The organism is Paraferrimonas haliotis (assembly GCF_002282895.1).
Lineage (GTDB): Bacteria > Pseudomonadota > Gammaproteobacteria > Enterobacterales > Shewanellaceae > Paraferrimonas > Paraferrimonas haliotis.
The window spans coordinates 1-228,355 of sequence record NZ_NRRB01000006.1 but is presented as its reverse complement, the minus strand read 5'-3'; the positions used below and the strand labels follow the sequence as shown (position 1 = coordinate 228,355).

Below are 228,355 nucleotides of genomic sequence, written 5' to 3'. Positions count from 1 at the left end.
CCACCTCCGCAGCCATTTATTGGTGTGGTCTACAGAGGATTAAGTCTTTTTAGAGGGGAAAATCCCTAGAACCCCATTGTGATACTTGGTAATCATTCCCCCCACGAAATTTATTGCCATTAACTGAAGTAATAGCACGTTTTAACTGATGGTATGCTTCACCTCTGTTCAAGGCTTGCTGGACGTAATGACGCAACGTTGAATTATCAACATACTCCAAAACATAAATAGATTTAATTAAACGGTCGTACTCATGCAATGCTGACAATCTTCGGCTCTTGCCGTTACTCAACTTTCTAATGATTGTGCTTTGAGTGGTGGTTTTACGACTCAATGAACAAACAATATGCTGAATATTGTCCCATTCTTCAGCAATTAGCTTATGATTAATATCTTTCTTTAATTGAATACGGCCTCCGTTCTCTTCAGTCACTTCAAATAGCTCAAAAAACACCTTTTTCATTTTCGCGTATCGAGGGGCGAATGTGTAACCAAAGAAATCTAATATAGCGAAGTTAACATTATTGGTACCATGCGTATCGGTCGATAAGGTATTAGGCTGTATATCTGAAGAGTTGTTATAGAGTAAGTCAAAAGCAAAGTGACCTTCATATTCGTTAGCGCCAATGACTTGCGTACTCACCGGAACATGACGTGGTCAACCAAAATTGACCAACCCAGTTAAGCTACTTTTTTCAATTTCTTCATGTCCGCCTCATATTGATTTGAAATTTCCATACTTTATCTAATTCATGTTTTTCTAAATTAGCTAAAATGCAACTCAGAAATGTCCAGAAGTGAGTTGTGTGGTGTCGAGTGGAGATTGTACGATTAAGCCCCTAAGTAATTAGTCCGTCAGTCTCCCTCGGTAATCAAATTAGTACATCTTAGCGATCAAATTGGTAAAAAATTAGACATGTAGATGAATGCCCACCTTAAAAAATAGACAGCGGGTTGGGCTGGGTGATTTTTCTGGTGTTAGACGCCAGCAACCCATGCGGCAGAATGGTTGCTCACTTACTCGTCTATTTTTAGCGGGAATTCTTAGCCAACTGTACGCGCTGTATGCAGATTTAAGCAGTCGAGTGATGCGCACTTTGGAGGAGATGGCACCACGAGTAGAGGTTTACTCTATTGACGAAGCGTTTTTGGACTTAACCGGTATTGAGTCTGCCCTATCCCTTGTCGAGTTCGGACAACAAGTGCGAGAGCGCATAGGCCACTGGATTGGGATCACCGTCTGTGTAGGCATTGCACCGACTAAAACACTCGCCAAGCTGGCTAACCATGCCGCCAAGAAATACCCCGCCACTCAGGGGGTTGTAGATCTAACCAATCCAGATCGGCAACGTCGATTGCTCGCATTAGTCCCGGTTGATGATGTTTGGGGCGTTGGTAGACGACTTTCTAAGCGTTTAAATGCGAACCTCAACCCCTGGTGTCAAGTTTTTGTATACCTAGATGTCACTACGAGAATCTACTTCCGGTATTTGACTGGCTAAAAAGAGTAGTATTCAAAAAAGGGCATAGATCGTCTTGGGCTGATACTTTATTCGGGATCTCAAATCAAGATCCCATTTTATTTTTATCATTAAAATCATGTGGTTAAAAACTGAGAACGACCTGAAATCGTCATCTAGCAAGGTTTTTACGCGGTATTTCAGTAGGTTACATGGCCAACTGAAAACTCTGCCATTACATAGATTGCTCGGATAGGGTGGTAACCTGGAAATGACTACAAACGGCCAAAAGCAGCCAGTCGAACCAGCATCCTATTACTCTCTTTCAATCAAAATAAATTACTTTGACGGCCAAGGAACAATCAGTCAGTTCAGCTTATTCACTTATGCTATTGCGAAATGATGAATAGCAGACCTTATGCATCGAAGTTAGTCTCTATGAGAAAAAGTGTGCAACTTCATTCGGTACTTTGTAGATAAACGCTTGCTTTGGTTCCTTGACCAGGCATCAAAGCCATAAAACCTCGTTACTTCACGAATAACTTAAGCCGAAGTTGTTTTAAGTTCTTCGCTTTGGTATTTTTGCAACTCTTCTCCGATACTCCGCAGGATTGTATTCTCGTGCTTCGTAGGTGTTTTGTGTCAATGCTAACTGTGCTGGTTGTACTCCAATCAGGCTTTGCTGTTGCATTTTCTTACGAGCCTCATCAATCAAACTCTGAGCACTACCAATCCAAGCATAGTCATGAAGTGCAAATGAAGTCCGGTGGTTCTGGAGGCAATACTGAGACAGCTGCCCCAGATACAAACCTCGAACATCCAGCGGATGATTGCCACGAATGTGGGCATTGCCACGGCCATGCTTCCGCCGCTATTGTCGCTACTCAATTACCCGGCAGTTCGACTTTATCCGAAACCTCAATAAACTATTTGTCTCGCCAAATCAATTATCAACCCATTGCGTTGTTTCGACCTCCAATAGCCTAGCCAATATCTTCATTTTTTTGAGTTCGTAGCGGCTAACACCCGCTGCGTGTCTAATGATTTTCAATGCTTGGTCGAAACGATGACGAACATTATTTTAAAGCGCCTGCCCAGAGCAGTGCGATGTTTTTCGCTTGGCTTAATCTGTGCTCTCACACCTAGCCCACAGGCGCTAGCTGATGATTGGAACAATTGGTTAGCCATCCAAATTAATCAGCACCCAGATGTGCTAGCCGCCAAGGAACGTTGGCATGGAGCCAATGCCAATGCTGACGCAATCAGCCAACCAATCTACAACCCTGAGTTATCTCTTGAGGCTGATCGTAAAGGTGACGAAAATAACTATGCAGTAGGGGTCGAGCAAACCATAGATATATGGAATCGCCGTGCGGTTAACGCCAGTCAAGCTGCCCACCTAAAAACTGCGGCTATGAATATGTATGAGCAGGAGGTACTCGATAAGACTGAGGAGGTCCTTTCAGCTTTAATAGAATGGCAAACTGCTAATCATGCAGCCAATATAGCCCAATCTAAGCAGGAACAACTCAATTCTATGCTGGAGTTGGTTGATGCGCGGCAAAAATCTGGTGACCTCGGCGCTGTCGATGCTGAACTGACCTTTTTGTCGTTGTCACAGCAGATAGCCCAAGTCGCCGAGATTGAATCCAGCCTCATGCGAGCTGAAACACGCCTTATTGAGTTACTTCCCCAATGGACTCGCTCAAAAGGCGGTTTGCCCACGGAATTTTGGCCCTCAGAGATCCCCGTTGCTACGGATGAAAAGCTACGACAATATCCATTGGTAGCGAGCTCAGAAGCTATCTGGCGTTCGATGAAAGAGAACACAGAGTCAGCTCGAAGAGCATCAAAGCCAGATCCGACGTTTGGAATTAACGCAGGTCGAGACGGAGGCGCAAACTTAGTTGGCCTGTCGGTTTCTGTTCCTCTTCACGTCAGGAATAACTTCAGTGCGGAGAACCGAGCAGCTAAGAGTATGGAGCTCGAAGCGGAGGCCAATTGGATCGCTACATATCGAAAGCAACGTGTTGATTGGCAGGCTGCACGAGGGAGTTGGCAACGTTATCAGCATCACCTGAATTCTTGGAAAGTACTGTCAGCTAATCGAGCGGAGAGTAGCGAGCAGTTGTTGGAGCGGCAATGGCAAAGTGGAGACATTTCTACTTCAGACTATTTATTGGCGCTAAATCAGCGTACTGAAAGCCTGTTGGCCGGCATCGAATTAGAGAAACAAGCGCAACTTGCACTGACGCAAGCACTTTATCAATCAGGTCTGCTGAGCACTCTCATTCAGCCTTTGAACTAAGCCTAGGACCGTATCAATGAACAAGAAACTTATCGCCTTTTTAATTGCTGGACTGCTAAGTTCACCAGCTACAGTCGCATCTGAAGCAGCACACAATCACGTATTCCCTCAAGCCGACAATCATGAGAATCATAGTGAACCTCACCCGCAAAATAACAGCGGTAAAACGAAAACGGAGCATGAACATAGTGGCCATACGCACGACGTCCCTAAAACCGATAAGGGCAATGCTGAGCACCAAAATGAGCATGAAGAGCATGGGCATGACAGCGCTATAACACTGACTCCAAACCAAATGGCTCAGGCAGACATTGTTGTCGAAGCGCTTTCGCTCCGCGAAATCGATTATCAACTTTATGCCCCAGGGGAAATACTTACCAATGGATATGCAAGCTATCGGGTATCCCCTAGAGTCCCATCGGTTGTACTGAAACGCCATGTGGGCTTAGGAGAGCATGTTAAAAAAGGTCAGCCCCTCGTGACGCTTTTCAGCGAGAGTGTTGCCAATGCGCAAGCCGAATTCCGAAAAATTTGGCCTGAGTGGCTACGTGTTAAATCATTGGGACAAAAAACCGTTGGTGCCCAGCGGTACATTGAGGTGAAGTCCAACCTAGAAGCCATTGAAGCAACTCTGATGGCGATAGGCCTAACAGAAAACGAGTTAGAAAAGCTCAAAACTAAGAGTGCACCAGCTTTAGGAGAATATACGCTTCATGCTGAGATCGATGGCTCTGTGCTCGCTGATGAATTCGAGCAAGGCCAACGTATTGAGGCTGGCGACTCTCTCATTCTCATTGCCGACGAAAAGAAGCTTTGGGTAGAAGCACATTTACCGCCAAACTTACGCCTGTCTCTAAAGGCTGGAGCAAAAGCGGAAGTCATGAGTGCAGGTGTTCTGTTACACGCTGAGATTTCTCAAGAAGCTCACACTATTGACCCTGTAACACGAACCCGTCTCGTACGGCTGCTAGTCGACAACGCTTCACATCAACTTCATCCGGGACAGTTTGCTGAAGTGTTTTTCAACGTTAGATCTGAACACCCTGTAATTGCTGTTCCCGAATCGGCGTTGATCCGAGATGAGCATGGCGACTGGACGGTGTTTGTCGAAGATCATCCGGGCGAGTTCAATTCAGTAGAGGTCGAGTTGGGGCAATCCTACGGTGATGTACGTGAGATCCTCGGAATTCAACCGGGAACGCGAATTGTTACTGAAGGTGCATTTTTCGTTGCTTCACAGATCGCCAAAGGCGGTTTTGACCCTCACAACCACTAAGCAATCGGAGCTCCAATGTTTAATCGAATTATTGATTGGGCTGTGGCCAACAGGTTGCTGGTCATAATAGCCCTAGCCGTGCTTGTCATTAGCTCGGCCTTCCTAATCCCAAAGTTAAATTTAGATGCTTTCCCGGATGTCACTAATGTTCAGGTGTCTGTAAACACCGAAGCTCCCGGTCTGGCCGCTGAAGAGGTCGAGCAGCTTATCACTTACCCTATTGAAGCGGTGATGTATGCGCTACCAGATGTTAAAGAGGTGCGATCCATTTCAAAAACCGGGCTGTCGGGCGTCACCGTCGTATTTGAAGAAGGCACTGACATATACTTTGCTCGCCAACTGGTGTTTGAAAGGCTTCAAGCTGCAAAAGAGTTAATTCCGGAAGGAGTAGGTACGCCTGAAATGGGACCAAACACTTCGGGGTTGGGGCAAGTTTATCAATATTTATTGGTAGCCGAGCCGGATTCAGGCTTTGATGCAATCGCGTTGCGAAGCTTAAATGATTGGGTGGTCAAACTACTGCTTGTTCCTGCGGAAGGGGTTACAGAAGTCCTATCATTCGGCGGGGAAGTACTCCAGTACCAAGTTAACCTAAATCCAGCCCTGCTGCTCGCCCACGAGCTTTCGCAGGATGACGTAATCGCTGCGCTGCAACGAAACAATAGCAATGTTGGTGGTTGGTACATGAACCGCGGGCAAGAACAACTCGTGATCAGAGGGACTGGCTGGGTCGCTGCCGGAGAGTTGGGGCTTGAGCAACTTGCGCAAGTGCCGGTTAAAACCCTTGATGGTGTAACTGTCACAGTCGGAGATGTTGCCGATGTGGCGTTGGGCGGAGAAATCCGGCAAGGCGCCGTTACCATGAGTCGAAAAACCGACGATGATGCCGTGGAACAGCTTGGAGAGGTTGTATCAGGGATCGTTCTAAAGCGTATGGGTGCCAACACCAAGGCAACTATTGATGGAATCAACAATCGAGTAGAACGAATCAATCAAGCCTTGCCCGAAGGTGTGCAGTTTGAAGTGTTCTATGATCAGGCTGATCTGATCTCACAAGCGGTACAAACCGTGGTCAATGCTCTGTTGCTGGCTTTCGGTCTCATCGTGGTTGTATTAGCGCTGTTCTTAATGAATTTGAGAGCCACAATACTGGTTCTTATCTCCATTCCTATTTCCATCGGCATTGCTTTGATGGTGATGGCATGGTTTGGCATTTCCGCCAACCTAATGTCACTAGGAGGGCTCGCCGTAGCCATCGGTATGTTGGTTGATGGCTCAGTAGTAATGGTTGAAAACATCTACAAGCATTTGAGCAAGACCGATGGCGATAAGAAAAAAGCTGATGTTACTCTGAACCTTCAGCAAGCCGGTCGAGAAGTCGCTCGCCCCATATTCTTTGCAACAGCAATTATTCTAGTGGTATTTATGCCACTGTTTAGCTTCGAGGGAGTAGAGGCTAAGCTATTTCAGCCTATGGCAGTAAGTATCATGCTGGCAATGTTGGCAGCCGTTATAGTGGCTTTAGTGATTGTGCCTGCACTTGCGACTTACTTGTTCAAATTTGGCGTCAAGGAGCGACAAAGTCTATTGCTGCAACCGCTTGAGCAAGTGTATCGAGTCGTCCTTGGTTGGGCCTTGAATCATCGGCGAGCGGTAGTCGGCTTAGTCCTAGTCCTGGTTTTCTCAGCGTTTGCCATTATTCCGCGATTGGGGACTGAGTTTGTGCCGCAGCTAGAAGAAGGCACCATCAACTTAAGGGTAACGTTAGCCCCTTCTTCAAGCCTGAATACTGCTCTAGAAGTCGCTCCAAAATTGGAAGCCATGCTGATGGAATTCCCTGAAGTGACTTATGCCATGTCTCGCATAGGCCGGGCGGAAATCGGGGGGGATCCTGAACCCGTTAATAACATAGAGATTTACATTGGCCTCAAGCCTATTGACGAATGGACAAGTGCTAACAACCGTTTTGCTTTGCAAGAGCTAATGGAGCACAAACTAGAGCAACACCCAGGCCTGCTATTCAATTTCTCTCAGCCAATCGCCACTCGAGTCGATGAGTTGTTATCTGGCGTAAAAGCACAACTCGCGATTAAGCTTTTTGGGCCGGATTTGAATGTGTTGGCCCAAAAAGGGCAAGAAATTGAAGCTGCGGTCAAGGAAATACCAGGGGCGCGTGATGTCGCCATGGAGCAAATTGTTGGCGAATCTCAATTAGTTGTAAAACCTATTCGCAGGGCCCTATCAAGATATGGCTTAGATGTTGAAGATGTAATGTCATTAGTCCGTGATGGCCTAGGAGGTGCTAGTGCTGGACAAATCATCAACGGCAACGAGCGATATGACATCTACGTTCGATTAGCAGAGCCTTTCCGGCAAGATAGAGAGAGCATCGCTGAGCTTCGTATTCTTTCACCTTCCGGTGCCTGGGTGCGTCTAGGCGATGTGGCTGAAGTGACGGTAGAATCCGGTCCACCTCAAGTTCGCAGAGATGATGTTCAACGCAGAGTAGTCATCCAAGCCAATGTTCATGGCAGAGACATGGGCAGCGTGGTGGAAGATATTCAAACGGTTGTTGCAAAGCAAGTTAATCTGCCCACGGGGTATTCTATTGATATAGGCGGGCAATACGAAAACCAAAAACGCGCACAACAGAGATTGTCGCTGGTTGTGCCTTTATCGCTTGCCTTGATAGCACTGCTTTTGTACTTCACCTTCTCATCCGCAGGCCAAGCTATGTTGATTCTTGTGAACGTGCCACTTGCAGTGGTTGGAGGCGTTTTTTCTTTATGGCTATCTGGCCAATACTTATCAGTACCCAGTTCCGTTGGATTCATTACTTTATTTGGAGTTGCAGTATTGAACGGCGTTGTAATGGTAGAAAGCATCAATCAACGACTCAAAGATGGTTTATCGCTTGAGCATGCGGTGTTTGATGGCGCATTGTCTAGACTTAGACCAGTCTTAATGACCGCTATAACTTCCGCATTGGGGCTTATTCCAATGCTACTTTCTAGTGGGGCTGGAGCGGAGATCCAAAAACCTTTGGCCACGGTCATTGTTGGTGGGCTGATTACCGCTACACTGCTAACCCTAGTAGTACTGCCAGTACTGTTTTCATGGTTCTCAAAAGGCAAATTACAAGAGGATTCTTAAGTTAGAGGCCTGCCGTGCGAATCTCGATACGGCAGGCTGCTTTCCGCCCTAGTCGTGGTGTTCGTCCTCACACTTCATATGGTCGGCGAGCGCCTCTATAACGGAACATCCCTGATCCTCCCCGCTTTCTGTCAGCGACACCATGCGCTCGAGTTCATGCTTAAGTCGCTCTAGCTGTGCTAAACGAATGCAAACGGATTGCAGATGACGAGCGGCAATTAAATGCGCACTCTTACACGCCCCCTCAGGTTGTCGTTCAAGTAAAATTAGGTCTCGTATATCATCTAGTGAAAATCCTAAGTCCCTTGCATGTTTAATAAATCTGAGGCGTTGCAGTTCCTTTTCGGAGTATAAGCGTTGATTACCTTCCGAACGACACGTCGCAGCAATAAGATCTTGTTGCTCATAGTAGCGAATGGTCGGTACTTTCACGTTTGCTGCTTTGGACAGTCGTCCAATAGGCATTAGGGGCGCTTTTCGTTCCATTTTATTTTGCGAATAGTACTTGAACCTCTAGTTACTATAGGTTTTAACATAAGCCAAACGAACATTGAAAGTGGGGAATGGTTTGAGAATGTCGTATTTATCAACTCTGGAACTCAAGGTTCCGCCAATTGTCGTGATGCTTTTAACTGGGGTCCTTATGTTCTTGGCGTCAATCGCTACAGTGCAGTTTTCGGTTGATGGACCAGTAATGGATATTGCGGGTTGGGCTTTTGGCTTGGTCGGTTTGGTTGTTATCTTTCGAGGAGTACAAGTTTTTAAACGCCACCAAACCACCGTTGACCCTCGTATCCCAAGTGCCTCAAATCAATTAGTGACTAATGATATATATGGATTAACACGTAACCCTATGTACCTGGGTATGACTCTATGTTTAGTGGGTTGGGGACTCTATCTGGGCAGCATCGTTGCTTTGGTATTTGTTGCTGTTTTTATTGCTTTTATTACTCGATTTCAAATTTGCACGGAAGAGCGGTTACTTGCAAGAAAGTTTGGAAAATCATATTTAGAGTACGCCAAAGATGTAAGAAGATGGATTTAAGTTAACAAGCTTCAACTTGTTTTGGTCCGTAGCTCCCACCGTCAATAAATACCTAACAGCTACGATAAAGCGGTTTTACTGGGGCTTAGATATATCCTCAAGGGCAAAGGCGGACTCGAGAGCCCGCCTTAATTTCTACAAGGTTTAGCCCCCATGCCCTCCATGACCGCCATGACCACCGCCTCGGTGTCCGTTGCCACAGGTCATGACATTTTGATGGCCACCGTTTTCGCCGGTGTTGACCACCACCGATCCAGCGTCTTGCTCCATCTCAAATCGACCACTTGCAATATCATCGACACTTGCGTCGTCGAAATGTGCTAAGCATGTATAGCCGACCCGATACTCGCCTTTAGGCAAGAAACCCATGTGGAAGTGCCAGTCGTCATTGTGGTCTTGAAATACAGGTGCAGTTGCAATCGGTGCGATACGACCATCATTTCTTTCACCACTTATGTCGGCCATCTTTTCAATGCTGCTTACTTCTGCAGGATAGAGGTAGGCCATGTGGCCGAAGTTACTATCTAACGCCCCATTGGCCGAGTTCTTGGTTTCACAATCTTCAACCCACTGAGGGTCAACTTCTCCGATTAGGTGGCCCATGTGATTGTCAGCAACGCTGTAGGAGGCGTCTTGATGGAAATGATAGCCTTGGTGATGTTGATCGCTACCGTGCAGTCCACGGTACAAATCCATTTCGATTGTCATGCGGTGATGGTCACCGGCTCTTACTTCGAAATCGCCAAGGTGTATACGGTCATTTTCTAGGTGAAGTCCGTGCCTACCCGTGCCGTTATCCACATAACAGCCTTGATTGCCATCGCCTTCCACCATTTCAAAATAGCCGTTGTGATATTGGCCTGCGGGTAAATTCAGCTGATCAATCACCATGTGCCGGTCCATGCCGCGATAGTCCATCAGATTCATCTGCACGCCGGACATTTGGTGTTGGTGTTCAACGCCGCTAGCGTCGGTGTAATGAAATCGATGAAACTCCAACTGAACTTTTTGCATCGAGTGCATTGGGCTATCTGAGATACCTATGGACAGAGTGCCCTTTGACATTTCGGGGATTTCATTGTCTGAGCTCTCTGAGCCACAGCCTTGTAGCAAGCCGAAAACCGCTACACTTAACATTAACTTCTTCACGATAATTCTCCTAAGAGACCCAATTAGCTGGGATATTTTACGCCTATTAGGGTTGCCTAATGTTGCGCGAGATCATTTAGTTTACAGTTTGCCAACCCAATGTTGCCCAATTGAAACTGGAGCAACTATGAGCGCTTGCAATGTTAATGGTGGCCTTGGTGACCCGAGTGTTTTGATGTTTTGGAATGACCCGTGTTCATGGCTTTGAGTTGCATTGTGGTAATGCATGTACGAGCGTCGCCAAAGGTCGACAGCACCTCTTTCGCCTCTCGGTATACGCCGTTGGCATCTCCATGATGGAAAGTAAACTCAAGACGACGATTACGCGGCACCCAAAAATCTATGAACCCATCGTGTTGGGTCGTAATCATTTGATTTAGCAGTTCTTCACCGGTCTCTACATCAACCGCGCTCATGTGCATTTTTTGCCCAACTAGCTCTCCGGTACAACCTGTAGGAACGTGATAAGTACAGGGATGTGTGTAGTTAATCCAAGGTGCGATGGACAAATAGAATTGATCTTTTGGGATCGCCACTGAGGTGCTTTGCTTGCTCTCTGTTTGGGTTGCAACCACTTCGTTTGGCATGACTTTTACCACGATCCCTTGATCGTTTTTATACCATTCGTGTGCCTGTTTTACGGCAGCGTGATGATCAAGCTCAGAAAAACTCTTGAGCTCGCTTTGGCTAGCGAAAACGCCATAGGCAGGTAGAACCAATAACAAAGAGGTTAGAGCGGATTTAATCAAAGAGTTACGAAACATAATAAACTTCCTCTGCTGAACAAATGTCAGCAACTATCAATAAAAATTTCAATAAAATTGCCACTTAATGGCATAAAGTCGAGTAAATGACTCGATTTAAACTGGGTTATTGAAGATGGATTGGAGGAGGTATTAGTGGTGCCCATAACAAAGAGCTAAAGCGTTGATTACCGCTGCAAGTGAAATTGTTCTTATAGTCTGGCGCTGGCGCTATGACGGTGCGAACGACAACCGCTGAATTAAAGTGAAAATCGCAGTGCTCGCAGTTGTCGCAAGAATCACAACAGGGTCTGTCGGTCTCTGCAGCTGGAATTCTTGAATCGAAATGATTAGAGCAGCAATCGCCACTCTGTTCGTTGATATATCGGTTTTCTGAGGAGGAGTGATGCTTACAGCCAGTCGAGTAGCCCAAAATATGAATGCCGCTGTTAGTATCTAGCTGACTGGAGTGAACTTGCACACCTAGGCTATCCGAGCTCGGCAGCAACAGAATAAGCATCATTAAATTTGCAAGGAGTAAGCGCATGGGGATATAGAGGTTTTATTAGTGCTTGCAATTTAGCAGCTAAATCAAGCAAAGAGCTATCAAGTTATGATTTTGCAGGTTCAAAATTAGAATAATATCTAACTTGTCTAATAGGTTTGCGCTACGTCACAAGATTTGCGAACAGTTGAATTTGTCGCCCCCAACTTACGTTTGATTCGCAGTAATCCAACACGTTTTTCTCAAATTAATAGAAATAACGATAACGCAACTTTTGGTTCAATGGCCGCTTTGGCCAAGAGCGCTGCTAGCTAGCTTCCCGTTTTCACAGAATTACAAGCGGCAGAGAGCCAAGCTAAGCCGACAAAAAATTAACCAAGTATTGATGGTTCTCTTTAGGGATTAGTTACATTGCACTTTTTAGAACCGCCTCAGTAGTGCCAATTGGCTCCTCAGCTATGCGCTGTAGCTGTCTACCGAAGTGATTAATTGATTGGGGCTCGACTTTTAAGTCGAAGTTAACTTTATAGTTTTCGTCTCTTACGTTTGTGAAGGACACAATATGAGCAATAGTAATTGCGAGCAACGTGTGCCCACAGCTGTCGGTACAGAAACCGGACATTGAAAAGTATGATAGATCTGGTTTAGCGCGAGAAGCAAACTCCAAAGTGTCAGTCACTGAACTGGGAAATTTCTCTAATATTTTTCCAAGCTTCTCAATTTCGTTTCTACTGGTGTAGCAATCAGCTTGCCCTGCAAAAGTACCATTGGTCCCGTTTATTCTGATTTCGAACAAACATTCGTCTTCCCATATAGATGAAATTTCTATCCGACTTTCCATGTTACTCCTGTGACGTAACGCTCCACTCGGAGGGAGCAGCTTGTTTGACGATAACCTTCGAAGCGAAGCGGAATCTAGCCGACTGCAAAGTTTCCGCTTATTAAAACGCCCAGTAATATGTCTAACTACACCACTCTGCTAGAGCATCGCTTGAAGAGCAACCATGTAATTTTAAGTCTAAAGGGTTAGAGCCAAATGCTAGTGCAAACTCCTGCTGCCCTTCGAGAGTTAACAACCAGTTGATACCTGATCTAGCTATAGCCCAAACAGTTGCTGTTCTATACATATCAAAGTCTGCATCCTCGATAATCGTAGAGGTGACTTTTACAGAAACCGGCTCAATGATTGCCTGAAATAGTTGCTTCGAGAGTTGCTCAATATGTTCCTCATAACTCTCACCTTTCGGTGTAATGATTTGAGGCTCACAGCCATTAAGTGAATTTTTAATCTTGGCAATCGCGTCAACTTTTCTCATGGCATATAACGGCTTGCTACACGGATTATATATAATACTCGGAGAATTATTGGCCAAACAAGATCTGGAATAAAGAGCATTATTCTATAACTTGTGCTTGCTTATGAACGACCGCTACGGGCCAGGCTAAGCCTCACCATTCTCGCAGCTCTCGACAATGCCCCTTCGACTGAGCAGAGTCGTTCACTTGACGCTCTTGCTAGGCAACCGACTAAAGACCCGGCGGTTTTCGAAGCGAACTGCGCAGTAAAAACATAGTTACGACCCTTTTTTAAACCGCCTAGATAAGTTGGATACGATCAATAAAGTCATCCAGCCGATTGCTGCGAACAGTAAAGCCCATATCGGTATCCAAATCACCGCCAAAGCAGACGTAGAGGAAGTACGTTCATCAGTGAATAATGAATACTGCATACCCCAATAACCATACAGAACAAACGACGTAATTAGCAGTAACATGCTCCACGCACCAATCTTACCGATTCTGGTAGTCCAAATACTGGACTTCGCAGCGAAAAGCCCTAGCGCGACGAAAGGGATTGCTCGAAAGCTCGCGGAAAATATGTAGCTTTGTATTGATGCGTACTGAAGTGTTCGTTCAACGGCTTCAGAGATGCCCATTTTACCCACAAATACAGCTAGCAGAAACTTGGACGAATATTCGTTGGCGAACAAAAAAGCCAATACCAAACTAAACCAGAAAATCCTTTTCAATTTGTATTCCCTCAAAGTACATAGCAGCGTATTTATATCGAACCATCGATAATATCAATAGTTTTGCGTTCAAAGGAAGCATTGGACAAATCGGGAGCTCACACTGCTGCTCGCCTACAAACGAACGTCTGCTTAGGGTCAGTACCCGCCATTCAGTGTCTTAGCCCATCCTGCCTGTAACCCTTACATTGAGCTGAACATCCTTATTGTAGTGGCCAATTTTACTTGACCACTACACATACTTCCCGAAAGGTGATCATGGTGCTTTCTTCGCTGCTATTGGCAAACCATTTTTTGAACCAGTTACCTCGCCTAAAAAACTTGTTGGTTATGCTACCAAGGTGTTTGCAGAACTATTAGAAATCGATTTTGTTCTAGACGATGAAGATATTGCTGCGCTAAATGTCTCCGAAGGAAACCATCGCTTTAAAGCCGGGCAAGAGTGGAAAGTGAATTCTCACCAGTTTCGTAGGTCTTTTGCCTACTATCTAGTAGGTTATCAATTGTGTTCATTCCCAGCACTTAAGCAGCAGTTAGGTCATTTATCACTAGCTATGACTATGCATTATGCTAAGAATGCTATCAAGTTCTCTCGTATCTGGCATGACGTAGAGCGGGAGAAAGTTGAACAATCGGCGAAAATATTGGCGCGACTTTATGGCAAGATGGCTAACGATGAACCGGTAGCTGGAGGGAAAGCTAAGAGCTGGAATAAAGAGCTCTTTATGGATGGTAAGAATCACTTTAAAGTAGGTGATTCAAATAAGTTGCTTTCCACGGATTATTGGCGGGAAATGCTGGTTAGTGGAAAGGAACATATCCACGCCATTGCTCCAAGTATGTACTGTAGCAATGCATCTTGTTCGATGCGGATTAATATTGATCTTACAGAGTGTGTTGGGTGTGAGTTTGATTATATAGAGGATGCTCAGTATGCCCATACTGCAATCATGACAGCCAAAAGAAATTTAGATTTGTTGGTTCGCAACAACGAGCTAAATCCGAGCTCTGCGACAAAAGAAGTTATGACGGTTAAAGCGGCAGAAAAAATTCTGAGTGATTTGGGCCTTGATTTTGAGCCAGTAGACTTTCCTGAAGATATCCTAAACAAAGTTATAAATTTTGAGGTTGCAAGCTAATGAATAAGAGACAGCGTGACTACCATAACACGAAAGGCATTTTAAAAGCCGCAATATCAAGGTTGAAATCTGGGGATATAACCAACCCAAACCTCCTGCTCCGAGCAAAAAACGGCAAATCCATAAAGATCAATAGAACTAATGTCGAACAGGAGGCCGGTCTCTCGAATGGTGCGCTGAAACGACACGAAGATCTATTTATTCTAATTGAGCAAGCAGAATCAGAGAGGTTGTATTGCGATGACGCTACGTCAAGTTCCGAAACGCCCAATTCGAAGTTGGTATTGAAACTAAAAGAAGATGTTCGATCTCTCAGAAAGCAGAAAGCGGATCTCGGTGAAAAAGTAGATCGACTGTCGCTCGAACTACATAAAAAAGATGAGCTTCTTAAATTTTATATAGAACAGGCCGATGAGTTATATACCGCCCTTTGGGAGAGGTTACCGCCTCAAGATCATGAACTCAGAATTTCAAGTTCTAAACAGTTCAACAATGTAGTTGAACTCAAGAAACGTGAGTTAGAAATTTAGACACAAATCCGTTTTCTAGTTGTATGTTTAGACTCAACTAGAGATTGTTGATTAAATAATGATTTTAGACTGTCAGATCGCGGTTTGGCGGTGTGTTGAAGAGGAGCTTGACATCTATGGTCTATTTTTTACAGCAAGGGTGGTGGGAACCTCTTGAAAAACAAAAAAACGGTCTTGCAGGGGGCGCGCTGCGCAAGTTGGTCTCTGCCGAAAGCGCCCGAGACGGCCTTCGGCCTAGTGCCGGCGTGCCAGCATTGAGGGATGTAAGACCACCGAGCGCTGCCTTATAGGCCCTGCGGGCCTTGGGGCTCGTTCTTATTCAGGTTGGCGTGGCACTCGGACAGGTGCACATCTAGCAGGGTATGTCTGGCGAATGCCTTAGACTTACTCAAAGCTTTAGTAAAAGCTTTTCGATCGCCAACGATAACAACCTGCTCTCTAGCCCTAGTAACGGCTGTATAGAATAAGTGACGGTCAAGGAGGCGTGATTCCTTCACGGCAATGATCACCCTCGGATACTGCGAACCCTGTGACTTGTGGACGGTAGTAGCGTAAGCCATGTTCAAGATAGGGGTATCAGCGAACGACATAATTACGTCCACCCCCTCCATGTCCACCTGAATTGCCTGAGAACCGCTGTCGAATGAGGTCACCCTGCCAATCGACCCATTCCTAAAACCGCGCTCATAATCGTTCCTACGGGTCATGATAAGATCGCCAACACACAAGGGTACGCCATCTATCAGAGCGTTGACGCCCTTGAAGCCAGCCGTGTCGAATAAGAGTCTGTTATCACTCTTCGCAACCTTGTCGTGGATATTCCGGTTGATGTCCACCACACCGCCGGAATGGTTGCGCACTGGAGAAAGGATCAAGACATCATTGCTCTCTCCATCACCACCGAGAGCTGAGTAGAGCTCAATCACTTTGGATGTAATCAGGTGATCGGGAACCTCAATGAAACTGACGCCTGAGCCTTTTCCATCGTAATCAGCAAACTCAACTTCACAGTCACCATCGTAATTTCTGATGGCGGTAGCTACCTGAGGAATGCCAGAGGCCGAACTTTGGCGCTTTACAGCGGACAGGTGAGGATTGGGGAACGGTAAGTCAACCATCTTGTGGAGCGTCAGGCCAACGCCGACTGGTGACAACTGCTCTGGGTCACCGGCAATCAAGCATCGTCCTTTACTTGGAACGCGCTTGAGGATCATGTTTAGTGCCAAGGTGTCTACCATAGAGCCCTCGTCGACAATGATGGTTGCATCCTCTGGTATATCCTCGCTATCCACATGGTAAAGAAATGCAGCGATAGTCATGGCATCCCTACCAGTAGCTTCCTGTATCCGCTTAGCGGCCTGGCCAGAGATAGCCATTAGATAAATCTTACTGGTTTGCTGAGAGTCTTCCAAAGCAGCGCAAATCCCCTCCAGAACGGTAGTCTTACCACACCCGGCCCCTCCGGTCAGAAGTGAAATACCACTCTTAACGCAGACGCTAATAGCTGCCTTCTGCTCATCGGTTAGTGGAAAAATAATGCCGCTCTGATATTTATCGATAGAAGACTGGATCGTGTGATCGGGTATATCAAAGTATCGGGAAAGGAGCTTCGCGCTGTTCTTGGCTACCGATGACTCAATGGTGACCATGCTGCTGACCTGGATAAGATCGCTTCTTTGCTCAATCTCGCCTTGGGCCATCGCAGATTCGATAGCACGGCTTGCAATCTCCTGATCCCCAAGCATGTGTGTAAGACGAGTTTTCAGTTTTTTTGTAGGAAGACATGTGTGGCCTTGCTCAAAAGCATTGAACAAGGCCGACTTAACGAATGCAATGAGTCGCTCTGGTGAGTCTTTCTCAAAACCGAAGCGTTTGATAGCCACTTCATCCAATAGCTTCATGCTGGGTTCAAATGCTGAGAGAAAGTATGGGTTCGTCGAAAATATTTCGTATGACTTGTGCTTCCAGATCTTGATAGCTTGGGAGGCCAGGTGGGTTGGGATGCCACATTCATCAAACAACTGAAGGGCTGGGAACACCTCGCTTTCTCGAACCACCTGAACAATCCTTGCAGCGATGAGGGGGGAACAGTGCTCTTCTAGCTCCGACGTATCCTCTGCCATTGCTATTTGATTTATACGAGCGCCAAGGGTTTTAGCAAGGTTCTTGGCCTTTGACTCACCGACCCCCTCAATGCTTCTCAGCATCTGCTCAATGTTGTCGTTGTCGGCACGCAAAAAAACCAGTGAGTCAGCAGTGATTTGCATCTCCGTCCTGGTACTGCCATCGCGAAGCTTGACCACATATTCGGACACAGAGCCGCTTACAGACCACTTGTGGCCTGGCCTAAAAAGTTTTGGAGCAGGGGCAAGCTTGTAACTAGCTTTGACTACATACCGCTGGTTGCTACCGTCTGTGGCAACACCCGAAAAGATAACTCCACCCTGAGCACCAGTGTGGCGTATCTTTCTAATTATCAACTCGCAGGCGAACTTCACAGCGCTGGTCGCCTTGCTGCCTATCACCATCGTCCAGTTCGCTCCATGTAACTTTCAATGGCTTGGAGCTTTTCGAGTTTATCCAACAGCTCTTTGTTTTTCTGTTTCAGGTCGAAGTTTTCTTGTTGTAGTGCTGCGTTGGACTCGGATGTGACCTTGGCACGGCTTGCAGCAATAGCGTCCCCCATACTCTTTTGCTCATCGTTAGCCTTCTCGCTATCTGTTCGAGTGTCCTCTTTGAAGTAGCCTTGCTCCCTCAGCATCTCTTCAGCTTCGTGGAAGAGCTTGCTAACGGTAGGATTAGCATTCTTTCCTGAAATGACCTTGCGATTTACTAGGCCCGCATACTCAGCAACCCTGGTCACGTTAAGCTGGCGCTTGTTCCTGCCTATAAAGTCATCCCAGTCACCATTGGCATTCCTTTCGGCGATAAACGCCTCCATGAGACTTACATTGACGCTTCCCTTAGCCTGACTCATATGGCCTCCTTGCCCTGTGACTGCATCCAGTCGAAAAATGGCGGGCATTCATCCTTGGTCAGCACAATAGCTTGGTCCTCAGAGAACTCAGCGTCGTTAGTTATTTTGTCCTTATGCAGCGTGAAGTATTCAACCTGGCTTACGACCTTGTAGAGGGCAAGAAGCAGCGACTCCACGTCTGGGTTGGCACCTGCCTCATTGTGACCATGAGACCTCATCTCTAGGTTCTTCAATTCCAGTTGTTTAGTGGCGCTATACGCTTCTGCCAGTCTTTCTAGTAACTGCCTATTTTCTCGCTTCAAGTCAGCTATCTCTAACCCAGAAAGCAAGACCTGCTCTTGCATCAAGGCGTTATCATTCAGGATCTTCTTCTTTCCCTTAAGAAAGTTATCAAGCAGTGGACGATATACTTTGTTTCGCCGAAGAGTAGCAGGGTTAATTACATCGCTGTGCTCTATGAGGTACATCTGTGAAAGGTGGTTACTGAGGACGCTGACATTGGCAAACTCAGTACCCTCACATTGCTTTAGCAATGCCTTTATATTCGTTGCGCGTTCGGCTACGAGTTGAGCCTTACTGTCTTTAAGGGCCTTTACCCTGATGTGTGTTCTATCCATTATTTACTCCACCAAGCGTAATTCACAGGCCAGATTCTCTTCCAACTTGGCGAGTTCATGTTGAGCAGTTTCAAGCAAGGCCTCTGGCGGCACATTTCTGAGTGAGGCTAACATATTTAACTGCGAAACTACGTTCTTGACTGGATTCAAATCTATTTCATCAAGTTTGGAATGGCCTAAAAGAGGCTTATTTCTATTCATGTTTGCTTTTAGAGTCATGGATACTTTTGCGGCCATCATCTTTAACTTATGGCTTTGTAATGACGGGGCTCCATTAGCCTCCACCATTCTGGCCCAAATATCCTTTGCAAAGCTATCCATCTGAATTTTTCCGTACTCAGCAACAGCGTTGTCACCGACGACAAACTTTTCAGGGTTTGCATCAATAAAGTCTTTCCGGACCTTCCAGTGGCTAATTTGGCAGTACAACTCTTCTAATCTTGAATGCAACTCAAGCTTCTCCTGATCGCTAAGATTATCTTTAAGCATCTGGTGTATGCAGGATAGCTCATCCGCCAGCTGCCTTATTTTGACACCGATTGCGACCCGATGATGAGTGCACATGCAGGCCCGTGGACACTTATAGCAGTTGTGCCTACCAATGGTTTCGACAATTTCTTGAGGGCAGCTATTATCATGGGGGCAGATATGCGTGTAGTTTAGAGCGATTCCTACGCCGCCTTTTTCATGAAGCATCTTCAGTGCTGTTGGATCCATGCTAAACCCAGGTATATAGCCACGATTTTCGATAGAAGACTCTAAGTCTTCCTTATTTATTTGCCCCTCTAGGATGTTAGCGACGTTATCAGCATCTGATGCCAGTTCTTTTATTTCAACTTCATCCTTAGAGGTAGGCTTGGTGTAATAATCGATAACAGTATCTGTTTGTCCTGTATAAAGGCGAACTAGCTCTTTATCATCAGTCATTAAGTTGATAACTTTTGCTAACTGGGCACGAAGACTGTGCGGAGTGATGAGTGTCTTTGGCCGCAATGCAGTAAATGGAATTGCCTGGTTTACATCGGGAATACTGCCAGATTCTGGATAGAATATTTTAAATTCAGAGTCGTCAGATACTTCGCCTTTATCTCGTTGGACGACGTGAGTTTGAGGGCTACTCCTGTGTGGAGTCCACATTAGCATGGTGTCAAATTCCACCTTGTTCTCACAGAGCATATCCTCAAAAGGTATTAAGAACATTGCCATATTGGTATGGATATCTTTGTTCTGAGGCGTAAGCTGAAGTAGAGGCTTGAAGTAACCTTTTGGTGATTTTGGGTTGCTTTGATAGGGGATAGGGTTTGTGTAGCTTGGGTCCTGGTTGCAGGAGCGTAGCTCTCGGGCAAACTGCAACATCCACATCACCTCTTCCCTAATTTGGCTCTCAAGGCCATTGGGATTAACTTTGTCTGTTGCGATTCTTAATGGGACCACTCCAGAGCCATTCCCTTGATTGGTAAAAGCGTAGTGTTCATCAAAGTTATCTGTATCGATCCACCCAGCATTAGAAGATCGCTGGCCAGCATAAGATTGCACGCATATTATCAATGCGTTCATATAATTGGGTATGTCTATCTTCTTAAGCGATCCTGGAAGAAGAATTGTCTTTACTCTAGGGTAATCACCTGGGATCTCTACGTCCTGAATGTTAAATTTAAACTTATCGTTCAGGGCTATATTTACGTTAACATTCACAGGCGAACTTGCATCCAAACTAAGCTGGTTTGTGTTTTTTAGATGTTCGAAACCTGGCAATTTCAAAAATTCTTCCAATTTTCGCTTCAGGCGTCTGGCTTCGTCATCAACACCATCCACACCTCTTTCTCCCTCAAGTTCTGCAAGAATGATTCTTGCAGATTTTACTAGAGTTGCCTTTGTGTACTCCTTCATAAACATACGGAATTGAATCCAGTAAATTATGGGAAATGTCGCTTTGGCAGTTTTACTTCGTCTCTTTCCGAGGTACTTCTTGCTTAGAGCTAACGGGTTGACGGATACATCCAGCCCATCAACATGCGCATAGCGAGTGATGATAAAGTCAAAATAGCGACGTGAGACCGCAAGGGCTTCTCGCACAGTGTTGCCGGGCTCTTTCAGAGTCTTGTTTGACTCAATAACCTTTTGTAGGAACAAACCAAAACTACAGGGGTAAACCTTTTTACTGTCATCTCCATCAATCAAGTTATCCATGACGACGCTTTTGGTCACAAACACATGCGGTAAGAACGTGCTAGGAGTTGACGGGTATTCAAATACTGAGTCATGGTTTTCAAAAAACCACGGTAGATAGTCAAATAGGTAAAAGTTCAAGAGTTGCAGTGATTGCGCCCGATACTTTGAAGTGGATTTCTCGCAGTTTTCTACGCTTACGAAGTCTAGTTGGCTGGAGCGCCACAATGAGTTCTCATTAAGTGAGGCTGGGCTAAATTCAGTCCTACGCCCATAAACTGAGCTGTACTCGCCAATAAAGAATGTCTTAGGCGGTGCAATTTTCTCATATACGGTAATGTCTTCATCATTGATTCCTGACAAACGTGCGGCTTGATTGTTTCGCAGAACCAAATAGTGATATTTCTTATTATCCGCTCTACTCAATTTCTTCTGTGGTGCGGTTACCACCTCCTTGGCGAAGTCTTTGTCAAGGAGACCACAAACAATCAGTCTTTCTATAACAGGGCGCCAACTTAGGCCTGTAGAAGGATGCGCGGCCCTTCGGTCTGCAAGGAAATCGCTCAGGTGTTTAGGCGAGAGTTCATTTTGGGGTCGACACGCCATAACAGCAAACCATGTCGGCTAGCAACAAACAGGTTCGATTGAGAGTTTTGTAATTTATACTCTTAGCACTGACACTATCCCACAACTCCACCCCGGCATTCTCCCCCTTCTCGCGATTCAAAGCTGTGCGGTGGAATAGAAATTGAACCCCTAGCGGATTGAATAAGTGCTTGAGAGGAGAATTGCTCTCGACACCTTCTATCCAATGGGATTCTTTCCAGAGAAAGCTCTCTCTGATTCGGATGATTTTTTTCATAGCAGCACTTGATATCAGTGCACAGAATATCACCCTGAACTGACCGAGGTCCTGTGAACTAAGGGGGCAATCAAGGTGCCGCTTTGCTTCATCATAAAACCAACCCTTGAAAATGCTTGGGTTATCACATGACCTGATAATTTTTTCGACTAGATCACCTGTCCATGGAAATTGAGTTAATAACAGGTCAGATTTGGTAATGGTAGGGTGATAGCCTCTGCCCCGGTTTTTCTGGCACAGGAGAGTAAGATCCTCAACAAAGGAAGTGATACAGAGATTTAGGTCACTTTGTGAATAACCAGTCATATGACTAAAGCCCTCTTCTGTTATCAAACAGTTTCATCTCTTTGTTCGCATCAAAGCTAATCCCTTGCTCTTCGATTAGCCTGTTGACATGGTCTAGTTTGGCTTTCAATAGATAGCTAGGCGGAAGGGTGTACACCTGGGTCGATTCAGTTTTTTTGTGCCCCATCATTAATTGCACAGTATTTTCGTTGAACCCGAACCGATCGTTACCCAGCGGAATGAAGTTCCGACAGTAAACTCCGTAAAAATGCCTGCATGCATGAAGTGCTTTCTTGGTTTCGCCACCGCAAGCACGAAGGGCGTCCTTGAATGCTTTGCGCTGCGTTTTCATATCCCCATCAATTTGGGGTTTTCCCTTATTGGGACCCTTAAGGTGGATAAACAGAAAGTTGTGGTCACATGAGAAGGGTTTCCGCTCATGTTGTAAATACTTTTGGAGGCTTTCAAAAAAGTACGTTCTAAATGGTTCGATAAAGTAGACTTCCTCTACTTCACGCCCTTTGTGGGAGGCATTTTCAGGGTTGGATAGGGATACATATTCCAAAGGCCTGGTAGCAGGGTCTACCAAACGCACGGTGGATGAGATGGGATCCACATCCTGTTGTAAGAGTGTCAAGCCTTCATTGGGTCTTGCTCCTGTCCCCAACAGAAAAGACCAGTAACAACGATCCCGGTAGCACTTGGCTTCATCCAGCACCTGAATGGCCTCTACGCTAGTTAGGGCCTTGTCAACATAGGCGCCCGTACCCTTGCTGATACCAGTCCTGACCCGTGATTTGAACAGGGAAGAGTCGCTATATTTAGCACCGCCCATTATAACTCCTGCCAATACAGAGCGACTCATCATTGCTTGACGCTCTGCGCGACTCAATTCTTTCCTTTGTAGCAATTCATCAAACAGGTTTTCTGCTGATACATCGATGTTAACAATGCCCTGTGCCTTCATTGACTGAAGGCTTGAATGAAACAAAGCGGAGTCCTTGAGGAGGCCGTTAACGGTGGACTTTACTCGATTGCTGGAAGTAGTGGCGATAGGTATTCTGTTGTTTTTAGTTGCTGCAAACCAGGCTACAGGAACGGCAGAGTTCTTGTTCCCAAAGATCAGGTAATTGGGGAAGTCTAGTATCACTGTTGACAGAAAGTTCCTGTCTAGATTGGGGAGTGCAGCAGCAACCTCCTCAGCGTTACTGAAGGCTGCTAGATATTCGAAAAATATCTTCAGATCGCTTGCCTTGGCTTCAAGAGTGTTGGCGGGGACACCGCTAAGGCTTAACTGATCCATGTAGGTGCCATAGGGCTCAACGAGTCCGTGTTCAGAATCCAGTAAAGCAAATGAAGACTTACCCGTCGCGAGCTGAACCTTAATCTTTTTTAGACCCATTACGTGCGCACATCCATATGTTTGCCTATTTAGCTACATATCCTAGTGCGCTTGTGTGCACATGTAAATATCAGGTAAACAAAAAAACCGTCACACACCCAGATGTGACGGTTTCAAAGCACTGTATTTACTAGTGTTATGGCGAGGATGTAGGGACTTGAACCCTAAACCTACGGCTTAGAAGGCCGTTGCTCTATCCTGTTGAGCTACACCCTCAGAATAATTTTCATGCGCACAGACAGATAATGCCCTATAAGTTAGGTATCACCACAGCCTTAGATCTAGCCAATGCCTCACCTAGAGCCATCAGAGACCAGTTTTCGGTGGTTTTAGAGAGAACCGTCAGAGAGCTCAATGGTGAGTCGTGCATTGAACTTGAAGAGATCCCGCCAATTAAGAAACAAATCGTCTGTAGCCGTTCATTTGGCGTAAAAGTGACGCACTTTGAATTGTTACGTGAAGCCGTATGCGAATACGCAACCCGTGCCACTGAGAAGCTTCGCAAAGAACAGCAGCAAGCCAAAGTGCTGACCGTGTTTATACGAACCAGCCCCTTTAAGGACAACGAGCCGCAGTACAGCAACTCTGCATCGGGTGAGTTGCTGATCCCCAGTTGCGATACGCGGGATTTTATCGAGCTGGCCAATCACTTACTCAAGCGGATTTGGAAGGATGGTTTTCGTTATGCCAAAGCGGGCGTCATGCTGTCTGACTTTTACGATCCTGGCATGTTTCAACCAGGACTATTCGATGACGTATCGACCCGCTCTAATAGCCAGCAGCTGATGTCTGTATTGGACACTATTAATCAAAGCGGTGCCGGAAAGGTTTTCTTTGCTGGACAAGGTACGAAGAAAGATTGGTCAATGAAGCGAGAGCATTTGTCTCCCGCTTACACAACACGCTGGGACCAGTTACCGCGAGTGAAGTAGCGCCGATAATTCAGTAGGCATTCACTCTGCGACGCAGCATGTTGAGCTTATCAACTTGGCGTCGAATATCACTGAAGAATTCCTCTTTCTCCATGGCCAGCGCTAGCTCCCATTCTTTGGCCAAACCTTGGCAGTCCAAAAATGCGTATCTCAGCTTCGTCTTTGAAATACGCAGTCCCTTACTAAAGACCACGCGCTTGCCTCGTTGACCGTGAAAACTGTTGATGTACCACTCTATGCCAAAGCCATACTTAAAGTCTCTGATACGGACACCAAGCAGGCCCCAATCTTTAAAGGGCTCATTCTCTCGAACCTTGTAATGGGTAACCCAAAAGTCATCAACTTCAGCTCTTGCCAGTGCTTTTAGCCTGTCCGTTTCTTGCTGAAGTAAATCTGATACCTCTGCTTTCCATTGTTCATTGACGATTTCTACCAAACCAATTTCCTCACCCAATTAACCCCAAAAGCCAAAACCACTATCCGTTTGGCTTTTGGATCGAAACGCCAAACGTAAAACTGCCGTAACAATCACTGTTTGGCGTCTCGATATAAATCAACTCGCGCAATCCCATACCTGACAAGGGATACAGGCCGATTTCACTTAAAAACACCTAAAAAGACGTATCGCCATGAAGATACAAACCGTTTGGCAAGTTCAGGCCAGAATGCAAACGACGTTTGGCGTCTCGATTTTTTTGGCTAGGTCACCAGCCGCCAAGCAGAGCCTATTCTCATACTTTTGCGAAAATGCAATAGGCAGATAGATGAAAGGATTTGTCACCTTTCTGCCCACCGCCAGTGCACCGAATCCTGATAATGACATTTGAGTGAACCGCCAGAGCACTTGGAAAAGCCCAAGCGTGACCAGTGCGGTTGATTGAAAACCGTTAGAGCACTTTGAGTGCACAGGAGATAAGTATGTTTGTACTAGGCGTAGATATCGGTTACTCAAACCTGAAGCTGGCAATTGGCCAATCAGGTAGTGAACCGAAAACCATTATTCTACCTGCGGGTGCCGGTCCTGCGGATCGTATGCCAGAGCGTATCGGTGGAGGCGATGATGACACTTGTTTGTATGTATCTGTCGATAATGAGCGCTGGGCCGCTGGTGTTCCTGCTGGACGCCTTCAAGGCTGGGAACGAGAGCTCCACCCGGAATATCCCACCACAAAAACCTATAGGGCGCTTTTTCATGCCGCCTTGTTAATGGCTGAAACAGAGTCCATCGATTTGGTTGTCACTGGATTACCGGTTTCCCAGTTTCATGAACCACAACGTAAGTCTGACCTTGTGAAGCGTTTAAAAGGTGTTCATCAAGTGACGCCTAAGCGCAGCATCACCGTTCATGACGTCAAAGTGCTGCCGCAGCCTGCCGGTGCCTATATGGATCTGGTTCAAACAGGTGGTGATTTGGGCTTAATTGAAGAAGGTCGCGTCGTCGTCATAGACCCCGGCTTCTTTTCTGTTGATTGGGTTGCTCTTGAGGCCGGAGAAATTCGTTACAGCTCTTCAGGAACCAGCCTTCAGGCAATGTCCGTGCTACTGGAAACCATTGATAAGCTGATTTCAGAAGATCACGGTGCCAAAGTAGGAATGGATCGACTTGAAAAAGCCATGAGAACAGGCGACTTGCAGGTCCTGCTATTTGGAGAAAAAGTCGATATTTCACCTTATCTGAATGCTGCCATGAAAAAGGTAGCGCCTGTCGCTCTTACAGCCATGCGCCAATCTATGCGCGACGAAAGCATTAATGCGGACTTGGTATTGATCGCCGGAGGTGGAGCCTTGGCTTATAAGGAAGCGGCCAAGGAGATTTTTTCACGAAGCAAGATCATCGTGCCGGAACAGTCTGTTTTGGCGAACGTCCGAGGCTTCTGGTTTTATGGGGCCTGATTATGAGAGTTGTCGTCAACATTCCCCCAGGGAGCCACCCTGAACTGCTCAAAGAATTGGAAAAGACGCCGCCACGAGAACGCGCTGAGCGTCTGCGGATGCTGGCCACCTTTGGGTTAATTCACATGAGCCAACCCAATCTATCCACGGCATCTGTACCGGTGGATGGCCATGCTCCAGAAGTTGAAATTACTTCTGTGAGTACAGCGCCAGAACCCAAAGCAGAATCACGTAAACAATCATTAAAATCAAAACTAGGGCTGGGCTTATAACATGGCGTTATCAGTTAGCTGGCTCGATGCCAGGTTAAATAAAGAAGCAAAAGAAACCGTAGTAAAAGCCGACCGAGATGGGCTAAGTGCTCGGGTATCGCCCAAGGGCAAAATTGTTTTTCAGTTTCGTTATCGGTTTGATGGCAAGCAACAGCGGGTAGACATAGGTACTTACCCACTTATGAAGCTTGCTGAAGCTAGGAATGAGCTGGATAGGTTAAGGGCGGTACTTGATCAGGGCAGAAACCCCAAGCTCTACCTACAGCAGGAACGGGCCAAGTATTCTGCCAACCAAAGCTTCGAATCGATTTTTCGAGACTGGATAGACTCTGCCGGTAAGCAAGGGCTAAAGGAGAAAACGTGGCACTACCAAAAACGAAGCAGTGAAATATATTTGCTGCCCCGACTTGGCAAGTACCCATTAACTGACATCAATGAATTGTCCTTAAGAAACTGTCTTCGTGAGGTTTCGGAGTCGTCCCCTTCAAACACAGAACGCCTAGTTTCTGTGCTGCATAAGTTTTATGACTGGCTGATAGATGAACAGATTTTGGAAATTAACGCTGCTGCTGGGATCACAGCAAAGAAGGTTGGTGGTAAGAAAGGTAAACGAACTCGGGTGCTAAACGATAACGAGATCAGGATACTTTGGCGCTATTTGCACGAGTCAAAAATTACTGAGAAGAACCGCATCTACATTAAATTGCTTCTGCTATTGGGCGGTCGCAAGGGAGAACTCATTCAAGCTGAAAAGCATCACTTTGACTTGCAATCTGCAATGTGGACAGTGCCTATAGAGATCCGCAAACAAGGTGAGAAAATTGGAGCGCCAATCATGCGGCCATTGATTAAACCTGCTATAGAGCTGATTGAACTGGCGATGCAGATGAGTAAATCAACTTACCTGTTTCCCGCGAACGGACAAGATGAGCTTGCCACAAATGGCTTTGATACCACTATTCCTAACAATGTGAAAATCTGGGCTCGCAGGTCGCTTGGTATTGAGATGGAACATTGGTCTATGCATGATCTTCGCAGAACGATGCGAACGCGTATGTCGGCCATCACGACGCAAGAAGTTGCCGAGTTGATGATTGGCCACAGCAAAAAAGGGTTGGATGCTATCTACAACCAATATCAGTACCTGGATGAAATGCGTCATGCTTACGACGTTTGGTATCAACAGCTAGAGACCATCATCGAGCCGACAGGCTTTCCGTTCAACTGGCGTTTCGGACAATAAAATAAAAGAAAGAGGCTCAGTCCTCTTTCTTCTCATACTCTTCTAGGTCTTCAATGTGCCACAGCTTGTTTCGTGTATTTCGGTTGATACGAGGTTGCGGCAAGCTGCCATCTTTTATTCTTCGCCAGAGCGTCGTATAGCTAATGTGGTAACGAGCCATCACTTCGTAAGATGTTAGAAAAGGGGTTACCTGGTGCGCTACTGCTGTCATCTGCATTCTCCTGAAAATCAATGTAAAGCTATCATCGCCTGATTCATCACTTGTTGATGGTCAGAAAGATGCATGATTTGTTCAGAAGATCAGCATGTATAAAAGCAATTGTAATTATTAAACTAGAACTCAAAACTCTCAGTATGAACCTGTCCAGCAGGAACGCCTATTGAGACCAAGTATTCTGTCATATCTCTCATAAATTGTGTTGGTCCACATACATATGCTTGCTGGCTAGCAGTATTTGGCACCATTTTTTTCAAAGCCCCTTTTGTTAAACGACCCTCTTTACTGCTGATCACATGGATGTATTGGAAGTGGGGATACTGTTTTGAACGTCGAAGCAGCTCTGATTGACTAATAAGATCTTTTTCATATCTTTCTATGTGAATCATGGTTATGTCGGTTTGGTCTTGCAACGAAAAGGCTCCAATCCCTCGAATCATTGCTAGGTTAGGTGTAATACCAATACCTGCACTCAATAGCAATAAGTGCTTAGGCACTGTAGGCTTTTGCGTATTTTCATCAACGGACACCGCAGTCATCTCACCTTGAATACCAAGTAACTTGACCTCCATCCCAACTTCTGCATAGTCATGTAGCCAATTTGTTACCAATCCATTTGGCATACGTTTTACGGTAATATCTAATGTGTTATCACCGTTAATACTATTGGGTGTTTCCGAAAGCGTCCAAGTGCGAACTTCGATAGCCTCACCACCGGGAATATTATTAAACTCAAAAGTTGCATATTGTCCCGGAAGAAATGCGATACGTCTCGGTATCACAAAACGAAACGTTTTAACATTTTCGGTTTCGTCAACGATTTTAGCCAAGGTTGCCACTTGTGGGTATTCACTTTCAGTGTCGACGTTTCCTGTACCTGACACTACAGGATTGTATGGCGAATAATCTAAACGCTTCCAACGATGATTGGTTATCTCATTCATTCGAACCAAATTTGTAATGTGAAAAACTATTTTTCTTGAAGCTCCCTCGTAACAGCCATCGTGCTCCCAGTCGACCGTTGCACGACCAGTCATTTGAATAATGCTGCCAGACTCAAAATCAACGAGTGTCACCCCAGCTCTATCATAAGATTCCAGATTGCCAGAGGTGAAAAACGTTCCATTCCCTCTATACTCTGGCCACTCTATTGTGGAGGGCGATATGACTCGAATAAAACCAGGTTTGCCTCCTCTATGATTGCAGTCAGCACCTATGCCTGGTGCGTAAGTACCTATCCATAAGGTATCCATTTTTCGGACAAATGTTTGATCATCCTCTGTAAGCCTTGTACGAGTTTCAGCCCTAGCATTTTTGTTTAACGAAGGCGTGCCGTCTGAAGCTGGAATTATATCTCGACGATTAATGTACTTAGGACAATTAGGTGTGTATTCAGTAACTTGCAAAGAAACACTATGTTTACCGTTGTCTCCTCCTGCAATAGTATATCCGTTAATTCGGTGCCTAATTCTTCGGTTTAGATCTATACCTAGCAAGGACAATGGCGTACCAGGCTCTATAAAATTAAGCATGTCTAAATTTGGAATACAGTCTCTAGAGATAGCTATTTCCTTTTCTGATATAGCTGCCAAATCACCTGATTGGCCAAATAAAGGAGTTACCCATACAGACTCATTTTTCAAATCAACACTGGCGAGCGCGGCAAATGACTGAGCAGCTAAAAACACGTCATGACCAGAAGCAAAACTAAGGGCACTATGCTTACCCACCGCAAGTTCAGCAGCGACACCTCTGGTTCCCGCTTTATCTTGAGCGGCTAGTTCTCCAGGATGATAAGATGAATCAGACATAAAACCTCTTGTGTCTTCCGTTAGTTTATTGGCGTGCTTCATAGTTTTTAAATTAATAGGAATCTTTGCGGCGCTGCTCCTATTATTATCAATCATGAAATGGAAATTGATTCAAAATCAGGTAGTGGCACTTAAGTAAGTGAGTGTCACTACCTGCTGACTAAATCTCTCAATGGCCCTTCGCTTAACTACTCTAACTTATTCAGCTCTTGTATTAGCTGTCTTATCTTAACGACTCTAACGCCAAACACTCATGCTAGGCATAAAGCCCAACAGCGGTGCGAGGCATCGCTTTGAAACCATCAAGATTCTCAATATTGCTTAGCAGGCGTAGTATATTCGGGTACTTGTCTAGCGAAATGTTTCCTTCAGGTGCATGAGCCACGTATGAATAGACGGCGATATCTGCAATAGTTGGTCTACCATCAACCAAAAAGTCTTTGGTTCCAATTAGAGTATTGAGTTTGGTCAGTGCCTTTTCAGCAATAACTTGGCAAAAATGAGCATCCAATGGCGCATTAAAAACTGTAATCAGACGGGCAGCAGCTGGGCCAAAAGCTATCTCACCAGCAGCTAGTGTTAAATACTTTTGCACTTCTGCTTCTAGCACTGGGTCTGAAGGAAAAAAGTCTGGAGCATATCGACGAGCCAAGTAAACAAGAATGGCATTTGAATCGCTGATGACAACCTCGCCGTCCTCAATGACTGGAACTTGCCCTAAAGGGTTTAGCCTTAAAAATGGCTCCTTTTTGTGCTCACCAGATGGAAGATCAACATGAATAATTTCGTGTTTAATACGGGCAATGCTTGCAAATAATTCCACGCGGTGTGCGTGCCCCGACAATGGAAAACTGTGAATACGAATGCCATTTGACATTGTGGACTCCTAAGCTGATTTGTTTGTGTATGAAATGAGTATATAAGGTTTTAAGTAGGATATAATCTACCTATTCATACAAAGATAATGTACATTTTATAGATAATGGCGACTTTGAGATTCAGAAGGGAAAGTTATATGGACACTATTGAAGCAATGCGTGTATTTGTTAATGTGGCGCGCCATACATCCTTTACTCAAGGGGCAAAGCAATCGAACCTGAGTACTAAGCTAGCAAGTAAGTATGTCCGACAACTTGAAAGCAGACTGGATGCACAACTTTTTTATCGAACTACACGCAGCGTGACATTAACTGAAACAGGGCGCGCTTACTATGAGCGTTGCTTACCTATGCTAGAACAGTTTGATGAACTAGAAGACTTGATACAGCACCGCCAAAAAGAGCTTTCTGGGTCGATTCGATTGACAGCATCTACGGGGTTTGGAAGCAAAGAATTGATAGAGCCGTTGCTCGCTTTCCAAAAGCAGCACAAAGAAGTAAGAGTTGAATTACTCTTATCAGATAGTCATATTGCCGTAGTGGAAAAGGGCGTCGATATTGCGATAAGATTTGGTAAACTACAAGACTCGAATTTAATAGCGCGTAAACTAAAGGATATGCGGGTAGTATTTTTTGCTTCTCCAGATTATCTGAGTTTAAATGGCCGTCCCTCACATCCTAGAGAGCTAATTCATCATAACTGCCTTCTTTTTCGCAGCTCCAATGATTCGAAAAATTGGCACTTTAATATCGATGGCCAAATCGTCTCTTACCCAGTATCCGGAACTTTTAATACAGACTCTCCGCGGGCAATTACCAATATGTCTATTGGTGCTTTAGGCATTGGAATTGGACCGTATTACGCCGTAGAACATCATGTCAAATCGGGTGAGCTAGAATTGCTATTCGAAGATATGGAGGTGGAACCAATGGGATTATATGTTGTATATCCTGAAAACCGACATTTAACAGCAAGAGTTAGAGCCCTAGTGGATCATCTTGTATCTTGGTTTAAAAAGTAATAGGTTTATTCTTGCTTGTCATGATTCTCCACGTAAGTGATTGTGCTCACTTAAATATTTACCCCAAACTTCTAGTGCAAATCATCAAACGCAATAGCTTGAAGAAGAAAAATGCAGCCCCTACTTAAGTAAGAAAGCTACATTCCCAGAGCTATTTTAATTTGTCCAGCGTCCAAAGAAATTCTTACTCGGCCGACCTCTCACTTGATTCCCTAATAAGTAAGATATTGGCATTACAATTAGGCCAACCAAAGCATGACCGTAGAAATCCCCGTAAATAATATGCCCAACCAATGCTAAAATCATATTTAGGAAATAGGCAGCGTAGACCATATCTCTAAGATCATTATATCTATGACTCACAATGACCAAAACAGCAATTATTTTCAACCAAGCGAGGGGATAAACAAGATATGTTGGGTAACCGAACGCTTCAAAATAGCCAGCTTGAGTATCGTGAATAATGTGGTAAGACCCTGCGGCCCAACTTAATAGAAATAGAATGATTCCGGTTGAAACCCAATAGGCAATTTTCTGTATTTTACTAGACATGCGTATTCTCGCTTTTATTGTTGCTTTCTGTGTTATAAGTTGTTTCAGGAAAGAGAAAGATGACTTCCCTAATGACTTGCCATCTGCCTGCTGATTTTTGAAGATCTATGCTTAGATGAAGTTTCATGGGCGTACCTGATAAATCATTCTTACGAGACAATAAAACATGTGCTGAGTCATTTTTCACATCAATTTTGTGAAGCTCAGACCATGTGTTCATTGGTGGGTCTCCAGCATCTCTTTTTTTCGAAAATAAGGAAGTAAAGATCTCTTTATTTGCAATTTGCAATTCTCCCGTCATGCCAAGCATGTAAACTTGTAAGTCGTTGTGATAGATCTCCTCAAGCGTTTCTACGTCATAATTGGTCGCTGTATTTATAAGATTGTCTATAACCGCTTTGATTTCTAATTCACTTGCAGTATAAGAACTCATTATAAAGTTCCTCTTATTGGGTAGTTATTTTCTGGATTTCGAACAAAATTTATCCCCATCAAAATGGTTTTAAAATCTGGGCGAGTGAAAGGCGTATTTGAAATATCAATAACCTGTATTTTTCCTTCTTCATTCATAATGAAAAGGCCGGGCTCAGCAAATGCTCTGTCGGATTCTTGGGGTGAACGAGGTTCAGAGATGTATAGCCCTAGCTTCCTCATCTGTTCAAGTTTCAGGTCGTAACCCACAGTAAAAGAAGGGTTAACTTTGTTGATTTGCTCCTGTGCTCGTTCTAGAGAGTCAGCAGAAACCGCAATGATATCAACCCCCGCCGCGTCAAACGCAGCTGTATAATCATTAAGTGTCTTTAAATAATCGGTACAAATGGGACAATGCTTGCCTCTATATACAACAACCATTTTCCATCGCTCATCACCTGATAGAGAAAAAAGATCTACACTTCCTCCTTCAATAGTTGGGACTGTAATAGTTGGCGCAACTGTACCCGCTTTTAACTTGATATCTGTCATTTTTAAACCCTTCGTGTTTTGTATCGATCGATATATAACCATAAAAAGTAACGCATCTCAATAGTATTGTATCGTTCGATACAAAACTCTTTCTAAGGCATTGTTTTTTATGCATTTTAAATTTTTAATTCAATTCTACATTTAAACTGAATGATATGTTACTATGAGTAAAATTAGTAAGAGATAAATAGAAGATTAATGAAAGAAAAAAGAACAGGGCGACCTAGAGAGTTTGACAGGGACGAAGCTCTATCTGCTGCCATGCATGTTTTTTGGAAACAAGGTTATGACGGTGCCTCCATGAAAGATCTGACAGCGGCAATGAATATCAGCGGCCCAAGTCTTTATGGGGTGTTTGGCGATAAGCGTCAGCTTTTCATGGAGGCTATTGATTTCTATGCCAACCGAAAAGCATGCAAACCTTTAGAAGTGTTTGAGACAGAACCTGATATTGAAACTGCAGTACGAAAATTCTTTTATGAGGTAGTAGAATATAGCACAATGAGTATTAGTGGTGCCAAAGGTTGCTTTCTAAGCTCATGTGTTGCAACGGTTTCTGGAGAACTGGTAGGAGTAGAGGCGTTGCTTAAGCGTGCTATTTTTGACACAGACGAAAGGCTAGCAAGGCGCTTCGAACTAGAAAAAGCCAGAGGAGTTTTGCCTGATACCTTTCCTTCAAAAATTAGAGCTAGGCTAATGTTTGATTTGAGACAAGGTCTGGTTTTTCGTGCGCGCGCTGGAATAGAACCAAAATATCTACTAGCCGATATCGAAAGTAACGTGGGAATTATATTAGGGTAGCCTGAAATTTTTTGGCTACTCAATTGCGGTGCAAAAGTATATCTGTATTTATAATTTTCATAACAGCTTTTTTTATTTTCATCATCTTTGATATAGAATTACTGTAGTGAGATAAATTCATCGTATTGGAGGTGTTCGACACCACTTTTGACCTGTAAAATATTGTTGGCAATGGCATTGCCTAATAGTTCTACTTTTATTCCTCTATATTTACGACGCTTTCCTTGAAAAATAAAGTCAAGTTTTGGCCAAACGAAGAGGGTTAAGGCTTGAGTATAACCATATCTATTTTGAGGTGTTAAAATCATGGATGGCTCAAAAACGCTCAATCTTTCAAAACCCAACCGAACCAACTCATCCACCAACTCTCCTTTTGTTCGAAGATAAAAATTTCGCGAATGTTTACTAACTCCAACAGAAGAGAGTAGTTGAAAATGCTTTACCCCCTTAGACTTGCAAGCTTTTGCAAATGCTAAAACAGCTGTTTTATCAATTTTAATAAAGTCAGCTTTTGATAATTTTGAAGGTTCACCAACCCCAAGTGTGCAAATTGCCGTAGTATAGCCTTTGATATAAGCGGCATAAGTGTTGGTGTTATGAATATCTATGACTTTGGACTGGACATTTGCCATAGTTTTTTCAAAATTAATTGTTCTTCTCCCCAATGCCAACACATCCGTTACTTCAGAAAATCCTAAAACACGATTAAAAACAACTGAACCCACAGCACCAGTCGCTCCCAAAAAAATAACGCTTTGTTTGTTTGTTAAGGCATTCATTTTAATACTACTTCATTGAAAATGAATTTAAATGTACTCATTACGGATTACCCAGATATAGCTACACAATAAAGATAGAACGACAACTCTGAAAAAATTAATGTCTAAACCGCATAGATTCACGAAACTGTTTAGGTGTTTTCCCTGTTTTACTTTTAAATATGCGGGTAAAGTAACCGGCATCTTCATACCCTAGTTCATACGCCACTTCGCTTATGCTTTGGTTGCTTGCCAGTAATAAGCTTTTTGCTTTATTAATCAGGTAGTTTTGAATACATGCTTTTGCACTTTGCCCCGTCTGCTCTTTTAACGCATCTGTTAAATAACGCGCAGACACTTGCATTTGCCTACAAAGATGCTGTAAATCAGGCAATTCAACGTATTGGTTTTTATTTGAATAATGTACATCTAGCAAGCTTACTAAGCGACTGTGCCAATCACCTTGTAGTTCACTGCGCTGGATAAACTGACGCCGATAAAAACGCTGGCAGTAATGCATAAACGCCATAATTTGCGATAAAATAATAGCGCGACTGGTATTGTCGTAGCCTCCTTGTAGCTCATGTTCTAATGCATTAAACAACTGCTGCAATATAGCTTGTTCAGACGGTGAGACATGCAAAGCTTCATTGACTTGATAATGAAAAAAGCCACATTCATTAAGTAACAACTCTAGAGGATGCCCTCGTACATAATCTGGATGTAACATTAAGACATAGGCATCACCCTCAATCGTCACATCATAAGTGGACATTGCTTGATTAGGTGCCATAGCTATTAAGGTGCCGGTTTGACAATCATACTCAGTGCGCCCATAGAATAACTGCCCCTTGATAACCCGCTTTAAAGCAAGATAATAAAAACCTCCCGATAGCTGCACTCCTTTATCAAAACTAGGAGTGCGCTTAGATAATTGCAGCGCACTTAGTTTCATCACAGCTACGAGTGGATGATTAGACGCAGCAAACCCAGCCGAGGTTAAATAATCACTAATATGTTCAAAGTGTAAAACTGAGTTTGTCACTCTAATTTACCCAAATGTTTGTTGTACTAATGCCAATTGCTTTAACCCACTTGGATCTGCTTGGGTTTTTAGCGCTGTAAATTGTTCCCCCCAGGCAGATGTGCGTATACGTAGTGGTAGCTGCTCTTTTAACGCCGTTGTTATCACTACTTCTGCCACTTGCTCAGGGCTTTGATACAAGTCTCCTCGTTCAGAGCCTGCGCCGCTTGCCAAAAAAGCATCAAAAACAGGTTTGTACTCATCGCTAGGCATTTCACCATTTGATTGCAATTGAGCAATGACGTTATTCGCAAATTCTGTGGCAATACCGCCAGGTTCAACACAACAAAATTGAATACCAAAACTAGGTGTTATATAACTAGCCAAAGCTTCTGTGTACCCTTCCACAGCGAATTTTGCTGCACAATAAATATCACTAAATGGTTGTCCAACTAAACCACCAACTGAACCGATATTAATAATTTTCCCCTGCTTTGCGCGACGCATATGTGGTAACACTGCTTTAGTGCAACGAACTACACCATGAAAGTTAACATCCATTACCCAATTAATTTCTGCCTCAGTCGCATGTTCAGTTGTGCGAACACACCCCGCTCCTGCATTGTTTATGAGTAAATCAATGTGACCATGCTTAGCAATGATGTGCTCAACACTTTCGGTGATGGTCTCATTATTTTGCACGTCAAGCGCTAGTACATTTAGGGTCACACCTGCGTCTTTGGCAGCATCTAATAATGCTTGCGATTTGGAGACATTACGCATTGTTGCGTAAACCTCATAACCTTGTTGCGCGAGCTGAACACTAAGCGCAATACCTAAACCTGTAGATGTGCCTGTTACTAATGCGATTGGTTTCATTGTATTCTCCTATTAAGTTTATGAAAGTATAATAAAGAAAATGAATCTTCACGACATCACACAAAAAGACATAAAAGTAGCACGAAATCCCGTTTTTTCCTTTTAGTTAGCGCCGTTATGCAAGACAAATGAACAGACGATTGGCATTTATGTTTAATATTTGCATATAAAGTCAAAACTATAGACCACCTAACATCAAAACGTTAAACACAATAAACTAGAAATAATCGCGAACGCCTTACCATCATTTCTCGATTTTCGGCATAAAAAATATAGGTAAGTATTGGTAAAAAACCAGTAACCACAAGGCCTAGAGCCAGATTTGTGTCATGGAAATTTCGCCAATGGCCTCAAAAACGGAATTTGTACTCAAGTTTGTACACACTTTCCGAGGTTACGCTTGAACATCATTGAAAAGCAAAGAAACGAGAAAAAGACAAAAAGCCTTTAAATTCAGTACGTAGGGATGTGATTGTGGTGTGCAATGAAAGGTGGTTTTAAGCGTTGAAAGGCTGGGCGGCATCAGGGTGAGAGATGATCGCGAAGGTGCGTCGCTTATCGATTTCGCTTAAGAACTTCTGGTCGGCCATGAATGCTATCTTTTAGTAAAAGGGATTGTATAAACAAAAATTGGCGGCTATTTTCGCTGATCCATGACCGAGATACAATCTTGGCATGGTTCAGCGAGCAACTTTATCTACGATTTGTAAGGGATAGCACTATAATTTGACCAAGGTACGGCCGGTAACCTGCCCTTTTAATATCGCCTCTGCACAGTGAGGCACTTTCTTCAAACTGATGCACTGTCCTGACTGCTCAAAATAACTGGCGGGAAGCAACTTAGCTAATTGCTGCCAAGCTTGCAGTCGTTTATTGGTTGGACACATCACCGAATCCACGCCCAGTAACGACACGTTGCGCAAAATAAATGGCATGACCGTAGTGGGTAAATCGAACCCCTGAGCTAACCCACAGGCGGCAACTGCGCCATTGTATTGAGTTTGCGCCAACACTTTAGCCAGCATTTTACTGCCAACCGTATCAATGGCCCCTGCCCAAAACTGCTTCTCTAAAGGCTTAGGGTCATCACTGAACTCTGCTCTATCAATAACCCGCTCTGCTCCCAAACGCTTGAGCAAGGGTTCATTTTCTTCTACTCGCCCAGTTGCAGCAACCACACGATAGCCAAGGGCGTTGAGCAGCACCACCGCAACACTGCCTACACCACCGGAGGCGCCCGTTACCAAAATCTCACCGTTTTCCGGGGACACCCCGGCATCTTGCAAAGCCTGAACGCACAGCATAGCGGTCAAACCTGCCGTTCCGATCACCATGCTTTGCTCGCTGGTTAAGCCCGCCTGCAATGGCACCAGCCAATCCGCTTTAACGCGTGCTTTTTGCGCCAAGCCACCCCAGTGGTTCTCACCAACGCCCCAACCGGTTAACACCACTTGGTCCCCCACTTGATAGCGTTCATCTGCTGATTCGATAACCGTTCCCGCAAAATCAATGCCGGGAACCATAGGAAAGTTGCGAATAATTCGCCCTTTACCAGTAATTGCCAAACCGTCTTTATAGTTAATGGAAGAGTAATCCACCTTGACCGTGACCTCGCCATCGGGCAACTGTGACTCATCTAACGACTCAACCGCCGCAAGGGTAGATTTATCTTGTTGACGCAAAACCAGCGCTTGAAACATAACAACCTCTTATTTGGTGAAATACCTAACTACAATGCCACACTCGCAAGCTAGGCTCTATACGACTTTAGCGTAGCTCAATTATGTTTGGACGAGGGCTGCAGCCAATAAAAAACCTTGCCATTGGCAAGGTTTCAGCTTGTTTAACCGGTTAGCCGCTGTTAAGCGCTAGGCTGTGGTTGCCTGTAACCAGGTTTAGCGGCGAGCAAGTGCACAGTTGATATGGCTCGCTCGCGAAAGCCCCCTTCACTGTAGCTTAAGTAAAACCGCCATAATCGAGCAAAACGCTCATCGTAGCCTAAGTTAGCCAACTCGGTTTTCGCTGCTTCAAAACGATTGGCCCAATCTTTTAAGGTTTGGGCGTAGTGATGGCCAATGTCGTGCAGTTCGGTTATCACCATATCGGTTTCAGCGCTAATATTACGGCTCATTTGCTCAATAGACGGCAAGCAACCGCCGGGGAAAATGTAGCGCTGAATGAAATCGACGCTTTTGCGGTAATTATCGTAACGTTGGTCAGCGATGGTTATGGCCTGAATCAACATTTTGCCATGAGGTTTTAGGCGGCTGCTGCACACATCGAAGAAGCCCGCCAAGTATTCATGGCCAACGGCCTCGATCATTTCAATGGATACCAGTTTATCGAATTGCCCCTCCAGCAATCGGTAGTCTTGCTTGAGCAGAGTAATTCTATCGTCAAGGCCTTCCGCTTCAATTCGCGCCTTGGCGTAATCGTGTTGGGCATCAGAAATGGTCGTAGTGGTCACTTTTACACCAAAGTGCTTGGCGGCGTATATGGCCAGCCCACCCCAACCGGTTCCAATTTCCAGTAAAGTTTCATCGGGCTGCAATTCCAATCGCTCACAGATAAGCTGTAGCTTATGGGTTTGCGCTTCCTCTAAACTGGCGTTTTGAGTCGGGTAAATCGCACTGGAATACATCATGCGTTCATCAAGAAAGCGCGTATATAGCTGATTTCCTAAGTCGTAGTGAGCAAGAATGTTCTTCTTGCTGCCTTTAACTGAGTTAGCCTGCAACTTGTGATAGCCCAAATGTAACCAACTGGTAAGGCGAGCTAACGGTCCTTCAAGGGCTTCCATGCTGGCTTGGTTGCGCGCCAGAACCTGAATCACTTTGGTAAGATCCGGTGTGCTCCAATCGCCATCGATGTAACTTTCGGCAGCGGCTATTGCGCCCCCAAACACCAAACGCTGATACATGCGCGGGTGATTCACCTCAACTTCCGCTTTAAGCGAGGCACTGGGGTTGCCCACTTGCCAAACCAAACCCTGCTGATGAATGGTTAAACAAGCGTTATCCAACTGTTTGAGTGCTTGCAACAGGCGATTGCGACAAAAGCGAATCGCGAAGCTTTCCTTGCGATTGGCCAATTTGGCGGTTTGGCTGTTTTCCATAAAATCTCTCCTAACGCTTGTTGCTATTGATTCGGGTGTGGAATAAAAGGCACCCGCTTCAACCATATTTTTAAGGCTTGCCAGTAGATAGCGGCTACGGTTTTCAGCGCCATCGACGGCAATTTGATAATAGTGTTACGCACCGTGGCTTTATTTAGATCGCTGCGTTTTAGATTCAACGTAGCATCAAACACTTTGTGCTGCTGCCAATTCTCTAAATGCAGCGCTAACTGTTTGTTTGGCGCGCTAAAGCGCCAGCGATATTGCATTTCCAACGGCATAAATGGTGACACATGGAAAGCTTTGTCGTTTGCTGATGTAGCCGATTCATTGGGCGCATCAACCAAGTAATAGTGGCGCTGATTCCATGGCGTATTGCTCACTTCTGCTAACAAGTACTTAAGTTGGTCTTGTTCATCGTAGCAGTAGTACATATTGATTGGGCTGAAGTACAAGCCAAAGCAGCGCGGTTGCCCAACAAACATAACCCGCTGCACGCCCTCGCCGCCGAGCTGATTTACCTTATTCAGCGCGGCGACCTTACTCAAACCTTCACCGTCCAAATAATCTTGCTTGTGCAAGCTTAGCGGTGCAAATCGATCAAGTTTTAGCCAAGGACTTAACCTATTCAAGGACTCCAGTTCATCCAAATCCACCGCCAATAAAAACATTTGATAGCGAAAGTGATGTTGCTTGGGGGTAAAGCGACGATGCCGCACCCAGCCTTGATAAATGGCGCTGTTCATCACAGCTCGATCCCAAAGCGGTTTGCCACATCCACCGCCGAACGAACACCGTCTTCATGAAAGCCGTTATACCAGTATGCGCCAGCGAAGTGAGTACGGTTTTGACCGCAAATCTCGGTTCGGCGTAATTGAGAGTTCATGCTTTCCTTGGTGAACACTGGGTGGGAATAATTAAAGCTACGTACAATTTTGTCTGGGTTAATGGCCTCAGTTTGATTCAAAGTGACGCAAAAACACGGCGCCTGTTCAGGTAGCCTTTGAAGGCGATTCATGTGGTAAGTCACCGCCGCCAAACGTTCGCTATCACCGTCAAGGCGGTAGTTCCAAGCCGCCCAAGCCGCTTTTGCTTTGGGTAACATAGCCTCATCTTGATGCAACACCACCTCGTTATTGCGATACTCCATTTTGCTCAAGATATTTCGCTCGGTGTCGCTGGCATCTTCGAGCATGGCTAATGCCTGATCCGAATGGCACGCCAATACTACTTCATCGAATCTCTGCACCTCGCCATTGCCCAAGACCAATTCAACGCCATCCGCAAGACGGCGAACCGCTTTAACCGGTGTGTTCAAATGAACCTTATCCTTAAAACCTTTAATCAAGGGGTCAATGTAGCTACGACTACCGCCCTCAATGACATACCATTGAGGTCTGTCGGCGATGTTCAGTAGGCCGTGGTTTTCGAAAAATCGCACGAAAAACAAGATCGAAAAATCTTTCATGGCTTCTAACGACGACGACCAAATAGCCGCCCCCATGGGCAAAATATAATGTTCACAGAAGAAATCAGAGAAGCGGTGTTGGCTCAGAAACTCTCCAAGGGTTTGCTCGGCGTCTAATTCGCCCTGGGCAAACACTTGTTTAGCCAGCTTGTTGAAACGTAAAATCTCCTTTAAGAACCCCCAAAATCTTGGGTTAAGCCAATTTCGCTTTTGCGCGAACAAAGTAGAGATTGAATGTCCGTTATACTCCAGCCCAGAGTTTAAGTTTTGCACACTAAAGCTCATTTCGGTTGGCTTTGAGGCGACTTCCAGTTGCCCAAGAAGCTTTTCGAAGTTTGGATAAGTGCGGTCATTAAATACGATAAAACCGGTATCGATGGCCCAAGGTCCCTGCTCAGTTTCTACGTCTATGGTGGCTGTATGCCCACCTATGTAGTCGTTGGCTTCAAACACATGCACGTCGTGCTCTCGATTTAACAAGTGTGCCGCCACCAAACCGGATACGCCACTACCTATTACTGCAAATCGTTTTTTCATCTATTGGTTGCTCCCTGCAAGGCCTTTTCGTGCCATCCATCGCCACAGCGAGGTGGGTAAAAGTGCCATGGTTTTTAGTATCCAAGTAAATCGACCTGGAAAGTTTATCTCTGTTTTGCCTTTGGCTAAATCGGTGCGAATAGCGGCTGATGCCTGTTCGACACTGATGCGCATAGGCATTGGAAAGTCGTTTTTATCAGTTAGCGGTGTTTTCACAAAACCCGGATGAATCACGCTTACCCCAAGTTGCTTGGGAGCAATATCAATGGCAAGCGTATGTGCCAAATACGAAACCGCGGCTTTACTGGCGCCGTAGGCTTCTGCCCGGGGTAAACTTAAAAAGCTCGCGCTGGAGCTCATCAGTGCAATGCGACCACCAGTTCGAATGCAAGGCAGCATGGCTTCGAGACAATAACCAACCGCAATCACATTGGTTTGTATGACGCGTTCAAATAAAGCGCTATCAAATTGCATGGGGGTGTCTATGTATTCGCATACCCCGGCGTTAAGAATCACTAAATCCAAGTCCTTCGCTGCAACATCGGCCAGCGCCTGTTTGATGCTACCGAGGGAATTAATGTCAAAGCTTAGTGGTTTAATATTGTCGTGTTGTTGGTGAAGCGCCCCTAGGGCTTCCAAATTGCGTCCACAGGCAATCACTTGCCAGCCGTTAGCTGCATAATCAAGGGCAAGTTGCTCGCCAATTCCAGAACTGGCTCCGGTTATCAATACACGTTGCTCACCCATGTTAGCTACCACTGGCACGACGTTTAACCGCTCGGATCACTCCGCCTAATATGGGCAACTGTTCATACAGCATCATGCCCAAATCCATGTAGTCGCGGTGGTAAGTAATTTTGTCACTGTATTTGAGGTGGCTCACTCCCGGAACTTCTACGGGTTTTCCGGAATTGAGCTTGGGGTGACTGTAGCGCATCAACCAAATCACAGTAGCTTGTTGACCGTCTTCAATGATGCGCTCTATTTCAAAGTCACACTGGTTAAGGTTTTCGTACAACCCAGCAAAATAGTCAGTAAGCTTGTCGATGCCCTCGACCCGATGCAGGGCGTCCTCGAACACGATGTGATCATCATAAACGTCCGCTAAGCTGTCGAGATTATGTTTATTAAGCTTTTGATAAAGCTCAGCGAAGTTATCCAACAGGTTGTTGGCCACCGGCTTCAATTCGCTTGCTTGCGCTTGTTGGGTTTGCATTATTGTTTTCCTAACACTTTAAATGATTCCAAGGCGCGTAATCGAGCAAACTTGTGTTCCACGATTGGCGCGGGATAGTCGCTTGGCCGGCTATCGTTATCGGGTAGATGAATCTGCTTATCCGATAGGCTTTCCAGCTCTTGCACTTGACTACGGATAAAGATTCCATTGGGATCAAAGCGTTGGCTTTGCAAAATGGGATTGAACACTCGGAAATAGGGTTGCGCATCACAGCCGGTGCTGGCAGCCCATTGCCAGCCTCCGTTGTTAGACGCCAAGTCAGCGTCAATCAGCTGTTCACTAAAGTATTGCTAGCCTTTGCGCCAGTCGATAAGCAAGTGTTTAGTTAAAAAACTGGCCACCACCATGCGCAATCGATTGTGCATCCAACCGGTTCGCTTTAACTGCATCATGGCCGCATCCACGAGTGGATAGCCTGTGCGACCATCACACCAAGCTTTGAAGTCTTCCTCACTGTCGTTCCAGCCAATCTTATTGGCCTTTGCATTGAAGTTTGCGCCCATACTCAACTTGGGGAACGCCACCAGCAAATGCCGATAAAACTCGCGCCAAATTAGCTCATTTAACCAACTGAATTGTTCCGACTTAGCGTTTTGCAACAACGTCGGCGACTGCTTAAGTATCGCTTCCACGCATTGACGGGCACTCACTACGCCCAAGGCTAAATAAGGACTTAACCTTGAAGTGGCATCTAAACCCGGATGATCGCGACGGTCGTGGTAGTTATCCATCTCCCCGCACACAAAGCGATTCAGCCTTTGCTGAGCATGCTGCTCTCCCCCAGGCCACAACTCATCTTCTTGCAGTGCCAATGGTTGGAAAGAGATTGAGGGGGGCGTTTGCGGTGTTGGAGTGGCAAGCGTTTGGTAATCGTAGGGGGCTAAGCGCGCAAGCCATGCATTTTTAAATGGCGTAAACACCTTGAACATTTGTTGTGATTTATTGAGCACGGTACCGGGCACCAAAACGCAATCACCCTGATAACCTTCAAAGCCAACCCCTATTTTGGCCAGCTCCGATGCCACAGCCCGATCGCGACGAAATTCATTCAATTCAGGCTCATTTTGCACATGGACGCAGTCAATCTTGTGGGTAATACAAAACTCACTGAGCAACGCGGGTATGTCATCAAAATTCTGGCATTCAAGCGATAGCAGAGGAACGCCAATTTTGTCTAGCGCTGTGCCCAAATGATGCAAATTGGAACAAATAAACGCTTGTTGTCGAGCGCCGACATTGTGTTGACGCCATTGCTCTGGGGTATGAATGAATACGGCGAGCGTCGTGCCCGTCGCCATTGCGCTGGTTAGCGCTTCGTGATCCGATACTCGTAAATCCTTTCTAAACCACATTAACTGCATAACAAGAGTTCCTTTCTAATCATTGTCATTTAGTGGTTGTACCTAAGCTTTAATACTTCCGGGTGAGGATCTAAATAGGCTTGCCGCTCAATGTAAGCGTTGGGATACAGGGTTAAGTAATGCTTAATTAACGTAACCGGTGCCATTAATGGCAACATGCCACGACGGTATTTATCAATACTTTCCGCCAACGCCACTCGCTCTGTGCTGCTGAGTTCGCGCTTAAAGTAGCCTTGAATGTGATTGAGCGTATTAGCATGGCCACGGCGTTTGGCATTATGACTGAGTATGTCCATAAAACCATTAACGTAATTGACACCCACTTCATCCAATTGTTCTTGAGTGATCTTAGAGGGATCTTTAAGCGAGTTGGCCAGCATGGGGCCAAGCTCATAGTACTTTTTCGGGTTGTGCGCCATTAGCATGTATTTGTAGCGCGCGTGAAAGTCGTATAGGCCTTTAGCTGTAATACCTGCGTGAGCAAAGCTTTGCCATTCGTGATAAGCAAACACTCGAGTCACAAAATTCTCTCGTAAAACGGGATCGTTGAGTCGTCCGTCTTCTTCGCATGGTAACAGTGGATGAGCGCGCATTACTGCGTCAGCGAAAATGCCAATACCGTCACGACTGGAATGGTTCTCTTTGGAGTGATATACCTTGACCCGCTCCATGCCACAGCTCGGCGACTTGGCGCAAAAGATGTAGCCGCTTAAATGTCCTAAGCGCTTTACAAAGCTGTCACTGAATTCCGTCATGGGCTCAGTGACGTCAAAGTCGCCTTTCGACGATTGCAGCTTAATGCCTTCACCGTGGTCGACTAAGCGAATTGTCTGACGAGGCGTGCCCATTCCAATAGCCATTTCCGGGCAAGCACTTTGGAAGCTGAAGAATTGACTCAGTTCATCTTGACAGAAACGACTTTGCTTGTGACCGCCATCGAAGCGAACTTTTTCCCCTAACAGGCAAGAGCTGATACCCACTTGAATTGCGTCCGGATTAAATTTACCCATGATTGTGCTTCCATATTGCGGTCTTACTTAACAATACTAGCTCAAACATGAATTCGATCACAGATATATACACATAATTTTAAAGGTCTTTAGATGCGCATTTCTGACTATAAATCAATTAGTTTGCCAACTTATGGAGGCAATTTGTAATCGAAACTCCCCCGCCTGTTTATCGGCAATGATAAAGCCTACTTCGCTAACGTCGTCAAATCGCAACGGCGCGGCATTCGCAACCGGCTGTCCGCGGAATTTTGGCTGGAAGCGCGACGGGTCAAAGCTGAATTCTTGCCAGACTCCCGCACGCGTCTGGAATGGGGCATCGTAGCCAATTGGGTAGGCATTAGCGCGGCTTTTCAAACGCAGGCGATAGCGCTTACCATCACCTTTCACCTTTATCGATATGCGCTGAGGTCGAAATAATGGCGCCGCTGTGGCCTGACGCACCAAAGCAAAGCCACCGTTGTTGGCAAGACTTACGAACCCTTCAAAGACACCAACGCCTTCATTATCGACAAAACGCCCCCGTGACAGGCCCCCCATTACGGTATCGTTAACTCTGCTCCAGTTACGACTGTCAACACTGATAACCTGTTGGTATTGCTCTGTCGAGATTGCCGCCCCCAAATCCATGTTAACCTCGGTCAAAATGAGTAACCTTAGCCGTCACTCATAAAACGAGAAGTCAGTTAGTTTGGATCAAACGGGCTGATAAGCGGTGTCAGTCGACCATCGGCAACTTGACCTGGCGAGCGGTCTGGTAACCAGCGCTGCATGTCATCACGGCGACCTTTGTTCCAGCGTTGCTGCGGGTCAGGGTCGTCGATAATGCGAGCGCCATCTTCAAACCATATTATGGTCATGGCTTCACGCAGTACTGAAGATGCATTATTGCTGGCACTGTGCAAACACCAACCACTATGGAACGTAGCATCACCAGCACTCATGTCACCATGGTTAACGATTTCAAAACCGCGCTCTTTACACATTTGTCCTAAAATGGCCTCTGATTCGTCGGATATTGGAATGTCTCCCAAATAGCCAACATTGCCGGTGCCTGATGCAAAGTCTAAGGTGCCCATCAGTTGGGTAACGTCCATCAATGGCATCCACATGGTAACGAATTTATTGGTTTCTAGAGGCCAATAGTATTGATCTTGATGCCATGGCGTAATCCCACCGCCGGCTTCTTTGTATAGGGCTTGATCGTGATAAACGCGCACCTTGTCGACTTCCAGCAACTGAGCCGCAACCGACGCCAACTTTTTACTGAGCACCCAATGCGCAACCGCTTGGTACTCTTCCCACAAGTTCATTATTTGCAAGAAGGCTTTGCCGTAAGTATCGCGCTCTTCTAGGGGAATCTGTTCTATTTTAGTCCGTCTATCGGCTACAGCGGCGTTGACCACGGCTCGAAACTCACCCACCTCTTGCTCTGTTAACAATTGGTCAATACGCACATGGCCGTCGCGCTTAAACTGTTCAATCAAGGTCGGAGATACCTCGATAGGTGTCAATAATTGGCTCATAGTTCCCTCTGATTTTTTCATCTTTATATCAACTTATGAGCATTAATCGCTTATTTCTAGCGCAATTCTGTCAAAAAATATCGAAAATCGACTCTTTACTATTGTTCGCGCGAATGACTTCTAAAAGCACGCGGAGTTTGTGCAAACTGCCGCTTAAATTGTGCGATAAAATGAGACGGACTGGAAAAACCCAACTCGTAACTGATATCCGTGATCGACTTAGAGGATTGGCTTAATAATCGCGCTGCGCTGTAAAGCTTGTGCCGCAGTTGGTACTGGGAGTAGTTACAACGGAATACTTTTTTAAATTGGCGTGAGAAGTGCGATGGTGACAAATGGCACAATGCGGCGGCTTCTACTAACGACAGCTCAACACAGGCCCGGTGACGAAATTTATCGACCACCGGAGCGAGCTTTTCGTAACCTAAACTGTAGCGAATTGGCTGAGCAACCGTGGTTACCGGTTGCGCGTATTGTGCCAACCACATCAATAGCAGCTGCAGTAAACTTTTCCCAATGATCCCCGTGGGTTCCTCTTGATAAGCCCCATACAACCAACGCGTTTGTTGCAATAGTTGGTTCATCTTTTGACGAGGCAAACGCCAATGCACCCCATGTTCAAACTGATTTCGAATACTGGCAAATTGTGGCTCATCTAACACGCTGGGAAGAAATTGTATGATGTACCAAGATTTTTGGGCTCGCGTTAACGAAAAATTATGAGTTTCAAGCGCTGGCGTAAACACCACATCGTGGTTAGACAGTTGCGACTCACCTTGACTGAAAAAATAGTGCCCATCAATTTCTTCAAAAATAATGATCTCATGCACTTCATGAAAGTGCATAAAACAGGTGTAGGGGTCGTTCTCACCGTAATCGACGTGATGAATTTCAAATTGGTGGCTTTCTTCGATGCAAAATGGCTCGCAGTATACTTGTTGCTTTGCCATAAATGTTATCCGCTATTTGATATTAGTCTTATAAATTCGCCAACCTAAGTCACAATTGCAATAAATATTTGATATTTATCAATACGAAAACGACAGAACTAACAACCTTGCTATGGTCAAATGGTTCATAACAATAATCATAAGAATGCGTCATGGAAAAACTTTCGAAAGCCATTATAAGTGATGGCAAAGGACACTTTGAACTGTCCACCATTAAGGTGGGTATGCCTAAAGCCGACGAAGTTCGAATAAAAATTATGGCCGCTGGCCTGTGCCATACCGATTGGGATTCAATCAATACATGGAACAAACGGTTTATTGTTGGACACGAGGGCGCAGGTATTGTTGACGCCGTTGGCGATCAAGTAACCGATTTAGTTATTGGCGACAAAGTCATACTTAACTGGGCCATTCCTTGCGGACATTGCATGCAATGCCAATCCGGAAACTTACACATTTGCGAAAATAATTCTCCCGTGTGTGGATGTGAGTTAAAAGGTCACGCCCACCCTCAAAGCAGCACCTGCGATGGCGAGGCAATTGAGCGTTCATTTCACCTAGGCACCTTTAGCGAATACACAGTGGTTAAGCGTGCCGCCGCGGTCAAATTTGAACAGCCACTGGATTACTCCGGCGCGGCTATTATCGGCTGTGGCGTTATGACGGGTTGGGGCTCCGCCGTTAATGCTGCTAAGGTCAGTGCCAACAGCAGCGTTGCCGTGATTGGTTGCGGCGGCGTAGGCCTGAACGCAATTCAAGGCGCTAAAAACTGCCAAGCAGCCAGCATCATTGCCATCGATATTAGTGAGGAGAGGCTACAACAAGCACGCTCATTTGGTGCAACTCATACCCTGTTATCAGATCCTAATGATAAAGAGTTAGTTAACTTACGCAAACAAGTTAAAGCCCTCACCAATGGCCGAGGTGCCGACTTTGCTTTCGAATGTACCGCCATACCTGAATTGGGTTCTGCACCGCTGGCGTTAGTGCGAAATGCCGGTACTGCGGTGCAGGTCAGCGGCATTGAGCAGCGCATAGACTTTGATTGCGAGCTGTTCGAATGGGACAAAATCTACATCAATCCACTGTACGGCATGTGTAACCCGCAGCGAGATTTTAATCGAATTCTCGACTTATACAGCCAAGGCGAACTAAAAATTAATGAGTTAGTAAGCAAACGCTATCAATTTGACAATCTTGCCCAAGGGTTTGACGACATGCTAAATGGCCGGATTGCCAAAGGCGTGCTGCAAATCAGCAACGAGGAGTGCTTATGAGTATTTTGCGCCTAGAGGTTTCAAACCCAGATTATTCACCCGCAAACACTCAAACGATTACGGTGCATTCCAGCCATCTAACGCGACGTCATGATATCACGGTTTATAACGCTCAAAGCCAAGCTAAAAACCTGGCCGTAGTCGTCTTGCTTCATGGTGTATACGGCAATCACTGGGTGTGGATGCAAATGGGCGGTGTTCATCAGGTTTATGAACGACTTCGCCAGCAGGGGTTGCAGGAGTTTGTGTTGGTCATGCCCAGCGACGGTGGTTATATGGATGGCTCTGCCTATTTGGATTTGGCCGAGGCAGGCAACTACCAGCAATGGATCATGGAAGACGTTTTTGCGGCCGTGCAACAAAGTGTGACTGCGGTAAGTGAACGCAGTCGCTGGTACATCAGTGGCTTGTCTATGGGAGGCTTTGGTGCCTTGTTATTAGGTTGTCAGTTTAGCCAGCGTTTTAGCGGCATAAGCGCCCACTCGTCCATCACTAACCCAAGTCAACTGTCGCAGTTTGTCGACTACCCATTGCACTGCTATCCACAATTAGAAAAAGCCGAACATTTACCACAATACTGGGCCGTAAAAGGAAACATTCCGCCGCTACGGTTTGACTGTGGTGCAGACGATCCATTATTGCTCGCTAACATCGAACTTCATCAAATATTGACTCAAGCAGGCGTCGACCATGAATTCGAGCAGTTAAGTGGTGGCCATGAATGGCCTTACTGGCATAAAAACGTCGAAAAATCGTTTCGATTCTTCGACGTCATTGAGCGTAAATATCAGGCGCTGTAATTGAAACTTAACTGAGACGACGCGCCTTAAAGCTGCGCCCTTTCATCTTTTGTTTATTAAGCAGATTAAGCGCCACGTTGCCACGTTGTCGTTTAACCGCTACATAGGCAGTAAAATCAAACACCTGAATTTTACCCACCTCATTACCTGCTATCTGTTTGCTGGCGGTAAGCGCACCTAAAATGTCACCGGGACGCAGCTTCTGCTTTTTACCCGCATCAATTTGCAAGCACACCCATTGCGCCTTACGCGCTTGGCTTTGTTCGCTTGAGAGGTTTGGCAAGGCTTGAGTTGGCAAAGTTCGACCGAGATAATCTTCTAAGCGTATGAGCTTACCCGCTTCGTTATCCGCCACTAAGGTTACAGCCAACCCTTGAGCGCCTGCGCGCCCAGTGCGACCAATTCGATGCACATGCACCTCGGGATCCCGAGTGACGTGGTAATTCACCACCAGCTCAACTTGGTCAATGTCCAAGCCGCGGGCAGCTACATCGGTTGCCACTAAAATGTTGACGCTTTTATTAGCAAAACGCACTAAGGTTTGGTCGCGCATGCGCTGGTCCAAATCGCCGTGCAACGCCATGGCGCTAAAACCTGCTTGAGCTAAGCTATCCGCAACCTCTTGCGTCTCGACTTTGGTGGTGCAAAACACCACACTCGACTCCACCGAATGCGCTAACAACACGCGCTGCAGCGCATCTAAGCGCTCCGATTTGTCCGCCAGCTGATAGAAACGCTGCTCAATGGTGTTGGATTCGTGCTGAGACGGCGCCTTAACGGTTACCGGTGAGCGCATAATGTGCTTAGCCATTTGGTTAATTTGCGCTGGAAACGTAGCGCTAAACAGCAAACTTTGGCGCTGTGGTGGGGTGTTATCGATAATGGTGGTTAACGCGTCTTCAAAGCCCATTTCAAGCATTCTATCCGCTTCATCCAGCACTAAGGTGTTTAAATAGCGAAAATGCAGCGTACCTTTACCAATATGATCTTCAATGCGCCCTGGCGTGCCCACCACTATGTGCGCGCCGTGCTCTAACGAAGCCCGTTGTGGCGCAAAGGGGACGCCACCGCACAGGGTTAGAATTTTAACGTTGGGAATGGCACGAGCTAGCAAGCGCAGTTGTTTCGCCACTTGATCCGCCAGTTCTCGGGTTGGGCAAAGCACCAAGCCTTGAATGCAAAATCGCTTAGGCTCAAGGTTTTGCAGTAAACCTAAACCAAAAGCCGCGGTCTTGCCTGAGCCGGTTTTCCCCTGAGCAATGACGTCTTTGCCCGCCACTATCTCCGGTAAGCTTAATGCTTGAATGGGAGTCATTTCTGCAAAGCCCAATGAGTCTAGATTGGCAAGCAGTTGCGGTTTTAGGGTTAGTCGAGAAAAAGCGGTGGCAGACACAGTCATCATCCAAAAGTATACAATTGGCCGCTAGTTTAGCAGAAAAGCCAGACGCAGACTGTTAACTGGGTAACTTAGTGTTAACTAAATTGCTTTTGCCGATAGGAAACCCCTTTAACCGCTATCAAGAGGTAAACCCCAAACAACAGCCACAATTGCAGCCACTCATAAAACACACTGTGCCAAGGCGCTGCCATTTGATTAAGCTTGACCATGCCCACAATACCTGGAGTTGCGGGAATTAACTGACTGAGCCAAACAATGGCTTGGGGAATCAATTCAAGGGGCCAAATAAGTCCACTGGCAAACAAAATGGGCATGGATATCAGCAGCACAATTTGGGTGGGCATATCCCGGCGCAAATACAAGCAACTAACGGCAATACCAAAGGCCGAACTGGCCAGTAAAAACGGCAGCATCATTAACATGACTTCATGCAAATGCCCTTGAACCGTAAGCCGATAATGATAATGGCAGTAACCCAGATAAAAACTGGCGAAAATAAGGTATAAGGTGAAAAAGGCCATGACCCGACTCAACACCAAGGTCAACGGTTTTTGGGTTTGCCAATAGCCTGCGTGACGCCACTGCCCTGCCCCTAAAATGCCAGAGCCAATCAACAGGGTTTGGTGCAACACCAACACCATCACCGCCGGCACGATGTACGACATATAACCTAAGCTGGGGTTAAACGCAGGCACACTATTAAGCTTAATCGCATTAACCGTAAGTTCTGCCTTTTTCGGGTTTTCGCCGCGAGCCAGCATGCCTAATACCTGCAAACGCTTGGCGGAATCTAAGTCCACTGTAATGAGCCCTTCGGCAATGGCCGAATAGACCAAGAAGAAATTGGCATCGCCGCCATAGGCCAAGGTACTGCCGTGAGCCAATAACAAGTTTCGGCGAAATCCTTCCGGGATCACCATCACACCATGGGCACGGCCATCCGCTATCCATTGCTCTGCCTCACTTAAACTGGCTGCTTGGCCTACGATTTCGACTTTAGGCGAGGCATCGGCGTGACGAATGATTTGTCGGCTGGCACTGCTGCTGTCGTTATCCACCACTACCACTGCTTGCTCGGTGGCCACTTCGTGCAAATAAGGCAAAGGGTACATAAAGGCATAAAAAACGATGCCGCCAAACAGGGTCACCAATATGGCTTTGTCCGCCAATATTGCTTGAAGCTCTTGCCGGTATAATTGCCAATAACTCATTGCATCACCTGCGCTGCTTTCTTGCGGCTCACCAAAATGGCGATGACCGCGAACAGAGCAAACACCCAATAAGAGCTCATGTCACTAATAATTGCCCCATAGTGTTGTTGATACACCAGCAAGCCTAAATGACTATCAATGTAGTGGCTCGATGGCATTAGTAAGCGCCAAAGCTGTGCCGCTAACGGCATGTCGTGAACCGGGAACGTGACCCCAAGGTAAGGGAATGCCGGCGCGAACAAGGCCGCCCCAAAACTCACCACCCGAGCGCTTTCTTGCAACAACCAAAAAATGGCCAGCACAATCAGCCAAATGGCGATGATCATCATCAATTGCAGCGGCAACAACGCTATCATAGAGCCCACCACGCTTTCGCCAAGCAAGGCGTAAACCAGCATCATGGTGGCACTAAATTGAAGAGTGAGCAGTGGCACGTAGAACAGGGTTTTAGCCCACAACGCCCGTGCCAACCCATGCTCTAGCCACTGTTTCATGGTGTTATGCCTAAGCTCGGAAGTTAAGCCATTCGCAAAAATCAGCATGGCAATAATTTGCGCAAGCGCCACCGTGATACCCGGCAACAAAAAGCGATCGTAGTCGTTATTGCGGTTATACAGCGCCGTCACTTGATGATGAATGGGGCTAACGTTAATGTGTGCCTGAGCTTTAGGGATGCCTTGTAGCAATTGCCGCGCCATGGACACTTGCTTTAGTCCGTCAGCTAATGTGGCTTGAATTTGACTCGACAACAGCTTACCCACCAGCAAAAATTGGCTGTTGTAACGAACATCAATAATGGGGCTTTTACCGGTGAGCAAGTCTTTACGCATGTTGTCAGGGTATATCACCAGCGCGTATACCTTGCCTTCACTCATGGCTAATTTGGCTTGCGTGATATCGCTAAAGGCTTGTGGCACGGTTACTGGATTCGCAACCAGATTACGGGTGAGCAAACGACTGATGTGGCTTTGGTCATGATCAATAACGGCAATGGGAAGATGGCGGGGAGTGGCTGCACTGAACAACCACCACAACATCAGCACCGATATCACCGGAATGTAGCTTAGCAGGGCTAACATCCAAGGATCGGCGCGAAATCGTTGCCATTCTCGTTTTATCAATCCACTCAACATGGTGTTACACCTAATGCCGCGTGCTTATGGCGTTAACAACACCGACATGCCAACTCTTAAGTCAGCAACGGCAGCAGTGGGTCGCATTTCCACCGAAAAGGTGCGCATGTCAAAGTCATTGCCGGTTTCCGTGGAGCGCCAAGTAGCAAAGTCGCCCATCACACTGATGTGGTTCACTACAAAGTCCGCTTCCCGCTTTAGCGCAGGAATATACAGTTTGAAACTTGTCCCTTTGGTAAACTCTGACAGCTTATCTTCTCGGATCTGAAAAATGGCCCAAGCGTCTTGCATGTCCACAAGGCTCACCACCGGAAAGCCTTGCGGCACAAGTTCACCCGGTTGCAACAACACGTCCGTTATCTCTCCAGCTATGGGGGAGCGCATTTGGCTGTCACTAAGAATGGAACTGACTTCCTTTAACGCACCTTCCGCCATCAACGCATTACCCGCTGCTGCCGCTTTGGTTTCCTCACGAGCGCCTTCTTGCGCCATTTCATACATGGAATAAGCGGCTTGCTCGGTATACTGAGCGGCTTGCCATTGGGTGTAGGCTTCATCGCGTTTTTGTCGCGCCACCACGCCTTCATCAAACAAGTTTTGCACCCGTTGATAAGTGGTATTAGCCAGCTCTGCGCCGGCTTTTGCTTTAAGCCATTGCTCTTTCGAGGCGTTAATTTCTTGCTGGCGAGCGCCTTTGTCGGCCTCGGCTAACATGGCTTTTGCTGCATCTCGCCCCCCTTGGGCTTGCTGCAGTTTTGCTCTTAACTCTGGGCTGTCAATGGAGAACAATAGGTCATCTGCTACAACGCTGTCGCCTTTGCGCACCATGACTTGTTCAACCCGCCCGGGCACCTTGGAAGAAATGTTGTATTCACGGGCTTCAATTTGCCCTTGCAAGGGCTGAACTTGTGGTTCAAACGCTTTCAATAAGCCCCAACCTAAAGCACCAATCACCACGATTGCGGCAACGCCGGCTACCACTTTATTCGCTGGCATTTACTTCCTCCTGAATGGGTTGAGCGAACTGTTGAGTTCGACCAATAAACTCGTCTATTTGCCCACTAATGGCCATTAATTTGGCATAAGTCTGTACGTAGCGATATTGCGCGCCGAGTTGCTGAACTTTAGCGCCGTTCAGTTTAAGCTCTGCGTCCACTCGCTCAACCGATGTCGACAAGCCTTGGCTAAAAGCCACTTGGCGTAAGCGCAAGTTCTCTTGTGCCAGTTCTATGGAGCTGTTAAGCGCTTCAATTTCTTCTCGTGCTTGGAGCAGTTGTCGATAATTTTGCTCCACCAACAGCACCAAATCTTGTTTGGTTTGTGCTTTGGTGTGCCGTGCTTGCAATAGCGCACTCGCGGCAGCTTTTACCTTGCCACCGTGGCCATCTCGAGCCAGTAGCGGAACTTTAACTCCTACGCCCACCATCCAGTCTGGTTCCATTTTGGCAAATAGGCTGTCGTCTTCGTATAAGGTGTAACGCCCATACAAAAAGACGGTGGGAAAGTAGCCGCCCTTCTCTAAATCAATCAGCGCTTGCGCTTGCGTTTCTTTGGCTTGCAAAAGTTTTAGGGCGGGATGGTCTTTAACAGTGATTTTATTAAGATGACTTAAACTGGGTTGGGTATCCAAAACAAACAGCGGCGATATGGGCGTTGGCTGACGCTCACTGAGCATACTGGCCAAGGCTATTTCCGCCATTTCGTGTTGACGCTCAGCGTTGCGTTTTTGCACCTTAGCGTTGTCCAACGCCACTTGCGCATTAAGCCGTTCCACCTTAGCAATTTGCCCTTGTTGCTCCAGCTTTTGAGCGTGCTCGACGTGTAAACTCAGCGACTGCACCAATTGCGCTTGGGTTTGGCTCATTTGCTCGGTTACCGACACCGCGTAATAGCGGTCTACCAGCTGGGTGAATAAGTCACGTGTAGTAAGTTCTGCTTGTTGCTGTTTTTCTGATACCTGTGCCGCTTTAATGCCCTGTGCAGCGGTAATCTTGCCGCCGGTGTAAATGGGCCATAACGCGTCTAAGCTGGCTCGAAACACATCTTGTTCGGTAAATGGCGTGACAAACAGAGACCCAGGGATGGCGCCAATGGCGTTACCAAGCCCTGGAGGCAGTGTGTTGGGGTCAATGGAAGCCAGTGGATTTAGGTCGCGCAAATCCAGCTCAATTGGCTTTTCTAAGTGGGTGTAGCTGCCGCTGATATCAAGAGATGGATAGCTCAATGAGTTACTCGATTCTTTAGATGCCTGAGCGCGTTTAACTTGCTGCTGCTCCGCCATCAGTTTAGGGCTGTTTTTGAGTAATTGTTGCCAAGAGGCTTCAAACGTAAGGGGTTTGGCGTGAAGAGAAGCACTGCAACCTATGCACAAGCTAAGCAATAGGCCCTTAACTACGTTAGCTCGTTGAGGTTTGTCCATAAAAATCCTCGAATACGCGCTGCAATAACAGCTCGCTCAATTAGGGTATTGACACTCACTTTACAGTAAAATCACATGTGTCTAAATAGCTTAGCGGTGTTTCGTGTTACTACTCTATTGATGCTCGCAAGGATACGTTGCTTGAGTTGCCTGATAAACCTGCTTTGAAAAAGAGGCGTTCGAGTGTCGACGGACAATTTTCTTGATAACTGAAATGACGGTTTCGCTATTCACGCGATCGCCAGGCAAGCAAAACTTAGCAAAATAAGTCGAGGGAGTACCGGCGTGATTTCGCCCAACCCGAGTCGAAAAAGCACGCTTACTGAAATCCGACGTAAAGCCTTTGTTTTCTTCAATCCCTTTAAGGGTTGCGTAATCGGTTAACACAGCCCCTTCTAGAAAGCCGCGCACGTATTGGTAACAGACGTTATTAGCGGTTAGGTTGGGTTTGCGACACTCGTATGCGAAGTCGGCGTCCGCTCGCACCTCAGGCGCAGCCGCGAAATAGCCAATGATCACCAACAAGGTAACTTTTAAATAATCCATCTTGTTCTCCATTTAATAATAATGATCGCTGGTAACAAGTCATTTTATGCCAATTTAGGATTAGCTAAATCTCACTTTATAGTAACCCTTGATAACTTGCCATACTCAAACGGCGTTAAGTCGTTTCAAGTTGTTACATCGGCATACGGTAATTGAATTCAAGGTACGCAGTGCGCCCACGTCCGGGAAAATAACGGTCGCCGGAAAAATTGCTGTAATCGGCGCGCTCGGCGTAACGTGTATCAAGCAAATTATCCACTTTAGCGCTTATTATAAACGCCTCGGTCATTTGCCATTGCCCTCTCAGATTAACCAATTGATGGCCATCGTATTGGTGCATATTAGCGGCATCTGTGTAGTACTCATCCACATACAGCCACTCGGCGGTGGCGTTAAGGGCTTCAGTTAGTTGCCAACGCAGCTGGCTGGAGCCGTTAAACGCTGGCGCACTATCTACGCGATTGCCCTTTACATCACCCAACTGAGGCACGTCACCGTAGCGATGAATGGCGTAACTGCCGTTAAATTGCCATTGCCAATGGTTGCTAAGTTGGGCCACCAGCTTGGCTTCAATGCCTTTGTGGTTGGTAGTGCCGCCGGTAACGGTGAAGAAATCACTGTCTCTAAGAATTAAGTTGTCGCGCTTCATCCAGTAGGCGGCCGCTTGCCAGCGCCATGCATTGTGGTTGCCACGCCAACCCAGTTCAGCGCTGTCCAGAGTTTCGTTAGACAAATCGGTTTTGTTTTGGGCGCGCTGAAGGCGATAGAGCTCGGTGGCTTGCGGCGCTCGATGGCCGCGGCTTACGTTGCTAAACAGCTGATGGTTTGGGGTGAGCTGGTAAATAAGTCCTGCCTTTGGCGAAAACGCGCTAAAGCTGTCGCGACTAGACTCGGGACGATTATAGCGACAACCGCCAAAGCCGCAGGGCATGCCCTGCTCATCCACGCGACCGGAATTCATTTGGTTTTGATAGTCGTAGTGCTGATAGTCCACACGAGCGGCTAGAGTCATGGTTAACTGTTCAGTGAGAGGGACTGTGACTTGGGCAAACGGCGAGACAAGGGTTGCATCGACCTTGTAGTCATAGTGCTTGCCGACGGGAATGGTGGCTTCTAAGAAGTCGCTGCCTTGAGTAGGCTTTTCTTGAAACTGCAGCAAAGAGCCTTGGGTGTATTCGAGATCCACACCCGCTTCTAACCAGTGCCACAACCACGAGGTTTGCACACCCAAACTGGTGTGATGGTTTTCTTCCACCGGAGTGCCGGGCAAGAAGTGCTGTAAAAACTCCATATCTACGTAGCGAGCATATGGGGTTATTTGCCAGCGAAGGTCGTCGTTACCGCCATCGATGCGACTGCTAAAGCGAATGGAATGCGCTTTGCGATACGCTTCTGGTGCCGGGTTAGTTTTCGAGAGTTCTTTATCTTTATAGCTATCTTTACCCACTAGGTACGCTGCGGTTTGTTGATCAAGCCGACTGACGTTAAGTGTTGAGATGACTCGGAAGCTATCCAGCGTAATCCCATGCTTTAACAGCAGTTTTTGCTGGTTGTAGCCGGAGCTGTCACGGTAGCCGTCATCATGGCTGATACTGGCGGCCGCGATAATGTCGTGCTCACCTGTTTGACCATCGTATAGGCCAGTGAGTTGATGATAAGCGTTGTCGCTCAGCGTTACCGATAGCTGCGAGCCACGCTCGGCGAAGTCTGGAGTGAGCACATTTACGACACCGGTGAGCGCATTGGAGCCGTAGATGGTGCTCCAAGGGCCCGACAGCACCTCAATGCTGGCGCCAAGCTCGATAGGCGCTTCAAACAGCTCGTTGATGTTGCAAAAACCCGCCGCTCTTAGCGGGATCCCGTCAACCGCGCTTAACACCGAGCCACAGGCGCCGGGGCCGGTTTGTACCGGACTTCTTAAGCCCGGCAAATACTCCACCCCATCGCCGCGAGCAAAGGTAGCGCCCGCCACCTGCACCAGCGCTTGCTGGATATGCTGCGGATTCAGCGCCGCCAAGCTGTCAGCGTCTAGCTGCTGCGCCGAGCCCGGTAGCTCAGTTAGCGGCGTTTGGTAGCGGTTAGCGCTGACCACCACCACCTCATCAATATCATCATTTTCCAGCGGCTCAGCGAAGCCCCCAAAAGACGCCACCGAAGCTAGCAATAAGTACTTCATAGTTTTGTTATTTTTATCGTTATTTGGGCGGTTATCTTTACACAGCAAAGCGCCAAAAAAAAGCGTAGGGGACGTACCCTATAGCGGTTTTACTGGGGTTTGCAGCGCGACAACACCCAAGCGCCAGCAATCGCCGACACCAATGATCCAGCCACTACGCCAATTTTTACGCTCACCAGGTAATCAAGCCCCTGCTCTGCAAATGCCAGCGAGCCTATAAACAAGCTCATGGTAAAGCCGATACCGCACAGCAAGCTCACGCCATATAACTGCAACCAAGTTGCCTGCGCCGGCAATCGCGCCAACCCAGCTTTCACCACCAAGAAGCAGCAACCAAATATGCCCACCTGCTTGCCAATGAACAAGCCACAGGCGATACCTATGGTTATGGGGTTTAAAAAGCTTTCCGCCGTCGCATCCATCAAGCGCACGCCAGCATTGGCAAACGCAAACACTGGCAACACCAAGAAAGTCACCCATGGCGTTAAGGCATGCTCTAAATGCTCCAGCATGCGCTCTCCTGCAGCATTGCGTACGTTAAGAGGCACAAACCACGCCAACGCAAAACCCGCAAGCGTTGCATGCACGCCGGACTTAAGCACCGCTGCCCACACCACAACGCCCACCAAAATATAGGCCGCTTGGCTATTCACACGAAGTCGGTTCAGAGTACTTACGATAAACAAACCGGCAACGGCAATCACCAGCGATAATGCCGATAAGTCTTGGGAATAAAACAGCGCAATAATGACAATGGCACCAATGTCATCGAATATAGCAACGCTGAGTAAAAACAGTTTCAACGAGGTTGGCAGTGATTTGCCAAACAATACGAAGATCCCCACCGCAAAGGCAATATCCGTTGCAGACGGAATGGCCCAGCCGTTAATCGCAACGGAGTCACCCGCGTTAAACCAAGCATAAACTAAGGCAGGCACTGCAATACCGGCAATCGCTGCTACCGCCGGCAGCATAACCTGATCCACCGACGACAAATGCCCTTCGCGAAGCTCGCGTTTAATTTCTAAGCCCACCAGAAAGAAGAAAATCGCCATCAAGCCGTCGTTGATCCAAAGCAGCAACGGCTTAGCGATTTCAAAGTCCGCAATTTGAACTTTAACTGGAATATTCAGGAAGGACTGATAGAGCTCCGACAACGGAGAGTTCGCCAGCACCATCGCCAACGCGGCAGAAAACACCAATATGATGCCACCCGCTGCATCATGCTTGAAAAAGCTGACAATTTTCTGCACAAAAACCTACCTATAAATTGATTGTTATTCATTCAATCTATACTTTTATGCAGAATATTGTCGTTTTGATCAAGTAAATGTTTTTCTTACAACCCCATTAGAGCCGTCCACTTCAATCAAGTCGCCGTCTTTAATGATGCTGGTTGCCTTTTAATTTGTACCCAATAAACATCAAAACCGAAAATCATCCGCCGACAAGGCAATACCCACCTTGGCAAAATAATCGATGCCGTCTTTGATCATTTGCTCGCGAATGCTCTCCAAATCACCTTTATTCAGCTTACTCCACAAAACCGGATCCACCGATGTAATGGCAAGCTCGCTCGATTGATAAAAGAAGCGCTTACGCTCAAATTTCTCAAACGGGTTTTTAGCGATGCTGTTTTTAATGTATTTGATGTCTTGCAGAGTAGCTAAGTTATTCAATGGGCTGGCATCTTTTTCACACTTACTATGACGTTCGTGCAATTTTAGATAGAAGTTTTGATAGATAGACGCTAAATCATCGCTGTTCGCTTCGCCGTTTTGTTGATGGCACTTTAAAAAGGCGAGCAAGAAAATGATCTTAAACGAAAAGGTGTAATCGCGTTTTTCAAGAAACTCAAAGAAGTCTTGCTTGCGAGTTTCTTCGGTTCTGGGCTTAATGTTTTTCTTGGCTTTGATCGATTGCACGTTCTCATCTGAAAAGTAATGCAGCTGACTGCGACCAAAGGGTACTGAACGCGTAGGCGTGATGTCGCCTTTTTTCAACCAAGCGGTAATGGTGCCAGTGGACACAAAGCACTCGCGAGCAACTTGCTCTGTACTGAGCAAATCACCAAATTCCTTTTCAAAGTTAAACAGATTAATTTGCTCAAGGCGTCTCACTTGTTCATACAATCCATCCAGCACGGTCACTTCGGTTTGTGGAACCGGATTATCGTAACTGCCTAAATCAGCAAATGGGGTGTAGTGCGGAATCCCAAACAGCGCATTGATGTTCCAAGGTTGCAGCAGTGCCCCTGCGTAGTTGTCTATGATATCAATAACATAAAGCGCTTCTTTGTTTTCGGCGAGACGGGTGCCTCGACCAAGCTGCTGCACATACAAGGCTTTTGACATGGTGGGCCTGGCCATAACCACAACGCTTGTTTGCGGTGCATCCCAGCCTTCACTGAGCAGTTGGCAAGCACACAAAAATTGCACCTTACCCGCGAAATACTCATCAATACCGGAGCTGTCTTTGCCGTGAACCGACTTCGCGCTAATGCCCACTGCTTGCAGCGCTTTGGCCATGCGCTGGGTGTGTTTAACGTCAACGCAAAATACGATGCCTTGCTTGGCCAGCTTTGTTGGGTCATCACTGGAGAAGTATTTTGCCAGTAAGTCGGCAATTAGACTGTCTCGCGATGGGATCTGTACGGTTTTATTGAGATCCGATTTCACGAACTCTTTGCCATTAAAGCGCACTTTAGAAAAATCGATATTCGACTCTAGACGAAAGACACGAATGGGTGGCGCTAAACCACGCTTTACCGCCTCTTCTAAGGTTAATTCAGCGGTAAAGTTACCAAAAATACTTTCCAGCTTTTTCGGTGACAACAGCTCGGTTGTTGCGGTTAACCCCAACAAGGTTTTAGGGGTAAAATGCTCGAGCACTCGACTTAACCCGTGAGCCACCGCATGATGAGCCTCATCAATTAATAGGTAGTCAAACTGGGTCGAAGGGAATTGCTGATAATGACGCACAATGGCGGCATTGGTGGTCACAATCAAATCGGCGCACTGATCATCTAATGCTTCAGAAACCTTAACACACGGTAACTGAGCTTTCACTCGCTTAACTAGCTGTTCCCGTAAGTTAATAGTTGGCACAACAGCTAAGGCCTTATAACAATTACCCTGCTGCAACTGCAATCGATAGTCCTCTATAAATACTTCTGTTTTGCCGGTTCCAGTAGGCAATTCGATTAAAAAGGCTGTTTGTCCAAGTTTTCGTTTTTTGGCGATGGATTCCACCGCCTGTTGCTGATGCTCATAAAGCTGAAAGTCCACCTTTCTTTTGCCTTTAAAATAAGGTGTTGCCTTAAAGTCATTGGGTTCCCCAAAGAACTGCAGCAGTTGGTCTTTAAACTTAAAGTCATCACGCATGCCTCTATCAGACCAGCGATACACAGGAGTGCCATCATAAATCAAAGAGTTTTGCTTGGTGAGCTGTGATAAATATCGCTCGCGAGTAATGGCAATGGGGTGATGATAACGCTCGCCGTTTAACTCAATGGCGACATTGCTGGTTTGCCGGTGCAGCATAAAATCAACGTAACGAAGATGACCGTCCACATCCACATACTTTTCTTCCGGATGCAGAGCATGTAACGACTTAGAACTGAAAACCTCTTCAAAGGTGCGGGAAAAATTAAACTCCGGTGGCGTCGGCTCAAGATGCTTTTCGGTCCGATTCCCTCCGTAGATTCGAATTTGAATATCTTCGATTTTTGGTGGGTTTAGAATGAATTTATCGATTTGCTGCAGAAACTCATACCTTGTTCGAGCAATAAAACGATACACCCCTTGATAGCGAAACATGAGCTCGTTTTGGTAACTGGTATAAGCCACATAAGGAAAGTCACTCAGCTCAAAGTTTATATCGACCAAGACCGGTTTATTGTTGCTATGGGTATACAAATACCCCATAGGGTTGCTGTCAACGCGCTGATAATGGATCTCGGCCATCACCGCATCAATGTCTGTAACCGTTAGCACTGCTTTATCCTTTAGTCAGTATGGCATTGAGCCAGTTCTCTTGTTCTCGCCCTGGTCTAACGTCGGTTGTTACCCAAGTTTTTGAGATTGTTAACCCGCAGTCCGCTTGCTTTAATAGCGCTGCAAGTGAGACTTCATCGAGGTTAGTAAATCGCCTACCGTTTCGCGACACTTCATCATCGCCGTATTTAAACGAGCAATAGAAAACAGCGTCTGGTTTTAAGAATTGGCTTAAATGGGTGAAGGTTGCCGAGAGTTCCGCTTTAGCAACATGAAGCAGCGAGGCGCAGGCCCAAATGCCGTCCAACGATGCAAGCAGGGTTTGAAAATCTAAAAAGCGTGCCTTTACAACCCTTAAGCCTGTCCGATTTTGCGCAAGCGTTACCAGCGCTTCACTGGCATCAAAAGCTAGCACCTGAAAGCCTTGTTGAGCGAAGTAGCGCGCATCGCGACCCGAGCCACAACCGGCATCCACCAAGGTTGCGCCGACTGCGAGTCTGGATACAAACTCCTGATAAATGGAACGCATATCCACATCAACCGTGGAGTCGAAGAAGTCTTGTGCATTCGCGTCGTAATAATCGATGCTTGTGGTCATGGGGGGTATTAAAGCCAGTTCGCAGGTTACATGAGATACGATTCTACAAAACGGGGAGCGCGAAGGCTATGGTGGTTGTTGCTTGGCTCGCAAACAATGATTAGCCCTTTACTGGCTTACCTCGTTGTATGCCATATTTCTAAGTGCTCTGCAGGTCACACAATTAAGACCCAGGGTTCATCATAACGCTCCAATTGAACTCAGAAAATCATCGATATTTTATACACGACAAAATCTTCACAACCGATTTGATACTTTGCAATCATTATGATTTTTAAAGGCAATTCGACATGAGAACCTTTGTTTTGTTATTAACCTTGACGTTAGGTGGCTGTACTCAAAGTCATCTAGATATATACCCCGACTTGGAAGATGAGTCATTGATGACCCACAAGCTAACGGTTGCACAAATGCGCACAGATGTTGATGCACTGTTAGTTGGTGCTATTCAGCGTCATCCTAATATTGAAGAATATGCTGATCTCGATACGTTGCGAAACTATGCCAATGAGCTGAAAGCCAGTATAAATGCGCCGATGACACGCGTAGAGTTCTATCGCGTTGTAGGTAAACTAACTCCATATTTTCAAGACGGGCATGCCCTTTTAATTTGGCCATATCAAGAACTCAATAAAGCGCTTGCTGCAGGTAGTAAGACCTTTCCATTTGAAGTTAAAAGGACTAAAACTGGAAGCTTGGAGCTGAGAAATGCCTACAGAACAGGCGATACCGTGATACCACAGTTTTCTGAGATTAAATCTATAAATGGGATTCCTACTAGTGTCATTCTCGAAAACTTAGTTCAGTACTCTTCTGGTGAAACTAGATTATTACGCGAGCATAGTGCTGTAATACGTTTTGATACCGCATTGTGGGCCGTTTATGGTTTCTTAGATGAATTCACCGTCGAGTTCTCATCAGATAAAGAACTGAAGAAAGTTACTATTAATCGTCAAAGTAACTGGCCCGAAGTCGATGATACCGCACAAGAATTCGTTCCAAGCCATTTTGAAGAACCGTATTACTACAGACAGCTTTCAAATGATGTTGGTTTCATCTATTTAGCTCATTTTGATATTGAACCTGATGAATTTAAGAGGTTTATAGATGCCACTTTTTCAACAATTCGTAAGCAAAGCATCAAACACTTAATCATTGATGTACGTGACAACTCAGGCGGGAATACAGATACGGTAATCTATCTTTCTCGGCACTTAGCCGATAAACCTTTCAGGGTTATTTCTAAACTCAAAGAAAAGCTCAACAAGGACAACCGAGGCTGGTTCAATTACAAAGGTGATGAGGGAGAAATACTAACGTCAGATTGGGATGATTGGGAAAAACCCATTGCAGAAAATAGACGCTTTAAAGGTGATACCTATTTACTAATAGGTCCAGTGACATATTCCGCTTCAATCGTGCTGGCAACAACTCTTAAAGATAACGGTTTTGCAACCTTAGTAGGTGAGACGACTGGTGGATTTACCAATCAGTCAGCTCAGGGAAACTTGTTTAATTTACCTCACTCTCAACTTCGCGCTTACATCGCAACACGTATGTTAGTTAGACCAAATGGAGACTTGACTCGTCAAGGTGTTATTCCACACTATAATGTCAATGAATTTGACTATAGTTCGCTAGGCCAATCCATAGTGGATGACTCGTATCAATTTACTTTGGGAAAACACAATGACAAGTCACTGCATTTAATCAGATTACTTTTAAATGAGAATTATCAAGAGACTGTTCGCAACTAGGTAGGCATCAATGAGTCAGCAACACAGCTCGGTATTAATAGTCGAAGATACGCATGACATAGCAATCCAACTCTGTAACTTTTTAGAAAGTAAAGGGTTCGTTGTTGACTATGCTGAAACTGGCGCGCGAGCAATAACACTAGCTTGCTCAAATCATTATGATGTAATAATTCTTGATTTAATGTTACCTGACATAGATGGCATTCAGGTTTGTGAAGCTATTAAGAAATCATGTGATACCGTTCCTCCTGTCCTCATGCTTACCGCGCGCGATAGCATCGAACATAAGGTGGCAGGGTTTGGTGTCGGAGCCGATGACTATTTAACTAAGCCTTTTGTGTTGGAAGAAGTATATTTGCGGTGTATTGCATTAACTAGACGACATCGTTTGCACCAATCTAAGATACTTGAAGTAGGCGATTTGAAAATCGATATCAGCACGAACCAAGTTTCACGAGCAGGGGAATCGATCAAGTTATCAAGTAAAGATTTTCAGATATTAAGCTTGCTTGCAGAAGCATTCCCCAACGCGTTAAGTAAACGTCACATTGTAGAAAAGATCTGGGGAGAAGATTCGCCTGAAACCGATGCGGTTAGAAGCCATATGTATACATTGCGAAATGCGGTAGATAAGCCGTTTGCTTTTTCTATGATTAAGACAGTTCATGGAATTGGTTTCCGGTTAGTGTCTCAAGACTAAAGAGGTATTATTCAGACTATATGCACAGCCCCCAAACTCACATATCTTCATCTATCACTAAACTGGTCTTTGGATTAACACTAACGTTAGCTCTGCTTTATAGCCTGTTTGTTTTGGGGTATTCATGGCTTATAGAGGACAATATCTTCAACCGCTTAGTAGCTCAGCAAGTCAGTTTAATCGAACAAGAGTATCGCGATAGTGGAAAAATAGGTGCACCACAAGGTCGAATGTATAACCTACACAAGGGATGGAACGAGGTACCATCTGAAATCAAAGAAACCCATCAAAAAGAGCCAAATCGTGTTGAATTCAATTTATCTAACGGCAAGACCTTTCACTTAGCTAAATTCTATCTCGGCAATGAAGAATACGTTCTCTTAGCTGATGTCGCTGGTTTTGAAGTTAGCCGTGATTACCTCACCACAGTTGTTACTTGGTTAGGTCTTTTTAGTTTGTTTACGTGTTCAATTATCGCCTTACTTGCTTGGAAAATGGGGCGAAATATTTCCATGCCAATTGAACATCTAGCCGATGCTGTGCGAAAAGTGGACTCAGGCGATTTAACCGCACTAAAAGAACTCGCGAAACACATGCCTAATAATGAAGTATCCACTTTGGCTCAGGCTATTACCAAAAGCTTAACCGAGTTAAATGATGCGCTTTCTAGAGAAGTTCACTTTACTAAAGACATTAGTCACGAGATTAGAACGCCAATCAGTGTGTTGCAAAATGTACTGAGCCAAACACAACTTACTAATGAAACCATAGAGCGACAAGAAAACTTGTCAATATCACTTAATACGCAGTCTGTGAAGCAGATGAAAAATGCCACCGAAGCGCTATCACAGACGACTCATGTATTGCTTGCATTAGCTAGAAACGAATCATCGTTCACTGAATGTTTGTCTTTAAACCGGCTTTTAGAAAACTGTGTATTAAACCATTTTGGACTCAACCACACGGCTAATGGTCAACTGCTCGACTTAAATATCAATATGCCGAGTAAGGATGTCACGATATCGGCAAACAGAAATCTGCTAGAGATTTTAGTCAACAATCTACTGTCGAATGTAGTTACTCATGCGAGTGGACCGCATGTAGAAATCATACTCAATGAAAGCAGTTTGCGATTCACCAATGAGTTTAAACGACCTCTTCCTGAGAACTTTGAAGCTAGTGGGGTTAGAGGTTTAGGTAGCCAAGGCATTGGCCAAGGGCTAAGTTTAATTGAACGAATTTGTGATACATGCCAATGGCAATTCTTGGTCAATACAAACCACAAACAAGGGTTATTTTCAGTAGAAGTTGTATTCATCAATAAATAATTCATCTCTTCACAAAAACACGACAGTCTCATCAATAAAATATGTCTCATGCCTAGCAAACAAGGTGCCCAATTTTAGGAGACATATTATGAAAAGATTACTAAGCCTTTTATTCTTCTGTGTGTTAACGGCCTCAGGTGCTACACATGCATCAAATACAGAAACCAAAAAAGTTGCGATGCTTATTTCAGGTCATGGAAAAATTGATCCTGCGCTGTCTTACGATTTAGAAGAGCTCGTTCAGAGTTATCTAGTTTTTCATAAAAATGGAGTAGAGATAGATATAGTCAGTCCTCAAGGCGGCGCTGTTTTAGTTAAAAACAACAAAGATGATTTGGCATACATCAAACTGTTTAAGCAGCAGACAAAAGGGATGAAGCAACTTGCAAATACATTGTCTTCAGTACAAGCGAGCCAAAACACCTATGATGCGGTATTTGTCGTAGGTGGAGATGGCGCTGTCTTTGATTTGCCATTTGAAAAGCATACTCAAAGGTGGTTGACGTCATTTGCACAAGCCGACAGGCCAATTGCGGCTGTGTGTCATGGACCGGCTGCACTGTTAGACATAAAGCTAGGTGATGGAAGTTTTTATGTAGCTGGTAAACGCGTAAACAGTTTTACCTCTGTTGAAGACTACGCATTCAAGAAAGAAAACGTAGAAAAGTACCCGATAATTATTCAAACAGAATTGGAAAAGCGTGGTGCACATTTTGTCGCTAATAGTCCAATGCTTCCATTTGTTACACGTGATGGAAACTTGATTACAGCACAGAACCCAATGTCAGTAGCTAAAGCTGCAGAAGCGCTACTAATCCAAATAGGAGTGACGCCAGCTGAGCGTGCTCTATTTAAAGATGAAGCCACAATGGAGTTGATATCAAAAGCACGCTATATGGGGGTTTCGTATATCGACCTAGCGATGGTTAAAAATCCGGAGCGGTATAATAAGATGTATTTAGCTCTTTATGGCATCTATGCATACAAGTTAGCGAACACAGAGGAAGATAAAGCACGAGAACTGCGATTAATGGAAAAAATTGGAGAACATTTTAAGCATCCAAAGTACTCACTTCATCTCATTAGTACATATTTGGATAGAGGCGAAAACAGCATGGCAGAGTTTCACTATCAAGCCGCGAAAAAACAATTTTCAGACTTTAAATTACCCGAAGCTTTGGAAGCAAAGTGGACAGGTGAATAGTCTAACTAGGCTTCAGAGTGACAACGAAAATGTTAATGTGTTCCGAACACGAACCGAGAAAAGTCTGGTTGCAATCAATGCACACCTTTAATAGACATGGAGCTGCAGTTTTGTTTAAAGATATTCTATTCACCAGACAATCTAGCTATTTTCCTGTATACTTCGCGCCCACAAACCCGTTACCACCCAGCTCCAGATATCTAGGTGCACTATGACCGTAAATCACTTTGATCCCAAGCAAACAACCACCATGAATGCGCCGCAAAAAGCCATTGATGAGCAAGCTCAATTGGTGGCGGATGCATCGACCCAATTGACTGATAAGCCTAAGGGTAATCGCATTGGTTTTGTGTCGCTAGGCTGCCCAAAGAACCTTGTTGATAGTGAGCGCATACTTACCCAGCTTCGCATTGAAGGCTACGATGTGGTTAATACCTTTGAGGGTGCTGACTTGGTGATTGTGAACACCTGCGGTTTTATTGACTCAGCGGTGCAGGAATCACTGGATACCATTGGCGAAGCCTTGGCGGAAAACGGCAAGGTGCTGGTGACCGGTTGTTTGGGCGCCAAAGAAGATGAAATTCGCGAAGTGCATCCAAGCGTGCTGGGCATTACCGGTCCTCACGCCTATGAAATGGTGCTTGAGCAGGTTCATGAGTTGCTGCCTAAACCACAACACAACCCGCTTGAGTCTTTGATTCCGGATCACGGTGTAAAGTTGACTCCGCGTCATTATGCCTATCTTAAGATTTCTGAAGGCTGCAATAACCGCTGCACTTTTTGCATTATCCCTGCCCTGCGCGGTGATTTAGACAGCCGCCCTATTGGCGATGTGCTGGATGAGGCCAAACGCTTAGTAAATGCCGGCGTTAAAGAGCTATTGGTTATTAGCCAAGACACCTCAGCTTATGGCGTGGATACCAAGCACCGCACCGGCTTTTGGAATGGCATGCCGGTAAAAACCCGCATGACCGAGCTTTGCCATGAGCTGGCGAAACTGGGCGCTTGGGTTCGCTTGCACTACGTATACCCCTACCCGCACGTGGATGAAATTATTCCATTAATGGCGCAAGGCAAAATCTTGCCCTACTTGGATATTCCGTTTCAGCACGCCAGCCCTAAAGTGCTAAAAGCAATGAAGCGTCCGGGCAAGGCCGAGCGCACCTTAGAGCAAATCAAGAAGTGGCGCGAGATGTGCCCTGATTTGGTGATTCGTTCTACCTTTATTGTTGGTTTTCCTGGTGAAACCGAAGAAGACTTCCAGCTGTTACTCGACTGGCTCGAAGAAGCGCAAATCGATCGCATTGGCGCCTTTAAATATAGCCCTGTCGACGGCGCTGTGGCCAATGACTTAGCCGAACTCACCCCCGACGACGTTATGGAAGATCGCTATCAGCGCTTTATGGAAGTCGCTGCTCGCATCAGCAGCGAACGCCTGCAAGCTCGCGTTGGTACGGAAATGCGAGTGATTGTCGACGAAATTAACGACGAAGGCGCGGTTGCCCGTGGTTACGCCGATGCCCCCGAGGTGGATGGCAAGGTGATCCTAGGCGGTGAGTTTGACTTGGAAGTGGGGCAAATGGTGTGGGCCAGCATCGAGTTCGCCAACGACTATGACCTATTCGGCACCGTTGTTCGTGACGAGAATGGAGCGATCGAGGAGCTTGGCTAGCGCTGGGGTCTATAGTCCTAACCCAAAGTTATTTCAGATACCTCTAAATTAGTAATTGATCTAATACGCGCATCTCTTGTAATCTGTTTTGCAACAAAACAATAACAAGTTATACCTTCACATTTTACAAGGATGCGTTCATGAAAAAGTCCCTGCTCAGCCTTGCGCTGATCCCGCTCATCTATGCTTGTGGTTCCGATTCATCAGACGACCCCCAAGTCACACCGCCTGTAACACCGCCACCAACGGAAGAGCCGTTAGAAAGCGGCGTATTGCTTGATAGTGCAGTCATTAATATCGGCTATACCCGCACCACCGAAGGCGGCGAAACCATTAGCGGCGTTACCGATGACGATGGCACGTTCGAATATGAAGTGGGAGATAGCATCGTCTTTACCATTGGCGCGGTTAGTTTTCCGTCGGTAACCCCCGCTGCCATTCTCACCCCTTTAGAGATTTTCGCTGCTGAGTCGGCGCTAGACCCTGCGGTACTCAACGCCATTCGTTTGTTGCAAACCTTAGATCAAGACGGCGACCCAAGCAACGGCATTACCATCACGGATACCGCTAAAGAGTCCGCCACCAGCGCCATCGACTTTACCCAGTCCGTTGAAGATTTTGAAAACTCAGCCGAGGTTATTGCGCTAATTAGCAGCGGTGGCCAAGATGAGGCCACTGTAGAGCTGGTTTCTGGCGGAGATGCTTTGGCTCACTTCAACCAAACGCTACAGCAAAACGAACTGTCCGATGTTGCCTTTGAGGCTGACTTTATCAACGACAAGCGCTTTGCTGTTTGGGGGTTTGAACACCCTATTGCCAGCATCTTGTTATCAAGTGATGGCAGTGGTGAGGCACAATACGCGCCTACCGAATCGAATAACTATGCCCTAGACCAAACCATGATGGTTAGCTGGCAAGTCGATGAAAGCGGTCGCTTGAGCTTAGATTTTGGTAGTGATGATAGCGCCAGCAATTGGTTGATTACCCCGATAGAATTTAGCGACGACTCCGATGCCGTTGAAATTGCATTAGAAGCTTCTGGCGCTAGTGACGAGGATGACTTTTCTGAGGTGGCGCAGTTACTGGTTCCGGCCATCGATATTAGCGGCCAATGGCAAGTATCTCGCATGCTGAGCGTTTGTCCTGAGATGATGGTAGACACCGCCACTGTGGGCGTTCGCTACGACGAAAACAGTGGCTACCAAGCTGACGTCGATTATCAGGATAAATTCATGTTGGCGATCGACGATAATCAAGCTATTAGCTGCCAATCGGTGATGAATGACATGGCCAATGACGCGCTAATGTTTGAGGAGCCGATGATGCTGAGTCTTGCTGATCTTAATCAGCATCTTGGCGATGATAGCAGCCGATTTGTGCAAACGGTTGACGCCGATACTTTCATTATTTTTGGTAGCGGTTTCGACCCACTGCAAAATGCCTACAGCTACAGCGAATATTGGACTCGCACCGCAACTGAAGCGCCAGCTCCTGAGCCAGAGCCAATCGAGCTACAAGGTACTTGGTATCAAAAAGACGGCAGCGACTCGATATCTATCATCACTTTTGTTGACGATGAGGTGTATCTGCAAGCCGATTTTGATCCGCAAGGTCACCAAGGCATGGAGTGGGGACTGTTTGCCCTAAGCGGTGCTAATGAACTGTATCAAACCAGTGATTTCTACGACGACAACGACAGTGCCGGTTTAAGCGATGCTGGCGTTTGTGGCGAGCAATCCGGTGGTGACGTTGTTGTTGTGGAAAGTACCGCTAACAATGAGTTAAGCCTAAGCGTTACCGCATTTGAGCAATGCGCCGATGAGCAAGCTGAAAGCGATTCTGTCGTATTTATGAAACTTGCAGGCAGTGATTCATTAGTGGGTACATGGGTGTATGACTCAGGTGAAAACCTCAATAGCGTCGAGAGCTTTGTACTGGCTTTCACTTTCTTTGATGATGGCAACTACGTCCACTACGAAGTAAACCCAGAAGGCGAAGGTGGCGCGGGTATGGAGTTTGGTCAATACTCAGTCGACTCAGAAACCTCAGAGCTTCTGGTTTCTGCTGTTAACGATCTCAATGGCGACATTGGCTTGAATCCAGAAAGCGATGCCCTAATTACGGTACAAGAGGTCACCGCAACGCGCTTAACCTTAGAAGTGACTGAAGATGGCGCCACTGAGCAGCTGTTCTTTAATCGCGTGAACTAGTGAGCTGAGCTCGTGGATTGAGCTCGTTGGCTGAGCTCGCTGCATAAGTTAATTGCTATAACCAACAAAGCTGATGAACCGCGTTGCTGCGATCATCAGCTTTCTTTTATCACCCAGCCAATCACCCCTTCCGCCAATCGCTTAAGCCCATACAAAAACAGCAAGGGCAGCAAAATGGTTTGCAAAATAAACAAGGTGATCATATCTAAGATGCTGTTCATGGCTTGGTCAATGTTATCAACCGCTTGCTGAATTTTTTGATTAGGGCCATTCACCGATGACTTGGCCGCTTGCCAAGCACTTTGCACCGATTCTAACACGCTGGCGTTGTTGTTAGTTACCGCGTTATTGGATTGCAGTTGCGTGCTGGATTTTTGGGTCGACGCAGCCTGCTCGATGCCAATGCTGGCTTGCTGTTTAATGTCGGTCAAAAAGTAATGCTCCACCGAGGAGTTGAGCAAGGCCATCGCTGCAAGGGAAAAACGGAAAATCGTGAGTAAGGCAAAGGTGCCTATGGCTTGACGTCGATAGCGTGCGGCTTTGGCCCACCACAGGCTTGTTAAGCAAAAGCCCGCTGCGGCAAACAACAGCACATTAAATAAATTAGAGCTGATGATGACTAAGCCGAGTTTTTGGATCCCAAGTGACGCCAGCGCCATCATGGTTATCCAAGAGAAACGTTCGATGAGATCATTAAGTGGGTCCAGCATTTCGCCGGGAGAAAACGACGCCACGCCAACCGACAGCTCGACGCTTTGCAGTGACGAGATTCCGGCATTCAGTATGCGAGCTGCGGCATAGGTGGCTCCGGCGTTAACCAGAGCTTCATCGGTGTAGTCTTTGGCGGCGCTGTCGAAACTGCGCAACTGGGCAACCGCTATGGTTGCGATGAGTGCTAAGGTGAGTAGCACTTGGGTGATTATCCGCTCTCTAGCCATCAGTGTGGTTTCCTTGCTCCATTGCTAATGGCTAGATTACCGGATTTTTGAGTTACCCTCAGCTAATTTACGCTTTGATGTCGTCGGTTGTGGGCTGTGCCTTTTCCGCAGCCGCTAGCATTTTCTTCACCACAAAGGATGAAATAAAGGCGACGGCTACCATCACAACTGCAAGCGTGGTCAACATTTGGAAGAAGTCACCATACACGGTTTGTACGATGTGCTGGGTAACTTGCTGACCTTTTTCAAGCGCAATCGTGGTTGATATAACCGCGCCAATAATGCCACTCACGGCCATGGCCACAGAGAACAGTGACACTGAAAAGCTTTCGATGCGCTTAGGGGCTACCGACAAAATAAAGGCAACCACTAAACTGCCCACAATCACTTCTGCAAACGCTTGGAAGAAATGAACCGCTAGGAACACTTCAGGACGAATGATGACGTCTTCACCCACGTTGTGAACCGCAAAAGTAAGGATACCGAAAGCGATGGCGGTAAAGATAAATGAGAAACCAATTTTGGTGGCTGTGGTGAAGTTAACACCACGTTTTTCAAGCGCTTGGAATACCACCGCAATGATAGGACCGGCCACCGCACACCATAGTGGGTTCATGGCCTGGGCCGCTTCTGGCTCTAGTGGGATCACGCCAAATAAATCGCCTTGTAAGGTGTTAATGGCCACCATGTTCATCGAGGTCATCATTTGTCCGTAGTACACGAAGAAGCATACGGTCAAAAAGGTCATGATTAAAATGGTGCCCATGCGCAAGGCTTCCGACTTCTCGGCTTTTATCATGAGCCAGGTGAAGTACAAGATGGCGGCTCCACCGATGACGTAAACGATGTTTTTGCCCATTTCCATGTCGGAGAACATGAAAAATACCAGACCTATCATAGCGGCTGACAAGGCTAAGAATTTGACCCAGTTACCTGCGCTTACCGGCGTTTTATCAATTTCCAAACTCACTGAAATAAAGCGTTTTTGGTTGAGAATTAGCGTTAGGAACGCCAAGCCTGCCATGGCGGCTGATAGAGCAAAACCACCGTTAAAGCCAATGTACAGCACAAACATTGGGTACAAGTATTGCCCCAACAAAGCGCCCACGTTGTTCACTGAGTAGTTGATTGGGAAGGCATTTTCAAAGTCCGAGGCTTTAGCAAAGGTACGCTTAAACAGACCAGGGAAGTTTGGCGACATCAAGCCGCGAGCATAGCTAACCAGCGCGATGCCGCCTAAGCTCATTGGCACGCTGGCAATCGATGCGCCAAAGACGAGCAGTGCGTAGCCTACGGCAAAGCTTGCGTTACTAATGGTGAGCGAGCGATAAGCGCCGAGGAATCGGTCAGCGATAAAGCCACCGGCTATGGAAAATAAAGGTCCAATGGATGAGAAAGCGCCCACCACCATCATGGTATCGGCTTCGCTGTAGTTCAGTTTTTCTAGGAAAAACCGAGTAAGAATGACCATCACGCCGTAAAAGGCGAGGCCAAACATGGCTTGGACGAACATCATCGACCGGTTAAGGGTATTCCACATACGCTGTACTTCTTTACCTGTGCTTATCGTTTAATCAAAGGCCAAACCCTACCAACTTGTGGGCTTTGATAAGCGCACCGGCTTCACAGCTTGCCTGAGCTGCACACATTGCTTGGTGGTTTTCTCACATCGCTTGGCGCATCCAAAAGGGGGCCAGGCCCCCTTTACAGGAACCCCAAAAAGGGGCCTGGCCCCCTTTTTAAGGCTGAGCTTGAATACGGCACCTAAGCAATGCACAATAATTACGCAGATTCATGAAGAAACTGCAAAAAAGGAATTAATAAATATTAACGGAACACTAAGGACTATCATGAAGATTTTACCTATATCCGCACTTTTGCTGGCTTGCACCGCGGTTACCGCAAACGCGCAAGAGCAAACTCCACTAACGTCAGAAACCCCAGCAGCCTCCACCAATGCAGCATCGGATGCTGGATTTTACGTTGGCGGTAGTTTTGGGTTTATTAAAAGCGAAATAACCAGCCTAGATGACTCCGATGCCGACGGTATCGAAGGAGGTAATTCGCTTAAACTGCTTGCTGGCTACAAGATTAACCGCATCGTGTCAGTGGAAGCCTCATACGTGAACTATGGTGAGCATAAGGTGCCAGGTGCAGGCGGGTACGCATGGAAACCCACGGCCATTAACGCTTCTGCCAACCTAGGCTACACCTTCGACAATGGTGTGCGTCCGTTTGCATACGCAGGCCTTGGCGTACTCGAGCTGAACGAAGAGCCAATATCTGTGTTTGACGACAGCAGTGCCGGTACCTTCCACTTCGGCCTCGGCGTAGAGTTTTTCCCAACACCGAGCAAGAATTTCGGTTTACGGTTAGCTTGGGAAGGCAATGCATTTAACATTGACCTTGGCACAGAAGACGAGACGCTTGAGGTGTCGAGCTTAAACCTTGGCGTTAGCTACCGCTTTTAAGCTTGATAGCTAACTTGCAAAAAAGGGGCCTTGCAAAAAAGGGGCCTGGCCCCTTTTTTAGCGACCGAGCTCGACCACCGGGTAATGATGGCTGCCAACAAAGCGGCTCGGGTTGTCCAGCATGATGTCGATAATCGCCGGCACCAAGGCTTGCAGCATGGCCGAGCAATCGCGAACCTGAGCTCGGTTGACCTGACTGTTCCAAGTAGCTCCGCCGTGAACCAGCTGATTTCGAAGCGTGTAAATTCTCGAAAACACCACGCTTAGCACTTCAGCCGTATCTTGTCGGCCCATCGCCCTATTCACAAAGTCCGATTCCGCCTTAAATCGACTCTTCCAGTCTTGGTCACCTTCAGGGTTGTTATGCGCGTCCCAAAACGGTTGATAAACAAACTGATTACCCAGAAGCAAGCGAATGGCGCTGCTAAACTGCTGCCAAACCACATTGCTTAGTAACCGTTTGCTATCCAGCTCATGGAGCAGCTTAAGAAACTGGCTAAACATGGCCGATTCTCGCTGCCGATATTGCGCATCCACGTCGTTAGCGTAGGCGGCGTTAAACGCAATCCAGAGAAAAATAACGCGACTGTCTTCGTCATTTTCACATTGCTCTGCACGATTTAGCCAGCTTAATGCTCTATGAACACGCATCCCCATATCGGTTGGAAACGCGTCACGCAAAGTTCGTTGTTTTTCCTTTAGCTCGCTATAGCTGCTCATAGCTTCTCCACTATCAAAAGATACTGGCTAACTGTAGCGAGATTGCTGCCTTTTAGCCAGCATTCGGCTCGAGCACAAAAAAAGGGGCCTGGCCCCTTTTTGGCTGGTTGCTAGAAAGCTCGATGTTTCGACAGCACCTTAGCCATAACCTTAAGATCATCTTCCGGATGCAGTCCTTTAGCTTGCGCTTTGCAATAGGCCTCAACCCGCACAGACAATACCGAATACAGCTTATTAAGCGAGAGTAACCACCAGCAAACTGCTGCATGCTCATCTTTCTCATCGGCGAGCGGTTGCAGGTTTCTGGCAACAAAGCTTTCAAAGCCGGCATCCGTAAGCGCAATTAAACTAAACGGTTTGGGTGTCTGATGACGGCGATCCAAACGGATATTGGCTTCTTCTAAAAGCGCTATAGCGATGTCATCAAAGCTTTGGGGCTCGCTTGGTATCCTTTTCTTAGGGGTAAACATGTCAACTTCATGCCTGTCTTCGAAGCTTTCCATAGCGTAATCAGCTTCGATAACTCGAGAAGTCAACTCCATAATTGGCGCCTCTTTGTAGCAAGCTTTTGCATTGATCATCATGCTAGCCTTAGGCTGCATTTGCGGCACATTCACCATGGTCGGTATACCGTCAGCGCCCTCTACACTGGCTTTATCCACAAACACAAAGGCGGTATGGCGGCTCATCAACTGGTGCATGAGCGCAAATTTTTCTGCTTGCCCTTCGTCGCTAAAACTCGCCAGCTGTTGCTGCGACACCAGCTGATTAAGCGCTTTTTGCCAAACGCCGCTAACCGGCTCAATAGCCAACTGCTGCGCCTCAACCAGCGAATCACCGCAGTTAAAGTCCAGCTTAACCGCTTCCGGAAGCGTCGGCGCGGCATAGTACATAGGCTGGCTTACGCCGCTAAATACCGCCTTAGGTTGCTGCAAATAGCCGCCTTCAAGGTTACTACTACAGGTAATTTTTGCGCTGTTAAGCTGCTCAATAAGCGTGCTGAGTTGCCGTGCCATGCTGTTATGCTGATCCAGCAGCAACATGTTGGCCTGAGTGCCTTTAGACAACAACTCCAGTATCTCGTTAGACACCGAGCTACCCACGCCTACCGTAAAGATGCGAATACCTTGCTGCTGTGCCTTACGTAGCAACTTATTCGAGTAATCCGAGCCCCACACTTGGCCATCGGTAAGCAGCAAAATATCGCCCGATTTTCCGCCAAAGCCTTCGATGGCGGTGTCTAACGCTTCCCACAAGTTGGTACCGCCAAGATCGGCATTAAGGGTTTCGATTTCAGCCAACAGCTGTTGCTTGTTGCGCCCAGAAAAGGGGCCTGGCCCCTTTAATGTGGTCACGTGATGACTGCCAAACCGGATTAAATTCACCAAATCGCTTTCACCAAACTGACTAAGTGCTTGCTGCAAGCCTTGACGCGCTTGTTGAATCGACAAACCGCTCATGGAGCCGGAGCAATCCACCACCAGCTGCACATTAGCTGATTGCTTAACGCTGCGCTCAAACCAGCGAGGCTGACGTGGCTTGGGCGGCTGAATCAGCCCAATCAAATTGCTGTTACCGTATTGATCGCGGGCTTGATACGCATAACTAGGAGTCAGTGATGAGCTCCAGCTTAAATGCAACTGCTCGTCCAGATAACCGCTAAAGCTCTGCTGCTTGCCGCCATAGCCCAAGCCAGATTTGTCACTTTGCAAGTTACTGCGGATCTCGCCCGTTAACTCTTGCTCAACCGTCACCTCAACCGCTAACGGATATTCTGCAAAAATGCTATTAAACGGCGTGTGCTCGGCTGATACTCGAGAATAACCGTAGCGCGGGCCGATAACAGTCGGCATAAAGTAGTGCCACTTACCATCGCCGTGGCTAATAAGGCTTGCTATGGTAATGGCAATTTCGACGGTATCGTTTTCAGCTAAATTACCAAGACTCAAGCCGTATAAGCCATCATCAAGCTGTTCTAACATCACTGAGCGTTTCGCCTCTGCGACACCGGTTTCATAAGCGCGCTGAGCTTGTTTACGCTGTTGAACTTCCCCTTGGAATACTTGGCCATTAATGGTTACTTTAAGGTCAAGCAAGGCCGCGTCGCTTGGCAGTGGGAACTGGTACAAACTTTCTATAACAGTGTCGCTGTCATTATGAAACGTTTGCCTTAAAGTACTGATGGCGAGGATCCCTTGCACTTCAACCGAAAGGCGTGCTTGTTTAAGTGGATTGTTTTGATGGCGAGCGCGCTGCTGTTCTTGAGAATATGACATCTTTATTATCCTTTAACTTGTTCTAAAAGGTCGGCAAGGCTTGATGACAGTTGTCGTAACTGCTGGCTGGTAAGTCCGCTTTGTTGCGGATCAACCACCAAGTCTATGCCTCTACACAGTGTTATATGACTAACCACCCTGACCTGCCCCGGCTCTGGCTCGGGATATTGTTGCTGTTGCGGTGATTCTTCATTTAATAAGCGGTGAATGGCTTCGAGCGACATGCCCGCCCCTTGCCATTTTCGAATAGTCAGTACTTGCTCGAGATGTTTTTCGCTGTAACGGGCGCTTTTGCGAGCCCCCAGCGGACGGTCAACCATGCCCTTTTGAATATAGAAACGTATGGTTCTAAGGGGCGTATCGGTGGCGATTGACAGTTGCTCTAACGTCAGCGACGACGAATCTTGCGACTGAACATTGGGATCAATTGACTTCATTTATCTAACACCATTAAGTAACACTGGTACTGTTATATTAATTATCAGCAGCAGTGTCAATTAAAACTGTCAAATAAATGATCGCGATCAAAAAAGGCGCCTTGAATGGGCGCCTTTGAAAAAACTGTTTATTTACTAACAGCTCATCCCTTACTCAACAATGTCCATCTCATCAATGAGATTGGTTGCGCCGTCCACGTTTTCCATGACCCAAAGCATGTACTTCACATCCACATGGATAGAGCGGTTGGTTTTCTCGTCATAATCCCAATCGCCAATAATGGACTCGTATACACCATCAAAAGCTAAGCCAACGAACTCGGCTTTATCGTTAAGCGTAGGCGAACCTGAGTTACCGCCGGTAATATCCAGCGTACCTAAGTAGTTGACCGGAACACTGTCCAGTTCTTTACTGTAATAGTCACCGTATTGCTTGGCTTTAATCAGATCCAACTGCTTTTGTGGTGAGTCAAACTCGCCTTCACCGGTGTACTTCTCAATGATGCCTTGCAAGGTGGTAAACGGCTTCATGTAGCTGCCGTCTTTAGGGCTGTAGCCCTTCACATTACCGTAAGTTACCCGCAGCGTAGAGTTAGCATCGGCGTACACAGGCATGTTGTTACCTTGGTAATAAGCAATCAGCGCTTCCATGTACTTAGGGCGGTAAGCTTGGATGTTGCCACTAAGCTCCTCGGCGGCATCTTCCATGGCTTTGCGATCTTTGTAGGTAGCAACCGCTAGCTGAATAAACGGGTCTTTGCTGCGCTCGAAATCCGCAGCGCTTTTGTCCATCCAAGTTTTGCGAGCTTCAAAGCTGCCCAGCTCGGTTTTGGCGTACATTTTGTCTAACAGCTTATCAAGCTTCGCTTGGTTAAGCCCTTTCTCAAGGCCAAAATACTTGCCCATTGAGGCTACACGCTGCTCTTTTGGAAGCTTGGCGTACTTGCCTAATAGATGCTTAAGGAAGGCTTTATCCACTGCGGCCACATAACGACGCTCAACCGTCTTCATGCTTTGCTCGAAACGCGCCATATCGCGCTCTTGGTAACCGCGTTTGCGATCGGCATCGGCTTTGGTTTTCTCGATGGACAAGCGGTACAGGCGCTCGGCAGCGCTTTTCAGCGAGCTGTAGCCCATGTAGCTTAGTAGCAGGTCACGCTCTTGGTGAGCGATGTTTTGCTTTATAAGCTTATCGAGGCCCGATAGTGCTTGGCCGTATTGCTGTTTGCGGCTGTTATCAGCTGCAATCCATTGGTTAAGCGCTTTTTCTAGCTCCACTTTCTTATCGTACAAATGACCTTTTTGGAAGCTTTCAATCATTGAGCCAAAGTTTTTGGCGTAGTTAGCAAGCCCGGCTCGAGTGCTGGCATAAGCAAGGGCCTCATCGGAACCTGGCTTGGTGGTGGAGTCAATAATATTAATGAGGTCTTCACGCAAAACCTTGGCGTTGGGGTAAGTCCAATTAAAGGTGTTGTCTACTTCAAGGGCGGTGCGGTAGCGGTTAGTGCGGCCTGGGTAACCCACCACCATCAAAAAGTCGCCATCTTTAACCGATGCTTTGCTCACTTTTAGGTGATGCTTTGGCTTGTAAGGCACGTTGTCTTTGGAGTAATCCGCAGGCTGGCCGTCTTTACCAACGTAGGCGCGATAGAAACCGTAGTCACCGGTATGACGAGGCCACATCCAGTTGTCGGTATCACCGCCAAACTTGCCAATGCTGGACGCTGGTGCATGCACTAAACGCACATCGCGAATGGTCAGCTGTTTGAAGAGGAAATATTGCAGACCACCGTGGAAATTAACCACGGAGCAACGGTAGCGGTCGTCGTTTTCACACTCCGCTACCAAGGCCTTGGAGTTTTTGTCGATGGTGTTGTAGCGATCCGCACCTTTCATGGTGGCGCTGATGCTCTGATTTACCTTATCAGTAACTTCGGTAATCTCTTCGGTGACATAAATTCTGGTGCCAGGTGCCGCCGGCAATTCGTCCTTAAACGACTTAGCTAAAAAGCCATTCTTCAAAAGGTTGTTGTCTTCGGTTGAATTGTACTGAACCGAGCCGTAGACACAGTGATGGTTACTGGCTACCAAGCCCTGATCCGACAAAAACGATGCGGTACATCCACCAAGCGACACAATAGCGCCCATTGGGAAGCCGGTTAAATCGGTAAGGTCATTGGGATTTAGTTTAAGACCAGCCGCTTTGAGCTCTTTAGCGATTCCAGGAAGCTGGTGTGGCTGCCACATACCCTCATCGGCACTGGCTTTCGAGGTAACGCCAAGCGTTGCGCACAAAGCCAATGATGTCACGAGTAATTTATTCATTAATTGGTTCCATCAAATCAAGTTATTAGTTATCCAAACCAGTATGCAATAACCAAAAATGACTGTAAAACCGCAAGTTGTTGCAAGGTGTGTAGCGATGAGTTATCCACAGGGGACGTACCCTTTTGCGCTTTTTTTGCGCTTGGGGTACGTCCCTTTGAGGTTTGGGGACGTACCCCCTACTTTGGGGACGTACCCCTGTGGACAAAATGTCTAACTGGGTTATTGAGCTTGTTGCTCGAGCTGTTTAGCGAGGTTGTTGCGGATATTTTCTAATTCCATGCGAGCATAGCGATACTCGACAAAATCTTGAACGTTAGTTGAGAGGGTTAATTTAAACAGGTTGACGGCATTTTTGTAATTACCTTTCGCTAACTCTACTTTCGCTAAGTAAAAGTAAGCTTCGCACATGCGCTCTGCGAACTGGTTAGGGTAGGTTAAGTCTTGCTTGGCTTTGCTAAAAAGCTCATCGGTGCTGATATTACCCAGCACTCTATCGACGATTGCGGCATCCCACTTGTCATGATCTAACGCGCTATTGTTAGTTGTTAGATTGATTTTGGCTTGTGTCGCATCTTGCTCCATTTGCACTATGTAAAGCCATAACGCGCGGTAGCCATCGTCCGGTTTAAAGTTTAAAAAGCTCACCATATCTTCGGCGGCGAGGTCATAGCGCTCTGCGTAATACAAGGCGATACCACGATTTAAATAGGCGTAATCATACTCAGGAGCCAATTCCAGTACTGCATCAAACGCTTCAAACGCTGAGGCAAACTCACGATCTTGGGTGTAATAAATTCCAATAAAATTATAAGCATCGGCGATGTCTGGTTGCATCTTCACCACTTGATGAAAATCCAATCGCGCCATGGTTCTTAGCCCCATTCGATCGTATATCACTCCGCGCTCATACATAAATCGAGCCCGTTGCATTGCGTCTAGCTCAGTGGAGCCTAAAATTTCGTTCAAGCGGGCTAACTGAAGCTCTGTTTTATAACTTAAAGCTGCCGGAACCACCAATGGCAACAAACGATCATCGCCATCAGAGGAGTTCGATGTTGCAGCACAACCGGATATTAAAACCGCTAGCATGGCGGCCGTTAAGCTCTTGCTTAAACTCATAGTCATTCTCTGTATTAACGGAAAGGGCTTTGATGTTGAGTTGATAGTAACAAAAAGGGAAGCACTCCGGCTTCCCTTTTTTATGACACTCATAATTAATATGAGTTCAGCGCTCGATTACTCAGCAGCTTTAGGCGCTACTTCTTTCATCGATAAACGGATACGACCTTGACGATCCACTTCCATCACTTTAACGCTCACTTCTTGACCAACTGATAGGTGATCAGTTACGGCAGAAACGCGTTCTTCAGCGATTTGAGAAATATGAACTAGGCCATCTTTACCAGGTAGGATGTTAACGAACGCACCAAAGTCAACGATACGAACCACTTTACCTTGGTAAATGGTACCTACTTCTACATCAGCGGTAATGGCTTCGATCTTAGAGATAGCTAAGCGTGCCGCATCACCATCGGTAGAGGCGATCTTAACCGTACCATCGTCTTCGATTTCGATGGTGGTACCGGTTTCTTCGGTTAGCGCGCGAATGTTGGCGCCACCTTTACCGATAACATCACGGATCTTATCAGGATTGATCTTGATAGTAGTGATTCGCGGAGCGTGGTCACTTAAGTCTTCACGGTGCGAACCAATCGCGCTGTCCATAACGTTTAGGATATGGATACGTGCGCCGTAGGCTTGGTTTAGCGCAACTTGCATGATCTCTTGGGTAATACCTTCGATCTTAATGTCCATTTGCAAAGCAGTGATACCGTCGCGAGTACCGGCTACTTTAAAGTCCATATCACCTAGGTGGTCTTCATCACCCAAGATGTCAGAAAGTACTACGTAGTCGTCGCCTTCTTTAACTAGACCCATGGCGATACCAGCAACAGAGGCTTTAATTGGAACACCTGCGTCCATTAACGCTAGTGATGAGCCACAAACCGATGCCATTGATGATGAGCCGTTAGATTCGGTAATTTCAGACACCAAACGAACCGTGTATGGGAATTCTTCCGCAGTTGGCATTACCGCTTGGATTCCGCGCTTGGCTAGCTTACCGTGACCAATTTCACGACGCTTAGGCGAGCCAATCATTCCGGTTTCACCCACACAGTATGGAGGGAAGTTGTAGTGCAGCATGAAGCGAGACGTGCTTTCGCCCGTGATGCTGTCAATGATTTGCGCATCACGCTCGGTACCTAGCGTTGCAGTAACCAAGGCTTGAGTTTCGCCGCGAGTAAACAAGGCAGAGCCATGAGTACGAGGCAATACGCCAGCAAGTACGCTTAGCGCGCGAACCATGTCAGGAGAGCGACCATCGATGCGCGGCTCACCTGCTACAACGCGAGAGCGCACTACTTGCTTCTCTAAAGAGCCGAGCAAGTTGCTAATTTCTTGAGCGTCTAGCTCTTCGTTTTGCTCTAGAAGCGCGGTTTTGGTGGCTTCTTTAACAGCGCCAACCGCTTCGTAGCGCTCAGTCTTAGTGGTAATGCGGTAAGCGTCTTTTAGACCTTGCTCTGCCAAGCCTTTGATTTGCTCTGCAAGCGCTTCGTTTTTAGCAGGTGCAGTCCAATCCCAAGTTGGCTTGCCGGCTTCAGCTTTGAAATCGTTAATAGCTGCGATAACCTTGCGGCCTTGTTCGTGACCATAAACAACAGCGCCTAACATAACGTCTTCAGGAAGACGCTCGGCTTCAGATTCAACCATAAGTACGGCTGAATCAGTTCCCGCAACCACGAGATCCAATGAAGACTCAGCGATTTCGTCACTCAATGGGTTTAGAACGTACTCGCCATTTAAGTAACCAACGCGCGCAGCGCCAATTGGGCCGTTAAATGGAATGCCTGAAATCGCTAGAGCAGCAGAGGTACCGATCATCGCAACGATGTCTGGTTGGATTTGCGGGTCTACCGATACAACGGTAATTACCACTTGCACTTCGTTCTTAAAGCCGTCAGGGAATAATGGACGGATAGGACGGTCAATCAAGCGAGCGATAAGAGTTTCGCCTTCGCCTGGACGGCCTTCACGCTTAAAGAAACCGCCTGGGATTTTACCGGCGGCGTATGTTTTTTCTTGATAGTTAACAGTTAGAGGGAAGAAATCACGACCCGGATCGGCTTCTTTTTTGCCTACAACGGTAACCAATACCGTGGTATCTCCCATGCTTGCTAGTACAGCAGCGTCTGCTTGGCGTGCCATCACGCCGGTTTCTAGTGTTACAGTGTGCTTACCGTACTCAAAACTTTTTACGATTGGATTCACTTTACCAATTCCTTCATTAATTTAATCTCTAAATAGCGTGGCATAGTATACGTTAAAAACCCTGAAAAGATAGAAAATTCTATGGGGACGTACCCCAAAAAGAGGCGTGTTTGCAAGCCTTGCGGGGCGCGGGATGCAGAAGGTGGGAAAAGAGGGGTACGTCCCCCTTGCGGGGAGAGGGTACAAAAAAAGCGCCTAACAAGGCGCTTTTTTCGCTAAAACCAGTATCGCTTAGCGACGTAGACCTAGCTTTTGGATAAGAGCAGTGTAACGCTCAACATCTTTACGCTTAAGGTAGTCAAGCAATTTACGACGGCTAGAAACCATGCGTAATAGACCACGACGGCTGTGGAAATCGTGGATGTGTTGCTTGAAGTGACCTTGAAGGTGGTTGATTTGCGCAGTTAGCAAAGCAACTTGAACTTCAGGTGAACCAGAATCGTTTTCGCCGCGGCCAAATTCAGCAAGAATTTGAGCTTTCGCTTCAGTACTTAGTGACATAACTTTCTCCAAAAATAAAATAATAATCTCTGGCCAATCACTAACTCAGCTCAGAGAGGGCGGTATTCTACCCAGTTACTACATAAGGTACAAGTGATAAACCGCCTTAATACCTGCGCAACTTGGCAAAAATACCCGTTAATCGTGCAAAACGATTAAACGCTTAGGTGCAACATTGCCATCGTCGTCAATTTCGCCAATGCCAACAAACTGGTGATCATCACCAATGGTAATCCGCACTTTTCCAGACAAAGGCGCCCCACTTACCTGCACCGGATTACCGTTCATGATGTAGCTACCCGATACGCTATCCACGTTCACCTCTTCCAAATCGGCAACGGCGGTATCCATGGGTAACAACAAATCGTCAAGCAACTCTTTAGGAGGCAGCTCTTCGTCCACGGCTTGTTGCAACAACTGCTCGAGCTGTTCTATGGTCACCATGCGCTCATAAGGATAACCGGACACTTGGGTGCGACGCAGCTTAATCACGTGCGCTCCGCAGCCCAAAGCTTCGCCAAGATCGTCAACTATGGTTCGAATGTAGGTGCCTTTTGAGCAATGCACTTCCATTTCCACTTCATCGCCATCAACTTTGTGAAGCAACAATTCAAACACGGTAATCGGACGCGCTGGTCGATCTATGGTAATGCCTTCTCGAGCGTACTTATACAAAGGTTGACCTTCGTGCTTCAGTGCCGAATACATACTCGGAACTTGCATAATATCGCCACGAAACGCCTCAAGCGCCTTTTCTATATCGGCTTGAGTTACATCAACCGGGCGCTCACTCACAACCTCACCATCAGAGTCGGAGGTTGTGGTGCGAACGCCGAGCTTAGCAGTAACCAAATAACGCTTATCTGAATCCAACAAATGCTGGCTGAACTTAGTCGCTTCCCCCAAACAAAGGGGCAGCATGCCCGTTGCCAACGGATCTAAGGCACCGGTATGGCCAGCCTTGTTGGCGTTATAAATCCGCTTAACGCGCTGCAGCGCATCATTGGAGCTGATGCCCAATGGCTTATCTAATAAGACAATGCCGTCGACAAGACGACCACGATTACGACGTCTGCCCATAATTACTCTTGATCCTTTAAGTCGCTTGATTCGGTGCTGTCGTCTTGATGCTTGGCTTCGTCTTCACGAACAATTTGAGTGACCAAGTTCGACATACGCATACCGTCGACTAAGGTTGAATCGTAAACAAAACGCAGCTCTGGCATTACCCGCATTTTAACGCGACTGGCCACCAGTGTGCGGATATAGCCAGACGCTTTTGCCAGCGCATCTACTTTTTGTTTAATAACGGCTTCATCTTCTTCAAAGAAGGTTACAAACACCTTGGCATAGCCCAGATCTTTAGAAACTTCTACGTCATTTACCGTAACCATTCCTATGCGTGGATCTTTGATTTCACGCTGTAACACAATGGCCAGCTCTTGCTGCAATTGCTGATTAACGCGCTTAGTACGGCTAAATTCTCTCATGTCATACCTCGTTCACGATAGCCGGTATCAAAACACAACCACCGTGGAAAATTAAAGGGCGGCTAACGCCACCCTATTATTATGTTGGCTACCCGCGAAGCGGGACTCGTTACTATAAGCTACGAGCCACTTCTACGGTTTCGAATACTTCGATTTGATCACCAACTTTAACGTCATTATAGTTCTTAACGCCAATACCACATTCCATGCCGTTACGAACTTCTTGAACGTCATCTTTAAAGCGACGTAGCGACTCAAGTTCACCTTCGTAAATCACAACGTTTTCACGTAGAACACGAATTGGCGCTGAACGCTTAACAATGCCTTCGGTAACCATACAACCAGCGATGGCGCCGATTTTAGGCGACTTAAAGACGTCACGAACTTCCGCAAGACCAATAATTTCTTGCTTAAATTCTGGCGCTAACATACCGCTCATGGCTTGCTTAACTTCGTCAATCAAGTCATAGATGACCGAGTAGTAGCGAAGGTCTAAGCTCTCTGCATCAATCACTTTACGCGCTTGCGCATCGGCACGAACGTTAAAGCCAAGTAAGATGGCGTTAGAAGCCGCGGCAAGAGTCGCGTCGGTTTCTGTTAAACCACCAACACCACGACCGATGATGTTCACTTTAACTTCTTCGGTCGATAGCTTAGATAAGCTATCGGCAATGGCTTCCAGTGAACCTTGTACGTCGGCTTTAAGAACCACATTAAGCTCAGAAATTTCACCCGCTTCCATGTTGGTAAACATGTTTTCAAGCTTAGCTTTCTGCTGACGAGCCAGCTTAACATCGCGGAATTTACCTTGACGATACAAAGCAACCTCACGAGCTTTACGCTCATCCTTAACAACCGTGGCTTCATCACCGGCGCTTGGAACACCCGATAGACCTAGAATTTCCACTGGAATCGATGGACCCGCTTCGGTAATTTGCTTGCCGTTTTCATCGCGCATGGCACGAACACGGCCATACTCAAGACCACACAATACAATGTCACCTTGCTTCAAGGTACCTTCTTGAACCAAAATCGAAGCAACTGGACCACGACCTTTATCTAGGCGAGATTCGATAACCACACCGGCAGCCATGCAATCGCGAGGCGCGGTTAATTCCAATACTTCGGATTGCAACAAGATGCCTTCTAGCAATTCGTCGATGCCCAAACCAGACTTAGCGGAAACATGAACAAACATGTGCTCGCCACCCCAGTCTTCTGGAATCACTTCGTGTTGTGACAGTTCGTTCTTAACACGATCCGGATCCGCTTCCTCTTTATCCATCTTGTTGACGGCAATAATCAATGGCACACCCGCTGCTTTGGAGTGCTGAATTGCCTCGATGGTTTGCGGCATTACGCCATCATCAGCGGCTACTACAAGTACTACGATGTCGGTCGCTTTGGCACCACGAGCACGCATAGCGGTAAACGCGGCGTGACCCGGAGTATCTAGGAAGGTGATCATGCCGTTGTCAGTTTCAACGTGATAAGCACCAATATGCTGGGTAATACCACCGGCTTCACCGGAGGCCACTTTAGCGGCACGAATGTAGTCAAGCAGCGAGGTTTTACCATGGTCAACGTGACCCATAATGGTAACCACTGGCGCGCGGCTCTCTTGAGCGCTTTCCGAGCCATGACCGCTACGCTCTTGTAGCACTTGCTCTTCTAGCTCGTTCTCGCGAGTCAATACAACCTTGTGACCCATTTCTTCTGCCACTAGCTGTGCAGTTTCTTGGTCAATCACTTGGTTAATGGTCACCATAGAGCCCATTTTCATCATCACTTTGATGACTTCGGTGGCTTTAACCGCCATTTTCTGAGCCAATTCTGCTACAGAGATGGTTTCACCAATGCGAACATCGCGCGTAACTGGCGCCGCTGGCTTGTTAAAGCCATGGGCGTTGTTGGCGTTGCTCTTTTGGTTACGGCGATTGCCACGTTGTGGGCGAGCTTGACCACCTTTCTTCTTACCGCGACCGCGGCGACGATTACCTTGCTCTTGCTCAGCATCGGCCTGATCTTCAGCAGCACGGGCGTAGGTAGAAGTGGTTAGATGCACGTCCGCTTTTTCAGCTTCCTTACGCTTCTTCTCTTCTTCTTCCCAACGTTTTGCATTTTCTTCGGCTAAGCGCTTAGCTTCTTCAGCTTTCGCTGCAGCTTCTTGCTCTGCTTTGCGCTTTAACTCGTCTTCTTGAGCTTTAAGAATGCGCGCTTCTTCTTCACGCTTAGCTTTCTCTTCGGCTTTTTCTTCAGGCGTCATAGCTTCTTCGGCAGCAGCTTTTGCTTTAGCGGCAGCTTCTGCTTCTGCTTTGGCCTTAGCGGCAGCTTCGGCTTTCGCTTTGGCTTCTGCTTCTGCCTTAGCTTTAGCAGCTGCTTCGGCTTTCGCTTTAGCTTCGGCTTCTGCTTTGGCGCGAGCCGCTTCTTCTTCCGCTAAGCGTTTCGCTTCTTCTTCCTTTTGCTGAGCTTCAACAGCTGAGGCCTTCACGTAGGTACGCTTTTTACGCACTTCTACTTGAACGCTCTTTTGCTTGCCACCCGAACCCGCTACCGACAAAGTGCTGCGAGTTTTGCGCTTCAGCGTCATTTTGCTCGGCGCGGCATCACCACCACCGTGCTGGCTGGTTAAGAAGTCTAAAAGCTGCTTTTTCTCGGTTTCAGAAACCTGATCCGTCGCTTTTTTCTTCATTCCCGCTTGGGCCATCTGTTCGATAAGACGTTCTACCGGCTTGCCAACTTCTTTGGCTAGCGTTTCTACAGTATTTACTGCCATCTGTTCTTTCTCCTCCCCGTCTTATCAGGCTTCGTCACTGAACCAGCAAATATTACGCGCAGCCATAATCAGCTCGCCTGCTTGTTCATCTGATAATTCATCAATATCAGCAAGGTCATCAATACCCTGCTCTGCTAGGTCTTCTAAGGTAATCACTTTGCGGCTAGCAAGCACATATGCTAGGTGCTGAGTCATACCATCTAAATCAAGTAGCTCTTGTGAAGGCTCTGCACCGTCAAGGGCCTCTTCACTCTTAAGCGCTTGTGTGGTCAACGCATCTTTAGCACGGGTGCGCAACTCTTCTACGATGTCTTCGTCAAGCTCTTCAATGTCAAGCAGCTCTTGTACCGGAACATAAGCAATTTCTTGCAAGCTGGTGAAGCCTTCATCAATAAGCAACTGTGCAAAATCTTCATCCACTTCTAAACCGTCGGTGAATACACCAATGAGCTTAGCGCTTTCTTCTTCGTTTTTAGCCGCCATTTCTTCGGTGGTCATTACGTTTAACTCCCAACCAGTTAGTTGTGAGGCTAAACGAATGTTTTGACCGTTACGGCCAATGGCTTGCGCTAGGTTATCGGCATCAACAGCGATGTCCATGGTGTGCTTGTCTTCATCAACAACAATAGACGCTACGTCAGCCGGCGCCATGGCGTTAATCACAAACTGGGCAACGTTATCATCCCAAAGAACGATATCGATACGCTCACCACCTAACTCGCCGCTTACCGCTTGTACGCGAGCTCCGCGCATACCAACACAGGCACCAACAGGGTCAATGCGACGGTCGTTACTCTTAACCGCGATTTTAGCGCGAGAGCCTGGGTCACGGGCCGCACCCATGATTTCGATCATCTCTTCGCCAATCTCTGGCACTTCAATGCGGAACAGCTCAATCAATACTTCTGGACGTGAGCGAGACAAGAACAACTGGGCGCCCCGAGCTTCTGGGCGTGCATCCCAAAGCAAGGCACGAACACGATCCCCTGGACGGAAGCTCTCGCGAGGCAGCAGCTCTTCGCGGAACAAGACCGCATCGGCGTTGTTGCCCAGGTCAATGATGACGTTTTCACGATTGGCCTTTTTAACCACACCGGTAATCAGCTCACCCACTTTGTCTTCAAACTGCTCAATCACTTGAGCGCGCTCAGCTTCACGAACTTTCTGAATGATGACTTGTTTCACGGTTTGAGCGGCAATGCGGTCAAACGGAATCGAATCGATTTGCTCTTCTACAAAAGCACCCAACTCAATTTCAGGCTCATCAAGTTGAGCAGCTTCTAGACCAATCTGGGCAGAAGGGTTTTCTAAAAGACCATCAACATACTCAACAACTTCCCAACGACGGTAAGTATCGAAGTCACCGGTCTTACGGTCGATATCAACGCGAACTTCGATTTCACTTTCGAACTTCTTTTTGGTCGCGGTTGCTAGGGCGATTTCGATTGCCTCGAAGATTTTCTCGCGCGGAACCGCTTTTTCGTTGGATACCGCCTCTGCGACTAACAGAATCTCTTTACTCATAGTCTTGCCTCATTCCACCCTGAATTAAATTTTACCAATGATGTTGGCCTTGCGAATGTTATCAAGCGCTACTGTTAGCTGCTTATCCGCAAGTTGAACTGTGATCATTTCCCCATCGACGGCCGCCAAGTCACCTTTTAGGTTGCGTTGACCATCCACAGGCATGTTTAACTGTACTTTGACTTCTTCACCGATTGCCGCTGCATACTGAGCAGCGTTAAATAGCGGTCTATCAACACCCGGTGAAGACACTTCTAACGTGTACTCGTTAGCAATCGGGTCTTCGACGTCCATTATTGCACTTACTTGACGACTCACATCGGCACAGTTTTCAACGGTAATGCCATCTTGGTGATCGATATAAATTCGCACCGTAGAGTGACGTCCTGCGCGAATGTACTCGATTCCCACAAGCTCGAAACCTTCGGCTTCAACCGCCGGTGTCAACAATGTTGTTAGCTTTTGCTCAACAGTAGCCAAAGTAACTCTCCAAAAACAAAAAATGGGCCGATGCCCATAGAAACGTCCAAAAACAAAAAACCCCGTGACCAAGTTACGGGGTTTGAGCAGTTAGACCCTGTATCGACTTGCTAAACGCTTCATTTAGCCTAGTCGAGAATCAACAAAAGTAGCTTTCGCTTGGTGCATTTGTTGATTCAAAGCTTCAAGGTTTGGTCGTTCGATTGCGCTTTGCAATGCCTTAAAACTTTCTTCTCACTTAGCGTGAGGAACGTTGGTTGCGGGAGCCGGATTTGAACCGACGACCTTCGGGTTATGAGCCCGACGAGCTACCAGGCTGCTCCATCCCGCGTCAACTGAGGGCAAGTATATTGATTTACACCTTGAGATGCAATAACCGTCTTCAATATTTGCCCCTATCGTCAAGAGAGCTAAGCGATTACCACCAGGTTGTATAGAGCACAACTAAAATAATAATCACTCCGAGGGTGGCGATATTAAAACCCGATGAGGTTTTAAAGCTCACTTCGCTTAAACTGACACTGGTATCGGTTGCTGACGGTTGCGTTTTTGAGGCCAAGGAAACCAACACACACAAGCCCAAGCACAGCAAAAACACCACCCCTACTCGATCCATAAAGGGTAATCCCGGAGCCCATACTTTAAGCACCACCGAGAATACTGCCGAACCAATCGCCGCCGCCAAAGCACCACCAGAGGTCGCTTTCTTCCAAAACATACCCATCACAAAAATCACCACAATGCCCGGAGTAAAGAATCCGGTGAACTCTTGGATATACTGGAATGCTTGGTCAAACTGGCCCAGTAGTGGCTGTGCAACGACTAACGCGATAATTAAGGCGGCGACTGCTGCCAAACGGCCAACGTATACATAATGACGCTCACTCTTGTCTGGATTCATGCGACTGTATAAATCCATGGTGAAAATGGTTGATATGCTGTTGGTCATGGACGCCAGTGACGATACGATGGCGGCCACTAATGCTGCAAACACCAGCCCTTTAATACCGACAGGCATCAGTTCCATCATTGACGGATACGCTTGGTCCGGTGCCGACAAATTGGGATACAAAACCACGGCGGCGATACCCGGCAAAACCACAATCAGCGGCATTAACAGTTTCAAGTAAGCAGCAAACGCAATGCCCTTTTGCGCTTCCTTAACGTCCTTAGCCGCCAACGCACGTTGAATAATGTATTGGTTAAAGCCCCAATAGCTGAAGTTCATTACCCACATACCGCCAATGAGCACCGAAATCCCCGGTAAGCTCATGTAATGCTCGCTGTCTGGGCTTAATATCATATCGAAATGGTCCGGCGCCGCTTGGGTCAATGCACTAAACCCTGCGATAACCCCTTCGCCACCGGATACCGCTTGCAGCGCTAAGTAGCTTAAGAACAAGCCACCAAACACCAGCAAAACCACTTGGAAAATATCGGTGTAAGCAACCGCTTTTAAACCGCCATAAAGAGAATAGGCTACTGAGAAAATGGCTAGGAATATCATCCCAGCTAACCAGTTCACTCCGGCCACGGTTTCAATGGCGAGGCCACCCAACCATAACACCGCGGTGAGGTTTACAAAGATATAAACCGCCAGCCAAAACAAAGCCATGATGGTCTTTACTTTGGTGTCAAAACGCTGCTCAAGATACTGCGGCATGGTGTAAATGCCGTTTTTTAGGAAAATGGGCAGCATGTATTTGCCCACTAAGATCAAAGTGATGGCCGCCATCCATTCGTAACTGGCAATGGCTAAACCGATGGCATAGCCGGAGCCGGACATGCCGATAATTTGTTCTGCTGAGATGTTCGACGCAATGAGTGATGCGCCAATGGCCCACCAAGGTAATGCCTTTGATGCCAAAAAGTAGTCTTGGGTGTTTTTGCCCTGTTTTTTCTCATCACGAGAAATCCACAAGGCGAGTATTAAAAGTCCTAGTACATACGCGATAAATACCGCGCTATCAAGCATTCCCAATTTCATGGGACCTCCATAAAGCTGATGACATATAGTGTACGACGGTACTAGGACAACAATTGACTAAAACTCAAGCACCTAACCCTAGAAGTTAACTGGCTCGCTTAAGTAAATCAACACTTTGGTTATTAGCATACTTCAATGCCGCGATGGCGAAGCGAGCGCTGTAATAAATACATAACGCCAAATAATAGGCCCCCAATGACCAATGCCACCCAACCCATGGAATAGAAGTAATCACCATAGGCGTGCATTGAGGCCACGGTATCTTCTCCGCCTTGAGGGATCGCAACCAATTTTCCCAATTGACCTGTGATCAAATTCGACATGGAGGAGGCTAAATACCAAGCGCCCATAGCGAAGGCGAGCATGCTTGAATGGCAATAGAGCCCTATCATTGATAGCCCTACTGCACTGACAAACAACTCAGCGATGGTCACAATAAAATACGACAGACCGACATAGTTGCCGCTGGTCATACCGTTGCTATCGGCACTTACCGCTCCTAACCATAGAGCTAACATCGACAAGCCAGCCAACATCACGCCAACCGCGAATTGATAAGGGATGGTAAAGCCAGAGAAGCGTTGATAAAACTTAGGCAACATGGAGCCAATCAACAGAATAATTAGCGGGTTAATCATTTGAAACTGTGCCGGAGCTAAGGTTAACCCAAGCAAGGTATTATCCGTGTTGTTTTTGGTAAACATCACCATGGTGGTGGCCATTTGGTTATAAAGCACGAAAAAGACGATGGCGACCAAAATCAAAAAGGTGGCGACCAATTGCTTCACTCGATCCGTTCCATCCAGCATCAATGTGCGAGCACAAAACGTTAGGATCCCCAACGAGCAACCTAAGCCAATAATGTAGGTACTAACGTGTGGATTAAGGTACGCCATGTAGGTGATGGCATAACCAATGCCGCAATAAGCTAATACCGGCAGCCAGCGTTTAAGAGTCATTGGCGCCTTATCAAGCTCATCCACTACGTTATCGTACAAACGACGTTTAACAATAAAGTTAAGTGCCGCCAGCGCTTTACCTATCATCACCACGGCGATCACCGACATCACACCTAAGGCACTGTCCATCAATAACGGCGCGATACCAATACCAATGAGGGAGCCCACATTAATGGCAATGTAGTAGTAGGTCATACCGGACTTACTGCCCACTTCATCGCCTTTGTAAATACGACTGACCAAGGCTGATGTTGGTGAGCTGGTCAAGGCATTGATGGTTGGGATCATGGCATAAGCGATAATAAAGCTATGGGTACCAAAAACATGCACATAGGAGCTGCCTAAATACACCAAACCATAGGCAACCGCCAGTAAGCTCACACCCCAAGTAATGCCACGGCGAATCCCCAAATAACGGTCAATAATAAAGCCACCAACAATGGGCATTAAGTAACCCATGGCTTGCGTTACCCCCATAAACTCATAGGCATCGCTTTCGGTCATTCCCAAGCCATCTTTCACAATGGGCAAGGTTAAGAACAAGATAAAGATCGATGCAATGGAGTAGGACGCAAACTGTCCTAAAAACGTAATCGTGGTGACGTTAAACACCTGGCTGCGAATCAGTTTTTGCGGGTTTTCTTGGGTGGCGGATTGTGAAGGCTGCAAACGAATGACCTCTGTGGTAATGAGAAAAACTGCCCGCTTGGGGTCGTGTATTTTCCGATTAAACCAAAGACTGGTGCTGCTTTCTGTGTGATCCCGTGGGATTATGGGGTGAAAAAGGGGAACCTATACCAGGACAGGGCGGTGCTTATTGGAGGACTTGAATGAAGGGGGGGGGGGTATGCTAGCTTAGCTAGGTTAGTACGTTTTTTAACCAACACAAAGAGGGAACACAAAGAGGGAACACAAAGATATGATAAATGGAAAAAACTGTTGCTCTGTCTGCTTTTCTGGACATCATCATTTGCTGCCAACGCAAACTTAAATGACTGTTATCAGGATTGTATACGAGTAAGTCAACTTGGAACTGACGTGCTTGTTCAGCAGTTAGATGAGTATGGAAAAGTGCTTAAGACTAAGGCTTTTCCAATAAAAGTTGATCAGACAGCAAAGCTCTCCGCAAGCGGTAATAGCAAGAACTCAGGCGAACAATTTCAAGCTACAACGTCTAGTAGCAACGGAGCTGGAACTATAAAGGTTAGTGACCCTTTCATAAATTACACAGCGACAGAGGTGGTCGTAGTCATCTTTATCTATTATTACGATTCGGACGGCAATTTAATAGATGTTGAAACTAAAGTGTCTCGATTTCCAAGAACGGATATAATGCCTCCACCGGATATCTGATTAGACAACTGCATAAAAAAAGCTCGATACCTAAGTATCGAGCTTTTTAATATGGTGCGGATGGAGGGACTTGAACCCTCACGCCCTTTCGAGCACAACGACCTCAACGTTGCCTGTCTACCAATTTCAGCACATCCGCAAAGATTGCTTGTTTATTCTGGAATCTTGTCTTCTTGTGGTGCCGGTGCTGGTGCATCAGCTGGTAGCTGAACTGCGGTGCCCGCTTCACTGAGATCATTCCAAGATTCATCTGCTTTGTTGTGGTGCGCACTCATGCGACCAATGAGCAGACTCAATACAAAGAAAGTAATCGCCAATATTGACGTTGTACGAGTAAGGAAGTTACCTGAACCGCTAGAGCCGAACAGAGTTCCCGAGGCGCCTGCGCCAAACGATGCGCCCATATCGGCACCTTTACCTTGCTGGATAAGTATCAGACCTACTAGGCCAATAGCTACCAACAAATAACAAACGATTAGTACTTCATACATAATTTTATTTCGCACTCACTGCCATTTGGCATAAATTAATAAACTTGTCGGCATCCAAACTAGCGCCGCCAATTAGGCCACCGTCTACGTCTGCTTGAGCAAACAACTCAACGGCATTATCCGGTGTCACGCTACCGCCATACAAAATTCGAACCGCATTGGCATCAGAATCGCTGATTTTCGCCAAGTGTGCACGAATAAAGGCGTGTACTTCTTGCGCCTGCTCCGGGGTGGCACTATTACCTGTTCCTATCGCCCATAATGGTTCATAGGCGATGATAGCATTATCGAACGCTCGCTTCCCATTGGTTTCCACCACTTTTTCAAGATCGGCGGCAATGACATCGAAAGTGTTGCCTTGTTGGCGTTCGCTTTCAGACTCTCCCACACACAAAATGGGTATAAGTCCGTTGGCTATCGCTTTGGCAAACTTTTCAGCAACGCTTACTGTGGTATCACCATACATGGCGCGGCGCTCAGAGTGACCTAAAATCACGTAATCACAGCCTACGCTGGCTAACATGCTAGCAGCAATTTCGCCCGTATGCGCTCCGCCGTCTAAGGCGCTGGCATTTTGACCACCAACACCGATACGGGTGCCAGCCAATGCTGCTGCATTTTGCTCAAGCAGTTGCTTCACGTTTGCAAGGAATACGGCCGGTGGGCAAAGCACCACCTCGACTGCGTCGCTATCTAATTCGCTAGAAAACTTAGCTACTAGCTCCTGCGCTAACTGAAGATTACCATTCATCTTCCAGTTACCGGCAAGGACTGGACGTCTTGACGTCATAAAACCTCTCCTATTAAAGCGGCGGGAATGATATCTAACCTGCCCCTCAGTTACAAGAGGCAGAATCGGAAACTTGGGGTGTCTGTCGGTTTTTTAAACGTACCGAGCTAAGCTAGGCAACTCGACTTAGCAATTAACTGGCTTCGCTCACTGCTGAGGCGATGCGCTCGGCACAGGCTTGAACCTGTTGCTGGTTGTCCCCTTCCACCATGACACGAATCAAAGGTTCGGTACCGGATTTACGCAACAATACTCGCCCTCGCTTGCCAAGCTCTTGTTCCACAGCAGCTTTTTCTGCGAGTACCGCATCGCTCGACAAAGGCTCACCACCGTCGTTGTAGCGCACGTTAATTAATACTTGCGGTAACATAGCCAGGTCTTTTACAAACTCATGCAGCGAACAGTTAGCGCGTTGCAGCGCCGCCAACACCAGCACCCCAGCAACCGTTGCATCGCCGGTAGTTGCATGATGAAGATCTAAAATATGGCCAGAGTTTTCACCACCAATGTGCCAGCCGTTCTGACGCAGTTTTTCCATTACGTAGCGATCGCCCACTTTCGAGCGTTCAAACGGAATCTTCATTTCTTCCAGTTTTAGCTCAAGGCCAAGGTTACTCATTAAGGTACCCACAACACCGCCTTCTAGGGTGCCGTGCTGTTGCCCGTCTTTGGCCAAGATATACAGAATTTGGTCACCATCGACAACGTTGCCAAAGTGATCCACTAACATAATGCGATCACCATCGCCATCAATGGCAATACCCAGATCCGCTTGCTCGCGAACCACAGCTTCACGGATGTTGGCCATGCTAGTAGCGCCATAACCGTCGTTGATGTTTATGCCATTAGGCTCATTACCAATAGCAATGACTTCGGCTCCAAGCTCTTTAAATACTCTTGGGGCGATGTGGTAGGTAGCGCCATGGGCACAATCCACCACTAATTTGAGGCCTTCAAGGGTAGTATTGAGTGGAAAATGACTCTTACAGTGTTCAATGTAACGCCCAGCGGCGTCTTCAATTCGGCGCACCTTTCCAAGCTTAGATGATTCTACGCAACGCAGAGGTTTTTCCAGCTCAGCTTCGATGGCGCGTTCAATTTGGTCATCCAGCTTCGAGCCATCGCTTGAGAAGAACTTGATGCCGTTATCGTAATAAGGGTTATGAGATGCGCTAATCACAATCCCGGCTTCTGCCCGAAAGGTGCGAGTGAGATAAGCCACCGCGGGAGTAGGCATTGGGCCCAGTAGACGAACGTTTAATCCGGCGGCGGACAAACCCGCTTCCAAAGCGCTTTCAAACAGGTAGCCGCTAATACGGGTATCTTTACCTACAATCACCTTATTGGTTCCCTGTCGAGACAAGACTCGGCCAGCAGCCCAGCCCAGCTTAAGTACCAGTTCCGGGGTTAGCTTGCCTTCGCCCACTTTGCCACGAATACCGTCGGTTCCGAAAAATTTTCTTTGGGTCACGTTAACATCCATTATGTAATTATTGGGTTCTCACAGGCTGTCCAAACAGCCAACGCATCGCAGGTTTGTGCAACGTCGTGAACTCTTAGAATTTGAGCGCCGTTAACGGCAGCGTATAACGCGGCACTAACACTGCCCGCGACTCGCTGCTGCACTGGCTTATTAAGTAATGTGCCAATCATACTCTTTCGCGATGCCCCAACCAATAGTGGCAGTTCAAATTTACTAAAACGTTTGAGCTGATTCATGATTTGATAATTGTGGACTAAGCTTTTTCCAAAGCCCAAACCTGGGTCTAACAGCAACAACTCTTTGGCGATCCCCGCCTCAAGGCAGGCCAAAATGCGTTCTTCAAAGAAAGCGTTGATGTCGGTAATCAAATCGTCATAACTGGGGTTTGCTTGCATGGTCCTCGGTTCCCCTTGCATGTGCATCAAGCAAACCGGCACCTGACATTCGGCGGCGGCTTGCAGTGCCCCTTCTCGACGTAAGGCGTATACATCATTAATCATATCGGCCCCGGCTTCCACCGCAGCTAACATCACCTCTGGCTTAGAGGTATCTACCGAAATCAAGGTGTTGCTATCGAATTGGCGTATGCCCCGTATTACCGGAATGACGCGATCAAGCTCTTCATCGACGCCAACGTCCTTAGCGCCGGGCCGCGTGGATTCACCGCCAATATCTAATAGGGTTGCGCCCGCTTTTACCATGGCCAGCCCTTGCTCAATCGCCGCTTGCAACTGCTGATATCGGCCACCATCGGAAAACGAATCGGGAGTGGTATTTAAAATGCCCATCACCTGAGGCTGGCTGAGGTCGAGTGTTTTTCTTTTAAACGCTAAGGTTTTCATTAATTACTTCTAGCCGCTGTTGTTACTAGTGTTATTGTATACTAGAGAGTAGCAATCTGGCCAAAATCATCATTGCTTAACTTTGAACAAGTTGACGTTTCTTTACACTCGAAGGGTTACAATAGTGGTTACTGGAAGGTATGTATGATTCAACGATTGAGTGCTCTGGTTCTAACCCTATTTATGGCTGTCGCGGCTAATGCCCTGTATGTTGGCGATGCGTTTGCCAAAGCTAAATCGCCCAAAGTAGTAAAGCATTTACCCAAAGGCCACGTGCATTTGCATCATCGCGGCCATCGCTATTGGTACTATCAAGGTTATTATTACAGGCCCTATCGCAGCAGTTATCAGATTGTCAGTGCACCACTGGGCGTTGAGGTAAAAGTGCTGCCAGTAGGCTATACCAAGTGGGTAGTGGGCGGCGTTGAATATTATCAATTTGCCGATCAGTACTATCGTTTTAATCGCAAAAAACAGGCTTATGTGGTGGTTAAGCGCCCTCGAGGGCTGCCGGCATCTTAAAGTCCGACGTAAAATCCGAGTTGAGCATAGCGTTGCCAGTTACTGCTGTTTTGCTGATAGTCTTTATGATACTGGGTTAAGCTAAAATCCAAACCCCAGCCATTAAAAGCCAATAGCACACCAAGCTGCCCTTCAATACGCAATGGCTCAACGGTGGTGAGATTGTCGTAAGGTACTTTGCCTGTGATGGTGAGATCGTGAAATCGATAGCCCGCTGCAATGCGCATGTAAGGCTGGTAACTAAAACGCTTCGACAGCGGTTTCAGCGAGCCATTATGGTTAAAGTGATTTGAAGCCCCTCCAAAGCTCTGCTCAAGACCTCGGCCATAACGTAAGTTCATACTGAACAAGGCTTCGCTTCTTAAGTTACCAAGGTTGCCGTAGGCGCTGGTGCTTAATTCCAATTGCTGCTCGCCCAATTGATAACGATTGACGAGCCAATCCACTTCGTGGGCGTACTGTGCAATGAATTGGTCTTGTACTTGATATTGCCACCCTTGTGGCGGCGTTGAGCCGGTCCAGCGATGAATCTGTTTTTGAAAACCGGCCGCTTGCGATGACGGCCCTATAACCCCCACACTCAACCAACTCTTTTGCGCGAGGTGCGTGTTGTAGTAAGCCAAACTCGACTCAAGCTGCAACACCCCCGCGTAAGGCCTATCGGTCGGTTGCGGAGTGTCTAAGGCGATTTCTTTGGGCGTCCAAAGTCGTTGTTGTAGCGATATTCCCGCTTGATAGCGGCCGCCTTCCCCAAACAACAAAGGCGTTCGCCAACGATGAAGCCAATGCAATTGCTCTGAAGCAGCGACACTGTTGCCATACCAATTCAGCATTAAGCCACCGGTATAGTCGCCATCGCTACCCAAAATAATGTCATTATCAAGCTGCACAGCAAAACGACTGTCTTGCGCTAGGCTAGGGCCAATTAACAACAGAGATGTTAAAGCTACAGACACCGGTGCTAACTGCACTGCTAGACCTCTCTTATGGCTCACAAAAGCCGCTTATTCGAATATCCTTAACTATACATTGAACGATGAAAAAGCCTAGACGCAAACCCCTCAGTAAAACCGAGCTGTTGTTGGTGAGCGCTAGCGGCGACGTTTTTTCTTTTTGAGCAAGCCCGCGTCTTTAAGCATTTGCTGCTTAAGCTTACGACGCTGTGCATTGGCGCTAAGGGGTTTGCTGTTGCGATGGCCAGTATCGATGTCGCCTGAGTCCTCAGAGGGTTCGTAACCGCTTAACCACTGCTGCGGCAAACGCTCATCTAACAAGCGCTCGATTTGGGCCAACATGCCCTCTTCACTCTGACTCATCAAAGAGATAGCCAGCCCTTTATGGCCGGCGCGACCGGTTCGTCCGATGCGATGCACATAGTCTTCCGCTTTAAACGGCATATCGAAATTGACCACCTGTTCAAGCTGGTGAATATCAAGCCCACGTGCGGCAACGTCGGTCGCGATAAGCGCTCGTAGCTTGCCCGCTTTAAAGTCGTCTAACGCTCTTTGACGAGCGCCTTGGGATTTATCGCCGTTAATCGCACTGGCCTGAATGCCGTCTTTGCCGAGCTCTTTTGCCAGTGCTTCACTGCCTTCTTTGGTGCGCACAAACACCAATACCTGCTGCCAGTTTCGCTGCCCAATAAGGTGCGCCAGTAATTCCGCTTTACGCTTTTTATCCACCGGATAAACCATTTGCTCAACTAATTCAGCAGCGCTGTTACTTGGACTGACCGATATTTCCTTAGGCGTTTGCATCATGCCATAGGCCAGTCGTTTGATGGCTGCAGAAAAGGTGGCGGAAAATAACGCCATTTGTGGTTGCTTAGGTAAGAGCCTTAACACCTTTTTGATGTCGGGCATAAAGCCCATATCCAACATTCGATCGGCTTCATCAAAAACCACAAACTGGCACGTTTTTAGCGACAATTTTTTACTGTAAACGTGATCCAACAGTCGACCTGGTGTGGCGACGAGTATGTCGACGCCCTCGTCCAACTTCGCCTGTTGAGCTTTAATGCTAACGCCACCGTACACAGCCACAAGCTTAAACTGTTGCTCATTGGATAGATGTTGGTTAAGGGCTTTAAGGCTATCGAGCACTTGCTGAGCCAACTCTCGAGTAGGGGTTAGAATTAACGCCTTGGTGTGGCCCCTTTCAGCCGGGTTATGCGCTTGCAGCAAGTGCTGCATCAACGGCAACCCAAAGGCCGCGGTTTTACCCGTACCCGTTTGCGCTGCTGCCAACACATCATGACCTTGCAATAATACTGGGATGGCTTGTGTTTGTATTGGCGTTGGGGAGCTAAAACCCAATGCACTGAGGCTGTTAAGCAGCTCGCTCGACAACCCTAGCTTATCAAATCCCATTGCAATCAATCCTATCTAGAAAAATGAAAAAGCCCCGCTAAGATGCAGGGCTTTGTATGAGCGCGACAGGCTACTTTGCGGGCGCTTGGTCTGGTTCGCCGTTGTCAGCAGGCTTGTCTTGTGAGGCATCAGCTTTCACTTCAGGCTCAGCATCCGCGGCAGCGGATTGGCCAGAGCTTTTGTCGTTGCTGTCATCACCATCGGTCCAATCCGCCGGTGGTCGCACGTCTTTGCGTTCCATTAAGTCATCGATTTGAGCGGCATCAATGGTTTCGTACTTCATTAACGCGTCTTTCATGGCATGCAGGATATCCATGTTGTCTTTTAGGATCTGCTCAGCACGCTGATAATTGCTGTCAATGACGGCTTTAATTTCTTCATCGATAACCCGCGCCGTGTCTTCTGACATGTGCGAAGCTTTGGCCATTGAGCGACCTAAGAACACCTCACCGTCTTCTTCGGCATAAAGCATTGGGCCCAAACGCTCACTCAAGCCCCATTGGGTCACCATCTTGCGAGCAATGTCGGTAGCCCGCTCAATGTCATTAGAGGCGCCGGTGGTTACTTTATCTTTACCAAAGATGATTTCTTCCGCCAAACGACCACCAAATAAGCTGGAAATCATGCTTTCAAGATGCTGTTTGGAATGGCTCACTCTGTCTTGCTCTGGCAAGTACATGGTCACACCTAGAGCTCGACCGCGAGGAATAATAGAGACCTTATAAACCGGATCGTGCTCAGGCACCATACGCCCAACAATGGCGTGGCCTGCTTCGTGATAAGCGGTCATTTCCTTTTCAGGCTCGCTCATCACCATAGACCGACGTTCAGCACCCATCATGATTTTATCTTTGGCGCGTTCAAACTCTTCCATGCCCACTAAGCGCTTAGAGTTGCGCGCTGCAAACAAGGCCGCTTCGTTAACAAGGTTGGCCAAATCGGCACCCGAGAAACCTGGAGTACCGCGAGCAATCAAGCTGGCTTTAACGTCATCACCAATCGGTACTTTGCGCATGTGAACTTTAAGGATTTGTTCACGACCACGTACGTCTGGCAGTCCCACCACCACTTGGCGGTCAAAACGTCCCGGACGCAACAAGGCTGGGTCGAGCACGTCTGGTCGGTTTGTTGCAGCAATAACAATGATGCCTTCGTTACCGTCAAAGCCATCCATTTCCACCAACATTTGGTTAAGGGTTTGCTCACGCTCATCGTGACCACCACCAAGACCGGCACCACGTTGGCGACCTACGGCATCAATCTCATCGATGAAGATGATACAAGGCGCTGACTTTTTAGCTTGCTCAAACATGTCACGAACACGGGAAGCACCCACACCAACGAACATTTCAACAAAATCCGAACCGGAGATTGTGAAGAATGGTACTTTTGCTTCACCGGCGATGGCTTTGGCTAATAAGGTTTTACCCGTACCTGGAGGACCGACCATAAGTACACCGGTAGGAATGCGTCCGCCTAATTTTTGGAATTTGGTTGGGTCGCGAAGGTAATCCACCAACTCGCCAACTTCCTCTTTGGCTTCGTCACAACCCGCGACGTCAGCAAAGGTGGTTTTAATTTGGTCTTCGCCCATTAGGCGCGCTTTACTCTTACCAAACGACATGGCGCCTTTACCGCCACCGCCTTGCATTTGACGCATGAAGAAAATCCACACACCAATGAGCAGTAACATTGGGAACCAAGAAATGAAAATTTGAGTTAAGAAGCCGGATTCTTCCGGAACCTTACCGGTTACCGCAACATTTGAGCGTTTAAGATCATTAATTAAATCCAAATCTGGAATCGGCATCACTGTGGTGAAGCTCTCACCACTGCGGCGTGTTCCGTTAATGGTGCGTTGGTCTTCTTGCACCACCACACTGGAAATCTGACCCGACTCTACTGCCGACAAAAATTGGGTGTAATCCATTTTTGTGGCGGTGTTGTTGTTTGGAGAATAGCCATTGAAGACGGACATTAACACAACCGCAATAACTACCCACAAAATGAGATTTTTAGCCATATCGCTCAAAATAAATAGACCTCTGTTCAGTCTTAAAAATTCTTATATAAAAAGAGTACTACAACTTGTAGCCAGTAGCCACTACGAACACTTCTCTCGAGCGAGCTCGTGAACTGTCAGGCTTGCGACTCTTTACCACTTTAAACGCTTGTCTTAGCTGTTTCATAAACTCGTCAAAGCCTTCTCCCTGAAATACTTTGACCGCAAAACTGCCATTTGGTGCCAATACGCTGTGGCACATGTCCAGTGCTAACTCCACCAAATACATGGCTCGAGGCTGGTCGACAGCACCATTACCACTCATATTCGGCGCCATATCAGATAACACCACGTCTACTTTGTCTGAGCCTACGCGCTCTAACAATGCATTAAGGACAGCTTCTTCTCGAAAATCCCCTTGCAAGAAATCCACGCCTGCAATGGGGTCCATTGGCAAGATATCGCACGCAATAACTTGTCCACTTTCCCCCACTAACTTAGTGGCCAGCTGAGACCAACCACCAGGAGCTGCTCCTAGATCAACGACGGTCATACCATCACGGATCAATTTATCTTTGTTTTGGATCTCTTCTAACTTAAACACGGCGCGCGAACGTAAGCCTTGCTTTTGTGCTTGTTTAACGTACTTGTCGTCGAAATGCTCTTTTAGCCATCGTTTCGAACTGACACTGCGGTTTTTACTGCCCGACATGTTCACGGTTCCCGTAAATAACAGTTACACCAAAAAGGATATGGGGGTAAACTATCGGTTTTTAAACCCCCAAACTCTAAAAGTTGGACACCCATGAAGCTATCCAATAAACAAAAGCAACACTTAAAAGGCTTGGCACACAGCCTAAAGCCTGTGGTATTGCTTGGCGCCAATGGACTAACCGAAGGCGTTTTGGCGGAAATTAATATCGCCCTTGACCATCACGAATTGATTAAAGTTAAGGTTGCTTCAGAAGATCGCGAACTTAAAAACGCCATCATCGATGCAATTATTCGCGAGACCTCTGCCATAAAAGTTCAGACCATTGGTCACATGCTGATCATCTTCCGCCCTGTGGAAGACAGCAAAATCGAACTGCCTAAAGCCTAACGGCCATATAACCAATTCTGCAAGCTCACGGATGGGCTTGCGAGAGTACCTCTACTTTTTTCTCGCCACGATTAAGTTACGCTTAATCGATTGGTCGACCCTGTGCAAATAGCCTTGATAGTACTCTTGCGGCAACACCTCAAATCCTGCTTGAGTGAACGCCGTCGCCGCTTGCTGCCAGGTTAAGGTAAACTCGTTAAACGAGATAACCGCCGCCGCTTTCGCCTTTAGTGCTTGCGACCAGCTTGGGAGCGCTTGCTCTAGAAGTTCTAGAGGGCTTCGCTCCAGTTTGCTGTCTTTCGCGTTTTTGCTGCCGTGTTGCACGCCATAGGGCAAATCACACACAAGCACATCGCAAGAACGCTTTTTTACCATGTGCTGCAATTGCCGAGTATCGCCGTCAAACAGCTGCAGTTGCTGGCTTTGTTTATTAGCATAGGCGGCCTTGCTGTGAGCGCAATCCAGTATGAACCCAGTGGCCGCCTTTTTATTGCCACCAGCCAAGTTTCTTCGCTCTTTGCGGGCGCCGTGCTTATAACGGCCTTTTTTCATGAAATTAAGCAAGTAGGCTCGAGTTTCTTCAACCCATTTACTGTTAATTTCAACCCCCACCACGTTGTAACCGCGAATTAAGCCTTCGTAAAGACTGGTGCCTTTGCCGGACATAGGGTCCAGCAAAGTGAGTCGTTCACTGCGGGTTTCACTGGCGCTTACGGCGAGGTTGACCATAAGCCGTGTGAATTGCTCATTGGTCTTACCCGTGTAGCGCAATATCTGCACCATGGATTCAGGGAAGGTTCGAAAATCTTGAACTTGGCACGGCTGCAACAGCTTATCGAGCTTAATTTCGAACAAACTGTAGAAGGTCGATGCGCTCGACAGTCGCTGCATTTGCTCGGGCGTTAATGGCGCATCCACGCTAAATTGAAGGTTTGCAGGCAAGCCATGAACGTACTCGTCACGGCTGTCTTCAACAAAGCTTAGCTGTGCGTTTGCACTCAAGGCAATGGCTTGCAGCTCGCTGCGGCCAATTTGTTGGGCACTTTCGAAATAGATTCGATTGTGTCCAGGATTTGCCAAAAGAAGATAATGAATCATGGGATTTATTAGCAATGCCTAGCTTAGATGTACTCAACCGCGGTGATTTCAAAGTCAGTTTCACCGCCAGGGGTGCTGATAGTAACTTCGTCGTCCAAGTTCTTGCCGATTAACCCACGAGCAATGGGAGAATTCACCGAAATCAGATTTTGTTTAATATCGGCTTCATCATCACCCACAATGCGATAGGTCACTTCTTCATCGGTATCAAGATTTAAAATGGTAACCGTGGTGCCAAAAATAACACGGCCGGTATTCGGCATTTTGGTGACGTCAATAATTTGAGCATTTGACAACTTACCTTCGATGTCTCGAATGCGTGCTTCGCAAAGACCTTGCTCTTCACGGGCAGCATGATACTCAGCATTTTCTTTTAAATCCCCCAGCTCTCTTGCTGAAGCAATGGCCGCCGAGATAGCAGGACGGCGTTCGCGCTTTAATACGTCAAGTTCGGCGCGCAACGTTTCCGCACCTTGGTTCGTCATAGGAACTTGATTGTTCACTGTTCATATTCTCCATTACAAAAAAGCTCCGCCGCTTAAAAGTGAATTTAAGCGGAGCGGGCATTTTTAAAAATTGGGTGTTCTGTTTCGATAGTAGCGACAGGGTACCACTGAGCCATCAGAAAAACCACAATAGCTCAGTGTAGCCCAATTGAGTCAATTACCCAATTGGGCGTTATATACGCAGATTACAGCTTATGTAACTCCTGCACCGATGCAACGCGCGCTTTGTCGTCTTCAGCGTGAGCCAAGCAGGTCGCAAAAGCAGCGTTCATGGTGGTGGTGTAATTCACCTTGTAACGCAATGCACCGCGACGAAGCGTACGCGAGTCTTCAATGGCTTGACGACCCTCGGTGGTGTTTACAATGTAGGTGTACTCATCGTTCTTAATGCGATCCAGAATGTGAGGTCGGCCTTCATGCACCTTGTTCACCAAGCGCGGATTAATGCCGGCTTCGCCAAGCACCACAGCTGTGCCGTGGGTTGCGTCAATCTCATAGCCAAGCGCCATTAAGTTTTTCGCCAATTGCGCCACGCGTTTTTTGTCCGAATTACGCACGGACAATAAGGCGCGACCATTTTTCGGCACATCTTTAATGGCACCCAGCTGCGCCTTGGCATAGGCTTCAGCAAAGGTGGTTCCAACCCCCATCACTTCACCGGTAGAGCGCATTTCAGGCCCTAACAAGGGATCCACACCAGGGAACTTGTTAAACGGCAGCACCACTTCTTTAACCGAGTAGTAGCTTGGAATGACTTCTTTTACAAAGCCCTGCTCTTTTAGAGTTTGTCCCGCCATTACTCGAGCCGCTACTTTAGCTACCGGTACGCCTGTCGCTTTAGAGACAAAAGGCACGGTACGGGCAGCACGAGGATTCACCTCAATCATATAGATGACGTCGTCTTTAACCGCGAACTGAGTGTTCATTAGGCCACGAACGCCTAACTCAAGTGCTAGAGCGCGAACTTGTTCACGCATGCGGTTTTGGACGTCTTCACTTAAGCTGTATGGAGGAAGCGAGCAACCTGAATCTCCGGAGTGAACCCCGGCTTGCTCGATGTGCTCCATAATACCGCCGATAACCACATCGGTACCGTCGCACACGGCGTCGATATCAACTTCAATGGCATCGTCTAAGAAGTGATCCAGCAACACCGGCGACTCATTAGAAACCGATACCGCTTCGTTAAAGTAACGGCGTAAATCTTTCTCGTCGTACACAATTTCCATAGCTCGACCACCTAATACGTAGGATGGGCGTACAACCAGTGGATAACCAATGCGCTCGGCGGCGATAACTGCACCTTCGGTGGTGGTCACTGTGTCGTTTTCTGGCTGCTTTAAGCCTAAGCGCTCTACCGCTTGTTGGAAACGCTCACGATCTTCTGCACGGTCAATGGCATCTGGGCTGGTACCAATAATCGGCACGCCGGCTTGTTCTAGGGCGCGGGCTAACTTCAGCGGTGTTTGACCACCGTAATGCACGATAACGCCTTTAGGATTTTCAACTCGAACAATTTCCAGCACGTCTTCAAGGGTTACTGGCTCAAAGTACAAGCGATCAGAAGTGTCATAGTCGGTAGAAACCGTCTCTGGGTTACAGTTAACCATGATGGTTTCAAAGCCATCTTCGCGCAATGCCAATGCCGCATGCACACAGCAGTAATCAAACTCAATGCCTTGTCCAATACGGTTAGGACCGCCACCAAGAACCATGATTTTGTCTTTATCCGATGGCGCCGCTTCACACTCTTCTTCATAGGTTGAGTACATGTAAGCGGTATCAGTGGCGAATTCCGCTGCACAAGTGTCCACGCGCTTGTAAACCGGGAAGATTTGGTAGCGCTGGCGCAGTTTGCGAACTTCGGTTTCTGATACGCCCAGCACCTTCGAAATTCGCGCATCGCTGAAGCCTTTGCGTTTTAGTCGGTACAGCAAGTCGCTATCGAGACCGCCAAAACCCTGCTCTTGCAAATGCTCTTCGCTCTTAATGATGTCTTCAATTTGCACCAAGAACCAAGGGTCGATATTAGTCAGCTTGAAAATAGCGTCCATGGAAAGGCCGCTTCTAAAGGCATCACCAATGTACAAAATACGGTCCGCGCCTGGCTCTTTCAGCTCGTGGCGAATACGCGCCATTGAAGTGTCGTCGTCTAAGTCAACCACAGGGTCAAAGCCGTCGATGCCAACCTCTAGGCCGCGCAATGCTTTTTGCATGGACTCTTGCAACGTGCGGCCAATGGCCATTACTTCACCAACCGACTTCATTTGGGTGGTTAGGCGATCGTTAGAGCCTGCAAATTTTTCAAAGTTAAAGCGCGGAATCTTAGTAACCACATAATCAATGGCCGGCTCAAAGCTTGCTGGAGTGCGACCACCGGTAATGTCGTTCATTAACTCGTCTAGGGTAAAGCCTACCGCTAACTTGGCTGCAATCTTGGCGATGGGGAATCCGGTCGCTTTAGAGGCCAGTGCTGAAGAGCGGCTTACACGCGGGTTCATCTCAATGATGACCATGCGCCCATCTTTCGGGTTCACACCAAACTGAACGTTAGAACCACCGGTTTCAACTCCGATTTCACGCAACACCGCCATAGAGGCGTTACGCATGAGTTGATATTCTTTGTCGGTTAATGTTTGCGCCGGTGCAACGGTAATCGAGTCACCCGTATGAACGCCCATGGCGTCGAAGTTTTCAATGGCACAGACAATGATGCAGTTGTCGTTTCTGTCACGAACAACTTCCATCTCATATTCTTTCCAACCAATTAAAGACTCGTCGATGAGCAGTTCATTAGTTGGGCTTAAATCAAGACCACGGCTGCAAATCTCTTCGAATTCTTCTTTGTTGTAGGCGATACCACCGCCGCTACCGCCCATGGTAAATGACGGACGGATAATACAAGGGAAGCCAACTTCGTTTAATACGCCGTAAGCTTCGTCCATTGAGTGGGCAATGCCCGCTCGCGGACACTCAAGGCCAATGCTTTTCATGGCGACATCGAAACGGGCGCGATCTTCGGCCTTATCAATCGCATCTGCGGTAGCGCCGATCATTTCAACGCCAAACTCTTCTAAAACGCCTTTTTGCTCAAGTTCCAACGCGCAGTTGAGCGCGGTTTGGCCACCCATGGTGGGCAGGATGGCATCTGGGCGCTCTTTTTCGATAATTTTTCGAACCACTTCCCAATGAATTGGCTCGATATAAGTTGAGTCGGCCATTTCTGGGTCGGTCATAATGGTGGCGGGGTTGGAGTTAACCAACACCACTTTGTAACCTTCTTCTCGCAACGCTTTACACGCTTGCGCACCGGAGTAATCGAACTCGCAGGCTTGGCCAATTACAATTGGGCCAGCCCCTAGGATAAGAATGGTGTTAATGTCATTACGTTTTGGCATCGAGTTTCTTCCCTTGAGTTATTTGGCTGCTTGGTATTGCGAAATGAGCTCGATGAAATGATCGAACAATGGTGCGGCGTCGTGCGGCCCAGGGCTCGCTTCAGGATGCCCTTGGAAACTAAAGGCCGGCTTATCAGTGCGATGGATGCCTTGCAACGAACCGTCAAACAGCGATTTATGGGTGGCCTTAATGTAGCTAGGGAGGCTGTCTTCTTTTACTGCGAAACCGTGGTTTTGCGAAGTAATCATTACCGTACCGGCTTCAATATCAGATACTGGATGGTTAGCGCCGTGGTGACCAAACTTCATTTTTTCAGTTTGCGCGCCACTGGCCAGTGCAAGTAATTGGTGACCTAAGCAAATCCCAAATACTGGCACTTGTGTTTCTAGAATCTGTTGGATGGCTTCAATCGCATAATCACAAGGCTCTGGGTCACCTGGGCCGTTTGACAGGAATATGCCGTCTGGGTTCATCGCCAGAACGTCAGCCGCAGAGGTTTTAGCAGGGACTACGGTTACATCACAGCCTCTGTCCACCAGCATGCGCAAAATATTGGCTTTCACACCGTAGTCATAGGCGACTACTTTGTAGGGCAAGTCTTCTGCTGCTCGGTCGCTTGGTAAGCCATGCTCCAAGGTCCAACTGCCCTGACGCCATTGGTGAGTTGTGTCTGTGGTTACTTCTTTAGCTAAATCCATTCCCTTAAGGCCTGGAAACGCTTTCGCTTGAGCCAAAGCTTGTTCGGCATCTAAGCTACCACCGGCTACGATGCAACCCGCTTGCGATCCTTTTTCTCGCAAAATTCGAGTTAACTTTCGAGTATCAATGTCAGCAATGCCAACCACACCATTGCTGGCGAGATATTGGTCTAAGCTTTGTTGATTGCGAAAGTTACTAGCAAGAAGCGGAAGGTCGCGGATAATTAAGCCGCATGCGTGAATTTTGTTTGATTCGGTATCTTCGGAATTGGTTCCGGTATTACCAATGTGAGGATAGGTCAAAGTTACCATTTGGCGAGAATAAGACGGGTCCGTCAAAATCTCTTGATAGCCAGTCATTGAAGTGTTGAAAACCACTTCCCCTACCGCGGCACCGTTAGCGCCAATTGAAACGCCCTCAAATACTGTACCGTCTTCTAAGACCAATAATGCTGAGTTACTCAACACAACCTCCAGATTTTAAGCCACCATTTTTTATGTAAAATTTGAGCTGGATCCAAAATACAAACCGCAGACAAATTCCGCGCATTTTAGCGGTATACAGCCAACATGTCTAACCAAATTTGGCCTTTGACTAATTATTTATCGGCTAACCACTAATTATCTTACTTTAACCCTAACACCTGTTGCATATCATAAAGACCACTCGGTTGTTCTACGACCCACTTAACCGCTCGCATGGCCCCTTTTCCATAGGTCATACGACTTGATGACTTATGAGTAATTTCCAATCGCTCCCCAAGGTCTGCAAACAAGGCTGTATGATCGCCAATTACATCGCCAGCGCGGGTTGTAGCAAAGCCTATGGTTTTGGAATCTCGCTCACCGGTTAGCCCTTCTCGCCCATATACCGCCACGTCTTTAAGGTCTCGGTTGAGCTTGTTAGCAATCACTTCGCCCATTTTCAAAGCCGTACCGCTTGGTGCATCTTTTTTGTGGCGATGATGAGTTTCTTGGATCTCTATATCGGCGTACTCACCCATAACTTCAGTTGCAACTTCTAGCAACTTCCACATCAAATTAACGCCAACTGACATATTTGGTGCAAAAACAATAGCAATATGTTGAGCTGACAAACCAACATTGGCTAATTCTTGCTCAGATAACCCCGTTGTGCCTACAACCACGGATTTACGATGCTTTTCACACAAGGATATGTGAGATAAACAAGCCTCTGGAGAGGTAAAATCAATCAAAACATCAAAATCATCAATATTACTTGATAGATCATCACTTAGCTGAACTCCAATATTGCCTACTCCAGCTAGTTCTCCTGCGTCCACACCTATCAAACTAGAGCCTGGACGAACCGTCGCCACGGTTAAGTTAACTGAGTCATCTACAGCCGCAGCTTCCACCAAAATCTTGCCCATTCGGCCGTTAGCACCTGCCACTGCTATTCTAAGTTGATTAGTCATGATAGTTAAGTATCTCCAGTCAGTCTGAATCTTCAGCTTTTTGGCTAAAACCTCGCTTAGCAAACTTTTAGCCAAAAAAAAGGCGGGATGATTACCCGCCTTTAATCTTTTAAACGATGTCGAGCAATTCGACTTCAAATACCAATGCTGCGAACGGAGGAATGGCTGCGCCTGCTCCACGGTCGCCGTAGGCTAGATTGTGAGGAACGTACAGTTTCCACTTAGAGCCAACTGGCATTTTTTGTAATGCTTCAGTCCAACCAGCGATAACGCCGCTTACTGGAAACTCCGCAGGCTGACCGCGTTGAACTGACGAGTCAAACACTTCACCATTAGTCAATTGACCGTGGTAGTGACAACGTACAGTAGAGTCGGTAGTAGGAAGCTCACCTTGGCCTTCAGTAATGATCTCATATTGCAGACCAGACTCAAGAACGGTTACTTCGTCACGCTTACCGTTTTCAGCTAAGAAAGCTTCGCCTTCGGCTGCTGCTAATTTGGCTTCTTCTTGCTTGATTTTTTGAATGCGCTCACCGATAACAGTGAAGGCATTGCGAAGATCGTCTTCGCTGATTTGCATTTCGTCACCACGGAATGCGTCGGCCAACCCTTGTTGTACGGCACTGATGGAAATTCCTTCGAAAGAGTTTGCGGCAAGTTGCTCGCCAAGTTGAAGGCCCACGCCATAACTGGCTTGTAATTCTACGGTATTGTATTTCTCTGACATGTTTGTCACTCAGTTAATAAAATTCGCCGGATTGTAGCATGAAAGCCACTTGGAAATCTGCTACGTACCGGCGTTTTTTTTAAGCGAATAACATCATATTAAAGAGAGCAGTTTGGTCGCTTTCCTTGCGCTTTTGCTTGCTGATAGATAGGCATCACTTTAGCTTGCAGAGCCGTTAAATCTTCGATTCGAGTACTGTGGGACGGGTGAGTCGATAGAAACTCTGGTGGCGCACCTTCACTGAACTTGGCCATGTTTTTCCACAAGACAATGGCTTGGGATGGATCAAAACCCGCTTTGGCCATTAACTCGGCACCGATTTCATCGGATTCGGTTTCTTGAGCACGGCCAAAAGGCAACATTAGCCCCAACTGCAAGCCGGCACCCAGCGCTGACATCGCCATTTCTCGCTCGGCTTGGCTTTGCCCTTGCAGCGCTATATTCGCAATTTGCAAGCCGGCACTGGACAGCTGACCTCGGGTCACTTGCTCGTTGCCGTGACGAGCTAATACGTGTCCAACTTCATGGCCTATTACCGCCGCCAATTGATCTTGGTTTTCGGCGGCTTTCATCAAACCTGTATACACACCAATATGACCTCCGGGTAAGGCGAAGGCATTTAACTGATCCGATTCAAAAGTAACCGTTTCCCAGTTTTGCTTAGTCGGCAGTTCGGCAGTAATGGCATCTGCGATGCATTGAACGTATGCGACCTTGTTAGCGTCGGTAGAAATTTTTTCTTGTTTCTTAATTTGAGCGAAAGATTGGGCGCCCATTTGCGTCATTTCTGCTTCAGAAAAAAGCAACACTTGATGACGGCCCGTAGGGGATTTATGCAGTGCACAACTGCTGAGTGTAACTGCTGTAGCAACAGCGACAACGACAAGCTTAAATCGCATGGCAAATGTCCTTTTACCTTAGAAGATGCCTCTCATTTTGGCAGTGAGAGGCACCCAATTCAAGCGCTTTGTTGCGTTTATGTTACTCGCTATTTTGCTTCTCGTATTGCGGTTAATCGACAAATTTCCACGATGACTTCCACCGCTTTTTCCATTTGGTCTAAGGATGCGTATTCGTGAATACCGTGGAAGTTATAGCCACCGGTAAATACATTAGGGCATGGCAGCCCTTTAAATGACAATTGCGCTCCGTCTGTACCACCGCGAATGGGTTTTATTTTGGGTTGGACATCGAGGTTAGTCATCGCTTGCTCGGCGATCTCGATAATATGCATGTGGGGCTCTACTTTTTCCTTCATATTAAAGTAGGAATCAGTAATTTCTATGGATACAGAGCCTCGGGTTAATTGCTCATTAAGCTCATTAACTTTAGCGTGCATAAATGCTTTTTTAGCGGCCATAGCTTGCTCGTCAAAATCACGCAAAATATACAGTAATTCGGTTGTTGCAATGCTTGGGGTTATGGCCGCTAAGTGATAAAACCCCTCGTAGCCTTCCGTGGTTTCTGGTGTAGGATGCTCCGGCATTAGCGCCTGGAATTTTGCACCAATGTTCATTGAATTAACCAATTTGTTTTTGGCGCTACCTGGATGGACCGAGACACCATGACAAGTGACCACGGCACTGCTGGCGTTAAAATTCTCAAACTCAAGCTCTCCTAATTCACCACCATCAATAGTGTAGGCCCAATGCGCCCCAAATTTTTCCACATCAAATAAATGCGCTCCACGACCAATTTCCTCATCGGGGGTAAAGCCAATACAAATATCGCCGTGAGGGATTTCTGGATGCTTTAACAAATGCTCCATGGCAGTAATGATTTCCGCAATTCCGGCTTTATTATCCGCACCTAACAGCGTAGTGCCATCGGTTGTTATCAATGTTTGTCCAGCTAAACGAGCAAGCTCCGGGTATTGTTGCGGATCTAACTGCTCCTGATTATTACCAAGCTCAATAACGCCACCATCATAATCGTCAATGATTTGCGGTTTTACATTGGCACCGCTGGCATCCATTGCCGTATCCATATGGGCAATAAAGCCAATGCTGCTAACCTTGGTTGAAGTGTTCGCGGGAAGTCTAGCAAACAAATAACCGTGCTCATCAAGACTCACCTTGTCCAACCCCATTGCTAATAGCTCTTGCTGCAAGGTTTTGGCTAACTCCATTTGCCCAGGGGTTGAAGGACAGTTCCCATTGGCGGCGTTGGATTGGGTGTCAAATTGAACATAACGAAGAAAACGGTCGAGAAGCTGTTGGCGCATAGAAAACCTGTCAATATCAAGTAAAACGACGCAACAGTATCCATAACTTCGATGTATAAAAATGATTCACCGCTCTCAAAACTAGAAGAAAAGTGACCGAGTCATCTTTCCTTTCACACATACAGAGCATCTTCAACACAGCTTTCACCCTGCAACTAATGGATTCTATTGAGAATTGTTAAACACGTGAGAAAGGCTCAATGAATAAAGTATTATGTGCAGCGGCATTAGCTCTTGTACTTAGTGGCTGTGGTGACGATCATTCTGATGCTCCTGCAGCGGCATCATCAACGCCAGTAATATCTGGAGCCGCAACCGATGGTGGTGCTTCGACTCCAGTGCAAACGCCTGTAGATACTGGCACGGATACTGGCACGGATACGGGCGCAACAAGTGGCAGTGGCTCAACGGTACACGGCGCAACAACAACTGACGGCGATACTACGCCAATGTTGACTTTGGTGCCGGCAACTCAGCCTGATACAGGAACCGCAGCAACGGATACCACCCCAATGTTGGATTTGGTGCCGGCAACTCAGCCTGCAACTGGCACTGATGCTGGGACAGAGACGGGAACTGGGACCGCGACAACTGATAGTGGCACCGCAACCACAGGTACAGGTACCGCTGTAACAGACACTGCGGCAACGAATACTGCAACCACTGATGCGGCTTCTCAAACGAGTACCACGGGTTTACAACCAGTTAAGCATTTTCAATTTGCTGCCACCGCAAATATCGTAGCACCCGGCACTAGCACCGAGACAGGTCAGTGCGCTGGTAATGTTGATAAAGCCGATATCATTGGTGCAGTGAACGTTTACTCTAAGTTCTACCAAAATGCTTGCTATACCGGCACAAGTTACAGCAATGCCAACTACCCTATTGCATCTGGTCAGTTGTCATCTGGTGACGAGCACTTTACTGCTTATCAATTCTCAGCCCCTCAGCAATCGGCTAGCAATTCACAAGACAATTTTGTGGCCAGCAAGCATTACGTGCGCCTAAAGCTTGAAAATAATCAAGCGGTTAATTTGTACCAATACGACGCCAGTCTCAATAAATTTAACTTGCTGGCTCATGTTGACGCCGCTCCAGATGCTAACGGCTATACCGCTGTCGACGCGTTAAATTTAGATGATATCAGCGATACCATGACGGTTGTGGTTGTTGATGCCAATGCCGCAGCGCCATCAACTTACTTCCAAGTTGCTGATAACGTAATGGCCGCGCAACTGGCTGATGTGGCGGGTTTGCAAAGCGTGAATGCCTATGAGGTATCACTCGACAGCAACATTACTCCTAAAGCCGTAGCAGACTTTACTGCAGGCCCTGGCGATGACGCTAATAAATACGGACAAAACCATTACTACAGCGTAATGAAACTGAGTGACGGGCAAGTGGGCGTGGTTTGGCAAGACCGTGAGAAATTCACCAACTACCTAACTAAGTTCAACCCTTCTAGCTATGCCAGTACGACTCTGACTTTGCCATCTGCAAGCAGTCATAAAGACTATCTGATTGCCGCATCAACAAACGATGACAATGGCAATATCTACTATGTTCTTTTTGAAGCCGGTAACACCGACCCTAACTACAACAAGAACAGCGATCCACATAAAAGCTTGTCGGCGGTTCTTATAAAAACCGATGAGAGTGGCAAATTGCTTGGTGAAAAAGAGCTAAATGACAGTCAAAACACACTGAACATGACTTATTTTGGTGATTTACATCATGAAACTAACGTAGTGAGTCTTAAGTATGCTAACGGTAAACTTGCGTTATTGTATTCGCGCTTGCATAACCAAACCGCTGATGGCTTAAATCACCAAGGTGCTGACGGTATTGTATTAGATGCCAACTCATTGACTCTCGTAAAAAGCTGGGGACAATTTTCAGGGCATTCTTTCAGTAACGTACTAAGCGTTGCGGACGACCAAAACTTTATCGCCATCGACTTAGGCGACAACTACCCGCGTGGTGTTAATTTCCATCGCTTTAACGCCAGCGATCGTAACAGCCGCGTTGTGTATACCTTTAAAACCGCTCACGGCACAGTGGCCGCACACGATGGTCGAGGTCCATTCGCACCTTATTACACTGATATTGCCGGACAGCAAACCTATCAGTGGAGCAATGATAATAAGACCTACACTGAACTTGGTGGAATCGCCGATGTTGACGATGGCTACGCTGTTGTATTCGCTTCAGAGCACGATGCCCAAGGTCGAGTGTTGAACAACGCCCAAACCAGCTTCGATAACCCATCGGATCCGCACAACATAGTTAACGCACGCAATATTGGCTTTGTTAAAGTGAGCCCAAGCTTTGAGCAAGCCAGTGGCAGCGGCAACGTTGTTAGCGACGATCTGGTTGTATCGCATGGCGATTACGCTGCAGAGGAAGGCGAGTACTACTCATTTGATGGCAACCAAATGCCACAGCGAGATACCGGCATCAAATGGCTAACTCACTACGATGCGTCTGATGTTGGCCACAACGCCTCCCGCGTAAAAGTAGCGAAAACCGACGCCAACCAATTGTTAGTTCTTTGGGAAGAGTGGAACAAAACAAGCTACTTGCAAACCAAAGTTGCGCTTGTATCAAAAGACGGTGACCTAGTTTCGCAACCCGCAACTGTGGGCGGCGTTCGCGTTAACCGCCGCGACGAACTGCTTAACCTCGACAACTCAGTTTGGTCGGTTACCGGCGACAAAAACGCCCATAGCTTGCAGTTCATCGAGCTCAAGCTAAAACCATAGGGGACGTACCCCTATCCGCTAACTCATTGAAAGTTAGTGGTTAAAAAAAGTGGGGTACGTCCCCATAAAAAAACGGCAATGAAAATTGCCGTTTTTTTATGGGAGCTTGGAAGCTTATTTGGTTAGGTCGTCGAAGAACTTCTTAACGCCGTCAAAGAAGCCTTCCGCTTTTGGACGATGGCAATGCTTGCCACCATTCAAGCTGGCTTCAAACTCTTCTAGTAGCTCTTTTTGCTTGTCGTTAAGCTTCACGGGCGTTTCCACAAGCACTTTACAAATCAAGTCACCAACCGCGTGGCTACGAACAGATTTAACGCCTTTGCCGCGCATACGGAACATGCGGCCGGTTTGCGTTTCAGCAGGAATCTTCAGCTTCACTTTGCCATCTAAGGTTGGCACTTCAATCTCACCGCCTAAAGCGGCATTGGTAAAGCTAATCGGCACTTCGCAGTAAAGATTATTGCCATCGCGCTGGAAGATTGGGTGCTCTTGAACATGCACTTGTACGTATAAATCACCGGCTGGAGCTCCGAATTCGCCCGCTTCACCTTCACCAGATAAGCGCACGCGATCACCGCTATCGACACCTGCAGGAATCTTAACCGACAAGGTTTTAGATTTCTCATAACGCCCATGGCCATGACACTTGTTGCATGGTTCCTTAATGATTTTGCCGCGTCCATTACAGGTTGGACATGGCTGCTGCACGGCAAAGAAGCCTTGACGCATTTGCACTTGGCCTTGGCCATGACAGGTTCCGCAAGTCTCTGCTTTAGAACCTTTTTTAGCTCCCGAACCGTCACACACTTCACATTCGGTTAAAGTGGGGATACGAATCTCTTTGCTAACACCTCGGACCGCTTCTTCTAAGCTAAGCTCCATGTTGTAGCGCAAATCTGAGCCACGCTGCGCTTGACGCTGACCGCCACGACGGCCACCTCCAAAAATGTCGCCAAACACATCACCAAAGATGTCCCCAAAGTCGCCGTGACCACCGCCACCACCGCGATTCGGATCAACACCGGCGTGACCAAACTGATCGTAAGCGGCCTTTTTATCGGCATCGGTTAAAATCTCATAAGCTTCCTTGGCTTCTTTGAAAGAAGCTTCAGCTTTGGCATCACCAGGGTTGCGGTCGGGGTGAAATTTCATGGCGAGTTTTTTATACGCCTTTTTAATTTCACGCTCACTGGCGTCTCGACCGACCCCAAGTACTTCGTAGTAATCTCGTTTTGACATAGTCTTTGCAGCTTCGCTTATTTTGCTAACATTGCTCATTCAAACGGGCATATGAGTTTCCCCATACGCCCGCTTATCGATTTAATTAGTGTGAAAAACTAATTATTTTTTGTCGTCTTTTACTTCTTCAAACTCAGCGTCAACAACATCGTCAGCAGGCTGCTGTGGAGCGTCGCCTTGTGGCGCTTCGCCACCGGCTTGAGCTTGCGCTTTCGCTTGAGCAATTTCCATCAACTTGGCAGAAGCTTCAATCAACTTTTGACTGGCCGCTTCGATAGCGTCTTTGTCATCGCCTTTAACCGCTTCTTCAACCGCTTTGGATGCTTCTTCGATAGCCGCTTTGTCTTCAGCCGCTAGCTCTTCGCCCGCTTCTTCGACTTGCTTCTTAGTCGCGTGTACTAGGCCATCAGCTTGGTTGCGAGCTTGCACAAGCTCTTCAAACTTCGCATCTTCTTCAGCATTCGCTTCAGCGTCGCGTACCATTGCATCAATCTCATCATCAGACAAACCAGAGTTCGCTTTAATGGTGATCTTCTGCTCTTTGCCGGTATTCTTGTCTTTAGCAGACACATGCAAAATACCGTCAGCGTCTAGGTCGAAGCTTACTTCAATTTGTGGCATACCACGTGGCGCAGGTTGAATGCCTTCTAGGTTAAATTGGCCTAGAGATTTGTTCTCACCAGCACGTTTGCGCTCACCTTGAAGCACGTGAATGGTTACCGCACTTTGATTGTCTTCTGCAGTAGAGAAGGTTTGGCTTCCTTTAGTAGGAATCGTGGTGTTCTTCTCAACCACTTTAGTCATTACGCCACCCATGGTCTCAATACCAAGAGATAGTGGAGTAACGTCTAACAATAATACGTCTTTAACGTCACCAGAAAGTACCCCACCTTGTACCGCAGCACCCATAGCAACCGCTTCATCTGGATTCACGTCTTTACGAGGCTCTTTACCGAAGAAGCCTGTTACCGCTTCTTGTACTTTCGGCATACGGGTTTGACCACCCACCAAAATCACGTCGTTAATATCAGATACAGATAAATCTGCGTCCGCTAACGCCACTTTCAACGGCTCAAGTGAGCGGCTAATCAAATCTTCAACCAAGGACTCAAGCTTAGCGCGAGTTACCTTAACCACTAAGTGCTTAGGACCGGTGGCATCGGCTGTGATGTACGGTAAGTTAACTTCGGTTTGAACCGCTGAAGATAGCTCAATTTTCGCTTTCTCAGCCGCTTCTTTAAGACGTTGCATCGCCAACGGATCGTTACGTAGGTCAATGCTTTGATCTTTCTTAAACTCATCAACCAAGTAGTTGATAAGACGGTTATCAAAATCTTCACCACCTAAGTGAGTGTCACCGTTTGTGGCTAGTACTTCAAAGGTTTGCTCGCCATCAACGTTGTCCATTTCGATAATAGAAATATCGAAAGTACCACCACCTAAATCGTAAACCGCAACAATGTTCTCGCCGGTTTTCTTATCCAAACCATAGGCAAGTGCTGCAGCCGTTGGCTCGTTAATAATACGTTTAACTTCCAAACCTGCGATACGACCAGCGTCTTTAGTTGCTTGACGCTGTGAGTCGTTAAAATAAGCCGGTACAGTAATAACTGCTTCGGTAACTGCTTCACCTAAGTAGTCTTCTGCGGTCTTCTTCATTTTCTTCAAGATTTCAGCAGAAATTTGTGGAGGCGCCATTTTCTTGCCTTGCGCTTCAACCCAAGCATCTCCGTTATCTGCTTTCAAGATTTTGAACGGCATGATATCGACGTCGCGCTGAACTTCATCGTCTTCAAAACGACGACCAATCAAGCGCTTAATAGCAAAAACTGTGTTGTGCGGGTTAGTAACCGCTTGGCGTTTCGCTGGCTGACCTACTAAAGTCTCATCATCGGTATATGCGATGATAGACGGAGTCGTGCGATCACCTTCGGCATTCTCGATTACCTTTGGTGCATCGCCATCAAGAATTGAGATACAAGAGTTGGTTGTACCCAAGTCAATACCAATAATTTTGCCCATTTTACTTTCTCCAGTTACGGCAGTTGAAGGATTGCTTCAACAAAAATCTCTGTGTTGGTTAGGGATATGGGGGCGCCTTGTTGCTTTTCAAGGGCCAATTGCCCTATCCCTCAAAATCCGGTTACTTGCTATATAGGGGCGAGATTTTATATTCCAAGGGTAAAACCGAAAAAAACTCAAATTAATTTGCTCGTAATCGTGGTTTACTAGATAGTATTCAGCTGTCATCGCCATAAGGTAACAAACAATCATGCAAGCTCACTGGAAGCCCTACGGCTATGGACTTTTGGCGGTGTTGTTTTGGTCGACGGTTGCAACGGCGTTTAAAATTGCCTTGACGCAAGTAACGCCCATTCAGCTGGTGTTGCTAGCGTCATTGGCATCAATGTTGTTTCTCGCAGGTTTGCTGAGCTATCAAAAACAGTGGCGCTTAGTGGGTCGTCAACTCAACAATCAACCCGCTCACTATTTAAAAACCGGCTTACTCAATCCCTTTTTATATTACTTGGTGCTATTTGAAGCTTATGCGTTACTACCTGCACAGCAAGCACAGTCGTTGAATTATACCTGGCCTGTGGTATTGAGCTTATTGATGGTACCGCTGCTGGGACAAAAGCTCACCAAAGTAGATATTGTCGCCGCGATTATCGCCTACTTAGGGGTATTAATCATTGCTACTGGTGGCAACATATTGGCCATGGAATTTGAAAGTGGCTTGGGCGTGTTTTTAGCGCTTCTCTCTACCGTTTTATGGGCGCTTTATTGGGTGTTTAATACCAAAGATAAGGGCGAGCCAATCGTCAGCTTATTCATCAGCTTTTGCATCAGTCTACCCTTTATTTTGGCAGCGACGCTACTAACCGACGGCCTTCCTAGCATGACTTATAAGGCGTTGTTTGCGGCAGTTTACGTAGGCTTATTTGAAATGGGGATTACCTTTGTGCTGTGGCTAAAAGCGCTCAAATTGGCGAGCGCTTCTAATCAAGTCTCAACCGCCAGCGTATCAAACTTAGCGTTTTTATCCCCGGTATTGTCTCTGTTTTTCATCAGCGCAATCCTAGAAGAGCACATTCGAGCGGCGACATACGTGGGGCTTGGCTGCATCATTACCGCGTTAATGCTGCAGCGCTTGGTAAAGCTCAAACCTTAGCTGAGGGTCGTTTAAGAACCAGCAGCCGTTACTTTGAGTAACTCCGAGGTATCCATACGCTCGCGATAATTCGGATTGTAATAGCTGTAACTGATGCTGCCATCGGTTTGAATCACATAAACCGCAGGTACCGGCAGTACGATTTTGTTGGTACCTTCGGCCGTTACAAACACTTGTCCCATTCTGTCACGATAACGTTTAGCGGTTTTATCGTCTAAAAAGAAACCCAACTTAAAACCACTGATGGCATTAAGTGAGCTATCCGATAGCAAAGTGTAATCAATTTCTTCCGATGTTTTTGTCTTCGCTAGGCGCTCAGGAGTATCCGGTGAAATCGCTAACACTTGGTAACCATTCGCACGAATTTGCCCTAACACCTCGTTCAGCGAGGCCAACTGCTGGTTACAAAACGGACACCAACCACCTCGATAAAACACAAGTACCGTGGGTGACTTTGCCACAACATCCGTCAACGCAACGTCATCGCCCGCCATGGTTGTTACGGTAACACTAGGAATGCTCTGCCCGGTTTGCAAAGGGGTCACGTCATTAGCGTCACTCTTAAAAGGTGTCGCGGCAACAGTGTGACTTAGCGCAAGTAATCCAAGGGCGGTTAATTTTGTCATCAAAACTTTTGTTAACATCATGGGTCTCTATGGTTATTTTTAGTGAACTTCGACACTAAAGACCTTAACAAAGAGACTTTTATTACAACAATAAAAATTTAACACAAGGTGATTTCGTCCATGGGACAGTCCTTATCCGTCAAATCGACTTTAGGCGCGTGTGTTTTGCTGCTTAGCTCGTTTACAGCGACATCCGCCCCCTTAGCCCCAATTGTTGAGCTCGGTGTGGGTGTGCAATACGGCTTTGTTGGCACCCAAATTCATTTACCTTTGCAAAGCCCAGACTTTACCGTCTTTGGAGCTTTTGGGGTGAACTTAAAAGAGCCGACTTCTGACGTTGACAGTTTTCTTGCTGGCGGTATCGGTGCTCATTACTATTTAGATAAACACCATGCGTTAACCGGTTACCTTGGTGTGCTAAAGATTAGCGAAGAGATTCATTACAATTGGGATAATCCGCCGCCAAACTACCTAGGTGAAACAGAGTACAAACGCCATGTAGGCGCTTCCCTAGGATATAAGTATTACTGGAGCGGCTATCAAAAGTCCGGCTTTAACTTTGGCGTCAGTTACAATCAGTACAAAGACGACGGATACCCCGCCGCAAGCATAGGCTATCGAGCCGCTTTCTAAGGCATGAAAAAAGGATCCTAAGGATCCTTTTAGTCGCGATTACTTGTATCAGCTTAATGTTGCAATGGCGCTACTTAGCGCCACCTTGACTGACAATCACCATGGCTGGGCGCAACAAACGTCCGTTCAGCTCATAGCCTTTTTGCATCACGTCCATCACAGTGTTGTTTGGTAACTCTGGGTTGGGCACCATAGAAATGGCTTGATGCGCATCCGGGTTAAACGCTTCTCCTTTCGGGTCCACCACCTTGATGCCAAATTTTTCAACCGTCGCTAAGAAGGATTTTAAGGTTAACTCAACCCCTTCATGAACCGCCTTTGCCGATTCATCGCATTCCACTGCCAGCGCTCGTTCAAGGTTATCGATTACGGGCAACAGCTCTTTACTGAACTTTTCTAAGGCAAAATCTTTTGCTTTTGTAACGTCGATTGCCGCTCTGCGACGAATGTTGTCCACTTCCGCCTTAGCACGCAGCACCGAATCTTGTTGATCGGCAATTTGCTGATTAGCTTTCGCTAATTCTTCCGTTAAGGTTGCAATGGGGTCTGCTTGCGCTTGCTCTTCCTCAACTTGCTCGACGGCGTCGTTGGTTTCGATTTGTTCGCCATCTAACGACTCATTTTGTTGTTCTAGTTGCTCTTCATTGACTTGATCATGTTTAGGATCCGTCATGGTTACTCCAGCTAATAAACTTGTTTCTTTCGACTGTGTGATTATTATGGGGATCAACTCGACTGTTTCAAGGGCTAGGTTTAACAATTGTGTCTATAAGCTCATTTCAATGCATTGGACTGGTAGGTAAATCTCACCACAGCCAAACGAAAGCTACCTTAACCCGCTTATATGAGTGGCTGATCGCTCGTGGTCATCAGGTCATTGTTGAATATACTGCCGCGCAACAGTTGGATTTTAGTTGTAACACCGCCAGCATTAACCAAATTGGACAAGAAGCGGACCTTGCCATCGTGATTGGCGGTGACGGTAATATGCTGGGTGCATCGAGAGTGCTGGCTCGTTATGACATCGGCGTCATCGGAGTCAACCGTGGCAATCTGGGCTTTCTAACTGATCTGCCTCCGGATAACTTCGAAGATCCCTTAGGACAGGTGCTCGATGGCGATTACGACACCGAGTTTCGCTTCTTGATTGAAGCAGAAGTTCATCGCCACGGTGACGTGAATAGCCACTATACGGCCATGAACGAAGTAGTTCTGCATCCGGGTAAAGTTGCCCATATGATTGAGTTTGAAGTGTTCGTTGATGACAAATTCATGTATTCGCAACGAGCTGACGGCATGATCGTATCAACCCCAACCGGCTCCACCGCTTATTCTTTGTCAGCAGGCGGTGCTATCTTAACCCCTAACATTGATGCATTCATTCTGGTGCCCATGTTCCCCCATACGCTGTCGGCGCGTCCTATCGTTATTGATGCGAGCAGTGTTATAACCTTACAAATATCCCCCGATAATCGTTCCGAACAAATGATTTCCTGTGACGGCCATATTACCTTACCCGTGCTCGCCGATGATCAAATCATCATTCGACGTTCACAACAAAAGTTGCGCTTAATTCATCCTAAACATCATGATTATTTCGAAGCGCTTCGAAGTAAGCTAGGCTGGGGCTCTAAGCTTTTTTAGGGCGAGTCGCTCGTTTTGTCAAAGTAACCAAATTGCTATTTTTTTAAGCAAAACACTTTACTGTATAAAACGACAGTATATACTGACGGTTAACCACTGTATGGATTAACAGTTAAATAGGTGCTTGCATGCTCACTCAACTTACCGTTCAAAACTTTGCCATCGTCAAGTTTCTAGAACTCGACTTGAAGCCCGGTATGACGTCGATAACAGGTGAAACCGGCGCAGGTAAGTCCATTGCTATTGATGCGCTCGGGCTGTGTTTAGGGCGCCGAGCAGAAGCGTCTATGGTGAGAAGTGAACAAGCTAAAGCCGAAGTATGTGCTCGCTTTGAGCTCATGCAAAGTCCAAATGCAAAGAAATGGTTAATGGAACACGATTTGGACGACGATGACGACTGTATCGTGCGCCGTGTGGTTAACAGTGATGGACGTTCACGAGCTTATATTAATGGCGCTGCGGTTACGCTAAGCCAACTTAAGCAGCTTGGAAACCTGTTGGTCAACTTGCATGGGCAGCACGCTCATTTAGCGTTAGCTAAGCCTGACAATCAGTTGCAACTGTTAGACGATTATTGCAATCATTCAACCCTAATCGACACTGTGCGAACTTGCTATCAAGATTGGCACACTCAATCAAGTAACTTACAAGCGCTTCGCCAAAGCGAAGCCGAGCGGCATTCTCGACTTCAGCTATTGTCCTATCAAGTAGATGAGTTAGAACAGTTCGATTGCAACGAGCACGAATATCAGCAACTAGTCGATGAACATAAGACTCTCGCCAATGGCACCCAGCTGATTGAGTCCAGTCAGCGCTGTTTGGCCCTTACGAGCCAAGATCCCGACGTCAATATTGAGAATCTGCTCAACCAAGCGGTATCTCAAGCCACGGCGCTTTGCGAGTTGGATAAGTCGTTGGAGAATGTCGCTGAAATGCTAAACAGTGCCTTGATTCAAGTGCAAGAGTCTAGCGGAGAGTTGGACCGTTACCAACAAGCGTTGGAATTAGATCCTCAACGGCTGCAATGGTTAGAGTCCCGTTTAGGCCAATTTCACGAATTAGCACGAAAGCATCAAGTACGACCTGAAGAGGTTTATCAGACCCACCAGCAACTTGCACAGGAGGTCAGAGAATTAGGCCAGTCACAGCAACAGCTGCAAGACTTAGAGCAAGCAGTGGCTGAAACCCTTACTCAATATCATAATGCTGCAGATAAATTGCACCAAAGCCGAATTTGGTCAGCTAAAAAGCTTGCCAAGCAGGTGACGGCTAAAATGCGCCAACTCAACATGGAAAATGGCGTTTTTGCGGTTGAACTTAACCGCAGTTCAACCTTAACCAAGCTCGGTAACAGCACTATCGAATTTCAGGTGACCACTAACCCTGGCCAACCTCTGCAAGCTTTGGGCAAGGTCGCGTCCGGCGGCGAGCTGTCTCGTATCGGGTTGGCGTTACAGGTATTAACCAGTGGCAAAGTAGCGACGCCGACACTCATATTTGATGAAGTTGATACTGGAATTAGCGGCGCAACCGCGGCTGTTGTTGGCAATTTATTACGCGAACTGGGCGAACAAACGCAAGTTTTGTGTGTCACACACTTACCTCAAGTGGCTGGCCAAGGTCATCAGCAAATGAAAGTCGATAAAATTAGCAGCAAAGGGACAACTCATACGCAAATAGCACACTTAAACAAAAGTCAACGATTGCAAGAGCTGGCTAGATTGTTAGCCGGTGACGAAATTACTGAGGTAACACTGGCTAATGCACAACAATTGCTCGCTGGCTAATGTGCTGTGCCCTTGTATATAGCACTGGCCATAAGTATGATGATGGCCATTAAAGCAGTTAAATTTAGAACAAGATGATAACTAAAAAACAAATTACCCAACTTTTTGGCGTAGCGGCACTGACCGTTACGTTGTCAGGATGCGCCGTATTCGATTGGTTGGTATACAAAATTGATATCCCACAGGGCAACTACATCGAAAAGCAACAGGTTGAAAAACTTCGCGTTGATATGACTAAAGAACAAGTAGAATACGTTCTTGGTCGACCCGTCTTGAGAGACAGTTTTGCAGATGATACTTGGTACTACGTTTACCAATTCAAATCAGGTCGTAATGCTAAAGTTACCAAACGTGAAATGCTCATCTACTTTAAAGATGACAAAGTGTCATCCATTGAAGGCGATTACGAGTTAAGCCCAGACTTCAACACTCCGCTTGGAAAAGGGCAAATGCCGACCGTAGAAAATGCGGCGGATGAAGGGCCTATGCCTGGAGAGGAAACGGATCCTGAAGAGCTAAAAGAAGAGCTTGAGTCGGAACAATAGCTAACATCGCTAAGCCTCAAAAAACTAAAAAGCCCGCTAACTACAGCGGGCTTTTTTTGTACCGTTTATCGCTAGTTTTGCTGTGGTAGCGATTGAACGTGAAGGTCCATTTGCGGATATGGAATTCCAATACCTGCCGCGTCTAGTTCGTTCTTTATTTGCTCATTAAGCTCAAATTTAACTGCCCAATAGTCGGCGGTATTCACCCAAGGGCGGAATACAAAGTTAACCGAACTGTCGGCTAATTCAGCAAGCCCAATAGTGTAGGCTGGGTCTTTTAGAACTTTTGGGTGGTTATCCAGAATCTTAGACAGAATCTCTTTTGTTTGCTTAATATCGGCGTCGTAGCTGACTCCAACTACCATATCAATACGGCGCGTGGGCATTACTGAATAGTTGGTAATGGTGCCACCCATTACCGCTGCGTTTGCAACGGTAATCATTTTGTTGTCGCCAGTTCGAATTTTGGTGGAGAAAATGGTTATTTCGTCCACCACACCAGCAACCCCTGCTGCTTCGACGAAATCACCAACTCGACACGGCTTAAAGATGACTAGAAGCACCCCGGCGGCAAAGTTCGACAAACTTCCTTGAAGCGCTAGGCCAACGGCTAAACCGGCAGCACCAATAATTGCCACCAGCGAAGCGGTTTGAATACCGACTTGCGATAAGGCCGCAACCACTACGAAGGTAAGCAACAGTGCGTATACTATGTTGCCTACAAAGGATACAACGGTTACATCTAGGTTGCGGGCTGTCATCACCTTACGGCTAACGTTTGCTAACCATTTCGCCACCCAACGACCCACCACAAAAATAACTAAGGCCATTAGGACTTTAGTGCCATAAATCATCATTAAGTCTGGGGCCATATCCACGTACTTTTGGATCTCTTCCATAGATTCTTCCTTTAAAATTCTGACTAACTCATTGCTTGTTATAACGAATTTATGTTGTTAAGTCACTGTTACATAGCGTAGCAGCTAAAAAAGATTTTGCTGGCGGTCATCTTTTAAGCGACTCGCTGTTGAAACAAACTCAGAGACGGTTAACGGGCAGGGTTTCGAACTCTGTTCAATCAAGGCCCAATATCGCCAGGCCTCAATATTCTCGCTACTTAGCAACAGCGGCATACGATGATGATAAGGACGCACCGCGCTGTTTGCACGGCAGGTAACTATCGCAAACTGCTGAGTCGCTGCTGCGTCTTGCCAAACAACCGTCGCCATACTCAAGAGGTTATCGCTGCGAAATTGAAAAGCTCGCTTCCCTCCCACTTCTTGTCTCCACTCAACCCAAGCATTAGCAACAACAAGCGCCGGTTGAACACCTCTAAACAGCGGTTTTTCATATAGGGTTTCCAGTCGAGCGTTGATGACTGGCCGTGCTAAGCCCTCGACTGCTTTACCCCATTGCGCCGTTTGTTGCTGGAGACTGTCGTTTTTCCAGAGTAATAAATCCAGCGATTGACTAGGAAAGACTTCCCCTAACCCCTCAAACTCAAACTGGCCGTAATCGCTACCGAGTTGTACTCGGGTATCGTAAGCTACGGAATTTTGTACAAAGCGGCCGCACATAACATTGCTCCTAGCATTTTGGGGAGAATTAATCATAAACTTAAAGAGGACAAGCTTAGCCATTTTTTTCTATTAAGGAACATCAAACCTATGCGTTTGCTGAGAGGATTAGCCCTTTGCGTCTTGATAAGCACAATCAGCGCTTGCTCATCCACAGCTCCAAAAGAGCAGTTTGTTAACGCAAGTTACTCTAGGCCACAAACGATGGACAGTAATCTACGTAATCTGATTGAACCTAAAGTTGCGCAGAATCCCGGAAAATCGGCGGTTTCACTATTGGAAACAGGCCAGGAAGCTTTACTTGCGCGAATAGCTTTGATTGACGAAGCCCAATACACCCTCGATTTACAATACTATATTTGGCAAGGCGATCACTCCGGCGTACTCTTGATTGAGCGTATTATGGCGGCTGCCAAAAGAGGTGTGCGGGTTAGACTACTGCTTGATGATCATAACCTTGTAGGATCTAGTAAAGCGCTTAGCACACTGGCTAAATACCCAAATATTTATATTAAGCTGTATAACCCATATGGCGGTGATACCTCAGTCCAGTTTACTAAAACGATGACGTTACTTGGCAACTTTTCTCGCTTAAATCATCGCATGCATAATAAAGCCTTAATTGCCGATAATCAGGTCGCTATTATTGGCGGTCGCAATATTGGTGATGAGTACTTTGATTTATCTCAGCGTAAAAATTTCGTCGATTTAGACGTCGTTACTTTAGGCCCTATCGTCAACGATATATCCCATAGTTTTGACAACTACTGGAATTCCAATTGGGCGATCAGCGCTCAAAGTCTAGACAGCCCGGTGGTAGCCACAGAAAAGGAACTTACTAAGCTTCATATGCAGTTACAGCGACGACTGAAAAAGTTACCACCGCTGCCCTACTCTATTGAGTATCCAAAAGAACAGGTGCTTCGACTCTTTAAAGAGGAACTGGGTGAACTTCATTGGGGAAAAATGAAGTTAGTGGTCGACCCTCCCGGTAAGGCGCTTACCGATAACACCGAACCCACCTTATCTGAGCAGCTCGATGCTATCGATATGCTACCCAGCACAGAAGTTTTGCTATGTTCGCCATACCTTGTGCCGGACTCCGAAACCTTTGCCAATATTGCGCAACTTAACGAGCTGAATGTATCGATAAAGATTCTCACCAATAGCTACGACTCCAACGACGTTCGGGTTGCGCAATATGGTTACACAAGAAGACGCGAGCAATTGCTAGATGCCAATGTGTCACTGTTTGAGTACCGAGCAGACGGTCAATATTGGCGCCAACATCAAGCCCAATCAATTCAAGAGATCCCTATTGGTTTGCACGCAAAATTTGGTATCTATGACCGCTCCATTGTTTGGATAAGTAGCGCTAATCTCGATCCCCGCTCTAAGTCTCTTAACACTGAAATTGGATTGCTAATTGATAACCCGGCTTTCGCACAGCAATTGCACCAATGGTTTGAGCGTAACACTGAATTGGCTAACGCCGACAAAGTCATAAAGTTTAATAACAAACTGTTTTGGAAACATCTGAACGCTCAGGGCGAGGAACAAATGTTAACTGAAGAGCCTGGCAGGCACTGGTGGGATTGGTTCGGATTAACATTGCAGCGCCTCTTGCCCATCGAAGAGCAGCTATAAAAAAGGGGGCCAGGCCCCCTTTACGCTCGAGAAAAAAGGGGCCTGGCCCCTTTTTGAGCTAACAGCCACAAGGCTGCTATTTTGCTTCTGGCGGATAGCTTTGGAGGATTTTGGTAACCGCTTCGTTAATTGCTGTTTCTCGCTCAGCCGGCGTGCTTTTTTGCTTAACCGTATCAGCAAGCGCCCCACGCCATACCAGTTTGTCAGACTCGTTATCAATCAAATCTAAGATCAAGGTGCCTTGTTGGTACTCGCGAACTCTCGTTTCGGTTCTAGACGGGCCACCATGATAACCCCAAAACGGGTCATAAAATGGGTGATAACCGTAATTGCTGTGGAAGGTATCAACGTTGACTTTCTTCTCAAGCTTGGTCAGATAATTAACCATTAAATCGGCATCTTCCACAGCCACTTTGGTGAAACCTTTAGCTGAAAGCTGTTCATCAACAGCACGTCGAATGCGTTGATCCGTTAAACCTTCCATATGATAAGCGTCCGCTTGCTCATCTTCAGAAGAGTTATCGACCCAGGCGTAAGTTTTATACTGACTGAAGTCAACTTCAGGGTTGTAGTCAAATTCGGTGGTCACCGTGCTACAAGCCGCCAATACTAGTGCAAATGCTGCAACAACAAGCTTTCTCATAATTGTTCCTTTACAAGCCATATTGCTCAAGAGCTTAACCTGTATCTAAGTTTTAGAAAACGCTTTAATCATAAATTCTCAAAAATTTGTCCCTAGCGTGACTGCTCAATCGTCTGTCGAGCTCACCCTAGATTTGTTATGATAGCGCCAATCACCTTACTAAACGCTGAATAGCTGCTAAGAAGATCATGAAAGAAAAATTGAATTTGGTTTACAGCACCGACACTGGAAGAATAAAACCAGAAATTGAAGCGCCACAAGCTCCAGAAGGAGATGGTATTGTGCGCCTTAAAAGAGAAACCAAAGGACGTAAAGGAAAAGGCGTGGTTATTGTTGAGGGGCTTGGTCTAGAAGCCAAACCTCTTAAAGATATTGCTAAGAAGTTAAAGCAACAATGCGGTTGTGGTGGGGCGGTCAAAGGGTTTAATGTTGAAGTGCAAAGTGATGACCGTGAGAAAATCAAAATCATCTTAGAAAAATTGGGGTTTAAGGTAAAAATTGCCGGGGGATAAAATGGATTCACTGCAAAATCATCTGCTCATAGCCATGCCGAGCCTTGAAGACCCTTTTTTCAAGCGTACCGTCACCTATGTCTGCGAACACGATGAAAATGGCGCTATGGGCCTGATAATCAATCAGCCAATAGGCTTAAAAGCAGACGACTTATTACGCCAAATGAAACTGCAAGCGAGTGACTTTGTACTTCCTAAAGAGGCTAATCCGGAAGTCATGGTTGGCGGGCCTGTAGCTACTGAGCGTGGATTTGTATTGCACAGTTATGACAAAGACGCCATCCAATTTAAGTCCAGCCTGGCTTTGTCAGACCGTATCATGATCACAACCAGTCGCGATGTTCTAGAATCGATAGGCCAGCAACACTGCCCAGAAAGTTACATCATAGCGCTAGGCTACGCTGGTTGGGAAAAAGGCCAGCTCGAACAAGAACTGGCAGATAACTCCTGGCTAACGATTCCAGCCGATCCCTCTTTGCTTTTCGACGTTGACATTGATGAACGCTGGAGTGAAGCAACTAAACGGTTAGGAATCGACCCCGCTCAATTATCCTCTCAGGTAGGTCATAGTTAATGACAACAGTACTGGGGTTTGATTTTGGAACGAAAAGCATTGGCGTCGCCGTTGGCCAAGCCATAACCGGCTCAGCATCTCCTTTGGCAGCATTAAAGGCTCGCGACGGTATACCAAGCTGGGATGCCATTGAGGCCATTATCAAAGAATGGCAGCCTGATCTTATTGTAGTTGGCTTGCCCCTTAACATGGATGGTAGCGAACAAGCATTCACAGCCCGAGCCAAAAAGTTCGGTCAACGCCTTCACGGTCGATTCGGTGTAGAAGTTTGTTTACAGGATGAACGCTTAACCACCGCCGACGCTAAGCAACGCCTGTTTGAACTGGGCGGCTTCAAGAAGCTTCAAAAAGGCCAAATTGATTCCGTATCAGCGGTTCTCATTGTCGAAAGCTATTTCGAAAACTCATATCATTAGCTACAAAGCACTTAGCCAAAAGTAAAAAGGGACGTACCCCATAGCAGGGGTACGTCCCTTTTGGACACTTTGACCCATAGGGTACGTCCCCTTTGCTCATTTTGAAGCGTGGGGTACGTCCCCATTTGCTTTTGGGCTAGTCCAAATCGACGGTGACGTTTTCCATTAGGCCTGTGTTGTTGTCTGAGTTTTTCAGCTTAATCATGAGTCGTAAATCATTCGGTGAATCGGCGTAATGTAATGCGTCTGAATAGCTTATCTCGCCGTCGTTAAATAGGGTAAACAAGGCTTGGTCAAAGGTTTGCATGCCTTGCTCGTTTGATTTGCTCATGGTTTCTTTAAGCTGATGCAAATCCCCTTTAGCGATTAAATCGCTCACCCGAGGGGTATTAAGCAGTACTTCAATGGCCGCTCGTCGTCCTTCGCCATCGGCTCTTGGCACCAATTGCTGGGCTACAATGCCTCGCAAATTCAACGATAAGTCGAACAGCAATTGTTGATGACGATCTTTTGGAACCAAATGCATAATACGGTCTAATGCTTGGTTAGCGTTGTTAGCATGCAGTGTTGCCATACACAGGTGGCCTGTTTCAGCGAATGACAAGGCAAATTCCATGGTTTCTTGAGTTCGGATCTCACCAATTAGAATCACATCTGGCGCCTGACGCAACGAGCTCTTAAGCGCCGCATCAAAGGAGTCGGTATCAATACCAACTTCCCGTTGTGTAATGATGCATTGCTCATGTTGGTGAACAAATTCAACCGGATCCTCAATGGTCAATATGTGGCCCTTAGAGTTCTTATTGCGATACCCCACCATCGCCGCTAATGACGTTGACTTACCGGTACCGGTCGCCCCCACCATAATGACCAAGCCTCGCTTACTCATGGAGATGTCTTTCAACACTTGCGGCAAACTAAGCTCTTCCATGGTAGGTATACGGGTTTCAATTCTTCGCATGACCGCACCTGGCGACTCGCGCTGCCAAAATGCACTTACACGAAAACGACCGAGCCCTTTTACCGCGTAGGCAAAGTTACACTCTTTGCTTTGATGAAACTCCTGTTTCTGAGCATCGGTCATCATGCTCTCTACCATAGCCAACACCAGCTTATCGGTGAGCGGTGTTTCGGTCATGGGTCTCAGCTCACCATCCACTTTGGCACTGACCGGAAAGCCAGAAGTCAAAAATAGATCCGACGCTTTTTTGTCAATCATGACCTTGAGAAAAGGTAATATGTTCATCATCAACTCCTACAGCGACGCTTTATTAGAGCTTTTAGAAAGCGCATCTTCACGACTGATCTGGTTTCGGTTGACAAGGTTTTGCAGCGCTTGTTCAAGGGTTTGCATGCCGCTGGACATACCGGTTTGAATCGCCGAATACATTTGCGCTACCTTATCTTCGCGAATCAAGTTACGAATGGCGGGCGTACCTATCATGATTTCATGAGCGGCCACCCGACCTCCACCAATCTTCTTAATCAAGGTTTGCGAGATAACCGCTTGCAGCGACTCTGAGAGCATGGTGCGCACCATATCTTTTTCAGCTGCGGGGAATACATCCACAACACGGTCAATGGTCTTCGCCGCAGAGGTAGTATGCAAAGTACCAAACACAAGGTGACCCGTTTCAGCGGCGGTAAGCGCCAGTCGAATCGTTTCCAAGTCACGAAGCTCACCCACGAGAATTACGTCAGGATCCTCACGCAACGCGCTTCGCAGTGCCGCATCGAAGCTGTAGGTATCGCGATGCACCTCACGCTGGTTTAGCAGACATTTTTTATTCTCATGAACAAATTCGATTGGATCTTCAATGGTTAAAATGTGGTCATGACGGGTTTCATTGATATGATTAACCATGGCCGCTAAGGTGGTGGATTTACCGGAACCGGTAGGCCCAGTTACCAGCACCAAGCCTCTGGGGTAATCGGAGATTTTCTTAAAAATCTCGGGAGCCGCCAGTTGTTCAAGAGTAAGCACTTCGGAAGGAATGGTACGAAAAACCGCTGCGGCACCGCGAGCTTGCTTAAATGCGTTCACCCTGAAACGAGCTAAATTAGGTACTTCAAAAGAGAAGTCAATTTCGAGATGCTCTTCATAGTCTTTACGTTGTTTGTCGTTCATGATGTCATAAATAAGACTATGAACTTCCTCGTGATCCAATTGAGGAAGATTGATGCGGCGAACTTCGCCATCCACACGAATAAGCGGTGGAACTCCTGCCGAAAGGTGTAGATCGGACGCTTTGTGTTTTACACTAAAAGCCAGAAGCTCTGTAATTTCCATTTTAAGATTCCATTTTTTAATTATGCGATAACATGACAACCATAACAGACAGATACACTCGCGCACAGTCCCAAATCATTGACGCATGTCAGAATTGCAACAGACAGCCTCAATCCGTGACCTTGTTAGCCGTTAGCAAGACCAAACCGATTAACGATATCCAAGCTTTGTATGATATTGGCCATCGTCAATTCGGTGAAAATTATGTCCAAGAAGGCGTGGAAAAAGTGCAAGCGCTTGCAAAGCTAGATATTGATTGGCATTTCATAGGGCCTATTCAGTCCAACAAAACAGCACTTGTGGCCCAGCATTTTGATTGGGTTCAAACCATTGACCGCATGAAAATAGCGCAACGCTTAAACAATCAAAGGCCGGCAGAGCTTGGTCCTCTGAACGTGTTGATTCAAGTTAACATTAGCCAAGAAGCCACTAAATCTGGAGTCGCACTAGAAAGCGTCGATGCCTTGGCTGAAGAAATCGCTCAACTACCGAATCTTCGCTTAAGAGGCTTAATGGCCATCCCCGCTGCGGCGCAAACGCTTGAACAGCAAACACAGGAATACCAAGCGATGCAAAGCGCGCTAAGCCGCTTACAAAGCCAGTATCCAAGTATCGATACCTTATCGATTGGAATGAGCGGTGACATGACCCAAGCCATTGCCAATGGCAGTACCATGGTGCGAATAGGCACCGCCATTTTTGGCGCTCGTGAACAAAAAGGATAAGCAACCTCATGACTCAATACCGACGCATCGCTTTTATCGGAGCTGGCAATATGACTCGAGCCATCATTAGTGGCATGGTCAGCTCAGGTTACCCGGCAGATAAGATATACGCCTCAAACCCCAGCCAAGGCAAACTAGACGATTTAGCAGCGGATTTTGGCATTAACATCAACAACCATAATCACGCCGTTACTCAAGCCGCTGAAGTTATCGTGCTATCGGTCAAACCTCAATTAATGGAAAAAGTTTGTACCGACCTAGCTCAATTGGATTTAAGTCAGAAGTTGGTTATTACCATTGCTGCGGGCATCGAAGCACATCGATATCAAGATTACTTTGGCCAACCCATTAAACTGGTGCGCAGCATGCCAAATACTCCAGCACAGCTCGGGTTAGCCCTTACCGGCTTATACAGCGCCCAACAGCTTAACGATGAAGACACCGGTTATTGCAATGAGCTGATGAGCGCCATTGGAAAAATTACTTGGGTTGAGCAAGAGCAGGGCTTAAATCATGTGATTGCCTGCGCCGGCTCATCGGTGGCTTACTTTTTCTTGTTTGCAGACGCCATGCAACAAAGCGCTGCGAAAATGGGGTGTGATCCAGAGCAAGCTCGCTCCATGATCCAACAAGCTATGCTAGGCGCTGCGCAAATGTTAAGTCATAATAGCGACTTATCTGCCGAGCAGCTGCGCCTAAACGTAACCTCTAAAGGCGGTACAACCCACGCAGCAATTGAACGATTTCAGCAAGGTGAACTCGAAACCTTAGTTGACCAAGCTATGCAAGATTGTGTAGCCCGAGCCGAAGAGATGGCCAAACAGTTTTAATAGGAAATTAAATAATCTATGAACTCGATGAATTACCTAGTAACCGTTATTTTCGAACTATATCTGATGATTGTTGTGTTACGCATCTGGTTGCAATTTGCCCGGGCAGATTTCTACCATCCGGTGAGTCAGTTTATCGTAAAGGCCACTCAACCTGTGGTTGGGCCGCTGCGTCGAGTTATCCCTCCTGTCGGGCAACTCGACACCGCGTCACTTTTGCTAGCACTTATGGTGGCTGGCGCTAAGTGGGTGGTGTTAATGATGATGCAAAATGCCGGCATCGATTGGGCAGGTGCGGCTGTGTTAGCCGTGCTCGGGGTGATTAAAGAGTTTGGAACTTTGCTGTTTTGGATGCTACTGATTCGAGCCATTTTGAGCTGGGTGAGCCAAGGTCAAAACCCGTTCGAATTCTTATTAGCGCAGCTTACCGAACCATTAATGGCACCTATTCGCCGTATTATTCCCCCCATGGGCGGTCTTGATTTGTCACTGTTGGTGTTGATGATTGGTTTAAACTTCGCCAATATTTTAATGCACGATCTTATCGGCCCGCTATGGCGTTTGGCCTAAGTTAAGCTTGTGTCTGTGCAAGCCATTTCACAACAAGCGCAGCAACTTACGCTGCGCTTATACGTTCAGCCGAAGGCATCTCGAGATCAGTGGCTTGGTTTGCACAATGGTGAACTGAAATTGGCCATTACCGCACCACCGGTTGATGGCAAAGCCAATGCCCATGTGATCAAGTTTATTGCCAAACAATGCAAAGTTTCTAAAAGCCGAGTGGTGTTATTAAAGGGCCATAGCTCCCGTCACAAGGTCGTTTGCGTCGACAATCCAATAATTCTGCCTGATGCGCTCAAGGCTTTGTTATAATTAACATTGTCGACTCAACAAACAACCAAGGAATTGCCTATGTTTCGCCGCGTCTTCGCCACTGTGCTGTTAATGCTGACCACGATAGCTCCGGCACAAGCCGAGCAAAAGCAACAAGTGGGTCAATACGCCATTCACTACATGGCGCTCAGTAGTACCTTCATCACCCCTGAAATCGCTAAAGCCTATGGAATCAACCGCAGCCGTTACGTTGGCCTAGTGAACATTACCGTGCTCGATACCGCTCAACCTGGAAACCCGGCGATTCCCGTCACCATTTCTGGCGTCGCAAAAAACTTATTAGACTCATCGAAGAAGCTCGACTTTCAAGAGATTCGAGAAGAAAACGCCATTTACTACATTTCAGAAGTGCCTCATCGTAACGAAGAGACCATTAACTTCGAAATCACGCTTGCCCACGGCAAGACCCTCAATACCAGCCTTAATTTCTCTCAAAAATTTTACGTGGATTAGAAGATAACCAGCAATGAAAACCATAGTGCTTGCAAGCGGTAACAAAGGAAAGTTGGCGGAGTTCCAACAGATGTTTTCTAAGCAAGGCATCGACATCAAAGCCCAATCCCACTTTAACATTGGAGATGTAGCAGAAACCGGTACTACCTTTGTCGAAAACGCCATTATTAAAGCGCGCCACGCCGCACAAATCAGTGGCCACGCCGCCATTGCTGATGACTCGGGCATTGAAGTGGACGCATTAGACGGACAACCAGGAATATACTCGGCTCGCTATGGCGGTGAAGGCGCAAGCGCAATAGACAATTACCAAAAACTGCTGGCCGAGCTTAATCAAAAACAAACCAGCAACCGCAGCGCGCGATTTCGATGCGTGCTGGTTTACATGCGCAGCCACAAGGACCCTTCCCCCATCATTTGTGAAGCCAGCTGGGAAGGCAGCGTTACCACCGAGCCAAGTGGACAAGGTGGCCATGGCTACGACCCTATATTTTGGGTGCCTGAGCACAATTGCACCGCCGCCGAGCTTAGTGCAGAGCTTAAAAACCAGCTAAGCCATCGCGGTAAAGCCTTAGCGAAACTGTTACCACTACTTCAACAAGCCGGAGCATTAAGCTAAGCCAATGCAATTACCTGAGCTGTCGGTATACGTGCACATACCTTGGTGTGTGCGCAAATGTCCCTATTGCGACTTTAACAGCCATGCGCCAAAAGCTGCACTGCCAGAGCAAGCCTATGTCGAGGCGCTGATTAAGGACTTAAATGCCGACGCCCATTGGGCACAAGGCCGCAAAGTCTCCACCATTTTTATTGGTGGCGGCACGCCGTCATTATTTAAAGCCAGCAGTATTGCTCAGATTATTAAGGCTATTGACGCCGCCATAGGGCTAGAGCCCAATTGCGAAGTCACCATGGAGGCGAATCCGGGCACGGTGGAGCATGAGGCCTTTAGCGCGTACCGACAAGCCGGCGTTAATCGCTTATCCCTTGGCATTCAAACCTTTGCCGACGAACAACTGACTATTTTAGGTCGGATCCACAACTCAGCCAATGCCAAAAGCGCCGCTAAACAAGCCATGGCCGCCGGCTTTGACTCGGTTAATTTAGACCTAATGCACGGCCTACCTCAGCAAACACCTGAACAAGCGATGGCTGATATTGAAATAGCTGCGAGCTTAAATACCACTCACTTATCTTGGTATCAGCTCACTATCGAGCCCAATACTCTGTTTCACTCCAGACCACCACAACTCCCTCAAGACGAAGCCCTATGGACCATTTTTGATCAAGGTACTCAACGCATGAATCAACTGGGATTTCGCCAATACGAAGTGAGTGCCTGGGCTCAGGACGGCTATCAATGCCGTCATAATCTCAATTATTGGCGCTTTGGCGATTATCTGGGTATAGGTTGCGGTGCTCACGGCAAAATAACCTTCCCTGAGCAAAATCGCATCGTAAGAGCCGAGAAGATAAAGCACCCGAAAGGCTATATGGAAGCCATCGATGTGCGTCGACAACTGGTGGATATTGAGCCGCAAGAAAGGCCATTGGAATACTTGATGAACCGAGCCCGTCTTCACCAAGCCATACCGAAGTCTGAGTATCAAGAGGTCACAGGATTACGCCCCTTAGATTTAACCCACAAGCTGCAGCCGGCTATTGAACGCAACTTGGTAATAGATACTGATAACGATTGGCAGCTGACCGAGAAAGGCCAGCTGTTCGTCAATGACGTGCTCGAGCTATTAGTGCCGGAAGACTAACCGGCTTTAACGAATTCAAAAGATTTTAGCGGTTCAATTTCTTGAGCTAGTTTGTGCTCTAATGGCAACAAGGCTTGAATGTCTTTGCACACCTTTTCGGCTTTAGCTTCCAAGGCCTTAGCCTGCGACCGCATTTTGGACTCAATGTCGTTGCCCAGGTTTTGCATTTGCTCCATGCGCTTTTGAATCAAGTCACCACTGGCACCATCACCGCTCATCATTTGAGCGCCAATTTCCGCCATAAACTGACCGGCAACCGATTGCATTAAAGCTTCCATTTGCTGCTGAGTTTTCTCATCAATTAAGTTTTCGAAGGTGTCGTCATCTGCCTTAAAGTAATAGCCTAATTGGTTTTTACCGGCAACGCTGTCCGCTCGGGCCTTCATGTCGTTAATGAGCTGATTAAGTTGTTGGGTGTTGTCTTCATTAAGCAGAGGCGCAATGGTGGAGGTTAAGGTTTGCTCGAGCATGGCAATGGCTTGTTCAACCAAGGCCACCAGCTCAGGCGTTTGCTTAACAAAGCCTTGTCGATACTCTTCAACCATGGCTTGCTGAGCGCTAGACAGTTCAACTTTGGAATCGCCAACCCACAATCCGTCCGGTTTAAAGCGAATGAGGTTAGCGCCCGCCTCTCCCACCGAAAGCTGAGAGCCTTCAACTGCGAAGGCTTGCTCAATATTGAGTTCGCATTGTCCTTGAGCAAATGCTGGGGTTACCAGCAGCCAACTGAGTAACAGCATTAATCGCTTAAACATGTAACACACTCCCTGATTACCTTTACAATGCGAACTCGCCTTTCTAGGCTTCTTTTTTAAGATTAGCCTTTAGGCTTCGTCATACCATAAATCGTACAACACGCTCACTTCAACGTCTTCAGCCTTACCTTTCCAGTAAGCTTCAACCGCTTGACGGTCTTCCTCGGTGCACTTACCGAGAGATTGGGTTGCAATCAGACCTTGCCATGAGTAGTGCCCACCACCATGGAAGCCCAGCTTACGAGCTTCAATAACCTGCTCAATAAACTCATCAACCGCAGAGTCAATGGTGTCTTCTTCTACCGACTCAGGGAAGGTCCAGCGTACATCGAATCCCAATTCTTGAAACTCATCAACGCGTAATTTTTTGCGCAAACGACGGCTACGGGCCATGTTGTTACTCCTAGTGTTAAACGACTAATATTAGTCGACTTTTTGATACATTAAATCCCAAACTAAGTGGCCAAGATTGTGTCCACGTTGCTCAAATTTAGTCAATGGGCGATGCTGTGGGCGCTCGACGTAGTCACTGCCCTTAGCAAGATTCTCATAACCCGGTGCAACTGCCATTACTTCGGTCATGTGCTCGGCGTAGTTTTCCCAGTCGGTGGCCATATGAAGCACACCACCCACAGCCAAAATTTTGCGAATGCGCTCGGCGAACTCGGCTTGCACAATGCGGCGTTTATGGTGGCGTTTTTTGTGCCACGGATCTGGGAAAAACAGCTGCACGCAAGACAGCGAGCCCTGCTTAATGGCGTTATCAAGCACCTCGATTGCGTCGTGGTGATACAAGCGTAGGTTGGTTAATCCAAGCTCCGCCGCTTCCATAATGCAAGCGCCTACACCGGGCTTATGCACTTCAATGCCAATAAAGTTTTTCTCTGGAGCCGCTTTGGCCATTTCAACCAAAGACTTACCCATGCCAAAACCAATTTCCAACACCACCGGATTGCTGTTGCCAAAAATCGCTTCAAAATCAATAGCCTCAGCCGAGTAATCTAACCCTAACTGATGCCAATGCTGGTCAAACGCCGCTTGCTGTCCTTTAGTTAGACGACCTTCTCGCAATACAAAACTGCGCACTTTTCGTAAATATTTACCGTCTTCGTTGTACTCGGCGGTAGTTACATCGCTCATGCTATGCCTTTCACTTGAATGAAATAGACCTATTGGTCCGAAAACTTAAGGGCTGGATTATATCAGTAAACGGACACAGATGGATCTGTAATCGCAAACCTGCTGTAATGCGCAAACTTAGTTAACAGGTTAAAAGCAGTGACAATCGAATCCTTTTCAACAAGGCTCATTAACTGGCAGCTGGCTTACGGTCGCCAACAATTACCATGGCAAAATACCCATGACGCCTACGCAGTGTGGCTCTCGGAGATCATGTTGCAACAAACCCAAGTGGCTACCGTTATTCCCTACTATGAGCGGTTTTTAAGCCGCTTTAGCAGCATCGACGCCTTGGCCAACGCCGACATTGATGATGTGCTGCATTTGTGGACTGGCCTTGGCTATTACGCCCGTGCCCGCAATTTGCACAAGGCGGCAAAAATGATGCAAACACAGCACAACAGCCAGTTCCCAGATTCCCTAGAGCAAGCGCTTGAGCTGCCTGGAGTTGGCCGCTCCACCGCCTCGTCCATTTTAACCTTTGCCAAAGGTCAGGCTTTGCCCATACTCGATGGCAATGTAAAGCGAGTATTGGCCAGACATGCAATGGTGGATGGCTGGACAGGCTCCACAGCCACACAAAAGCAGTTATGGCGGTTAAGTGAAGCCTTAACCCCCACCAGTCAAACCGGTGTTTTTAACCAAGGCTTGATGGATTTAGGCTCCATGGTTTGCAAGCGCAGCAAGCCGCTTTGCCATGAGTGCCCGGTGGCCATTGACTGCCAAGCTCAGCTAAAAGGCTTACAAGATAAATACCCAGTGCCTAAGCCTAAAAAGCAAAAGCCGGTAAAAACTTGTCACATTGCCATGATCCAAGAAAAAGATACTGTGTTGTTATTGCAACGTCCCCCTAGCGGCATTTGGGGCGGTCTGTGGTGTCCGCCAATGTTTGAAACCGAACAAGAGTTGCATGAGTACGCTGAGCAATACAGTGCCACTAAAGCGCAACCTCTGACGCAATTTAGGCATACCTTCAGTCATTATCATTTAGACATTAACGCTTGGTTGGTGCGAGTAGAGGCGCAAAACCATAGCCGAGTAATGGAACCTCAGCCGACACTTTGGTATAACTTACAGCAACCGCAACAGGTGGGGTTAGCTGCAGCAACCGAACGCCTATTGCAAGCGATTACGATTAAGGAGTAAGCAATGACTCGCATGGTGCACTGTGCCCGCTTAAATAAAGAAGCCGAGGGGCTCGATTTTCAACTGTACCCGGGCGAGCTGGGTAAGCGTATTTTCGATAACATCAGCAAAGAAGCTTGGGGACAATGGCAAGCTAAGCAAACCATGCTGATTAACGAGCATAAGCTGAATATGATGGACCCTGAACACCGTAAGATGCTGGAAACCAACATGGAGCATTTCTTGTTTGAAGGCGGTGATGTAGAGATTGAAGGTTACGTTCCGCCCAGCGAATAATGCGCTAGTTGCTTAAAATGCCGTCGAACAGGCGCAAGAACGCAAAATTTTGTGGTTTTAAAGTTGACTTATGCCGTCAAAATGTCTTTAATAGCCACCCTTGCCCGGATAGCTCAGTCGGTAGAGCAGAGGATTGAAAATCCTCGTGTCGGTGGTTCGATTCCGCCTCCGGGCACCACATAATTAAGCCTCATCATTGGATGGGGCTTTTTTGTTTTTGCCTTTTGCTAAAACCCAATAGGCCGAGATTTAGAAGCTTTACTCTAAGCTCGACATACCGCTCAAAATTACCCAATCCAATTTGCCCAACTGCACTAATTTTGCTTCAATTGCGCCAAATTTTTATAACGAGACTCAATTCATGTGGAAATACCTTGTGGCTGCTTTGGCCATTGTTTGCGCCGCCCCTAGCTTTGCCAAAACCGTATCCGGCGTGGAGCTATCAGACACCATTAGCGCCAACGAGCAACAACTCACCTTAAACGGTGCTGGTGTGCGCTCGAAGTTCTTTATCGACTTGTACGTGGGCAGCTTGTACTTAAGCCAAGCCAACAGCGACGCCAACGCCATCATCAACAGCGATGAGATAAGCGCCATTCGTTTGAACATTACCTCAGGGCTCATCACTTCCGATAAGCTCATTGAGGCGATTGTTGAAGGGTTCGATCTATCGACTAACGGCGACACCGCTGCAATTCAAAGCCGAATCGATAACTTTATTGCGGTCTTTAACGAAGAAATTGTTAAGGGCGACCAATACACCTTCGTATTCACGCCCGGCACTGGCGTGGTGGGTTATAAGAATGGTGAGCAGAAAGTCAGCATTGACGGCGATGACTTTCGCACCGCCCTTATGGGTATCTGGCTAGGTGCTAAGCCTGCTCAGAAAAAGCTTAAACAGCGCATGCTGGGTAACTAGCGAGCATTAGCTGCTGGGGCTTTTATGCCCCAGCAAAAACGCCTTAACCGTTGCCGCGATGTACTCAGGCTGACTTTTAGTACACTCGCTCACGTCTAAGTTGAGCTCCAATCGCATTTGCACCTCCCCTTTCAGCGCCGTTAATAAACGAATGGCGGCATCTCTTACCGGCGAAAAGCAATACTCCCCATGCTGATTTAGTCCTTGTAAATACTCGGAAACCGACTCCACGATGCGAACCGGGCCGGCTTGATAAAACATTTGCGCAAGCTCGGGGTGGGTTTCTGCCTGAGCCACACAGGTGCGATGCACCGCGATGGCTTCTTTAGAGCCTAATAGACTTAAAAACTGCTGACCAAAATGCTCCAAAGTTTGTTGCGGCGCTTGTGCATCAGTCAGCAAATCACCTTGGTACATGGTGTCCGCCACTCTTGCTTCAATCGCTGCGACAAACAATTGATTTTTATTACCAAAATGCGCATAAACCGTTTGTTTAGAGACCTCTGCTAAACGGGCGATTTCGTCCATGCTGGTGCTCATAAAGCCTTGCTCGCAAAACAACTGGGTCGCGGCGTCTAAGATCCTGCGGTGTTTGATAGCACTGCGGCTATTTCGAACCATTTTCGTTTATGCCTCGTCAATCTTGATGCGATTTCAGTTTACAATTTATACACAATTAGACTAGACAGTCCAGTTTGCTAAAACTAGACTAATGAGTACAGTTTTGCCGGAATTCAATAACAATGACCATAAAACGTTCGCAGCCACTCGCCACGATCCTTAAGCAAGGGTGCTTTATTACTGCGCTCGCGCTCATAAGTGCCTGTCAACCGGCTAGCGAGCCAACCTCTACCCCCAAGGCGATGGTCACTACATTGACCTTAGCTCAGCAAGACAGTTATCAACTTCAGCGCCAATACGCCGGCGTCATAAGAGCAAGAAACAGCAGCAACCTAAGTTTTGAGTTATCAGGGAAACTGAAAAGTCTTGAGGTGGATATAGGCGATAGCGTGAGCAAGGGTCAGGTTTTAGCCCGCCTCGACCAACAATTATTGCTGGCTGAACAAGCACAATTACAGGCTCAAATTAATCAAACTCAGGCTGAGCTAAACTTGAATCAGTCGACCCTTGAGCGCAACAACGACTTAAACAAGCAAGGGTTTCAATCGCAACAGGTTATTGATGAGCTTAACAGCCAACGTAATGCGCTGACTGCCAATCTAAATCGATTGCAAGCCAGCCTCAAAGGCAATCACCTGCGTCTTGAAAAATCCATTTTGGTAGCACCGTTTGCAGGGGTTATTACCCAGCGTCAAGCGGATCCCTCACAAGTGGTTGCTCCCTCAACTCAGATCGTAAGCTTAGTAGACCCAACAACGGCCGAAGCCTATATTGGCGTACCTCAGAAAAGCGCCGCTAAGCTCGGCATTGGTCAAGAGCTCAAGATACTCATCAACGACGCTCAAGTAACAGGCAAGGTTGCCGGTATTAGTCAGCAGCTCTCCTCCGGCAGTCGCACTCAGACCGTCCGCATTTCCTTACCCAGCGATGTAATCACAGTAAATGGGCAACTGGTCACCATGGAAATGGATCATTTACAACAAGTGCCGGGCTTTTGGGTTCCTAGCGATGCCCTGATTAACGGCATTAGAGGTCGTTGGAACGTATTTGTGGTGAAACCTCAAGACGGCGACTTGACCATTCAACGAAGAGATGTGGATATACTGTACGCCAACCAGCAACGTGCCTATATACAAGGAGCGATTAGCGACGGTGAACAGATTGTCTCCCAAGGGCTGCATCGACTCGTGGCCGGACAGCTGGTAGAAATTGCCCGTGAGGATATTCAACCATGATCCGAGCTTTGGTTGAAAATGGTCGCATCGCTGGGTTGTTTATTGCGTTGATTCTAGTGGCCGGTTTTGGCGCATTATCCTCGCTACCGCGCATGGAAGATCCTGAGCTTACCAACCGTTTTGCAAGCGTGGTCACGCCCCTTCCTGGCGCCTCTGCCGAACGCGTCGAAGCCTTGGTTACCGAAGTTTTGGAAAACGAGCTGCGCCGATTGGAACAACTAAAGCTCATTACCTCAAGCTCTCGACCGGGTTTATCTGTGATTCAGTTGGAGCTTAAAGACAGCATTTTTGACACTAAGCCGGTTTGGTCAAGAGCCAGAGATCTGCTTAACGATGCTCAAGACAAGCTTCCTGGTGACGCCTTAGATCCTAGGCTGGATGACGAAATTGCCTATGCCTTTACTTCGTTAGTTGGTTTAAGCTGGAACGGCCCAGGTGAGCCGCAATTAGAGGTGCTTAACCGTTACGCTAAAGAAATAGAAAGTCAGCTTAGGTTATTGGCCGGCACTGCTCACGTTGCCATTGTTGGCGAGCCTCGAGAAGAGTTTTTGGTGACACTCGATGGTAATCGCTTGAGTCAATTGCAATTGTCACCATCTCAAGTGGCGACTCGTTTGCAAAACGCGGATGCTAAGATTTCCGCCGGTGAGCTGGTTAACAACAGCTACCGAGCTCAAATTGAAGTTACCGGAGAGCTCGACTCACTCAATCGCATCGCTCAAGTACCCATTAAAATTAACGACAACGGCCAAGTCGTTCGTTTAACTGACGTTGCCGATATTCAACGCCAACCTAAATGGCCCGCTGCTGAAATCAGTTTGATCAACGGTGAAACCGGAATCATCATTGGTGCTCGTATGCTGGCGGAATTTCGAGTGGACTTGTGGACAGAAAAGGTTCATCAAACCATAGACAACCTTGAACAAATCCTCCCGTCCAATATCAAGCTTGAGTGGTTGTTTGAGCAACAGGACTACACCCAGGCAAGACTGTCTGAACTGGTGGAAAGTCTGCTACTAGGCTTTGTACTAATTTTACTGGTGTTGCTGGTTACCTTAGGCTGGCGCAATGCCGTATTAGTAGCGATGGCACTGCCGCTCACCGCCCTATTCACTCTCACCGTCATGAAGTATTACGGCTTACCTATCCATCAAATGTCGGTAACAGGCTTAGTAGTTGCCTTAGGCATCATGGTAGATAACGCCATTGTTATTGTGGATGCCATCGCTCAACGTCGTCGCCAAGGAGACAATGCTGTGGCGGCGGTGTCGAAAACCATTAAGCACTTTTGGTTACCACTGGCGGGCTCAACCATCACCACCATTTTAGCCTTCATGCCCATCGTTATTATGCCCGGTCCCGCCGGTGAGTTTGTTGGTGGTATTGCATTGGCGGTGATCTTCGCCCTAATTGGCTCTTATTTGATTTCCCACACACTAATTGCAGGCCTTGCTGGGCGTTTTTACCGGCCAAGCACAAGCCCTAAATGGTTCCAACAGGGGGTGCAGGTGTTGTGGCTGCAGCGGGCGTTTAGAAAGAGTCTGAGTTGGGCGCTGATGCACCCTCAGCGCTCTGCCCTGCTGATAAGCTTAATTCCAGTGTTAGGTTTTTACGCAGCTGGTAAATTGCCGGAGCAGTTTTTTCCCGCATCCGATAGAGACATGTTTCAAATCGAAGTACGGCTTGACCCCAGTCGCAGCATTATTGCCACCGAAGAATTCGTGCGAAATCTTGATGCAGAGCTTCGCAGTTTATCCGAGATCGAGCGGGTAGCTTGGACCATAGGCAACAATACGCCGTCGTTTTACTACAACTTAATGCAGCGTCAAAGCGGCACCCCTTTTTATGCCCAAGCCATGGTAAAAACGCCCCACTTTAGCGTGGCTAATGCCTTGATACCTGAACTGCAACAACGCTTTGATAGCCAGTATCCACAAGCACAGATTTTGGTTCGCAAGTTAGAACAAGGGCCTCCGTTTAATGCGCCGGTTGAGCTTAGAGTATTCGGCCCCGATTTAGACCAACTGCAAACCATAGGGGAAGCCCTGCGCTTAGCGTTAACCCAGGTTGACCACGTAACTCACACCAGAGCGACGTTATCGGCGGCAACGCCTAAAGTTACCATTGATGTTGATGAAGAAAGTGCATTGGCGGCGGGGCTAACCTTAGCCGATGTGGCCAATCAATTAAGAATGTCCACCAGCGGCGTTGTCGGGGCTAGTGTACTGGAGCAAACTCAATCCATAGACATTCGCCTTAAATTGGATGAATCCAATCGCTTACAAACCGATGCCCTTGAGAGCATTACCTTGCTCTCTAAACAAGGCAATGGTGTGGTGTTAGCCGCCATTGCAACCACAGATATCAGCGCAAGTCGCAGCGTTATTCCGAGGCGGGATGGCGAACGAGTTAACGTGATAGAAGGCTATATTGAAGCGGGTATACTGCCGTCTGTGGTGCTTACGGCACTGCAGCAAAAATTAGCCGAGCAAGGCTTTAGTTTACCAAGCGGCTATCGATTACAGATTGGTGGTGAAAGCCAAAAACGCGACGAAGCAGTTTCTAAATTGCTAAGTCATATTGGCATTATTATGGTGTTGTTGTTAGCCACGATTGTACTGAGCTTCAACTCCTTTAGGATTACCGCCATTATTATGCTAAGCGCCGTGCAATCCATTGGTTTGGGGCTGTTGTGTGTTTACCTGTTTAACTACCCATTTGGTTTTAACGTCATCATTGCACTATTAGGGTTGATGGGACTGGCGATTAACGCTGCTATTGTGATTTTAGCGGAGCTGGAAGCTCAGCCAAGCAAAGACATAGACAGCATAAAAGCAGCGGTGCTTAGCTGTGGTCGCCACATCGGCTCCACCACCATCACCACCGTAGGTGGCTTCACTCCGTTGATTTTGTCTGGAGGCGGATTTTGGCCGCCGTTTGCCATTGCTATTGCCGGCGGTACGCTGTTAACCACCTTGCTGAGTTTGCTGTTTGTTCCAGCCTTGTACGTACTGTGGAAAGCGCCATCGACGCGATAGCGCTTAAAGCACGAGTACACACTCTTATCTACTCTGTTAGGCCATTATCAGTTGATGAAGCTTATCTCGAATGGCTAACCGTTTCGCTTTCATTTCAACGAAGCTTTGATCTGAGGTGGGTACGTTTTGATTTTCAAGACCGCGTATGTGATGGTCAAGTTGGTGGTACTCCTTGGCCATGGCGGCAAACTCAGGATTAGTATCTTTTAAGTGGGCAATGCGTTCAAGGTGCTCTGGATATTCGTAATTTAAACCGTGATTTTCACCAAGCATATGAGTCTCCGTAAGTAATACTCGCTTTAAATTCTAGTTAACCATGCCATAAACACAATGACTTAGAAACAAAAAAGCCGCTCCTAAAAAGGTGCGGCTTTATTAATGGGTACTGAGATTAATCGTTTTTATCCAGATCACTCAGGCGATCCATATTTTCAGTGTTCTCTAGCCAAAGTGCATTGATAATACCAAAAGCACAAGCCAGCAAAACACCAAGAATCCAAGCGAAATACCACATAGTTAATGACTCCTTTTAGTAAAGCGATGGCTTATTCTTTTCAATAAACTCACGGGTCAGACGGCCAAACATTTTGATGTAAGTCCAGCTGGTGTAAGTCAGAATGATTGGTACAAATACCAAGGCCACGTAAGTCATGATAGACAATGTCATTTCACTTGATGTGCTGTCCCACATGGTTAAGCTGTGATCCGGCATGCTGCTTGAAGGCATAACAAATGGGAACATGGCAAAACCACAGGTAAGAATGACGCCTACAATTGACAATGAGCTGAACAAGAATGCCCAACCACTGCGGTTTGCGCGGCTTACCAGCAGTACCAATAGTGGCATGGCTAAGCCAAGCGCAGGTGCTAGCATGGTCAATGGGTACTTATCGTAGTTTGCTAACCACGCACCCGCTTCTACCGCTACCGTTTTATTGGTTGGAATAGAGGCAGCCATGGTATCAATGGTTGAAGTTACTACGTAGCCATCAACACCGTTGCTCAAATAAACGCCCGCAAGTGCAAACAGAACCACTAAGGCCACTGCTGCAATTTGGGTTGCCTTAGTTGCGCGGTCACGCAATGGACCTTCGGTCTTCATTTGCAACCAAGCACCACCTTGCATAACAAACATACTCAAGCTCACCAGACCCGCAAGTATTGCAAACGGGTTCAATAGCTCAAAGAAAGAGCCTGTGTAGAAGAAGCGCTGGAACTCACCAAAGTGGAAAGGAACCCCAAGCAACAAGTTACCAAAGGCTACGCCAAAGATGATTGGCGGCACGGTACCACCAACAAACAAGGCCCAGTCCCAGCTCTTACGCCAGCGTGGATCTTCAATCTTTGAACGATAGTCAAAGCCTACTGGACGTAGGAATAACGCAGCCAATGTCAGCACCATAGCAACGTAGAAGCCGCTAAAAGATGCTGCGTAAACTGGAGGCCAAGCAGCAAACAATGCGCCACCCGCGGTGATTAACCAAACTTGGTTACCATCCCAGTGCGGAGCGATTGAGTTGATCATGATACGGCGTTCGGTATCGTCCTTACCTATGATAGGCAGTAAGGTACCCACACCCATATCAAAACCGTCGGTTACGGTGAAGCCAATCAGCAATACGCCAATCAATACCCACCAGATAAATCTAAGCGTTTCGTAATCAAACATGATAATTCCTCTCCTTAACCCTTAGCCTGTTCGTAGTGATAACGGCCTGTCTTCAAACTTGAAGGGCCTTTGCGAACAAACTTGGTCATCAAGAAGATCTCGATAACTAGTAAGACGGCATAGAATAAGCTAATACCAATGATAGAGAACCACAGTTCACCGACCGTTAAGCTAGAGGCTGACATATAAGTCGGCAGCACTTCTGCAATGGTCCAAGGCTGGCGACCGTACTCTGCGACGAACCAACCGGCCTCACAGGCAATCCAAGGCAGCGGCAACATTAATATGGCAGCTTTAAGTACCCATGGCTTCTCTTCGATGCGATGACGGGTGCTTTGCCAGAATGCCATGGCGAATACAATGAGCATGACCATGCCACAACCAACCATGATTCGGAATGTCCAGAACAATGGCGCAACCGCTGGAATAGAATCTTCCGCCGCAGCTTTAATTTCTTCTTCGGTAGCGTTGTTGATGTCGTCACGGTAGCGTTTTAGCAAGAAGCCGTAACCTAGGTCGCCTTTATACTGATCAAACCCAGCACGAATGGATTCGGTTTCATTACCAGCACGCAGCTCTTGCAGGTAATTAAAGGCAATCATACCGTTTCTCACACGCTCTTCGTTTTGCGCGATCAGATCCACAATACCGGTTACTTCTTCGGTAAGTGAACGGGTCGCGATAATGCCCATGACGTAAGGCACTTTAATCGCATAATCTGTGTGCTTGGTTTCAGCGTTCGGTAAACCGACGACAGTAAACGGAGCTGGAGCTGGCTCTGTGTGCCACTCAGCTTCAATCGCTGCCAGTTTCACCTCTTGAACACCACCCAGTTTGTAACCAGACTCGTCACCAAGAACGATTACAGAAAGAATCGACGCCATACCAAAGCTTGCAGCAATCGCGAACGAGCGACGAGCAAACGGTAAATCGCGTTTCTTAAGAATGTAGTATGAGCTAATAGCGAGTACGAACACCGCACCGGTCACGTAACCAGCAGCAACGGTGTGAACAAACTTCACTTGAGCAACAGGGCTAAACAGCAGCTCGCCAAAGCTTGCCATTTCCATACGCATGGTTTCGTAATTGAACTCAGCGCCAACCGGGAATTGCATCCAGCCGTTAGCAACAAGGATCCACAACGCCGACATGTTAGAAGCCAGCGCAACCAACCAAGTTACCGCTAAGTGTTGACGTTTAGACAGACGATCCCAACCAAAGAAGAACAAACCAATAAGCGTTGATTCTAAGAAGAACGCCATTAATGCTTCGATAGCTAAGGGTGCACCAAAGATGTCACCAACGTAATGGGAGTAGTAAGCCCAGTTTGTACCAAACTGGAATTCCATGGTTAAGCCGGTGGTTACACCTAAAGCAAAGTTAATGCCGAATAACTTACCCCAAAACTTAGTCATGTCCTTATAGATTTGCTTATTGGTCATTACATAGAGAGATTCCATGATGGCCAATAGAAAGGTCATACCTAGGGTAAGAGGCACAAAAAGAAAGTGATACATTGCGGTCAGTGCAAATTGCAGCCGCGACAGATCAACCACTTCTTGAAGTATCATTAGTGACTCCTTGATGTCCAAAGCTCCAACAATTGCTATAGGTCAAAGCTTTAGCTAGTTTTATTTTCAATAGTTGCGATTAAATAAACTAAGTAGATGAGTATCTATGAGCTGTGTTCAAGCATACCTATCCACTAAAGTTAGTAGGGTTATAGCACTGAAAATTGATTTACATCAATTGAAGTGAACGACGCCTTACAAAAGTGTGACCATGCGCACAAAGCTAGTGTTATAGCTTCTTCATATAATAAGCTCGAGATCACAAAAGTGTTTTCAAGCGTTCTTAATGATGTGATCGATACATGATTTACTTGCTGCTAGCAAAACCTTTTATACATTAGTTAAACTAATGCGAAAATCTAAAATATCTCGTTTGTGAACAGTGGTTAAAATCCATACAATGCCCCTCATTGAAACGCTGTGCCTAAGCAAGCCAATCAATGTGAATTTTAATTTTGTAGTGGAGAGCGATTATGAAAGCGATCAAATCTATGTTCGAACGTCTACTGCATAAGTATGACGGCGCATTCGTAGACTTCAAATAAGAAGTCTCTTATAAAACGCTAATTGCCCCAGTAACCAAACGGTTACTGGGGCTTTTTTTTAACTAGTAGTTGTCAATATACGGGATCTGCGAGTAAAGTTAACAAAGTGATAACTGCATCACTGTTTATTTATTAATGAGATCAAGGGAGTGGTATATGGCCGCATCATCAGGTTCAGCTCTAAAATTGGTTGGTATTGTGTTGTTAATTGCAGGTTGTGGCTTAGGCTATTGGGGCTATGAAATGTCTCAAGGTGCTGGCGCTCAACTGGGTGAAATGGTGTCAGGTTCTAAATCTGACGGCGTTATGTATCGCTATATTGGTGGTGCGATATGCGCAGCGGTAGGACTGTTTCTTTTGAAAAAATAAGTTCGAGGCAAAGTATGTCAAATACAGAACGAGTTTCCGCGCCCTGGTGGTATTGGATAGCAGCTGTGGTTGGCCTGCTTTGGAACTTAATGGGACTGGCCGCTTACTTAATGCACGTCAGTCTCACTCCAGAAGAAATTGCAGCGCTACCTCAAGCAGAGCAGGCGTTGCACCAAGCCTTTCCTAGTTGGGCGTTGATCGCGTTTTCGATTGCCGTTTATTCCGGAACCCTTGGTTGTGTATTGCTTCTGGCTAGAAGAGCAATGGCGAAAAGCCTTCTTATTTTGTCGCTACTGGGGGTTCTAGTGCAAAACAGCTACAGTCTGCTATTGAGCGACGCTGTAGCTGTATATGGCAACCAAGCGATTATCATGCCGACACTCGTTATAATCGTTGGCGCATTGCTTATTTGGCTTTGTACCCACAGCATTAACAAGAAGTGGATACTCGCCTAGTCTCTTTAATACTCAGCTTCTATTAAGTAGGAGCTGAACTTTCTCATATTGATTACCCCAGAATCGAAGATTAAATACTGTCCTTTAATCCCCAGCAAGGTTCCTCCAAGCTCCGGTGTTTTATCAAAATTAAGTGAACTAATTTTGCCGGGATACTGCAACACCGGATACTGAATCTCAGTAACCTCATGGTTAAGTTGTTGCACCGATTGCTCACCAAACTGCAGCCGCACGTTATCTAATGCCTGGTCTATCTGTGGAATAAGCTGCTGGGCGATATCCGCTAGTTGCAAAGGCTCTGCATCGCCCTTAAGCATCGTTCGCCAATTGGTTTTATCGGAAATGAGCTGAGCCATAGCTGTTTCAATGAGCCCAGACTGATAGCGAGTACTTACTTTAAATATAGGCAACCCCTGGTTGGCACCTTGATCAATCCATCTCGTTGGTAATTGACTGTGTCGCGTAATACCTACTTTCACCGCAGAAGTATTAGACAGATAAACATAATGATCCACCATGCAGTTAGCTTCACCCCAACTTTCATCACGACAGCGCTCACTTGCCACAACGGAGGAATGATGACAGGTTTCAGGCTTCATAATGCATAAGTCGCATTGGGGTAATTTTTTCATGCAGGGAAAGCAAAAACCTTGCGAGTAACTCTTGTTCGTTTTTTTACCGCAGTGGCTGCAATGAATATCGCCGCTGTGACGTAACGTGAGTGATTTACCCAGCAGTGGGTTTAAAGGTAATAAGGCATCGTCAAGTGGCAGTGCATACTCGACGGTTCCACCAGAACTCGCCAATCGCGACTGCATTTTAGAAATGTGACCTATCAAAATTGTACAACCTGTGATTTTTGTAATGGTTGATATTCTGCCTGAGTATCGAGCCTTAAGTAAGTCTGCATGCACGCTTGTGACGCTTTTTTATCCACTAAATCAACATGAGTGTTTAGTGCCACCTGAAAGCTTCCGGTTAGATTTTCATTAGCTTTCTGTTGCATCAACTGCAATTGTTGCTGCGAAGCGTCGGTTAAGCTTAGAACATATTCTGTTCTAGCTGGCATCACTAAGATCCAACCTTGTTCAGCTGCCAGTGAACTTGATTGCACCAGTTGTAAACTCAACGCCGTGCTTTGTGTATGCTCACCTTGGGCATAATTTACCGTTAACCAAGTAGTATCGACCGCCAGTCTGGCACTGTCCTCAAGTATCAATTTAACACTTAATTGTTGTGGATCGATAGCACCAAACTCTTGCGGTTGAAGCTGTTTTTCGCCTAAATAATGGGGGAAAGATAATGCGCTACACCCCGAAATAGCAAGCATAAGCATGGCAATGCTTACGCTCTTTAAGTTGTGAATCATTGTTCCTGCTTAGAGCCTGACGACTCGCTGGTATTACTATTATTATTGATAAGTGCCCTAAGGTGCACATGGCTTAACTTATTACAAAGGTTAAAAAAAATACAGTTTTATAGACTTTAGACGTTATTCGGTCACCTGCAAAGCTGTGTTAAACTATAGGCCATGCTTTTTCGTTCAGGCTAATCTATGACTGCTGCTTCCTCACCCGCTGACCTTGCCGCCATTGCTGACAAAATTAAACGTTGGGGCGAAGCACTAGGGTTTCAAAAAGTAGGTATCACCGACTTGAATTTAGCGGCTCATGAGCAATGGCTACAGCAGTGGCTTGATAACAATTATCACGGCTCCATGGGCTACATGGCGAATCATGGCTTAATGCGAGCTCGCCCTAGCGAACTGCAGCCCGGATCCGTGCGGGCTATTTGTGTGCGCATCGATTACTTACCCCCCAACGCCGAATTTGCCAAAACATTGTCCCATCCAGAGCGTGGATACATTAGCCGATATGCCGGCGGTCGTGACTACCATAAGATGATGCGACAACGTCTTAAAAAGCTTGCCGAAAAAATTGCCAGTGAGTTGCCCGAGCTCGATTATCGCCCCTTTGTTGATTCCGCCCCGATATTAGAACGGCCTTTAGCCAATAAAGCGGGTCTTGGCTGGGTAGGCAAACATTCCTTGTTACTCCAAAAAGAAGTTGGCAGTTGGTTTTTTATCGGAGAGCTTCTGGTCAACATTCCCTTACCCATAGATGCACCGAGCTCTGATGATTGTGGCAGCTGCACTGCCTGTATGACAGCGTGTCCTACAGGCGCAATCGTTAAGGACTATGTAGTGGATGCACGCCGCTGTATTTCTTATTTGACCATCGAGCATGAAGGAGCTATCGATCCAGCATTGCGACCTTTGCTTGGCAACAGGATCTACGGCTGCGATGATTGCCAACTCGTGTGTCCGGTGAATCAAGGCGCTCAACTCACTGCTGAATCAGACTTTCACACCAAGCCACATCTGCACCAGCCGCAGTTACTTGATTTGTTTAACTGGACAGAGCAGGAATTCTTAGAGCGATTGGCTGGCTCCCCAATCCGGCGCATAGGGTTTGAGCGTTGGCAACGTAATATCAGTGTTGCTATGGGAAATGCTGACTATTGCGAAGATTTTGTTAAAATATTACAACAAAAATTAACAACCCCTAACAACCACCTTAAAGAGCACTTCCAGTGGGCTATTGAGCAACAACTGCAAAGTAAAGGAAAGTCTCTATCTCATCGAAAAAGCTCACGTCTCGCTAGAATCGTTAGCAAAGGTCTCAAAAGAGATGCATAAAACATCATCTTTACCAATAAAACATTTCATTTTAAGCATAAATATTCACACATAACGCTTACCCCACGTTGCGCAACGTGACATTGCTTAAATCGCAACACCATAAAAAGCCATAAATAACAATGTTTTGCACACCCTCAGGTAATTTAATTACGTTTCTGTACTAGATCCCTTTATGCATTAGTGATAGCTTAATTTAACAATGGATTAACATGATTATATTTTTTCAATTTACCCTTTGAAAATAGGAGCTAATGCCATGATAGAGCTACGACATCTAAAAACTTTGCTCGCGTTAAAAGAAAGCGGAAGTCTTGCAGCAGCGGCAGGAAAACGTTTCGTGACTCAATCGGCATTGTCCCATCAAATTAAAGAGCTTGAGACTCGCATTGATGCACCGCTTTTTATTCGTAAAAGTAAGCCTTTGCGCTTCACTCCAGAAGGACAAAAGCTCGTGGATCTGGCAGAAACCATTATGCCTATGGTGGTGGAGCAGGAGCAGCAACTGCGCCAAGGCCTTGCCAACGTGAGCCAAACCCTAGTGATTGGTGTTGAAAGTTACTCCTGCTATCGTTGGCTGAAACCATTGATGGAGCAATTTAGGGCAAAGTACCCTCAAGTTGATATTGAGCTTACCGCCAAATTTAAACAGGACTCTCTAGAAGCATTGGAACAAGGTGAGTTGGATATGGTGCTGACCTCAGACAGTGCTAGCTCAACACGCATTAGCTACCAACACCTGTTTGATTATCAGATGGATTTAGTCATGAGCCCGCAACATCCGTTGGCTGAAAAAAGTTACATTGTCCCGCAGGATTTAGCAGGCGAAACCCTCATCAGCTATCCCGTAGCAATCGAGCAACTGGACGTAGTAAATTACTTTATGCAACCCTCTGGAATCGACGTGGCTGCTCAAAAGCAATGCGAGCTGACCATGATGATGCTGCAACGAGTTGCATCTGGAGATGGTGTTAGCGCGTTGCCATCATGGGCTTTAGCTGACGGCGTTGGCATGCACCTTACCAGTCGCCCATTAGGAGCCAAGGGGTTGCAACGAGCTCTGTACGCCGCTTTGCCTGCTGCTAGCCCGGTTAATCGTTATGTAGAAGCATGGCTTGAGCTGGTTTGCCAACAAGCCACCATCAAGGACAAGCGCAAGGCCGCTTAAGTTATTTTATTGCTCTGCCGCCGTCGCAATGGCGCCGCAAAGTTGCTTAACACCCTCGAGGGTACGCAGTGTAGGACGGTGTAAGATATCAGGGTTTAAGAACACAAGCTGCTTATTAGCAACCGCTGGGAGTTGTTGCCACTTCTCCCAAAAAGCGACCCGCTCAGGCGTTTGTTGTTGGGCGATAACGATCAACTGAGGTTGCTGTTTAAGTACCTGCTCTACACTAACTTGCGGGTAAGCTTTGGCTAACCCTGCAAACACATTATCGCCATGACAAACCTCTATTAAACTGTGTACCCAAGAGCCTTTCGCGACCGTCATTAACGGCATATCCCACAGCTGATAGAACAAACGGACCTTAGCTATCTGACGGTTTTGTGCAGACAGTTTCGTAAGCTCTTCATTAACTTGTGTGATTAGCTGTTGTGCCTGCGACTCTCGCCCCACCAGCGCTCCCAGTTGAGCCAACTGCTCCGGCAATTCGCTGATGGTTTTACTGTGCGAGTATGCAACAGGGATCCCCAGCTCGGCCAGACGCTGTAACTGAGGCTTTGGTGTTCCCCCCTCCCACGCCAAAATCAAATCCGGCTCAAGCGCAATAATGGCCTCAAAAGATAAGCCATGCACATTACCAATTCTGGGTATGTCATTGGCGGCTTTTGGGTAATCAGCATGTTCAACGGTTGCAACAATGCGATCTCCTACCCCTAGCGAAAACAGCAGTTCAACCACATGAGGCGATAAGGCAACAATTCGCTGAGATGGATTTGAGCTGGCTGACGCGCTGCTAATGGTTAGTAGGCACAGAGCAAGGAACAGGTAACCCAGCCCGCAAAGCCGTTGATAGACCATCAGTAATCCAAGCCTTTTTGCGCTTTAATACCGGCTTCAAAGGCGTGCTTTACGGGTGTAACGTCGCTCACCGTATCGGCTAATTCAATTAAGCGTCGGTGAGCTTGGCGGCCGGTCACAATAACGTGTTGTTGAGCAGGCCGGGACGATAAAGTATTCAAAACCTCATCAATGTCGAGATAGTGATAGCTAAGCATGTAGGTCATCTCGTCGAGGAGCACCATATCGATGCTGTCATCTTGCAGCCATGCTTTAGCCTGTGCCCAAGCTTTTTCGGCGGCGGCGATGTCAGCGGCTTTATTTTGAGTCTCCCAGGTAAAGCCGGTGGCCATGACTTCAAAGGGCACGCCTTGTTGTTGCAAAACCATGCGCTCGCCACAATCCCACTGCCCTTTTATAAACTGCACGACCGCCGCTTTTTGCCCATGACCAACCGCTCTCATGACATTGCCAAAGCCAGCGGTTGTTTTGCCTTTGCCATTGCCCGTGATAACCAACAGCACACCTTGCTCCTTTTGTGCTTGAGCCACTTTGTCATCAACTTTTTGTTTTAGTTTTTGTTGGCGCTGTTTATGGCGCTGTTCATTATCTGACATGGTTAACATCCCTTTTAAATGGTTAAGAGCGCACTCGGCCCAAAAGATAAATAAAGAAAATCGAACCAATGCTGGCGGTAATAACCCCCAGAGGAAGCTCTTGCATCGGCAGTATGAGTCGCGCCATAGCGTCTACTACGACCAAAAATATTGCGCCTAGGGCGAGACTGACCAGTAAATGTTGTAACCAGCTCATTTGCCAACCGCAAGCGCGATTCAGCAAGCGGACTAAATGAGGAATAACCAGCCCAACAAAACCGATTCCGCCGCATAAAGACACTACGATTGCGGTAACTAAAGCAGCCATCACCAGCGCCGCTATTCGCGTTTGCGCTACTTTGACACCTAAACTATGAGCCGCTTCGTCTCCGGCAGCTAAGGCTTCAATTGAGCGGCGATTCCATAGAAAAAACAGCAGTGCAATGAGCAAGGCGCTCGCGGGCTGCCACAATTGCTGCCACTGCACCCTCGCAACACTGCCCATATTCCAAAACAACACACTGGCAATGGCATTGGCATCGGCTCCATAAATAAGCCCGGAACTCAGCGCGCTGAATAAAAAGGACACCGCAACGCCGGCTAACAACATGCGTTCAGCCTGCCGATAGCTTTGCCGTCCCATGAGCGCGATGACGATAGTGATGGCTAACAAAGCCCCGACAAAGGCGCCGATAGGTAACCAAAGTGAGGCGGCACCAAAAGCCCCCGTGAGTGTCACCACCGCTCCAAATGAAGCACCGGAAGAGATGCCAAACAAATAAGGATCAGCCAAAGGGTTACGAGTCACACTTTGGAGAACGAACCCAGACATGGCCAAACTGGCTCCCGCTAACATCGCCATTAATGTTCTCGGTAAGCGTAGCTCCCATACGACTGTGTAGGTCAGTTGTGACGGCGAATCCGCCAGCGAACTCGGCGTCCACGCTTGCGGGAGCAGAGTCATCATTACCTCAGTTATGGGGATGGATAAACTACCAACACTGATGGCTGCAAATGGCACGAGTAAGCTTGCCAACAGCAAGGTAGGCCATAACCAAGGCGGCGTATCATTGAGCGCTTTTTTTGCTTTAGCCATGTAAGGTCTCAATTTCGCCCGGTTGAGGGTAATGATATCGAAGTGACAACCTGCCTGTAGCGTCAATATCCACACGACAGTGAACGCCAAATACGGCTCGTAAATTCTCTTGTGTTAGCACTTGAGCAGGCGTACCCATGGCCACCACTCGGCCATTATTAAGTAACAGCAGTCGGTCGCAGTAGGCGGCCGCCAAGTTTAAATCATGTATGCAAGCAATGCTGCCAATGCTTAGGCCTTTGATTGCCGCCATGATTTGCATTTGATGGCCGACGTCCAAGTGATTGGTCGGTTCATCCAGTAACAACAGCGATGGTTGTTGCACCAAGGCTCTGGCAATCACACAGCGCTGTAATTCCCCGCCGGAAAGCTTGCTAATAGGTTGCGCCAGTAAATCCTCTAGTTGCATCAGCTCGGTAACGCTTTGCAGTATTTGCTGCTCTTGTTGCTGAATTCTTGGGCGCCAGCTGCGAAATGGAGTGCGCCCTAGTGATATCCACTGCAATACATTCGCATCGCTGTTGGTTTCATTATGCTGAAGTACTACCGACATGCGTTGCGCCAATTGCAGCCGTGAGTAGTTTTGTAGCGACTGGCCCTCAAATTCAATCGAGCCCTGATAATTATTTATGTAACGATAGATGCATCGCAGTAGGCTCGACTTGCCGGCGCCGTTTGGGCCTATCACTCCCAGCAGCTCCCCTGAGTGGTAGTCAACACTCACTTGCTCCAAAATCGCCTTGCCCGCCACATGCCAGCTGAGATTTCTTATGCGAAGTTGATGATTTTGGCTCTGTTGGCAGGTCAATGTAATTCCTTTTTCTATAAACCTTGATTATGCTTAGTTTCATCGCCGAATCAAGCACAGTGGAGCGCCATCTCAATCGACAATGAACAAAACTCAAATTGTTAGATTGCCTCCATGTGCGAACTCAATTAATATAGCCGTCTATACGTATAAATGTCTATATATCTTCGTCAAGCCCAAAACAGGAATGCCGTAAATGACGCCTTTGCCGAATCAACTTCAAGCCCACAGTTTGCTCGAGCAGCAATTACAACGTCGCATCTTGATCTTAGATGGGGCCATGGGCACCATGATTCAGGCATTGAAGTTTGAAGAGGCCGACTTTAGAGGCCAACGTTTTAGTGACTGGCCGAGCGATCTAAAAGGCAATAACGACCTACTGTCTATCACCCAAGCCGATGCCATCTATGACATTCATCGTCAATACTTACTCGCCGGCGCCGATATTATAGAAACCAACAGTTTTAATGCCACCAGCATCGCCATGGCTGACTATGAGATGGAGTCGATATCGGCAGAAATTAACTATCAATCGGCCGTGATTGCGCGTAAAGCAGCGGCCGATGTCAGTGCTCAAACCGGCATCGAGCGCTTCGTTGCTGGTGTGCTAGGACCCACCAACCGTACCTGCTCTATTAGCCCAGATGTCAACGACCCAGGCTATCGAAACATCGACTTTGACACCATGGTAGAGGCTTATTGCGAGTCAACAGAAGCGCTCATAAAAGGCGGCGTTGATATCATTTTGGTGGAAACCATATTCGATACCCTTAATGCAAAAGCTGCCCTTTTCGCGGTAGAAACTGTCTTCGAAAAACTTGGGTTTTCATTACCTGTGATGATTTCAGGCACCATCACCGATGCCTCAGGTCGCACTCTAACCGGCCAAACCACGGAAGCTTTTTACAATAGCTTGCGCCATGTAAAGCCGATTAGCATAGGACTAAACTGCGCATTAGGTCCTAAAGAGCTTGGCCCTTACATCCAAGAGTTGCATAAAATCAGTGAATGCGCCGTCTCCGCTCACCCAAATGCAGGTCTGCCTAACGAGTTTGGTGGCTATGACGAAACCCCAGAGCAAATGGCGGCCATCATTGAGCAATGGGCTGCGCAAGGTATGCTGAATATTGTAGGGGGCTGTTGTGGCACCACTCCAGAGCACATATCAGTAATTAAAGCCGCTGTTGAGCAACATGCACCACGACAAGCACCTAAGCTAACCGTCGCCTGTCGTTTGGCTGGGCTTGAGCCGCTTACCATTAGTGATGAGTCATTGTTCGTCAATGTCGGAGAGCGAACCAACGTCACCGGCTCCGCCCGTTTTCTGCGGTTAATTAAAGAAGAAGATTACGAAACAGCCTTGGATGTTGCTCGCCAACAAGTGGAAAACGGCGCCCAGATCATCGACATCAACATGGATGAAGGCATGCTGGATTCAAAAGCGGCGATGGTACGCTTTTTAAACCTGATTGCTGCAGAGCCGGACATTGCTCGAGTTCCAATTATGTTGGATTCGTCTAAATGGGAAGTCATGGAGGCGGGGCTAAAGTGTATCCAAGGCAAAGGCATTGTTAACTCCATATCCATGAAGGAAGGCGAGGCCATTTTCATTGAGCAAGCTAAGTTAATTCGTCGCTATGGTGCCGCCGCGATTGTAATGGCGTTTGACGAACAAGGCCAGGCCGATACCGCCGAACGTAAAATCGAAATCTGTCAGCGAGCCTACGACTTGCTTACTCAAACCGTGGGATTTCCACCAGAAGACATCATTTTTGACCCCAACATTTTTGCCATTGCTACCGGTATCGAAGAGCACAACAACTATGCGGTCGACTTTATTGATGCAACCCGATACATCAAACAAAACCTACCCCACGCTATGATTTCAGGCGGTGTTTCCAATGTTTCTTTTAGCTTTAGAGGAAACAACCCGGTGCGAGAGGCCATTCACGCGGTATTTTTATATCACGCCATTAAACAAGGCCTTACCATGGGCATTGTAAATGCGGGACAGTTAGCTATTTATGACGACATTGAGCCGAAGTTAAAAGACTTGGTTGAAGACGTAGTACTCAATCGCCACGCTGAAGCCACCGAACAGCTCTTAGAAACCGCTCAAAGCTACATAGGCGAAGGCACCAAACAAGCCGCTACAGAAGATTTAAGTTGGCGAGAATGGCCGGTTGAAAAACGCCTCAGCCACGCATTAGTCAAGGGCATTACCGAGTACATTGACCAAGATACTGAAGATGCTAGACGCCAAGCGAATCGGCCTCTTGATGTGATTGAAGGTCCTTTAATGGATGGCATGAATGTCGTCGGCGATTTGTTTGGCAGCGGCAAAATGTTTTTACCCCAGGTGGTTAAATCGGCGCGGGTAATGAAAAAAGCTGTCGCCTATTTAAACCCGTATATTGAAGCTGAAAAGGTAGAAGCTAAAGCCGCTGGCAAGGTATTAATGCTGACCGTTAAAGGGGATGTTCACGATATTGGTAAGAACATTGTCGCCGTGGTTTTGCAGTGTAACGGTTTTGAGGTGATCGACTTAGGCGTAATGGTGACCATTGAAAAAGTCATGGAAACCATTGAACAAGAGCACATTGACGTTATTGGTATGTCAGGGCTTATTACGCCTTCTCTAGATGAAATGGTGCATAACGTTAAAACGCTGCACAACAATGGCATTAACATTCCGGTTATTATTGGCGGCGCAACCACCTCAAAAATTCACACTGCCGTTAAAATTGATCCTCATTATCCAGCCGGCGCCATTTACGTTACCGACGCCTCGCGCACCGTACCCGTGGTAAGCGCCTTGCTATCAAAACAACAACGTCAAGGCTTGGTTGAGGAGCGTAAAAGCGAGTACCAAGCGTTGCGAGAAAAGCGTTTGGCCCAAGGGTCGCGCAAAAAGCTAGTGAGCATAGAAGCGGCTCGCGACAATCGCTCGAGTCAAGATTGGAGCAACTATCAAGCGGTTAAACCAGCGCAACTTGGGCGACAGGTGATCAACGACTACCCGCTTGAAGACTTGTTAGACCGTATCGACTGGACGCCATTTTTTAGAAGTTGGGAGTTGCATGGCAAATACCCAGACATACTCGATGATAACGTTGTCGGGGAAGAAGCGACCAAGCTGTATCAGGACGGTCGCGCCATGCTCAAACGCATTATCGATGAAAAATGGCTTACCGCTCGTGCCGTTTTTGGTTTGTATCCGGCAAACACAGTCAACCATGATGACATTGAGCTTTATCAGGATGATACACGCACCGACGTGAGCATAACCCTGCACCATTTACGCCAACAAATTGAGCGCGCTGGCAACCATAACTTCTGCTTAGCGGACTTTGTCGCTCCGAAAACATCCGGTTGCCCAGACTACATGGGCGCCTTTGCGGTTACCGCAGGTATTGGTATTGACGAGCATATCGCTCGCTTCGAAGCGGATCACGATGACTACAACGCTATTATGATTAAGGCCTTAGCCGATCGCTTAGCCGAGGCGTTAGCAGAGCGACTGCACGAGCGAGTTCGCAAAGAGTTTTGGGGCTATGCCGCAAGCGAGGACCTAGATAATCAAGCGTTAATAAAAGAAAAGTATAAGGGAATTCGCCCTGCACCAGGCTATTCCGCTTGCCCTGATCATACTGAAAAAGGGCTATTGTGGACGTTGCTTGAACCCAACAAAACGATTGGCTTAGAAATTACCGAAAGTTTTGCCATGTACCCAACTGCAGCGGTATCAGGCTGGTATTTTGCCAACCCAGATTCCCGCTATTTTGGCATTACTCACATAGGTAAAGACCAGTTGCTCGATTACGCAAAACGTAAAGGCATGAGCCAATCTGAGGCGGAAAAGTGGCTCAGACCCGTACTTGATTACGACCCCGACTAACTAATCCATAATGCTTTATAAATCCGGTAAGGTGGCTAAATCAGTCGCCAACCGGATTTTTTGTTGCTGCAAGTGGTTGCAAAGATTGTCGAATAACTCTTGCACCTCATGGGTGGCACTGGTTTCTCTTAGGTTGGCGTATATGCTCAGTAGCTGTTCGTCTAGCGCCATGGTCAGTTGCTCGACTTCCTGTTGATGGGCAGTATCTGAGTCGGTAAAAGCGGTAATGGCGTCGGTTTTAGTTGGATCTTCCGTGAATTGAAAAAAGGTGTTTACCACCCCTAATGATGCCTGTTCCTTGTATGACTTGATGGCATTAGCCATTCGCAGTTGATGTTCACTTAACAGGTCAAACAGCATGCCATCGCGACCGTCATTGGCACGACTGCCTAATTGACGGTATTTTTCAGCCAGATCTTGATGTAATTGTTGGTGCCTTTTTAGAACGTCACGAACCTGAATAAAGTTACTCATAGGTCACTCTCTTAGTCAGCGCTTTGAACTAACTATAGGTTCTATTTCATAAAAAGGTGAAATTTAAGCGGCCTCCCCAACGCGTTCATTGATGCTGGGGAGGGTTTCGCTAGCGGCTAAGATCACTAAACCATTGCCAGCGAAATTCTTTTTCACAGTAATGGCATTTGAGCCTTAAATTGTCTTTAGAGCGTACATAAAAACGGCTCGATACCGGTTCGTCATGACTGATGCAATTGCCATTGGGGCATGCCAAGATACCGTATATCGATTCCGGCAGGCGCACCGAAAACTTATCAACCACCTCGTAATCTCTAATGACATTGATGGTTGCCGTTTCAGCAAACAAGGCTATTTGGTTGCTTTGCTCTCGAGTCAATTCGATGTTTTCAAGTTTAATTAAATCTTTACTTTCACCGGACTGAGTTTTTAGATTAAGGCCAACAGTAACGCGCTCGCTGGTTTGAGATAACTCGAAAAACTGTAGAATCTTAATTCCAACACCCGCAGGAATGTGGTCGATAACCGTACCCTGCTCAATGGCTTCAACTTTTAGCTTTTTCGTCGGCATTAGTTCAGTTCCTCACTCAGCACCAAGCTTAATAAAGCTTGCCGCGCATAAACGCCATTTTCAGCTTGTTGAAAATAGTATGCGTATGGGGTGTTATCGACATCCGTGGTAATTTCGTCCACCCTCGGTAATGGGTGCAACACTTTTAAGTTATCTTTAACGGCCGTTAAGTTGGCTGCGCTTATGACGTATTTGGACTTTAAAAATTGATATTCCGTTGCATCAAACCGTTCTTTTTGCACTCTAGTTACGTAAAGAATGTCGAGTTGGTTGATAATGCTATCTAAGTCATCAATTAAGGTGAACTTCACCTTTCGCTCGGTCAATTCTCGTAAAATATAATCTGGCATGGTTAACGCTTCGGGTGCTACGAAGAAAAACTCGCAGTCAAAGTTGGCCAGTGCTTGCGCCAAGCTGTGTACGGTTCTGCCGTATTTCAAATCGCCAACAAAGGCAATTTTTAAACCGTCGAGACTGCCTTGGGTTTCGTAAATGGTAAACAAATCAAGCAACGTTTGGGTGGGATGCTGATTGGAACCGTCACCGCCATTAATCACAGGCACTTTCGAGAACTCACTGGCTAACCGTGCAGCCCCTTCCTTTGGATGACGCATGAAAAACGCATCGCTGTATGACGATATAACGCTGACGGAATCAGCAAGTGTCTCGCCTTTTTGCCCAAGCGATGTATTGCCGCCATCAGGGAATCCAATAATTGAGCCGCCAAGCCTTTGCACCGCAGTTTCAAATGACAGCCGAGTTCGCGTTGAGGCTTCAAAAAAACAGCTGGCAATGACTTTTCCGGCAAGTAACTGAGGTTGGGGAGATTTCTTTAAGGATTGAGCTCGAGCAACAATCAGTTCTAGCTCTTCACGGGACAAGTCCGAAATGGAAATAATGTCCTTAAGATATAGCGAGTTTTTCATTAATCATCTCAACAGGTTGTAGATGTTATCCGAAGCCAACTGGGTGGCGAATTCGGGGAAACACTATAACACAACTCAGTTAAGAATCGGCAATATTAGCGGTTAATTGCTTCGCTCACTCAAGTGAACAAGCGAAGCAATCATTCAGAGAGCTATTTAGCAATAATGTCGTGGGCGCTGTCATTTACTCCAGGCAACGCTTCTCCTTGAAGTTGTTTAACAGGCTCTTTGGCAATTTGTTCTTTCAAATAAGCAATTGCCGCCGCTAACTGTGCATCTTTGCCTTGATACGTAGCAAGCGGCAGATTGTCGACTCGAATATCCGGCTCAACCCCGTGGCCTTCGACAATCCAGCGGCCATCAATGGCGAACTGGCTGTACTCAGCGGCGCGGGCCATACCGTTATCGGTTAGACGGTTGCGACCACTTAGCCATACTCCGGCGCCTGCAGTGCGGTTACCCATAACCGGTGCGATGCCCAGCGCTCGAATGCCAGCAGCAAAGGTTTCACCGTCTGAATAGGTTAATTGGTCAGCTAAAACCACTAAGTGACCTCGATAAGCTTGCTGCATGTTGGTATAGGCTTTATCTCCTGGGTTTTGCCAAAACGCCCAACTCTTGCGCATTAACTTCTCAATAATCCACGAGTCGATGTTGCCACCACGGTTGCGGCGTACATCAATAATAAGCCCTTGCTTGTCGAGGTTTGCGTAAAACTCTCGCGCAAACGAGGCAATATCATTGGCGCCCATGGCGTATAAATGCAGGTAGCCAATTTGCTCATCCACTTGGTTAACTTTATCCGCGTTGTTGTACACCCAATCTAGATATTTAAGCTTGTTATTGGCGGCGCTAGAAACCGGTTTGACTATGGTCTCAAAGGTTTTGCCTTTGCGCTTGAGAGTAACCTTTACTTGCTTGTTTGCTTGATTGCGCATGGCCGCAGTAAAATCAGCTAAGTTACGCACCTCACGTTCGTTAATAGCGACAATAATGTCACCGTTTTGCGCATTGATTCCCGGTTTGGCCAATGGTGCCGCCGACTCAGGAAGCTCGGGATCGTGCTGATAAATGCGGGCAACCGTTACCCCATTTTTGCTGTTCACTAAGCGAGCCCCTAACAAAGCCGATTTAGCGGCATTGGCTTGTTTAGCGAAATCGCCTCCGCGCACTTGGCTGTGCAGAGCGTTTAGCTCTCCCATCATTTGGGTAAAGATGTCATTGAGTTCATAGCGATCCGTTACCCGGGCTAACATTGGCTGGTATTTCTGCTTAGTTGCTTTCCAGTCAAGTCCGCGCATGCTTGGGTCAAACAGGGAGTCTCGATGTTGGATCCAGGCGTCGTGGAACATTTGTTGCCACTCTTTTTGGGGCTGCAACAGCATTTGCCAGGCACTGGTGTCTAGCTTGATAGCGTTTAAGTCTTCCGGCGCTTTATCCGCGGCATCCGCTATAAATAAATTGGCCTTGTTGGCACTTTGGCTGCGCCAAAATACGCGACTGGCGTCATTGGATAAATCGTATTGGCTGACGTCTTTGGCAAAGGTGCTGGCCTTAACCCCATCTTGGCTGTATTTGACGAATTTAAGCGACGGTACCGCGTTAGGGCCGGCTTGACGATCCAACAAGTACAACCCCTTGTTAGCCGCCTTCATTGAGTAGTAATTACCGCTGGCTAACGGAACATTCCAAAGCCTATTGGTAATGCCCGACCAATCCAGATCAAATGACTCATCGTCTTCAACCTTGCCATCTAACTCGGTGGCTTCTCGGAAGGGGAATTGCGCTTCTTCAGTAAGTCCGTAGGCGTAAATTTGGCTACGCTTATCAAAGGTCGTGCCTAAATTACGATCCCCCCAAGGGCTAGAAGGCGTCGCCACGAAGGTACGGTTAGATAAGAAATATAACCAATGACCATCCTGACTAAACGTTGGGGAGTACGACTCGTACTTATCGGAGGTCAACACAAGTTGTTTGTCTTTATCTAAGTTATAAAGCACGACGCGAGGTCGGTTTTCACCTTTTTGCGTTCTACTGTAGGCCAGTAACTCGCTGTTTGGAGACCACACAATATCAGTCATTGGACTGTCACCGCTGGCATTGCTAGCGATGCGCTTGTTCTTACCTGACTTCAAATCCAACAGAAACAAATTGCCCTGCTTGTCATCGTGAGCAAGGTAACGGCCATCGGGAGACAGCACCAAGTTCCAACGATACGTATTGCCGTCTTTGGTCATTTGCTTGGCATTGGAATTGCCATTTGCTGGGTAGCGCCATATCTCCATTTCGCCGCTGGCGTCGTTGAACGCGTACACGTACTTTCCATCTTGACTGAGCACTGCATTGCGACTGCGACTGTTCGCTGGGGTGGCAATCTCAATTAAGCGTGATTTATCTTTGCTCACCACGGCTAACTGGCCGCGACTGGTAACCACAACTTTATCGGCATTACCGGCAAAGCTTACATGGGTTGCGAAGTCCATAGGTTTATCGAGCCAGCGTTGCTGGCGCTTGGCAAAGTCGGACGTTAATTCAATGTCGATGGGAGCCGATTTAGTATGAGCTAAGTCCATCATGTAAATATCGGCACCTAGCTGAAATACAATTTTGTTGTTGTCTAACTGCGGTGAACGAACTTGCCAATCTTCAAAATCCGTCAGTTGTTGAATGTCTTGGCCATTTTCATCCATAGACCAAAGGTTACCGCTACCCGACGCGTCAGACAAAAAGTAGATTCGCCCTTGGTGATACAGAGGATTCGACATGGAGCCGTTATGCCCCTTAGCCAGTTGTATCGCTTCTTTATCCGAACCCAGCTCATAGCGCCACAACTCGCCCATTGCGCCACCGCGATATTGATGGGTGTTGTCACCAGTAGTCTGTAGGCCAAAGCGGCTGAAAAAGAGGGTTTTGCCATCGTCACTGATGGTGCCTTGGTTGGCGTCCGCTAATGGCAAATCTTTGCTGATACCGGTGGCGGTATCCAGTTGCCTCAAAATCCAAAAATTAGCCGGGCCATTGGCATTATCGGTTGAATAGAGCAGGTTTCCAGCGTTATCCCAACCTTGCAGTCGAACTCGACTGGTTTCGAAGGTTAGGCGTTCAGGAATGCCGCCACTAATCGGAATTCGGTAGATTTCATCATTGCCTTCGTAATTCGCCACGTAGGCGAGCCAAAGCCCATCTGGCGAAATTCGAGCTTGGCGCTCTTCCGCCGGATGTGTGGTAAGCCGCTGGCTCACGTTTGAGCCAAGCTGAGTTTTCCAAAGATCCCCTTCTGCGGTAAACACTAAGGTGTCGTTGTGAAGCGTTGGAAAACGATAATATCCTTGTGAGGCAGAAGCTATAAGGCTTGTAGTAGCGCAAGCACTGGCCACCAGTACGGCGAGAACAGAAGATTTGATACGCATGCAGGTTCCTTTAGGTCGTTTATAAAGCAGTCTTAGTGGGCACTGCTTATCGATTATTTTTTAGTGACCATAAATTAGCAAAGCCGAGGATATATTCCTATCAATCCGCGCTGAAAGTTGCCGAATTACCTCAACTAATCTGTAACCAAATATCTGCAGTCTTGTTTTAGGTCACACACTTAAGAGATATCTAAACACAGCGCTAAGCCATTCATTAGGTTCAAATAAGTCATCTGTTATTCTATTTAGGCGGTGAGCAAATGACTGGACTGAAAAACTACCGTGTGCAGTTTAATCAAGTCACACGATTCTTAGACAGCTACCAAAACGCTGCAAACAAACACGCCTTTGAGCTGGCTCAAATAGAAGTGGCGACAACGGATGTTGAAATAATTCGGCAGAGGTTATTATCGCTTACTAATTTTGTTAACGACTGTATTTGCTCTGTTGAAGTTAAACAGCAAAGCCAAGATACGTCGACCCTAGCAGTTATTGCAGATCCTCATGAAAATCAAGAGGTTTGGCGGGACTTAAAGTTATCCACTCAACAATTAATACATTCTTTATAGCCAGTTTGTTAATAAAAACTGTTACCTGAACGAGGTTTTTACTGGTTCGGGTTGCCATTCAATGATTCTCCCTGTGTTATAGAAGCGATTCTAATAACAAACAACTTGGAGATTTCATGCTTAATACTCTAGCACTTGGATTGGCTGTTAGTGCTGCATCCGCCACCATAAACCCCGCACCGTTGCTTTCTGCTGATCAACACATTGCTTTTTTCGATAACCTAAAACCTTTGTGCGGTAAGTCATTTCAAGGCGAAGTAGTAAACCCAAGCGCTGAAGACGGAGCCTTTGCCACCGAAAAGTTAGTAATGCATGTGCGTGAGTGCAGCGATAACCAAATCAAAATTCCGTTCCATGTGGGCAACAATGCTTCGCGGACATGGATCTTAACTCGCACCGGTTCTGGCATTACCCTTAAGCACGACCATCGCCTCGAAAATGGCAAGGATGACCCAGTCACTATGTACGGTGGCATGACCCATGATGCTGGCTACGCCCATGCTCAATCCTTCCCTGCAGACGCATTTTCCAAGCAATTATTTGTTAATACAGGCATACCACAATCGGTCGGTAACACTTGGCATATGTACATATACCCTGACCGCTTTACCTATGCCCTCACGCGAGAAGGTCGCAGCTTTCACGTTAACTTTGATTTGACCAAAGAAGTAGCGACACCTGTGACACCATGGGGCTATGCAGATTTAAAGGACTAGAGTCACTTTTTTGTGTTAGCTTAAACCTTCAATAGAGTTCAAGCTGACACAAGGAATCTGCAATGAACAAACTCTGCTGGATAGCGGCAATGATGCTGTCGCTATCGGCTTGCAATGCTGAGCAAACCGCCCCTTCCACCGAACAAGATAAGCCCGCTGCAGTCTCGGCGAAAGTAGCCGCGCCAACGGTAGTTAAAGCATCACCCCCTCAAAGTACCTCAAATTCTGAGGCAAAAAACATGCAACAAGGCCGCGTTACCTACATCGATCTTGAAGGCGGATTTTATGGAGTGATTACGCCTAGCGGTGACAAACTGCTTCCAACTAACCTAGACCGCAAATACTTGGTGGATGGCATATTGCTGCAATTTGTTGCGGTGCCACAGCCAGCGATGATGGGCATTCAACAATGGGGAACACGAGTGAAGCTCGAAAACGTCAGTCAAATTGGCCGTACCGGCAGCAATGACCCTCGTTACTAACCCTTATGCAATGCACATGAGATGAAACTTTATCGATTGTGAGCTAAATCGCGCTAGTCTGTTCAACCTTGTGGCAAACTAGAGCAACTCTTTTCCGAACAAAGCATACCCCCATGAGCGAAACCGTTTTTTGGCTACAACGATTAACCAAAACTAGCTTAAGAGCCATTCATATATTGGCGATTTGTGGCGTTGGTGGTGGCATTTTGTTCCATTTAGAGCCGTCGTTATGGCGTGGTTACTGGATAGCGGCAATGGCTACAGGCTCGATTCTAATGCTTTGGGAAGTTGTTCGTAGCAAGCTCTGGCTGGTGCAATTAAAGGGCGTGCTGACCCTAGTCAAACTGCTCATGTTGGTTTGCTTTATTCCGTTTCCAGAGTACAAGCCGGAAATTTTTGCCGCCATTGTGCTGTTGTCCGTAGTGGTCACTCATGGCCCATCCGGATTACGACACTTCTCGGTTGTGCACGGTAAGACAATATCTTCCAAAGGGGAAATTAAAGGATAAGGTTGCCAATTTGGCGCAAGTCCTCTATGTTAAAAAATCAACATAATGTTAACGAGTGGTTGATTTTGTTTCCCTATCCAGAAAGTTATCGCATCGCCCTAGCCCCAGTAATTACCTCTATTATGGTTGTCTGGAGCTTGCTGTTGGCAGCTATAATGCCGGATGGTCATCCTGTGGCGCTTTACCCACTGCTCAGTTTATTTCCAATCGTATCCGCTGTTCATTTGTATTTACTGGTTAACGCCAACGGCTTAAAACGACTCGACGCGTTTTTCTATGCATTAGTGCACGTCCCTCTCAGCTTTGTTGTTTGGACCTTCTGCATCATGCTAGTCAACGGTAAATCCATCTAGTTGCAGACCGCTACACAAACGCCACACATTCACTCGCATCAGCAACACATTCTTTGAGCAAAGTCTTTGCAATACTAAAGTCATCGGGTAACGAGTTGGTTACCCAATCCAATCTCCCTTGCTAATGTGATTAGATACTTTTAGGCCTCATTTATTGAGGCCATTTTTTTGCCTGTTATTCCACAAAAGGGACGTACCCCACTTATCCACAGGGGTACGTCCCTTTCGTTATTTACAATTATTCTAGAATCGCAAACCGTGAACTAATCCGCCAAAGAAAACACTGAGTAGTGAAAAAATAATGCTCAAGATAATAAAAGCGGGAATAGATGCTATGGCAAACTTAACCATAAAGAACACCATAGAGAAAAATGGCATTTTAATGTCGACTACCGTTACTTCACGACGATCAGATGAATCACTCATACGAGCCTCTCTAAATTAAAAATTGCCGCTAAAGAATATCACCGCAGTCACCTTAATGAGCACTCGTAAAATACGACATGGTGTGAATTGGATCACACCTAGGCCATCAATTTATATTAGAAAAGTGTCAATTAGACATTTCTTTGATTCAATATGCTTTCTACTCAACAATTTTGGATTTCAAAATGATTCGTAAAATTTTAGCGTCTTTTCTTGCCGTCTTTTTATTTACTTCTGCTACAAGTGCTTGGGCTCAGCCTGGACAACACACCGGCGAAGTTGTGCAAACAATGAATAGCGGCGGATATACCTACGTTGAAGTTAAAGAGAACGATAAAACCTTTTGGCTAGCCGCTCCACAAACTTCTGTGGAAAAAGGCGAAACCATTACTGTCTCCGAACAGATGTGGATGACCAACTTCACCAGCCGCAGCTTAAACAAAACCTTCGATAAAATTTTATTCGTTGGTGAGATTCAAAAGACATCTAAGTAGCGTTGCAGCACACTTTTGGATTTAGCTTAAACACCTTAGCCAAGGAGTAATTTTGAGATACTTTAGTCATCGGGTAACGAACTGGTTATCCAACCAAATCTCTCCTTGCTAATGTGATTAGATATTTTAGGCCTCACTTGTTGAGGCCATTTTTTTGCCTAAAAAATGGCAACAGGTACGTACCCTAGTTATCCACAGGGGTACGTCCCCACTGATGTTGAATAAACGCTAGGGGTACGTCCCCGAGGGGTTACGCGGTGGCGGTATTTAAGCTTCGTTGCTTAAGTAGCCATTTGCCATAGAAATAGAAGCCAATGGCTGAACAAATACCAACACAACCCATGATTTGCCAAACAAGGCCTATGTTAAACATCTCGGCCATTTGCGCTGTTAGTTCCCACTTAGGCGTGCCGGTTAGTTCTACTAGCTTATTAAAATGCTCACCGTTAGCAATCGACGCTATTTGATCGGCACTCCAGCCAAAGTCCTTTTCCAGCAGTTGCTTAGACAAGGTTTCTTTAGAGGCCCATTTGTCGTACATCAACGGTGCGGTGGCACTTTCCGCCACCATGCCAATACCTACTGAGAATTCTTTGAACCCTAGGTACATGGCTTTTTTATCTGGCGGTGCGATGTTGGCAATAAACTCTTTAGCTTTAGGGCTTGCCAGCATTTCGCCGGTAGAAAACATGGCAATGGCCAGTGCCATGAACCAGGCGTAATGGAAGTCTGCGATCACGAACATGGCGCCGCTGCAAAGCAAGCAACCGGCAACAATCGCATCCATGGTCCGAAACTTGGCGGCAATCCCTGCAACAATAAAGCAGGTCAGCATAATTAGGCCGGCGTTAATGTTCATCAAGCCTTCTGGCATCACTTTAGTTCCGGCGTGATCCAGCCCCAAAATACCAATCCAAAAACCACTGTCGGTGCCACCACTGCCGAACAAAGTAGTAACAATGGCACTGGTGTCTACCCAATCGCGAATATGTACCGGTAATACATCAAATAACGAGAAAAACATGTACCAGAACATGGCGAAAATAAGCGTATAAAACACCATTATCGGACGGCAGAACTCTCGAATGGACTCTTTCAATAAGGATTGATGAGCATCTGCAGATGCCTGTCGAGCGATACGCTCTTCTTTACCAGGCTCTTTATAAGCTAACAACAATAAAAAGTTGAGCGATATGATCACCGCACACGCATAAAACACATTATCCCACGACAATTGGCGCAACTGCGCAGCAACCAAAGGCCCTGCCCAACCACCAATATTAACAGTTTGATAAAAGATGCCCCACCCCATGGATGAGTTTTGCGGTGTTGTGGTGTTAGCTAATGTTCCCTGAATACCGGGTTTAAAGATTCCGGTTCCCAATGCAAGAATTACCGCACCGACTAAGAAGCCTTCAAAATAGGGAAACCAAGCCATGACCAAGTAACCGATGATTTTTACCACGGTCGATAGCGCAATGGTTTCTTTGTAGCCCAAGCGATCAGCAAGCCCGCCAATGAGCACAGGGGTAAAGCTTTGAACCGCCGCCCATGCGGTAAGAATGATACCAAAATCGGTCATGGTGATACCCAAGCCACCATTAGCAGCTGAGTCAGTAGCGTATAAACCTGCGGTCGATTTTACCCCGTAATAAGCCAAGCGCTCGACCATTTCCATGCCGCCGATGACCCAAAATACATACCCTAAACTGGCAATTGACGCCCAAAAACCGAGCTGTTTGCCATCAATTTGTTGACTAGGAGACATTTAGAACCTTTTCATAATTATTGTAATAAGCCTGAATCGAAAGCTCAGGCGAATTCATCAGACTAAACTAAATTAGAATGCTAATAAAGCGGACCAGTAGCATAAAAACCTTGCTCATATCTCAATTCAGGATTAAGGTTGCCGCCAACTATGATTGGAGCTTTATACTAGCGTTATGCCTAACTTTGTTTATCAACCACCGACAGCCCCTTGGCTTGATGTTATTCATCAAGACAAAGACATCATAGTGCTAAACAAACCTTCAGGGCTTTTGTCAGTACCGGGACGCGACCCTGCTCATTTCGACTCGATTTATGCTCGTGTATTAGAGCAATTCCCTAACACCCAAATCGTACACCGGCTGGATATGGCTACCTCAGGCATCATTGTGGTTGCACTTCGAAAAAACGCCGAGCGAGAATTAAAGCGTCAGTTTCGAGAACGCGAAACCAGCAAAACCTACCACGCTAGAGTATGGGGTCACCTTGAGCGAAAACACGGCTCGATAGATTTACCGTTAATATGCGACTGGCCTAATCGTCCGAAACAAATGGTTTGCTTTGAAAATGGTAAGCCGTCTTTGACACATTACGAAGTGGTGTCGGAGTCGGTTAGCAGCAGCTTAGTAAAACTCACTCCTATAACCGGTCGCTCCCATCAATTGCGGGTGCACATGATGGCGATTGGTCACCCCATTTTAGGCGATGGTTTTTATGCTCACAGCCAGGCTAAAGAACTGGCATCAAGATTGCTCCTACATGCAAGTGAGTTGCGTATTAATCACCCATATTCACAGCAGCCAATACACTTTAGTTGTCCAGCCGAGTTCATTGAACCTCAAAAAGGGCAATAACTTAACATTCACCCAAAATACCTAACATTTAAGAAACATATACCTATAAAAATCATCAAAAACCTGCTTAAAATCAACGTTTTTAGCCCTTTCTAGCATTTTGTTTACAGCTTTTATCACTCTTAGTAACGTTACCTTGAAATCGAAGGATTTGTTTGCTCAGCGCGGCTGCATTTCCAACTAACAAAAAGGGGTTAGTAAATCGATTTTTAATAACAACAATATAACACTAAAGGAATGCACCATGATGAAGACCAGCCCAGTTAGCAAAGCTGTCGTATTCGGCCTGCTGTCTAGTTCACTCACACTGTCAGGCACAGTACTGGCCGCTGAAGAAGAAGCTACAGATGAAGCGGTAGCCATAGAAAAGGTTGAACGTATTACCGTAACCGGTTCGCACATTAAGCGCACCGATGTTGAAGGCCCGTCACCTATCACTGTTATCACCGATGAAGATATGAAAGCCGCAGGTTTTGCAACAGCCTACGACGCGCTTAGCTCCTTATCTCAAAACACAGGTACAGTACAAGGCAATGAATTTGGTTCGCAAGGCGGCTTTACACCTGCTGCTGATGTAATCAGCTTGCGCGGCTTTGGACCTGGCTATACCTTGGTTCTAGTGAACGGTCGTCGTATCGCAGAAAACCCAACGCCTTACAACGGTCAAAGCAACTTCGTAAACTTAAACTCCATTCCATTTGCCGCTATTAAGCGCATCGAAGTAGTCGCCGATGGCGCTTCGGCGATTTACGGCTCTGATGCGGTTTCCGGTGTTGTGAACATTATTTTGAAAGATGATGTAGATGACACCACGATTTCAGGAATGGTGGGCACAACTCATCATGGTGGTGGTGAAGAAGGCCGCCTGCAAGTAGTAACCGGCACCGTGGGTGAGCGTCACTCGGTTACCGCCTCCCTCGAATTTAGTAAACAAAACCCAATTTACGGTAAAGATCGCGATTGGCTTGACTCCATTGATGATGGCCCTGCAGGTGTAGACTATCTGACTCGTGGTATTTTGGTATTCGATAACGTAACCGGACAATATAGAGATCCTGGTGAGCAGGCTTGTCTTGATTCGGGCTCTGGTTATGAGTACACCGAACGTACCGGTAGTGGTTTCTACTGTGGTTTTGATGGCACCGGTGAAGAGACCATTCAAAACAAACGTGAAAACATGTCGGCCTTTATTTCAGGCAAATACGAAGTTTCAGATAACCACCAGCTGTTTACCGACATCGTACTGCAGGACATGAAATCAGAAGTGCGCGGCTTTAGACACTTTATTAGTGAAAACGTCATTGTCGACACCAGTGCTAATAACGATGGTAACTATGGCGACTTCGACTATGTGTTACATCAACGCATCTTCGACCACAGTGAATTGGGCGAAAAAACCTCTGAGTTTGATGAGTTCGTTATTAATGTAACCGCGGGTGTTCGTGGTGCTATTTTCGACGATTACGAGTACGAGGTAGCCTACACTGAAAGCCGCTACGACTACGAAAGTCGCCGCGATTGGATTAAAGAAGAAAAAGCTTACGAGTACTTTATCGGTCAAGACAGTACCATCATTCCTGGCTTTAAAGATGGTAACGGCAAACTTGGCTTGTACGACAAGGTTACCGCTGACGTTGCAGCCGATATGGTAGGACAACAGGTTATTACCGCCGACTCCTATAACCGCACGATTAACGCTCAACTTAATGGCGACATGTTTGAATTGCCTGCAGGGGCTGTTCAGTTCGCTGCAGTCGCTGAATTTAACAAGCAAGGTTATACCCTAGATCAAGACGATCGTACCCTTGACGATACCGGTAACGGCTGGCTTGGATTAACAGGCACGGTAGGTGGCGGTGATCGCTCCCGTTATGCCGCTGGCATAGAGCTGTTAGTTCCTGTTATTGAAAATCTAGAATTAAACTTAGCGGGTCGCTACGACCGCTATGATGACGACACCAGCGATGTTGGCGGTCGTTTCACTCCACAGGCGAAAATTACTTATCGTCCAATTGAAGAGTTAATGATTCGAGGTGGCTATAGTCAAGGTTTCCGTGCTCCAGACATGCACTATGTGTTTGCCGGCGACTCTGGTTTCTACACGTCGGTTCGAGACTACACTAAGTGTCGTTTAGACTATATTGACGATAATGGCAGCGACGATGGCTTTACTCCAACACCAGAGATGTGTGACAGCGAAACCATTAAAGGCTCTCGTTCAGGTTCGAAGACCCTTAAAGAAGAAACCAGTGAAAACTACAACATTGGATTTGTAGTCGAGCCGGTTAGAAATCTTTCTTTCACCATGGACTGGTACCAAATCACCCTCAATGACATTGTTTCAGATGAAAGCGTTCAGGGTCTGTTGGATGACGAATATCGTTGTATGTTCGGCTCAGGCATGTCACAAGGCCGTTGTGACCAAGTAAGCGCTAAGATTGATCGTGAAGACGATCAAAATCTACCGAATTACGGTGAGCTTAACGGTGTCGATATTACTCCTGAGAACCAGCAAAAATATCAGCAAACCGGTATCGATGGCAGTATCGCTTACTTGCATGAAACTCAATATGGTGATTTCCGCTTCCGCGTTAATTACACCCACATTTTGAGTACTAAGTGGCAAGCAACCGAAGAAGATGATTTCGAAGAAATTCGCGACATTTATTGGAACGACGAGCCTCGCTCGAAACTTAATGCTTCGGTTGGGTATAACTACCAAGACTTTGGCTTAACCTTGTGGATGAACCGCATTGGTAGTACCCCAGTTAACACCCAACCTGCCGAAAACTACGACGAAAATGGTAATGTGATTAAAGTAGACCGGGTGGCACCTTGGACTACCTTTAACCTAACCGCTGGCTATCAATTTACTGACCAGCTTAGCTTAACCTTGACCGGTGTGAATATCTTTGATGAACGTCCTCCGTACGACGAGACTCAAACTTCATGGCCGTTCTACAACATCTTCGCCTACCCTGGTGGAGCCGTTGGAGCTCAATACCGTGCAGAAGTAACCTACCGCTTCTAATCGGTTAAACCTAAAAAGCCAACCTCGCGGTTGGCTTTTTTTATGGCGACTAAACCGTTAAACGGAATTACTTGCCTATGTGTTTATCAAAGAACTTAATAATCGCTTCAAAGTATTCGGCGCGGTTAGTTTCATCGTAAAAACCATGCCCTTCTGTACGCTTAAACATCCACTCGTACTCTTTACCTGCTTTTTCCAGAGCATCTCGAAGTCGGTAAGCGTTTTCATAATGCGCTTGTAAGTCCTTGCCTCCATGTACGATAAACACAGGCGCCTTAATTTTATCAACATGATATACCGGAGAAATGGCTTTCATATGGGCTTTGTCTGTACCAAAGGCTTTTTCAAGGTATTTAGGCCCCCAGTCCAATCGTTCTGCAACATTACCCTCCTCCAGCATTAGCGGTAAATCGTAAACGCCAACGTACCCAACCGCGCACTGATACAAATCCGGCTCTCGAACAACCCCTTGCAATGCCGCGTAACCGCCATAACTCGCACCTGAAATGCAAATACGATCTTTATCGGCAATGCCCTGCTCAATGGCCCAAAGAGTGGCATCGGTCAAATCGTCTTGCATTTTAAGGCCCCACTCGCCAAAACCAATGTTTTGAAATTCTCGGCCATAGCCACCTGAACCACGAAAGTTGACTTGCAACACCGCATAGCCTCGAGATGCCATGACTTGAACTTCCGGGTTATAGCCCCAATAGTCTCGAGGACCATACGGGCCACCATGGGGATGAATAATCAGCGGCAGGTTTTTGCCATCGCTCCCCTTAGGAATAGTTAAATACCCTTGCATCAGCAAGCCATCTCGAGCAGTGATATCAACCGGGGTCATTTCTGACATTTGCTTTTTGTCTAGCCAAGGATAGGGTTTCAGCAAAAAGCTCAATTTGTTCTGTTGTCGGTCGTATTTGTAATACTCGCCAGGGTTAACGTCAGAACTGACTCGAATTATCCAAATGCTATCGTCTTTGGTGCTCGATGCAATTGATACTCGATGCTTAGGAAACGCCGCTTCTAAGCTTCGATATTCTTTGGCGTAAGCACTGTTTTCATCAAAGAAAATGGTTTCTGGGTAGCCGTCATTAATGCGTGCACCAACCGGAACAGACATTCGATAGCCAGTTTCAGGATCCACCAATCCGCGCCATTGCGGAGACGCATCAACCCGCTGATTTTGATAAAGCAAGCTTGTCTTGCCGGTTTTGGGGTCTAATTCGAATAGGCCGCGCTGAGGTTGTTTATCGTTCTTACCCACTAACAGGCTGCTGTTGTCTTCTATAAATCCGAAAACCTGCATTGACGCCCGTTCTGCCTCGTTACTTTGATCAACTTCAGCAACCTCTTTCCAGTCATCTTTCATCGATGCTCGGTAGTAGGTGGTCACCTCACCAGTTGATCTCGCTCTGGTTATACCGCTTCGTTTTCGCTGCGCCACTGTCGCTATCAAAGGCTTACGTTCATGATCCAGAGTTAAGCTTGCATTGGCAAAGTCTGCTTTCTCTACCAGCTTAAGGCGTCCACTGAAGGTGTCTAAACGATAAAGATTAGCGTACTGACGTCGCGCAAAATTACTGCTAATCAATATGTTTTTATCATCTTCTATCATCAAATCGACGATACTCGCTACAGCCGCTTGTTGCTCTTTCGATTTTGGCCCAAAAATCACTTTGCGTTGCGAGCAATCAGCATTTCCAGCGTATAGGTTGCCCGACAAAAACGGTTGAGCGTATTGACCATATTTTTGTATTTCATTGAACACCACGCGCTCATCACTCGCCCAGTAAAACGATCCGACACTTTGTTTATCTTCTAAAGTGAATCGACACAAAATCTTGAAGTCTTTGGCGCTCATGATGGCGAGAAAATCTTCATCGCCTTGGGGGTATTTAGCGGCGTAATAATCGCCAGACGGTGAAATTTTAATGCCACTAAACATGGGGTGTTTAGCGAAATCAGATAGCGCTGTTTGAGCGGCCGCCGGCAAACTGAATAGTGCCAACAACAACGCCGTGAAAAGCATTCTAATCATAATATCCTCTTTGCATGCTACTTCTTACTTTCCTAGTAAGCCCATAAATTATAACAAGTTATTCTCAATTCACAGAAAGAAGCACAGAACTAACGCAAAAAAAGCAGTAATTTGGCGTAAAATCACTAACTCGTCACACTATGCCCATTCTTTGAAATTAACATATTCACAACACTTTGATAACTTGATAAGTTAGCAAGTGCTAATTTAGCAGAGTTAGTTGTTGCACTTGAGCATTGCAGTACTGGTGTCTTACTCAAAAAAATAAAAAAGATTGTTTGCAATCGCATTAGATTTTGGGAATACATTATGATGAACACAAATAAGCTTAGTAAGGCTATTAGTTTCGCCTTGCTGGCTGGCTCTATTGGTTTTTCAGCCACACCATTCGCAGCTGAGGGAGATGCGGATGAGGAGCAAAAAGAAGAAGTCGAACGCATTACGGTTACCGGTTCCAACATTAAACGAACCAGTATTGAAGGCCCTTCTCCTATTACCGTGATTACCGACGAAGACATGAAAGCGAACGGTTTTGCAACCGCTTACGACGCATTGAGCTCTTTATCTCAAAATACCGGTACCGTTCAAGGTAATGAGTTTGGTTCACAAGGTGGTTTCACGCCCGCGGCTGACGTTATCAGCTTACGTGGCTTTGGTCCTGGTTATACCTTGGTGCTGGTTAATGGCCGCCGAATTGCTGAGAACCCGACTCCATATAACGGTCAAAGTAACTTCGTAAACCTCAACTCCATCCCATTTGCCGCTATCGATCGAATTGAAGTGGTAGCAGACGGTGCTTCTGCGATTTATGGTTCCGATGCTGTATCCGGCGTTATCAACATTATTTTAAAAGACGATATTGATGACACCACGGTTTCTGCACTCTACGGCACCACTAAAGACGGCGGCGGCGATGAAAAGCGCTTACAAATTGTGACGGGTTCGGTGGGTGAACGCTACTCGGTTTCAGCAGCGCTAGAGTATTTCAAACAAGATCCTATTTTTGGTAAAGACCGCGATTGGTTGGACTCCATTGACGATGGTCCTGCAGGTGTTGATTACTTAACTCGTGGTATTTTAGAGTTGGATAGGGTTGCGGGTGTTTATCGCGATCCCGGTGAACAAAAATGTCTCGATAGTCAATCCGGCTACGAGTATGCATTTCGCTCCGGAAGCGGTTATTACTGTGGTTTCGATGCTACCGGTGACGAAACCATTCAAAACGAGCGCGAAACCTACTCAGCTTATATCTCTGGTAAGTATGATCTAACGGACAACCACCAGTTGTTTACCGACATTATGTACCAAAAGCTGGAAAATAAACTGCGTGGTTTCCGCCACTTTGTCTCGGAAGATGTGGTGAGTTTCGAAGCCGATGGCTCTGGTAACCTTGATCAATGGTTTGGTCCAGGCTTTGAAGTCTACGACTACAAGTTGTTACAACGCATTTTCGCCCCCAATGAATTAGGCGATAAGAAGTCAGTATACAACGAAGATGTCTTCAACGTGACCGCCGGTATTCGCGGTTCAATCTTCGGTGACTACGAATATGAAGTAGCTTATACAGAAAGCCGTTACGATTACGAAAGTAAACGTGATTGGATTAAGGAAGAAAAAGCATACGAGTACTTCATTGGTGAAGGAAGCGTAGCCTTTGGCTTACCTGACGGCGCCGGTAAGCTGGGTCTTTATGATCCAATTACTGCTGACGTAGCGGCCGACATGGTCGGACAACAACTCATTGTTGCCGATTCTTACAACCGTACTGCCAACGCTAAGCTAACCGGTGATCTGTTTGACTTACCCGCGGGCGCTATCCAGTTTGCCGCTATTTTGGAATACAACCGCCAGGGCTATACCCTTACTCAAGACGATAGAACCTTAAATGATACCGGAATGGGTTGGTACGGCTTAACAGGTACTCAAGGTGGCGGTGATCGTTCACGTTATGCTGGTGGATTAGAGTTTTTGGTTCCCATTATCGATGGGCTCGAACTTAACTTAGCCGGTCGTTACGATAAGTACGACGACGACACGACTGAGGTTGGTGGACGCTTTACACCACAAGCGAAGTTGACCTATCGCCCCATTGAAGAAGTCATGCTTCGTGCTGGCTACAGTGAGAGCTTTAGAGCCCCAGATATGCACTATGTGTTTGCCGGTGACTCTGGGTTCTTCACCTCAGTCCGTGACTACACCAAGTGTCGGGCCGATTATGAGGCTGGCGGCGGTACGGGCTTCTTGCCAACACCGGCTTTCTGTGACGCAGAAACCACTCAAGGCTCTCGTTCCGGCTCTACTGAGCTTAGTGAAGAAAAAGGCCGCAACTACAACGTCGGGATCGTTATCGCCCCTACACAGGAGCTTGATTTCACTCTTGATTGGTATCGTATTAACCTGAAAGATATTGTTGGCGATGAGAGTGTCCAAGGCCTACTTGATGACCAATACGAATGTACCTATGGCGGTCGAGATCCTAGCAGTGGTGACTGTCAAATTGCGGATTCAAAAATCACTCGTGTTAGCGGTGGTCCGCAAGATGGCGAATTGGAGAACGTAGATATTTCTCCAATTAACCGTTCGCAGTACGAGCAAAGCGGTATTGATGCGAGCATGAACTATCGACACGAAACGGAAGTTGGCGATTTGATATTCGGTGTTAACTACACCCACATTCTAAGCACTAAATATCAAGCAACAGCCGAAAGTGATTTTGAAGAAATCCGCGATGCTTATTATAACGATGAGCCTCGCTCAAAGTTGAACGCTCGCATTGGTTATCAATACGAAAAAGTCGCATTGAACCTGTTCATGAATCGCATCGGCACTACTCCGATGAACACTCAGCCTGATGAAAACTACGATGAAAACGGAGAAATCACCCGAGTATCTCGTGTTGCACCTTATACAACCTTTAATGCAACCGCGACCTACTTCTTTACTGATAACTTCTCTGCTAGCCTCATCGGTACAAACATCTTTGATGAGCGTCCACCGCAAGATGAGAGCCAAACCAGTTGGCCATACTACAACATCTTTGCATATCCTGGAGCAGCTGTAGGAGCGGCGTATAAAGCGGAAGTAACCTATCGCTTCTAAGTAAATAAGCCCTTAATAAAAAGCCAACCCTACGGTTGGCTTTTTTATTTGCTCTGCTAAATTTCGTAGTAATTGGTCATGAGCTTAAACAGCTCGGTTCCCTGATGCACTGCTGCTGAGGCAAAATGTAGCACCGGAATCGCATCAGCAGGGGCGTGCAGCTCAGTGATTGCTGGTTGCTCATTTAGGTTTTCCATGGACAGCAGCTTTGCCAACACCTGGCCTTGTTTATGAGGCACTCCAAGCGTTGCATGATATTCCACCATGGCCCCTTTCGGCGCGTGCAGTTTTCGATAGTCTTTTAATTCACAGGCGTATCGAGTCATGCGCTCCGGCTGAATGTCATCGTCAATAACCTGCTTGTATTTCAGATAGCTGAGAATGCCAAGAGCATCGTCATCGGCGGCCTTTAAATCGATAAGCTCCTGGCTGCCAAGCTCCAGCGTGAAGGCCTCAACCGCCATCGGTGCATCAATGCCTTGTTGACTTAACAACTGTTTCAGTTGCCACCACGGATGGAAACAGGCCTCATCCATAGCTCCGGAAAACTCGTTTGGCATCATTAATACGCAACCAATATTAAAGGTAGAGGCCGCGTCCGCCAGCACCTTAGGGCAATATAAATGTCGAGTTGACTTGGGCCCAGTATGCAAATCGATAACCAAGTCGTGCTGTTGAGCCAATGCCTGCAGTCGGTAGCATAAATGCTGCCCTGTTGTCAGTCCCCATGAAGACTGCAGTGCGGCATGAGTTTCCTCGACTAAGAGTTCTCGAAAGTCGCGATAGACGGCTTCAATGTCATTGAGCGATTGTTGCTTAAGCCAATGTTGTACGTCGATATGATTGCCCAGGTATTGGCGATTCCAGTTAACACCTGTGATGGGATCAAATCGCCCAAGAGTAAACTCCCCGCTTTTTTGGTTGATACCCATAGGATTTGCCAGTGCAACAATGGTTACTTCTCCATTCAAGGTGCAAGACTTTAGGCGCTCCAACAACTGTAACAGCACTGCGTTACCTTGAACTTCGGCACCATGCACATTCGCTTGCAGATACACCTTTGGACCAAGTCGCCCTTGATGATATCGGTATATTGGCACAGTTAACGCTTGGCCTGTAGCCAATTCGCCTACTTGTATGGTTTCTATAGAAAGCACCTACACTCCTACTCAAATAACGCGTGATGAAGTGACTGTACCACAGTCTCTAACTGTTGTTGCTCCACTAAAAAGCAAACATTATGTGGGCTGGCACCTTGGCAGATTAAGCGCACGTTCTGGTCCTTTATCAGTCCAAATACCTTAGCGCATACCCCTGCAGTACTGGCAATGCGATTGCCGATGATTCCTATAAGGGCTAAATCTTGTTCTACGGTAACATCGCACAAGGGCTCTAAATCCGCGAGTAGCTGCGGCTGTACCAAATTGTCTCCCGCAGAGCTCGAGCCAGTAGTATCAAGCGTTAAGGCTACAGACACTTCAGATGTGGTAATCAAGTCAACACTGATGTGGTGTTTGGCCAAAACCGCAAACAGCTCCGCTAAGAAGCCTTGAGCGTGCAACATATTGAGGCTGTGGCAAGTTAACAAGGTTTGATTTTTACGAACCGCTAGAGCTCTATAGGTTGGGTCTGCTTGCGCTCTATCGCGAATCCAGGTACCGCCCGCAGACGGATCGCGACTCGACCCCACGAACACATCGATGCCTTGGCGCACCGCCGGCACTATGGTTGCGGGGTGAAGCACTTTAGCGCCAAAAGTCGCCATTTCCGCCGCCTCATTAAAGGTAATCTCTCGAATAACACGAGCGTTAGCCGCCATGCGCGGATCCGTGGTGTAAATACCGGCGACATCGGTCCAAATTTGTAAATTATCGGCTTTTAATGCCTCAGCAAAAATGGCTGCGCTGTAATCACTTCCGCCGCGACCAAGGGTTGTAGTATTGCCATGCTCATCTGCGCCTACAAACCCTTGTGTTACCACAATGCTGTCGCTGAGCAAGGGTTGCATTTTTGCCTCTACCAGTTGCTTAACTTGTTCAAGTTGAATATTGGCTCGACCAAATAAACTGTCGGTACGCATGACGCTTTTCGCATCAAATTGCTGGGCTGTAGCGCCCTTTTGACGCAGGACTTCGGCAAACAGCAACGACGAGCAGGCTTCACCCAAAGATAAAATCCGCTCACTGGTTTCAATGCTGGGTCTAAGCGCAATGGCATCAGCAAGCTGCTGCATTAGCTCTAGGTTTTGAGATAAACTGGCGGCCACCGATTCGGGGGTTCCTAGTGCTGTTAGAATCTGTTGCTGAATGGTGTTTATGGCTTGCAGAGCGTCGAGTCGTTGAGCTGAACTTTGTTGGCCATTCGCTAACTCCACCAATAAGTTGGTGACCCCACTGGATGCACTGACCACTACGACTCTAATACTGTTATCGGCCAATACAATATCAGCACAACGTTGCATGGCTTCAAAGTTGGCAACTGAGGTACCGCCAAATTTGGCGACTGAAACATTCATTAATTTGCTCCGAACTTCGTTCGAAGAGTCTGGCGTTCTACTGCAACGGCGTGCAGCGATTTCCAGAAGCTCTCCACTTAATACTAATAAAGTGACAGTCGTTAGGCTTCAACCCATAACGACCGGTAACCTTGACAGCTAATCATCTAAGTAACCTCGGCGACAACTTCCCTCATGCAGCCTCTTCGGAATTAGCTCCTTAGCTGCATTACCTTAGTTTCGCACCTCTTCTGTGTGCCAAATGACAATGGCTCTGCCAGTAAACTGATTCATTTGTTGTAAGTCAAGCCAGACATAACAAATTCAAACAAGTCTCACTTTAACTGTTATTGAGTTGCAACTGAGGTTTTACATCTGCGTGTTTCACCGCTCACAACTGAGGAACTATAGTGCAAAACATCTTACCAACATTCAGGTTTATCCCTTTAGGCGTCAATTTTGTCAGCCCAGTTGTGCATCTGTTTTATCTAAAAAAACGGTTTCCGTTTGCATCGCCACGGTAGCTTTGAATTAATTCAGCAAATACGCATCTAAAATTCACACATACTTGTGAGCTGGCTCAAACACTTAGGTAGTAGATGTTACAAACAGTTTGTTAACAAACCGGTGAAGCGATAAACTTCGTCTCCAAGTAATATTCTTAGTCAAACCTTGGTGTCTGCTCTAAAAATGTACGCATGTTAATTTTTTGTTATAATTGTTAGCACTGTGATTTGTACATTAAAATCAGCTAGTAACACATTAAATTTACATAAAAACACCAAAGGTTAGGACTTGTTCAGCTATTGTTAAAGTTAATCAGTGTATAAAAGCTACCAAGATTTGGTGGTTGAGCTTTATAACCAGCCAGTTAGCTTGAATTTTAGAGAAATTAGGTAGAGAGCATGCAAAACCCACATATATTGATCGTAGAAGATGAAGCCGTAACACGTAAAACCCTTCGCAGCATTTTTGAAGCTGAAGGTTATCAAGTAACCGAAGCCAATGACGGTGAAGAAATGCACCGAGCTTTGTCTGAAACTAAAGTCAATCTTGTGGTTATGGACATTAACCTCCCAGGTAAAAACGGCTTGTTATTGGCAAGAGAGCTTCGTGAAACAACCAATCTAGGTTTAATCTTCCTAACCGGTCGCGATAACGAAGTAGACAAGATTTTAGGTTTAGAAATTGGTGCCGATGATTACATCACCAAACCATTTAACCCTCGTGAGCTAACCATTCGTGCCCGCAACCTGCTTACTCGTGTAAACACCACAGGTAGCGATAACGAAGATAAAAGCTCAGTTGAGTTTTACCGCTTTAATGGATGGACCTTGGAAATCAATAGTCGCTCGCTCATTAGCCCTAACGGTGATAGTTACAAGCTTCCTCGTTCAGAGTTTCGTGCCATGCTTCACTTTGTTGAAAACCCAGGTAAGATTTTGGGACGCGCCGATCTACTGATGAAGATGACGGGCCGCGAATTAAAACCCCATGACCGTACTGTTGACGTTACTATTCGTCGCATTCGTAAGCATTTCGAAAGCGTTGCAGAGACTCCAGAAATCATTGCCACCATTCACGGTGAAGGCTATCGTTTCTGCGGTACCATTGACGAAGAATAATCCCCCTTCAAACAAAAAAGCCGGTAATCGCAAGATTACCGGCTTTTTTATGCTTATGCTTTTTCTAAGTGAGCGACACTCTGGCTATTTTACTAGCCCAGCACCGCAATAACCTGAGCTGCGATAATGGCAACACCGACAGCGATGGTGCCAAATAGACCCGCGTTACCACCCATTACTTGGTAACCTTCAGGTTGCAACTTACGCTGCTTCATAGCCCCAATCGCTGGAATAAACAATACCATGACGACCAAAGGAATCGCTGCAAATCCTAATAACGCCACAAAGCCTTGCGGGTAGTACATGGCTAATGCCAACGGTGGCAAGTAGGTAATCAATGCCGTACGTGCTCGTCCAGCAAAATCACCTTTAGCGGCGGTTAATTCCTGTAAGAAATCAAACAGACTCAAGGTTACCCCTAAGAATGAAGTGATCAAGGCCAGATCCGCGAATGCGAAAACTAAAGTGCCAATCCAAGAATCTGCATTACCATGCTGCATCGCGCTAATCATAGCGGCCACACCACCGTCTAACGTCACTAACTTATCAATGCCTACAGTACCGAAAGCGGCAATTAACCAGAAGGTATAACAAATCAAAGGGATGGTAGAGCCGATAATCAAAACTTTGCGTAGCGGCTTTTGTTTACCGTCTAAATACCCTACTAAGGTGGCAATGCACACATGAAAGCCAAACGAGGTAAACACAACCGGAATGGCTTGTATCCAAGTCATTTCATCATGACTGGCCACTATGGTGCGGGTTAGCCCCCCCACTTCAACTTGCCCAACCAAGGCAAACAACACGATGACTAAGATCACCATCATGACTGAAAACAGCATGCGCGAGAGTCTGTCTACCCATGCAACACCCACAGCAGCAAAAGCACCAAGTACAACGGTGAAAATAAGCACTGCTACGGTGTTGTTCAGTGTTACGTCAAACCAAGCGTCCGCTCGAGCCGCCAGTAACGATGCACCCCCAGTCAAGTAAGCAGCTGTTAAAGAATACAGCAAGCCCAACATGGAGGCGCCAAGTACAATTTGGCCAGGACGACCGAGCAGTTTTCCGGTAATGGCATGAAGATTATCGCCGATGCCTGATTTCAAATTTACTTCGAGCATTAACAGTGCCGTATACACTGAGATAACCCAAATAATGATCATGAGCAGCATGGCTTGTTCGAAACCCATTGATGCGGTTGCAAGCGGCAACGCAAGCATTCCTGCACCAATAGCTGTTCCGGCAACAATAGCGATTGAGCCGAGTGATTTTAGATTCAAAATAGCGTCCTTCGTTTTGGCGGGTCACCGCCCTCAAAATGCTGGGGGCTGGTAGAGTCTTGTTTTATAGTTAGCAAAGTACACTAGCAAAGCCATTCAAGCCAATCAAGCGCGGCCGAGTAATGAGCCCCATAGCGAGATAAGCATTCACTAATGCATACCTATTGGTTGCGGTTTTATAAATATCCGATAACAACCGAATAATTTGCTAACGAATACAACAAAAAAAAGCTACTTCCAATAATTAGAAGTAGCTCTGTTGAGTGTGACGTCCGTTTCTAAGAGAACAAATGATAAAAACACTATTGAGCAACGCTTGCACAGTCCGATTACTCGGCCTGCGCGGTGAGAGTGCAGTCGTCGCTCACTGCCGCACTCTCCCTTTACTACGGCTAACTCAATTAGAAGTAGTAGTTCGCTTGCAACCAAGTCACAGTATCGGCTTTAACTTTGTTACCGATAGCGTCTTTGGTGTCCATGGTGTGTTCAACTTTAAAACCGATGGAAGCCTGAGGAGCTATCATAAAGCCACCGCCCACTTCGACTTGGTTTACGTATTCTTTAGCCTTGAATAGGTAGGTTGATTTCGGGTTGGCGTATAACCAGTGACCGGCATCAAATGCGTACATAGCGTAAACACCCGCTTGTACCAAACCTTGTGTTTCCCATTTAGTGCTATCGTCAGCCTTAGCATTGTTGCCATACAACTCAGGTACCGCATGAATGCCTTTAGCACTGGTTGCACCGGCACTTAACATTGGGAAAATCATGATGTTGTCGGTTACTTGGAACTTGTAGATCAAGCCACCTAACGCAGTACGGCTATGTTTGTCACCCAAAACATCCACCGAGAAGCCAAGTCCATCGGTTACACGAAAATAACGACCACGACCAGAAAACTCGCCGGATTTGTTTTGACGGGTAACATCCAGTTGGAAGATATTAGCACCAGCACCATACATACCATTGATTTGTGTTGCATCTTTAGATGCACTTACACCTAACGTGCTGAACGAAGCTGTTGGATCGCCATAGTTGACATCTTTGCTTTCTTCGTTGGCCATAACCGCAGTAGATGAAAGCGCTAGAACGACAGAAGCCGCTAGAATCTTAGAATTTAAAGACATTGAAATATCCTCTCGAATAGTAAAAATTTTCGTGGGATATTCGATAAATCAAATGCCCCCCTGAACAAGATGCGACTAGAATATCGCAGCAACAGGGCAGACTCGAATTAGGAGGGTTAAGGTACGCTTAACGCCATAGGGTTAACAATAGACTTGATGTAAGGCTTGCAGCAGTTGCTCCAACTCGCGATTACTCACGGAATAATACTTAAAGCTACCTTGGCTTCTTACGCTTACCAAGCCTTGCAGCAACATGTTTCTTAGAAATTGAGAAACCTGAGATTGGGATAACTCAGTGAGCGCTTCTAATTGCGACACACTTTTTTCACCTTCAACTAAATGGCATAGTAATAATAGGCGTTTAGGGTGAGCTAACACCTTTAACACCTTCGCCACTTGTTCGCATTGGTGGCTCATGTCATCGATGCTCATGGTTGACGATTGAGGCATTGGTTAATCTCTTTAATTGGATACAGTATAATTGCAACTTGTTATTCTAGCGGAAATTAGAGTATTAAGGTATTAGTATATTTTAATACGCAATCTTTATTGCCGTCGCGACTGGAGCCTAAGTGAAAGCTTACCCCTTAACTAAGCTAGACAATCTTATCTGTGAGCATTACCGCACAGTGCACGCTATTCGCGTCGCGTTAGCGTTTTTAGCCATCTTTTTAGTCCTACCCTATATAGAAAAGGTGCTTCATCTGGCCCAGGCAGAATGGATACTGGTTACCTTTATCGTAGTCATGGGGCCGGTATCCTACCTAGGTAACGTCATCGAGCGGGTACTGCATCGCATTGGTGGCACCCTGCTGGGCATTATCGCCGCTATCATTTCAATATTAATTGGCGAACAATCTTATGTTCTAATGTTGATATGGACCACTGTTTGTATCTACGTAAGTGCCTACTTAGCCTTGGGTCGCTACCCATACATGGGCTTATTGATTGGGCTCACTATGATGGTCTTTTTAGGGGGAAGCGATGGCAATATTAGCTACGGTCTCTGGCGGGGCGTTGACATCATTATCGGCAGTGTATTTGCGCTCATCTTTTGCCTGATTTACCCACAGCGAGCCTATGCCGATTGGCGCTTTCGATTAGCTAGAATCGTTGCCTCCTGCCAACAAATGTATGCCGGTTCGAGTCGAAGTAACGCACTTCCACCAAAGCAATTTGAACGACTTAAAAGCACCCAAATAACGCAGTTTGTTAAGCTTTCAACCCTCATTGGGGCCATTAACAAAGAAACAAAAATCGACCCCCAGGCCATCACCGCAATTCATGTCAAACTGCGCAACATTATTCACCATCTCGAGCTCGTGGCAAACCCAGCCCACAGCGTGCTTTTGAGCCAACAACCGCAGTTGCAAAAAGACATGGAACACTGCATGAACCTAGTGCAACTCGCGTTTAACGATATCATCTTTTTTATTCAAAATACTTACAGTCAAAATGACGATTGGTCGAATCAAATAGCCACCGGATGCAAAGAGGTGGAACAACGGCTTAATCAACACCCAGGCGACATTCCTATGGCCTTACAAAGCCATATTTGGCTCACCACGGAATTGCTAAGAGACCTGCATTCCCTTAAAACCTTGCTGGTGTTCGCGATTAATTTGCCGCAAAAAAAAGACTCCTAAATAGGAGCCTTTTGTGCCTGTACAGTCAGCGTAATAAAGAGCTACACGTTAAACCGGAAGTGGATCACGTCGCCATCTTTCACAATGTAGTCTTTACCTTCTAGGCGCCACTTGCCGGCATCTTTAGCGCCCGATTCACCTTGGTTATCAATGTAGTCTTGATAACCAACGATCTCCGCTCTAATAAAGCCTTTCTCAAAATCGGTATGAATTTTACCAGCTGCTTGAGGTGCGGTAGCACCAATGTGTACTGTCCATGCCCGCACTTCTTTAACACCCGCAGTAAAGTAGGTTTGTAAGTTTAATAAGTCGTAACCGGCGCGAATAACACGATCCAGCCCTGCTTCTTCAAGCCCCATGTCTGCCATGAATTCTTCGCGCTCTTCATCCTCAAGCTCTGCTATCTCAGATTCTATGGATGCGCATACGGCTACGACAACGGCGTTTTCAGTTTCAGCAATTTGCTTAACCGTATCTAAAAGTGGGTTATCTTCGAAACCGTCTTCCGCAACATTGGCGATGTACATGGTTGGCTTGAGCGTTAAGAAGTTCAGATAGCTAATGGCTTTGCGCTCTTCTTTAGAAAGTTCTACGCTGCGCAGCATTTGCGCTTCTTCCAAAATGGGTAGGAATTTTTGTAGAACTTCAATTTCGAACTTAGCTTCCTTATCACCGCCTTTCGCCTTTTTAGATTGGCGATGAATGGCTCGTTCACAGGTGTCTAGATCCGCCAGTGCAAGCTCGGTATTAATCACCTCAATATCGTCCGCTGGGGAAACGCTACCGGCAACATGCACTACGTTAGGGTCGTCAAAACAACGGACTACGTGGCCAATGGCATCGGTTTCACGAATGTTTGCTAAGAACTGATTTCCAAGTCCTTCGCCTTTAGATGCACCTGCAACAAGACCCGCGATATCAACGAATTCCATAGTTGTCGGTAAGACCCGCTGTGGGTTTACAATGTCCGCCAGTGCATTGAGACGCAAATCCGGCACCGGCACCACGCCCGTGTTAGGTTCAATAGTACAAAACGGAAAGTTAGCGGCTTCAATTCCCGCTTTGGTAAGTGCGTTGAAAAGCGTTGATTTACCAACATTTGGTAAGCCGACAATGCCACATTTAAAACCCATGGTAAGACCCTTTATTTAGTTACTTCAGCTTTGAATGTATGTAAACGATTCATCGCCTTTGTCATATCTAGTTTAAACAATGTTTCGGTGCAACGAACCGCTTCGTCCACCGCCGCGTCGATTGCACTTTGTTCATTGGCCGGAGCTCTGCCCAACACAAAGCTGGAGACTTGGTGCTTGTCGCCTGGGTGACCGATGCCGATCCGCAATCGATAAAATCCTTTGTCGTTCGCCATTTTGCTAATAATATCGCGAAGACCGTTATGGCCCCCATGACCGCCGCCCAATTTGAATTTGGCAACGCCCGGAGGCAAGTCTAGCTCATCATGAGCCACTAATATTTGTTCGGGTAAAATTCGAAAAAAGTTCGCCAATGCTGCAACCGACTTACCGCTTAAGTTCATATAAGTCGTTGGAATGAGCAGCCGAACTGGCTTGCCCGACAAGTTAGCCTGAGCGGTTAAGCCGAAATACTTTGCATCCGCTTTAAAGGTAGTACCGGCAACTCGCGCCAACTCTTGAACATACCATGCCCCTGCGTTGTGGCGAGTTCTGTCGTATTCGGCGCCCGGATTAGCAAGCCCTACTATCAGTTTGATGTCGCTCATGACCCTAATTTCTCGTAACGCTTTATGGAATGCGATTAAAAACGGCGCATAATATCATTGTTGCGCCGCTCTCGCCATGACCTAAGCGACATCAATGACAACGGGTCACCAATGCCAGCGAGTCATCAATTATCTTCAGGCTTCGACAAGGGCTTGTCTATTTGGCCCTTAGCGAAATCCGCCGGAACAAAGGTCATACCGGTCGGTATTTCAGTTAAAATGCCTTTGTCAGTAGCGTATTCGATCATGGTTTCACTATCTACAAAACCGGTATCGATTGGCTTGCCTATGCTTGCATTAACAAAGGCATCGTAGCCGTCTTTACCACCGGCTAAGAAGGTACTCGTCAGCACAGTATAAACTTCGTTATCCTGCAGCCTCTGACATTGAGTAAAATCCTGTTTAGGACATAGCTTCACGTACTCTAATCGCTCTCCCTCAGCCAATTTTCCATTGTAGCTAACTTTTAAGTTTGCCATCGCAGGGAAACCACCGTCGCTTACAGCATTTGGGTTGGTGGAGTTATTAATCACATGTTCAAGCATGGCTTTAATGTCGTCGCCGCGCATTTGCACTGTGCTTAAGGTGCCGTTGAACGGCAACAAAGTGCCCAGTACGTAACCGGCAGTAATGCCGTCACTGCCACCCACAATAGGAGCGCGCACGCCACCCGCGTTAATAATAACCATATCAGCGTGTGGCACTTTCCAAGCAAAGGCTGCAGCGACTACAGCGGCGGCTTCCGAGCCGGTTACCGCTAACGAAGCGCCGCCGCGGCTTTTACCTGGAATTCGAACGTGATCCAGCATGGTTTTATCCACCGGGTCATTGTCATCAACGACCTGAGCGATCACCTTGCTCGAGTAGGCCGCAAGCCCGGGTGCGTAATCCCGTTCAATAAGTTCGCGAGTGGTGCTGTCTTCCGCCATCAAGGTCGCTCGCGGGTGTTCTTCAATGTAGTCATGCAGCTTTTCTTCCACAGCGGCACTGGCCGGTTGAGCACCGGCATCGGTTTCTACCTTAAACTTATCGCTAAACAACAAACGGTTACTGCCATCACAGGAAACAATTTGGCCGTAGTCGTTAAATTTCACCGTAAGCTCACCCGCGGCCTGAGCATATTCGCCCGCTTGCACTACACAGGTTTTGCCGCCATTAGGGTTAGTATGCATTGCGGCATAACCTTCGATGTCCGCAAGACCGAAATCGGTAAAATCACCCAGCAAGGTGTGCGAATGACCGCCAACGATCAAATCAACACCATTGACCTGTTCGGCAATTCGCAAATCTCTATCGAGGCCAATGTGGCTCACCATAACGATGTGATTCACACCAAGGCTCACCAATTTATCCACGGTTGCCTGCGCCGACTTCACTTCTCCGTCAAACTTCAAGCCTTTTCCTGGAGAAGCCAATTTCGGCAAGTCTTCTAACACCAGTCCAAAAATACCCACCTTATGGCCGTTTAACTCTTTAATAATGTAAGGCTTGATGTTGTCGGTTTGCGACAATACCGACGCCGGCGTGATTTCCATATTGGCAGCAAGTACTGGGAAGTTGGTGCCCGAGGCAAAGTCCAGCAAAGCCTGATCACCCAAGTCAAACTCGTGATTACCAATTACCATCGCGTCTAACCCAAACTCGTTGAGTAAACGCTGGTTAGCCGAGCCTTTATATAAAGAGAAGTACAAAGATCCTTGGAAGGCATCGCCACCGTGCAAAGCTAAAAAAGCAACGCCCTTGTCTTTAGCTCGTTGGCGTGCCTCCTTAAGGGCTGTCGCAAGCCGAGGATACCCACCTACTTGGGACTCCACTGTGGTAGCGTTTAACACTTTAGGCTGCCACTTTCGCGTTAACGGCTCAAAATTCGAATGGGTGTCATTAATGTGCGCTACCGTTAGCGTAAGCGGTGCAACTTGTACCGGCTCGATGGGTTTAGGTTGGCTCTCACATCCTACCAACAAACTTGCTGCGAAGAGTGCAGTGATTGACAAGGTCGCTTTACTTAAAGTGCTCATGTAATGTCCAATTTAACGAGGTGGCCTATTTAAGGCCCATGGCGTATTTCAATACTTGTTTCTTAACCGGTCCCGAATGATTCGCAAGTTTTAAGCCTACGTTTCGAAGGACTTTAATCGGCGTGATTTTGTTACTAAAGGTGGCGTAAAACATATCCATTGCAGACATCATCAGTAGGTTATCTTTATAACGTTTACTTTGGTATTTCTGCAGTTGAACTAAGGCGCTCCAATCCTGATCGGCATCTTTGGCCTGCGCGATGGTATCGATTAGTGCTTTGACGTCCTTAAATCCAAGGTTAACCCCTTGCCCAGCTAATGGGTTAATGGTGTGCGCGGCATCTCCCACCAACACCACATGTTGATCGACGTATCGCTGCGCATGACGGCGCACTAACGGAAACTCGCCAAAGCCGTCGACCTTAAATTCACCCAGTCGACTCGGAAACGCTTGTCTGATCTCTTGTTGTAACTGCTCTGGCGTTAATTGCGATAACTGGGCAATGCGCTCTGCTGCGTCATACCACACCAAACTGGCGTGATTACCCACCAAGGGTAAGAAGGCTCTGGGGCCTGACGGAAAAAATTGCTGCCAAGTTACGTCTTGTTGGCCGGCCTCAGTGGTGACGTTAATCAGCATTGCATGCTGTTTGTATTCCCAACCACTTATACCAATACCCGTCCATTGCCGAACTTTCGATTGAGCACCATCAGCGCCGACCAAGAGCTTTGCTGTTAATTCCTGCTCATTATCGAGCGTCACTTGAACGCCATGAGTGAGCAATTCAAAGCGGTTAATTTGATGATGGTCAAAAATTGTCACATCGGCAAAGCTTTGCAAACGCTGCCACAACGCCAATTGAATAATGCGGTTTTCTACAATGTGCCCTAAATGAGACGAACCAACTTGAGAGGCATGAAACTCTGTATTGAATCCGTCTTGTTCCCAAGTTTCTAACCCTAGGTACGGACAAGCTCTTTGCGCGATGACTTGAGGCCAAACCCCAAGCTGTGCCAAAAGCTGCTCTGATGCAACGCTGATGGCAGAAACTCGCAGGTCTAACGGCTGTGTTGCGGCGTACTGTTTTGGTCGATAACGCTCAACCACCGCTACTTTCAACCCCAGTTCGGCAAGGCCTACGGCTGCAGCCGCACCAACCATGCCACCACCATTTATAATTACATCAAACGCTTGCATTAAGTTTTCAAAGTTCCATTGGAGTTAATTTATAAAACAGCGCTTAATTTACCATTTGTTGCGCCCCAGTCACAGTTGTAAACACATGTTTTTATCAAGGACTTTAGACACATCTCGTTACAGCGAACACAAAGGCTTGTCCACTTGTGCACTAATCTTTGTGTATAGGACACATACTATTGCCTTTTTAGGATTACCCTAGCGCTCACTTTTGATACAGCATTGGTTAAGCCTTAATCGATTAATATTGCGCTCAATCATTAGCTTAGCGTTTGCAATAGCTAAAAATATTTTTGGTTTATAGGCTCATTATTGGAGTTAAAAATGACTACTCAATTTACGTTAAAAAATTCGTTACCAGCACTAGCGCTGGTATGCACTTCTTTGCTTGCAGCCCCTGTGTTCGCGTCACCCGCTCAATCTATGCCGGTGTACACTGTGACCCCTGTAACCAGTTTAGTCGGTGAGTTGCAGCGCGATCATAATCATGCAATACAGCAGGTGAACTACGAGATTACCTTAGATGTAATGGCTCAGGTGAAACAAGAAATGGCGTCTATCAACCAAGACTTGGTAGCCAACAAGGGTAAAAAAGACGCTAAGTTATCAGCGCAACGTGCTAATTTTTCGGCCAATTCCATAGAGTCTAGCGCAGTCGCTCCAAAATAATCGCTCAATTACAGCGCAAATGCTGGCAAGCGAGAGGTACAAGCGCTAAAATATTGCGCTATTTTTTTATTGAGTACCACGGAGCTTGCTAGCAGATGAGTAAGAAACTGCATATTAAAACTTGGGGCTGCCAAATGAACGAGTATGACTCGTCTAAGATGGCAGATCTATTGGGCGAAGCTCAAGGCTACAGCTTAACCGAAGAAGCTGAAGATGCAGACATCTTACTGCTGAACACTTGCTCTATTCGCGAAAAAGCCCAAGAAAAAGTATTTCATCAGCTCGGCCGCTGGAAAAACCTTAAAGACAATAAACCCAACCTCATTATTGGTGTGGGTGGTTGTGTGGCCTCGCAAGAAGGCGCTCACATTAGAGAGCGTGCTCCTTTTGTGGATATGGTGTTTGGACCTCAAACGCTGCACCGCCTTCCCGAAATGATTGAGCAAATCCAAGCGGGAAACAAAGCCGTTATCGACATCAGTTTCCCAGAAATCGAAAAGTTCGACAGTTTACCCCAGCCGCAAGCTGAAGGAGCAACCGCGTTTGTCTCCATTATGGAAGGTTGCTCAAAGTATTGCTCTTTTTGCGTAGTGCCTTACACCCGCGGAGAAGAAGTCAGCCGTCCGCTTGATGATGTATTGTTTGAAATTGCACAACTTGCAGAGCAAGGCGTTCGAGAAGTTAATTTGTTAGGGCAAAACGTTAACGCCTATCGTGGCCCAACTCACGATGGTGATATTTGCTCCTTTGCCGAGCTGCTGCGTTACGTTGCTGCCATCGACGGCATCGATAGAATTCGTTATACCACCAGCCATCCGTTAGAGTTTAGTCAAGACATCATCGACGCCTATGCTGATATTCCTGAGCTAGTGGATTTCCTACACTTACCGGTTCAAAGCGGTTCTGACCGCATTTTAACCATGATGAAGCGGCCTCACACCGCGCTCGAGTACAAGTCAATTATTCGCCGCCTGAAGAAAGTACGCCCTAACATGCACATCAGCTCCGATTTCATTATCGGGTTTCCCGGCGAAACCGTCGTGGATTTCGAAGCCACCATGAAGCTAATAGCTGACATCGAGTTCGATCAAAGCTTTAGTTTCGTCTACAGTGCGCGCCCAGGTACCCCAGCTGCGGATTTGCCTGATGACGTTACAGAGCAAGAAAAGAAAGAGCGCTTATACCTTTTACAGCAACGCATTAACCAAAATGCCATGCAGTATAGCCGCCGCATGCAAGGCACTATTCAACGAATATTGGTTGAAGGTCCGTCTAAAAAAGACATCATGGAGTTGCGCGGTCGTACTGAAAATAACCGTGTTGTAAACTTCGAAGGTAGCCTAGACATGATTGGCCAATTTGTGGATGTCGAAATTACCGAAGTCTTTAGTAACTCGCTTCGCGGCAAAGTTATACGCACCGAGGCGGACATGGATTTGCGTAAAGAGCTGCGGCCACAACAATTTATAGCGGATCGTAATCGTCGCACCAATTTAGGTGTATCGACCTTTACGCCAGAAGTTAGTTCGTAATAGGAATCGCCTTTTTGAGCAATAAACTCACTACCTTAGAAATCTATTTAGAACCATCGGAAAGTCGCCGCCTAGCGTCACTCTGCGGCCCTTTCGATGACAACCTAAAACAGTTAGAGCGTCGCTTAGGCGTAGAAATCAGCTACCGTAACAACCAATTCCAAATTGTTGGCGAGGCTCATCACGCCCTTGGCGCGCAAAACTTGTTGAAGGAATTGTACGTAGAAACTCAACCGGTTCGTGGGCAGGTGCCTGATTTAGAGCCGGATCAAGTGCATTTGGCCATTCAAGAAGCGCGTATTCTGGATGCCGAACAGCAAGAGCGCTTTGGTAAAGAGATTTACGTAAAAACCAAACGAGGGGTTATAAAACCGCGTAACCCCAACCAATCTCAATATCTCGCGAATATCGTTAATCACGATATTACCTTCGGCATTGGCCCTGCGGGAACCGGCAAAACCTATTTAGCAGTCGCTGCTGCGGTGGACGCGCTTGAGCGCCAAGAAGTTCGCCGGATTTTATTAACCCGACCGGCGGTAGAAGCCGGTGAAAAATTAGGCTTCTTACCCGGCGATCTCAGCCAAAAAGTAGACCCTTACCTACGACCTTTGTACGACGCCCTATTTGAAATGCTTGGCTTTGAACGAGTTGAGCGATTAATTGAACGTAACGTTATCGAGGTAGCTCCGCTGGCCTATATGCGCGGACGTACCCTTAACGATGCGTTTATTATTTTGGATGAATCGCAAAATACCACCACCGAACAAATGAAAATGTTCTTGACTCGTATTGGATTCAATAGCCGTGCCGTGGTAACGGGAGACATTACCCAAATCGACCTGCCACGGGGACAAAAGTCTGGCTTACGTCACGCCATTGAAGTGCTCGGTAAAGTTGAAGCCATTAGTTTTAACTTCTTCCAAGCTCAAGATGTGGTTCGTCACCCGGTTGTCGCCAGCATTGTCGAAGCCTACGAAGAGCATGACGCCGAGCAAAATCGCATCAAAGCGAAACAAGAAGCTGAACGCAAGGCGCTCGCTGACCAACAAAGAGACGCCTAACCTTGCATATTATCGATTATCAACAAGCCTACGACGGCCACTCGACACCGACTCAAGCGCAGCTAGAGTTGTGGGTAGCGGCGGCCTTGCAAGAACGTTTCGAGCGCGCCGCCGAGCTTACGATTCGAATTGTAGATAACTCAGAAAGCCAGGCATTAAATCTTGCTTATCGAGGCAAAGATAAACCAACCAATGTATTAAGCTTTCCTTTTGAAGTACCAGAAGGTATTGAGCTCAATCTTCTGGGTGACCTCGTTATATGCGCCGACGTGGTCACAGCGGAAGCGCTTGAGCAGCATAAACCAGCCGAAGCGCATTGGGCCCATATGGTGGTTCACGGTTGCTTGCATTTACTGGGTTACGACCACATTGACGACGATGAGGCCGATGAAATGGAAGCTATTGAAATTGCCGTCTTGCAAAAGTTGGGGTATAACAACCCTTATCAGAGTCTATAATCTAGGCCTCAACCAATGTTTTTTATTAGCATCAATAGGATACTATGAGCGAAGATAACCCTCCGTCGGGCAAGGGCCCCCAAAAGAAGTCACTGTTTGATCGAATCGGGCAGCTGTTTCAAGGGGAGCCCCAAAACCGCGAAGAACTCGTGGATGTAATTCACGACGCCGAACAAAGAGATCTCATTACGACTGATACCCGCGAAATGATGAAAGGGGTACTTGAAGTCACCGATCTACGAGTCAGAGATATCATGATCCCACGCTCGCAGATTGTGGCGATTCAAAAAGATCTGTCCATCGAACAGTTGATGGAGATCGTCATCGACTCTTCCCACTCTCGATTTCCAGTGGTCAATGACGATAAAGACCACATCGAAGGCATTCTGTTAGCCAAAGATTTGCTGCAATACGGTTTTAATAAAGACTTTCAAGATTTCTCAATCGATATGGTCATTCGTGCCGCCGTAGTCGTGCCTGAAAGCAAACGCGTTGACGTGTTATTAAAAGAGTTTCGTTCGCAACGTTACCACATGGCCATCGTCGTCGATGAATATGGTGGTGTTTCCGGCTTAGTTACCATTGAAGACATCTTAGAAGAAATCGTTGGCGATATTGAAGATGAGTACGATCATGACCAAAGCGACAGTCATGAAATTCGACGCATCGCGAAACAGGTCTATATGATCAAAGCGCTTACGCCCATTGAAGATTTTAACGAAGCCTTTGACTGCGCTTTTTCAGATGAAGAGTTTGACACCATTGGTGGATTGGTTGCCCATGCGTTTGGGCACGTACCCGAGCGAGGCGAGCAGGTTACCGTTGACGGTTATGAGTTTAAAGTTGTAGCTGCCGATACTCGCCGACTGATTCAATTACAGGTTAAAGTGCCTGAAGGACCGACGCTCGACATTGAACAAAGGTAAGCGTTAATGATAGCTCGTTACACCTGGCTAGCCGCTATCATCGCCTGGCTAGCCGGCGCAGCCACCAGCTTGGCTTATGCTCCCTATCAGCAACATTGGCTTGCAGCGGTAGCACTGGTTATCCCACTGTGGTTGAGCCAACATAAATCACTGAAACAAACTGCCTCAATATGGTTTGGCTACGGCTTTGGTAAGTTCGCAGTGGGCATTAGCTGGGTCCACGTAAGCATGGCGGAATACGGTGGTATGCCGCTTATTGCGTCTATCGCACTGATGGCGCTGTTGGCGGGCTATTTAGCGCTATATCCCATGCTTGCGGGCGTGCTTCATCGCAAGCTTAATCCTCACGCTCACCTTGGCGTATTGCTGCTTACCTTCCCTGCACTGTGGACAATCGCAGAGTGGTTGCGCGGCTTTATACTCACAGGGTTTCCATGGCTGTGGGAAGGTTATGCCCTCACCGATACTGTCATGGCCCCCATGGCGACTTATGCCGGTGCCCTAGGGCTAACATACTTAGTGGTATTACTCGGCTGCAGTGCCTATGTTTTGTTTAAACGAAATGCCATCGGTTTCATTGGGCCAATTGTCGCCACCACATTGTTGGTATTAACGCCGACCATAAACAAACCCATTAGCAGTGACGGTCAGGTGGACGTTGCGCTGGTTCAAGGCAATATAGCACAGAGTGTTAAATGGCAACCTGAAACCTTGTGGCCGACGCTACAAGCCTACATGGATCTATCGCGGCCACACTACGATGCCGATATCATCATTTGGCCGGAAGCGGCGATCCCTGCGCCTGAATTTCAAGTCGTCGACTTTATAGACTACGTCGCCAAAGCGGCATCGGTCAATCAAACTCAGATCGTAAGCGGTACCATTCACCTCGAAGACGGCGATCAATTTTACAACTCATTAAGAGTGTTAACTGAAGAACAGGATGGTGAGCTGGGCGCCAATCAGCGCTACAACAAACACCATCTGCTACCCATTGGCGAATTTGTCCCCTTTGGCGACTTGCTACGTCCCTTAGCTCCGTTTTTTAATTTGCCCATGTCTTCCTTTAGCCGTGGCACCTACCAACAACCCAATCTATCGGCCTCGAACTATAACCTGTTGCCAGCAATCTGCTATGAAATAGCCTTTCCTGAGTTAGTAAGGGCTAACTTAAATGCTGACACCGACATGCTGTTAACGGTTTCAAATGATGCCTGGTTTGGCAGCAGTGCCGGCCCATTGCAGCACATGCAAATTGCTCAAATGAGAGCCATTGAATTAGGTCGACCGCTATTGAGAGCTACCAACAACGGGGTGACCGCCGTTGTCGATGCTAACGGCATTATTCAAGCCAAATTGCCGCAATTCGAGGCAGCCGTATTGCGCTCACAGGTGCCCTTACAATCGAGAGACACCTTGTTTGCCCGCTATGGCCAATGGCCAACCTTGTTCATCAGCGCTTTATTACTTGCTTTGGGCATGAGTCTCAGTCGCCACCTAACATGCTCATCGACACCTGAGGACGACTAAACCGTTCGCCATCACATTCGATGCAAGCACTTATAATGCTTGGGTGCTGATAATGAGTTTGGTGATGGCAACCTTCGCACACGAGGGTTCCATGACCAATCACTTCACCAACCAGATAGTGGCCGTCGTTTGCTAAGTCGTGGGCCAACTGTTGGCGGTCAATTTGAGTTTGGTCACTGGCGCTAAACAACCATTGCCACATGGTGTCTTCCGCCAACAGCAGTGACGGACTTTCATTGGCTAAGTTGGCGTCACGGTTATGAAGCAGAGCTCTGATATCTCGTCGTACGAAACCTTCAACCAACGCCAATTCGTCAGCATCAGCGAAGGCTTTAAGTTCTATGTAATCACGATTGCCTTGCATTAATTTTTGCAACGCTTCCATGCCCAGTTCGGGTTGCTGCTGGAACTTGCGTTGCAATTCCATCAGCAATTCGTGATAACAAGTTAACAAGCGGGTACTGCGTTCGCTCATATTCACCTCGACATTGATTAAATGAATGATAAATCGCAATAGTTAACCGAGTTTGCTTTCGGTTAGGCGCGCTTTGGTTTATCCTATGCAGATCAGTTTAAACATCTTTATGAACATAGTTAGCGCAAGCAAAATCTGCAATCTTAGCGCAGCAATTCTTTAGCCAGGAAATACCCATGTCACAGGCATATAATCCCGCTCAAATCGAAGCAAACATCCAACAACATTGGTCAGATAACGGCACCTTTACTGCTACTGAAGATCCGTCAAAAGAGAAATTCTATTGCCTGTCAATGTTCCCGTATCCATCGGGTCGCCTGCACATGGGTCATGTTCGCAACTACACCATTGGCGATGTCATTTCTCGTTATCAGCGCCTGCAAGGTAAAAACGTTTTACAGCCCATTGGTTGGGATGCCTTCGGCTTGCCAGCAGAAAATGCCGCGGTTAAAAACAAAGCTGCCCCAGCTCCCTGGACCTACGAAAACATTGAATACATGAAAGGCCAGTTAAAAATGCTGGGCTTAGGCTATGACTGGTCCCGTGAATTGGCCACCTGCAAACCGGATTACTATCGTTGGGAACAGTGGTTTTTTACCCGTTTATACGACAAAGGACTGGTCTATAAGAAAATGGCGACGGTTAACTGGGATCCGGTCGACCAAACCGTACTAGCCAACGAGCAGGTAGTGGACGGCCGCGGCTGGCGCTCCGGCGCATTAGTGGAGCAAAAAGAAATTCCACAGTGGTTCATTAAAATTACCGCCTACGCTCAACAACTGTTGGACGATCTTGAGCGCCTAAGCGGTTGGCCTGACATGGTAAAAACCATGCAACGCAACTGGATTGGTCGTAGCGAAGGGGTTCAACTTAGCTTTACCGTAGAGCAGCAGAATACCGAACTGGAAGTGTATACCACTCGCCCTGATACCCTGATGGGAGTGACTTATCTCGCCATTGCTGCCGGTCACCCATTGGCGGCAGAAGCTGCAAAATCGAATCCGCAACTTGCAAGCTTTATCGAGGAATGTAAGAACAATAAGGTGGCGGAAGCAGACATGGCCACCATGGAGAAAAAAGGCCTCGCAACCGGATTTAGTGCGACTCATCCACTAACCGGTAAACAAGTACCTATCTGGGTTGCTAACTTCGTACTCATGGATTATGGCACTGGAGCGGTCATGTCTGTACCGGCTCATGACCAGCGCGATTATGAATTTGCCAAGCAGTACGGCCTAAACATTGAAGCGGTTATCAGCCCACAAAATGCTGAACTGGATATTTCTGAACAAGCCTTCACCGAAAAAGGAACTTTGTTTAATTCAGGAGAGTTCGATGGACTCGACTTCGAGGCGGCCTTTAAAGCCATTGCCACTAAGCTTGAATCACTCGGTAAAGGTGAGACCACCGTTAACTTCCGTTTGCGCGACTGGGGGGTATCTCGTCAACGTTATTGGGGTTCTCCAATTCCAATGGCAACGTTAGACAACGGCGATACCGTTACTATCCCAGCCGAAGATCTGCCTGTTCGTCTTCCGGAAGATGTGGTTATGGATGGCGTTACCAGCCCGCTTAAAGCCGATAAGAGCTGGCAGCAAACCAGCGTAAATGGCCAAAACGCCACCCGCGAAACCGATACCTTTGACACCTTTATGGAATCAAGTTGGTATTACGCTCGTTACACATGCCCCGACTTCGAGGGTGGTATGTTAAACCCACAGCAAGCTAACTACTGGCTACCGGTTGACCAATACATTGGCGGTATCGAGCACGCTGTAATGCATCTTTTGTACTCACGCTTTTTCCACAAATTAATGCGTGATGAGCAATTGGTTAACTCCGACGAGCCGTTTGATAACCTACTTTGCCAAGGCATGGTGCTAGCGGACGCGTTCTACTACGAAGATGAGAAAGGCGGCCAACATTGGGTATCTCCAATCGATGTCACCATTGAACGTGATGATAAAGGCCGCATCAGCAAAGCCATCGATAACGAAGGTCGAGAAGTTATCCATGCTGGCATGGTAAAAATGTCTAAGTCTAAGAACAATGGCATAGACCCACAGCTAATGGTTGAAAAATACGGCGCCGATACCGTGCGCCTATTTATGATGTTCGCCGCACCCGCAGACATGACACTAGAATGGCAGGAGTCAGGTGTTGACGGTGCACACCGATTCATTAAGCGTTTTTGGAACCTAGCCCAAACTCATATTAGCAATGGCCCAGTTGCCGCATTGGATTTGAGCCAGCTTACACCGGCGCAAAAAGACTTGCGTCGTGCACTTCATAAAACCATCGCTAAAGTCAGTGATGATGTTGGTCGTCGCCAGTCCTTTAACACCGCAGTGGCGGCAGTCATGGAGCTGTTAAATCAACTCACCAAAGCGCCGTTGGAAACCGAGCAAGACCGTGCGCTCATGCAAGAAGCGCTGCATGCTGTGGTTCGTTTACTGTATCCATTTACGCCGCACATGAGCTTCCAATTATGGCAACAGTTAGGCTTCGACGGCGATATTGATACCGCCAGCTGGCCACAGGTTGATGAGCAAGCCCTAGTTGAAGACTCCAAGCTGATTGTGGTTCAAGTTAATGGCAAAGTGCGCAGTCGCATAACCGTTGCCGCTGACGCTACTCAAGAGCAGGTCCAAGAACTCGCACTAGCGGATGAAAATGTGAATCGCTTTACCGAAGGCAAAACTATCCGTAAAGTAATTTATATTGCAGGAAAGTTATTAAACATAGTAGCTAATTAATGAACATGTCGTTGTCACTAAAATGGATTGTGGTTGCCTTACTTAGCGGTGCTTTGCTGCTGAGTAATGGCTGCGGCTGGCGTCTGCAAGGCAGTTATCAAATACCGGACTCACTGCAGACCATTCACCTAACTTCACAGGATCAATACAGTGAGCTTACCCGATTGTTGTCGGAGCGGTTACGCCTCAATAACGTAACCTTGGTGGAAGCCGATCCAAAAAAGGTGCCAGAATTACGACTGATCAGCGACAGTTTAGAACGCTCTACCTTGTCATTATTTCCCAGTGGCAAGGTGGCCGAATATGAGCTCATTTATACGGTCGAATTTGCCGTCACCCAACCTGAGAGTGAACCAAGAAGACAAAACGTCGTGATTCGTCGAGACTACTTGGATGATCCGCGTACCGCATTGGCTAAGAGTCGCGAAATGGACATGCTACTTAAAGAGATGCGCCAACAGGCGGCAGACCGTATTGTTATTGTGCTTGCGTCCTTTTCGGAGTCTTAATGAGGATATTCGCCAATCAGCTTCAGCAACATTTGCAACCGCTTAAGCCGGTTTACCTGATCTTTGGCGATGACCCATTCATTCAAGACCAAGCCATCCTAGCCATTCGCGCAGCCGCCCGTAAACAAGGTTTTGAAGAACGAGTGCAACTGTCTCAAGATGCTTCCTTTTCTTGGTCGGACTTAACGGAAGAATGGAATGCCTTAAGTCTGTTTTCCAGCAAACGCCTATTCGAGCTTGAGCTGCCAACCAGTAAACCTGGCAAAGACGGTTCCAGCGCGCTGTTGCAACTCTTGAGCACGCCGAATCCTGATCAAGTATTACTGATCCATGGGCCTAAAATAGCGCCGGAATCCACCAAAACCAAATGGTTCAAATCCCTCGATAAACTCGGCGTTTATCTGCCTTGTGTTACCCCTGAGGGAGCGCAATTCGATCGCTGGTTAGCCAATCAAGTGAGCCAACAACAATTGCAACTGACGGCAGACGCCAAACAAATACTCAATGCCATGTACGAGGGTAATTTAGTCGCCGCCGATCAGGCCATTAAACAACTCAAATTACTGGCACCCACTAGCGTTATTACTCAGCAACAAGTTGAACAATGGCTAGACGATCAATCGCGCTTTAGTGTGTTTCAATTAACAGACTGTTTGCTGCAAGGCTCGCAGAGTCGTGCTTTACACATAGTCAAACAGCTTCAGGCTGAAGGGGTCGCCAGTCAAATAGTGCTGTGGCACATCAACAACGAATTGAGTCGTCTGACACAGCTTAAAAGTGCTCAAGACACCAATCAATCGTTGCAAGGACTGTGGCACCCGTTAAAGATTTGGGAAAAAAGACGTCCCCTTTATCAACAAGCGTTATCTCGATTAAGCTTTGCGCAAATTCAAGCCATGCTTGCCTATGCCAGCAACGTAGAAACCGATAGCAAGTTTTTTGGAGAAGAAAGCTGGGCCGCATTAGCGCATTTATGTTTGTTGTTTGACCCTAAAGCCCACCAGCAATTGACGCCAATGGCGTTGCATTAGGCGCTGCGCATGAAGGTGGGTTTACTTGGCGGAACCTTTGACCCAATTCACTTGGGCCACAGCCAAATGGCTAAGCAGTTGCTTGCGCAAACCGAGCTCGATGAAATTTGGTTTCTTCCTAATAAGATTCCACCTCACAAGGCGCAACCCCAGGCCAGCTTTGCTCACCGCTATAACATGGTCAAGCTCGCCTGTACTGAGCACAGTGCATTTAAAGTGTGTAGCATTGAAAACGAACTGCCAAGCCCGTCTTATACTCTGCACACTTTAAAGGCGCTCAGAACCCAATACCCGTTGATTAAGTTCAGCTTTATCATAGGAATGGATTCAGCACAGTCCCTGCCCACCTGGCACCATTGGCGCTCAATCTTTGACTACTGCGACATCATCGCTTGCGCTCGCCCTGGGTGGTCGGCCGACGAACTCAGTGATGACCTACACCCCCTTAGAGCAAACCGGCGCTTAGCTATTGTAGCTATCAACGAAGCGGATGTGGCCTCAAACACGATCCGAAGCGCCATCAAGCAAGGTACAATCGCTAATCAAGCACTTAACCCAAGTGTGATCCGTTACATAAATCAACACCGACTCTACATTGGTGGTTAAAGCTTACTTTTAAGCCTGTTATACTAGTGAGCTTATTTACCGTTAACCAAAGGACCATCAGCTTGGAAAATAGCCAACTGAAAGATTTCGTCGTCGATAAAATCGATGATTTAAAAGCGAAAGATATCGTTACCTTAGACGTTTCTGAAAAGTCCAGCGTGACTGACTTTATGGTCATTTGCTCTGGTACCTCGAAAACCCATGTGAAATCCATCGCCGAATACTTAGTGGTTGAAGCTAAGAAAGCCGACATGCAACCCTTAGGCATTGAAGGGCGCGAATCAAGCGAATGGGTATTGGTCGATTTAGGCGGCGTGATTTTGCACGTAATGCAAGATCAAACTCGCGACTTTTACCAGCTAGAGAAACTGTGGTCTTAAGCGACGATCATCAGGGTTAACACACTATGAAGTTGCAACTCATCGCCGTTGGAACAAAAATGCCAGCTTGGGTGAAAACTGCAGTGGCGGAGTACCAAGGACGATTTCCAAAGGATATGCCGTTTGATATTGTCGAAATTGCGGCAGGAAAACGCGGTAAAAATGCTGATATTGCGCGCATTCTCGATAAAGAAGGGCAACAAATGTTAGCGGCGGTGAATAAAGGCAATCGCATTGTGACCCTTGATTTACCGGGCAAAAACTGGACCACTCCGCAACTTGCGAAACAATTAGAGGCGTGGCAGCTGGACGGGCGCGATGTCAGTTTATTGATTGGTGGCCCTGAAGGTTTAGCTCCAGCTTGCAAGCAGGCGGCGGAGCAAAGCTGGTGTTTATCAGCGTTAACCTTACCTCATCCTATGGTTCGCGTGATTGTGGCCGAAAGCCTTTATCGCGCCTGGAGCATAAACAACAACCACCCCTACCATAGAGAGTAGTGTCAGTGTCTAGACGGGTTGCTATGCAAAACCATGCCCAAGAAGCCGCACTTTTTAGACGGCGGGCTTTGTTTTGTTTTGGGGTTGTGGTGGCGCTTCTGAGCTTACTGCTTGGTAATTTGTATCATCTACAGGTTGTGGCCCATCAAGATTACCAGTCTCGCTCTAACGAAAATCGCACTCGCATTGTTCCAACAGCCCCTAACCGCGGCCTGATTTACGATAGAAATGGCGTGTTAATCGCCGACAACCAGCCGGTATTCTCATTACAAGTGATCCCTGAAAAAGTCGCCGATATCAGTCAGCGCTTAGATGAACTTGGTGATTTGATGGGGCTGACACAAGAAACCTTAGACACCCTAAAAGATCGCTTAAAGCGCCATCGTCGCTTTAAACCGCTTACGGTCATCAGTAAGCTCGACGAAAATCAGGTGGCTTCATTTAGCGTTAATCAGCACCGCTTTGAAGGATTTTCCATTGAAGCGGGTCTTAAGCGGTATTACCCCTACGCCGGACAGCTAACCCATTTGCTTGGCTACGTCGGCCGCATTAATGCCCGCGATCGCCAGAATTTGGATTTGGCAGATAAGTCGGGGCAGTACGCAGCTACCAACGACATTGGCAAACTGGGTATTGAGCGATATTACGAAGAACAGTTACACGGCATACCGGGCTATCGCAAAGAAGAAGTGAATAACCGTGGACGAGTCATTCAAATACTCGAAGAGCAAGCGCCTCAAGCCGGCTCCGACCTCGAGCTGACCATCGACTTGGTGCTGCAACAAAAAGCGAAGAAACTGTTAGATGGACGCCGTGGTGCGGTAGTGGCGTTAGATCCTCGAAATGGTGATGTGCTGGCCATGGTATCCAGTCCGGCCTATGACCCAAATGAATTTGTTCACGGAATCAGTGGCCCCTCTTATCGAGCCTTACTTAACTCTAAAGACCGCCCGCTAATTAACCGAGCAACTCAAGGTCAATACGCACCGGCCTCAACGGTAAAACCCCATTTAGCCCTGGCTGGCCTTGATTATCAGTTGGTAACGGAAAAGACAAAAATTTGGGACCCTGGTTGGTGGCAAATTCCCGGCGTTGAGCGTCGTTACCGAGATTGGAAACGCTGGGGACACGGTTGGGTGGACATTCACCACGCCATTGCAGAATCCTGCGACATCTACTTTTACGATTTAGCCTATAAGATGGGCATCAATCGCATCAACGAATTCATGGCACCCTTTGGGTTTGGTGAGCCAACCGGTATAGATATTCACGAAGAGTATTACGGCATTTTACCGTCGAGAGATTGGAAACGCCTACGCTATAACCAACCTTGGTATATTGGCGATACCATCTCTATTGGTATTGGCCAAGGCTATTGGACTGCAACACCTTTGCAATTAGCCCATTCGGTATCCATCATTGCCATGAAAGGCGAGCGTCATCAGCCTCACATTCTGCGACAGTATGGGCTGGGTGATTCTAGCGAAGCCTATCAAGAACAAGAGCTGCCGCCCATTCAATTAAAGAACCCGAAAAATTGGGAAATCATTGAAGAATCCATGTACCAAACCGCTCACCGCCGCGGTGGCAGTGGCTATAACCTTTTTAAAGGCTCGCCTTATAACGCCGCCGTAAAAAGTGGTACCGGGCAGGTTTTCGGCATTGCTGAAGATGCCAAATATAAAGCAGATGAAGTCGATGAGCGATTGCGGGATAACGCGCTTTTTGTCGGCTATGCGCCTTACGAAGATCCGGTTATTTCGGTCGCTGTCATCGTCGAAAACGCCGGTTGGGGTGCCGCTAATGCAGGCCCCATAGCCAAGGCGGTCATGGACGCTTATTTACTGGATCCAGAAACGGGAGAACTTAAGTGAACACCATGTCTCCGTCTAGACCCAACCTATGGTATCGCCTCCATATCGACGTGCCATTGATGCTTGGTTTGTTAGCCTTGCTGGGCTTTAGCTTAATGGCTGTCTATTCTGCGGGTGGCGAAAATGTGGCACTGCTGGAGCGTCAGGCAACCCGAATTGCTTTGTCGCTCGGGGTGATGTTTGTGGTGGCACAAATTAACCCAGAAATTCTCAAGCGTTGGGCTTTACCCATTTATTTGCTGGGGATCATTTTACTTATCGGGGTACATTTCTTTGGCGAAACCAATAAAGGCGCTCAACGCTGGCTAAACCTCGGTTTTATGGAGTTTCAACCCTCAGAGCTGATGAAACTCGCTTTTCCAATTACCATGGCCTGGTACATCAGTCAGTTTCCATTACCGCCGCGTAAAACCCAATTGCTTGGCGGGTTACTGCTTTTACTTATCCCCACCTTGCTCATTGCCAAACAACCGGATTTAGGCACCTCGATTTTAGTAGCAGCGTCCGGCGTATTTGTGTTGTTTATGTCGGGCATGAGCTGGGCGATTGTGATTTCTTGCGTTGTGGCGGTACTGTCGCTGGTCCCCATACTGTGGTTGTTCTTAATGAAGGCCTACCAGAAACAAAGGGTTTTGACCTTTTTGCATCCTGAAAGCGACCCCTTAGGCTCAGGTTACCACATCATCCAATCTAAAATTGCCATTGGCTCTGGCGGCCTATTTGGTAAGGGCTGGCTCGACGGCACCCAATCTCAATTAGAGTTTTTGCCTGAACGTCACACCGACTTTATTTTCGCTGTTATTGGCGAAGAGTTTGGCCTTGTTGGCGCACTATTACTCTTGGCGATATACCTTTACATTATTGGTCGCGGACTGGTGATAGCCAGTCGCGCTCAAACCAGTTTTGCACGATTGCTAGCTGGCAGCATTACTCTAACCTTCTTTGTTTACCTATTCGTCAACATCGGCATGGTTTCCGGACTGTTACCGGTTGTTGGAGTCCCCTTGCCCTTGGTAAGCTACGGAGGTACGTCGATGCTGACCTTGATGGTTGGCTTTGGTATTTTAATGAGTATTCATACCCACCGCCGATTTGTGAACCGATAACGATAACGAAAATGACAAAAATGAATAAGCCTTTATTAGCCGTCTTTGCTTTTTGCGCAAGCTTACTGACGGGGGTTGCCTTCAGCGCACAAGCACAAGCACAACAAGCGACACCCTCAGAGCTCAAGCAAGAATTCATCAATACTCAATTGGAGAAAGGTTTTACCCAACCACAAATCGACGCGTTTTTGGCTCCAGCAAACATCAGCAATGACGTTCTAGAAGCCATCGCTCGACCATGGGAGGCTAAACCCTGGCATCAGTACTATCCAATATTTTTAACCGAGGAACGCGTTCAGGGTGGCATCGAGTTTTGGAAAAAGCATCAAAAAACATTGCAACAAGTGAGCGAACAGTATGGCGTAGAGCCGGAGATTATTGTCTCTATTATTGGTGTTGAAACCTATTACGGGCGCTTTAAAGGCACCCATAAAGTTTTGGATGCCTTGTATTCGCTCGGTTTTTACTATCCGCCTCGAGCTCGTTTTTTTCGCTCTGAGCTGGGTCACCTCATGGAATTAGCCAGAGAACAGCAATTAGATTTGAGCGAACTGAAAGGTTCTTATGCCGGTGCCATGGGATTTGGTCAGTTTATCCCTTCCAGCTATCGCGCTTATGCAGTGGACTTTGACGGTGATGGCCGAATTGATTTGGTGAATAGCGAACAAGACGCTATCGCCAGTGTGGCGAATTACTTCAAACGCCACGGCTGGGTTAAAGGTCAGCAAGTCATTAAACAAGTGGAATTAACCCCCGGCACCGACGCCAGCGCATTAGTTTGGGACAAGAAGCCACCGAAATACCTTGTTGCCGACTGGATCAGTAAAGGTGTGAAGTTTGCGAAGAACCAAGATATGGACGTTTCACAAAAAGCGATTTTAGTGGAACTGGAGTTGGAACAAGGCGCTGATTATTACCTCGGCTTGAACAATTTTTACGCCATTACGCGCTACAACCATAGCCCACTTTACGCTATGGCTGTGTATCGCTTAAGCCAGCAAATAAAGGCCGCTTATCATGCGCGTCGTTAGTCTCGTTGCCCTCACTCTGTTGCTTTTTGCATGCTCCAACGAGCCCAGCAGTCGCTATAGCCAAAAGCACGACAGTGCCCCAAAAAATGTACCAAATTTAGAGCACATTGAAGACGCTCAACCTAAGCATGAGCCATACAGTAAGCAAGGGAATCGCAACTACACCTTACGCGGCCAAAGCTACCAGATTATTACCGATACACAAGGCTTCAAAGAACGAGGAATGGCTTCTTGGTATGGTAAGAAGTTTCACGGTCACCTTACCTCTAACGGTGAAACTTACGACATGTACTCCATGACTGCAGCCCATAAAACCTTGCCAATTCCCAGTTATGTTGAAGTCACCAATTTGGACAATCAACGTAAAGCCATCGTCCGCGTTAATGATCGCGGTCCGTTTCACCCAGGTCGCATTATCGATCTATCCTATGCCGCGGCCTATAAACTCGATGTAATTAGTCATGGGGTTGCCAATGTTGAAATCAGAGTCATCAGTAGCGTACCGAATAGCGCCACCCAATTTTCTGGTAACAAGGCATCGGAACAGTTCTTTGTTCAAGTGGTAGCCCTGAGCAACCGGCAACGAATCAATCAATTAGCCGACGAGCTCACAGAGCAATATAAAACCGGGCATCGCGTCATCCAACAACAAGGTTTGTCAAAGCTGCAATTAGGACCACTGTCTAACGCTGCCCTTGCCAATGCCTTAATTTCAAAATTGCATCAAAACGGCTACCCTAAAAGCTTTCTAATCTCTCAATCTAAAAATTGAGGCGTATGCTGAGGGAACCTTTTAACTGTGTTAAATGTCGACTAATGATATAATACCCGCAATTTTTATTAACCGAATAAACAGCGACCATCTATCGCCCATGAATAAATTACAAAAAGCCAAACAAGTTCTGGCGCTTATCGCCGGATTAAGCTTCGTTAGCGCAGCCAGTGCTGCACCAACCGTTGTGCCCGCGCCGCCAACCGTTGCGGCAAAAGCCTTTGTACTAATGGATTACAACTCTGGAAAAATTCTAGCTGAAAATAATGCTTACGAATTGCTCCACCCAGCCAGTCTAACCAAAATGATGACCAGCTACGTCATCGGTCAAGAAATGGTAGCTGGAAACATTCATGATGACGACATGGTGACCATCTCCGAAAATGCTTGGGCGAAAAACTTCCCTGACTCATCGAAGATGTTCATTGAAGTGGGTAAACAGGTATCCGTTGCCGATCTTAACCGCGGCATCATCATTCAATCTGGAAACGATGCGTGTGTCGCAATGGCGGAGCACATTGCCGGTACTGAAGAAGGTTTTACCGATCTTATGAATTCGTGGGCGAAACAATTGGGCATGGTAGATAGCCACTTCGTCAACAGCCACGGCTTAGATTCAGATGAACACAAAACCACAGCTTACGACATGGCGCTTCTTGGTAGAGCATTAATTCGTGACGTTCCGCTTGAGTACGAAATTTACGCACATAAAAGTTTCACCTTTAATGGCATAAAACAATTTAACCGCAACGGCTTATTGTGGGATAAAAGCATGAACGTCGACGGCATTAAAACCGGTCATACTTCCAAAGCCGGTTTTAGCCTAGTGACCTCCGCTGTAAAAGACAACATGCGCCTAGTAGCTGTGGTTATGGGTACTCGCAGCGACGCGGCTCGTAAAGCGGAAAGTAAAAAACTATTAAACTACGGCTTTCGTTTCTACGAGAGCGTAACGCCTTACCAAGCTGGCGACAGCTTCACCGAGCAACGCATTTGGTATGGTGACCAAAAGCAAATTAAGCTGGGTGTCGATCAAGACACCGCATTTACCTTATACCGCGGTCAATCGAAAAAACTGAAAGCGAATTTTGAGCTTACTAAAGAATTAAAAGCGCCTATAGCAGCCGGCGAAGTGGTTGGAAAGGTGTACTTTCAGGTGGACGGGAACGATGTTGCTGAATTCCCGTTAGTAACCCTAGAAGCGGTTGAGCAAGGTGGCTTAATTGACCGCATTATGGATTACTTCAGAGAACTGTTCGCTAAGTGGTTCAACTAATCAGAGCGAGTAACCGCTAATTACAAGTTAACGGGCCGACACAGGCCCGTTTTAGATTATTGGAGTCCTTAATGGATACAAAATTTGATGAACTACTGGAATTTCCATGTAGCTTTCCTTTTAAAGTCATTGGCTTAGCTCGTCCGGACTTGGCTGACGATGTTATCGCCGTTGTTCAACGTCATGTTGCAGGCGATTACCGGCCATCCACGCAGCCTTCTTCTAAAGGTACTTACCATTCGGTGACCGTTAGAGTAAAAGTTGAATCAAAACCTCAGGTTGAGCAACTGTACACAGAATTAGCCGGTATCGATGGCGTAAAAAGAGTGCTTTAGCTCACACAATTCTGACAATTTTGCCAGACTTGGGTATACTCAGCGCCACAGAAATCGAATAACCAGTAACAGAGACTCGCCCGTGAGCAATGCCAAAGTAGCCGTGCGCTATCTTGGCCGTCAAAGCTACCAAAAAGTTTGGCGTGCCATGCAAGACTTTACCGACAATCGTGACCAACACACTCTAGATGAAATCTGGGTGGTGGAACATGACCCCGTGTTCACTCAAGGACAAGCCGGAAAATCCGAACACTTGCTGAGTACCGGGGACATACCTGTGGTTCAAGTCGATCGCGGTGGCCAAGTTACCTACCATGGCCCTGGGCAGCTAGTAATTTACCCACTTATTGACATTAAACGCGCCAAAATGGGCGTGCGACAGTTGGTTACAAACATTGAAACCAGTATCGCCGATATGTTGGCATTATTTGATGTCAGCGCGTATCCAAAGTGCGACGCACCTGGCGTGTATATCGATGAGCGGAAAATAGCATCATTGGGACTGCGCATTCGAAAAGGATGTTCTTTTCATGGACTAGCACTCAATGTCAGCATGGACCTGAGCCCATTTCTACGAATAAACCCCTGCGGATATCCGGGTCTCGAAATGATTCAATGCAAGGATGTTAACGGTCCTCAAAACGTCGATGAGGCCGCTAACAAACTGGTTCCCATTTTAGTCAAAAGCCTCGGGTTTACAGAAACCACATCAATACAAGGTTTAGCAAAGCATTATGAATAAGCCGGAAAAACTCATACCAGGAGTGAAACTTCGCGACGCCGAAAAAGTCGCTAGAATCCCAGTAAAGGTGGTACCCACCGAGCGTGAGGAAATGCTAAGAAAGCCCGACTGGCTTCGAGTAAAATTGCCCGCCAAAACTCATAAAATCGACGCTGTTAAACAAGCGATGCGCAAACATGGCTTGCATTCGGTTTGTGAAGAAGCAACGTGCCCTAACTTAGCTGAATGCTTTAATCACGGAACCGCGACCTTTATGATTTTGGGCGCTATTTGTACTCGCCGCTGTCCGTTTTGCGACGTTGCCCACGGTCGCCCTTTAAAGCCCGATCCTAACGAGCCAAAGAAGTTGGCTGAAACCATACGCGATATGAAGCTCAAGTACGTTGTGATCACCTCCGTAGACAGAGACGACTTACGTGACGGCGGCGCTCAGCATTTTGCCGATTGCATTCGTGAAATTCGAGCACTCAGCCCGCACATTAAGATTGAGATACTGGTTCCTGACTTTAGAGGCCGCATTGACCGAGCATTAGACATTATCAGTCAAGAGCCACCAGATGTGTTTAATCACAACCTTGAAACAGCGCCTCGCTTATATCGCAAGGCTCGACCTGGCGCGAGCTATCAGTGGTCGCTGGAGTTATTGCAAAAATTCAAGCAACGACATCCAGATATTCCAACCAAATCAGGTTTGATGATGGGGCTTGGCGAAGAAAACCATGAGATTGTTGAGGTGTTAAAAGACTTGCGCGCTCATCAAGTGGAAATGCTTACTCTGGGGCAGTATTTGCAGCCTTCTAAGCACCACTTAAAAGTGGAACGCTACGTGCCGCCGCAAGAGTTTGACGAGCTTAAGGACATTGCCACTGAGCTTGGTTTTAGTCAGGCTGCTTGTGGACCTTTGGTACGTTCAAGTTACCACGCCGACATGCAGGCGCAAGGCAAAGAAGTTAAGTAATCTATGTGGCGGTCAACCTAGGTAGGCCGCCATCATGATGGCATCTTCTCGAGGGGCGTTTTTCGAATCATTTGGATAGTAGCCTTTTCGAACCCCGATTTCGTTAAAATCAAACGAATGATACAAGCCTATGGCCGCATGGTTAGAGCTTCGTACCTCCAAAAACATTTGGCTAATGTCATGAGCGATAGCTCGGGCCACACAATCTGCTAATAACTCTCGTCCATACCCCTTTCCTTGCTGTGTAGGCTGGACACAGATATTCAGCAAACTAGCCTCATCCAGAACGTATTGACTGACGTAATAACCAACCAAGGTTCCATTTGCAAACGCACCGATAAACTCGTGTTTAACGGAAAAACTATTACTGAAGTTATTTAGTGACCAAGGAGATTTATGAGCAGCAAGCTCGATTTCCATCACTAAAGCAAGTTGTTCAAAACGAATAGGCTCTAAGACCAAGCTCATCGACTAATGCCCTTAAGTGCTTGCCACAACCGCTGCTTTTGTTGAGGTGTTTGATCCAACTGATTGATATCAACGGTCGCAACACTCGGCGGCTTGGTCGTCACAGCTTCGCTACCTAAAAACCACACCAACTGGGTGGAAGGATTCTCCTGAAGAGTTTCACTAATAGACAATTCATCAAAGCCAATGTTGGCAGCTTTCATGATTTTATTGAACAGTGGTGACTGCCAAAGTTGCTGCTCATTTAACGAGCAAACCACATGCAGTTTTGCAACCGACACATGATTCATGGGTTGCAACTCGGCATCCTTAGAACGCCAACGAGTAATTCCTAAGGCATCTAAAAATTGGTTGTTAGTGTCGGTCATTCAAACTCCTAAAAACGAAAGAACATAATGACACAAACCCACTTTCTTATACAGCAGTAACTGGTTTATCTGCTCTGATCACAACCCTTTGCAAATCAATGTAAATGGTGTTGTTGCTTGACCCAAGACATGGCTAAATTGAGCGAAACGATTACAGAGAAACGATCATGAACAAAAGGCTTTTGGCGATTGGGGGCATTATCGCCGCCGGCATCGGATACTGGCAATGGAGTACATTGCAAACACCCTCTAACGACTACAGTTACCAAACTGAGCAGGCCACACAAGGGGACATCAGCAAAAGCGTGTCCGCGACAGGAACATTGGCCGCGGTTGATGATGTGGTTGTAGGGGCGCAACTCTCTGGGCAAATCACCGAGTTGGCCGCTGACTTTAATGACAGCGTCACTCAAGGGCAATTGTTAGCTCGAATCGATCCCAGCACCTTCGCCGCTAAGGTCGCTCAGGCCTCAGCACAGGTGGAAAAAATCGAAGCCGATAAGGGGCTGCAAGCTATCACTATCCAACAGGCGCAAGTTAATCTCGAGAAGGCGAAAAGAGACCTTACCCAAGCCCGACAACTGTTGCTCGACAAGCACATTTCACAAAATGAAGTTGACGATTTTGTTAGCGCAAAGCAATTAGCAGAACTCGCTCTGCAGCAAGCTCATGCCCAATTAAGTGTACTAAAGGCCAACCTAGCAAGTGCCATTGCCACCCTACAGCAAAACCAAATTGACCTAGCTAGAACAGAAATTAGAGCCCCGATTGATGGATTCGTGATTAACCGTACCATTGAGCGGGGTCAAACCGTGGCAAGCAGCTATAACACGCCTGAGTTATTTACATTGGCTAAAGATTTATCGGCAATGGAAATCGAAGCACACATTGATGAATCCGACATTGGTCAAATTGCACTAGAGCAGCGGGTCAGCTATACCGTAGACGCCTATCCTCAACAAACTTTTCGAGGGATAGTCAGCCAAATTAGAAAAGCCCCCATGGTGACATCCGGGGTGGTAAGTTACCGCGTAATTATCGCTACCGATAATCCCCAAAATCGATTATTTCCAGGCATGACCGCCAACCTGACCATCTCAGTAGACAACGTACGCGATGTGCAACGCGTCAGTAATGCCGCTGTCCGAATGGGTGAGCGAGGGGCAGCTCAACACGGCTCTACCTCCAAAAGTGGAAAGCGGAGCGGCAGTCTATTGGCCGGGCTTAAGCCACTGAACTTAACCGAGCAACAGCAAAAACAATTAAACGACAACCTCCCACCTCGACCACAAACGGGCAGTCGCAGTGTTAACCAGCAATATCGTCAAAAGGTGTCAGCACTCATCGACGAAGTGTTAACCGACCAACAGAAAAAGCTGCGCAACGATATTCGTAACGGTAAGGTTCGCATGGGCAGTTTACTGATCTTAAAAGAAGGCAAAACTGAAGCACTCGCTGTGCAACTAGGTATTAGCGACCAAACGAACACCAGCATATTGCGTCCTGACTTAACAGGCTTGGCGATAGTGAATCAAATGCGGAGCAATGGTTGATGGAGTCCGTTATTCAATGCCGACAACTGAGCCACAGCTTTCCTATGGCTGGCGGTGAATTTCAGGTGCTTAACAACATTAATCTCAACATCGCCGCAGGTGAAATGGTTGCCATCATGGGGCCATCGGGCTCCGGAAAATCGACTTTAATGAACTTAATTGGCTGTTTAATGACACCAAAACAGGGTGAATTAACCTTACTCGGGAAACCAACTAAGGGGCTGAATCGAGATGTCTTAGCTCACCTTCGCAGAGACCACATTGGTTTCGTCTTTCAACAGTTCAATTTGTTAGCCCGGACATCAGCATTAGAAAACGTGATGATGCCACTGATGTACGCCCAAATGAGCCCTGAGCAAGCCAAAACGAGAGCGCGAGAATGTCTCGATGCAGTGGGCTTACAAGACAAATACGACAACCATCCAAGCCAATTATCTGGAGGGCAACAACAACGGGTAGCCATAGCTCGAGCCTTGATAAACCGACCAGAAATTATCTTGGCGGATGAGCCAACCGGCGCATTAGACAGCAAAACCAGTGACGACATCATGGCGTTATTTCGCACATTAAACCAACAAGGACAAACCGTGGTGATTGTCACTCATGAAATGGAAGTGGCGGCACAAGCCGATCGCATTGTTTCCGTTCGTGACGGAGAGCTATTGTCGGGGGTTTCGCTATGACCTTAACTCAAACTGCTTTGCAATCGCTGCGTCGTAACCTTATGCGGTCTATTCTGACCACACTTGGCATTATTATCGGTATCAGTGCGGTGATCATTATGTTTGCTTTGGGCGAAGGAGCCCAACGCCAAGTGGATCAACAGATTCAAAACCTCGGCAGTAACTTACTCATGGTTCGAACCGGTACCATTAACAGCGCAGGCGCTCAAGGAGCTGCTGGACAACGCACTCGTTTGGACATGGGCGATGTCTACGCCATTAAGGCCTCTATACCTGAAGTCACGGCTATTGCTGCCACCTCTAATGGCCAGGCTCAAATCATTTGGGGAAACCAAAATTGGAACACTCGAATTGAAGGGGCGAACGCCGATATTTTGATCGCCAATAATTGGCGACTCTTGGACGGCCGAGGCTTCACCGAAAGCGAAGTACGCAGCAGCGCTAAAGTAGCCGTAATAGGGCAAACCGTTGCAAAAGAGTTATTTGGCGATCCCAGTTTTGCATTGAACGCAACTATAAGAGTCAACAAGGTACCATTAACGATTATTGGCTTGCTTGATAGCAAAGGCCAAGACATGCGCGGTAACGACCAAGACGATACTTTAATAATGCCCATAACCACCGCCAATCGCCGAGTGATTGGTGCAGACAACGTCAATCATGTACGCCGTTTAACTTTGTCGGTAGATAAAGCTAACAACATGGATGTGGTTTCTGACGAAGTTGAGCGTTTGCTTATGCAGCGCCATCGCATTTCCGCCGATAATAGCTCTGCTTTTATCGTAATGAATCTCAGTGCCATGCTAAATACCCGAGCCGAAGCTAACCAAGTGTTCAACTCTTTGTTGGCTGGGGTGGCTGCGGTCTCCTTGCTGGTTGGAGGCATTGGTGTGATGAACATTATGCTGGTCAGTGTAACCGAGCGTACTCGAGAGATTGGTTTGCGAATGGCGGTTGGTGCACGACCCAAAGACATTCTCTATCAGTTTTTAATTGAGAGCGCCCTGTTGTGTCTACTTGGCGCCCTGGTCGGCCTAGCATTGTCCGTTATCGCGATTTTCATCATAGAAAACCAGTTTGGTTGGCCTATGGCTATCTCACCCTTAATCATGAGTGTAAGTGTTATCGGAACAGCGCTCATTGGCATCGGCTTTGGCTTTTATCCGGCATTTAAAGCGGCTAATTTAGACCCCATCGAAGCACTTCGTTACGAATAGTAATAAGAAGGGCCAGACATCGCTGCCTGGCCCCTGCTTTCTTTTGGCTATGTGATTAATCACCAATGTGCTGTTTTAGGAAAGCCAAGACCTTTTGGTTGGCTTCAACGATGTTTTCTTCTAGATAAAAACCGTGGCCTTCTTTATCTTTAACCAGCCACTCGTAAGGGTGATTGGCTTTATCCAGTGCTTCTCGCAATGCTTCGGCATGCTCGATAGGCGCACGCTCATCGTCTTCACCATGAATAATTAATACCGGAGCTTTAAGCTTATCAACGTTATATACCGGCGATTGACGGCGCAATTCCGCTTTATCATTGCCAACTGTCTTTTCCAAATAGGCATCACCCCATTTTAGATTTTCAATATCGCCTTCGGTAAACAACATTTCAAGATCGTAAACCCCGGCATAGCCAATCGCGCATTTAAAGAGCTCAGGCTCAATAATCGCGCTTTGTAGCGCTGAATAGCCACCAAAGCTTCCACCAAAAATACACAAACGATCTTTATCGGCAACACCGTCACGAATGACGTAGTTAGCCGCATCGATAATATCTTGCTGAATATCCGTACCCCAATGACCGTAACCTGCTTCTACAAATTCTTCACCATACCCTGTTGAGCCTCTGAAGTTGATTTGAACAACGGCATAACCTCGACTCGCTAGCAATTGAACACGGCTATTGTATTGCCAGTAATCGCGAACGTGTGGTCCGCCATGAGGCATAATGACGGTAGGTAAATTGGATTGTTTCCCTTTCGGTAGCGTCAAATACCCATTTAGGGTTAAGCCATCTTTACTTTTTAATCGAAACGGTTGGGTAGCGGCAAGCTCATTAGCTTTTATCCACTCTCGAGAGCGCATGAGTTCACGAGCTTGCATAGATTGAGTATCAAACAAGTAGAAAACACCCGGATTACGATCGCCAGTGACGTGCACAACTGCCAGCTTACCATCGTCTGTTTTACTACTAATGATGACGTTATCCCCATTAAAAGCTCTCACCAGCGCTTTGTGCAATAGAGCGTCATTAGAGTCGGGCTTAATGTATAAATAGTTCGGATAGTCTTCATCAATTCGAAGCCCATAAACCTCATTTACATCGGTCTTTAGTAGTTCCGTAGGCTCTGCGCTTTTACTACGATACAACTCTTTCGTTTGTTGAGTTTTAATGTCTAATCGGTATAAGCTGCTTGGCTCACCTTTCTCACTCATTAAGGCATAAACGCCATTGTTATCAGGTGTAAAGCTCATCAAGCTAATGTTTTTGCCGGAAAAGTTTTTTACGCGTTGCCACTTTTCTCCTCGGTCGTCGGAATAATACAAATGGTTCTTATAGTCACTGTCTAAACCCGAAGCAAATCGAGCTTTTCCTTGATTGTCGATAAGAAAATTACTGTCGCGCATTGGCCCTTGCTTTATGCGTAGGGTTTTTCCACTGTAGACATTCAGTCTTTGAATCTCTGGCGTTGCACCGGTGCGCCATTCCCATTGACGAGTTTGAATGAGCACATATTTATCCTGCCCTTTTAGCGGATCGACTAGCCAACCGGACTCATACCCTCCCTCTCTGGAGCGATAGCCAAACAGCATTTTCTTTTTCGAACCGTCATAGTTAACCGCAAAAATTTCCCCATAGTTGAGCGGTTGCAGCAAGGCACCTTGCACCTGCTCAACACCTACTAACACGCGCTCATTGTTGACCCAGAAAAAGCTGCCCACTTGATCTTTCTGCCCCCCACCTATGGAGGACTGTACTTCAAAAGTCTTGCTGTCCAAAAACGCCAGTGTTTTACGGCCATCGGTATTAATAAGGACCGCTAGGTACTTACCATCGGGGGAAATCTTAACGTCATAAAACTCGGGATGACGAGAAAAGTCTTCTACTGACATCGCCTGTGCAGACACAGAAAAAATAGATAAACTCGCGAGCAATAAAGTTCGCTGAAAAAGGCTCGATATTGTCATGCTAAATCCTTTAGCTTGTGAGTGAAAGTTAGGTTACAACCCGATGAAAAAATTAATCGCGATGGCGTTAATAATATCTACGAAGAAGCCGCACACTAAGGGAACCAAAATAAAAGCTCTGTGTGCCGCGCCGTTTTGTTTGGTTACTGCGGTCATATTGGCGATGGCCGTTGCCGTTGAGCCTAAAGTGATGCCTCCAAAGCCAGAGCAAATTACACTGGCCTCGTAATCCTTACCCATTAGTCTAAAGACGACCAATAAAGAGAACAGAATCGACATCCCTATTTGTAGCGTCATAACAACGGATAGGTAGCCTAATAGGCCGGCTAATTCCCAGATTTTGAGATCCATTAGGGCCATTACGATAAACATGCCTAAGCAAATATCGGAAATTAACGACAAACCGCGATCTCCACCTTCAACGTATTGCTTAGGGAAGACTTTATAGGTTCGATTACCCAACAAAATACCGGCCATCAAACAGGATACAAACAAGGGCAGCGCAATGTCCGCCATCACTAACAGTTCGTTGATGCCATAACCTAACATCAAAGCGATATTTAGCCTAAGCCAGGCAAACAACAAACTATAGCTGTCTACGGTTTCATTGGGTGCATTGTGCGACGAGCCAACATCAAGACGTTGATCGGGATTGCCTTGCAGTTGATGTTTATTGATCAGAAACTTTGCTATTGGGCCACCAATAACGCAGGCAAAAATCAGGCCTATGGTGTTACTGGCGATTCCAAGCTCCATGGCATTAGTGACGCCTAGCTCATCAACAAATGTAGGAGCCCAAGCCAGCGTAGTGCCTACTCCACCAATTAATGACACCGAGCCCGACATTAAGCCGGCAACCGGATTCATGCCAAAGGCTGAGGCCACGCCCATTCCAACGGCGTTTTGCATCATGATGTAAACCGCGGCGAGCGCTATAAGGATAATTAATGGCTTACCACCGGAAAGCAGTGACTTAATGTCGGAATTAAGCCCCATGGCCGCAAAGAAATACAGCAGCAGGGCGTCTCTTGCACCCAGCTCAAAGGTAATTTGAATACCAAGAACAAAGTAGATGACAGCGACCGTCGCGGCGCAGGCAAAGCCGCCTATAACCGCCTCGGGTATGCTGTACTCTCTTAAAATCGCATAACGACTTAACGCCCCTTTACCAACGAAAAGCAGTAAGATAGCTAAGGTGAAGGAGAAAAAACCGCCAGCTTCAATGGATTCCATAAATCACTCCTTGATTTTCCATTCGTAAAAACAGAGCTAAAAAACTACCACAATAACATTTTATTCACAAACGGAGACAAGGTAAGCATCAGGCTCTAGCAAAAAGAATTGGGCACAAAAAAAGCGCATCCTACTGAATGCGCTTTTTGTGTTATGTGGCAGGGGTGGAGAGATTCGAACTCCCAACATTCGGTTTTGGAGACCGACGTTCTACCAATTGGAACTACACCCCTAACGACGAAAGGCATTATACAAGAGCAAAGCCAACTGTAAAGCGGTTTTTTGATGAAGCATGCTAATTGTCGATTAACTGGGCAAGCAATGCTCAATTCACTACGAGTTTACGTTGAATCATCCACGCTTCAATATGAGGCAATACGGTTTGCGGATACTTAGCCCAATTAAAATGATCTAAGCTTTTATCGATGTTTTCTTGCTTAGAGGCTAAATGAACCATTTCTACATCCTTGCTCGAGAATTTCTGAATGAGTTGTTTACTCGAATTCGGAGTGGCAAACACATCACCTTCTACCGTTATGGCTAATACAGGCGGGGTGGCCGTTTTCATTCCGTTATCATAGTCAAAGTCTGTACCCACCAACCTGAACTCGCCGGTACGTCCGCATCGCCCCCAATCATTGATAACGCTCCTGGCTTCTTTTCCGGCGAAAGCGACGTATTTTCCGGGAAAATAGCCAACTAAATTAGCAATGACCGGAAACGCGTAAGTAATAAACCGAACCCCTAACCAATCCAGTCCGCTCCAGCCTTTGTGATATATAGAGCCGGACGCTAACATCACTAAGCCGTCGAAGTGGTTATTTAAACGGCCAATAAGAAGCGCCGAAACCTGGCCTCCTAAACTATGCCCCATGAGCACTCTACGGGTTCCGGCAAATAGCTGATCGCCAACGTCAATAATCTCTTTAACGTCCTCAACCATTTGATGGTAACCAAAATCAGCTTTACGCCCCACTTTAAACTGAAAGCTACCGTGTGCCCGCCAATCACAGACCACGACATTTACCCCAAGTTCAGCGATAGACTTCGCAAGGTCGGTATAAAACCTTGCCCATACGGCCATAGCGGGAAGAAGATATATCGTCGTATTAGCGCCTTGGCTGCTATAGACTTGCAGTACTGACGAGCAGCCATCAGCATAAGTGTGGCTGATCGTTTTATGGGTTAATGTCATATTGTTGGTCAGTAGTGTATGGATGCACTTTAGTTTAGAGTAATCGTTCTAGCTATTACCAGCTTTTTGTTAAAAAACGGTAACAGATTACTGCAGTCGGTCGAAGCGCTGAGTAGGCGGAACATTGTTAAGCATCAGCTGCACTTCCTCTTTAAGCCGTGGTTCACGTTGTTCTCTTTTGGCTTTGAGATCGGCAAGACCTTGACCAATGACCTGCCAATTAGGTCTCGTTAAATCATTGCCAAACAGTGCGATTAACACGGAGCCCTTTTGATACTGACTGCTATCTACCCCATCAACCGATAAGCCTGGTACTAAACCAACTCGCTGCAGAATTTCGTCATCCCCCATTGCTGATTCAAGCGCTGCACCAAAACCGATGACAACACTTGGGTTATCTTGTATCGATACCTGTTGATAACCTTTTTGCTTCATTACAGAGGCGATGGTTTCATAAAGTAGGCCGGCAACTTGTTGCTCATTCAACTCATCATTGACTCGGATACGAGCATGAGTTGGATGCCAGGCATAGGTCAGCGGTTTATTGTCTAGAAACGACAGGTCGCCGCTCGCTACAACCGTGACTCGATTTAGTTCTTTTGGTGGCTCTTGAGTTGCACAACCTGTCAATACCAGCAAACTTAATATAATGACTCTTAGCATTACGTTCTTCCTTTACGTTATTCGCTTTAGGATAACTCACATTTAATAAAAATTAACCTAGAGCGATCAGATATCTCCATTATTGCCTGTGGAGTGTACTTTGTAGCGATCCAGATTAACTTAATAAAGCTGGCTATTACCTGAACACGATTCAGATGCTGGTTATTACAGCGTTGCATAGCTTATCAAGAGCAAATAGCGGGCAGTTGCACAAAGTATGGGGGTGAGGAA

The 228,355-nt window shown here is 46.8% G+C and carries 206 protein-coding genes, 5 tRNA genes, 3 pseudogenes and 1 riboswitch; of the genes and pseudogenes, 89 read left to right on the top strand and 125 right to left on the bottom strand.

Annotated features, from left to right (window positions below):
- Nucleotides 1-49: 49 nt before the first annotated feature.
- Entirely contained in the window at nt 50-643 is a 594-nt protein-coding gene (locus CLC91_RS13035) for a Tn3 family transposase (protein ID WP_000107352.1), read from the bottom strand.
- Nucleotides 644-926: 283 nt separating this feature from the next.
- Here CLC91_RS13035 and CLC91_RS13030 point away from each other — a divergent pair, with 283 nt between their 5' ends.
- The 5 genes from CLC91_RS13030 (at nt 927) to CLC91_RS13010 (ending at nt 8,197) form a co-directional block, all read left to right on the top strand.
- Nucleotides 927-1,502 carry a Y-family DNA polymerase gene (locus CLC91_RS13030; RefSeq protein ID WP_284223297.1) on the top strand — a complete coding sequence of 192 codons (576 nt, stop codon included), beginning with the start codon at nt 927-929 and terminating at the stop codon, nt 1,500-1,502.
- 597 nt (nt 1,503-2,099) lie between these two features.
- A complete protein-coding gene (locus CLC91_RS13025) occupies nt 2,100-2,447 on the top strand; it encodes a hypothetical protein (protein ID WP_143812016.1) in 348 nt (115 codons plus the stop codon).
- A gap of 79 nt (nt 2,448-2,526) precedes the next feature.
- A complete protein-coding gene (locus CLC91_RS13020; protein WP_095498762.1) occupies nt 2,527-3,768 on the top strand; it encodes a TolC family protein in 1,242 nt (413 codons plus the stop codon).
- A 16-nt stretch (nt 3,769-3,784) separates the two neighbouring features.
- A complete protein-coding gene (locus tag CLC91_RS13015; protein ID WP_095498761.1) occupies nt 3,785-5,044 on the top strand; it encodes an efflux RND transporter periplasmic adaptor subunit in 1,260 nt (419 codons plus the stop codon).
- A 15-nt stretch (nt 5,045-5,059) separates the two neighbouring features.
- The gene (locus tag CLC91_RS13010) at nt 5,060-8,197 is read left to right on the top strand and encodes an efflux RND transporter permease subunit (protein WP_095498760.1); all 3,138 of its coding nucleotides are present in this window, start codon (nt 5,060-5,062) and stop codon (nt 8,195-8,197) included.
- A 48-nt stretch (nt 8,198-8,245) separates the two neighbouring features.
- On the opposite strand, the gene CLC91_RS13005 is transcribed toward CLC91_RS13010, so the two are convergent.
- Nucleotides 8,246-8,683, bottom strand: a complete 438-nt coding sequence (locus CLC91_RS13005) for a MerR family transcriptional regulator (protein ID WP_095498759.1) — start codon at nt 8,681-8,683, stop codon at nt 8,246-8,248.
- Between the two features lie 88 nt (nt 8,684-8,771).
- Between CLC91_RS13005 and CLC91_RS13000 the strand changes: the two genes are divergently transcribed.
- Nucleotides 8,772-9,242, top strand: a complete 471-nt coding sequence (locus tag CLC91_RS13000) for a methyltransferase family protein (protein WP_095500530.1) — start codon at nt 8,772-8,774, stop codon at nt 9,240-9,242.
- A gap of 144 nt (nt 9,243-9,386) precedes the next feature.
- On the opposite strand, the gene CLC91_RS12995 is transcribed toward CLC91_RS13000, so the two are convergent.
- The 5 genes from CLC91_RS12995 to CLC91_RS12980 form a co-directional block, all read right to left on the bottom strand.
- The gene (locus tag CLC91_RS12995) at nt 9,387-10,391 is read right to left on the bottom strand and encodes a DUF4382 domain-containing protein (protein WP_095500529.1); all 1,005 of its coding nucleotides are present in this window, start codon (nt 10,389-10,391) and stop codon (nt 9,387-9,389) included.
- 143 nt (nt 10,392-10,534) lie between these two features.
- Nucleotides 10,535-11,155: a CueP family metal-binding protein gene (locus CLC91_RS12990; protein WP_095500528.1), complete on the bottom strand. Its 621-nt coding sequence runs from the start codon at nt 11,153-11,155 to the stop codon at nt 10,535-10,537.
- Nucleotides 11,156-11,261: 106 nt separating this feature from the next.
- The gene (locus tag CLC91_RS14915; RefSeq protein ID WP_143812015.1) at nt 11,262-11,657 is read right to left on the bottom strand and encodes a hypothetical protein; all 396 of its coding nucleotides are present in this window, start codon (nt 11,655-11,657) and stop codon (nt 11,262-11,264) included.
- A gap of 388 nt (nt 11,658-12,045) precedes the next feature.
- Nucleotides 12,046-12,480, bottom strand: coding sequence for a hypothetical protein (locus CLC91_RS12985; RefSeq protein WP_095500527.1), 435 nt, complete (start codon nt 12,478-12,480; stop codon nt 12,046-12,048).
- Nucleotides 12,481-12,601: 121 nt separating this feature from the next.
- Nucleotides 12,602-12,955, bottom strand: a complete 354-nt coding sequence (locus CLC91_RS12980; protein ID WP_095500526.1) for a hypothetical protein — start codon at nt 12,953-12,955, stop codon at nt 12,602-12,604.
- 1,055 nt (nt 12,956-14,010) lie between these two features.
- Between CLC91_RS12980 and CLC91_RS12970 the strand changes: the two genes are divergently transcribed.
- From CLC91_RS12970 to CLC91_RS14995, 3 genes are all read left to right on the top strand, one after another.
- Nucleotides 14,011-14,808: a site-specific integrase gene (locus CLC91_RS12970; RefSeq protein WP_095500524.1), complete on the top strand. Its 798-nt coding sequence runs from the start codon at nt 14,011-14,013 to the stop codon at nt 14,806-14,808.
- Complete coding sequence (locus CLC91_RS12965) at nt 14,808-15,338, top strand: hypothetical protein (protein WP_095500523.1); 531 nt, start codon at nt 14,808-14,810, stop codon at nt 15,336-15,338. The genes CLC91_RS12970 and CLC91_RS12965 overlap by 1 nt, the downstream gene beginning before the upstream one ends.
- Nucleotides 15,339-15,454: 116 nt before the next feature.
- A complete protein-coding gene (locus tag CLC91_RS14995; RefSeq protein WP_158220745.1) occupies nt 15,455-15,628 on the top strand; it encodes a hypothetical protein in 174 nt (57 codons plus the stop codon).
- Here the strand turns inward: CLC91_RS14995 and CLC91_RS12960 are convergent.
- The 6 genes from CLC91_RS12960 to CLC91_RS12930 form a co-directional block, all read right to left on the bottom strand.
- Nucleotides 15,623-17,866, bottom strand: a complete 2,244-nt coding sequence (locus tag CLC91_RS12960; RefSeq protein WP_095500522.1) for an AAA family ATPase — start codon at nt 17,864-17,866, stop codon at nt 15,623-15,625. The genes CLC91_RS14995 and CLC91_RS12960 overlap by 6 nt on opposite strands.
- Nucleotides 17,860-18,315 (bottom strand): hypothetical protein, encoded by a 456-nt coding sequence (locus CLC91_RS12955; protein ID WP_095500521.1) that lies wholly within the window; start codon nt 18,313-18,315, stop codon nt 17,860-17,862. The genes CLC91_RS12960 and CLC91_RS12955 overlap by 7 nt, the downstream gene beginning before the upstream one ends.
- Nucleotides 18,312-18,932: a hypothetical protein gene (locus CLC91_RS12950; RefSeq protein ID WP_095500520.1), complete on the bottom strand. Its 621-nt coding sequence runs from the start codon at nt 18,930-18,932 to the stop codon at nt 18,312-18,314. The genes CLC91_RS12955 and CLC91_RS12950 overlap by 4 nt, the downstream gene beginning before the upstream one ends.
- A 3-nt stretch (nt 18,933-18,935) precedes the next feature.
- Nucleotides 18,936-21,707 (bottom strand): hypothetical protein, encoded by a 2,772-nt coding sequence (locus CLC91_RS12945; RefSeq protein WP_095500519.1) that lies wholly within the window; start codon nt 21,705-21,707, stop codon nt 18,936-18,938.
- 566 nt (nt 21,708-22,273) lie between these two features.
- Nucleotides 22,274-23,650: a tyrosine-type recombinase/integrase gene (locus tag CLC91_RS12935; RefSeq protein ID WP_095500517.1), complete on the bottom strand. Its 1,377-nt coding sequence runs from the start codon at nt 23,648-23,650 to the stop codon at nt 22,274-22,276.
- Between the two features lie 139 nt (nt 23,651-23,789).
- A tRNA-Arg gene (locus CLC91_RS12930) sits at nt 23,790-23,866 on the bottom strand.
- Between the two features lie 29 nt (nt 23,867-23,895).
- On the opposite strand from CLC91_RS12930, the gene CLC91_RS12925 reads away from it, so the two are divergent.
- Nucleotides 23,896-24,582, top strand: a complete 687-nt coding sequence (locus CLC91_RS12925) for a DinB/UmuC family translesion DNA polymerase (RefSeq protein WP_143812013.1) — start codon at nt 23,896-23,898, stop codon at nt 24,580-24,582.
- A gap of 10 nt (nt 24,583-24,592) precedes the next feature.
- Here CLC91_RS12925 and mobI read toward each other — a convergent pair whose 3' ends face one another.
- Complete coding sequence (gene mobI, locus CLC91_RS12920; protein WP_002025988.1) at nt 24,593-25,018, bottom strand: conjugative transfer protein MobI(A/C); 426 nt, start codon at nt 25,016-25,018, stop codon at nt 24,593-24,595.
- A gap of 482 nt (nt 25,019-25,500) precedes the next feature.
- Here mobI and CLC91_RS12915 point away from each other — a divergent pair, with 482 nt between their 5' ends.
- From CLC91_RS12915 to CLC91_RS12905, 3 genes are read left to right on the top strand one after another with little or no spacing between them, the layout of a single operon-like run.
- Nucleotides 25,501-26,475 carry a ParM/StbA family protein gene (locus CLC91_RS12915; RefSeq protein ID WP_022614394.1) on the top strand — a complete coding sequence of 325 codons (975 nt, stop codon included), beginning with the start codon at nt 25,501-25,503 and terminating at the stop codon, nt 26,473-26,475.
- 2 nt (nt 26,476-26,477) lie between these two features.
- Nucleotides 26,478-26,747, top strand: coding sequence for a hypothetical protein (locus CLC91_RS12910; RefSeq protein ID WP_022614393.1), 270 nt, complete (start codon nt 26,478-26,480; stop codon nt 26,745-26,747).
- Nucleotide 26,748: 1 nt separating this feature from the next.
- A complete protein-coding gene (locus CLC91_RS12905) occupies nt 26,749-27,990 on the top strand; it encodes a tyrosine-type recombinase/integrase (protein WP_022614392.1) in 1,242 nt (413 codons plus the stop codon).
- Nucleotides 27,991-28,006: 16 nt separating this feature from the next.
- Here the strand turns inward: CLC91_RS12905 and CLC91_RS12900 are convergent, their stop codons facing one another.
- The 3 genes from CLC91_RS12900 to CLC91_RS12890 all read right to left on the bottom strand — a co-directional run bounded on the left by CLC91_RS12900 (nt 28,007) and on the right by CLC91_RS12890 (nt 30,895).
- Entirely contained in the window at nt 28,007-28,201 is a 195-nt protein-coding gene (locus CLC91_RS12900; protein ID WP_000127614.1) for a helix-turn-helix transcriptional regulator, read from the bottom strand.
- Between the two features lie 122 nt (nt 28,202-28,323).
- Nucleotides 28,324-30,018, bottom strand: a complete 1,695-nt coding sequence (locus CLC91_RS12895; RefSeq protein WP_095500534.1) for an FAD-binding oxidoreductase — start codon at nt 30,016-30,018, stop codon at nt 28,324-28,326.
- Nucleotides 30,019-30,274: 256 nt separating this feature from the next.
- Nucleotides 30,275-30,895 carry a glutathione S-transferase family protein gene (locus CLC91_RS12890; protein WP_095500515.1) on the bottom strand — a complete coding sequence of 207 codons (621 nt, stop codon included), beginning with the start codon at nt 30,893-30,895 and terminating at the stop codon, nt 30,275-30,277.
- A 138-nt stretch (nt 30,896-31,033) separates the two neighbouring features.
- Here CLC91_RS12890 and CLC91_RS12885 point away from each other — a divergent pair, with 138 nt between their 5' ends.
- A complete protein-coding gene (locus tag CLC91_RS12885) occupies nt 31,034-31,918 on the top strand; it encodes a LysR family transcriptional regulator (protein WP_095500514.1) in 885 nt (294 codons plus the stop codon).
- A 156-nt stretch (nt 31,919-32,074) separates the two neighbouring features.
- Here the strand turns inward: CLC91_RS12885 and CLC91_RS12880 are convergent, their stop codons facing one another.
- The 3 genes from CLC91_RS12880 to CLC91_RS12870 are packed head-to-tail and all read right to left on the bottom strand — an operon-like array spanning nt 32,075 to nt 33,433.
- A complete protein-coding gene (locus tag CLC91_RS12880) occupies nt 32,075-32,470 on the bottom strand; it encodes a DoxX family protein (protein ID WP_095500513.1) in 396 nt (131 codons plus the stop codon).
- Nucleotides 32,463-32,903, bottom strand: coding sequence for a nuclear transport factor 2 family protein (locus tag CLC91_RS12875; RefSeq protein WP_095500512.1), 441 nt, complete (start codon nt 32,901-32,903; stop codon nt 32,463-32,465). Before CLC91_RS12875 ends, CLC91_RS12880 begins: the two co-directional genes overlap by 8 nt.
- Nucleotides 32,903-33,433: a peroxiredoxin-like family protein gene (locus CLC91_RS12870; RefSeq protein ID WP_095500511.1), complete on the bottom strand. Its 531-nt coding sequence runs from the start codon at nt 33,431-33,433 to the stop codon at nt 32,903-32,905. The genes CLC91_RS12875 and CLC91_RS12870 overlap by 1 nt, the downstream gene beginning before the upstream one ends.
- A gap of 198 nt (nt 33,434-33,631) precedes the next feature.
- Between CLC91_RS12870 and CLC91_RS12865 the strand changes: the two genes are divergently transcribed.
- Complete coding sequence (locus tag CLC91_RS12865; protein WP_095500510.1) at nt 33,632-34,234, top strand: TetR/AcrR family transcriptional regulator; 603 nt, start codon at nt 33,632-33,634, stop codon at nt 34,232-34,234.
- 98 nt (nt 34,235-34,332) lie between these two features.
- Here the strand turns inward: CLC91_RS12865 and CLC91_RS12860 are convergent, their stop codons facing one another.
- From CLC91_RS12860 to CLC91_RS12790, 14 genes and pseudogenes are all read right to left on the bottom strand, one after another.
- Complete coding sequence (locus tag CLC91_RS12860; RefSeq protein WP_095500509.1) at nt 34,333-35,013, bottom strand: NAD(P)H-binding protein; 681 nt, start codon at nt 35,011-35,013, stop codon at nt 34,333-34,335.
- Nucleotides 35,014-35,110: 97 nt separating this feature from the next.
- Nucleotides 35,111-36,037 carry a helix-turn-helix domain-containing protein gene (locus CLC91_RS12855; protein ID WP_095500508.1) on the bottom strand — a complete coding sequence of 309 codons (927 nt, stop codon included), beginning with the start codon at nt 36,035-36,037 and terminating at the stop codon, nt 35,111-35,113.
- Between the two features lie 6 nt (nt 36,038-36,043).
- Nucleotides 36,044-36,895 (bottom strand): SDR family oxidoreductase, encoded by an 852-nt coding sequence (locus CLC91_RS12850; protein WP_095500507.1) that lies wholly within the window; start codon nt 36,893-36,895, stop codon nt 36,044-36,046.
- A 719-nt stretch (nt 36,896-37,614) separates the two neighbouring features.
- Nucleotides 37,615-38,595 carry an acrylyl-CoA reductase (NADPH) gene (acuI, locus tag CLC91_RS12840; protein ID WP_095498751.1) on the bottom strand — a complete coding sequence of 327 codons (981 nt, stop codon included), beginning with the start codon at nt 38,593-38,595 and terminating at the stop codon, nt 37,615-37,617.
- Nucleotides 38,596-38,756: 161 nt separating this feature from the next.
- Nucleotides 38,757-40,010 carry an SAM-dependent methyltransferase gene (locus CLC91_RS12835; protein WP_095500506.1) on the bottom strand — a complete coding sequence of 418 codons (1,254 nt, stop codon included), beginning with the start codon at nt 40,008-40,010 and terminating at the stop codon, nt 38,757-38,759.
- A gap of 23 nt (nt 40,011-40,033) precedes the next feature.
- Complete coding sequence (locus CLC91_RS12830; RefSeq protein ID WP_095500505.1) at nt 40,034-40,756, bottom strand: DUF1365 domain-containing protein; 723 nt, start codon at nt 40,754-40,756, stop codon at nt 40,034-40,036.
- Entirely contained in the window at nt 40,756-42,015 is a 1,260-nt protein-coding gene (locus tag CLC91_RS12825) for an NAD(P)/FAD-dependent oxidoreductase (protein WP_095498748.1), read from the bottom strand. Before CLC91_RS12825 ends, CLC91_RS12830 begins: the two co-directional genes overlap by 1 nt.
- The gene (locus tag CLC91_RS12820; RefSeq protein ID WP_095500533.1) at nt 42,016-42,762 is read right to left on the bottom strand and encodes an SDR family NAD(P)-dependent oxidoreductase; all 747 of its coding nucleotides are present in this window, start codon (nt 42,760-42,762) and stop codon (nt 42,016-42,018) included.
- Nucleotide 42,763: 1 nt separating this feature from the next.
- Entirely contained in the window at nt 42,764-43,231 is a 468-nt protein-coding gene (locus CLC91_RS12815) for a nuclear transport factor 2 family protein (RefSeq protein WP_095498746.1), read from the bottom strand.
- Nucleotides 43,231-44,604: pseudogene (gene phrB, locus CLC91_RS12810) on the bottom strand (deoxyribodipyrimidine photo-lyase). The gene CLC91_RS12815 and the pseudogene phrB overlap by 1 nt, the downstream one beginning before the upstream one ends.
- A 38-nt stretch (nt 44,605-44,642) precedes the next feature.
- Nucleotides 44,643-45,623: a YbgA family protein gene (locus CLC91_RS12805; protein ID WP_095500504.1), complete on the bottom strand. Its 981-nt coding sequence runs from the start codon at nt 45,621-45,623 to the stop codon at nt 44,643-44,645.
- A 114-nt stretch (nt 45,624-45,737) separates the two neighbouring features.
- A complete protein-coding gene (locus tag CLC91_RS12800) occupies nt 45,738-46,268 on the bottom strand; it encodes a CIA30 family protein (protein ID WP_095500503.1) in 531 nt (176 codons plus the stop codon).
- A 41-nt stretch (nt 46,269-46,309) separates the two neighbouring features.
- Nucleotides 46,310-47,149: a phytanoyl-CoA dioxygenase family protein gene (locus CLC91_RS12795; protein WP_198950934.1), complete on the bottom strand. Its 840-nt coding sequence runs from the start codon at nt 47,147-47,149 to the stop codon at nt 46,310-46,312.
- A gap of 98 nt (nt 47,150-47,247) precedes the next feature.
- Nucleotides 47,248-48,099, bottom strand: a complete 852-nt coding sequence (locus CLC91_RS12790) for a helix-turn-helix transcriptional regulator (protein WP_095498741.1) — start codon at nt 48,097-48,099, stop codon at nt 47,248-47,250.
- Nucleotides 48,100-48,251: 152 nt separating this feature from the next.
- Between CLC91_RS12790 and CLC91_RS12785 the strand changes: the two genes are divergently transcribed.
- Both CLC91_RS12785 and CLC91_RS12780 read left to right on the top strand, forming a co-directional pair.
- Nucleotides 48,252-49,376 carry a Zn-dependent alcohol dehydrogenase gene (locus tag CLC91_RS12785; protein WP_095498740.1) on the top strand — a complete coding sequence of 375 codons (1,125 nt, stop codon included), beginning with the start codon at nt 48,252-48,254 and terminating at the stop codon, nt 49,374-49,376.
- Complete coding sequence (locus CLC91_RS12780) at nt 49,373-50,176, top strand: alpha/beta hydrolase (protein ID WP_095498739.1); 804 nt, start codon at nt 49,373-49,375, stop codon at nt 50,174-50,176. The genes CLC91_RS12785 and CLC91_RS12780 overlap by 4 nt, the downstream gene beginning before the upstream one ends.
- 7 nt (nt 50,177-50,183) lie before the next feature.
- Here CLC91_RS12780 and dbpA read toward each other — a convergent pair whose 3' ends face one another.
- The 10 genes from dbpA to CLC91_RS12730 form a co-directional block, all read right to left on the bottom strand.
- Nucleotides 50,184-51,575, bottom strand: a complete 1,392-nt coding sequence (dbpA, locus tag CLC91_RS12775) for an ATP-dependent RNA helicase DbpA (protein WP_408634232.1) — start codon at nt 51,573-51,575, stop codon at nt 50,184-50,186.
- A gap of 74 nt (nt 51,576-51,649) precedes the next feature.
- A complete protein-coding gene (locus CLC91_RS12770) occupies nt 51,650-52,786 on the bottom strand; it encodes an ABC transporter permease (protein ID WP_095500502.1) in 1,137 nt (378 codons plus the stop codon).
- Nucleotides 52,783-53,919 (bottom strand): ABC transporter permease, encoded by a 1,137-nt coding sequence (locus CLC91_RS12765; RefSeq protein ID WP_233132631.1) that lies wholly within the window; start codon nt 53,917-53,919, stop codon nt 52,783-52,785. Before CLC91_RS12765 ends, CLC91_RS12770 begins: the two co-directional genes overlap by 4 nt.
- A gap of 24 nt (nt 53,920-53,943) precedes the next feature.
- Nucleotides 53,944-54,915, bottom strand: coding sequence for an HlyD family secretion protein (locus CLC91_RS12760; protein ID WP_095500501.1), 972 nt, complete (start codon nt 54,913-54,915; stop codon nt 53,944-53,946).
- The gene (locus tag CLC91_RS12755) at nt 54,902-56,338 is read right to left on the bottom strand and encodes a TolC family protein (protein ID WP_095498735.1); all 1,437 of its coding nucleotides are present in this window, start codon (nt 56,336-56,338) and stop codon (nt 54,902-54,904) included. The genes CLC91_RS12760 and CLC91_RS12755 overlap by 14 nt, the downstream gene beginning before the upstream one ends.
- Before the next feature lie 114 nt (nt 56,339-56,452).
- Nucleotides 56,453-56,884: a hypothetical protein gene (locus tag CLC91_RS12750; RefSeq protein ID WP_095500500.1), complete on the bottom strand. Its 432-nt coding sequence runs from the start codon at nt 56,882-56,884 to the stop codon at nt 56,453-56,455.
- A 133-nt stretch (nt 56,885-57,017) separates the two neighbouring features.
- Nucleotides 57,018-59,060, bottom strand: a complete 2,043-nt coding sequence (locus CLC91_RS12745; protein WP_095500499.1) for a TonB-dependent receptor — start codon at nt 59,058-59,060, stop codon at nt 57,018-57,020.
- A gap of 89 nt (nt 59,061-59,149) precedes the next feature.
- Complete coding sequence (nhaA, locus tag CLC91_RS12740; protein ID WP_095498732.1) at nt 59,150-60,313, bottom strand: Na+/H+ antiporter NhaA; 1,164 nt, start codon at nt 60,311-60,313, stop codon at nt 59,150-59,152.
- A 171-nt stretch (nt 60,314-60,484) separates the two neighbouring features.
- Nucleotides 60,485-63,055: a DEAD/DEAH box helicase gene (locus tag CLC91_RS12735; RefSeq protein WP_233132630.1), complete on the bottom strand. Its 2,571-nt coding sequence runs from the start codon at nt 63,053-63,055 to the stop codon at nt 60,485-60,487.
- Nucleotides 63,056-63,059: 4 nt separating this feature from the next.
- Entirely contained in the window at nt 63,060-63,653 is a 594-nt protein-coding gene (locus CLC91_RS12730) for a class I SAM-dependent methyltransferase (protein ID WP_095498731.1), read from the bottom strand.
- Nucleotides 63,654-63,943: 290 nt separating this feature from the next.
- On the opposite strand from CLC91_RS12730, the gene CLC91_RS12725 reads away from it, so the two are divergent.
- The 6 genes from CLC91_RS12725 to CLC91_RS12700 all read left to right on the top strand — a co-directional run bounded on the left by CLC91_RS12725 (nt 63,944) and on the right by CLC91_RS12700 (nt 72,524).
- Nucleotides 63,944-65,410 (top strand): S41 family peptidase, encoded by a 1,467-nt coding sequence (locus CLC91_RS12725; RefSeq protein ID WP_095498730.1) that lies wholly within the window; start codon nt 63,944-63,946, stop codon nt 65,408-65,410.
- 10 nt (nt 65,411-65,420) lie between these two features.
- Entirely contained in the window at nt 65,421-66,110 is a 690-nt protein-coding gene (locus tag CLC91_RS12720; protein WP_095498729.1) for a response regulator transcription factor, read from the top strand.
- A gap of 20 nt (nt 66,111-66,130) precedes the next feature.
- The gene (locus CLC91_RS12715; RefSeq protein WP_095498728.1) at nt 66,131-67,438 is read left to right on the top strand and encodes a HAMP domain-containing protein; all 1,308 of its coding nucleotides are present in this window, start codon (nt 66,131-66,133) and stop codon (nt 67,436-67,438) included.
- Nucleotides 67,439-67,526: 88 nt separating this feature from the next.
- A complete protein-coding gene (locus CLC91_RS12710) occupies nt 67,527-68,642 on the top strand; it encodes a type 1 glutamine amidotransferase domain-containing protein (RefSeq protein ID WP_095498727.1) in 1,116 nt (371 codons plus the stop codon).
- Between the two features lie 211 nt (nt 68,643-68,853).
- Complete coding sequence (gene rimO / locus CLC91_RS12705; RefSeq protein WP_095498726.1) at nt 68,854-70,314, top strand: 30S ribosomal protein S12 methylthiotransferase RimO; 1,461 nt, start codon at nt 68,854-68,856, stop codon at nt 70,312-70,314.
- A gap of 140 nt (nt 70,315-70,454) precedes the next feature.
- Nucleotides 70,455-72,524, top strand: a complete 2,070-nt coding sequence (locus CLC91_RS12700) for a hypothetical protein (RefSeq protein WP_095498725.1) — start codon at nt 70,455-70,457, stop codon at nt 72,522-72,524.
- Nucleotides 72,525-72,619: 95 nt separating this feature from the next.
- Here the strand turns inward: CLC91_RS12700 and CLC91_RS12695 are convergent, their stop codons facing one another.
- Both CLC91_RS12695 and CLC91_RS12690 read right to left on the bottom strand, forming a co-directional pair.
- Nucleotides 72,620-73,462 carry a hypothetical protein gene (locus tag CLC91_RS12695; protein WP_095498724.1) on the bottom strand — a complete coding sequence of 281 codons (843 nt, stop codon included), beginning with the start codon at nt 73,460-73,462 and terminating at the stop codon, nt 72,620-72,622.
- A gap of 67 nt (nt 73,463-73,529) precedes the next feature.
- Nucleotides 73,530-75,002 carry a peptide MFS transporter gene (locus CLC91_RS12690; protein WP_095498723.1) on the bottom strand — a complete coding sequence of 491 codons (1,473 nt, stop codon included), beginning with the start codon at nt 75,000-75,002 and terminating at the stop codon, nt 73,530-73,532.
- 310 nt (nt 75,003-75,312) lie between these two features.
- On the opposite strand from CLC91_RS12690, the gene CLC91_RS12685 reads away from it, so the two are divergent.
- Nucleotides 75,313-75,933, top strand: a complete 621-nt coding sequence (locus tag CLC91_RS12685) for a porin family protein (protein ID WP_095498722.1) — start codon at nt 75,313-75,315, stop codon at nt 75,931-75,933.
- 57 nt (nt 75,934-75,990) lie between these two features.
- Here the strand turns inward: CLC91_RS12685 and CLC91_RS12680 are convergent, their stop codons facing one another.
- From CLC91_RS12680 to folP, 20 genes are all read right to left on the bottom strand, one after another.
- Nucleotides 75,991-76,653 carry a HEPN domain-containing protein gene (locus CLC91_RS12680; protein ID WP_158220744.1) on the bottom strand — a complete coding sequence of 221 codons (663 nt, stop codon included), beginning with the start codon at nt 76,651-76,653 and terminating at the stop codon, nt 75,991-75,993.
- A 110-nt stretch (nt 76,654-76,763) separates the two neighbouring features.
- Nucleotides 76,764-78,929 (bottom strand): VIT and vWA domain-containing protein, encoded by a 2,166-nt coding sequence (locus tag CLC91_RS12675; protein WP_095500498.1) that lies wholly within the window; start codon nt 78,927-78,929, stop codon nt 76,764-76,766.
- Between the two features lie 5 nt (nt 78,930-78,934).
- On the bottom strand, nt 78,935-79,366 hold the full coding sequence (locus CLC91_RS12670) for a helix-turn-helix domain-containing protein (protein ID WP_095500497.1): 432 nt from the start codon (nt 79,364-79,366) through the stop codon (nt 78,935-78,937).
- Nucleotides 79,367-79,516: 150 nt separating this feature from the next.
- Nucleotides 79,517-81,691, bottom strand: coding sequence for a S46 family peptidase (locus CLC91_RS12665; RefSeq protein ID WP_095500496.1), 2,175 nt, complete (start codon nt 81,689-81,691; stop codon nt 79,517-79,519).
- Nucleotides 81,692-81,913: 222 nt separating this feature from the next.
- The gene (nlpI, locus tag CLC91_RS12660) at nt 81,914-82,819 is read right to left on the bottom strand and encodes a lipoprotein NlpI (RefSeq protein ID WP_095498718.1); all 906 of its coding nucleotides are present in this window, start codon (nt 82,817-82,819) and stop codon (nt 81,914-81,916) included.
- A 111-nt stretch (nt 82,820-82,930) separates the two neighbouring features.
- Nucleotides 82,931-85,024 carry a polyribonucleotide nucleotidyltransferase gene (gene pnp, locus CLC91_RS12655; RefSeq protein ID WP_095498717.1) on the bottom strand — a complete coding sequence of 698 codons (2,094 nt, stop codon included), beginning with the start codon at nt 85,022-85,024 and terminating at the stop codon, nt 82,931-82,933.
- Nucleotides 85,025-85,255: 231 nt separating this feature from the next.
- Nucleotides 85,256-85,525, bottom strand: a complete 270-nt coding sequence (gene rpsO / locus CLC91_RS12650; protein WP_095498716.1) for a 30S ribosomal protein S15 — start codon at nt 85,523-85,525, stop codon at nt 85,256-85,258.
- A gap of 138 nt (nt 85,526-85,663) precedes the next feature.
- Nucleotides 85,664-86,605: a tRNA pseudouridine(55) synthase TruB gene (gene truB / locus CLC91_RS12645; RefSeq protein ID WP_095500495.1), complete on the bottom strand. Its 942-nt coding sequence runs from the start codon at nt 86,603-86,605 to the stop codon at nt 85,664-85,666.
- A 2-nt stretch (nt 86,606-86,607) separates the two neighbouring features.
- Nucleotides 86,608-87,015, bottom strand: coding sequence for a 30S ribosome-binding factor RbfA (gene rbfA / locus CLC91_RS12640; RefSeq protein WP_095500494.1), 408 nt, complete (start codon nt 87,013-87,015; stop codon nt 86,608-86,610).
- Between the two features lie 112 nt (nt 87,016-87,127).
- A complete protein-coding gene (gene infB, locus CLC91_RS12635; RefSeq protein WP_095500493.1) occupies nt 87,128-89,791 on the bottom strand; it encodes a translation initiation factor IF-2 in 2,664 nt (887 codons plus the stop codon).
- A gap of 24 nt (nt 89,792-89,815) precedes the next feature.
- The gene (gene nusA / locus CLC91_RS12630; RefSeq protein WP_095500492.1) at nt 89,816-91,315 is read right to left on the bottom strand and encodes a transcription termination factor NusA; all 1,500 of its coding nucleotides are present in this window, start codon (nt 91,313-91,315) and stop codon (nt 89,816-89,818) included.
- Between the two features lie 24 nt (nt 91,316-91,339).
- Complete coding sequence (rimP, locus tag CLC91_RS12625) at nt 91,340-91,795, bottom strand: ribosome maturation factor RimP (protein WP_095498711.1); 456 nt, start codon at nt 91,793-91,795, stop codon at nt 91,340-91,342.
- 254 nt (nt 91,796-92,049) lie between these two features.
- Nucleotides 92,050-92,126 (bottom strand) — tRNA-Met (locus CLC91_RS12620).
- 87 nt (nt 92,127-92,213) lie between these two features.
- The gene (locus CLC91_RS12615; protein ID WP_095498710.1) at nt 92,214-93,782 is read right to left on the bottom strand and encodes a sodium/sugar symporter; all 1,569 of its coding nucleotides are present in this window, start codon (nt 93,780-93,782) and stop codon (nt 92,214-92,216) included.
- A gap of 122 nt (nt 93,783-93,904) precedes the next feature.
- Nucleotides 93,905-95,410 (bottom strand): peptide MFS transporter, encoded by a 1,506-nt coding sequence (locus CLC91_RS12610; RefSeq protein ID WP_158220743.1) that lies wholly within the window; start codon nt 95,408-95,410, stop codon nt 93,905-93,907.
- 736 nt (nt 95,411-96,146) lie between these two features.
- A tRNA-Leu gene (locus CLC91_RS12600) sits at nt 96,147-96,233 on the bottom strand.
- Between the two features lie 13 nt (nt 96,234-96,246).
- Nucleotides 96,247-96,585, bottom strand: coding sequence for a preprotein translocase subunit SecG (gene secG, locus CLC91_RS12595; RefSeq protein ID WP_095498785.1), 339 nt, complete (start codon nt 96,583-96,585; stop codon nt 96,247-96,249).
- A 4-nt stretch (nt 96,586-96,589) separates the two neighbouring features.
- Nucleotides 96,590-97,375, bottom strand: a complete 786-nt coding sequence (tpiA, locus tag CLC91_RS12590; RefSeq protein ID WP_095498707.1) for a triose-phosphate isomerase — start codon at nt 97,373-97,375, stop codon at nt 96,590-96,592.
- 133 nt (nt 97,376-97,508) lie between these two features.
- Complete coding sequence (gene glmM / locus CLC91_RS12585) at nt 97,509-98,858, bottom strand: phosphoglucosamine mutase (RefSeq protein ID WP_408634230.1); 1,350 nt, start codon at nt 98,856-98,858, stop codon at nt 97,509-97,511.
- Nucleotides 98,858-99,700: a dihydropteroate synthase gene (gene folP, locus CLC91_RS12580; protein ID WP_095498706.1), complete on the bottom strand. Its 843-nt coding sequence runs from the start codon at nt 99,698-99,700 to the stop codon at nt 98,858-98,860. Before folP ends, glmM begins: the two co-directional genes overlap by 1 nt.
- 144 nt (nt 99,701-99,844) lie before the next feature.
- Here folP and CLC91_RS12575 point away from each other — a divergent pair, with 144 nt between their 5' ends.
- Nucleotides 99,845-100,222 carry a DUF6515 family protein gene (locus tag CLC91_RS12575; protein WP_095498705.1) on the top strand — a complete coding sequence of 126 codons (378 nt, stop codon included), beginning with the start codon at nt 99,845-99,847 and terminating at the stop codon, nt 100,220-100,222.
- Here CLC91_RS12575 and CLC91_RS12570 read toward each other — a convergent pair.
- From CLC91_RS12570 to rlmE, 4 genes are all read right to left on the bottom strand, one after another.
- On the bottom strand, nt 100,219-101,217 hold the full coding sequence (locus tag CLC91_RS12570) for a lipid A deacylase LpxR family protein (RefSeq protein WP_095498704.1): 999 nt from the start codon (nt 101,215-101,217) through the stop codon (nt 100,219-100,221). The genes CLC91_RS12575 and CLC91_RS12570 overlap by 4 nt on opposite strands.
- A gap of 96 nt (nt 101,218-101,313) precedes the next feature.
- On the bottom strand, nt 101,314-102,591 hold the full coding sequence (locus CLC91_RS12565; RefSeq protein ID WP_095498703.1) for a DEAD/DEAH box helicase: 1,278 nt from the start codon (nt 102,589-102,591) through the stop codon (nt 101,314-101,316).
- A gap of 70 nt (nt 102,592-102,661) precedes the next feature.
- On the bottom strand, nt 102,662-104,623 hold the full coding sequence (gene ftsH / locus CLC91_RS12560; RefSeq protein ID WP_095498702.1) for an ATP-dependent zinc metalloprotease FtsH: 1,962 nt from the start codon (nt 104,621-104,623) through the stop codon (nt 102,662-102,664).
- 49 nt (nt 104,624-104,672) lie between these two features.
- Nucleotides 104,673-105,305, bottom strand: coding sequence for a 23S rRNA (uridine(2552)-2'-O)-methyltransferase RlmE (gene rlmE / locus CLC91_RS12555; protein WP_095498701.1), 633 nt, complete (start codon nt 105,303-105,305; stop codon nt 104,673-104,675).
- Between the two features lie 93 nt (nt 105,306-105,398).
- Between rlmE and yhbY the strand changes: the two genes are divergently transcribed.
- Nucleotides 105,399-105,695, top strand: coding sequence for a ribosome assembly RNA-binding protein YhbY (yhbY, locus tag CLC91_RS12550; protein WP_095498700.1), 297 nt, complete (start codon nt 105,399-105,401; stop codon nt 105,693-105,695).
- A gap of 51 nt (nt 105,696-105,746) precedes the next feature.
- On the opposite strand, the gene CLC91_RS12545 is transcribed toward yhbY, so the two are convergent.
- The 8 genes from CLC91_RS12545 to pepT form a co-directional block, all read right to left on the bottom strand.
- Entirely contained in the window at nt 105,747-106,793 is a 1,047-nt protein-coding gene (locus CLC91_RS12545; RefSeq protein ID WP_095498699.1) for a TRM11 family SAM-dependent methyltransferase, read from the bottom strand.
- A 23-nt stretch (nt 106,794-106,816) separates the two neighbouring features.
- Complete coding sequence (gene greA / locus CLC91_RS12540) at nt 106,817-107,296, bottom strand: transcription elongation factor GreA (RefSeq protein ID WP_269844432.1); 480 nt, start codon at nt 107,294-107,296, stop codon at nt 106,817-106,819.
- A 188-nt stretch (nt 107,297-107,484) separates the two neighbouring features.
- Nucleotides 107,485-110,697 carry a carbamoyl-phosphate synthase large subunit gene (carB, locus tag CLC91_RS12535; protein ID WP_095498697.1) on the bottom strand — a complete coding sequence of 1,071 codons (3,213 nt, stop codon included), beginning with the start codon at nt 110,695-110,697 and terminating at the stop codon, nt 107,485-107,487.
- Nucleotides 110,698-110,715: 18 nt separating this feature from the next.
- Complete coding sequence (gene carA / locus CLC91_RS12530; RefSeq protein ID WP_095498696.1) at nt 110,716-111,873, bottom strand: glutamine-hydrolyzing carbamoyl-phosphate synthase small subunit; 1,158 nt, start codon at nt 111,871-111,873, stop codon at nt 110,716-110,718.
- 149 nt (nt 111,874-112,022) lie between these two features.
- Nucleotides 112,023-112,835 carry a 4-hydroxy-tetrahydrodipicolinate reductase gene (gene dapB / locus CLC91_RS12525; protein ID WP_095498783.1) on the bottom strand — a complete coding sequence of 271 codons (813 nt, stop codon included), beginning with the start codon at nt 112,833-112,835 and terminating at the stop codon, nt 112,023-112,025.
- Between the two features lie 109 nt (nt 112,836-112,944).
- Nucleotides 112,945-113,562 (bottom strand): FKBP-type peptidyl-prolyl cis-trans isomerase, encoded by a 618-nt coding sequence (locus CLC91_RS12520; protein WP_095500491.1) that lies wholly within the window; start codon nt 113,560-113,562, stop codon nt 112,945-112,947.
- 98 nt (nt 113,563-113,660) lie between these two features.
- Nucleotides 113,661-114,461, bottom strand: coding sequence for a M48 family metallopeptidase (locus tag CLC91_RS12515; RefSeq protein WP_095498694.1), 801 nt, complete (start codon nt 114,459-114,461; stop codon nt 113,661-113,663).
- Between the two features lie 89 nt (nt 114,462-114,550).
- A complete protein-coding gene (pepT, locus tag CLC91_RS12510) occupies nt 114,551-115,786 on the bottom strand; it encodes a peptidase T (RefSeq protein ID WP_095500490.1) in 1,236 nt (411 codons plus the stop codon).
- 200 nt (nt 115,787-115,986) lie between these two features.
- Between pepT and CLC91_RS12505 the strand changes: the two genes are divergently transcribed.
- A complete protein-coding gene (locus tag CLC91_RS12505) occupies nt 115,987-118,548 on the top strand; it encodes a hypothetical protein (RefSeq protein WP_095500489.1) in 2,562 nt (853 codons plus the stop codon).
- 114 nt (nt 118,549-118,662) lie between these two features.
- On the opposite strand, the gene dnaJ is transcribed toward CLC91_RS12505, so the two are convergent.
- Both dnaJ and dnaK read right to left on the bottom strand, forming a co-directional pair.
- Nucleotides 118,663-119,787, bottom strand: coding sequence for a molecular chaperone DnaJ (gene dnaJ, locus CLC91_RS12500; RefSeq protein ID WP_095498691.1), 1,125 nt, complete (start codon nt 119,785-119,787; stop codon nt 118,663-118,665).
- A 102-nt stretch (nt 119,788-119,889) separates the two neighbouring features.
- Complete coding sequence (gene dnaK / locus CLC91_RS12495; protein WP_095498690.1) at nt 119,890-121,809, bottom strand: molecular chaperone DnaK; 1,920 nt, start codon at nt 121,807-121,809, stop codon at nt 119,890-119,892.
- A 250-nt stretch (nt 121,810-122,059) separates the two neighbouring features.
- On the opposite strand from dnaK, the gene CLC91_RS12490 reads away from it, so the two are divergent.
- Complete coding sequence (locus CLC91_RS12490) at nt 122,060-122,959, top strand: DMT family transporter (RefSeq protein WP_095498689.1); 900 nt, start codon at nt 122,060-122,062, stop codon at nt 122,957-122,959.
- 11 nt (nt 122,960-122,970) lie between these two features.
- On the opposite strand, the gene CLC91_RS12485 is transcribed toward CLC91_RS12490, so the two are convergent.
- Nucleotides 122,971-123,585 (bottom strand): peroxiredoxin family protein, encoded by a 615-nt coding sequence (locus CLC91_RS12485; protein ID WP_158220742.1) that lies wholly within the window; start codon nt 123,583-123,585, stop codon nt 122,971-122,973.
- 120 nt (nt 123,586-123,705) lie between these two features.
- Here CLC91_RS12485 and CLC91_RS12480 point away from each other — a divergent pair, with 120 nt between their 5' ends.
- Nucleotides 123,706-124,218, top strand: a complete 513-nt coding sequence (locus CLC91_RS12480; RefSeq protein ID WP_095498687.1) for a hypothetical protein — start codon at nt 123,706-123,708, stop codon at nt 124,216-124,218.
- 70 nt (nt 124,219-124,288) lie between these two features.
- Here CLC91_RS12480 and grpE read toward each other — a convergent pair whose 3' ends face one another.
- A complete protein-coding gene (gene grpE / locus CLC91_RS12475) occupies nt 124,289-124,891 on the bottom strand; it encodes a nucleotide exchange factor GrpE (protein ID WP_095498686.1) in 603 nt (200 codons plus the stop codon).
- 86 nt (nt 124,892-124,977) lie between these two features.
- Here grpE and nadK point away from each other — a divergent pair, with 86 nt between their 5' ends.
- The 3 genes from nadK (at nt 124,978) to CLC91_RS12460 (ending at nt 128,194) form a co-directional block, all read left to right on the top strand.
- A complete protein-coding gene (gene nadK / locus CLC91_RS12470; RefSeq protein ID WP_408634231.1) occupies nt 124,978-125,862 on the top strand; it encodes an NAD(+) kinase in 885 nt (294 codons plus the stop codon).
- Nucleotides 125,863-125,990: 128 nt separating this feature from the next.
- The gene (recN, locus tag CLC91_RS12465) at nt 125,991-127,649 is read left to right on the top strand and encodes a DNA repair protein RecN (protein ID WP_095498685.1); all 1,659 of its coding nucleotides are present in this window, start codon (nt 125,991-125,993) and stop codon (nt 127,647-127,649) included.
- Between the two features lie 74 nt (nt 127,650-127,723).
- Nucleotides 127,724-128,194 (top strand): outer membrane protein assembly factor BamE, encoded by a 471-nt coding sequence (locus CLC91_RS12460; RefSeq protein ID WP_095498684.1) that lies wholly within the window; start codon nt 127,724-127,726, stop codon nt 128,192-128,194.
- Between the two features lie 71 nt (nt 128,195-128,265).
- On the opposite strand, the gene CLC91_RS12455 is transcribed toward CLC91_RS12460, so the two are convergent.
- Nucleotides 128,266-129,093, bottom strand: a complete 828-nt coding sequence (locus CLC91_RS12455) for a mechanosensitive ion channel family protein (RefSeq protein ID WP_095498683.1) — start codon at nt 129,091-129,093, stop codon at nt 128,266-128,268.
- An 84-nt stretch (nt 129,094-129,177) separates the two neighbouring features.
- Nucleotides 129,178-129,771 (bottom strand): SOS response-associated peptidase family protein, encoded by a 594-nt coding sequence (locus CLC91_RS12450; protein ID WP_158220741.1) that lies wholly within the window; start codon nt 129,769-129,771, stop codon nt 129,178-129,180.
- A gap of 204 nt (nt 129,772-129,975) precedes the next feature.
- On the opposite strand from CLC91_RS12450, the gene CLC91_RS12445 reads away from it, so the two are divergent.
- Nucleotides 129,976-131,418, top strand: a complete 1,443-nt coding sequence (locus CLC91_RS12445; protein ID WP_158220740.1) for a phospholipase D family protein — start codon at nt 129,976-129,978, stop codon at nt 131,416-131,418.
- Between the two features lie 76 nt (nt 131,419-131,494).
- Here CLC91_RS12445 and CLC91_RS12440 read toward each other — a convergent pair whose 3' ends face one another.
- The gene (locus CLC91_RS12440; RefSeq protein ID WP_095498680.1) at nt 131,495-132,061 is read right to left on the bottom strand and encodes a DUF4136 domain-containing protein; all 567 of its coding nucleotides are present in this window, start codon (nt 132,059-132,061) and stop codon (nt 131,495-131,497) included.
- A 188-nt stretch (nt 132,062-132,249) separates the two neighbouring features.
- Between CLC91_RS12440 and yciH the strand changes: the two genes are divergently transcribed.
- The 3 genes from yciH to ruvX are packed head-to-tail and all read left to right on the top strand — an operon-like array spanning nt 132,250 to nt 133,563.
- A complete protein-coding gene (gene yciH / locus CLC91_RS12435) occupies nt 132,250-132,573 on the top strand; it encodes a stress response translation initiation inhibitor YciH (RefSeq protein WP_198950931.1) in 324 nt (107 codons plus the stop codon).
- A 1-nt stretch (nt 132,574) separates the two neighbouring features.
- Nucleotides 132,575-133,147, top strand: coding sequence for a YqgE/AlgH family protein (locus tag CLC91_RS12430; protein WP_095500486.1), 573 nt, complete (start codon nt 132,575-132,577; stop codon nt 133,145-133,147).
- On the top strand, nt 133,147-133,563 hold the full coding sequence (gene ruvX, locus CLC91_RS12425; RefSeq protein WP_095500485.1) for a Holliday junction resolvase RuvX: 417 nt from the start codon (nt 133,147-133,149) through the stop codon (nt 133,561-133,563). The genes CLC91_RS12430 and ruvX overlap by 1 nt, the downstream gene beginning before the upstream one ends.
- A 136-nt stretch (nt 133,564-133,699) precedes the next feature.
- Here the strand turns inward: ruvX and CLC91_RS12420 are convergent, their stop codons facing one another.
- Both CLC91_RS12420 and CLC91_RS12415 read right to left on the bottom strand, forming a co-directional pair.
- Nucleotides 133,700-134,809 carry a PilT/PilU family type 4a pilus ATPase gene (locus tag CLC91_RS12420; protein ID WP_095500484.1) on the bottom strand — a complete coding sequence of 370 codons (1,110 nt, stop codon included), beginning with the start codon at nt 134,807-134,809 and terminating at the stop codon, nt 133,700-133,702.
- Between the two features lie 9 nt (nt 134,810-134,818).
- Entirely contained in the window at nt 134,819-135,853 is a 1,035-nt protein-coding gene (locus CLC91_RS12415) for a type IV pilus twitching motility protein PilT (protein ID WP_095498676.1), read from the bottom strand.
- A 32-nt stretch (nt 135,854-135,885) separates the two neighbouring features.
- Between CLC91_RS12415 and CLC91_RS12410 the strand changes: the two genes are divergently transcribed.
- The 7 genes from CLC91_RS12410 to hemW are packed head-to-tail and all read left to right on the top strand — an operon-like array spanning nt 135,886 to nt 140,521.
- Entirely contained in the window at nt 135,886-136,578 is a 693-nt protein-coding gene (locus tag CLC91_RS12410) for a YggS family pyridoxal phosphate-dependent enzyme (RefSeq protein ID WP_095500483.1), read from the top strand.
- 8 nt (nt 136,579-136,586) lie between these two features.
- Nucleotides 136,587-137,408 (top strand): pyrroline-5-carboxylate reductase, encoded by an 822-nt coding sequence (proC, locus tag CLC91_RS12405; RefSeq protein ID WP_095500482.1) that lies wholly within the window; start codon nt 136,587-136,589, stop codon nt 137,406-137,408.
- Nucleotides 137,409-137,426: 18 nt separating this feature from the next.
- The gene (locus CLC91_RS12400) at nt 137,427-137,978 is read left to right on the top strand and encodes a YggT family protein (RefSeq protein ID WP_095498673.1); all 552 of its coding nucleotides are present in this window, start codon (nt 137,427-137,429) and stop codon (nt 137,976-137,978) included.
- Nucleotides 137,979-137,993: 15 nt separating this feature from the next.
- On the top strand, nt 137,994-138,281 hold the full coding sequence (locus CLC91_RS12395) for a DUF167 family protein (protein WP_095498672.1): 288 nt from the start codon (nt 137,994-137,996) through the stop codon (nt 138,279-138,281).
- A gap of 39 nt (nt 138,282-138,320) precedes the next feature.
- Entirely contained in the window at nt 138,321-138,755 is a 435-nt protein-coding gene (locus CLC91_RS12390) for a DUF4426 domain-containing protein (protein WP_095498671.1), read from the top strand.
- A gap of 13 nt (nt 138,756-138,768) precedes the next feature.
- A complete protein-coding gene (gene rdgB, locus CLC91_RS12385; protein ID WP_095498670.1) occupies nt 138,769-139,374 on the top strand; it encodes an RdgB/HAM1 family non-canonical purine NTP pyrophosphatase in 606 nt (201 codons plus the stop codon).
- Nucleotides 139,375-139,378: 4 nt separating this feature from the next.
- Entirely contained in the window at nt 139,379-140,521 is a 1,143-nt protein-coding gene (gene hemW, locus CLC91_RS12380; protein WP_095500481.1) for a radical SAM family heme chaperone HemW, read from the top strand.
- Here hemW and CLC91_RS12375 read toward each other — a convergent pair.
- The 3 genes from CLC91_RS12375 to trmB all read right to left on the bottom strand — a co-directional run bounded on the left by CLC91_RS12375 (nt 140,518) and on the right by trmB (nt 142,416).
- Nucleotides 140,518-141,276, bottom strand: coding sequence for a DUF2884 family protein (locus CLC91_RS12375; RefSeq protein ID WP_095498668.1), 759 nt, complete (start codon nt 141,274-141,276; stop codon nt 140,518-140,520). The genes hemW and CLC91_RS12375 overlap by 4 nt on opposite strands.
- A gap of 69 nt (nt 141,277-141,345) precedes the next feature.
- On the bottom strand, nt 141,346-141,669 hold the full coding sequence (locus CLC91_RS12370; RefSeq protein ID WP_095498667.1) for a 50S ribosome-binding protein YggL: 324 nt from the start codon (nt 141,667-141,669) through the stop codon (nt 141,346-141,348).
- Between the two features lie 30 nt (nt 141,670-141,699).
- Entirely contained in the window at nt 141,700-142,416 is a 717-nt protein-coding gene (gene trmB / locus CLC91_RS12365; protein ID WP_095500480.1) for a tRNA (guanosine(46)-N7)-methyltransferase TrmB, read from the bottom strand.
- A 138-nt stretch (nt 142,417-142,554) separates the two neighbouring features.
- On the opposite strand from trmB, the gene mutY reads away from it, so the two are divergent.
- The 4 genes from mutY to CLC91_RS12345 all read left to right on the top strand — a co-directional run bounded on the left by mutY (nt 142,555) and on the right by CLC91_RS12345 (nt 144,796).
- On the top strand, nt 142,555-143,601 hold the full coding sequence (gene mutY / locus CLC91_RS12360; protein ID WP_095500479.1) for an A/G-specific adenine glycosylase: 1,047 nt from the start codon (nt 142,555-142,557) through the stop codon (nt 143,599-143,601).
- A 3-nt stretch (nt 143,602-143,604) separates the two neighbouring features.
- A complete protein-coding gene (locus tag CLC91_RS12355; RefSeq protein WP_095498664.1) occupies nt 143,605-143,877 on the top strand; it encodes an oxidative damage protection protein in 273 nt (90 codons plus the stop codon).
- A 102-nt stretch (nt 143,878-143,979) separates the two neighbouring features.
- A tRNA-Phe gene (locus CLC91_RS12350) sits at nt 143,980-144,055 on the top strand.
- Nucleotides 144,056-144,238: 183 nt separating this feature from the next.
- Complete coding sequence (locus CLC91_RS12345) at nt 144,239-144,796, top strand: chalcone isomerase family protein (RefSeq protein WP_095498663.1); 558 nt, start codon at nt 144,239-144,241, stop codon at nt 144,794-144,796.
- A gap of 6 nt (nt 144,797-144,802) precedes the next feature.
- Here CLC91_RS12345 and CLC91_RS12340 read toward each other — a convergent pair whose 3' ends face one another.
- The gene (locus CLC91_RS12340; protein ID WP_095500478.1) at nt 144,803-145,417 is read right to left on the bottom strand and encodes a TetR/AcrR family transcriptional regulator; all 615 of its coding nucleotides are present in this window, start codon (nt 145,415-145,417) and stop codon (nt 144,803-144,805) included.
- Nucleotides 145,418-145,539: 122 nt separating this feature from the next.
- Between CLC91_RS12340 and CLC91_RS12335 the strand changes: the two genes are divergently transcribed.
- Together CLC91_RS12335 and CLC91_RS12330 are read left to right on the top strand one after the other, a co-directional pair.
- Complete coding sequence (locus CLC91_RS12335; RefSeq protein ID WP_095500477.1) at nt 145,540-146,652, top strand: efflux RND transporter periplasmic adaptor subunit; 1,113 nt, start codon at nt 145,540-145,542, stop codon at nt 146,650-146,652.
- Entirely contained in the window at nt 146,649-149,690 is a 3,042-nt protein-coding gene (locus CLC91_RS12330) for an efflux RND transporter permease subunit (protein WP_095500476.1), read from the top strand. Before CLC91_RS12335 ends, CLC91_RS12330 begins: the two co-directional genes overlap by 4 nt.
- 36 nt (nt 149,691-149,726) lie before the next feature.
- On the opposite strand, the gene CLC91_RS12325 is transcribed toward CLC91_RS12330, so the two are convergent.
- The 4 genes from CLC91_RS12325 to CLC91_RS12310 all read right to left on the bottom strand — a co-directional run bounded on the left by CLC91_RS12325 (nt 149,727) and on the right by CLC91_RS12310 (nt 152,930).
- Nucleotides 149,727-149,963 (bottom strand): YdcH family protein, encoded by a 237-nt coding sequence (locus tag CLC91_RS12325; RefSeq protein WP_095498659.1) that lies wholly within the window; start codon nt 149,961-149,963, stop codon nt 149,727-149,729.
- A gap of 118 nt (nt 149,964-150,081) precedes the next feature.
- Complete coding sequence (cydX, locus tag CLC91_RS12320; protein ID WP_095498658.1) at nt 150,082-150,204, bottom strand: cytochrome bd-I oxidase subunit CydX; 123 nt, start codon at nt 150,202-150,204, stop codon at nt 150,082-150,084.
- Between the two features lie 15 nt (nt 150,205-150,219).
- Nucleotides 150,220-151,359 (bottom strand): cytochrome d ubiquinol oxidase subunit II, encoded by a 1,140-nt coding sequence (gene cydB / locus CLC91_RS12315; protein ID WP_095498657.1) that lies wholly within the window; start codon nt 151,357-151,359, stop codon nt 150,220-150,222.
- A 14-nt stretch (nt 151,360-151,373) separates the two neighbouring features.
- On the bottom strand, nt 151,374-152,930 hold the full coding sequence (locus tag CLC91_RS12310) for a cytochrome ubiquinol oxidase subunit I (RefSeq protein ID WP_095498656.1): 1,557 nt from the start codon (nt 152,928-152,930) through the stop codon (nt 151,374-151,376).
- 701 nt (nt 152,931-153,631) lie between these two features.
- On the opposite strand from CLC91_RS12310, the gene CLC91_RS12305 reads away from it, so the two are divergent.
- Nucleotides 153,632-153,844 carry a DUF3185 family protein gene (locus CLC91_RS12305; protein WP_095498655.1) on the top strand — a complete coding sequence of 71 codons (213 nt, stop codon included), beginning with the start codon at nt 153,632-153,634 and terminating at the stop codon, nt 153,842-153,844.
- Between the two features lie 14 nt (nt 153,845-153,858).
- Complete coding sequence (locus CLC91_RS12300) at nt 153,859-154,299, top strand: hypothetical protein (RefSeq protein ID WP_095498654.1); 441 nt, start codon at nt 153,859-153,861, stop codon at nt 154,297-154,299.
- A gap of 5 nt (nt 154,300-154,304) precedes the next feature.
- On the opposite strand, the gene CLC91_RS12295 is transcribed toward CLC91_RS12300, so the two are convergent.
- A complete protein-coding gene (locus tag CLC91_RS12295; RefSeq protein ID WP_095498653.1) occupies nt 154,305-155,117 on the bottom strand; it encodes a DUF2797 domain-containing protein in 813 nt (270 codons plus the stop codon).
- Nucleotides 155,118-155,134: 17 nt separating this feature from the next.
- A complete protein-coding gene (locus tag CLC91_RS12290) occupies nt 155,135-155,668 on the bottom strand; it encodes a hypothetical protein (protein WP_095500475.1) in 534 nt (177 codons plus the stop codon).
- A 186-nt stretch (nt 155,669-155,854) separates the two neighbouring features.
- On the opposite strand from CLC91_RS12290, the gene queG reads away from it, so the two are divergent.
- Together queG and CLC91_RS12280 are read left to right on the top strand one after the other, a co-directional pair.
- A complete protein-coding gene (queG, locus tag CLC91_RS12285; protein WP_095500474.1) occupies nt 155,855-156,997 on the top strand; it encodes a tRNA epoxyqueuosine(34) reductase QueG in 1,143 nt (380 codons plus the stop codon).
- Nucleotides 156,998-157,256: 259 nt separating this feature from the next.
- Complete coding sequence (locus CLC91_RS12280) at nt 157,257-158,165, top strand: LysR family transcriptional regulator (RefSeq protein ID WP_095498650.1); 909 nt, start codon at nt 157,257-157,259, stop codon at nt 158,163-158,165.
- A gap of 6 nt (nt 158,166-158,171) precedes the next feature.
- On the opposite strand, the gene CLC91_RS12275 is transcribed toward CLC91_RS12280, so the two are convergent.
- The 4 genes from CLC91_RS12275 to CLC91_RS12260 are packed head-to-tail and all read right to left on the bottom strand — an operon-like array spanning nt 158,172 to nt 161,499.
- The gene (locus CLC91_RS12275; RefSeq protein ID WP_095498649.1) at nt 158,172-159,020 is read right to left on the bottom strand and encodes a cobalamin-binding protein; all 849 of its coding nucleotides are present in this window, start codon (nt 159,018-159,020) and stop codon (nt 158,172-158,174) included.
- Nucleotides 159,020-159,625 (bottom strand): cob(I)yrinic acid a,c-diamide adenosyltransferase, encoded by a 606-nt coding sequence (gene cobO, locus CLC91_RS12270; RefSeq protein ID WP_095498648.1) that lies wholly within the window; start codon nt 159,623-159,625, stop codon nt 159,020-159,022. The genes CLC91_RS12275 and cobO overlap by 1 nt, the downstream gene beginning before the upstream one ends.
- 13 nt (nt 159,626-159,638) lie before the next feature.
- Entirely contained in the window at nt 159,639-160,691 is a 1,053-nt protein-coding gene (locus CLC91_RS12265; RefSeq protein ID WP_095498647.1) for a FecCD family ABC transporter permease, read from the bottom strand.
- Complete coding sequence (locus CLC91_RS12260) at nt 160,684-161,499, bottom strand: ABC transporter ATP-binding protein (RefSeq protein WP_158220739.1); 816 nt, start codon at nt 161,497-161,499, stop codon at nt 160,684-160,686. The genes CLC91_RS12265 and CLC91_RS12260 overlap by 8 nt, the downstream gene beginning before the upstream one ends.
- A gap of 196 nt (nt 161,500-161,695) precedes the next feature.
- Between CLC91_RS12260 and metH the strand changes: the two genes are divergently transcribed.
- Nucleotides 161,696-165,397: a methionine synthase gene (gene metH / locus CLC91_RS12255; protein ID WP_095500473.1), complete on the top strand. Its 3,702-nt coding sequence runs from the start codon at nt 161,696-161,698 to the stop codon at nt 165,395-165,397.
- Between the two features lie 15 nt (nt 165,398-165,412).
- Here metH and CLC91_RS12250 read toward each other — a convergent pair whose 3' ends face one another.
- The 4 genes from CLC91_RS12250 to CLC91_RS12235 form a co-directional block, all read right to left on the bottom strand.
- A complete protein-coding gene (locus CLC91_RS12250; protein ID WP_095498644.1) occupies nt 165,413-165,871 on the bottom strand; it encodes a hypothetical protein in 459 nt (152 codons plus the stop codon).
- Between the two features lie 109 nt (nt 165,872-165,980).
- On the bottom strand, nt 165,981-166,442 hold the full coding sequence (gene pyrI / locus CLC91_RS12245; protein ID WP_095498643.1) for an aspartate carbamoyltransferase regulatory subunit: 462 nt from the start codon (nt 166,440-166,442) through the stop codon (nt 165,981-165,983).
- Complete coding sequence (gene pyrB, locus CLC91_RS12240; protein ID WP_095498642.1) at nt 166,442-167,368, bottom strand: aspartate carbamoyltransferase; 927 nt, start codon at nt 167,366-167,368, stop codon at nt 166,442-166,444. The genes pyrI and pyrB overlap by 1 nt, the downstream gene beginning before the upstream one ends.
- Before the next feature lie 152 nt (nt 167,369-167,520).
- The gene (locus CLC91_RS12235) at nt 167,521-170,778 is read right to left on the bottom strand and encodes a S41 family peptidase (RefSeq protein WP_095500472.1); all 3,258 of its coding nucleotides are present in this window, start codon (nt 170,776-170,778) and stop codon (nt 167,521-167,523) included.
- A 260-nt stretch (nt 170,779-171,038) separates the two neighbouring features.
- On the opposite strand from CLC91_RS12235, the gene CLC91_RS12230 reads away from it, so the two are divergent.
- The 5 genes from CLC91_RS12230 to CLC91_RS12210 all read left to right on the top strand — a co-directional run bounded on the left by CLC91_RS12230 (nt 171,039) and on the right by CLC91_RS12210 (nt 173,407).
- A complete protein-coding gene (locus tag CLC91_RS12230) occupies nt 171,039-171,347 on the top strand; it encodes a hypothetical protein (RefSeq protein WP_095498640.1) in 309 nt (102 codons plus the stop codon).
- 116 nt (nt 171,348-171,463) lie between these two features.
- A complete protein-coding gene (locus CLC91_RS12225; RefSeq protein ID WP_095498639.1) occupies nt 171,464-172,063 on the top strand; it encodes a hypothetical protein in 600 nt (199 codons plus the stop codon).
- 62 nt (nt 172,064-172,125) lie between these two features.
- The gene (locus CLC91_RS12220; protein WP_095498638.1) at nt 172,126-172,545 is read left to right on the top strand and encodes a hypothetical protein; all 420 of its coding nucleotides are present in this window, start codon (nt 172,126-172,128) and stop codon (nt 172,543-172,545) included.
- A 113-nt stretch (nt 172,546-172,658) separates the two neighbouring features.
- Nucleotides 172,659-173,054: a hypothetical protein gene (locus CLC91_RS12215; protein WP_095498637.1), complete on the top strand. Its 396-nt coding sequence runs from the start codon at nt 172,659-172,661 to the stop codon at nt 173,052-173,054.
- Between the two features lie 65 nt (nt 173,055-173,119).
- The gene (locus CLC91_RS12210) at nt 173,120-173,407 is read left to right on the top strand and encodes a hypothetical protein (protein ID WP_095498780.1); all 288 of its coding nucleotides are present in this window, start codon (nt 173,120-173,122) and stop codon (nt 173,405-173,407) included.
- Nucleotides 173,408-173,650: 243 nt separating this feature from the next.
- Here the strand turns inward: CLC91_RS12210 and CLC91_RS12205 are convergent, their stop codons facing one another.
- Nucleotides 173,651-173,833 carry a hypothetical protein gene (locus tag CLC91_RS12205; protein WP_095498636.1) on the bottom strand — a complete coding sequence of 61 codons (183 nt, stop codon included), beginning with the start codon at nt 173,831-173,833 and terminating at the stop codon, nt 173,651-173,653.
- A gap of 185 nt (nt 173,834-174,018) precedes the next feature.
- On the opposite strand from CLC91_RS12205, the gene CLC91_RS12200 reads away from it, so the two are divergent.
- Complete coding sequence (locus CLC91_RS12200) at nt 174,019-174,327, top strand: NrfJ (protein ID WP_095498635.1); 309 nt, start codon at nt 174,019-174,021, stop codon at nt 174,325-174,327.
- 250 nt (nt 174,328-174,577) lie between these two features.
- Here the strand turns inward: CLC91_RS12200 and CLC91_RS12195 are convergent, their stop codons facing one another.
- Nucleotides 174,578-176,095: an MFS transporter gene (locus tag CLC91_RS12195; RefSeq protein WP_095498634.1), complete on the bottom strand. Its 1,518-nt coding sequence runs from the start codon at nt 176,093-176,095 to the stop codon at nt 174,578-174,580.
- 175 nt (nt 176,096-176,270) lie between these two features.
- On the opposite strand from CLC91_RS12195, the gene rluA reads away from it, so the two are divergent.
- Both rluA and CLC91_RS12185 read left to right on the top strand, forming a co-directional pair.
- On the top strand, nt 176,271-176,948 hold the full coding sequence (gene rluA, locus CLC91_RS12190; RefSeq protein WP_095498633.1) for a bifunctional tRNA pseudouridine(32) synthase/23S rRNA pseudouridine(746) synthase RluA: 678 nt from the start codon (nt 176,271-176,273) through the stop codon (nt 176,946-176,948).
- Nucleotides 176,949-177,192: 244 nt separating this feature from the next.
- Nucleotides 177,193-179,979 (top strand): TonB-dependent receptor plug domain-containing protein, encoded by a 2,787-nt coding sequence (locus tag CLC91_RS12185; RefSeq protein WP_095498632.1) that lies wholly within the window; start codon nt 177,193-177,195, stop codon nt 179,977-179,979.
- A gap of 67 nt (nt 179,980-180,046) precedes the next feature.
- On the opposite strand, the gene CLC91_RS12180 is transcribed toward CLC91_RS12185, so the two are convergent.
- Nucleotides 180,047-182,020, bottom strand: coding sequence for an alpha/beta hydrolase family protein (locus CLC91_RS12180; protein ID WP_095498631.1), 1,974 nt, complete (start codon nt 182,018-182,020; stop codon nt 180,047-180,049).
- 309 nt (nt 182,021-182,329) lie between these two features.
- Between CLC91_RS12180 and CLC91_RS12175 the strand changes: the two genes are divergently transcribed.
- Complete coding sequence (locus CLC91_RS12175; RefSeq protein WP_095498630.1) at nt 182,330-185,119, top strand: TonB-dependent receptor plug domain-containing protein; 2,790 nt, start codon at nt 182,330-182,332, stop codon at nt 185,117-185,119.
- Between the two features lie 56 nt (nt 185,120-185,175).
- Here the strand turns inward: CLC91_RS12175 and CLC91_RS12170 are convergent, their stop codons facing one another.
- Entirely contained in the window at nt 185,176-186,276 is a 1,101-nt protein-coding gene (locus tag CLC91_RS12170; RefSeq protein ID WP_095500471.1) for a M14 family metallopeptidase, read from the bottom strand.
- Between the two features lie 8 nt (nt 186,277-186,284).
- Complete coding sequence (lysC, locus tag CLC91_RS12165) at nt 186,285-187,634, bottom strand: lysine-sensitive aspartokinase 3 (protein ID WP_095500470.1); 1,350 nt, start codon at nt 187,632-187,634, stop codon at nt 186,285-186,287.
- 58 nt (nt 187,635-187,692) lie between these two features.
- Nucleotides 187,693-187,872, bottom strand: a riboswitch (Lysine riboswitch).
- A gap of 646 nt (nt 187,873-188,518) precedes the next feature.
- Here lysC and arcA point away from each other — a divergent pair.
- The gene (arcA, locus tag CLC91_RS12160; RefSeq protein ID WP_095498627.1) at nt 188,519-189,238 is read left to right on the top strand and encodes a two-component system response regulator ArcA; all 720 of its coding nucleotides are present in this window, start codon (nt 188,519-188,521) and stop codon (nt 189,236-189,238) included.
- Between the two features lie 92 nt (nt 189,239-189,330).
- On the opposite strand, the gene CLC91_RS12155 is transcribed toward arcA, so the two are convergent.
- From CLC91_RS12155 to CLC91_RS12145, 3 genes are all read right to left on the bottom strand, one after another.
- Complete coding sequence (locus tag CLC91_RS12155) at nt 189,331-190,521, bottom strand: aromatic amino acid transport family protein (RefSeq protein ID WP_095498626.1); 1,191 nt, start codon at nt 190,519-190,521, stop codon at nt 189,331-189,333.
- A 401-nt stretch (nt 190,522-190,922) separates the two neighbouring features.
- Nucleotides 190,923-191,648 (bottom strand): hypothetical protein, encoded by a 726-nt coding sequence (locus CLC91_RS12150; RefSeq protein WP_095500469.1) that lies wholly within the window; start codon nt 191,646-191,648, stop codon nt 190,923-190,925.
- 141 nt (nt 191,649-191,789) lie between these two features.
- On the bottom strand, nt 191,790-192,098 hold the full coding sequence (locus CLC91_RS12145) for an ArsR/SmtB family transcription factor (RefSeq protein WP_095498624.1): 309 nt from the start codon (nt 192,096-192,098) through the stop codon (nt 191,790-191,792).
- A 122-nt stretch (nt 192,099-192,220) separates the two neighbouring features.
- On the opposite strand from CLC91_RS12145, the gene CLC91_RS12140 reads away from it, so the two are divergent.
- Nucleotides 192,221-193,294: an FUSC family protein gene (locus tag CLC91_RS12140; protein WP_095500468.1), complete on the top strand. Its 1,074-nt coding sequence runs from the start codon at nt 192,221-192,223 to the stop codon at nt 193,292-193,294.
- 41 nt (nt 193,295-193,335) lie between these two features.
- Here the strand turns inward: CLC91_RS12140 and ychF are convergent, their stop codons facing one another.
- The 4 genes from ychF to CLC91_RS12120 all read right to left on the bottom strand — a co-directional run bounded on the left by ychF (nt 193,336) and on the right by CLC91_RS12120 (nt 198,251).
- Nucleotides 193,336-194,427: a redox-regulated ATPase YchF gene (gene ychF / locus CLC91_RS12135; protein ID WP_095498622.1), complete on the bottom strand. Its 1,092-nt coding sequence runs from the start codon at nt 194,425-194,427 to the stop codon at nt 193,336-193,338.
- An 11-nt stretch (nt 194,428-194,438) separates the two neighbouring features.
- Nucleotides 194,439-195,035 carry an aminoacyl-tRNA hydrolase gene (gene pth, locus CLC91_RS12130; RefSeq protein WP_095498621.1) on the bottom strand — a complete coding sequence of 199 codons (597 nt, stop codon included), beginning with the start codon at nt 195,033-195,035 and terminating at the stop codon, nt 194,439-194,441.
- Between the two features lie 125 nt (nt 195,036-195,160).
- A complete protein-coding gene (locus CLC91_RS12125; protein WP_095500467.1) occupies nt 195,161-197,053 on the bottom strand; it encodes a bifunctional metallophosphatase/5'-nucleotidase in 1,893 nt (630 codons plus the stop codon).
- Nucleotides 197,054-197,078: 25 nt separating this feature from the next.
- A complete protein-coding gene (locus CLC91_RS12120) occupies nt 197,079-198,251 on the bottom strand; it encodes an FAD-dependent monooxygenase (RefSeq protein WP_095500466.1) in 1,173 nt (390 codons plus the stop codon).
- Nucleotides 198,252-198,575: 324 nt separating this feature from the next.
- On the opposite strand from CLC91_RS12120, the gene CLC91_RS12115 reads away from it, so the two are divergent.
- From CLC91_RS12115 to lnt, 6 genes are all read left to right on the top strand, one after another.
- Entirely contained in the window at nt 198,576-198,920 is a 345-nt protein-coding gene (locus tag CLC91_RS12115) for a hypothetical protein (RefSeq protein ID WP_095500465.1), read from the top strand.
- Between the two features lie 95 nt (nt 198,921-199,015).
- Nucleotides 199,016-200,452, top strand: a complete 1,437-nt coding sequence (miaB, locus tag CLC91_RS12110) for a tRNA (N6-isopentenyl adenosine(37)-C2)-methylthiotransferase MiaB (protein WP_095498617.1) — start codon at nt 199,016-199,018, stop codon at nt 200,450-200,452.
- A 14-nt stretch (nt 200,453-200,466) separates the two neighbouring features.
- The gene (locus tag CLC91_RS12105; protein ID WP_095500464.1) at nt 200,467-201,513 is read left to right on the top strand and encodes a PhoH family protein; all 1,047 of its coding nucleotides are present in this window, start codon (nt 200,467-200,469) and stop codon (nt 201,511-201,513) included.
- Between the two features lie 2 nt (nt 201,514-201,515).
- Complete coding sequence (gene ybeY / locus CLC91_RS12100) at nt 201,516-201,971, top strand: rRNA maturation RNase YbeY (protein ID WP_095498615.1); 456 nt, start codon at nt 201,516-201,518, stop codon at nt 201,969-201,971.
- A 44-nt stretch (nt 201,972-202,015) separates the two neighbouring features.
- Entirely contained in the window at nt 202,016-202,897 is an 882-nt protein-coding gene (corC, locus tag CLC91_RS12095) for a CNNM family magnesium/cobalt transport protein CorC (RefSeq protein ID WP_095498614.1), read from the top strand.
- Between the two features lie 6 nt (nt 202,898-202,903).
- Entirely contained in the window at nt 202,904-204,427 is a 1,524-nt protein-coding gene (gene lnt, locus CLC91_RS12090) for an apolipoprotein N-acyltransferase (protein ID WP_095498613.1), read from the top strand.
- Here lnt and CLC91_RS12085 read toward each other — a convergent pair.
- On the bottom strand, nt 204,384-204,902 hold the full coding sequence (locus tag CLC91_RS12085) for a zinc ribbon-containing protein (RefSeq protein ID WP_095500463.1): 519 nt from the start codon (nt 204,900-204,902) through the stop codon (nt 204,384-204,386). The genes lnt and CLC91_RS12085 overlap by 44 nt on opposite strands.
- Nucleotides 204,903-205,078: 176 nt before the next feature.
- On the opposite strand from CLC91_RS12085, the gene leuS reads away from it, so the two are divergent.
- The 14 genes from leuS to lipA all read left to right on the top strand — a co-directional run bounded on the left by leuS (nt 205,079) and on the right by lipA (nt 218,775).
- Nucleotides 205,079-207,658 (top strand): leucine--tRNA ligase, encoded by a 2,580-nt coding sequence (gene leuS / locus CLC91_RS12080; protein WP_095500462.1) that lies wholly within the window; start codon nt 205,079-205,081, stop codon nt 207,656-207,658.
- Between the two features lie 5 nt (nt 207,659-207,663).
- Complete coding sequence (locus CLC91_RS12075) at nt 207,664-208,167, top strand: LPS-assembly lipoprotein LptE (RefSeq protein ID WP_408634228.1); 504 nt, start codon at nt 207,664-207,666, stop codon at nt 208,165-208,167.
- The gene (gene holA, locus CLC91_RS12070; RefSeq protein ID WP_095500461.1) at nt 208,167-209,198 is read left to right on the top strand and encodes a DNA polymerase III subunit delta; all 1,032 of its coding nucleotides are present in this window, start codon (nt 208,167-208,169) and stop codon (nt 209,196-209,198) included. The genes CLC91_RS12075 and holA overlap by 1 nt, the downstream gene beginning before the upstream one ends.
- A 9-nt stretch (nt 209,199-209,207) precedes the next feature.
- Entirely contained in the window at nt 209,208-209,804 is a 597-nt protein-coding gene (gene nadD, locus CLC91_RS12065; RefSeq protein ID WP_095498609.1) for a nicotinate (nicotinamide) nucleotide adenylyltransferase, read from the top strand.
- A gap of 62 nt (nt 209,805-209,866) precedes the next feature.
- Nucleotides 209,867-210,184: a ribosome silencing factor gene (gene rsfS, locus CLC91_RS12060; RefSeq protein WP_095498778.1), complete on the top strand. Its 318-nt coding sequence runs from the start codon at nt 209,867-209,869 to the stop codon at nt 210,182-210,184.
- Nucleotides 210,185-210,210: 26 nt separating this feature from the next.
- Nucleotides 210,211-210,681 (top strand): 23S rRNA (pseudouridine(1915)-N(3))-methyltransferase RlmH, encoded by a 471-nt coding sequence (gene rlmH, locus CLC91_RS12055; protein WP_095498608.1) that lies wholly within the window; start codon nt 210,211-210,213, stop codon nt 210,679-210,681.
- The gene (gene mrdA / locus CLC91_RS12050; RefSeq protein WP_095498607.1) at nt 210,681-212,555 is read left to right on the top strand and encodes a penicillin-binding protein 2; all 1,875 of its coding nucleotides are present in this window, start codon (nt 210,681-210,683) and stop codon (nt 212,553-212,555) included. Before rlmH ends, mrdA begins: the two co-directional genes overlap by 1 nt.
- 5 nt (nt 212,556-212,560) lie before the next feature.
- Nucleotides 212,561-213,661 carry a rod shape-determining protein RodA gene (gene rodA, locus CLC91_RS12045; RefSeq protein ID WP_095498777.1) on the top strand — a complete coding sequence of 367 codons (1,101 nt, stop codon included), beginning with the start codon at nt 212,561-212,563 and terminating at the stop codon, nt 213,659-213,661.
- Nucleotides 213,662-213,681: 20 nt separating this feature from the next.
- Nucleotides 213,682-214,692, top strand: a complete 1,011-nt coding sequence (gene mltB, locus CLC91_RS12040) for a lytic murein transglycosylase B (protein WP_233132628.1) — start codon at nt 213,682-213,684, stop codon at nt 214,690-214,692.
- Nucleotides 214,679-215,464 (top strand): septal ring lytic transglycosylase RlpA family protein, encoded by a 786-nt coding sequence (locus CLC91_RS12035; protein WP_095498605.1) that lies wholly within the window; start codon nt 214,679-214,681, stop codon nt 215,462-215,464. The genes mltB and CLC91_RS12035 overlap by 14 nt, the downstream gene beginning before the upstream one ends.
- Nucleotides 215,465-215,564: 100 nt before the next feature.
- Nucleotides 215,565-216,740 (top strand): D-alanyl-D-alanine carboxypeptidase family protein, encoded by a 1,176-nt coding sequence (locus CLC91_RS12030; protein WP_095500459.1) that lies wholly within the window; start codon nt 215,565-215,567, stop codon nt 216,738-216,740.
- Between the two features lie 71 nt (nt 216,741-216,811).
- Complete coding sequence (gene ybeD / locus CLC91_RS12025; RefSeq protein WP_095498603.1) at nt 216,812-217,075, top strand: DUF493 family protein YbeD; 264 nt, start codon at nt 216,812-216,814, stop codon at nt 217,073-217,075.
- 82 nt (nt 217,076-217,157) lie between these two features.
- Nucleotides 217,158-217,817, top strand: a complete 660-nt coding sequence (gene lipB, locus CLC91_RS12020; RefSeq protein WP_095498602.1) for a lipoyl(octanoyl) transferase LipB — start codon at nt 217,158-217,160, stop codon at nt 217,815-217,817.
- The gene (gene lipA / locus CLC91_RS12015) at nt 217,810-218,775 is read left to right on the top strand and encodes a lipoyl synthase (protein ID WP_095498601.1); all 966 of its coding nucleotides are present in this window, start codon (nt 217,810-217,812) and stop codon (nt 218,773-218,775) included. The genes lipB and lipA overlap by 8 nt, the downstream gene beginning before the upstream one ends.
- 12 nt (nt 218,776-218,787) lie before the next feature.
- Here the strand turns inward: lipA and rimI are convergent, their stop codons facing one another.
- Both rimI and CLC91_RS12005 read right to left on the bottom strand, forming a co-directional pair.
- Entirely contained in the window at nt 218,788-219,243 is a 456-nt protein-coding gene (gene rimI, locus CLC91_RS12010) for a ribosomal protein S18-alanine N-acetyltransferase (RefSeq protein ID WP_095498600.1), read from the bottom strand.
- Nucleotides 219,240-219,611 carry a DNA polymerase III subunit psi gene (locus CLC91_RS12005; protein WP_095498599.1) on the bottom strand — a complete coding sequence of 124 codons (372 nt, stop codon included), beginning with the start codon at nt 219,609-219,611 and terminating at the stop codon, nt 219,240-219,242. The genes rimI and CLC91_RS12005 overlap by 4 nt, the downstream gene beginning before the upstream one ends.
- Before the next feature lie 167 nt (nt 219,612-219,778).
- On the opposite strand from CLC91_RS12005, the gene CLC91_RS12000 reads away from it, so the two are divergent.
- From CLC91_RS12000 to CLC91_RS15240, 4 genes and pseudogenes are all read left to right on the top strand, one after another.
- On the top strand, nt 219,779-221,164 hold the full coding sequence (locus tag CLC91_RS12000; RefSeq protein WP_095498598.1) for an efflux RND transporter periplasmic adaptor subunit: 1,386 nt from the start codon (nt 219,779-219,781) through the stop codon (nt 221,162-221,164).
- Nucleotides 221,164-221,847: an ABC transporter ATP-binding protein gene (locus CLC91_RS11995; RefSeq protein ID WP_095498597.1), complete on the top strand. Its 684-nt coding sequence runs from the start codon at nt 221,164-221,166 to the stop codon at nt 221,845-221,847. Before CLC91_RS12000 ends, CLC91_RS11995 begins: the two co-directional genes overlap by 1 nt.
- Nucleotides 221,844-222,566 (top strand): annotated as a pseudogene (locus tag CLC91_RS15245) (ABC transporter permease); the annotation flags it as partial. The gene CLC91_RS11995 and the pseudogene CLC91_RS15245, both read left to right, overlap by 4 nt.
- 138 nt (nt 222,567-222,704) lie before the next feature.
- Nucleotides 222,705-223,064, top strand: a pseudogene (locus CLC91_RS15240) (ABC transporter permease); the annotation flags it as partial.
- A 55-nt stretch (nt 223,065-223,119) separates the two neighbouring features.
- Here the strand turns inward: CLC91_RS15240 and CLC91_RS11985 are convergent.
- The 5 genes from CLC91_RS11985 to CLC91_RS11965 all read right to left on the bottom strand — a co-directional run bounded on the left by CLC91_RS11985 (nt 223,120) and on the right by CLC91_RS11965 (nt 228,124).
- Nucleotides 223,120-225,033 carry an alpha/beta hydrolase family protein gene (locus CLC91_RS11985; RefSeq protein WP_095498596.1) on the bottom strand — a complete coding sequence of 638 codons (1,914 nt, stop codon included), beginning with the start codon at nt 225,031-225,033 and terminating at the stop codon, nt 223,120-223,122.
- 33 nt (nt 225,034-225,066) lie between these two features.
- The gene (gltS, locus tag CLC91_RS11980) at nt 225,067-226,266 is read right to left on the bottom strand and encodes a sodium/glutamate symporter (protein ID WP_095498595.1); all 1,200 of its coding nucleotides are present in this window, start codon (nt 226,264-226,266) and stop codon (nt 225,067-225,069) included.
- A 156-nt stretch (nt 226,267-226,422) separates the two neighbouring features.
- Nucleotides 226,423-226,499, bottom strand: a tRNA-Trp gene (locus CLC91_RS11975).
- A gap of 92 nt (nt 226,500-226,591) precedes the next feature.
- Nucleotides 226,592-227,461 (bottom strand): alpha/beta hydrolase family protein, encoded by an 870-nt coding sequence (locus tag CLC91_RS11970; protein WP_095498594.1) that lies wholly within the window; start codon nt 227,459-227,461, stop codon nt 226,592-226,594.
- Between the two features lie 87 nt (nt 227,462-227,548).
- A complete protein-coding gene (locus tag CLC91_RS11965) occupies nt 227,549-228,124 on the bottom strand; it encodes a DUF4136 domain-containing protein (RefSeq protein ID WP_095498593.1) in 576 nt (191 codons plus the stop codon).
- Nucleotides 228,125-228,355 lie beyond the last annotated feature (231 nt).

Excerpts from the sequence above, each read along its gene's own strand:
- CLC91_RS13030 (WP_284223297.1), top strand. The coding sequence starts at position 927 with ATGCCCACCTTAAAAAATAGACAGCGGGTTGGGCTGGGTGATTTTTCT.
- CLC91_RS13020 (WP_095498762.1), top strand. The coding sequence starts at position 2,527 with ATGACGAACATTATTTTAAAGCGCCTGCCCAGAGCAGTGCGATGTTTT.
- CLC91_RS13015 (WP_095498761.1), top strand. The coding sequence starts at position 3,785 with ATGAACAAGAAACTTATCGCCTTTTTAATTGCTGGACTGCTAAGTTCA.
- CLC91_RS13010 (WP_095498760.1), top strand. The coding sequence starts at position 5,060 with ATGTTTAATCGAATTATTGATTGGGCTGTGGCCAACAGGTTGCTGGTC.
- CLC91_RS13005 (WP_095498759.1), bottom strand. The coding sequence starts at position 8,683 with ATGGAACGAAAAGCGCCCCTAATGCCTATTGGACGACTGTCCAAAGCA.
- CLC91_RS13000 (WP_095500530.1), top strand. The coding sequence starts at position 8,772 with ATGTCGTATTTATCAACTCTGGAACTCAAGGTTCCGCCAATTGTCGTG.
- CLC91_RS12990 (WP_095500528.1), bottom strand. The coding sequence starts at position 11,155 with ATGTTTCGTAACTCTTTGATTAAATCCGCTCTAACCTCTTTGTTATTG.
- CLC91_RS14915 (WP_143812015.1), bottom strand. The coding sequence starts at position 11,657 with ATGATGCTTATTCTGTTGCTGCCGAGCTCGGATAGCCTAGGTGTGCAA.
- CLC91_RS12985 (WP_095500527.1), bottom strand. The coding sequence starts at position 12,480 with ATGGAAAGTCGGATAGAAATTTCATCTATATGGGAAGACGAATGTTTG.
- CLC91_RS12980 (WP_095500526.1), bottom strand. The coding sequence starts at position 12,955 with ATGAGAAAAGTTGACGCGATTGCCAAGATTAAAAATTCACTTAATGGC.
- CLC91_RS12965 (WP_095500523.1), top strand. The coding sequence starts at position 14,808 with ATGAATAAGAGACAGCGTGACTACCATAACACGAAAGGCATTTTAAAA.
- CLC91_RS14995 (WP_158220745.1), top strand. The coding sequence starts at position 15,455 with ATGGTCTATTTTTTACAGCAAGGGTGGTGGGAACCTCTTGAAAAACAA.
- CLC91_RS12960 (WP_095500522.1), bottom strand. The coding sequence starts at position 17,866 with ATGGTGATAGGCAGCAAGGCGACCAGCGCTGTGAAGTTCGCCTGCGAG.
- CLC91_RS12955 (WP_095500521.1), bottom strand. The coding sequence starts at position 18,315 with ATGAGTCAGGCTAAGGGAAGCGTCAATGTAAGTCTCATGGAGGCGTTT.
- CLC91_RS12950 (WP_095500520.1), bottom strand. The coding sequence starts at position 18,932 with ATGGATAGAACACACATCAGGGTAAAGGCCCTTAAAGACAGTAAGGCT.
- CLC91_RS12945 (WP_095500519.1), bottom strand. The coding sequence starts at position 21,707 with ATGGCGTGTCGACCCCAAAATGAACTCTCGCCTAAACACCTGAGCGAT.
- CLC91_RS12935 (WP_095500517.1), bottom strand. The coding sequence starts at position 23,650 with ATGGGTCTAAAAAAGATTAAGGTTCAGCTCGCGACGGGTAAGTCTTCA.
- CLC91_RS12925 (WP_143812013.1), top strand. The coding sequence starts at position 23,896 with ATGCCCTATAAGTTAGGTATCACCACAGCCTTAGATCTAGCCAATGCC.
- CLC91_RS12915 (WP_022614394.1), top strand. The coding sequence starts at position 25,501 with ATGTTTGTACTAGGCGTAGATATCGGTTACTCAAACCTGAAGCTGGCA.
- CLC91_RS12910 (WP_022614393.1), top strand. The coding sequence starts at position 26,478 with ATGAGAGTTGTCGTCAACATTCCCCCAGGGAGCCACCCTGAACTGCTC.
- CLC91_RS12905 (WP_022614392.1), top strand. The coding sequence starts at position 26,749 with ATGGCGTTATCAGTTAGCTGGCTCGATGCCAGGTTAAATAAAGAAGCA.
- CLC91_RS12900 (WP_000127614.1), bottom strand. The coding sequence starts at position 28,201 with ATGACAGCAGTAGCGCACCAGGTAACCCCTTTTCTAACATCTTACGAA.
- CLC91_RS12895 (WP_095500534.1), bottom strand. The coding sequence starts at position 30,018 with ATGTCTGATTCATCTTATCATCCTGGAGAACTAGCCGCTCAAGATAAA.
- CLC91_RS12890 (WP_095500515.1), bottom strand. The coding sequence starts at position 30,895 with ATGTCAAATGGCATTCGTATTCACAGTTTTCCATTGTCGGGGCACGCA.
- CLC91_RS12885 (WP_095500514.1), top strand. The coding sequence starts at position 31,034 with ATGGACACTATTGAAGCAATGCGTGTATTTGTTAATGTGGCGCGCCAT.
- CLC91_RS12880 (WP_095500513.1), bottom strand. The coding sequence starts at position 32,470 with ATGTCTAGTAAAATACAGAAAATTGCCTATTGGGTTTCAACCGGAATC.
- CLC91_RS12875 (WP_095500512.1), bottom strand. The coding sequence starts at position 32,903 with ATGAGTTCTTATACTGCAAGTGAATTAGAAATCAAAGCGGTTATAGAC.
- CLC91_RS12870 (WP_095500511.1), bottom strand. The coding sequence starts at position 33,433 with ATGACAGATATCAAGTTAAAAGCGGGTACAGTTGCGCCAACTATTACA.
- CLC91_RS12865 (WP_095500510.1), top strand. The coding sequence starts at position 33,632 with ATGAAAGAAAAAAGAACAGGGCGACCTAGAGAGTTTGACAGGGACGAA.
- CLC91_RS12860 (WP_095500509.1), bottom strand. The coding sequence starts at position 35,013 with ATGAATGCCTTAACAAACAAACAAAGCGTTATTTTTTTGGGAGCGACT.
- CLC91_RS12850 (WP_095500507.1), bottom strand. The coding sequence starts at position 36,895 with ATGAAACCAATCGCATTAGTAACAGGCACATCTACAGGTTTAGGTATT.
- acuI (WP_095498751.1), bottom strand. The coding sequence starts at position 38,595 with ATGTTTCAAGCGCTGGTTTTGCGTCAACAAGATAAATCTACCCTTGCG.
- CLC91_RS12835 (WP_095500506.1), bottom strand. The coding sequence starts at position 40,010 with ATGGAAAACAGCCAAACCGCCAAATTGGCCAATCGCAAGGAAAGCTTC.
- CLC91_RS12830 (WP_095500505.1), bottom strand. The coding sequence starts at position 40,756 with ATGAACAGCGCCATTTATCAAGGCTGGGTGCGGCATCGTCGCTTTACC.
- CLC91_RS12825 (WP_095498748.1), bottom strand. The coding sequence starts at position 42,015 with ATGAAAAAACGATTTGCAGTAATAGGTAGTGGCGTATCCGGTTTGGTG.
- CLC91_RS12820 (WP_095500533.1), bottom strand. The coding sequence starts at position 42,762 with ATGGGTGAGCAACGTGTATTGATAACCGGAGCCAGTTCTGGAATTGGC.
- CLC91_RS12815 (WP_095498746.1), bottom strand. The coding sequence starts at position 43,231 with ATGCAAACCCAACAAGCGCAAGCAAGCGAATTGAAGCCGGTGGCCAAC.
- CLC91_RS12805 (WP_095500504.1), bottom strand. The coding sequence starts at position 45,623 with ATGGGTAAATTTAATCCGGACGCAATTCAAGTGGGTATCAGCTCTTGC.
- CLC91_RS12795 (WP_198950934.1), bottom strand. The coding sequence starts at position 47,149 with ATGAGCCAATTATTGACACCTATCGAGGTATCTCCGACCTTGATTGAA.
- CLC91_RS12790 (WP_095498741.1), bottom strand. The coding sequence starts at position 48,099 with ATGGCAAAGCAACAAGTATACTGCGAGCCATTTTGCATCGAAGAAAGC.
- CLC91_RS12785 (WP_095498740.1), top strand. The coding sequence starts at position 48,252 with ATGGAAAAACTTTCGAAAGCCATTATAAGTGATGGCAAAGGACACTTT.
- CLC91_RS12780 (WP_095498739.1), top strand. The coding sequence starts at position 49,373 with ATGAGTATTTTGCGCCTAGAGGTTTCAAACCCAGATTATTCACCCGCA.
- dbpA (WP_408634232.1), bottom strand. The coding sequence starts at position 51,575 with ATGACTGTGTCTGCCACCGCTTTTTCTCGACTAACCCTAAAACCGCAA.
- CLC91_RS12770 (WP_095500502.1), bottom strand. The coding sequence starts at position 52,786 with ATGAGTTATTGGCAATTATACCGGCAAGAGCTTCAAGCAATATTGGCG.
- CLC91_RS12765 (WP_233132631.1), bottom strand. The coding sequence starts at position 53,919 with ATGTTGAGTGGATTGATAAAACGAGAATGGCAACGATTTCGCGCCGAT.
- CLC91_RS12760 (WP_095500501.1), bottom strand. The coding sequence starts at position 54,915 with ATGCCAGCGAATAAAGTGGTAGCCGGCGTTGCCGCAATCGTGGTGATT.
- CLC91_RS12755 (WP_095498735.1), bottom strand. The coding sequence starts at position 56,338 with ATGGACAAACCTCAACGAGCTAACGTAGTTAAGGGCCTATTGCTTAGC.
- CLC91_RS12750 (WP_095500500.1), bottom strand. The coding sequence starts at position 56,884 with ATGGATTATTTAAAAGTTACCTTGTTGGTGATCATTGGCTATTTCGCG.
- CLC91_RS12745 (WP_095500499.1), bottom strand. The coding sequence starts at position 59,060 with ATGAAGTACTTATTGCTAGCTTCGGTGGCGTCTTTTGGGGGCTTCGCT.
- CLC91_RS12730 (WP_095498731.1), bottom strand. The coding sequence starts at position 63,653 with ATGACCACAAGCATCGATTATTACGACGCGAATGCACAAGACTTCTTC.
- CLC91_RS12725 (WP_095498730.1), top strand. The coding sequence starts at position 63,944 with ATGAGAACCTTTGTTTTGTTATTAACCTTGACGTTAGGTGGCTGTACT.
- CLC91_RS12720 (WP_095498729.1), top strand. The coding sequence starts at position 65,421 with ATGAGTCAGCAACACAGCTCGGTATTAATAGTCGAAGATACGCATGAC.
- CLC91_RS12715 (WP_095498728.1), top strand. The coding sequence starts at position 66,131 with ATGCACAGCCCCCAAACTCACATATCTTCATCTATCACTAAACTGGTC.
- CLC91_RS12710 (WP_095498727.1), top strand. The coding sequence starts at position 67,527 with ATGAAAAGATTACTAAGCCTTTTATTCTTCTGTGTGTTAACGGCCTCA.
- rimO (WP_095498726.1), top strand. The coding sequence starts at position 68,854 with ATGACCGTAAATCACTTTGATCCCAAGCAAACAACCACCATGAATGCG.
- CLC91_RS12700 (WP_095498725.1), top strand. The coding sequence starts at position 70,455 with ATGAAAAAGTCCCTGCTCAGCCTTGCGCTGATCCCGCTCATCTATGCT.
- CLC91_RS12695 (WP_095498724.1), bottom strand. The coding sequence starts at position 73,462 with ATGGCTAGAGAGCGGATAATCACCCAAGTGCTACTCACCTTAGCACTC.
- CLC91_RS12690 (WP_095498723.1), bottom strand. The coding sequence starts at position 75,002 with ATGTGGAATACCCTTAACCGGTCGATGATGTTCGTCCAAGCCATGTTT.
- CLC91_RS12685 (WP_095498722.1), top strand. The coding sequence starts at position 75,313 with ATGAAGATTTTACCTATATCCGCACTTTTGCTGGCTTGCACCGCGGTT.
- CLC91_RS12680 (WP_158220744.1), bottom strand. The coding sequence starts at position 76,653 with ATGAGCAGCTATAGCGAGCTAAAGGAAAAACAACGAACTTTGCGTGAC.
- CLC91_RS12675 (WP_095500498.1), bottom strand. The coding sequence starts at position 78,929 with ATGTCATATTCTCAAGAACAGCAGCGCGCTCGCCATCAAAACAATCCA.
- CLC91_RS12670 (WP_095500497.1), bottom strand. The coding sequence starts at position 79,366 with ATGAAGTCAATTGATCCCAATGTTCAGTCGCAAGATTCGTCGTCGCTG.
- CLC91_RS12665 (WP_095500496.1), bottom strand. The coding sequence starts at position 81,691 with ATGAATAAATTACTCGTGACATCATTGGCTTTGTGCGCAACGCTTGGC.
- nlpI (WP_095498718.1), bottom strand. The coding sequence starts at position 82,819 with ATGACTATGAGTTTAAGCAAGAGCTTAACGGCCGCCATGCTAGCGGTT.
- rpsO (WP_095498716.1), bottom strand. The coding sequence starts at position 85,525 with ATGTCACTAAGTACTGAAGCGAAAGCTCAAATTCTTGCTGAATTTGGC.
- truB (WP_095500495.1), bottom strand. The coding sequence starts at position 86,605 with ATGGGCAGACGTCGTAATCGTGGTCGTCTTGTCGACGGCATTGTCTTA.
- rbfA (WP_095500494.1), bottom strand. The coding sequence starts at position 87,015 with ATGAGAGAATTTAGCCGTACTAAGCGCGTTAATCAGCAATTGCAGCAA.
- infB (WP_095500493.1), bottom strand. The coding sequence starts at position 89,791 with ATGGCAGTAAATACTGTAGAAACGCTAGCCAAAGAAGTTGGCAAGCCG.
- nusA (WP_095500492.1), bottom strand. The coding sequence starts at position 91,315 with ATGAGTAAAGAGATTCTGTTAGTCGCAGAGGCGGTATCCAACGAAAAA.
- CLC91_RS12615 (WP_095498710.1), bottom strand. The coding sequence starts at position 93,782 with ATGAAATTGGGAATGCTTGATAGCGCGGTATTTATCGCGTATGTACTA.
- secG (WP_095498785.1), bottom strand. The coding sequence starts at position 96,585 with ATGTATGAAGTACTAATCGTTTGTTATTTGTTGGTAGCTATTGGCCTA.
- tpiA (WP_095498707.1), bottom strand. The coding sequence starts at position 97,375 with ATGACGTCAAGACGTCCAGTCCTTGCCGGTAACTGGAAGATGAATGGT.
- glmM (WP_408634230.1), bottom strand. The coding sequence starts at position 98,858 with ATGGATGTTAACGTGACCCAAAGAAAATTTTTCGGAACCGACGGTATT.
- folP (WP_095498706.1), bottom strand. The coding sequence starts at position 99,700 with ATGAAAACCTTAGCGTTTAAAAGAAAAACACTCGACCTCAGCCAGCCT.
- CLC91_RS12575 (WP_095498705.1), top strand. The coding sequence starts at position 99,845 with ATGATTCAACGATTGAGTGCTCTGGTTCTAACCCTATTTATGGCTGTC.
- CLC91_RS12565 (WP_095498703.1), bottom strand. The coding sequence starts at position 102,591 with ATGGGATTTGATAAGCTAGGGTTGTCGAGCGAGCTGCTTAACAGCCTC.
- rlmE (WP_095498701.1), bottom strand. The coding sequence starts at position 105,305 with ATGTCGGGCAGTAAAAACCGCAGTGTCAGTTCGAAACGATGGCTAAAA.
- yhbY (WP_095498700.1), top strand. The coding sequence starts at position 105,399 with ATGAAGCTATCCAATAAACAAAAGCAACACTTAAAAGGCTTGGCACAC.
- CLC91_RS12545 (WP_095498699.1), bottom strand. The coding sequence starts at position 106,793 with ATGATTCATTATCTTCTTTTGGCAAATCCTGGACACAATCGAATCTAT.
- carB (WP_095498697.1), bottom strand. The coding sequence starts at position 110,697 with ATGCCAAAACGTAATGACATTAACACCATTCTTATCCTAGGGGCTGGC.
- dapB (WP_095498783.1), bottom strand. The coding sequence starts at position 112,835 with ATGACTAATCAACTTAGAATAGCAGTGGCAGGTGCTAACGGCCGAATG.
- CLC91_RS12520 (WP_095500491.1), bottom strand. The coding sequence starts at position 113,562 with ATGTCAGAGAAATACAATACCGTAGAATTACAAGCCAGTTATGGCGTG.
- CLC91_RS12515 (WP_095498694.1), bottom strand. The coding sequence starts at position 114,461 with ATGCGATTTAAGCTTGTCGTTGTCGCTGTTGCTACAGCAGTTACACTC.
- pepT (WP_095500490.1), bottom strand. The coding sequence starts at position 115,786 with ATGCGCCAACAGCTTCTCGACCGTTTTCTTCGTTATGTTCAATTTGAC.
- CLC91_RS12505 (WP_095500489.1), top strand. The coding sequence starts at position 115,987 with ATGAATAAAGTATTATGTGCAGCGGCATTAGCTCTTGTACTTAGTGGC.
- dnaJ (WP_095498691.1), bottom strand. The coding sequence starts at position 119,787 with ATGTCAAAACGAGATTACTACGAAGTACTTGGGGTCGGTCGAGACGCC.
- dnaK (WP_095498690.1), bottom strand. The coding sequence starts at position 121,809 with ATGGGCAAAATTATTGGTATTGACTTGGGTACAACCAACTCTTGTATC.
- CLC91_RS12490 (WP_095498689.1), top strand. The coding sequence starts at position 122,060 with ATGCAAGCTCACTGGAAGCCCTACGGCTATGGACTTTTGGCGGTGTTG.
- CLC91_RS12485 (WP_158220742.1), bottom strand. The coding sequence starts at position 123,585 with ATGACAAAATTAACCGCCCTTGGATTACTTGCGCTAAGTCACACTGTT.
- CLC91_RS12480 (WP_095498687.1), top strand. The coding sequence starts at position 123,706 with ATGGGACAGTCCTTATCCGTCAAATCGACTTTAGGCGCGTGTGTTTTG.
- grpE (WP_095498686.1), bottom strand. The coding sequence starts at position 124,891 with ATGACGGATCCTAAACATGATCAAGTCAATGAAGAGCAACTAGAACAA.
- recN (WP_095498685.1), top strand. The coding sequence starts at position 125,991 with ATGCTCACTCAACTTACCGTTCAAAACTTTGCCATCGTCAAGTTTCTA.
- CLC91_RS12460 (WP_095498684.1), top strand. The coding sequence starts at position 127,724 with ATGATAACTAAAAAACAAATTACCCAACTTTTTGGCGTAGCGGCACTG.
- CLC91_RS12455 (WP_095498683.1), bottom strand. The coding sequence starts at position 129,093 with ATGGAAGAGATCCAAAAGTACGTGGATATGGCCCCAGACTTAATGATG.
- CLC91_RS12450 (WP_158220741.1), bottom strand. The coding sequence starts at position 129,771 with ATGTGCGGCCGCTTTGTACAAAATTCCGTAGCTTACGATACCCGAGTA.
- CLC91_RS12445 (WP_158220740.1), top strand. The coding sequence starts at position 129,976 with ATGGACAGTAATCTACGTAATCTGATTGAACCTAAAGTTGCGCAGAAT.
- CLC91_RS12440 (WP_095498680.1), bottom strand. The coding sequence starts at position 132,061 with ATGAGAAAGCTTGTTGTTGCAGCATTTGCACTAGTATTGGCGGCTTGT.
- yciH (WP_198950931.1), top strand. The coding sequence starts at position 132,250 with ATGAAAGAAAAATTGAATTTGGTTTACAGCACCGACACTGGAAGAATA.
- CLC91_RS12430 (WP_095500486.1), top strand. The coding sequence starts at position 132,575 with ATGGATTCACTGCAAAATCATCTGCTCATAGCCATGCCGAGCCTTGAA.
- ruvX (WP_095500485.1), top strand. The coding sequence starts at position 133,147 with ATGACAACAGTACTGGGGTTTGATTTTGGAACGAAAAGCATTGGCGTC.
- CLC91_RS12420 (WP_095500484.1), bottom strand. The coding sequence starts at position 134,809 with ATGAACATATTACCTTTTCTCAAGGTCATGATTGACAAAAAAGCGTCG.
- CLC91_RS12415 (WP_095498676.1), bottom strand. The coding sequence starts at position 135,853 with ATGGAAATTACAGAGCTTCTGGCTTTTAGTGTAAAACACAAAGCGTCC.
- CLC91_RS12410 (WP_095500483.1), top strand. The coding sequence starts at position 135,886 with ATGACAACCATAACAGACAGATACACTCGCGCACAGTCCCAAATCATT.
- proC (WP_095500482.1), top strand. The coding sequence starts at position 136,587 with ATGACTCAATACCGACGCATCGCTTTTATCGGAGCTGGCAATATGACT.
- CLC91_RS12400 (WP_095498673.1), top strand. The coding sequence starts at position 137,427 with ATGAACTCGATGAATTACCTAGTAACCGTTATTTTCGAACTATATCTG.
- CLC91_RS12390 (WP_095498671.1), top strand. The coding sequence starts at position 138,321 with ATGTTTCGCCGCGTCTTCGCCACTGTGCTGTTAATGCTGACCACGATA.
- rdgB (WP_095498670.1), top strand. The coding sequence starts at position 138,769 with ATGAAAACCATAGTGCTTGCAAGCGGTAACAAAGGAAAGTTGGCGGAG.
- hemW (WP_095500481.1), top strand. The coding sequence starts at position 139,379 with ATGCAATTACCTGAGCTGTCGGTATACGTGCACATACCTTGGTGTGTG.
- CLC91_RS12375 (WP_095498668.1), bottom strand. The coding sequence starts at position 141,276 with ATGTTTAAGCGATTAATGCTGTTACTCAGTTGGCTGCTGGTAACCCCA.
- CLC91_RS12370 (WP_095498667.1), bottom strand. The coding sequence starts at position 141,669 with ATGGCCCGTAGCCGTCGTTTGCGCAAAAAATTACGCGTTGATGAGTTT.
- trmB (WP_095500480.1), bottom strand. The coding sequence starts at position 142,416 with ATGAGCGATGTAACTACCGCCGAGTACAACGAAGACGGTAAATATTTA.
- CLC91_RS12355 (WP_095498664.1), top strand. The coding sequence starts at position 143,605 with ATGACTCGCATGGTGCACTGTGCCCGCTTAAATAAAGAAGCCGAGGGG.
- CLC91_RS12345 (WP_095498663.1), top strand. The coding sequence starts at position 144,239 with ATGTGGAAATACCTTGTGGCTGCTTTGGCCATTGTTTGCGCCGCCCCT.
- CLC91_RS12340 (WP_095500478.1), bottom strand. The coding sequence starts at position 145,417 with ATGGTTCGAAATAGCCGCAGTGCTATCAAACACCGCAGGATCTTAGAC.
- CLC91_RS12335 (WP_095500477.1), top strand. The coding sequence starts at position 145,540 with ATGACCATAAAACGTTCGCAGCCACTCGCCACGATCCTTAAGCAAGGG.
- CLC91_RS12330 (WP_095500476.1), top strand. The coding sequence starts at position 146,649 with ATGATCCGAGCTTTGGTTGAAAATGGTCGCATCGCTGGGTTGTTTATT.
- CLC91_RS12325 (WP_095498659.1), bottom strand. The coding sequence starts at position 149,963 with ATGCTTGGTGAAAATCACGGTTTAAATTACGAATATCCAGAGCACCTT.
- cydX (WP_095498658.1), bottom strand. The coding sequence starts at position 150,204 with ATGTGGTATTTCGCTTGGATTCTTGGTGTTTTGCTGGCTTGTGCTTTT.
- cydB (WP_095498657.1), bottom strand. The coding sequence starts at position 151,359 with ATGTTTGATTACGAAACGCTTAGATTTATCTGGTGGGTATTGATTGGC.
- CLC91_RS12310 (WP_095498656.1), bottom strand. The coding sequence starts at position 152,930 with ATGATACTTCAAGAAGTGGTTGATCTGTCGCGGCTGCAATTTGCACTG.
- CLC91_RS12305 (WP_095498655.1), top strand. The coding sequence starts at position 153,632 with ATGGCCGCATCATCAGGTTCAGCTCTAAAATTGGTTGGTATTGTGTTG.
- CLC91_RS12300 (WP_095498654.1), top strand. The coding sequence starts at position 153,859 with ATGTCAAATACAGAACGAGTTTCCGCGCCCTGGTGGTATTGGATAGCA.
- CLC91_RS12295 (WP_095498653.1), bottom strand. The coding sequence starts at position 155,117 with ATGCAGTCGCGATTGGCGAGTTCTGGTGGAACCGTCGAGTATGCACTG.
- CLC91_RS12290 (WP_095500475.1), bottom strand. The coding sequence starts at position 155,668 with ATGATTCACAACTTAAAGAGCGTAAGCATTGCCATGCTTATGCTTGCT.
- queG (WP_095500474.1), top strand. The coding sequence starts at position 155,855 with ATGACTGCTGCTTCCTCACCCGCTGACCTTGCCGCCATTGCTGACAAA.
- CLC91_RS12280 (WP_095498650.1), top strand. The coding sequence starts at position 157,257 with ATGATAGAGCTACGACATCTAAAAACTTTGCTCGCGTTAAAAGAAAGC.
- CLC91_RS12275 (WP_095498649.1), bottom strand. The coding sequence starts at position 159,020 with ATGGTCTATCAACGGCTTTGCGGGCTGGGTTACCTGTTCCTTGCTCTG.
- cobO (WP_095498648.1), bottom strand. The coding sequence starts at position 159,625 with ATGTTAACCATGTCAGATAATGAACAGCGCCATAAACAGCGCCAACAA.
- CLC91_RS12265 (WP_095498647.1), bottom strand. The coding sequence starts at position 160,691 with ATGGCTAAAGCAAAAAAAGCGCTCAATGATACGCCGCCTTGGTTATGG.
- metH (WP_095500473.1), top strand. The coding sequence starts at position 161,696 with ATGACGCCTTTGCCGAATCAACTTCAAGCCCACAGTTTGCTCGAGCAG.
- CLC91_RS12250 (WP_095498644.1), bottom strand. The coding sequence starts at position 165,871 with ATGAGTAACTTTATTCAGGTTCGTGACGTTCTAAAAAGGCACCAACAA.
- pyrI (WP_095498643.1), bottom strand. The coding sequence starts at position 166,442 with ATGCCGACGAAAAAGCTAAAAGTTGAAGCCATTGAGCAGGGTACGGTT.
- pyrB (WP_095498642.1), bottom strand. The coding sequence starts at position 167,368 with ATGAAAAACTCGCTATATCTTAAGGACATTATTTCCATTTCGGACTTG.
- CLC91_RS12235 (WP_095500472.1), bottom strand. The coding sequence starts at position 170,778 with ATGCGTATCAAATCTTCTGTTCTCGCCGTACTGGTGGCCAGTGCTTGC.
- CLC91_RS12230 (WP_095498640.1), top strand. The coding sequence starts at position 171,039 with ATGACTGGACTGAAAAACTACCGTGTGCAGTTTAATCAAGTCACACGA.
- CLC91_RS12225 (WP_095498639.1), top strand. The coding sequence starts at position 171,464 with ATGCTTAATACTCTAGCACTTGGATTGGCTGTTAGTGCTGCATCCGCC.
- CLC91_RS12220 (WP_095498638.1), top strand. The coding sequence starts at position 172,126 with ATGAACAAACTCTGCTGGATAGCGGCAATGATGCTGTCGCTATCGGCT.
- CLC91_RS12215 (WP_095498637.1), top strand. The coding sequence starts at position 172,659 with ATGAGCGAAACCGTTTTTTGGCTACAACGATTAACCAAAACTAGCTTA.
- CLC91_RS12205 (WP_095498636.1), bottom strand. The coding sequence starts at position 173,833 with ATGAGTGATTCATCTGATCGTCGTGAAGTAACGGTAGTCGACATTAAA.
- CLC91_RS12200 (WP_095498635.1), top strand. The coding sequence starts at position 174,019 with ATGATTCGTAAAATTTTAGCGTCTTTTCTTGCCGTCTTTTTATTTACT.
- CLC91_RS12195 (WP_095498634.1), bottom strand. The coding sequence starts at position 176,095 with ATGTCTCCTAGTCAACAAATTGATGGCAAACAGCTCGGTTTTTGGGCG.
- rluA (WP_095498633.1), top strand. The coding sequence starts at position 176,271 with ATGCCTAACTTTGTTTATCAACCACCGACAGCCCCTTGGCTTGATGTT.
- CLC91_RS12185 (WP_095498632.1), top strand. The coding sequence starts at position 177,193 with ATGATGAAGACCAGCCCAGTTAGCAAAGCTGTCGTATTCGGCCTGCTG.
- CLC91_RS12180 (WP_095498631.1), bottom strand. The coding sequence starts at position 182,020 with ATGATTAGAATGCTTTTCACGGCGTTGTTGTTGGCACTATTCAGTTTG.
- CLC91_RS12175 (WP_095498630.1), top strand. The coding sequence starts at position 182,330 with ATGATGAACACAAATAAGCTTAGTAAGGCTATTAGTTTCGCCTTGCTG.
- lysC (WP_095500470.1), bottom strand. The coding sequence starts at position 187,634 with ATGAATGTTTCAGTCGCCAAATTTGGCGGTACCTCAGTTGCCAACTTT.
- arcA (WP_095498627.1), top strand. The coding sequence starts at position 188,519 with ATGCAAAACCCACATATATTGATCGTAGAAGATGAAGCCGTAACACGT.
- CLC91_RS12150 (WP_095500469.1), bottom strand. The coding sequence starts at position 191,648 with ATGTCTTTAAATTCTAAGATTCTAGCGGCTTCTGTCGTTCTAGCGCTT.
- CLC91_RS12145 (WP_095498624.1), bottom strand. The coding sequence starts at position 192,098 with ATGCCTCAATCGTCAACCATGAGCATCGATGACATGAGCCACCAATGC.
- ychF (WP_095498622.1), bottom strand. The coding sequence starts at position 194,427 with ATGGGTTTTAAATGTGGCATTGTCGGCTTACCAAATGTTGGTAAATCA.
- pth (WP_095498621.1), bottom strand. The coding sequence starts at position 195,035 with ATGAGCGACATCAAACTGATAGTAGGGCTTGCTAATCCGGGCGCCGAA.
- CLC91_RS12125 (WP_095500467.1), bottom strand. The coding sequence starts at position 197,053 with ATGAGCACTTTAAGTAAAGCGACCTTGTCAATCACTGCACTCTTCGCA.
- CLC91_RS12120 (WP_095500466.1), bottom strand. The coding sequence starts at position 198,251 with ATGCAAGCGTTTGATGTAATTATAAATGGTGGTGGCATGGTTGGTGCG.
- CLC91_RS12115 (WP_095500465.1), top strand. The coding sequence starts at position 198,576 with ATGACTACTCAATTTACGTTAAAAAATTCGTTACCAGCACTAGCGCTG.
- miaB (WP_095498617.1), top strand. The coding sequence starts at position 199,016 with ATGAGTAAGAAACTGCATATTAAAACTTGGGGCTGCCAAATGAACGAG.
- corC (WP_095498614.1), top strand. The coding sequence starts at position 202,016 with ATGAGCGAAGATAACCCTCCGTCGGGCAAGGGCCCCCAAAAGAAGTCA.
- lnt (WP_095498613.1), top strand. The coding sequence starts at position 202,904 with ATGATAGCTCGTTACACCTGGCTAGCCGCTATCATCGCCTGGCTAGCC.
- CLC91_RS12085 (WP_095500463.1), bottom strand. The coding sequence starts at position 204,902 with ATGAGCGAACGCAGTACCCGCTTGTTAACTTGTTATCACGAATTGCTG.
- leuS (WP_095500462.1), top strand. The coding sequence starts at position 205,079 with ATGTCACAGGCATATAATCCCGCTCAAATCGAAGCAAACATCCAACAA.
- CLC91_RS12075 (WP_408634228.1), top strand. The coding sequence starts at position 207,664 with ATGTCGTTGTCACTAAAATGGATTGTGGTTGCCTTACTTAGCGGTGCT.
- holA (WP_095500461.1), top strand. The coding sequence starts at position 208,167 with ATGAGGATATTCGCCAATCAGCTTCAGCAACATTTGCAACCGCTTAAG.
- nadD (WP_095498609.1), top strand. The coding sequence starts at position 209,208 with ATGAAGGTGGGTTTACTTGGCGGAACCTTTGACCCAATTCACTTGGGC.
- rlmH (WP_095498608.1), top strand. The coding sequence starts at position 210,211 with ATGAAGTTGCAACTCATCGCCGTTGGAACAAAAATGCCAGCTTGGGTG.
- rodA (WP_095498777.1), top strand. The coding sequence starts at position 212,561 with ATGTCTCCGTCTAGACCCAACCTATGGTATCGCCTCCATATCGACGTG.
- mltB (WP_233132628.1), top strand. The coding sequence starts at position 213,682 with ATGAATAAGCCTTTATTAGCCGTCTTTGCTTTTTGCGCAAGCTTACTG.
- CLC91_RS12035 (WP_095498605.1), top strand. The coding sequence starts at position 214,679 with ATGCGCGTCGTTAGTCTCGTTGCCCTCACTCTGTTGCTTTTTGCATGC.
- CLC91_RS12030 (WP_095500459.1), top strand. The coding sequence starts at position 215,565 with ATGAATAAATTACAAAAAGCCAAACAAGTTCTGGCGCTTATCGCCGGA.
- ybeD (WP_095498603.1), top strand. The coding sequence starts at position 216,812 with ATGGATACAAAATTTGATGAACTACTGGAATTTCCATGTAGCTTTCCT.
- lipA (WP_095498601.1), top strand. The coding sequence starts at position 217,810 with ATGAATAAGCCGGAAAAACTCATACCAGGAGTGAAACTTCGCGACGCC.
- rimI (WP_095498600.1), bottom strand. The coding sequence starts at position 219,243 with ATGAGCTTGGTCTTAGAGCCTATTCGTTTTGAACAACTTGCTTTAGTG.
- CLC91_RS12005 (WP_095498599.1), bottom strand. The coding sequence starts at position 219,611 with ATGACCGACACTAACAACCAATTTTTAGATGCCTTAGGAATTACTCGT.
- CLC91_RS12000 (WP_095498598.1), top strand. The coding sequence starts at position 219,779 with ATGAACAAAAGGCTTTTGGCGATTGGGGGCATTATCGCCGCCGGCATC.
- CLC91_RS11995 (WP_095498597.1), top strand. The coding sequence starts at position 221,164 with ATGGAGTCCGTTATTCAATGCCGACAACTGAGCCACAGCTTTCCTATG.
- CLC91_RS11985 (WP_095498596.1), bottom strand. The coding sequence starts at position 225,033 with ATGACAATATCGAGCCTTTTTCAGCGAACTTTATTGCTCGCGAGTTTA.
- gltS (WP_095498595.1), bottom strand. The coding sequence starts at position 226,266 with ATGGAATCCATTGAAGCTGGCGGTTTTTTCTCCTTCACCTTAGCTATC.
- CLC91_RS11970 (WP_095498594.1), bottom strand. The coding sequence starts at position 227,461 with ATGACATTAACCCATAAAACGATCAGCCACACTTATGCTGATGGCTGC.
- CLC91_RS11965 (WP_095498593.1), bottom strand. The coding sequence starts at position 228,124 with ATGCTAAGAGTCATTATATTAAGTTTGCTGGTATTGACAGGTTGTGCA.